A 226,314-nucleotide genomic window follows, 5' to 3' on the forward strand; every position below is an offset into this window, starting at 1 on the left:
TGCACGCTGTTGAGTTCTCAAGGATCGGATGCTCCTGCCTTTGGCCATCACGACCGCCCTGCAGGGCAACTTCTCTAGCTTACCACTTCTTCGGTTGTTGTCAAGTTGAGCGGGAGTCGATCTCGTTGAGCCGAAGCCCTCCGGATCCTCACCGTCTCGATGACCCGAGATCTGGGAAGTTCCAACCTAGTCTTGAAGCGAGACAATCTCAAGTGTGAGTCTTGCTCACGATGAGACGCTCAGCTTTTGGCTGGGTGTCGGTCCCACTTGAGGCCGGGAAGCTCTTCCGCTTCCCGCACCTTTGGGGTGACGAGTGATTACTTTACGCAGACCGTCAGGTCGTGGCAAATCGCCCTCGCATCCCGGGCGTGTCGCCCGGATACACGGGGATCACCGCGCGTCATCGTCGCCGATGCCCATGACCGCGGGGGTGTCCGAACCGGCGGCGGTGACGGACGCGACGGCGAGCGGGCTCCCGCCCCAAGCGGCGAACGTGTACTCGTCGCCGGCGGACGCCACCGACCAGCTCCGCTCACCCGTGGTCGCATCGATCCCGACGAGTCCACCGTCCAGTGTGAGGAGCAGCGTCCGCTCGCCGTATCCGACGAGACTCCCCTCCGCGTCCTGTTCCTCGTAGCGGATCTCCCCATCGCCGGCATCGACGCCGGTGTATCCGCCGTCACCGTCGCTGAGCATGATCGTGTCGCCGACGGTGTACGCTCCGTCCCACGTGCTCGTGAGTGCGCTGCGCCATTCGACCTCGCCGGATCCGGGGTCGAGACGACGCACCCGCTCCCCCGACTGGTCTGCCACGACGAGGAGCCCGGTCGCGTCGAGGACCACCGGCAACGCGCCGGTCGCCTTCCATCGCTCCGCGCCGGTGCGGGCGTCGACCCCACGGATGGTCGTGTCGTTCCCGGAGTAGTCGATCGCGACGAGATCGCCACCGACCTGCTGGTAGTACCAGGAACCGTCACCCTCCCAGTCGATCGGCGAGCCGTCGGTGAGCGAGTAGACCGCTCCGTCGAAGAAGAGCTTGTCGCCGGCGGTGGTCGCCCGCTCCCCGGCGTCACCCTCGACCTCCCAGATCGGCTCGGTCAGATCCGTCGACCGGTACCGGCCGATCGTTCCTCTGCCGTCCGTGGTGGTCGACGAGATCAGCAGGTCCCCCTCGAGCCCAGGGACGAAGGCGGCCGGTGCAGCGAATTCCGCGAAGCCGATCCCCTCGACACTCGAATGCTCCTGCGACGTGGAGACCACGTGTCCGTCACGGCGACTCACCGCGACCATCAGATCGCCCTGGTTGAGCACGATGGCGGCAGCATCGGGAGGCGAGACCACCACCGGGGCGTCGAACCGGTCGAACTCCGGGGAGAGCTCGGTGACACGGCGATCCCAGAGCGTGTGCCCGTTGGCGGTGTTCACGAGGGAGATCACGGTCTCACCGGGAGCGTCGTCGACGGTCGCCTGATCCAAGGGCCGGTCGGTCGACCACACCAGGAGCGCCGTGCTCGGACTGGCCGTGTACCCGTTCACGTACAGCTCGTCCCCCGCCGGCACCTCATCGTCGAGCGGGTGGGCGAGATCCCAGGTCCCGACGGTCGGCTTCGTGGGGAGGTCGCGCAGCAACGCCAGCCCCTCGACGCGGTGCGGGACGGACGCCACCACGATGAGCACGACGACCACGATCGCGGCGACCACGGCGGCCGCGAGCCCACCGAGGAGGAACCACCGACGCCGCGACGGGGCCCGCTTGGCCGACGCCGGCAACGAGTCGGGATGCCAGACGGCGCGGGCGCCGGTGGTGCCCGCCTCCGCCATCTCACCCGTCGCGGTCGCAGGGAGCGAGTCCCGCGCCGTCGCCGCAGACAGGTCGGCGGCTGGCGACGAGACCGCCGGGGACGCGGGCGGTGCCGACGTCGTGGGCGCGGGTGCCGCCGACTGGTCCGTCTCCGGGGAGGGCACCCCGCCGGGAGTGACGGCGGCGGTCCCGTCCTGGTCGAACGCACCGGTGGACGTCGTCGGCTCGTCCATCGACGCCGTCCCGGACGTCGGCGCGATCCCGGTTTCGGACTCGGCCTGCGTCCCGAGATCGCCCTCCGCCTCCGCGTCCGTGTCGGCACCCGTCACCGAGGGCTCGTCCGAGCGCACGGGCAGCATGCTCCCACAGCTCGGGCACACACCATCGCGACGATCGACGATCTCGGTCCCGCACGCCTCGCAGAGCTGCACTCGGAGCATCCCTCTCAGGTTCGACGACGATCGTGACGCCGTGGTCGGCGGATCAGGCGGACGCGTCGTCCAGGAACACACCAGCGAGCGTCCGCTTGCCGCGACGGATGACGGCCACCCCACCGGGGAGGAACCGACCCGCGAGCGTGGCGTCGACATCGTCGATCTTCCGGTTGTTCACCGAGACGCCCCCCTGGGTGACCGCGCGCCTGGCCTCGCCGAGGCTCGAGCAGAGGTCCGTGTCGACGAGCGCCTGGATGACGAGGGTGCCCTCGCCGGTGGCACGGTTCGGGAGTTCTGCGACCGCGGCGCGGAGCGTGTCCACGTCCAGTGCCTCGAGCTCGCCCTGCCCGAACAGCGCGGCGGACGCGGCGATGGCGGCGTCCGTGGCCGTCGTCCCGTGGACGAGCGCGGTGACGGCGTACGCGAGCGTCTTCTGCGCCTCACGTCTGAACGGCTCGGCCTCGGTCGCGGCCGCCAGTCGCTCGATCTCGGACCGGTCGAGGAAGGTGAAGACCTTCAAACGGGCGACGACGTCCGCGTCATCGGTGTTGACCCAGAACTGGTAGAACGCGTACGGACTCGTCATGCTCGGGTCGAGCCAGACCGCGTTGCCTTCGCTCTTCCCGAACTTCGTGCCGTCGGAGTTCGTGATGAGCGGGGTCCCGATCGCGTGGACGTTCGCCCGCTCCACCCGGTGGATGAGATCGGTGCCGCTGGTGAGGTTGCCCCACTGGTCGCTTCCACCGGTCTGCAGCACGCACCCGTACTCGCGGTAGAGCTCGAGGTAGTCCATGCCCTGGAGGATCTGGTAGCTGAACTCGGTGTAGCTGATGCCCGCCTCGGAGTTGAGGCGCGCGCTCACCGCGTCCTTCTTGATCATCGTGCCGACGCGGTAGTGCTTCCCGATCTCGCGCAGGAAGTCGATCGCGGACAACGGCGCCGTCCAGTCGAGGTTGTTGACCATGCGAGCTGCGTTGTCGCCCTCGAAACTCAGGAAGCGCTCGATCTGGGCGCGCAACGACTGCACCCATTCGGCGACCGTGTCGGGGGTGTTCAAGGTGCGTTCGGCGGTGGGCCGAGGATCGCCGATGAGCCCCGTCGATCCGCCGACGAGTCCGAGCGGTCGGTGACCGGCCAACTGGAGGCGACGCATGACGAGGAGCTGGACCAGGTTCCCGAGGTGCAGGCTCGCCGCGGTGGGGTCGAACCCGCAGTAGTAGGTGATGGGGTCGCCCGCGAGGAGAGCCTTCAGTTCCTGCTGGTCGGTCGACACGTGGACGAGCCCACGCCACACGAGTTCGTCCCAGATGTCCTCGAAGGTCGGATCGTTGCGCTGTTCAGGGAGAGCGAGGTTCGGCACGCGTGCAAGGCTACCAGCGCCGGATCCACCGCCCGCTCGATCGCAGGCGCGCGCGGCTGGGCCGGTCCGGAGACTTGCGGGATTTTCTCTCAGTTGTGTGAGTTGTTGAAATTCCTACACATGGGGTCTACGGTGAAGGAGGACCGACTGACGGGAGGAACGCCGTGTTCGTGTTGACCGTCGACCAGATCGCGAGTCGGTCCGGCCCCGACCGCGCCGGAACCGTCATCGAATCCATCAACGATCGGTTCGGAGACCGCCTGCTCCTCACCGCGGAACGGACGGCGGGCGACGAGTTCCAGCTCGCCACCGAGGACGCGGACCTCGCGCTCACCATCGCCCTCGACCTGCTGCGTGACCGAGGGTGGAGCGTCGGCATCGGTCAAGGCGACGTCCGCCGACCGCTTCCCGAATCGACTCGCGCGGCCACCGGGCCGGCCTTCTACGCCGCGAGGGACGCCGTCACCCGCGCCAAGCGCGCACCCTTCCGGTTCGCCCTGGACGCCGCCGACCGGGAACGAGGCGCCGACCTCGAAGCGCTCATCGTCCTGCTGTTGCACCTCCGCGACCGTCGCACCGCCGGCGGCTGGGAGGTCGCCGACCTCCTCGCCTCGGGCACGACGCAGACGGAGGCTGCGGAACGGCTCGGCATCACGGAGAGTTCCGTGAGTCGCCGAGTGGCCGCTGCCGGCGTGCGCGCCGAAGCCGCAGCGACCACCGCACTCGTCCGGCTCCTCGTCGCGCTCGACCAGGACTCGGACACTTCCCACACCGTCGATCGAAAGGATGAGCGATGAACCTCCTCGTGCTCACCCCACTCACCTGGCCGACCATCATCGGCCTCCTCGGGAGCGCGCTGCTCTTCCTCCTGCTCGGGCGGCTGCTCGCCGCGCGGCTGGCGAACCGGCTCATGGTCGTCCTCGCCGTCCTCATGGCGACCGGCGCCCTCGCGACGGCTCTCGTCCCCGGCACCCCACCGAGCGGCCCGGCCCTCCTGCTCCTCAGCACCTTCGTCCTCGCCGTGGCCGTCGCGGGCGGTGGGCCGGTCGCGTCGTTGGTGCTCTCGCTCGCGACGAAGGGCACCGTGGCACCTGGCGTCCATGGCGGCATCCTCGTGGGAGAACGACAAACAGGCGAGTCGCAGGTCATCGGCCGTCCGGTCGAAGTGCTCCGGGGCGGGATGGCCATCGGCGTCCTCGAACGGCTCGCCCTCGTGGCTGCACTGTTCTCCGGCTATCCCGAAGCGATCGCCGTGATCGTGGCGGTCAAGGGTGTCGGCCGTTTCAGCGAACTCGACTCGGCCGAAGCACGCGAACGGTTCATCATCGGCTCGCTGGCCAGCCTCCTCTGGGCGGCAGGCGTCGCGTCGATCCTCGTCATCGCGCGGGGCTGAGCCGATCGTCAGTCGACGGCCCGGGGCGACCGACGATAGGGCGAGACGGTCGCTTCCCCGGGAAGGACGAACCGCCACGGATACGCCGCGCCCCCGCCGACCCCGCTGACACCGGTCCTCGGCCCGCTCACCGGATCGGACACCCGCTTCGGCACGGCGAGGTCGAACGGTGGAGCTGCGAGGTCGACGCCGGACTGGGCGAGCGTCACACCGAGGGCGACCGTCAGCCGTGCCGGCCCTCGGGCGAGATCACGGGCTGACACACGCTCGCCTCGACGCCGTCGGGCGAGCTCCTCGCCTCCGACGACCTCACCGGCTCGCAGCAGCACCGCCGACGCGGTTCCGACCGGCGAGCACACCACGTTGATGCACACGTGCATGCCGTAGCTGAAGTACGCGTACAGATGCCCGGGCGGACCGAACATCGGACTCGTCCGCGGCGTGGGTCCGCGATGGGCGTGCGAGCCGGGATCCTCACCGACGCCGAGATAGGCCTCGACCTCGGTCAACCTGACCGACACGGTGCCCTCCGGCGTGGTGTGGGACAGTACCGCGCCGAGCAGCGCCGGCGCGACCTCCAAGGCCGACGCCGAGGTCAACGCGTGCAACGCACCGGCCGCCGTCATGAGACCCAGCAGCCGCTTACAGCGAGAGGGCCTGCGACAACGCGCCGACCCGGCCGACGAGCGTGACGAGCTGGTCCTGCACCCGTTCCGGCGCCGTGCCGCCCGCACCGAGTCGGCTGCCGATCGAGCCGTCCACCGTCAGGACGCTCCGGACCTCCGGGGTGAGGTGCTCGGACACGCCGGCGAGCGCGGCGTCGTCGGGTTCGTGCAGTGCCAGACCCCGCTCCTCGCAGTGCTTGACGAGGGCCCCGCTGATCTCATGCGCATCCCGGAAGGCGACCCCCTGCTTCACCAGCCATTCGGCGACGTCCGTCGCGAGCGAGAAGCCCTCAGGTGCGAGCTCGCGCAGTCGCGCCGTGTCGAACCGCAGCGTCGCGACCATGCCGGTGAACGCCGGGAGCAGGACCTCCAACTGATTCACGGAGTCGAAGACCGGCTCCTTGTCCTCCTGCAGGTCGCGGTTGTACGCGAGCGGCAGCGCCTTCAACGTCGCCAGCAGACCCGTCAGGTTGCCGATCAGCCGGCCGGACTTCCCGCGGGCGAGTTCGGCGATGTCGGGGTTCTTCTTCTGCGGCATGATGCTCGAGCCGGTCGAATAGGCGTCGTCGAGCGTCACGAATCCGAACTCGCGGGTGTTCCACACGATGATCTCTTCAGCGAACCGCGACAGGTTGATCCCGATCAGCGAGGTGATGAACGCGAACTCGGCGACGACGTCGCGACTCGCGGTCGCGTCGATCGAGTTCTCCGTGGGGCGGTCGAGGCCCAGCTCCCGAGCGACGAGCACGGGGTCGAGGCCGAGCGAACTCCCGGCGAGCGCTCCGGACCCGTAGGGTGACGCACTCGCGCGGGCAAGCCAGTCACGGAGGCGTTCCAGGTCCCTGGTCAGCGGCCAGGCGTGCGCGAGCAACTGGTGTGCGAGCAGCACCGGCTGGGCGTGTTGCAGGTGCGTCCGGCCGGGCATCGCCGCGTCGGGGTGTGCCTCCGCTTGGGAGACGATCGCGTCGATCAGGTGGACGACCTCGCGGGCGATCGCCCGACCGTGATCGATCAGGTAGAGCCGGACGAGCGTGGCGATCTGGTCGTTGCGGCTGCGGCCGGCGCGCAGTTTCCCGCCGAGTTCCTTCCCCGCCCGCTCGACGAGCCCGCGTTCCAGCGCGGAGTGCACGTCCTCGTCGCTCTCCGCGGCGACGAAGACGCCCTCGGCGACATCCGTGTCCAGTCGGTCGAGCGCGGCGAGCATGTCGCGGAGTTCGGCGTCGTCCAGGTAGCCCGCTGCAGCCAGCGCCTTCGCGTGGGCGCGGGAGCCGGCGATGTCGTAGGCGGCGAGGACCCAGTCGAACTGCGTCGACTTGCTCAACCTCGCGAGCTCCGGCGACGGCCCGCTCGCGAACCGTCCTCCCCAGAGGGCTCCCGATTCGCCTGCACGGTTCTGCTGTTCTGCCACGATGGGCCTCCTGTACTGCTCGCGTCCGAAGCGCTCCGGACGGGTCGATGTGGCTGGCGCCGGGGTGGGTCAGGCCGCGAAATCGGTGTGCTGCTGCTCCAACAACCAGACGAGCAGGGCCTTCTGCGCGTGGAGGCGGTTCTCCGCCTCGTCCCAGATGATGCTCTGCTCGCCGTCGATCACCTCGGCCTCGACCTCGAAGCCGCGATCGGCAGGCAGGCAGTGCATGAACACGGCGTCGTCGGCGGCGAGCCCCATGAGCCTGCGGTCGACGCGATAGCCGCCGAAGATCGCCACGCGCTGCGCCTTCTCGTCCTCTTTGCCCATCGACACCCAGGTGTCGGTGATCATGACGTCGGCGCCCCCTGCGGCCTGATCCGGGTCGGTCGTCACGAGGATCGACCCGCCCGTCGTCTCGGCGATGCGTTCTGCGTCCGCGACGACATCCGGCGCCGGAGCGAACTCCGCGGGTGCCGCGACCCGCACGTGCATGCCGGCGGTCGCGCCGGCGAGCAGGTAGGAGTGCGCCATGTTGCTCGCGCCGTCCCCGAAGAACGACATCGTCAGGCCGGCCAGCGCGCCCTTGTGCTCACGGATGGTGAGGAGGTCGGCGAGCAGCTGGCACGGGTGGAAGTCGTCGGACAGGGCGTTGACCACGGGCACGGTCGTTCCGGCGGAGATCTCCTCCAAGCCGGACTGCGCGTAGGTGCGCCAGACGATCGCAGCGACCTGGCGTTCCAGCACCCGAGCGGTGTCCGCCGCCGTCTCCTTGCCGCCGAGCTGGCTGTTCGCCGTCGAGATGATGAGCGGCGACCCACCCAGGTCGGCGATGCCCACGGCGAACGACACCCGCGTGCGGGTGGAGGACTTGTCGAAGATGACCGCGACGGTCTGCGGGCCGGCCAGCGGCTGGCGGGACCAGCGGTCCCGCTTGAGCTCGGTGGCGAGATCGAGGATCTCGGCCTGCTCGGCGGGGCTGAGGTCGTCGTCGCGGAGGAAGTGACGGGTCATGACTGAGGATCCTGTTCGTGAGGGTCGGTGGCCGGTCAGGCCTGGACGGCGTCGAGCGCGGCGCGGAAACGCGTGGTGAACTCGTCGATCTCGGCGTCGCCGATGATCAGCGGGGGTGCGATGCGGATGCTCGTCGCGTTCGGTGCATTGATGATGAGGCCTCGCTCGAACGCGGCGGCCGACAGCTCCGCCGCGACGGGTGCGCTGAGGCCGATGCCGAGGAGGAGACCGTGCCCGCGGACCTCCTCGATCAGGGGCGATCCGATGGCCGTGATCACCGCCCGGAGCTGCTCGCCGCGGACGGCCGCGTTCTCCACGAGACCGGCCCGCTCGATCTCCTCGAGCACGGCGTTGGCCGTCGCCGTCGCGAGGGGGTTCCCACCGAAGGTGCTGCCGTGCTGGCCGGGACCGAACAGCTCGGATGCGGCACCGAAGGTCACCAGCGCGCCGATCGGCATGCCACCACCGATGCCCTTCGCGACGGTGATCGCGTCCGGGACGATGCCGGCGCGCTGGAAGGCGAACCACTCCCCCGTCCGGCCGGCGCCGGTCTGGATCTCGTCGATGATCAGCAGCACCCCGTGTGCCTCGGTGAGCGCCCTGGCTCGGGCGAGATAGCCCTCCGGCAGGTCGACGACGCCGGCCTCGCCCTTGATCGGCTCGACGATCAGCGCCGCCACCCGGTCGTCGAGTTCCGCCTCCAACGCCTCGATCGTCGTCGGGATGTGCTCGACTCCCCCGGGAAGCGGGTGGAACGCCTCCTGCAAGGCGGGCTTGCCCGTCAACGCGAGTGCGCCGAAGGTGCGCCCGTGGAAGGAGTTCTCCAAGGTCAGCACGCGAGTCCGGGAACCGTCGCCGACATTGAGGCGCGCGAGCTTGAACGCGGCCTCGTTCGCCTCGGCACCCGAGTTCGCGAAGTAGACGCGACCGCCGTCGTCGGCGCCCGCGAGCCGCTTCAACCGGGCGGCGAGCTCGAGTTGCGGCGGGGTCGAGAAGTAGTTCGAGACGTGCGCGAGCGTGCTCGCCTGCCGGGTGACCGCGCCGACGAAGGCCGGATGCGCGTGCCCGAGCGCGTTGACCGCGATGCCGGCGAGGAAGTCGAGGTAGCGGTTGCCCTCGGCATCCCAGACGTGGCAGCCCTCACCACGGGTCAACATCGCGATCGGCGTGTTGAACGTGCGCATCATGTCCCGTTCGACGCGGGACTTCCAGTCGCTCATGCGTCCTCCGGGACGACCTCGGTGCCGGAGCCGTTCTGGGTGAACACCTCGAGCAGGATGGAGTGCGGCACACGGCCGTCGATGATGGCCGCCTTCGCGACCCCGCCGTCGACGGCGTCGAGGCAGGCGGTCATCTTGGGGATCATGCCGGACTCGAGGCTCGGGAGCATCTGCCGCAGCTCGGTGGTCGTGATCCGGGAGACGAGCGAGTCGCGGTCTGGCCAGTCGCTGTAGAGGCCGGCCACATCGGTCAGGATGACGAGCTTCGCCGCTCCGAGCGACACGGCGAGCGCAGCGGCGGCCGCGTCCGCGTTCACGTTGAGCGTCTGTCCGGGGTGGTCGAGGTCTGGAGCGATCGAAGACACCACCGGGATGTTGCCGGCGTCCAGGTAGGCCTGTACGGAGGTGGGGTCGACGGTCACGACGTCACCGACGAGGCCGACGTCGACGGGCTCCCCGTCGACGACGACGGAGCGACGGCGTCCGCCGAACAGACCGGCGTCCTCGCCCGACAGGCCGGCCGCGAGTGGGCCGTGCTCGTTGATGCGACCGACGAGCTCGGGGTTGACCTGGCCGGTGAGCACCATCCGCACGACGTCCATGGCCTCCGGCGTCGTGACCCGGTATCCGCCGCGGAACTCGCTGTGGATGTCGAGGCGTTCGAGCATGGCGGAGATCTGGGGTCCTCCGCCGTGGACGACGACGGGCTTGAGCCCCGCATAGCGCAGGTAGACCATGTCCTCGGCGAAGGCCTGGGCGAGCTCGTCGCTCACCATGGCGTTGCCGCCGAACTTCACCACGATCGTCTGGTCGCGGAAGGCCTTCAGCCAGGGCAGGGATTCGATGAGGGTGGCCGCCTTGATGGCAGCCTCCTCGGGTGAGTTGTCTCGGTACTCCGTCATCGTCAACTCGCGTAGGCGCTGTTCTCGTGCACGTAGTCGTGCGTGAGGTCGTTCGTCCAGATGGTCGCGCCAGCCTCGCCGGCGTGGAGGTCGATGAGGACGTGCACGGCTCGTGGCGCGAGGTCGACGAGTTCGCGCGGCTGATCGGGCTCTCCCGCGGTGCAGACCTGGACCCCGTTCATCGCCACGTCGATGCCGTAGGGGTCGAATGCGGCGCCCGTGGTCCCGACGGCCGCGAGCACGCGACCCCAGTTCGGATCGTTGCCGAAGACGGCGGCCTTGAAGAGGTTGCTGCGCGAGACGGCGCGAGCGACTTCGACGGCGTCGTCCTCGGAGGACGCCCCGACGACCTCGATGGCGACGTCGTGCGCCGCACCCTCGGCGTCGGCCTGCAGCTGGAGGGTGAGATCCCGGCAGACCTCGGTGAGTGCCGCGATGAAGTCGGGCAGGTCCGGGGTCGCTCCGCTCGCCCCGGAGGCGAGCAGCGAGACGGTGTCGTTGGTGGACATGCAGCCGTCGGAGTCGAGACGGTCGAAGGTGACCCGTGTCGCGCTCCGGAGCGCCTGGTCGAGTTCGGCCGGCTCGAGGACCGCGTCGGTCGTGATGACGACGAGCATCGTGGCGAGCCCGGGAGCGAGCATGCCGGCGCCCTTGGCCATCCCGCCGATGGTCCACCCGTCGGCCGATCGATGCTTCGCCTGCTTCGGCTTCGTGTCGGTCGTCATGATCGCGGTCGCGGCGTCGAGACCTGCCGCCTCACCGGCGCCGCCATCCATGGTGATCGCCCGGGTCGCATCCCAGACGCCGGCGGTCAGCTTGTCGAGGTCGAGCTGCTCGCCGATCAGTCCGGTGGAGCAGACGAGGACGTCGCCCGCGGAGATCTCGAGTCGCTCCGCGACCGACTCCGCCGTCGCATGCGTGGTCTGGAATCCGCGCGAGCCCGTGTAGCAGTTCGCGCCACCGGAGTTCAGGACGATGGCCGAGACGATGCCGTCCGCCATGACCTGCTCGCTCCAGAGGACGGGGTTCGCCTTGCACCGGTTGCTCGTGAACACCGACGCCGCATGCTGCAGCGGTCCGACGTTCTGGACGATGGCGAGGTCGAGCCCGCCCGAGGTCTTGAGGCCGCAGGCGACCCCCGCCGCCACGAATCCTGCTGCTGCTGTCACACTCACGGTGCCACTCCGTTCACACTGAGGCCGGTCGACTCGGGGAGTCCGAGTGCGAGGTTCGCCGATTGGATCGCCGCTCCGGCGGTCCCCTTCACCAGGTTGTCGACGGCGGTCACCACGACCACGCGTCCGACGGCCTCGTCGACCGCCAGCCCGATGAGCGCGGTGTTCGCACCGAGCACATCCGCCGTCCGCGGGAAGGATCCCTCCGGCAGGACCTGCACGAAGGGTTCGCCCTCGTAGGCCGACTCCCACGCGGCACGCACCTGGGCAGCCGTGGTGCCCGGGACGATCCGCGCCGTCGAGGTCGCCAGGATCCCCCGCGACATCGGCACGATGACGGGGGTGAAGGAGATGGTCGCCACGTCAGCTCCCGCGGCTCGCAGACTCTGCGTGATCTCGGGGATGTGGCGGTGGGTCCCGCCGATGGCGTACGGGTTCGCGGAGCCGAGCACCTCGCTCGCCAGCAGGTTGAGCTTGAGGCTCTTGCCGGCGCCGGACGGGCCGACCGCGAGCACGGAGACGAGGTCGAGTGGCTCGATGACGCCCGCGGCGATGCCCGGCGCGAGCGACAGGGCGACCGTGCTCGCGTTGCACCCGGGGGCGGCGATCCGTTTGGCGCCGACGAGTGCGTCGCGGCCCCGGCCGGTGGTGGTCTGCAGCTCCGGCACGCCGTACGCCCAGGCACCGAAGTAGTCACCGCCGTAGAACGCGTCCCAGTCGCCCTCGTCGACGAGCCGGTGGTCGGCTCCGCAGTCGACGACCAGCGTCTCGGGCGGGAGCGACGCCGTGACCTCCCCCGACTTGCCGTGCGGGAGGGCCAGGAAGACGACGTCGTGCCCGGCCAGGGCCTCGGGCGTCGTCGCCTCGAGGACCAGATGCCGCAGCGATCGGAGGTGTGGTTGGTGGTCGATGAGTGGTTGACCGGCGTTCGCGTGCGCGGTCACCGTCGTGACGTCGAAGTCGGGATGGTCGGCGAGCAGCCGAAGCAGCTCGCCTCCTGCGTAACCGGATGCGCCGGCGACGGCGACAGAGAAGGACATGGCTCTACCTTATTGAGTGGACGCTCGGGTGGCGGAGGCGGCGACTCCTGGACGACTGCACCGTCTCATGGACCGTGCGGGCATCGGGGTCGCCTAGCGTCGCTCTGCGGTGGAGCGCGTGGACACGCCACGGCGGAGGGCGCGGAGCGTGATCGCCCGCGAAGAACCCTGTGCCTGGAAACGTGCCATGCCGAGAGCGTACTACGGCGACGAGGATGCGGACGAATCCGGACCGGCCGCCGCGCGCTCCGCGATGAGCGCCGCCTGGACCCGGGACCGGGCATCCAGCTTCACGAGGATCCGCGACACGTGGGTGCGCGCCGTCGCCTCCGACAGGCTCAGCGCGGCGGCGATCCCCGCGTTGCTCAGCCCGGCTCGGAGCTGCGCGAGCACCTCGCGTTCCCGCGGTGTGAGGGTCGCGAGTCCCGGGTGGACGGCGACCGGGCCGGCGACGACGGGAGCACTGGTCGCTGCGAGCCGGTCGAGCACTCGGCGCGTCACCTCCGGAGCGAGGACCGCCTCCCCCGCATGGACACGACGGATGGCATCGACGAGACCGGCGGCCGAGACCGTCTTGACCAGGAAGGCGTTCGCCCCGGCGGCGAGCGCGTCGTCGACGTAGCGGTCGATCGCGAAGGTCGTGAGCACGATGATCGCCGGCGGCGGGTCGGCCGCGGCGAAGATGGCCGGGATCGCGTCGATACCCGAGGCCCGCGGCATTTGCACGTCGAGGAGGACGACATCCGGCCGGTAGCGGGCGGCCTGGGCGACGACGGACTCCCCGTCCACCGCCTCGGCGACCACCAGGATGTCGTCCGGCTCGGCGAGCAGGGCACCCAGACCGGCTCTGACGGCCGCGTGGTCGTCCGCGATCAGCACGGAGATCGTCATGTCGTCACCCCCACGACGACGGGGGACGCCGGCGTTCGGAGCGTCCCGGTCGGCACCGTCACCGACAACCGCCACTCTCCGCCGTCCGGGCCTGCGGTGAGGTCACCTCCCACCAGTCGCGCCCGCTCCGCCAGGCCGACGAGGCCGACGCCGCCGGAACCGACGAGGGCCGAGACGATGGGCGACGACGGAAGCGCATTGCTGAGCGCGACCGAGAGTGCGCCGGGCGGCAGCGAGATCTCGACCCGCACGCGCGAGCCCGGCGCGTGCTTCGCGGCGTTCGTCAGCCCCTCGACGAGGGTCCGGAGTCCGACGATCGACGTCTGCGCCGGGACCTCGGCGAGCGCCGCGTCCTCCGGCACCCGGAGGTCGAGCTCGACACCGCTCGCGCGGGCGACGTCGACCGCACGCGCGATCTCGTCGCCGGTGAGACGGTCGGGCGCCGATACCGGCACGTCTGCGGAGGGATCCCCACGGAGCACGTCGATCATCGTACGCATGTCCGCCAAGGCCTCGAGACTGCCGGCTCGAACGAGTTCCAGGGTGTGGCGGAGGGTCGTCTCGTCGGCAGGCGTCCGTCGTTCCAGCACCGCGGTCGACTGCATGGCGATCGCCGACAGGTGTCCGGCGATGACGTCGTGGAGTTCGCGGCTGAGTTCGAGCCGCTCCCGGGTGACGGCGTCCTGGCGGAGGGCGGCGGCAGCCTGCGCGATCGTGTCGGCACGCTCCCGCTGGCGTTCCGCCTCGAGGCGCGGGTACCGCACCATCCTGCCGAACCAGATCGAACTGGCCAGGATCACGGGGACGGTGATGAGTGAACCCAACAGGACGCCACCGTCCAGACGCGCGGCCGCGGCGACGTCGTCGGTGAACCAGAAGACCGCGAAGACGCTGACCGCTGCGACCGCGATCGCCGTGCACACGAAGGCCGCGACGTCGACGAGACGCGACCGCGAGTAGAGGGCGGCCGCGTAGGCGAGGTCTGAGAGTACGACGAGGACCCCGACCCCGCTACTGCCCGTCGACAGCGCTTCCGCGAGGGTGATCAGCGCCCCCAGCAGGAGCATGGTCAGCGGGCGGCGTCGCCGGAACACGTGCACGACCAGGACGGCGGCGAGGAAGACCAGCATCACCGGCGCCGACGACGGAGACGCCGTCGTGCTCCAAGGGATCTGAAATCCGATCAGCGCGAACAGGAGCCCGACGATGGCGCAGACGACGGAGACGACCGGTTCCCGGTGTCGGCTCACCCATGAGCGAGGTCCTTCGAGCGCAGCCATGCGTCCATCAGACCAGTTCCCGGCCGCCGACGCGAGCGCCGGAGGGACGACGAGCCCGTACGCAGTTCCGCTGACGACGCCGGCGCAGGATCCGCAGCTCGGTCGATGTGGGGTGGCAAGCCGCTGCGGGAGCATCTAGACATGGACAGCTTCACGGAACTCTTCGGGACCAGCCCGCTCATCTGGGCCATCCTCGGCGCGGAGGGCGCGTTCTGGATCCTCCTCTTCGGTGGGCTGGCGGTCCGCTACCTCCTGCGGCGACGGCTCCTCAGTTCGATCATGCTGATCGGGGTGCCGCTCGTCGACCTCATCCTCGTCGTCCTCACCGCGATCGATCTTGCCGGCGGCGAGGAACCGAACCTCACGCACCTTCTGGCGACCATCTACCTGGGATTCACCGTGGCCTTCGGACACGCGCTCATCACGAAGGCCGACGTCTGGTTCGCCCACCGGTTCGCCGAGGGCCCGGCACCGCAGGCGAAGCCGAAGTCCGGGCCCGCGTACGTTCGGGCCGCGTGGCTCGAATGGCGTCGGGTGCTGCTCGCCGTGATCATCGCCATCGGCGGACTCCTCGCGATGCAGGCCATGGTGGGGTGGTCCGTGCCCTCCTCGTTCGCAGAGGCGAACGACGATGTCATCTGGGGCATGATCGTCAAGCTGCTCGCCATCACGGCGATCTGGTTCGTGGCAGGGCCCGTGTACGCGGTCCTCTTCCGACGCACGGCGCCGTCGCCCGACACCACGGAGCGGGTATCCGATCCGATTCGGTTGCACCCTCAGCCCTAACGGGGGTGCACTATCTCATATCTGAGATAGAGTGACGCCATGGAAGATACGGCAACGTTTGAACGAACGGACCCCGCTGCGCCGCTCCGGCAGGTCGGGGCACTCATCCGCGGGGCGCGTCAGGGACGCAAACTCACCCAGGCTCAACTGGCTGAACGCGTCGGCACGAGCCAGAGCGCGATCAACCGGATCGAGCAGGGCAGCCAGAACATCAGTATCGACCTTCTGAGCCGGATCAGCACCGCGCTCGAGAGCGAGATCGTCAGTTTCGGCGAGCAGAAGAAGAACTCGCACCTCCGCGTACAGGGCGGACGCCGACTTCACGGGAGCATCGAGGTCCGTTCGAGCAAGAACGCCTCGGTCGCCCTGCTCTGCGCGGCGCTCATGAACCGCGGCCGCACCACCCTCCACGGCATCGCCCGCATCGTCGAAGTCGACCGCATCATCGACGTCCTGCGCAGTCTCGGCGTCTCCGTCGTGTGGTCGCCCGACGGCCAGGACGTGGAGATCCACGTGCCCGACGACCTCTCGCTCGAGAGCATCGACGAGGACGCAGGACGACGTACCCGCAGCGTGCTCATGTTCCTCGGCCCGTTGCTCGGCCGATACGACACCTTCGCCCTGCCCTACGCCGGCGGCTGCGACCTCGGAACGCGCACGGTCGAACCCCACCTCATCGCTCTGCGGCCCTTCGGCCTGTCCATCGAGGCCACGGCCGGGTGGTACCAGGCCACCGTCGCTCCCGATGTGCCCGAGGAGCTGACCGTCGTGTTGACCGAACGCGGCGACACCGTCACCGAGAACGCGATCATGGCCGCCGCCGTCCGGGACGGGGTCACGACCATCCGCAACGCCAGCCCGAACTACATGGTGCAGGACCTCTGCTTCTACCTCGAGCTCCTCGGCATCACCATCGACGGCATCGGCAGCACGACGCTCAGGATCACGGGCCGCAGCGTCATCAACGAGGACGTGGACTACTGGCCGAGCGAGGACCCGGTGGAGGCGATGAGCCTGCTCACCGCAGGGATCGTCACCGATTCGGAGATCACCGTCACACGGGTCCCGATCGAGTTCATGGAGATCGAACTGGCCACGCTCGGTGAGATGGGACTGCGTCACACCCGCTCCCCCGAGTACCCGGCTGCGAACGGTCGCACCCGGCTCGTGGACGTCACCGTGCACCCGTCGAAGCTGCACGCACCGATCGACAAGATCCACCCGATGCCGTTCCCCGGACTGAACATCGACAACCTGCCGTTCTTCGCCGTCATCGCCGCGTGCGCGGAGGGCGACACCCTCATCCACGACTGGGTCTACGAGGGTCGGGCGATCCACCTCACCGACCTCACGCGCCTCGGGGCGAACGTCCGCTTGCGCGACCCGCACCGCATCGACGTCTCCGGTCCGACGCACTGGTCCGGAGCCGAGGTGAGCTGCCCGCCGGCACTCCGACCCGCCGTCGTCATCCTGTTGGCCATGCTCGCGGCGAAGGGGACGAGCGTCCTGCGGAACGTCGACATCATCGCTCGTGGGTACGAGCAACTGCAGGAACGACTCATCACCCTCGGCGCCTCGATCGAGACCTTCCGCGACTGAGCCCCCGACGACGGACGCGGCCCCGCAGATCATCGATCCGCGGGGCCGCTTCGTCTGTCCTGGACCGACTCAGTCGCGGATACTCGCGCCGAACCGCTCGGCTGCCGCCGCCGCGCCGGCGAGCTTCGCATCGCTCGCCTCCGCAGCCGTCAGCGTGCGGTCGGATGCTCGGAAGCGCAGCGCGAAGGTGAGACTCTTGCTCCCGGTCGGGACCCCCGTGCCCCGGTAGTCGTCGACGAGGCGGATCTGCTCGAGCAGCGATCCAGCGCCGTCCCGCACGGTCTCGAGCACGGCGCCTGCGGCGACCGTCTCGGGCACGAGCAGCGACAGGTCCTGCGTCGCCGCAGGCAGCGTCCGGACGCCGACCGCCTCGGGTACCGCGTCGCCGAGGGCGATGATGCGGTCGAGGTCGAGTTCCGCGACCGCGACGACCCGCGGCAGGTTGGCAGCCTCGGCGACCTGCGGGTGCAGTTCACCCGCGTACCCGACCAGCACGTCACCGACATGCAGGGCCGCAGCACGACCAGGGTGCATCGCCTGGTGTGCGCCCTGGGACACCGTGATGTCGACACCGGTCGCGACGGCCACGGCCTGGACGGCCTCGAGCGCCTCGGCGATCCCGGCAGCGACCGCAGGCTGACCCGGTTGTTTCGGCACACTGTTGCCGACCGCGAGGAAGCCGAGGTGGCGCGGCTGTGCCGGGACGCCCGCTTCCAATTCGTCGAGCTGCTCGTCCGATGGTCGGGCCGCGCCCTCCGGCAGCACCGACTGACCGAACGCGCCGTGCCGTGCCGGACGGAACACCGACCCGAGCTCGAAGATCGACAGGTCGGTCAAGCCGCGCGACACGTTGCGGTGGGCGACGGTGAGGAGTCCGGGCAACATCGACGCCCGGAGATAGGGAGCCTTGGCGTCGAGGGGGTTCGCGAGCTTCACCGACGGGAGTTCCCCCGGCTGGGCGGTACCGAAGCGGGCGTTCTCCTCGGCCGAGACGAACGGGTACGACAGGACCTCGGTGGCACCGCCGTAGGCGAGCGCGTCGGCGACGCCTCGGCGGAGTCGCTGCGAGCGGGTGAGCCCGCGACCGGGAGGGGCGACCGGGAGCACGGACGGGATGCGGTCGTACCCGAGGATGCGGGCGACCTCCTCCGCGAGATCCTCCTTGCCGGTGATGTCGTGGCGCCAGCTGGGCGGTGTCACGAGGAGTCCGCCGTCGGTGGAGGTGACGATTGCGCCGATCTCGGCGAGGGCAGAACGGGTCTCCTCCGACCCGAAGTCGACACCGACGAGACCGTTGATGTACCCGTCAGGCAGCAGGATCGCTTCACGATCGGCAGCGGCGGCCACGGTCGATCCGAGCGCGTCCGGTCGACCACCCGCGAGGTCGACGAGCAACTGCGCGACACGGCCGGCTGCTGCGACCGCGACCTGTGGGTCGACGCCCCGCTCGAAGCGCTTGGACGCCTCGCTCGGCAACTTGTGCCGACGGGCGCTCCTGGCGATGGACACCTGGTCGAAGTTCGCCGCCTCGATGAGGACGTTCCGGGTGGCGTCGGTGATCTCGGTGTTCAGGCCGCCCATGACGCCCGCCAGACCGATCGGACCGGAGCCGTCCGTGATGAGGAGGTCTTCCTCGTGCAGCGTCCGTTCCTGACCGTCGAGGGTGACGAAGGTCTCCCCCGCCCGTGCGCGTCGCACGACGATGCCTCCGGTGAGCGTGTCGAGGTCGTAGCCGTGGATCGGCTGTCCGAGCTCGAGCATGACGTAGTTCGTGATGTCGACGACGAGCGAGACGGAGCGGATGCCCGCGAGCTTCAGCCTGGCGACCATCCAGGGCGGCGTCGGCCGGCTCGGGTCGACCTCGCGGACCACGCGCGTCACGAAGACGCTCGAACCGACGCGGCCTCGGATCGGAGCCGCGTCGTCGATGGTGACGGGGAACCCCTCGAGTTCGGTCGTGAAGGCCTCCGGCACGCTCGACGCCGGGTCGCGGAACGGAGCTCCCGTCGCGTGCGAGTACTCGCGGGCCACGCCGCGGATGGAGAACGCGTAGCCGCGGTCGGGGGTGACGTTCAGCTCGACTGCGGCGTCGTCCAGACCGAGCAACGCGATGGCGTCCGTACCGACGGGAGCCTCCACACCGATCGTCGAAAGACGCAGGATGCCGTCGTGGTCCTCGCCGAGGCCGAGTTCGCGGGCGGAGGCGATCATGCCGTCGGACACGTGACCGTAGGTCTTCCGCGCGGCGATCGGGAACGGACCGGGCAGCACGGCGCCCGGCAGGGTGACGACGACCTGGTCGCCGACGAAGAAGTTGCCGGCACCGCAGACGATACCGCGCACGGCACCCTCGTCGTCGCCCTCGGCGACGCGCACCTGGCACCAGCGGATGGTCTTCCCGTTGGACTGGGGCTCCTCGACGAACTCGAGCACCTCGCCGACCACGATGGGACCGGTCAGCTCGAAGACATGGATGTCCTCCTCCTCGAGCCCCACACGGACGAGGGCAGCGTGGACGTCATCAGGGGTGGTCCCCGGGGCGAGTTCTACGAACTCCCCGAGCCAGCTCAATGGAACACGCACGACTACACCACCATCCCGAACTGCTGGGAGAAGCGGACGTCGCCCTCCACCATCTCTCGCATGTCCTGCACGCCGTCGCGGAGCATCAGCCCGCGCTCGACACCCATCCCGAAGGCGAAGCCCGAATAGACGTCCGGGTCGATCCCCGCCGAACGGAGCACGTTCGGGTTGATCATGCCGCAACCACCCCACTCGATCCAGCGCGGGCCGTCCTTGAAGGTCGGGTGCCAGAAGTCGAGCTCAGCGCTCGGCTCGGTGAACGGGAAGTAGCTCGGGCGCAGTCGTACCTTGGCGTCGTCGCCGAAGACGCTCTTCACGAAGTGGTCGAGCGTGCCACGGAGATGCGCCATCGTGAGCCCCTTGTCGACGGCGAGGCCCTCGAACTGCATGAAGACGGGCGTGTGGGTGGCGTCGAGTTCGTCCGTGCGGTACACCCGGCCCGGCGCGAGGACGTAGACGGGCAGCTCGCGCTCGAGCAGCGACCGCACCTGGACCGGTGAGGTGTGGGTGCGGAGGACGAGGTGGGACTCGAGCGGATCGACGAAGAAGGTGTCCTGCATGGCACGCGCCGGGTGGTCGGCGTCGAAGTTCAGGGCGTCGAAGTTGAACCACTCGCTCTCGACCTCCGGCCCCTCGGCGATCTCCCACCCCATGCCGACGAAGATGTCCGACACCCGGTCCTGCAGCAGGGTGAGCGGGTGCCTGGCACCGACCGAACGCCGCAGGGGCACCGCCGTGACGTCGATCGTCTCGGCCGCGAGCCGTGCCTCCGTCTCAGCGGCGATGATCTCGTCCTCGCGAGCGCCCAACGCCTTGGCGACCCGACCACGCGCCTGGCCGACGAGTTTGCCGAGCGCGGCCTTCTGATCGTTCGGCACGCTGCGGAGCGACCCGTTGAGGGCGGCGAGCGGGGAGGCCTCGCCGGCGTGGGCTGATCGGACCGCTTTCAGGGCGGCCGAGTCGGTGGCGGCGGCGATGGCTTCGAGAGCGGCATCGACCGCGGCGTTCACCGCTGGTTCGGAGATTGGGGATGCGTCGGACACGAGAGCCAAGTCTACCCAGGCGCCCGCCTCGCGGCGCGACCGGGTGGAAGACACCCGGCCGGCGCCGTCAGGGGGTGGGGCGTCCGGGCTGGTCGCCGAGCTGCACGCCGATCAGCTGGGTGGTCGTCACTTCGGGGGCGGCCTGCTCCTTCGGCGTCCGAGGGGAACGGCGCGTGCGAACCTCGACGATCTTGGCGACACCCGACAGGATGAGGCAGAGCACGATGTAGATCGACCCCATCACGATGATCGACGGGATGATCGGACTGCCGTACAGCGCCTGCGAGCCGAACTGCTTCGCCAGGTACAGGAGCTCCTGGTAGGTGATGAGGAACCCGAGCGCCGTGTCCTTCAACGCGACCACGAGCTGCGCGATGATGACGGGCAGCATCGCCCGGATCGCCTGCGGGAACAGGATGAGACGGAGGACGGAGGACTTGCGCAGCCCGATCGCGTACGCGGCCTCGCCCTGCCCCTTCGGGAGCGACTCGATGCCCGCTCGGAAGATCTCGGAGAACACCGCCCCGTTGTAAAGCGTGAGCGCCACGACCACCGCGACGAACGGTGTCACGAAGGTGAAGCCGAGCGGCGGCAGGCCGTAGTACATGAGCATCATCAGGATGAGGACCGGGACGGCCCGGAAGAACTCGATGAAGATCGTGAACGGGACGCTGATGATCTTGTGGTCCGACAGTCGACCGATCGCCAGTACCAGTCCGAGGATGACGCTGCAGACGGCCGCGACCGCGAAGGCGGACAGCGTCGCACCGGTCGCCTGGAGGATCTGCTCCCACACCCGGGGGAAGGTGAAGAGCTTCCACTTCGAGGCGGTGAACTGCCCGGTCTCGATGAACCGGAAGACGATGAAGGTGAGGATGCCGGCGACGACGAGGACGGTGGCGACGCCGATCCACCGGTAGCGGACGACGGCCTTCGGGCCGGGGGTGTCGAACAGGACGGAGCTCATCGCGCGATCCTCCACTTCTTCTCGAAGGCCCGTTGGGCGAGGGACAGGAGCGACACGAGGGCGACGAAGATGAGGGCCACCCAGAGCAGTCCGATGAGGAGCGGCTCACCGCGCTCGGACAGGTTCGCGCGGATGGCGCCGGCTTCGGCGACGGAGAAGCCCGCTGCGACGGTGGTGTTCTTGAGCAGGGCGATCAACACGCTGAACAGCGGCGGCAGCACCGCACGGAACGCCTGCGGGAGGATGACGAGCGTCATGGTCTGCCCGAACGGCAACCCGATCGCACGAGCGGCCTCGGCTTGGCCGATCGGCACCGTGTTGACGCCGGAACGCAGGACCTCGGCGACGTAGGTCGCGGTGTAGAGGCTCAGGCCGATGATGGCGAGCGTGGTGTAACTCACTTCCGGCAGCCCGAGTTTGGGGTAGCCGAAGGCGAAGAAGAAGAGGATGAGGGTGAGCGGGGTGTTGCGCACCGTGTTGACGTACACGGTGCCGAACAGGCGCATGGCCGGCACCGGCGACACCCGCATCGCACCGACGATGGTGCCGAGCACGAGCGCGAAGAACCCCGACACCACGAACAGCAACAGGGTGTTGCGGAAGCCGGTGACGAAGAGGTCGAGATTGTCGAGCAGGACGTTCATGTCGCGCACGCCTTTCGGGAGGGGGACGCCCGTGGCGGGCGCCTGGGCGGAGTCGACGGGACAGCTCCCCCGGACGGCCACTGGTGCGTGGCCGCCCGGGGCGCTGCTTAGTAGTCGTCGACCGCCGGCTGCGTCACCTTGGTGCCCGAGGCTCCGAGGGTCGCGTCGTAGATCTTCGTCCAGGTGTCGCCACCATCGGTGAACATCGTGTTGATGAAGTGGCGGAGCGCGTCGTCACCCTTCGGGAGACCGATGCCGTAGAGCTCGGTGCTGAACGGCTCGCCGACCACCTTGAGGGTGTCCGGGAACTGCGCCGCGTAGCCGATGAGGATGGCCTGGTCGGTGGTGACCGCGTCGACCTTGCCGTCGTTCAGCGCCTCGACGCACTGCGAGTAGGTGTCGAACTCCTCCGTCTTGGTGTCGGGGAAGTTGTCCTTGATGTTCTGGATGGGCGTGGAACCGGTCGCCGAGCAGACGGTCTTGCCGGCGAGGTCGTCCTCGCCCTTGATGTCGTCGTTGTCCGCCGCGACGAGCAGGCCCTGGCCGGTCTCGAAGTACGGACCGGCGAAGTCGATCTGCTCCTTGCGCTTGTCGGTGATGGAGTAGGTCCCGACGTAGTAGTCGATGTCGCCGTTCACGATCGCCGACTCGCGGTTCGCGCTGGGGATCGCCTTGAACTCGATCTTGTCGGCGTCGAAGCCGAGCGATGCGGCGATCCACGTCGCCATCTCGACGTCGAAGCCGGAGCGTTCGCCGGTGGCCGCGTCGAGGTACCCGAGACCGGGCTGGTCCTCCTTCACGCCGATGCGGACCTTGTCGGCCTTCACCATCGCGTCGTAGGTGGGGCTGCCCTCGAGCTGGACGTCGGAGGCGACCTCGAAGAGGGCGCCGCCGTCGGACGCGCCGTCGGTCGATCCGGTGCCGGCGTCGCCGCCGCTGCACCCGCTGAGCGCGAGCGCTGCTGCAGCGACTCCCGCGGTGATGAACATGAGCCTCTTGCGCATGTTGTCCTTCCTTCCTTGGTGCCCGGGACGGGCCGATCGGTTGGTCAGTTCCGGGTCGCCGCGCGGGGAGCGCGATCCGGAGTGGGATGGGTCAGTGGGTGAGGAGCTTCGACAGGAAGTCCTTCGCACGCTCCGACTGCGGGTTCGTGAAGAACGACTCCGGATCGGTGTCCTCGAGGATCTCCCCGTCGGCCATGAAGACCACGCGGTCGGCGGCCTTCCTGGCGAAGCCCATCTCGTGGGTGACGACGATCATCGTCATGCCCTCGCTGGCGAGCTGCACCATGACGTCGAGCACCTCGTTGATCATCTCGGGGTCGAGCGCCGAGGTGGGCTCGTCGAAGAGCATGACCTTGGGCTTCATGGCGAGGGCTCGGGCGATGGCGACGCGCTGCTGCTGTCCGCCGGACAACTGCGCGGGCAGCTTGTCGGCCTGTACGCCGATACCGACGCGCTCGAGGAGCACCTTCGCCGCGTCGTCGGCATCGCGCTTCTTCTGTTTGCGCACCTTGATCGGGCCGAGCGTGACGTTCTCGCGGATGGTCTTGTGCGCGAACAGGTTGAAGGACTGGAAGACCATGCCGACGTCGGCCCGGAGCTCGGCGAGTTGCTTGCCTTCCTCGGGGAGGCGCTTGCCGTCGATCCGGATCTCCCCCGAGGTGATCGTCTCGAGTCGGTTGATCGTGCGGCACAGGGTCGACTTGCCGGAACCGGACGGCCCGATCACGACGACGACCTCGCCCTTGTTGACGGTGAGGTTGATGCGCTTCAGGGCATGGAAGTCGCCGTAGTGCTTCTCGACGTCCTCCATGACGACGAGCGGCTCACCCCGGCCCGCCTGAATCGGATTGCTGGTGGTCTCGTATGCTCCGGCGGATCCGCGCGACGACGGGGCTTCGGGTTCCGTCGGGCCGGAGTTCGGGGACGCTGTTGGCTCCATGTAACCCAAACTAGGTGACCGCGTGTTTCATGCGCATGACGGAAGCGCTACGGTTACCGTTTCGTAACCTGGCCGATCGTGGTCAGGCGTGCTGCGCGAACGCGCTCTCGAACACGCAGACCGACGCGGCCGTCGCGAGGTTCATGCTCTCGGCCCGTCCGTAGATCGGAACCGTGACCGCGCGGTCGACCAGTGCCAGGTGCTCATCGGTGAGCCCTCTGGCCTCATTGCCGAACACCCAGGCCGTGGGCTGCGCGAGCACGCCCTCGGACCGCGCCGCCAGCAGGTCTTCACCCTTGATGTCCGCCGCGAGCGTCTGCAGACCCGCGGCACGCGCGCGTTCCAGGACGGCGGGCAACTCGACGCCCACGGCGACGGGCAGGTGGAACAGCGAGCCGGTCGTCGACCGGACGACCTTGGGGTTGTAGAGGTCGACGGTCCGTCCGCTGAGGACGACGGCGTCGGCTCCGGCGGCGTCGGCCGCCCGGATGATCGTCCCGAGGTTGCCCGGATCGCGGACCTCCTCCAGGATGACGACGAGCTGCGGCTCGCCGGCGAAGATGTCCTTGATGGAGGTCGGGAACTGCTGCGCGACCGCGATGAACCCCTGCGGTGTGACGGTGTCCGCCATCGACTCGAGCACCTGCTCCGTGACGAACTCGATCTCGAGGCCCGCGGCTGACGCGGCGGAGGCGATCTCGGTGTAGCGCTCGAGCGCCGTCGGCGTGGCGTACAACTCGAGGATCAGGTCGGGCCGGAACTGCAGGGCCTCCGACACCGCCTGTGGTCCTTCGAGGAGGAACAGGCCAGTCTCCTGTCTCGCCGGACGCTTGGCGAGCTTGGCGACGGATCGGACGCGCGGGGACCGCGGATTGTCAAGCACGCACCCATCCTAGGGCGCAGGCTCCGGACAGACGAAACGGCCCGATCCCCTGAGGGATCGGGCCGTTCGAACACGTCCGAGGACGAGCGCAGGGCTTGCGACTAGGCGGAGACCTTCGGCGCCGAGGTGTCGGCGGGCAGCGCGGCCTTGGCCGAGGCGACGAGCGCCGCGAACGTGGCGGGCTCGTGCACGGCGAGCTCGGCGAGCATGCGACGGTCGACCTCGATACCGGCGAGGCCGAGACCCTGGATGAAGCGGTTGTACGTCATGCCGTTGGCGCGCGACGCGGCGTTGATGCGCTGGATCCAGAGGCGACGGAAGTCACCCTTGCGCGCACGACGGTCACGGTACGAGTAGACGAGGGAGTGAGTGACCTGCTCCTTGGCCTTGCGGTACAGACGCGAACGCTGACCGCGGTAACCGGCGGCGCGCTCGAGGATGACGCGACGCTTCTTGTGAGCGTTGACCGCCCTTTTGACTCTTGCCATGTTCCTAGTTCCTTACGGGTAAACGGTCTAGCGACCGAGCAGCTTCTTCATGACCTTGGCGTCGGCGGGCGCCAGCACCTGGTCCTGGTTCAGGCGACGGGTGCGACGGCTGGACTTGCTCTCCAGGTTGTGTCGCATACCGGCCTGCTGCTTCATCAGCTTGCCGCTGCCGGTGACCTTGAATCGCTTCTTGGCCCCGGAGTGGGTCTTCTGCTTCGGCATGGGATTCCTCGTTTCTTATCGGTTCTCGTCGGTGGATGACTCCACCGGAGCAGCCTCGTCGGCTTCGTCGGCTTCAGCCGGACGTGCCTTCGATGCCGCACGTTGTGCGTTGGCTTCGGCCTTGGCCTCGGACTTGTTCTTGAGTGGCCCGACGACCATCACCATGTTGCGGCCGTCGACCATCGGGGTGGACTCGACGGTGCCCCACTCGGACACGTCCTCGGCGAACTTCTGGAGCAGGCGGACGCCCTGCTCTGGGCGGGACTGCTCGCGGCCGCGGAACTGGATCATGGCTTTCACCTTGTCGCCGGCCTTGAGGAAGCCCTCGGCGCGCTTGCGCTTGGTCTCGTAGTCGTGCTGATCGATCTTGAGGCGGAACCGGACCTCTTTGAGGATGGTGTTCGCCTGGTTGCGCCGGGCCTCTTTGGCCTTCTGCGCAGCCTCGTACTTGAACTTGCCGTAGTCCATGATCTTCGCGACGGGCGGCTTGGAGTTGGGTGCGACCTCGACGAGGTCGAGATCCGCTTCCTGCGCGAGGCGAAGGGCGACCTCGATTTTGACGACGCCGACCTGTTCTCCGCCGGGACCGACGAGTCGGACCTCCGGAACGCGGATACGGTCATTGGTACGGGGATCGCTGATGCGGAGCTCCTCTGACTGGGTGGGATGCCACACGGCAGGTCCGATACCTGCGACGCGACGAATTCGGTTCACCACACACCCGTACCCCCGAGCGGTGTTCATGAACACCGTGCCGGAAGGCACCACGCCCTGGCTACCCGAAGCCGTGAAGCGTCGGGCGGAGCGTGACAACCCGGTAACCTAATGAAGCGGTCAAGCGCGGGTGGGAGAATCTCCTCTTTCGTACCGAGACATGTCTCGGAGCACCGCACGAGTCTAACAGAGGATCCACGTGAACAACACCACCAGCCCTTACGACCACGACGACGAGTCGGGCGGAGCCGATCAGGCCACCCGCGACATCGCGGACGTCCCCGCCGTCGAAGTCATCACCACCGCCGCCGTGCACCTCATGAGCGCCGCAGCGGTCAAGTGCGGCCTCGCCGACGCCCCCGACGCCCAGACCGACCTCGACGAGGCCCGGAAGCTGATCAACGCCCTCGCCGGCCTCATCACCGCGGGGGCTCCAGAGATCAGCGACATGCACGCCCGTTCACTGCGCGACGGCCTCCGTTCGCTGCAGCTCGCCTTCCGGGAGGCCTCGGCCATCCAGGACCCCATCGGCAAGGGGCCCGGCGAGAAGTGGACCGGCCCGGTCACCTGATCCGGTTGCCGCCTCGCCGGCCGGAGAACGGTCGGCGAGCGGCGCGGTCAGTCTGCGGGACGGAGCGAGACGGCGAGTGAATCCACCCGGGTGGCGATCGTCTCGTCGGCCGCCCACCGCTGGGCGAGCCGGGCGAGTACCGCGTCGAGTTCCTGCTGGGTGAGGCCCTGCAGCAGCCCGAGTTCGACCACCAGCTCGGATCCGGCCAGCTTCGCTTCGGGGTCACCGGCACGCAGCCGCACGGTCACGACCGCGAGTTCCGGTTCGATCGACCGTTCGAACGCCTGCCGAACCGATTCGTCGCTGAAGCTCGGCGTCCACGGCTGTGACTGTGCGATGGCCCAGAGCGCCGGCCGACGGATGGCGAACTCCGTCGTCGACGTCGGATCGAGCACCACGACGTCGGTCTGCTCACTCGCGGCAGCCAGCGCGACCCGGACACCGTCGGCGGGGATCGGCCGGGCCGTGCCGTTCCAGACTGACATGGCCCCCACCGAGCTGAACACCGGGAGGACCGTCCGACCGTCGGGGCCGGTCACGGTCACGATCGACAGCTCCTGCGACTTGTCCACCAGCTGACCGTGCTCATTGCTCCCGGCCTCGCCGAGGTGCGCCACGAGCGGGATGAGCAGTCGTGAGTCCCGGAAGGCGTCGACGACCTCCGCCTCACCGACCTCACCGGCGCGGAACCGCCGCAGGGCCTCGATCAGGCGTTCCGGCGCGCTGCCGTCGTCGCCCGAGCTCGCGTTCTGCTGGAACCGTCGACCGGCCCAGGGCTGGCCGGCGGAATCGGCGCCACCCGGCGTCGGGTGGTGGTGCTGGCCGGGCTCGGGACCGTCGTCAGTTGCCGGAGACATCCAGCGCCTCGGCCAGGGTGAAGGCACCGTTGTACAGTGCCTTCCCGATGATCGCCCCTTCGAGGCCGAACGGGACGAGTTCACGCAGCGCGACCAGGTCGTCGAGGCTCGAGATCCCGCCGGAGGCGACGACCGGCCGGTCGGTGCGGTCGATCACCTGTCGGAGCAACTCGATGTTCGGGCCCTGCATCGTCCCGTCCTTGGTCACGTCGGTCACGACGTACCGGGCGCAGCCCGCCTCCTCGAGGCGGTCGAGTACGGTCCAGAGGTCGCCCGCGTCCTGCGTCCACCCGCGGGCCGCCAGGGTCGTCCCCCGGACGTCGAGACCGACCGCGATCGCCTCGCCGTACTGGGCGATCACACTCGCCGCCCATTCGGGGTTCTCGAGCGCCGCGGTTCCGAGGTTCACGCGCTTGACGCCCGTCTCCAGCGCCTGCTCCAGGGAGGCGTCGTCGCGGATGCCACCGGAGAGTTCGATGTTCACCCCGCGCGCCTTCGAGATGACCTTCCGGATGATCGCACGGTTGTCGCCCCGGCCGAACGCGGCGTCGAGGTCGACGAGGTGGATCCACTCAGCGCCCTGACGGGCCCAGTCCAGAGCCGCATCGACGGGTTCCCCGTAGTTCGTCTCGGAACCGGCCTCGCCGCGCGTCAGGCGGACGGCCTTCCCGTCCACGATGTCGATCGCCGGCAGCAGGGTCAGGCCGGCCGTCGTGTTGAACTCGTTCATGATCCACCGTCTCTTCGGAAGCGGCCAGCCCGTCGGGCGTCGGCGCACAGGATGCCTCGTGGCACAAACACCTGATCCTAGTCGGGCTAGAGCGTGCCGAGCCAGTTGGACAGGAGGCGGATCCCGGCGGTACCCGACTTCTCGGGGTGGAACTGCGTCGCCGACAACGGACCGTTCTCGACGGCGGCGAGGAAGGGCACCCCGTGGGTCGCCCAGGTGAGGCGTGGCTCGGGGAACGGCGGCATGACCTCCAGGGTCCAGGACTGGGCCGCGTAGGAGTGGACGAAGTAGAACCGCTCGTCGGCCAGGCCGTCGAAGAGGACCGAGCCGGCGTCCGGCGCGACCGTGTTCCAGCCCATGTGCGGCAGCACCGGTGCGGTGAGTTCGGTGACGGCGCCCGGCCACTCGCCGAGCCCCTCGGCCTCGGAACCGCGCTCCACCCCGCGCTCGAACATGACCTGCATGCCCACGCAGATGCCGAGGACCGGTCGGCCTCCGGCGAGACGGCGGTCGATGACCTCGTCGCCGTGGGAGGAACGCAGGGCGCCGATGACCGCGTCGAAGGCGCCGACACCCGGGACGACGAGTCCGTCTGCGGCTTGGGCGGCCTTGCGGTCCCCCGTCAGGACGACATCGGCGCCGGCGAGCTCGAGCGCCTTCACGGCGGAGTGGACGTTGCCGGAACCGTAGTCGAGGACGACCACCGACGGGCGCGCCGTCACAGCGAACCCTTCGTCGACGGGATGCCCTGGACCAGCGGATCCAGCGCCTTCGCCCGACGGAAGGCACGCGCGAACGCCTTGAACTCCGCCTCGGCGATGTGGTGCGGGTCGCGGCCGGCGAGCACGTTGACGTGCACCGTGAGACCGGCGTTGAAGGTGATCGCCTCGAAGACGTGACGCACCATCGACCCGGTGAAGTGTCCGCCGATCAAGTGGAACTCGAACCCGGCAGGCTCACCCCCGTGCACGAGGTACGGGCGGCCGGAGATGTCGACCACGGCCTGGACGAGCGCCTCGTCGAGCGGGACGAGGGCGTCGCCATAGCGCGAGATCCCCGACTTGTCGCCGAGCGCCTGGCGGATCGCCTGCCCGAGGGCGATGCCGACGTCCTCGACCGTGTGGTGGACGTCGATGTCGACGTCGCCGGTCGCGCGCACGGTCAGGTCGGTCAGCGAGTGCTTCGCGAACGCCGTGAGCAGGTGGTCGTAGAACGGGACGGAGGTCTCGATGCTGCTCGTACCGGTGCCGTCGAGGTCCAGTTCCAGCTCGATGCTGGATTCGCTCGTCGAGCGCTGGATCCGGGCCGTTCGCTGCTGCGTGGTCATGCGTTCCAGTGTATCGAGGGCGTGAGCGTCACACGCCGTGTGTCGGACGACGGTGGTCGCCACGTCATCCGGGAGCGACCGTCCGACACGACGCCTATCGTTGAGAGGTCATGACTTCCTCACTCAGCACCACGCCGGCCGCCGCTCTCGACCAGGCGGAGATCGCCGCACTCCGGGAGCGGTTCCCGATCCTCGCCCGCGAGATGAACGGGCACCCGCTCGTGTACCTGGACTCAGGCGCCACCTCCCAGCGTCCGACCGAGGTCCTCGACGCCGAACGGCACTTCGCGACCCATGCGAACGCAGCGGTCCATCGCGGCGCCCATCTCCTGGCCGCGGAGGCGACCGAATCCTTCGAGGACGCACGGGCGACGGTCGCAGCATTCATCGGTGCGGACGAGCGCGAACTCGTGTGGACGTCCGGTGCCACAGCCGCCCTCAACATCATCGCCGGGGCGATCGGGAACGCGAGCGCCGGACTCGGCGGCGCAGCGGCCGAGCGGTTCGGCCTCGGGCCCGGCGACGAGATCGTCGTCACGGAACTCGAACACCACGCGAACCTCATCCCTTGGCAGCAGCTCGCCGCACGGACGGGCGCCACCCTCCGTCATCTGCCCGTCGACGAGAACGGCGTCCTCTCGCTGGACGCCGCCACCGCCGTCATCGGCGACCGCGCCCGGATCCTCGCCTTCGCGCACGTGTCGAACGTGACCGGCGCGATCGCCCCCGTCACCGAGCTCGTCGCCCTCGCCCAGCGCGTCGGCGCGCTCACGGTGCTGGACGCCTGCCAGTCGGTGCCGCACCTCCCGGTCGACGTCACGGAGCTCGGCGTCGACTTCCTCGTGTTCTCCGGCCACAAGATGCTGGGCCCGAACGGCATCGGTGCCCTCTGGGGTCGCCGTGCGTTGCTCGACGCGCTTCCCCCCTTCCTCACGGGCGGATCGATGATCACGATCGTCACGTTGGACGGCGCCGAGTTCCTGCCGGCTCCGCAGCGGTTCGAGGCCGGTACGCAGCCGGTCTCGCAGGCGATCGCGCTCGCGAGCGCGGTCCGATTCCTGCAGGACGTCGGCATGGACCGCATCCATGCCACCGAGGCCGCGTACGGCCGCCGGCTCGCGGCCGGTCTCGCCGCCGTCCCCGGGATCCGTCTGATCGGGCCGCAACCGGGCTCACCTCGAGCCGGCCTCGCGAGTTTCGACGTGGCGGGTGTGCACGCGCACGACGTCGGGCAGTTCTTCGACGATCGCGGGATCGCGGTGCGGGTCGGGCACCACTGCGCCCAACCGTTGCACCGCAGGCTCGGCCTGACCGCTTCGACGCGCGCCAGCAGCTACCTCTACACGCTCGAGTCCGAGATCGAGGCGTTCCTGGACGCCGCCGCACTCGTCGGTCCGTTCTTCGGGGTGGGGCGATGAGCGGTCTCGAGAGCCTGTACCAGGAGCTCATCCTTGACCACGCCCGGCAGCGGCACGGGTTCGGCCTGCAGGACGACCCCGCAGCCGAATCGCATCAGCTCAACCCCACCTGCGGCGACGAGGTCACCCTGCAGCTCCACCTCGAGTCCGACGGCAGCCTCCGGGCGATCGCCTGGGAGGGGCACGGCTGTTCGATCTCCCAGGCCTCGAGCTCCTGCCTGAGCGACCTCGCACCCGGCCTCACCCCCGGCGAGCTCCAGACCCTCATCGAGGAGTTCCGCACGGTCATCCGATCGCGCGGCACCCTGCAGTTCGATGAGGAACGCTTCGGCGATGCCGCGGCCTTCGGAGGCGTCTCGCGCTACATCGCCCGCGTCAAGTGCGCGATGCTGCCCTGGGTCGCCGCCGAGGAGGCCGTCTCACGGCTGTGAGCGGACCCGGTGCACGGTCGATCGGCGCGCCGACCGCCCGCGTCACGCAGGGCTGATGGCTGCCAGCGCCTCCAGGAACGCAGTCGTCTCCGACTCCGTGCCGGCGGTGACCCGCAGGTGGTTCGGGATGCCGACGTCGCGGATCAGGACGCCCCTCGCCAGCAGCGCCTCGAAGGCGGCGTGCGGGTCTGCGACACCGCCGAAGAGCACGAAGTTCGCGCCGCTCCGCTTCGGGTCGTAGCCGAGGCGCCCGAGTTCGACCACCAGGCGATCCCGCTGCGATCGGATGTCGTCGACCATCGCCAGCATCTCGTCTGCGTGGCGCAGCGCGGCGGTGGCGGCGGCCTGCGTGAGCGCACTCAAGTGATACGGCAGCCGGACCAGCCGGAGGGCGTCCACGACGGCCGGGTCCGCAGCGAGGTAGCCGAGCCGGACACCCGCGAAGGCGAACGCCTTGCTCATCGTCCGCGACACGATGAGGCGGGGCCGCCCCTCGAGCAGACGCAGGGCGCTCGCCTCGTCATCGTGGGCGAACTCCGCGTACGCCTCGTCGACGACGACAATGCCCCGCGACGCCTCGTACACCGCGGCGACGGTCTCCAGCGAGAGCGGTGTGCCCGTCGGGTTGTTCGGCGAGCAGAGGAACACGAGGTCTGGGTCGGCCTCCGCCACCTGCCGTGCCGCCGTCTCCGGTGAGAGTTCGAACTCCAGGTCGCGTTCCGCCGGGATCCACGTCGTGCCGACGCCCGCGGCGAGCAACGGGTACATCGAATACGTCGGGACGAATCCAAGCAGGGAACGGCCGGGGCCACCGAACGCCTGCAGGATGTGCTGCAGGACCTCGTTCGAACCGTTGCCCGCCCAGATCTGTTCCGGAGCGACGCCGTGACCCAGGTACTCGGCCAGGGCCTTCCTGAGGACGGTGAACTCGCGGTCCGGGTAGCGGTTGACGGTGAGGACGGCGGAAGCCAACGAGGCGACGATGTCGTGCGCCACGGCCTCAGGAATGGGATGCGTGTTCTCGTTGACGTTCAGCGCCACCGGCACCTGCGCCTGTGGGGCACCGTACGGACGCTGTCCTCGGAGGTCGTCGCGGATGGGGAGGTCGTCGAGAGCAGTCACCCGACAATCGTAGCCAGTCGCACGCGGCGGTAGCCGCGCTCCGGAACGCTACCGAGCAGCGCGCTGCCCTTACTCCGCTGCGTACCGCTGCGGGATGGCCAGACGTTGCCCGGGCTCGACGCCGGCGGTGCTCAGCTGGTTGAGGTTCATGATCTCGGCGATCACGTCGCGAGGGTCCGCATCCGGGGCGATGGACTCGGCGAGCTGCCAGAGCGACTCACCCGGGTCGACCGTGATGTAGCTGAAGGTCGTCCCCGCGACTGCGGTGTTGGCGGCAGCCCCACCGGCAGAGAGGCCGACGACCGCGACGCCGATGACGAGAGGGATGGCGGCGAGCGTGGTGAAGACGACCCGCCCGCGTCGTGTGAGACGGAGCCGACGCGCGGGCCGCGCGTCCGACGCCGGTGCCTGCGCGGTGCGCGTGGAAACCGTTGCGTGTGACCCGATCAGTGCTGCGCTCATGTCAACCCTCCAAGTGTGTGCTCATCGTGTGATGAGGACTCGTATCCGGCCCTCGGCCGAGAGAGCCGGATACGAACCTGTGTTCCGAATATATCTTCGATTGTTCGAATACTCAACCCTGTATTCGTACCTTCACGTCGGCAAATCGACGACACGCTCGAACAGATGTTTGTCTGGTCGAGCTGGGGCGGATACAGTTTCGAGTGTTGGAAGCAGTACACCACCACCCACCGACATCGGTCACCGACAGCCGATCAGGGCAGGAGCGAAGATGGCAGCGAACACGGCGGGCGACGGCGCGCGGGAGCGTCAGGTCGGCGGCACCCGGCGGCGGAAGAGTCTGAGCGACAAGCAGCTCGCGATCCTCGACGTCATCCAGCGCTCGGTCTCACAGCGGGGGTATCCGCCGAGCATGCGCGAGATCGGTGACGCCGTCGGGCTCGCGTCGCTCTCCAGCGTGACCCACCAACTCGGTCAGCTCGAACTCAGCGGTTACCTCCGGCGCGACCCCAACCGCCCCCGCGCCATCGAGGTGCTCATCGACCTCCCGAGCGCGGTCGAAGGCAGCGACCCGGACACCGCTCCCCCGGTCGGTGACGCGGCGATGGTGCCGCTCGTCGGTCGGATCGCCGCCGGTATCCCCATCACGGCAGAGCAGCAGGTCGAAGAGATCTTCCCCCTCCCGCGCCAGCTGGTCGGGAAGGGCAGTCTCTTCATGCTCAAGGTCGTGGGCGACTCCATGGTCGACGCCGCCATCTGCGACGGTGACTGGGTCGTCATCCGTGAACAGAAGACCGCGGAGAACGGCGAGATCGTCGCCGCCATGCTCGACGAGGAGGCGACGGTGAAGGTGTTCCGTCAGCGCGACGGCCATACCTGGCTCCTCCCCCGCAACTCGGCGTTCGAGCCCATCCTCGGCGACCACGCCGAGGTGCTGGGCAAGGTCGTCGCGGTGCTCAGGACCGTCTGACGACAGCACGGCGGACGACGACGGGCCGGGACGATCAGACGATCGTCCCGGCCCGTCTCCGTCTGAACCGGTCCGGTCGGCTCGACTCGACGCAGCTCGGCCTTGGAGCGGCGCGCAGCGAGATGTTCCCAATCCGACACCCTGGTCCTACGCTGAACGCATGGACGCCGGCCGGAACGCTCGTAGGAGTCGGCCGTCCCGCCGTGCAGGCCTCCTGAGCGCGTCCTCACTCCTGTGCATCGCGATCCTGGTCGGCTGTGCCCCCGCGCCCGACGGTGGCTCGACGACCACGGCCGTTCCGACCGACGCCACCGTGGGACTGCGTCAGAACCGCGATCAGTACGCCGGCCGTTCCGCGATCATCCGCGTCGAGAACGGGAGCGACGACGACCTCGTCATCGTCGGCCTCGAGCTGTCCGGGTCCGCCTTCGACGGAACCACCGACCGCGACCGGACCTCGGCCGTACCCGCGGGGCAGACGAAGGATCTAGCCGTGGAGCTTCCCCCGCCGGATTGCGACACGGCGACCTCGGACCTCCAGGCGGACATCGTCCTGCACCTCCAGGACGGTGCCGTGGTCACGATCGAGGCAGTGGAGGACCCCACCGAGGTCCTCCCCCGTCTACACGGAGCCGAGTGCACCGTCGTGGGCGTCGAACGCATCGCGAGCATCACCGGCGAGTCCTCCGTCCGACTCGAGGGCTCCGGCCCGTCGACGGTCGCGGTCCTGACGATCACCGCCACGCCGACCGGCCGGCCCGGCCGCCTCGACCTCGTCGAGCTGCGGTCCACGGTGCTCCTCAAACCGGCGCCCGACGCATCGATGCCGACCGACGCCTCGGCGTGGCCGCTCGACCGCACCGTCGACGCGACCAGCGGTCCTCAGTCGATCGACGTCCGCATCGTCCCGACGCGGTGCGACCCGCATGCGCTGGCGGAGGACAAAGTGGGGACGCTCTTCCCGCTCGTGGTGCGCATCGACGGTGGACCGGTCTCGGTCATGACGCTGCCGTTGCCTCCAGCCACCGCGACCGCGCTGAAGGACGCCGTCCGGATCCGCTGCGGTTGACGCGCAACCGACGCGGCGATGGCCCGGAAGCTCAGGACGTGGCCGGCGGTGCCGGGAAGATCTCTGCGAACGGCTCGAGCGCTGCCGCCAATTCTGCGCCGACCAGCGCGTGCACGATGGTCCCGCGCTCGTCGTAGTCCGTCGACAGCACCTTGCCACGTTCGTGCAGCAGGGTGACCAGGTCGCCGCGGTCGAAGGGGACGAGCACGTTGACCTCGTTGCTCGGCGCCGGGATGAGCGCCTCGATGCGCTTCATCAGCTCATCGATCCCGACTCCCGTCCTGGCGGAGACGAACACGGCGTCCGGGACCAGACCGCGGAGGACGAGCAGCTGTCCGTCGTCGACGAGGTCGGCCTTGTTGAAGACGACCAGTTCCGGGATGTGGCGCGCCCCGACCTCGCCGATCACATCGCGGACCGTGGCGATCTGACCCGCGGGGTCGGGATGCGCGGCGTCCACGACGTGCACGATGACGTCGCTGTCGGCGACCTCCTCCAGCGTCGACCGGAAGGCCTCGACGAGCTGGTGCGGGAGGTTACGGACGAAGCCCACGGTGTCGGCGAGCGTGTACTCGCGACCGTCTGACGTCTCGTTGCGTCGGACCGTGGCGTCGAGCGTCGCGAACAGGGAGTTCTCCACGAGGACGCCGGCCTTCGTGATGCGGTTGAGCAGACTCGACTTCCCGGCGTTCGTGTACCCGGCGATCGCGACCGACGGGACGGTGTTGCGTCGACGGTTCGCCCGCTTCGCCTCGCGCGCCGGCTTCATCGCGGTGATCGACTTGCGCAACTTCGCCATCCGGGTGTGGATGCGTCGGCGGTCGAGCTCGATCTTCGTCTCACCGGGCCCTCTCGAGCCCATGCCGGCCCCGGCGCCTCCGACCTGCCCACCGGCCTGACGGCTCATGGACTCACCCCAACCGCGCAAGCGCGGGAGGAGGTACTCGAGTTGCGCGAGTTCGACCTGCGCCTTGCCCTCGCGGCTCTTCGCATGCTGGCTGAAGATGTCGAGGATGACGGCGGTGCGGTCGATCACCTTGACGCCCACCGCGTCCTCGAGGGCTCGACGCTGGCTGGGTGCGAGCTCGGTGTCGGCGATGACCGTGTCGGCGCCGAGCGCCTGCACGATGGCCTTGAGCTCCTGCGCCTTGCCACGACCGAGATAGGTGCTCGGGTCGGGATGCGGCTTGCGCTGGAGCAAGCCGTCGAGGACCACGGCCCCGGCGGTCTCGGCGAGCGCGGCGAGTTCGCGCAAGGAGTTCTCCGCGTCGTGCAAAGCACCCTGCGGATAGACACCGATGATCACGACGTTCTCGAGACGGAGCTGTCGGTACTCGACCTCCGTGACGTCCTCGAGCTCCGTCGACAGGCCGGCGACGCGTCGGAGCGCCTGGCGGTCCTCGCGGTCGTACTGCTCACCGTCGTCGGACGAGCCACCCGTGGTGTCCGACGTCTGCAGGGCGGTGGCACCACTGCCGAACAGCGTGTACCCGCTCGAGCGGGACGCGGCACTCGTGAGCACGCGCGCCACCACGTCGTCGGGATCGGTCACCGAGACGTCATCCAATCCGGCTCCTGGGTCGACGTCGGCGTCGTCTGCGGGGTCGTGGGCTGCATCCATCGGTGGTCTACTCATCGCGTTAACTCTACGTCCTCCTGGTCCGGTACCGTTCCTGTATGTCGAATGAGCACTACTTCACCGCCGAACCCGCGAGCGAGTTGCAGCTCAGACCGATCACCGCGAAGCTCGGCGGCGTGGACCGATCCCTCGTCTCGGCGAGCGGCATCTTCAGCCCCGGCCACCTCGACCAGGGCACGCTCGTACTCCTCGCGAACACGCCACCGGCCCCGGCGACCGGCGACCTCCTCGACATCGGATGCGGATGGGGCCCGATCGCCCTGTCGCTCGCTCTGGCCTCACCGGAGGCGACCGTCTGGGCGGTCGACGTGAACCAGCGGGCGCTCCAGCTCACCCGCATCAACGCGGAGCGACTCGGGCTCGACAACATCCGCGCCGTCCTGCCGGAAGACGTGCCGGACGAGGTCCGGTTCGCCACCATCTGGTCCAACCCACCGATCCGCGTGGGCAAGGACGAACTGCACCGCCTGCTCATGCACTGGCTCCCGCGACTGGAGGACGACGGCGACGCGTGGCTCGTCGTGCAGAAGAACCTCGGCTCGGACTCCCTGCAGAAGTGGCTCCAGGAGGCGTTGCCCGCATCGTTCCACGTCGGCCGGGCAGCCATCGCCAAGGGCTTCCGGGTCCTGCACGCCAGGCGTCGCGAACACCGCTGAGCAGCGGGTTCAGGCCAGCGTGATCGTCCCGGAGTAGACGAGCGTCGCGGGGCCGGCCAGCACGACGTGCTCGCCGTCCTCCTGCTGCACCATGCGGACCCCGAGCACACCGCCCGGGACCTCCACCCGCCAGTCGTCGGGCGCAGCCGTTCCGGCCCAGTGCCGGAAGGCGAGTGCCGCGGCGGCCGTCCCGGTGCCACAGCTCAGCGTCTCGCCGCTGCCCCGCTCGTGCACGCGCATCCGGATCCGTGCCACGCCGTCGGCGATGAGCGGCTCACCGGGGACCACCAGCTCGACGTTCGCACCGTGCGGCGGCGTGGGCTCGAGCTGGGGGACGTACTCGAGCTCCGCCCCATCGAGTTCCGCGGCGTCCGCCACCGCGACGACGATGTGCGGGTTGCCGACGTCGATCCCGATGCCGGGTCGGGCGACGGGGAGCCCCTTCACCCGGACGAGCGTCTCCCGTTCGTCGAGCGACCAACGGCCGAGGTCGACGGCGTACCCGAGCGGGTCGTACCCGATCGTCCGGACACCCGCGCGGGTGCCGATGGCGAGTTGCTCACCGCGGGCCAGGGTCACGAGACCTCGTTCGAGCAGGTAGTGCAGGAACACCCGGATCCCGTTGCCGCACATCTCGGCGACGGAGCCGTCTGCATTGTGGTAGTCCATGAACCACTCCGCTGCGGGATCGGCTGCCAGCGCTGCTGCACCGACGTCGAGGTGCTCCGACCGCACGGCTCGGATCACGCCGTCGGCGCCGATCCCGAAGTGTCGGTCGCAGAGCGCCGCGATCTGTTGCGGGTCGAGGGGCTCTCGGCCGTCGGGATCGGAATACAGCACGAAGTCGTTGCCCGTACCGTGGCCCTTCGTGAAGGAGAGTGTCGACGCCATCCGCCCAGTCTACGGGCGAGTCCGGCCGACGAACTCGTCCGCTTCGGCGCTCCCGCCCTGCACCCACGTGATGTCGGGGTACCGCTTGAACCAGCTGACCTGCCGCCTGGCATAGCGTCTCGTGAGTCGCTGGGTCTCGGCGATCGCCTCCGGCTCGGTGAGTTCCGACCGGAGCTGCGCCGCCGCCTGCGCGTACCCGATGGCCCGCGCGGCGGTGACACCGCGCTCCAGCCCCTGCTCGAGCAGCGCAGCGGTCTCGTCGACGAGGCCCGACGCCCACATCGCCTCGACGCGCCGGTCGAGCCTGGAGACCAGTTCCTCTCGCGGCGTGGAGACGCCGACGACCTCGACCGGTCGCCAGGGCGTCGGGCGTTCGGGCAGCGCAGCGCCGTGCCCTCGCTCGGCGAGCTCATGCACTTCGAGCGCCCGGATGACCCGCCGGGCGTTCGCCACGTCGACCCGCTCCGCCGTCGCGGGGTCCGCCTGACGCAGCCGCTCGACGAGCGCGACGATCCCGTCCCGTTCGAGGTCGTGCTCCAACCGCTCCCTGACGAGCCGATCACGAGGGGGGAACCGGAAGTCGTGGATGACGCTGGACACGTACAGCCCCGAGCCGCCCACGAGGATCGGCGTGACCCTACGGGCCAGGAGTCCGTCGATCACCGCGCGAGCCGTCGGCTGATACCAGGCGACGGACGCCTCTTCGGTGACGTCGAGCACGTCGAACAGGTGATGCGGGATCCCCCGCCGCTCCGCGACCGGCAGCTTCGCCGTACCGATGTCCATGCCGCGGTAGAACTGCATGGCGTCGGCGTTCACGATCTCAGCGGGTCGACCGGCGTCCCGGAGAGCGGTCGCCAGGTCGAGCGACAACGCGGTCTTCCCCGTCCCGGTCGCTCCGACGACCGCGAGGAAACCGGTCACCGACGTTCGCCGTCACTCGGGTCGTAGATGGGCGCGGTTGTCACGCCGGCGACGGGCGCCCCGATCCGGAGTCCGGGAAGTCCGAGCGACACTCGCCCGGGTTCGCTCGCCCCGGGGATGGCGGGGACGCCGCAGGAGTCGGCCTGGGCCCGATCCCAGGCATCTCCTGCCCGCGTGCGGCGCACCCGCAGCGGTGCACCGGCCGGCGCGTCGGCGAGAAGGTGGAAGGACGCGGCTTCAGTGATGGTGACCGTCACGACGTCGCCCGGTCGCGGGACCTCGGATCCTTCGGGCACGTCGAAGTGGACGAGCCGTGAATCCTCGGCCCGACCGCTCAGGCGATGCGTCGTGTCGTTCTTGCGGCCCTCACCCACGGCGACGAGGAGTTCGACCGTTCGACCCACCTGCCGCTGGTTCTCTTCGAGACTGATCCGGTCCTGCAGCGCGACGAGTCGTTCGTAGCGCTCCTGCACGACCGCCTTCGGCACCTGGTCGGGCATGGTCGCCGCGGGTGTCCCCGCCCGGATGGAGTACTGGAAGGTGAACGCGCTCGCGAACCGCGCGGCCTCCACCACCCGGAGCGTCTCCTGGAAGTCCGCTTCCGTCTCACCGGGGAACCCGACGATGATGTCGGTGGAGATCGCTGCGTGCGGAATCCGTGCGCGCACCCGGTCGAGGATGCCGAGGAACCGCTCCGACCGATACGAACGTCGCATGGCTTTGAGGATGCGGTCGGATCCCGACTGCAGGGGCATGTGCAGCTGCGGCATGACGTTGGCCGTCTCCGCCATGGCGTCGATGACGTCGTCGGTGAAGGCGGCGGGGTGCGGGCTGGTGAACCGGACACGCTCGAGTCCCTCGATCGTCCCCGCCGCGCGAAGCAGCTTCCCGAACGCCTGTCGATCACCGAACTCGACCCCGTAGGAGTTCACGTTCTGGCCGAGGAGGGTGACTTCGATCGCGCCGTCGTCGACGAGCGCGCGCAGCTCACCGAGTATCTCACCGGGACGTCGGTCCTTCTCCTTACCCCGGAGGGAGGGCACGATGCAGAAGGTGCAGGTGTTGTTGCAGCCGACGGAGATCGACACCCAGCCGCTGTAACTGGAGTCCCGCTTCGTGGGGAGCGTGGAGGGGAAGGTGTCGAGGGACTCGAGGATCTCCAGCTGGGCTTCGTCGTTGTGCCGAGCCCGTTCGAGCAGGCTCGGGAGCGACCCCATGTTGTGGGTCCCGAAGACGACGTCCACCCACGGCGCCTTCTTGAGGATGACCTCTTTGTCCTTCTGCGCGAGACAGCCCCCCACGGCGATCTGCATGCCGTTCCGCTGCTTCTTGATCGACGCCAGGTGCCCGAGGTTGCCGTACAACTTGTTGTCGGCGTTCTCGCGGACGGCACAGGTGTTGATGACCACGATGTCGGCCTGCTCGCCGTCGGCCTTGACGTATCCGGCCGCCTCGAGCGAGCCGCTCAGCCGTTCGGAGTCGTGCACGTTCATCTGGCAGCCGTACGTGCGCACCTCGTAGCTCCGCTGTCGACCGGCTTCGTCGATCGCTGCGGGAGAGGCGCTGATGACCGTCGGGGTCTCGACCATACTGCTCATACCAGGAGTCTACGCGTGGGCTGCAGCGCGACCGGTCAGCGGAAACTCACGCCCGAACGCTTCGAACCGGAGAGTGCACGGGAGCAAGCCTCACGGATGATCGCCGAGCTGTAGCCGCGTCGTGCCAGGTAGGCCGACAGCCGCCGTTCGGCGGTCGCCTGGTCGAACGACCGGAGCTGGCCGGCACGCTTCTCCGCGACGACCAATGCGCGCCGGAGCTCGTCGTCGTCGTCGATCGCCTCGAGGGCCTCCGCCGCGATCGACGGGTCGATCCGTCGTGCGGAGAGCTCGCGCCCGATCACCGCTCGGGACTGCCCCTTGCGGGTGTGGAGACTCTCGACGAGCTGACTCGCGAGCTCCGCGTCGTCGAGGTAGCCACGGCGACGGAGCTCGCCCAGGACATGCTCGACCTCGTCCGGCTCCGCCTCGTGGCCCCGGAGGAGTTCCGCGATCTCCCACTCCGAGGAACCACGGCGGGCGAGCCGCCGCACGGCCAGCAGGTCGAGCTCGGCCAACCGCACCTCGGGGTCGATCGGAACCTCCGGCTCCGCGACCAGCTCGTCGTCGTCGGTCGCCCCAGCATCCGTGTCGGAAGCCCAGGAGACACTCCGGGTGGCGGGCGCGGGTGGTGTCCGGTCGGCTGGGGATGACGCGGCCTGCGGCCGGCCCTGAGCCGTGCTCTGTTCGACCGTGTGCTCGGTGGGCCGGCGGCGGAGTGGGGCGACCGGGCGACCGGGCGAGGATCCCTCGCCCTCGGGTGCCGAGGGATCCTCGGTCTGGCCGACGAACCAGCCGTCGGGCTCAGGAGTCGCTTCGGCGGCCGGCCGTCGGCCGAACAGCGAGGTCACGGGTGCCAGGGTCTCCGACGGCTCGTCGGCCGGACCGGCGGGAGGGAAGGAGACGACCATGATGACCTCGCTGTTCGGGTGGGGTTAGGCGCTGCGCTTCGCAGCGGACTTCGACGCGCCGGCCGATGCGAGCTGCGGTGCCCCGCCCGTCGCCGCTTCGAGCGCGGCGGCCTCAGCGGCAGCCACCTCGGCGGCGGCGGCGTCGGCCGCCTTCTTCGTGGCGGCACCCTCGGCGCCCACACCGAGCTTGCCGAGGATGCGGCGCTCGATCTCAGCGGCGATGTCGGGGTTCTTCAGCAGGAAGTTCCGGGCGTTCTCCTTGCCCTGCCCCAGCTGGTCGCCCTCGTAGGTGTACCAGGCTCCCGCCTTCTTCACGATGGCGTGCTCGACTCCGAAGTCGATCAGCGAACCCTCACGGGAGATGCCGACGCCGTACAGGATGTCGAACTCCGCCTGACGGAACGGCGGGGCCATCTTGTTCTTGACGACCTTGACGCGGGTCCGGTTCCCGACAGCCTCGGTGCCGTCCTTCAGCGTCTCGATCCGACGGATGTCGAGGCGTACGGAGGCGTAGAACTTGAGCGCCTTACCGCCGGCGGTCGTCTCGGGGCTACCGAACATCACGCCGATCTTCTCGCGCAGCTGGTTGATGAAGATCATCGTCGTGTTCGTCTGGTTCAGTCCACCGGTCAGCTTGCGGAGCGCCTGCGACATGAGGCGGGCCTGGAGACCGACGTGCGAGTCGCCCATGTCGCCCTCGATCTCGGCGCGGGGCACGAGCGCTGCGACGGAGTCGATCACGATGAGGTCGATGGAACCGGAGCGCACGAGCATGTCGGCGATCTCGAGCGCCTGCTCACCCGTGTCGGGCTGGGAGACGAGCAGGGAATCGATGTCGACTCCGAGCTTCTTCGCGTACTCGGGGTCGAGCGCGTGCTCGGCATCGATGAAGGCCGCGATGCCCCCGGCGCGCTGGGCGTTCGCGATGGCGTGCAACGTGAGGGTCGTCTTACCCGAGGACTCCGGACCGTAGATCTCGACGATGCGGCCACGAGGGAGCCCTCCGATACCGAGCGCGACGTCGAGGGCGATCGACCCGGTGGAGACCACTTCGACCGGCGCGCGCTCGTCGCTGCCGAGACGCATCACCGAGCCCTTGCCGAACTGACGGTCGATCTGGGCGAGTGCGGTTTCGAGGGACTTCTCGCGTTCGGCTGGACTTGGCATGGTGTGCTTCTCTCTGCTCGGTGTCGGGTGCCTATAGGCTGTCGCCGCGTGTTCCGGGACCCGCTTCTCCTGAAGGTCGGGGCCCGAAGGCGACAAGGCGTCGATCGTTCGTGGTGTCTTCGACGGTACGCGCCACCACCGACATCGGCCGGTGGACGACTCGATCCGTGCAGAACGCACTCACGAATGATCCTGTGGAGGACACTAGCAGCACTAGAACGGATGTTCGAGACCGCTCGGGCGGCGTGTCGAACATCGCTCCATCACGCGGACGAGATCCGGCCGGCACCCGTCGCGACTAGGACCCCGGCTGCAGCCTGCCGACACCGTGCCGTCGGTCGTCGGGCACGTCGGTCGCCGCGCAGAGCGCGATCCACACGTCGCGCGGCGGGACACCGGCGCGAAGGGCCTCCTCCGCCGTCTTCGACCCGAACTCCGTCAGACCGAGGTCGCCCGTGAGCACCGCCCCGTAGGCCGCACCGAACTCGTCGGCGACAGCCGTCCTGAACTGACTCAGCTTCATCCCTACGCCTCCTTGTTCACCCTCGGGGACACGGAAACGCCCCGGGAGAGGGATCCCGGGGCGTCTCGACGAGGTACTCGACCCGCTCAGCGGGAGACGAGCTCGTCCAGCTCGTTGACCAGTTCGTCCGGAACGGTGTCCGGGATGTTCGGGGAGAGACCTTCGATGACCGCGAGGCGATCTCCGACCTCTCGCATGATGACGGAGATCGGGGTGTCGAGGGCGTCTGCGACCGAAGCGAGGATCTCGCTCGACGCTTCCTTCTGACCCCGCTCGACCTCGCTCAGGTATCCGAGTGCGACGCTCGCCTTGCTGGCCACCTGGCGCAGCGTGCGACCCTTCTGCAACCGGAAGTCCCTCAGCACGTCGCCGATCTCTTGACGGACTAGAACCACGTGACCCTCCCTCTGTGCTCTACGACTCCATGTCGTACAGCGCTCTGCTTCTGCAACGCGGATTCACGTCGTCCCAGCTGATCGCCGTCTCGTTCGTGGATGGCCAACATTACAACCACCGTGTGCCGAACACTAACCAGAATCACTGGGCTTTACTTGTGAATCACTGATCTGTAACGCGATGGAAACGGTAGCTATTCCAGGGATCGATGCCGGGTTTCACGCCAGGCGATCGAGTTCGCGGACGAGGGCCTCGAGGGCCGCGGCCACCGTCTGCTGCCGGATCTCCTGTCGTCCGCCGTCGAGCGCGAGTGGGACCACTCGGCCGCCCGCCCTGGTGACGATCCCGACGAAGACCGTCCCGACCGGCTGACCGTCCTGAGGATCCGGGCCGGCCACCCCGGTCGTCGCGATCCCGACGTCGGCCGGCATCCCGTCGACCGCCAACGCACGACGGACGCCGTCCGCCATCTGCAGGGCGACCTCCGGATGCACCGCACCGTGGAGCGCGAGGAGCCCCGCATCGACGCCCAGCACCGAGTGCTTGAGACGGGTGTCGTAGGCAACGACCGCACCGCGCACCGCCGCAGACGCTCCGGGGACACCGATGAGTTCGGCCGCGAGCAGGCCACCTGTGAGCGACTCGGCGACCGCGATGGTCAGGCGCGATTCGATGAGCGATGCGATGGCCTCGACCGCTCGAGGAGCCGGTTCGTCACCCGAGGCGGTGGTCATCGCTTCACCCGACGATCGAGCCGCGCACCACGGGCGGCGGTGATCACGTAGTCGATGCCGCTCGCGATGGTGAGGAGGACGGCGATGGCCATGAACACAGCGTTCACCCAGAGGACCCAGTCGCCGAGGAGGACCCAGAACGGAGCGAGGGCGAGCGAGATGGCGACGGCCTGCGCCACCGTCTTGAGCTTGCCCATCCACGCCGCGGCGACGACGTGGTCGGAGATGACCATGAACCGGTGGACGGTGATGCCGACCTCACGGACGAGCACGACGATCGTGACCCACCAGGGCAGCTCGCCGAGGATCGAGAGCGCGACCAGCGCGCCGCCCGTCAGGACCTTGTCGGCGATCGGATCGAGGATCTTGCCGAGGTCGGTGACGAGGTTGCGGCTGCGCGCGATGTGTCCGTCGATCCCGTCGCTCGCGATCGCGACGACGAAGAGCAGAGCCGCCCACCACCGGAGGGCGCCGTCCGTGCCGTCGTCGGCGAGGAGCATCCACATGAACACCGGAGCGAGCACGATCCGCGCGACGGTGATGCCGTTCGGAAGGTTCCAGTTCGAGATGCGGGGCTCAGCAGCCGCCGCGTCCGATGCCGTCATGTCTACTCCCGACCGGTGAGACTCCAGGCGTCGTCGTCAGAACCGCCCTCGACCTCAGGATAGTCCTGGAACTGCGCCTCCACGGCGTCCGGCCCATAGGGGTCGGCCGCCATGGCCGGAGCCATCGCTGCTGTGACGGGTGCCGCCGCAGCCGCCGCAGGGGCGGCCACGGGGGCCGCCGCGGAACCGTCGTCTTCGCCACGCAGGCGTGCGAGGACACCGGGCAGCTGCTCTGCGGTCACGAGGACGTCGCGAGCCTTCGAGCCCTCCGAGGGGCCGACGATCTCCCGCGACTCCATGAGGTCCATCAAGCGGCCGGCCTTCGCGAAGCCGACCCGCAGCTTCCGCTGCAGCATCGACGTCGAACCGAACTGGGTCGAGACCACGAGCTCAGCGGCCGCGAGCAGCAGCTCCAGATCGTCGCCGATGTCCGCGTCGATCTCCTTGCGCTCGGCGACGGCCTGGACGTCCTTGCGGTACTCGGGTCGTGCCTGATTGGTGACGTGCTCGACGACCCGCTGGATCTCGTTCTCGCCCACCCACGCGCCCTGCACACGGATCGACTTGTTCGCGCCCATCGGGAGGAACAGGGCGTCGCCCTGACCGATCAGTTTGTCGGCACCCGGCTGGTCGAGGATGACCCGGGAGTCCGTGACGCTCGTGACGGCGAACGCGAGCCGCGAGGGGACGTTCGCCTTGATGAGCCCGGTGACGACGTCGACCGACGGTCGCTGCGTCGCGAGGACGAGGTGGATGCCGGACGCCCGGGCCAGCTGGGTGATGCGGACGATGGAGTCCTCGACGTCGCGCGGGGCGACCATCATGAGGTCGGCGAGCTCGTCGACGACGACCAGCAGGTACGGGTACGGCTTGAGCACGCGCTCGCTCCCCGCGGGCAGCACGATCTCGTTGGCGACGACCGCCTTGTTGAAGTCGTCGATGTGCCGGTACCCGAAGCTCGCCAGGTCGTCGTAGCGCATGTCCATCTCCTTCACGACCCACTGCAGCGCTTCCGCCGCCTTCTTGGGGTTCGTGATGATGGGCGTGATGAGGTGCGGGACACCTGCGTACGGGGCGAGCTCGACACGCTTCGGGTCGATGAGGACCATCCGGACCTCGCTCGGCTTCGCGCGCATGAGCAGGGAGGTGATCATGGAGTTCACGAACACGGACTTCCCGGAACCGGTCGACCCGGCCACCAGGAGGTGGGGCATCTTCGCGAGGTTCGCGACCACGTAGCCGCCGCCGACGTCCTTGCCGACGCCGATGGTCATGGGGTGGTTGCTGTTCGTCGCGGCCGTCGAGCGGAGGATGTCGCCGAGGGTGACGATCTCGCGGTCGGTGTTCGGGATCTCGATGCCGATGGCGCTCTTACCGGGGATCGGAGAGAGGATGCGCACCTCGTTCGAGGCGACGGCGTAGGAGAGGTTCTTACTGAGCGCCGTCACGCGTTCGACCTTCACGCCCGGGCCGAGCTCGATCTCGTACTGCGTGACGGTCGGGCCGCGGGAGAAGCCGGTGACCTTGGCGTCGACGCCGAACTGGTCGAGGACACTGGTGATCGCTGCGACCGCTTCGTCGTTCGCAGCGCTGTGCGTCTTGGCGGGCTCGCCCGCCGCGAGCGTTCCGGCGGACGGCAGGCGGTACGGGGTCTCGTCGTGGCTCTGCGCGAGCGGACGTGCCGAGAAGTCGATCTGGTCGGGCGCACCGAGCAGGGCCGGGTCGAGGTCTTCGATGACCTCCGTCGCACCGGGGATGCTGTCGTCGTGCAGGCCGGTCTGCGGCTTGATCTCACCCGTGTTGAACCGTTTGACTGCGCTCTCCGCGGCTTCGAGGTCGCCGAGGAGTTCCGAGCCGAAGGCGTCGTGGACCGGCGCGGCCTTCGGAGACGGCGCAGGCGTGGCGACCGGTTCGATCGGCGAGTCGAAGCCGCCACTCGGCTTGTCGAGGCCGAGGAGGTCGGTCATGTTGTCGCCCATGAGCGGATCCTCGAACGACGGATCGTCTTCGCGACGGCTCGTGTTCCGGCGCCACCAGGGCAGGGCCGCCGGCTCGTCCGGCTCTTCGTCGAGGTCGTCCAGTCGCTTTGTCCGGGAGCGCTTCGTCTCGGCCGAAGCCTCCTCCTGCTCGGCCTCCGGCTGCTCACCGAACATCCACGCGGAGAACTGCCGGAAGCGCGCACCGACGCGGTTCGGAGGCGTCTTCGTGACGATGAACAGGCTGAGGAGGATGAGGAGGGAGATCAGGACCGTCGCACCGATGGGCGTGATGACGGCGGCGAGCGGCGCACCGAGGATCCAGCCGAGGAGGCCACCGGCCTGTGCGAGGGCCGGGAGGCCCTGGCTGGGGTTCGGTTGACCGCCGTGGATGTGGCACAGCGCCGAGATGCTGATGAGCAGGAGCCCGAGTCCGATGCTGATGCGCCCGTTGTCGTCGACCGAGGCAGGGTGTCGGAACAGCCAGACGGCGAACACGATCATGATCACCGGGAGCACGAAGGCGAGTCGGCCGAACAGCCCGCCGAAGGACCACGCGTCGAAGGTCTGCGCGATCGGATCGGCCGCGCCGAACCATTCGACCACGGCACCGGTGACCGCCAGCAGGAAGAGCAGGAAGGGGAAGCCGTCGCGGCGGTCCTCCTTGGCGATGCGCTCGGGGCCGAGCGCCCTGACGGCACCGCCCACGCCGTGCGCGAGGCCGAGCCACACCGTGGTGACGATGCTGCGCTGCTCCTCCGCGGCCGGGTAGGCGACGGTCTTCTGCTGCTTGGTGGTCGACGCGCCCGACTTCGGCGTGGCCTTCGTGGCGGACTTCGTGCTGGTGGTGCGCGACGAGGCGCCACTCGGCGGCGAAGCGCTGCGCGAACGGCTGGTCGAGTTGGAACGTGCGGCCATGGGTTCACGGTACTCGTCGCCACCGACGCAGCCCGGCAAGCTGTCGGGGTGTCCACGATCCGCGCGGCCCCTGGCGGTCAGCGGAGATTCAGGACCATCGTGTCGCGCGTGCCCCGGCGGTCGAGGGTCGCGAAGCCCTCGGAGCGGTACAGGGCCACGGCGTGGTTCGCGCGCTCGACGCTGAGGCTGATGCGCTGATACCCCGCGGCCCTCGCGCGGAGGACCGTCGCCTGCAGGAGCTGCCGTCCGAGGCCCTGGGCCCGGTGGATCGGACTGACCCCGAGGATGAGCTCCGGGACGCCGGGGGCCACGTAGCCGAACCCCGGGGCGTCGGCGGGGAACAGGCGGTACCACGACGCACCGACGACCGCCCCGTCGTGGGTCTCGGCGATGACGCCGGCGTCCCCGGGGCGGCGCCAGCCGTGCACGTAACGAGTGTGCTGCGTGTCGGCGAGGACGGCCGCTCGGGTGCGGAACCCGGCGGCGCTCCAGTTCGCCGCCTCGACCATCATGTCGGTGAGCACGCGCACATCTTCCGCTACAGCGTCGCGGATCGAGTAGACCGCCATGGACGGATGGTACGCCACCGGTGTTTCGAGCAGATGACAGCGCCTTGGGCGTCGTCAGTACCGGATCGCGTCGATCACCTTCACCCGGACGGCGACGAGCGCCGGGAGGAGGCCTGCGATGGCACCGACGGCGGTGGCGCTGACGAGCCCGAGCACCGCGGCCTCGACCGGGAACGGTGGGAAGTCCGTCACGAGCCCCTGCCCGATGAACTGCTCGACGATCGGGCTCTTCACCACCGCCACCGCCACCATCACGCCGATGACGCCGGCGACGAACGTGGCGACGACGCTCTCCATCATCACTGCGAAGAAGACCCGTGGCGCCGTGGCCCCGAAGCTGCGACGGATGCCGATCTCGCGGATCCGCTGGCGGACGGTGACGAGCGAGAGGTTGATGAGCCCGAGCGCACCGAGCAACAGGATGAGGCCGGCGACCGCGCCCACCACGAGCTTGAGCGACAACAGCGGGTCCTCCCCCGTCTGCCCGAAGTCGTTGCGGAAGACGTCGACCCCGTACGCGTCACCGAGCTCGGCTCGCAGGTCGGACTGGATCCGCTGGGTGAACGCCTCGGCGTCGGCGTTCGGGACCCAGAACTCGAACTGGGGAAGCTGGCCCGACTGGCCGGCCGCCTCGTCGGCGCCTGAGACCGGACCGATCGCGGTGACGCCGGCCGGCAGGATCGACAGCTGAGGTTCGGTGTCCCACTCGTTGCTCGCGTACACCCCGACGACGACGGCCGTGATCGCGCGCTCCCCGTGGATCGTGACCGTCGGGTGCGACTCGATGGGCGGCGAGCCGAGGCGCTGCCAGAACGCGGGGTTGACGACGACCGCCGGCGCGAGGCGGTCGCCGTCGTCGGCCTGGAACCAGGTGCCCTCGTCGAGCCGGATGCGGTGCATCTCGCCGTACGGGACGTCGACCACGGTCGATGCCACCGGCACGGTCCCGTCGGCGAACTGGACGTTCAGCTGCAGGCTGCCGGACTGCGAGACGTACTCGATGTCGTAGCGTTCGGCCAGCTCGTGGACCGCGGTGACGAAGGCCTCCGGGTCGGGTTGTCCGGTGCCGGTGCTGTAGGCGGACGCCATGAGCGTGGCCGGCCGGCCGCCGTAGCGTTCCTGCGACTCGGTCTGCGCTTGAGCGGCGAGCGACGACATGCCGACCATGCTCGTGAGGGCGCACACGGCGACGCCGACACCGATGAGCGACAGGATCACGCGACCGCGATGGATGCGCAGCTCCTGTGCCGCCTCCACGACGGCTCCGACGATCGAGGTCAGGATCCTAGACATCCGCCGCCTCCAACTCCTCGTCGGGCGTGAGGACGCCGTGGTCGAGGCGGTGATGCGTCGTCGCGAGCCTCGCGATCGCGCGGTCGTGGGTGATCGTCACGAGCGCAGCCCCTGTCGACGTGGCCACCTCGTCGAGCAGCGACATGACGGAGGTGCCGGTCTCGACGTCGAGGGCTCCGGTCGGCTCGTCCGCCAGGATCAGGCGGGGACCGCGGACGAGCGACCGCGCGATCGCGACACGCTGCTGCTCACCGCCGGACAGCTTCGTCGGCATCGCGTCGAGTCGGTCGCCGAGCCCGACCCGTTCGAGCATCGCCGCCGCGATCTCCCGGCGACGCCAGAAGGACCGCCCGCTCGCGTACAGCAACGGTGTCGTGACGTTCTCGAGCGCGGTCCGACCGGGTAGGAGGTTGAACTGCTGGAAGACGAAGCCGATCTGGGCACCGCGAAGGCGGTCCCGCGCTCCGGAGCCGAGCCGCTCAGCGGGACGACCGTCGAAGACGAGGGAACCCGAGGTCGGCTTGTCGAGCAGACCGAGCAGGTTCAGCAGCGTCGACTTCCCCGAACCCGAGCGCCCGACGATCGAGACCCGATCCCCCTCGTGCACCTCGAGGTCGACGCCGTCGAGGATGGTCAAGGGCGGGGCGTCGGGGATCTGGACGACCCTGGTGACCCCGCGGAGTTCGAGGAGGGTCACCCGACCGACCCTTCGCAGCTCATGCTGCCGTCCGGCAGCGCCGTGCACCCCTCGGGGACCGGAGCGACGGCCCCGGGCACGAACTGCAACACGGAGTCGCCCTCGGCGAGTCCGTCGATGATCTGCACCTGCTGCCCGTCGTTCAGGCCGAGCGTGACGGGTCGCTCCTCCTGCGTGCCGTCCGCGCCGACGACCCACACGGTCCCGGTGCCCGCTGACCCCTTGACCGCGGTCGTCGGGAGGACGAGGACGTTCTCCGCGGTCCCGCCCGCGAGCTCGATCGTCGCCGCGAGTCCGGCGAAGACCCGGACGTCGCCGGGCACCGCGCACGTGACCGAGGTGCCGCCAGCTCCTGGCGTCTGTCCGGTGCCGCCGCCCGAGGTCGGCTCCTCGTCGTCGTCGCCGCCGGTGGTCGGTGTCGTGACGCGCACCGCCGGGCAGACGAACGGGGCCGGGCCACCGTTGATCGTGACCGTCGCCTCACCCGGGATGGTGAGCAGGCGGTACTGCTTGTCGGCGCTCAAGGAACCCGTGATCGAGAACGTCGCCGGAGAGACCTGAGCGACGGCGTCGCCGATCTGCACGGACTGGCCATGGATCAGCTTGACGTTGCCGAGGGTCCCGGCGACGGGCGCCGTCACCTGGACGAACCGTTCCTTGCCCTCCTCGTCGATGGTCTTGACGTCGAGGATGGGGTCGCCCTCGGCCAGGACGGCGCCCTTGGCGGCGAACACCTCGTCGACCGTGCCGGCGACCGTCGACTTCGCGGTGCTGGCCGGATCGGCGACGACCTGGCCCTCCACCGAGACGGTGTTGACCACGGTGCCGAGTGCAGCCTGCACCTCAGGCTCCACGAGGCTCCCGGTCGGCTGCGTGGGCCCGTCCTCGGCGGGCGCGTCCGGGAGGAACGCGACCTTCACGAGGGCGACCGCGATCGCGGCGAAGACGAGCAGTTTCAGAACGGGGAACACCCAGGTGCGGACAACGCCCACGCCGACCTCCGGAATCCACCGCAGTCGGAGTGACGAGCGGCCATAGGAGCTTCCACGGTAGCAACGCGGAAGGCGGTCGGCATCACCCTCGCGAATGATGTCCGACCGCCTCCTGGCGGGTTGCGTCGAGTGGACCCGACGGACCGATCAGGCCTCGATGACCAGCGGCACGATCATCGGACGGCGCCGGAACGAGGTGTTGACCCACCGTCCGACGGTCCGACGGATGACCTGCGACAACGCGTGCGTGTCGCGGACCCCGTTCTCGGCGGCTTCGGCGAGGGCCTTCGCGACCTTCGGCTTGATGTCGGCGAAGACCTTGTCGTCCTCGGCGAAGCCCTTGGCGTGCACCTCTGGGCCGGAGATGATGTGGCCCGTCTTCGAGTCGACGACGACGATGACCGAGATGAAGCCCTCCTCGGCGAGGATGCGGCGGTCCTTGAGGTCGGCGTCCGTGATCTCGCCGACCGTCGAGCCGTCGACGTAGACGAGGCCGACGTCGAGCTGACCGACGACCTTCGCGACGCCGTCCTTCAGGTCGATGACGATCCCGTCCTCACCGATGAAGGTGTTCTGGGCGGGGACGCCGCTGTCGATGGCGAGCTTCTGGTTGGCGACGAGGTGACGGTACTCGCCGTGGACCGGGAGCACGTTCTTCGGCTGCAGGATGTTGTAGCAGTAGAGGAGCTCGCCGGCGGCCGCGTGACCGGAGACGTGCACCTTCGCGTTGCCCTTGTGGACGACGTTGGCGCCGAGCTTCGTGAGCCCGTCGATCACGCGGTAGACGGCGTTCTCGTTGCCCGGGATGAGGCTCGAGGCGAGGATGACGGTGTCACCCGGGCCCGGCTCGATCGCGTGGTCGAGGTTCGCCATCCGACTGAGGACGGCCATGGGCTCGCCCTGCGACCCGGTCGACATGTAGACGATCTTGTCCTCGGGGAGGTCCTTCGCCTTCTTGTAGTCGATGAGCAGCCCCTCCGGCACGTTGAGGTACCCGAGGTCGGCGGCGATGCCCATGTTGCGCACCATCGAACGACCGAGGAACGCGACCCGTCGACCGTGGGCGTGCGCCGCGTCGAGGACCTGCTGGACGCGGTGGACGTGGCTCGAGAAGCTCGCGACGATGACGCGACGCTCGGACTTCGCGATGACCTGGTCGAGGACCGGGCCGATCGACCGCTCGAGCGGGGTGAAGCCTGGGACGTCGGCGTTCGTGGAGTCGACGAGGAAGAGGTCGACACCCTCCTCGCCGAGGCGCGCGAAGGCACGGAGGTCGGTCAGGCGGCCGTCGAGCGGCAGCTGGTCCATCTTGAAGTCGCCTGTGACGAGCACCGTGCCGGCGTCGGTGTCGATGAAGACCGCGAGGGCGTCGGGGATCGAGTGGTTGACCGCGACGAACTCGAGGTCGAACGGACCGAGCGCCTCGATCTGCCCCTCCTTGACCGGAAGGGTGTAGGGCACGATGCGGTGTTCCTTGAGCTTCGCCTCGATGAGCGCGAGCGTCAGCCCGGAGCCGATCAGCGGGATGTCCTTGCGGAGCTTCAGGAGGTAGGGCACGGCACCGATGTGGTCCTCGTGGCCGTGCGTGAGCACGACGCCGACGATGTCGTCGAGCCGGTCCTTGATGGAGGTGAAGTCGGGCAGGATCAGGTCGACGCCCGGCTGGTGCTCTTCGGGGAAGAGCACGCCGCAGTCGACGATCAGGATCTTGCCGTCGATCTCGAAGCAGGTCATGTTCCTGCCGATCTCGCCGAGTCCTCCGATGGGGATGACGCGGAGCGTCCCCGGTTCGAGGACTGGCGGATCGATGATGGTATTGGGCATGTAGCCCCCCTCTGGTTTGTCTAGCGAGTCGTACCGGCGACCTTGGGCAGCGCGCCACCGGCGGCGGCGTTGCGGTCTGGCCGGAAGTTGCGGAAGTCGACGCCTGGGATGTCCTTCACCAGGTCGATCTCATCCTCGATCTGCGCGGCCTCCCACTCTTCCGGACCGACCAGCGGAAGACGCACCCGCGGGCTCTGGATCCGGCCGAGGCCGTGCAAGATGTATTTGGCGGCGACAGTGCCGGGTACGTGGGTCATGACCGCGCGCACGAGGGGCTCGAGCTGCCGGTGCGCCGCAGTGGCCGCGGCGAGGTCGCCGGCGTTCACCGCGTCGATCATGTGTCGGTAGGGCGTCGGGGCGATGTTCGCCGTGACGCCGATGAGCCCGGTGCCACCGATCGCGAGCGTCGGCAACGCGTTGGCGTCGTCTCCGGCGAAGTACATGAGGTCCGTCTGGTTCATCACGCGGCTGACCTCGCTGAGGTCGCCCTTGGCGTCCTTGACGGCGAGGATGTTCGGGTGCTTCGCGGCGCGGAGGATCGTCTCGTAGGTGATCGGGATCCCGGTGCGTCCGGGGATGTCGTAGAGGATGACCGGCAGATCGGTGGAGTCCGCGATCATGCGGAAGTGGGTGAGCACGCCGGCCTGGGTCGGCTTGTTGTAGTACGGGGTGACGATCATGTTGCCGTCGGCGCCCGCCTGCGCGCTCTTCTTCGCGAGTTCGATCGCGTGCGCCGTCTCGTTCGAGCCGCCACCCGTGATGATCTTCGCGCGCCCACCCGCGACGTCCTTGCCGACCTCGACGAGCTTGATCTTCTCCGGGTCCGTCAGCGTGGACGTCTCGCCGGTGGTGCCGGTGACGACGATGCCGTCGGCGCCCGCGGTCACGACGTCGTCGATGTGTCGTTCGACGGCCTTCCAGTCCACCTCGCCGTCGGCGGTGAACGGCGTCACCAGGGCGACGAGGACTTGACCGAAGGGGTTCTCTGCACGCGACACGGTCTCAGGCTATCGGGTTTCCCCCTCCGGGGTCACCACCGGAGGGGTCCTGACGCGGGTCTGGGAGCACGCCTGGAGCGTCCCGTCGACCGGGTGTCCGCTCCGGTCGATCCGGTTAGGCTGACCCCACGAGTACCCGCGCCGATGCACCCCTGCACGGCCCGACGACGATGGAGGTCACACCATGGCGGTAACGAGCGAAGCGACGACGGTCTGGAACGGCACGCTGTTCGAAGGGTCAGGGCATACGAGTCTCGACACCTCGGAGGCCGCGGAGTTCGCCGTGGACTGGAAGGCCCGCTCCGAGGGTTCCAACACGACCACCACCCCGGAGGAGCTGCTGGGAGCAGCGCACGCCTCCTGCTACTCGATGGCCTTCGCGAACGAGCTCACCACGGCCGGATTCCCGCCGGAGCGCATCCAGGCGACCGCGGCCGTCTCCTTCATCCCCGGCACCGGGATCACCGGCAGCCACCTCCTCGTCAGCGCGGTCGTCCCCGGCATCTCGGAGGCGGACTTCGAGCGCATCGCCGCAGCGGCGAAGGACGGCTGCCCGGTGTCTCAGGCCCTCGCCGGGATCCCGATCACCCTCGAAGCCAGCCTCGCGTAACCTCCCCCGCCCCGCAGCACGACCAGGAAGGCGACGCGCATGCGCATCGTGATCGGCGGAGCCTCCGGGCTCATCGGAACCGCACTCGGCGGCTCGCTCGAGTCGGACGGCCACGAGGTCGTCCGGCTCGTCCGGCGCCCGGCCCGCGGGCCGGGCGAAGCCGAATGGGATCCGCTCGCGGGTTCCCTCGACCCCGCCGTGTTGGATGGGGCGGACGCGGTGGTGAACCTGTCCGGCGCGTCGCTCGGCAAGCTCCCGTGGACGCCCGCCTACCAGTCGACAATCCTGTGGTCGCGTCTCAGTGCCACCCGCGCCCTCGTGGACGCGATGCACCGGGCCGATCAGCCGCCGGCGGCGTTCCTCAGTGGCTCGGCGGTCGGTTACTACGGCGACCGCCCGGGCGAGACGCTCACGGAGGAGTCCACCCCCGGGTCCGGGTTCCTCGCCGACGTGGTCGTGGCCTGGGAGGAGTCCGCCCTCGCCGCCCCGGAGTCCGTGCGCACGGTGCTGCTGCGCAACGGCATCGTCGTCGACCTCGACGGCGTCCTCAAGCCGCTCGCGCCGCTCACCCGATTCGGACTCGCCGGTCCGCTGGGGACCGGTCGTCAGTACTGGCCGTGGATCGGCCTGGCGGACGAGGTCAGGGCGATCACCCACCTCGTGACCTCCTCACTCAGCGGCCCCGTGAACCTCTGCGGGCCGCAGGCGGCCAGAGCCGACGACCTCATGTTCGAGCTCGCACGACGGATGAACCGGCCCTACCTCCTGCGCGCTCCGAAGTTCGCCCTCAAAGCGCTGCTCGGTGACGCGGCCGACGGTCTCCTGCTCAGCGATCAGCGCGTCGAGCCCCGCAAGCTCCTGCAGGACGGGTTCACGTTCAACACGCCGACCGTCGAAGACGCCCTGGCCGAGGCCCTCGCGCGGAGCTGAACGCCCTCATTCGCGCGCGAGCCGGATCGCCTGTCGGATGGCGGCCCTGGCTCGCCGACGATCGCCGGCCCCGTCGTAGACGAGACCGAGCCGGTACCAGCTGCGCCAATCGTCGGGTGCGGCCTCGGCTTCGTCCCGGTACTTCGGGAACAGCTCGTCGGCTGCGTCTCGCAACGGCCGCCCGCTCTCGCGGGTCTCGACCTGCTCGGGCGGGAGTCCGCCCTCCGTCTCGAGACGGACGCCGAGCCGCTCGGCTCCCACGCCGAAGGCGATCTCGCGCCAGAGCGCCCAGACGCCGACGACGGGGAGGACGATGAGCGCCGCGCCCATCGCGATGCCGACGGGCTCCCCTGTGCCGAGGAGGACGACGGCGCGGTGCCCGACGAGGACGATGTAGAGGACGAGCAGGATCGCGAGGATCGCGACCATCACACGGGTCTTCACAGGGTGCTGGCCGCCGCGGCTTGGCCGGACACTTGCTCGGGAGCGCCTGTTGCCGCGCGCCCGCCCGCCGGCGCCGGACGGTCGATCCCGAGGTCGAGGAGACTGTCGAGCCCGACGGTGACGCCCCGAGCGTCGCGTGCCGCTGCGAGGGCGAGTCGGATGCCGCGCTCGTAGGAGGCCGGCGAGATGGTGTCGTGGGTGATCGTGACGAGTTCGTCGACGCCTCCGAACACGACCTGCTGGCGTGCGACGACGCCCTGGAGCCGCAGGCTGTGGATCGGGATGCTCGAGACCTGCTGCCCTCGGGCACGCTGGTCGGTGTGCGGTGCGGCGACCGGTCCGCGGTCGCCGCGGGCGTCCATCATCAGCTCGGCGGTCCGCACCGCGGTGCCGGAGGGGGAGTCGACCTTGGTGTCGCGATGGGACTCGATGATCTCGATCGAGTCGAAGAACCGGGCGGCGACGGTCGCGAGGCTCGTCGACAGGACGGACCCCAGGGAGAAGTTCGGGATGATCACGACCCCCTGGTCCGGCAGCTCGGCGAGTCGACGCCCGAGGCGGTGGACGCGGTCGGCCGACCATCCGCTCGTGCCGACGAGGACGTTGATGCCCTGGGAGACGGCGTGGTCGACGATCCGTTGGCTGACGCCGGGGACCGTGACGTCGACGACGAGGTCGGCGCCGTCCATCTCGCTCAGCTCGCTGGAGGATCCGAGCGAGGCGACCAGGTCGAAGTCGTCGAGTGAAGCGATGATGCTCGTGAACAGTCGGCCCATCTTGCCGCTCGCGCCGGCCAGCGCCACTCGTGTCGTCATGCCCTCAGCTTACGTGCTGCCCGCAGGGGTCGTCCTAGGCTGGAGGCATGCTGACCTTCTCCCCCGCCGCCGTCGACACGGAGCCCGCCGCCACCCTCCTCGGTGAGTACTTCACCTCCCGCGAGCTCGGCTTCACGGGCGGGACGTACCGGATCTTCACCCCGGACCCGGCGATGTTCACCCCACCCAGCGGCGTCTTCCTCGTCGCCTCCGAGGACGAGGAGCCCGTCGGATGCGGGGGCGTCCGCCGCATCGCCGACGCCGATGACGGCGCCGTGCGGTTCGAGATCAAGCATCTGTGGTTGCGTCCGTCGACGAGGGGCAAGGGGTACGGGCGCGCGATGCTGACGGCGCTCGAGGAGCGCGCGGTGCAGCTCGGCGCCACCCGCCTGGTGCTCGACACGAATGCGACCCTGGCCGCCGCCGGGGGTCTGTACCGCACGAGCGGGTACGTCGACGTCCCCGCCTACAACGACAACCCGAACGCGACCAACTGGTACGCGAAGGAGGTCTGAGCACCTCGACAGGCTCGGCGACCGGGTACGGCCGGGGACCGGGGCCGCCCGCTGCGCGGGTCGGTCAGACGGCGTGCGGCTCGGGCAGGCCCGTCCGCAGCTCCACCGGGAGGTGTGCGAGGTCGTTGTGGGTGATGAGGCTCCACGGACGACCCGCGCGCTGATGCAGCACCGTGAGGCCGCCATTGGCCTGGTTGATGCTCACCCAGCGCCAGGCCGGGGCCTGCAGGGCCTCTCGGACCAGCCAGCCGATGACGAAGTTGTGCGTGATCAACAGTTCGTGGTGGTCACCGCGCTTCGGTGACAGGAACTCGGCGGCGGCGTCGGCCATCTGCGCCTCGCCGGCCTCGACCTCGGCCTCGGTGATGGACCCGAAGAACGGGTCGAACGCCGACGGCGTCTCCGGGGAACGTCCGCTCGGGACGCAGTCGAACAGCAGGGACGACGGTTGCGGGGTGACGGCCGGCATCCGTTCGGCGATGATCTGAGCGGTCTCCGCCGCCCGCTGCAACGGCGAGTGCCAGGCGGCCGTCATCGGCACCCCGCCGAGCCGTTCGGCGAGGAGCTGGGCCTGCCGCCGGCCGCGCGCCGACAGCGGACCGTCCGGCAGACCGTGCTCGGCATGCTGCTGCTCGCCGTGCCTGACGAGATAGAGGTAATGGGACATTCAACGCACCCCCGCGATGATCGGAGCGAAGGTGTCCTCGTCGACGGCTCCGACCGCCGACACCGTGATCGGCTGCGCGGCGAGATGTCGCGCGAGCTGCTGGACCTCGTCCTGCCCGACGAGCTGCAGGCGGCGGATGCTCTCATCGAGGTCGATGAACTCGCCGAGCGTCAGCTCCGCCCGACCGAGTCGGCTCATGCGGGAATCTGAATCCTCCAGGGCGAGCGCCGAGGCACCGCTCAACTGGCCGAGGGCCCGCGACAGTTCGTCGTCGGTCACGCCGTGTTCGGCGAGTCGGTGGAGTTCGGCGAGCATGAGCTCGGCGACCGTCGTGGCCTTCGCCGTGGAGCAGGCGGCGGCGAGCCCGAAGACCCCCGCGTCCGAGTAGCTGCCGGCGAAGGAGTACACGGAGTAGGCGAGGCCACGTCGTTCCCGGATCTCCTGGAACAGACGGCTCGACATGCCCCCGCCGAGGACGGAGTTGAGCATGCTCATGGCGAACCGTCGTTCGTCGCCCGCGATGAGTCCCGGTCCGCCGATCTGCAGATGGACCTGCTCGGTGGGTCGGTGCACCACCGACAGCGGTGGTCCGCCGAGGACCGAGGCCGCCGCGAGTGTCCGGCGGGGCACGGGCGCGGCGACCACGTCGGCAGGCCAGCCGGCCCCCACGAGGGCCGCCGAGACCTGCGCGACGAGCGCGTCGTGGTCGACCGCGCCGGCCGCCGTCACGACGACGTCGTTCGCCCGGTAGTTGGCGCGGTAGTGCGCGAGGACGGCGTCGCGCCCGACCTCGATGATCGACTGCGGCCGCCCGCCGATCGGACGCCCCAGTGGATGCTCACCGAGGACACCTTCGAAGAACCGCTCGTTGGCGACGTCCCCCGGGTCGTCGTCCATCATGGCGAGTTCCTCGAGGATGACGCCGCGTTCGTTCTCGAACTCCTCCGGGTCGAGCAGGGAGGAGGTCAGCATGTCGGTGATGACGTCGACCGCCATCGGCAGGTCGCGGTCACGCACCTTCGCGTAGTAGCAGGTGTGCTCTTTGGCCGTCAGCGCGTTGTGCTCGCCACCCACCGCGTCGAACGCGATCGCGATGTCGAGCGCCGACCGCTTCGCCGTGCCCTTGAACAGCAGGTGCTCGAGGAAGTGCGTCGATCCGAAGGTCGCCGGACGATCGGCTGTCGCCGGCTGTTCGTCACGGGAACCGACGGCCACCCAGAAGCCGATCGTGGCGCTGCGACTCCCCGGCATGTGCTCGGTGAGGATGCGCAGACCGTTGGGGAGGACCGTGCGCCGGACGAGGGCGTCCCCGGATGCGGTGAACGCGAGCTCGGGACGAGTGAGCGGAAAGTCGACGGCGGCGTTCATCATCCCAACCATACGTCAGGTTCCCGGGCGTCGCGCGCTGGCGTCCGCGTCGGAGCGCCTCGGGAAGGCGTCAGCGCAACCGGCCGGAGACGCGGTCCAGTTCGAGGATCTGCCCGCGGCTCAACCGGACGTCCGCCGCCGCGATGAGCGAGTCGACATGGGCTGGCTGGGACGCGCTCGCGATCGGTGCGACGACGCCCGGACGGGACATGGCCCAGGCGAGGGCCGCCGAGGCGACGGAGCACCGGTTCTCCGCCGCGATCTCGTCGAGGACGTGCAGGACGCGGAGGCCACGACGGTGGAGGTGCGTCGCGGCGCGGCTGCCGCGGGTGCTCGGATCGAGGTCGGACCGGCTCCGGTAGCGCCCGGTGAGGAACCCGTTCGCGAGCGCGAAGTACGGTAGGACACCGAGGTGCTGTGCCGTCGCGACGAGCGCAAGGGTGCTCTCGTACGGCTCGCGGTGCATGAGGCTGTAGTGCGTCTCGAGCGCGACGAACTGGGTGAACCCGCTCGCCGAGAGGATCCGTGCCTCCATGAGTCGTTCCGGCGTCGTGTTCGAGGTGCCGAGGTACCGGACCTTGCCGCTCTCGATGAGCCAGTCGACCGTCCCGAGGCTGTCGGCGAGGGGCACGCTGGGGTCGTCGTCGTGGAAGGACAGCAGGTCGATGTGGTCGGTCTGCAGGCGCTCGAGGGCCGCTTCGACCGCCCGGATGATGCTCACCGAACCGAGACCGGGGTAGTCCGGGTGGCGCCCGATCTTCGTCGCGACGACCATGTCGTCGCGGTTGCCGCGCTTGCGCATCCAGTTGCCGATGAGGATCTCGCTGCGGCCGCCCGCGTAGCTGTCGGCGGTGTCGACCATGTTGCCGCCGGCGTCGTGGAAGCGGTCGAGGATGTCCGTCGTCGTGTCAGGGTCGACGGTCCAGCCGAACACGCTCCCGCCGAGGACGACCGGGAAGACCGACAGCTCGGAGTCGCCGATCCTGCGCCTCGGCACGCCATCGGCGTCGGCGCCCTGGACGGGCGTCGGGAACGACGGGTGCGGGACCCGCTGCTCGGGGTGGGGTGCCGTGTCTCCGCCCACGCCCTCTCCGCTCAACAGCGAACTGCCACGGGTGCTCGACGAGCGCCAGAGGTGTGGCATCCCCTGCCCCTCTCTCGGTCCGCCGACCGATGACGCGCTGCACCGCCGGGTTCCGAGCGTTGCGCGAGGTGCCGGTGCTTGTCACCAGGCTAGAGGAGACGGACGCCTTCCGCGGGACGACATCGCGACCGGGTGGCAACTGATTCGTAACGATTCCGGACGGCGTCGGGTCACCGTCCGTCGACCGGTGTCCCGGCTCGCGCGAGGACCGATCGAGCGTGCCGCAGGAGGGGCTCGTCGACCATGCGCCCTTCGTGGCGGAACACCCCGCGCTCCCCCGCTGCGGCCTCGAGGAGCGACCGGGCGGCGGCCACCGCCCTGGCGTCGGGGCGGAAGGCGGCACGGATCGTCGCGACCTGTCCCGGGTGGATGCAGGCCGAGCCGACGAACCCGACGGCGGCGGCGTCCGCGGCCTCCGCCGCGAGCCCGGGGAGGTCGTCGAGGTCGAGGCGGACCGCGTCGACGGCCATCACCCCGGCCGCTCCGGCGGCGAGTAGCACCGACGACCTCGCGTGGCGGACGACGTCGCGATAGCCGCCGTCCTCGCGGCGGCTGCTCGTGCCGCCCAAGGACGCGACGAGGTCCTCGGATCCCCACATGAGTCCGACCACCGACGGGTGTCCGGCGAGCACCGGGGCGCGCACCACGCCGGCCGCAGTCTCGCAGAGCGCGAGGATGCGGACGCCGGGGATCGCGTCGGCGAGCTCGTCGAGCTGCGCCGAGGTCTCCGTCTTCGCCAGCATGACGGTCCGATACCGGGTGGACGAGACCGCGGCGACGTCGGCGGCGAACTCGTCCGTGCCGACGGGGTCGACGCGGACGATCGTCCGTACGGGATCGAGCGGGTGTTCGACGATCGCCCGACGGGCAGCAGGCTTGTCAGCCGGCGCGACGGCGTCCTCGAGGTCGAGGATGACGGTGTCCGCGCGGTCGGCGGCCTTGGCGAAGCGGTCGGGTCGGTCGGCGGGGACGAAGAGGATCGCCGGTCCCAGCGAGAGAGGCGCGGCGGTCATCGCGCGTCCAGGCGGCGGACGAGTGTCGTCCGGGTCGCGGTGGCGACGACGACACCGTCCTGGTTCCGTCCGGTGTGCACGAGCATCACGAGCCCCTCCCCCGGTCGTGACGCCGACGGCCGCTTGTCTCGGACCAGCGTCTCGGCGTACAGCGTGTCCCCGTGGTGCATGGGCCGGGGGAAGGCGACCTCCGTGAAACCGAGGTTGGCCACGATCGTGCCCTCCGTCAGTTGCGCCACCGAGAGCCCGACGATGGTCGAGAGGGTGAGCATCGAGTTCACGAGTCGCTCACCGAACGGTTGCGTGGCGGACCAGGCCGCGTCGAGGTGCAGCGACTGCCCGTTCATGGTGAGGGTCGAGAACAGCACGTTGTCCGCCTCGGTGATGGTGCGTCCTGGTCGGTGGCGGTAGGTCGTGCCGACCGCGAACTCCTCGAAGAAGAGGCCGCGCTGCTCGATGACCGGGCCGGGACCGTTTTCGGGTCCGTCCTGCGGTCCGTGTTCGTCCGTCATGGTCGCCTCAGGACGCGAAGCCGAGCTCACGGGCGATGATCATGAGCTGCACCTCGGTGGTGCCCTCGCCGATCTCGAGGATCTTCGAGTCGCGGTAGTGCCTCGCGACCGGGTTCTCGTTGAGGAACCCGTAGCCGCCGAAGATCTGGGTCGCGTCCCGCGCGTTGTCCATGGCGGCCTCCCCGGCGACCATCTTGGCGATGGAGGCCTCCATCTTGTAGGGCGCTCCGCGGTGCATGCGCGAGGCGGCGTCGTAGTAGGCCTGCCTGGCGGCGTGGACGCGCGCCTGCATCTTCGCGATCCGGAAGGCGATCCACTGGTTGTCGCCGATCGGTCGCCCGAAGACGACCCGCTCCTTCGCGTAGCGGATGGCCTCCTCGAGGCAGCCCTGGGCCGCCCCGACCGCGAGCGCGGCGACCGCGATCCGTCCGCCGTCGAGCGCCGACAGGAAGTTCGCGTAGCCACGACCACGCTCGCCCAGGAGGTTGGCCTCCGGGACACGCACGTCGTCGAACACCAGCGGGTGCGTGTCCGAGGTGTGCCAGCCGACCTTGTCGTACGGGGGAAGCGCGGTGAACCCGGGCGTCGGTACCGGGACGAGGATGGAGGAGAGTTCCTTGGTCACCCGCCCGTCGGCGCGGGTCCGCTCCCCCGTGACCGCCGTGACCGTGACCAGCCGCGTGATCTCGCTGCCCGAGTTCGTGATGAACTGCTTCGTCCCGTTGATGACCCACTCCCCGTCGACCAGCTGCGCGGTGGTCTCCGTCGCGCCCGCGTCGCTGCCGGCTCTGGCCTCCGTCAGACCGAAGGCGGCGAGCGCCTTCCCACTCGCGAGCTGCGGGATCCACTCCTCGCGCTGTGCGTCGGTGCCGTACAGGTAGATGGGCATGGCGCCGAGTCCGACGCCGGCCTCGAGGGTGACGCCGATGCTCTGGTCGACACGTCCGAGCTGTTCGACGGCGAGGCAGAGGGCGAAGTAGTCCATGCCGCCACCGCCGAGATCCTTGGGGAACGGGAGCCCGAAGAGTCCGAGCTCCCCCATCTGCGCGATGATGTCGTACGGCAGCCGGCGCTCGGTGTCGTATCGGTAGGCGGCTGGCGCGACGACCTCGTCGGCGAAGGCCTTCACCGTGTCGACGATCCGTTGGTGCTCCGGGCTGAGCTCGGTGTTCATGCTGGCGCTCCGTTCGTGGGTGCTGCGACGGGGTCTGCGGCGATCGTCGCGACCGATTGGCGGGTGGCGACCGTGCCGCCCGTGGTGACGTGGACGGTGACGACGCCGGCCGCGGGCGCGGTGAGGAGGTGCTCCATCTTCATCGCCTCGACGGTGACGAGCGGTTGTCCGGCCGCGACGTCGTCACCACTCGCGACGTGGACGGCCGTGACGGTGCCGGGCATGGGGGTCCGGACCTCCGGCTCGACGGCGCCGGGCGTCGTGGCACCCCCTCCCGACGGGACCGCGTCGCGCGGGACGACCGTGACGACGCCGATGATGCCGTCGAGAGCGGTCCAGCGCTCGTCGCCGATGCGCATCGTCTCGACGGGGACGCTGGTCCCGCCATGCTCGAAGCGCCAGGAACGGTCCGTCCGCGCGAGGACGGCGGCATGCACGGGCTCCGCCTCGGCGACCGTGACCCGGGCGTCGTCACTCGGGCCGAGGACCTCCACCCGGACCAGCCGTCCGTCGTCGGTCCGCAGATGGACCCGCGACGGTGAGGTACCGCCGAGCCTCCAGCCTCCGGCGTCGGACCATGGGGTGCCGAGCGCGCCGACGCGGTCGGCCAGGGCGACGGTGCGGTCGTCCAGTTCGGCGAGCGCCGCCGCCACCACGGCACGGTCGTCAGGCGCGGTCGCGGGCGACTCGGCGAGGAGTTCGGCGATGAGACCGGTGTGGAGGCGTCCCTCGACCACGTCCGTATCGGTGACGAGGCGTCGCAGGAAGCCGAGGTTCGTCCGGACACCGAAGACGACCGTCGCCGCGAGGGCCGCGTCGAGTCGTCGCAGGGCGGACGCGCGGTCCGGCGCCCAACAGACGATCTTCGCCAGCATGGGGTCGTACCAGGGCCCGACGAACTGCCCCTCCGCGATGCCGCCGTCCACCCGGACGTCGGGACCCGCAGGCAGGCGGACCCGCTCGAGCACTCCGGTCTGCGGGAGGAAGCCGCCCGCCGGGTCCTCGGCGTACAGCCGGGCCTCCACCGCGTGGCCGGTGAGGAGGACGTCGTCCTGCGTGAACTCGAGTGCCTGTCCGGCTGCGACACGCACCTGCCACTCCACGAGGTCGAGACCCGTGACGAGTTCAGTGACCGGATGCTCCACCTGCAGCCGGGTGTTCATCTCGAGGAAGGCGAACTCGTCCGGTCGGTCGTCGGCGACGAGGAACTCGACCGTCCCGACGCCCCGGTACCCCACGCTCCGCGCGACGGTGCAGGCGGCCTCGCCGAGGCGCGCCCGCTGATCGGCGTCGATGAGGGGCGACGGCGACTCCTCGACCACCTTCTGGTGCCGACGCTGGAGCGAGCACTCACGTTCGCCGAGGTGGAGGACCGTCCCGTGCGCGTCGGCGAGCACCTGCACCTCGATGTGTCGAGGCCTCGTGACGAACCGTTCGAGCAGCAGTGTCGGGTCACCGAAGGCCGCCTGCGCGACCCGGTGGGCCGAGGCGATCGCGGCGGGCAGTTCCTCGGCGCGCTCCACCACCTGCATCCCCTTGCCACCGCCGCCGCCCGCCGGTTTGACGATGAGCGGGAACCCGATCGCGATGCCGGCCGCGGTGAGCGCGGCGTCGTCGAGCGACGGATCGGCGACTCCCTCGATGATCGGCACCCCTCGGGCGGCGACGTGGTCCTTGGCCCGGATCTTGTCCCCCATGAGCTCGAGCGCCCGCTCGTCAGGGCCGATGAAGACGATCCCGGCTGCGGCGAGCGCCCTCGCGAGGGACGGCTGCTCGGACAGGAATCCGTAGCCGGGGTGCACCGCCTCCGCCCCGGTCGCCAGGGCGGCGCCGACGACGGCCGCGACGTCGAGGTAGCTCTCGGAGGCGACGGCCGGTCCGATCCTGACCGCACGGTCGGCGAGGCGGACGTGCGGGGCGTCGCGATCCGCGTCGCTGTAGACGGCGACACTCTCGACGCCCATGGCTCTGAGACTGCGGATGACGCGGCAGGCGATCTCGCCGCGGTTCGCGACGAGGACGGTCACGAACGGGCGCTGGAGCGCTGTGACCGGTCGGTTCGAGGTTTCGGTCATGGTCCCGTCACATCCTGAAGAGGCCGAAGCCGGGGTCGGGGAGCGGGGCCCTGGAGCACACCTCGAGCGCGAGTCCGAGGACAGTCCGGGTCTGCGAGGGGTCGATGATGCCGTCGTCCCACAGCCTCGCCGTGGAGTAGTACGGGTTCCCCTGCTCCTCGAAGTCGGCGAGGATCGGCGCCCGGAACGCCGCCTCGGCCTCGGCCGTCCACTCCTCGCCCTTGGCCTCCAGCTGATCGCGTTTGACGGTCGCGAGGACGCTCGCCGCCTGCGGCCCGCCCATGACCGAGATCCGTGACCCCGGCCACATCCAGAGGAAGCGGGGATCATAGGCACGACCGCACATGGAGTAGTTCCCGGCACCGAAGGACCCGCCGATCACGACCGTCAATTTCGGCACCCGGGTGGTCGCGACCGCGGTCACCATCTTCGCGCCGTGTTTCGCGATCCCGCCCGCCTCGGCGTCGCTGCCCACCATGAAGCCGGAGAGGTTCTGCAGGAACAGCAGCGGGATGCCCCGTTGGTCCGCCAGTTCGATGAAGTGCGCCCCCTTCAGCGCGGACTCGCTGAAGAGCACCCCGTTGTTGGCGACGATGGCGACGGGGTGGCCGTGCAGGTGCGCGAACCCGGTGACGAGGGTGTCGCCGTACTCGCGCTTGAACTCGGAGAACTCGCTGCCGTCGACCAGGCGTGCGATCACCTCGCGGACGTCGTAGGCGGTCTGCAGTTCCACCGGGACGACGCCGTACAACTCGGACTCAGGCACCGCGGGCGGGACGCTCGGACGCACCGCCCAGGCTCGCTCGAACGGAGGCGGGAGGGTCGCCACCGCCTCCCGGAGGATGTCGAGCGCGTGGGCGTCGTCGTCCGCGAGATGGTCCGTCACCCCCGAGACCCGCGCGTGGAGTTCCCCTCCCCCGAGCTGCTCCGGGGTCACGACTTCGCCGATCGCCGCTTTCACGAGTGGAGGTCCACCGAGGAAGATCGTGCCCTGACCGCGCACGATCACGTTCTCGTCGCTCATGGCCGGCACATAGGCGCCGCCGGCGGTGCAGGAGCCGAGCACGGCGGCGAGCTGCGGGATGCCGGCGGCCGACATCCGGGCCTGGTTGAAGAAGATCCGCCCGAAGTGGTCGCGATCTGGGAACACCTCGTCCTGCCTCGGCAGGTTCGCCCCGCCGGAGTCGACGAGGTAGAGACAGGGAAGCCGGTTCGCGGCCGCGATCTCCTGCGCACGGAGGTGCTTCTTCACCGTCATCGGGAAATAGGAGCCGCCTTTCGCGGTCGCATCGTTCGAGACGACGAGCACGTGCCGGCCGTGAACAAGCCCGATCCCGGCGATGACGCCTGCGCCGGGACTCGCCCCGTCGTACATGCCGTCGGCCGCCAGCGGTGCGATCTCCAGGAAGGGGCTGCCCTCGTCGAGCAGGCGGTCCACACGCTCCCTCGGCAGCAGCTTGCCGCGGGCGACGTGGCGAGCGCGGGATGCGGCCGGGCCGCCGGTCGCGGTGGCGGCGAGCGTCTCCGCGAGCGAGTGGGCCAGAGCGCGCTGCGCGGCCTCCTGCTCCCGGAATCGTGCTGCGGAGGGATCCACACTGCTCACGAGCTTGGACACTCGGGCTCCTGTCGTCGTCGACCGTGTGGGTGTTCAGTTACTGAGCACTCACTGAAACACAGGTTACGCTTCATTCACTGAACATGTCCACCCCGAGGAGGTCCGATGTCGATGCACGAACCGTCGTCGTCGACCACGCGCGTCGGTCGGTCGGAGGCCAAGGTGGCCCGCCGCGAGGCCCTCCTCCGCTCAGCAGCCGTCCTCTTCGCCGAGCGCGGGTTCACGGGCGTGTCGATGGAGGACCTCGGCGCCGCGGTGGGCATGAGTGGACCAGCCGTCTACCGGCACTTCGTCAGCAAGCAGGCGGTGCTCGCGGCACTCCTCGTCGGGGTCAGCCAGGACCTTCTGGACGGCGGCACGGCCGAGGTTGAGCGATCTGCGGACGCCGCAGGGGCGCTGCACTCGCTCGTGTCCTTCCACGTGGCCTTCGCCCTCGAGCACCCCGACGTCATCCGCGTCCAGGACCACGATTTCGACAGCCTCACGCCCGACGACCGACGCACCGTCCGCACCCTGCAGCGCCGGTACGTCGAGCGCTGGGTGGATGTGTTGCACGCCCTGCACCCGTCCACCTCCATCGCGGCCCTCCGGATCAGGGCCCTCGCCGGCTTCGGTCTCATCAACTCCACGCCGCACAGCGCATCGCTCGGGCGGAACGACGCCGGGGCAGTCGACCGGGACGCGATCCGATCGACCCTCGAGCGGATGGCCGTCGCCGCGCTCAGCGCCCCGTGACGGAACCGCTCGCCGTCAGTCGGAGAGCACCGACAACACGTTGCCCGCCGGGTCGGTGAACCAGGCGATGTCCGGCCCGTTCCCGCGCATGATGCCCTTCGCGTCGGTCGGAAGCTCATCGTCCGGGTAGAGCTTCGTCACCACGCCGCGCGCGTTCAGCTCGTCGACAGCCGCATCGACGTCCGCGACCGCGAGGTTGAGGACGGTGAAGGACGCCGGCACGTGGTCGGGCTTGCCGTAGACGAGGACCGACCCGCCCGCGGGGAGCGACAGGTCGAGGAACCCCATCGCGTTGTCGGCGACGGAGAGCCCGAGGACATCGCGGTAGAACGACCTGGCCACGTCGATGTCGTCGACCGAGAATCCACTGAAGACGTCCGTGTACGAGACCATGAGCCGCTCCTCCGCGTCGATGTGTACACTGTGCACAATGCCACGTCGCACGCGATCCGTCCAGAGCATCGCGACAGAATGGAACCCATGAGCGTTCCCGCACCGGCACGAAGCACCTACCGGCACGGCGATCTCCGACAAGCCCTGCTCGAGGCCGGCGTCGAGATGGCCAGGCAGGGTGGACCCGACGCCGTCGTGCTGCGGGAGGCGACTCGACGCGCCGGCGTCTCCCCGAACGCCGCCTACCGCCACTTCGCCGACCGCGACGCGCTCGTCCAGGCCGTCTCCGACACCGCGCAGGGACTCGCCGCCGACCGCATGGCCACCGCCCTCGCGGCCGTGGAACCGACGGGCTCCGCCCCCGCGGACGCGCGGCTGCGGCTCCGCGCGGTCGGCACCGGCTACCTGCGGTTCGCGCGGGAGGAGCCCGGTCTCTTCCGGGCGGCCTTCTCGGTGCCGCACGACCTGAACGAGGCGATGAGCGTCGGCAAACGGGGCGCCTCCGGCCGGACACCCTTCGAGACCCTGGCCGGCGTGCTCGACGAGCTCGCCGAGACGGGTGTGCTCCCGCCCGCACGACGACCAGGCGCCGAACTCCTCGCCTGGTCGTCGGTGCACGGACTCGGCATGCTCATCATCGACGGCCCGCTCAGAGGCCTGGACGAGGCGACCGTCGAATTTGCGACGGAACACCTGCTCGACCTCGTCGACCGCGGGATCTGAGCACCGCCCGACGATCACACCATCGTCAGCACCATGGCAGGATCGGCGAGCATCGTCCCCAGGTCGACGAGGAACCGCGACCCCTGCTCCCCGTCGATGACCCGGTGGTCGAACGACAGCGACAGCGTCACGACCTGCCGCAACGCGACCTGCCCCTCGAACTCCCACGGGAGCCGGCGGACCGCACCGAGCGCGATGATCGCCGCCTCCCCCGGGTTCAGGATCGGTGTTCCCGCGTCGACGCCGAACACGCCGACGTTGGAGATCGTGATCGTGCCCCCGCGCAGTTCGGCCGGTGCGGTGCGTCCCTCACGCGCCGTCCGGACGAGGCTCGACACGGCGTCGGCGAGGTCGAACAGGCTGAGCTCGTCCGCGCGCGCGACGTTGGGGACGAGGAGTCCCCTCGGGGTGGCCGCGGCGATCCCGAGTCCCACGTGCGCGTACTCGACGATCTCGCCCGCCGCCTCGTCCCAGCTGGCGTTCACCGCCGGCGTGCGCTTGACCGCGATGCACACCGCCTTGGCGAGGACCGTGAGGATGTTGACCCGGTGGTCGCCGATGCGGGGCGAGTGGGCGAGCGCGTCCAGCAGGGTCATCGTCGGCGTCACGTCGACGGTCAAGAACTCCGTCACGTGCGGAGCCGAGAACGCACTGCTCACCATGGCCTCCGCGGTCCGTCGTCGCACCCCGGTGATCGGTCGCCGGACCGAGCCGTCGTCCGACGCGGTGACCTGATCCGGAGCGACCGGGGACGATCCCGACGAACCGCCCGCCGCCAGCTCCACCTCCTCCCTGAGGACCCGACCACCGACGCCGGTGCCGACGAGGGTGCCGAGGTCGACACCGAGATCGCGGGCGAGCCGACGGACCGGCGGTGTCGCGCGCGGGCGGGCGGGATGCGGCGCATCGGCGCGGACGGCTGCGTCCGCGCCGGGCTCCACCGGCGGCCTCGTCGCCGGACGGGCAGCGGAGACGACGACCGGGTCGTCGGCAGACGCTCTGGCCCGCCGTCGCGGCCGCTCCCCGCTCGAGGTCCGCGGGCCGTAGCCGACGAGGACGGGCTCGCGCTCCCCCGCCCCGGTCGGTCGGTCGCCCTCCGAGCCCCCGGCCTCGGGTTCCGGCGCGGAACCGTCACCGTCGGGAGCAAAATCGACGAGCGCCTCGCCGACGAGCACGGTCGTCCCCGGTTCGACATGGAGTCGGGTTACCACACCAGCAGTCGGTGCGGGCAGCTCGACGAGCGCCTTCGCGGTCTCGACCTCGGCGATCACCTGGTTGAGCTCGACGTGATCGCCGACGGCGACCCGCCAGGAGACGAGTTCGCTCTCGGTGAGTCCTTCGCCGAGGTCGGGCAGGGAGAAGCGCTTCATCGTCGCCCCTCCTCGCCCGTCGTCGCAGCGGTCCGTGCCTCGGCCCGACCGGTGGACGACGGCATCGACGACCGGCGCCCCATCGCCCGGTCCACGCCGTCGAGGATGCGGTCGAGGTCCGGGAGGAAGTGGTCCTCGAGGGCCGACGCCGGGTAGGGCGTGTCGAATCCCGTCACCCGCACCGGGGCCTCCTCGAGCACGTCGAAGCAGCGTTCCGTGATCGTCGCGGCCAGCTCGGCGCCGATCCCGCCGGAGCGCTGCGCCTCATGAGCGACGACGAGCCGTCCGGTCTTCTCGACGGACGCCACGACGGCATCGACGTCGATCGGAGCGAGGGAGCGCAGGTCGATCACCTCGAGGTCGACACCCTCGTCCGCGGCGGCCACCGCGGCGTCGAGCGCGGTCTGCACGAGCGGTCCGTAGGCGACCAGGGTCGCGTCACGGCCCGAGCGGACGGTCCGAGCGTGCGTGAAGGCCAGCGGATCGGTCGGGAGGTCCTCGAGCACCTCCCCTTTCGTCCAATACCGCCGCTTCGGCTCGAAGAACAGCACCGGATCATCGCAGGCGATCGCCTGGCGGATCATCGTGTGCGCGTCCTGCGGGTCCGAGCAGGTGACCACCCGGAGGCCGGCCGTGTGGGCGAAGTACGCCTCGGGCGACTCGGAGTGGTGCTCGACCGCGCCGATACCCCCACCGTAGGGCACCCGGATCGTGACGGGCATCCGCACGGCCCCTCGGGTGCGGTAGTGGAGCTTGGCCAACTGCGCGACGATCTGGTCGAAGCCCGGGTAGATGAATCCGTCGAACTGGATCTCGCAGACCGGTCGGAAGCCGCGGAAGGCGAGTCCGACGGCCGCTCCGATGATCGCCGACTCCGCGAGCGGCATGTCGATCACGCGGTCGGCCCCGAACTCGGCCTGCAGGCCGTCCGTGACCCGGAATACGCCGCCGAGACGGCCGATGTCCTCGCCGAGGAGGAGGACGCGGTCGTCGTCGGCGAGGGCATGGTGGAGACCGGTGTTGATCGCCTTGCTCAGGGTCAGCGTCGTCATCGCACGCCCCCCATGCCGTCGGCGCCGTCGAACGACTCGAGGTAGGAGCGGTACTCGTCCCGTTGGCGCTCGAGGACCGGATGCGGCGTCGCGTAGACCTCGTCGAACACGGAGAGCGGGTCCGGCGCCTGCAGCGCGAGACACCCGGCGCGGACCCGTGCGGCGGCATCGTCGGCGACCCGGGCCACCCGCGCCCGAGCCGACTCGTCGAGCACGCCCGCCGCATCGAGCAGTCGCTCCACCCGGACGATGGGGTCCTTCGCGCGCCACGAGGCCACCTCGGCCTCGTCGCGATACCGGGTGGGGTCGTCGGAAGTGGTGTGTGGACCCATCCGGTAGGTCACGGCCTCGATGAAGGTCGGGCCGCCACCGGAGCGGGCACGGTCGACCGCGATGCGCATCGCCGCGGTGACGGCGAGCACGTCGTTGCCATCGACGCGCATACTCGGGACACCGAACCCCGGCGCCCGTTCCGCGATGGGGCGCTGCGCCTGCAGCCCCACCGGCTCGGAGATCGCGTACTGGTTGTTCTGGCAGACGAAGACGACGGGTGCACGAAAACTGGCGGCGAGGACGAGGGCCTCGTTGACGTCGCCCTGACTCGTCGCACCGTCACCGAAGTAGGCCACCGCGACGGCATCCGAGCTGTCCCGCTGGCATCCCATGGCGTAGCCCGTCGCATGCAGCGTCTGCGCGCCGATGATCACGGCGGGGGTCGCCATCCCGACGGCGAACGGGTCCCAGCCGGACAGCGCCGTCCCTCGCCACATCGCCATCAATTGGTCGAGCTCGACGCCCCGGCAGTAGGCGACCGCCTGTTCGCGATAGCTCGTGAAGACGAAGTCGTCCCGCCGCAGGACGCGGGCCGAGCCGACCTGCGCCGCCTCCTGCCCGAGCAGCGGCGGCCAGAGGCCGATCTCGCCCTGTCGCTGCAGCGCGGTCGCCTCCGTGTCGATCCGGCGGCTGACCACCATGTCCTCGTAGAGGCCGAGGAGATCGTCCAGCCCGAGGTCGGCGACGAAGAGGTCGTAGAGCGCGTCCTCCCGGCGGTGCCCGTCGGGGTCGATCAGCTGGACGAGGTCCGACGGGCCTGGGCCGCGGACCGCCTGATCCTCCGGAGACCTGTCGCGTGCATCACCTCCCGCTCCGTCCGGATCCTGCGGGAATTGGGTGTGAGTCTCCATCGACACGATGCACGCCGCCTTGAGTTCGGTGACCGCACGGCGGTGCCTCGTGAGCGGTGCCGTGCCCTCGCGTCATCGCGAGGTGGTCCGAGGGTACGCCGGATCGTCCCGACCCTCAACCGTCGACACTCCCGTCGACGGCAGAACGCCCGCCCCGCAGGAGCGGGACGGGCGTTCTGGCGATGCTGGGTCGATCAGCCTTCGGCGGGAGCCTCAGGGCCTTCGCTGGCAGCGTCGCTGCCGTGCGTGTCGGCCTCGTCGGCGACGACCGGCGCGAGCGACAGCTTGCCGCGGTCGTCGATCTTCGTGATCTCCACGAGGATCTTCTGGCCGACGCCGAGCACGTCTTCGACGTTCTCCACACGCTTGCCACCGGCGAGCTTGCGGACCTCGGAGATGTGCAGCAGGCCGTCCTTGCCCGGAAGCAGGGAGACGAACGCGCCGAACGCGGCGATCTTGACGACGGTTCCGAGGAACTGTTCGCCGACCTCCGGGTTGGTCGGGTTGGCGATCGCGTTGACCTGGGCGCGAGCGGCCTCGGCCGACGGACCGTCGACAGCACCGATGTAGACGGTGCCGTCCTCCTCGATGGAGATGTCGGCGCCGGTCTCGTCCTGGATGGAGTTGATCGTCTTGCCCTTCGGGCCGATCAGCTCACCGATCTTGTCGACGGGGATCTGCACGCTGATGACGCGAGGCGCGGTCGGCGCCATCTCGTCGGGAGCGTCGATCGCCGCGTTCAGCACGGAGAGGATCGTGGTGCGGGCGTCCTTGGCCTGCTGGAGCGCACCGGTCAGGACCGAGGTCGGGATGCCGTCGAGCTTCGTGTCGAGCTGGATGGCCGTGACGAACTCGGAGGTACCGGCGACCTTGAAGTCCATGTCGCCCAGGGCGTCTTCGGCGCCGAGGATGTCGGTGAGGGCCGCGTAGCGGGTCTCGCCGTCGACGACGTCGGAGATGAGGCCCATGGCGATACCGGCGACGGGTGCGCGGAGCGGCACACCGGCGTTCAGCAGCGACAGGGTCGAGGCGCAGACGGAACCCATCGAGGTGGAACCGTTGGACCCGAGGGCCTCGGACACCTGACGGATCGCGTAGGGGAACTCCTCACGGCTCGGCAGCACCGGCACGAGGGCGCGCTCGGCGAGGAAGCCGTGCCCGATCTCGCGACGCTTCGGCGAACCGACCCGGCCGGTCTCACCGGTCGAGTAGGGCGGGAAGTTGTAGTGGTGCAGGTAGCGCTTCTTCGTGACCGGGGACAGCGAGTCGATCTGCTGCTCCATCTTCAGCATGTTCAGCGTGGTGACACCCAGGATCTGGGTCTCGCCGCGCTGGAAGATCGCGGAACCGTGGACGCGCGGGATGACCTGCACCTCGGCGTCGAGCGGACGGATGTCGGTCAGGCCACGGCCGTCGATACGGATGCCCTCGCGGAGCACCCGGCCACGCATGACGACCTTCGAGACGGACTTGTACGCGGCGGAGAACTGCGCGAGCACCTCGGCGTCGAGCGAACCGGCCTCGACGCGCTCGGCGATGGTCGCCTTGACGCGGTCCTTGAGGGCGTCGTCGGCGTTCTGGCGCTCGATCTTGTCGGCGATCTGGTAGACGTTCACGAGCTCGTCGTGAGCGAGACCGGCGACGGCGTCGTAGCTCTCCTGCGTGTACGGGAGGAACACGGGGTAGGCCGCGATCTCCTTGGCCGCCTGGGCGGCGAGTTCGCTCTGCGCCTTGACGAGCTGCTTGAGGAACGGCTTGGAGGCCTCGAGACCGGCTGCGACGACCGCCTCGTCGGGCTTCGTGGCGCCGCCCTTGATGAGGTTCCAGCTGTTCTCGGTGGCCTCGGCCTCGACCATCATGATCGCGACGTCTTCGTTGCCGTTGGCGTCCGTCACGATCCGACCGGCGACGATGATGTCGAAGACGGCCTCCTCGAGCTGGTCGACCTTCGGGAACGCGACCCACTGGTCTGCCTCGCCGGCCTGGCCGGGGATGAGGGCGAGACGGACGGCACCGATCGGGCCGGAGAACGGCAGGCCCGAGATCTGGGTGGACATCGACGCGGCGTTGATGGCCAGGGCGTCGTAGAACTCACCCGGAGCGATCGAGAGGACGGTGATGACGATCTGGACCTCGTTGCGGAGGCCGGTGACGAACGACGGGCGCAGCGGCCGGTCGATGAGGCGGCAGACGAGGATCGCCTCGGTCGAGGGGCGGCCCTCACGACGGAAGAACGAACCGGGGATCTTGCCGGCGGCGTAGGAGCGCTCCTCGACGTCCACCGTGAGGGGGAAGAAGTCGAAGTTGTCCTTGGGGTGCTTTCCGGCCGAGGTGGCCGAGAGGAGCATGGTCTCCTCGTCGAGGTACGCGGCGATCGCGCCCTGTGCCTGCTGCGCGAGGCGGCCGGCTTCGAACCGGACCGTGCGCTTGCCGAACTTGCCGTTGTCGAGAACGGCCTCGGCGAACTTGATTTCTGGACCTTCCACAGGTCTCTCCTTCGTACGTGTGCGCTCCCGTCGAGTGACGGGCCGCGCGCCCCGAATGGACGCGCCGTCGAGCGCGGTCGTGCATGATGCAGCGCGCAACGCAGCCGCAGTACTTGCTCAAGCCGCCCGGTCTTCCGGGACTTGGCTGGCCACCAGTAGAACACCACCCGCGGATCGCGAGGGATACACCACCGAGGACCAGCTTCCTGTCGGCTGGCTCTGCGCGCGGCGGACCTGTGACGGTCCACCGTGGACGAGCCTAGCAGAGGGGGTGTCCTGGAGGCCCGGCACGACACGGATGCTCAGGTGACGGGCGGGGTTCCGCCGGGCCCGGCCGCTCGGCGGTTCCGCCGGTCGAGTCCCCAGGACGCCACCAGCAGCACCATGGCGATGGCGGCCCCGATGAGGGTGTCGAGGACCCGCTCCCCCACCACCTCGAGGACCGGTGACCGCGACGACGAGGTGCTGATGACGAGGACGAGCGGCGTGATGAACACGAGCGCCAGGGCGTAGTGCCGGATCACCACCAGCTCGATGGTGAACTGCAGCGCCGCCAACACCAGGGCCAGCACGTAGCCGTGCGGTTCGAGTGAGGCGACGAGCAGGAAGAGCCCGGCGCCGACGAGGGTCCCGAGCACCCGGTGGACGCCGCGGGTCGCACTCAGGGTGCGGGAGTGCCCGACACTCAGGATGGCGACGGCGGATCCCGCGATCCAGTACCCGTGCCCGAGTCCGAGCAGGTATCCGAGGAGCGCGCTGCACGCCAGGGCCACGGTCAGCCGGACGGCGACCCTGCGGTCCGACGGACTGAGGCGGTACTCCGGGAACAGGACCCGCATCGGGGTGGGCTTGCCGCCGGCCCGGCGGACGCCCGGCACGAGGAGCGGTACCACCACGACGAGGATGGCGAAGAGCGATCCGGCGGCTACGAGGGCGATCACGAGCCGGCCGTCGATCCCCGCACCACCGATCGCCGTCGGTGCGCTCAGATGCCCGGCGATGCCGAACACCAGGATGAAGAACAACGCCCCCGGCGGGCCGAGCACGATCCCCTGGACGAGCCACACCGCGGCCGCCCCGACGACGAGCAGCCCGAGCGCGGTCAGGGGACGGGAACCGGACAGCGAGACGCCCAGCGTCGAGGCGAGGACGAGCGCGACGCCGATGAGCGGCAGCACCCTCAGGCGGTCGCGTCGGCTGAGCGGGACGCAGTACAGCGCCGTGAACGCGCCGAGCCCGGCGAGCAGCCCGAGCGAGGTCGCGCCGGCGGCCGTGGCGACGGCCACCGGGACGGCCATCGCGATCGCGGCCGTCAGGGCGGCCGGCCATCGCTTGGGCGACGGCGCGAAGGAGATGAGGGAGGTCTTCAGACCACGTTCGGCCATCTCGTCCTCCCCTCCGCGTGCAACCCTGCAACGGTACGCCATTCCACGCTCGACGCTGCCGCCGGCCGCTCCTCGGCCGCCTCCGGCTACGCTGGACCGGACCCCTGGAGGTGACGTTGACGCATCCCGCGCCGGCAGCCGCTCGCCCGAAGCGGCGCGTCCCGTTCTGGGACAACGCCCGCTTCGCCTGCATCACGCTCGTGGTGATGGGCCACGCGGTCCAGCGGCTGACCTCCGAGTCCGACCCGGCGCTCGTCGTCTACTTGTTCCTGTACGCCTTCCACATGCCGGCGTTCGCGATCGTCAGCGGGTACTTCTCGAAATCCTCGCCTCCCGGGCGTCGTCAGATGCGTCGGGTGATCACGGACATCCTGCTGCCGTACCTGATCATGGAGGGCGTCTGGTCGCTCGTGCAGTTCCTCGTCGAGGGCAAGCGCGCGTTCAATCCCACGCAGCCGTCGTGGACGCTGTGGTTCCTCCTCGCGCTCGGCATCTTCCGACTCGTGCTCCCGTACCTGGCGCTCCTCCGGTGGCCGCTGCTGTGGAGCGTCGTGATCTCGATCGGCGTCGGGTACCTCGACAACGTCGACAGCACGTTCTCCCTCTCACGCGCACTCGGGATCCTGCCGTTCTTCGTGCTCGGGTGGCAGATCAACCGGTGGCGCCTGGTGGACCGGTGGCACCTGGTGCGGACGAAGACGTGGTGGGTCCGCATCATCGCCGCCGTCGTGCTCGTCGTCTGGGCCGTCGTCCTCGTCGTGGGCGTCGACCTGTGGCGGCGGATCGACCTCCGCTACTGGTTCTTCTACGACCGGGGCTACACCGCTCTCGGGAACGAGGACGGCACCGGCGGCCTGGTCCGGCTCGCGGCGATCCTCCTCGCGGTGGTCCTCACCGCCGCGTTCTTCGTGCTCGTCCCCCGCCGCCACGCATGGATCACCCGATACGGCCAGTCGACGATGTACGTCTACCTCCTGCACTCGTTCGTGCTCTACCCGCTCCGCGAATCGGGCGTCCTCAAGGACACCGTCAACCCGGAGCTCGTCCTCGTCGGCCTCCTGGTGCTGTCGGTCGTGATCGTGATCGTGCTGTCCAGTGCGCCGGTCAGACGGATCACCCGCCCCCTCATCGAGCCCCGGGCAGCCTGGATCTTCAGCCGCAAGCGGGCCTTCGACCCGGAGTCCCCGCGCAACGATCCGACGGGTTCGCGACGCGACGTCACGAGGTGACGAGGACGACCTTCCCACGGACGTGACCGTCGATGAGGTGGCGGTAGGCATCCACGACCCGTTCGAGTGGCCACACGCTGTCGATCGGGAGCACGATCTCCCCCTGCGCGATCCACTGACCCAGCTGCGCGAGCTGCGTCTGCGTCGCCGCCTGCCCGCCGACGCCGCCGAAGCCGTGTTCGGCGGCGAAGGAACGGTCGGCGATGGTGTTCACCCGCTGCGGCGCGACTCCGAGGTCGCGCGCGAGCTCGAGGGTCTGCCGTCCGTGGGTGTCGATGACGGCGGTGATCCCGCCGGGTGCGGTCTCGAGGACGCGCTCGCGGAGACCGTCACCGTACTGGACGGGGATGATGCCGAGGCCACGGAGGAACTCCTGGTTGGCCGCCCCGGCGGTGCCGAGCACGACCGCACCGCGCCGGCGGGCGAGCTGCGCCGCGAGCACGCCGACCCCGCCGGCCGCAGCGCTCACGAGCACGGTGTCCGATCGTTGGACGCCGACGGCGTCGACCGACGCGATCGCCGCCCGTCCGGCGATGTCGAGCGCGCCGGCCTGCTCGATGGTGAGCCCGTCCGGCACGTGGTGGAGGATGCCGGCCGGCGCGATGAGGAAGTCCGCCTGCGCGTGGAACCGGTGTCCGCCGTACACGTGGTCGCCGGTCGCGAACCCGCGGACGCCGCTCCCCACGCCGTCCACCACGCCGGCGAAGTCGTTGCCGTTCCCGCTCGGGACGTCCCGGCCGAAGGAGGCGAGGGCTTCCGGTGACGCCGCGAGCTTGTGGTCGACGGGGTTGAGGCCTGCGACGAGGACGCGGACGCGGACCTCGTCGTGACCGGGCACCGGGATGTCGCCCTCGACGAGGTGGAACACCTCGGGGCCACCGAACCGGTCGAACCGCACGAACCTCGCCATGATGCCTCCTCCGCCGGCGTTCGCCGACCTCCATGCTCACACGCTTCCCGGGTGACGACCACCCCGGCTGCTGGCGACGTCACGCGCCGTTCACCCGGCCGAGCGAGAATCGCGGGCATGGGATGGGTCGATGCGGTGCAGACGGCGATCACGGCGTGGTTGCTCGAGATCGCCGCGTCGGGCTGGGTGTTCCCGGCGCTGTACCTGCTGACCGTCGCCGACGCCTTCCTCGTCATCCTGCCGAGTGAGACCGCTGTCACCGCACTCGGCGCGATCTCGGCGTCGAGCGGCTCGCCGGACCTCGCCCTCCTCGTCGGTGTGGCCTGGGCGGGAGCCGTGACCGGCGACGTGTCCTGCTACCTCCTCGGACGACGGATCGGGACCACGCGCTTCGCCTGGATGCGGCGTCCGCGGGTCGCCGGCGCCATCGCCCATGCGGGTGTCGCGCTCGACCGCCGCGCTGCCGCGGCCATCCTCACCGCACGCTACATCCCCTTCGCGCGCATCGCCGTCAACCTCGTCGCGGGGGCGAGCGGCCTCCGTCCTCGGCGATACCTGCCGATCACCGTCGTGGCTGGGCTCGCGTGGGCGCTGTGGAACGTCGGTGTCGGAGCCGTCGTCGGTCGGCTCCTCCCGGACCAGCCCGTGTTGGCGACCGTCGTCTCGATCGTCGTCGCCGTCGGCCTCGGCGTGACCGTCGATCGGATCAGCGCAGCCCTGGCCGCCCGACGACGACGAAAGCGAGCCTCACTCGACGAGTTCGCCCCGAGCCTTCTTGCCGACGATGGAGTGTCGGCGGCTGTAGGCGAAGTAGATGATGAAGCCGAGCGCCAGCCACACCAGGAACCGCACCCAGGTGAGGGTCGTCAGGTTGAGCATGAGCCAGACGCAGAGCACCGCTGAGAGGATCGGCAGGAACGGCGACCACGGGACACGGAACGCGCGCGGCAGCTTCGGGTACTTCTTCCGAAGCACGATGACCGCGATGCTGACGAGGACGAAGGCGGAGAGGGTTCCGATGTTGATCATCTCCTCCAGCACGCCGACGTCGGTGAGCCCGGCGATCAGCGCGACCAGGGCACCGACGATGAGCTGTACCCGCACGGGCGTCTTGCGCTTCTCGGAGGTGACGCTGAGCGATCGGGGCAGCAGGCCGTCGCGGCTCATGGCGAAGACCACACGGGCGAGCCCGAGCAGCAGCACCATGATGACCGTCGTGAGGCCGGCGAGGATGCCGATCGAGATGACCTGCGCGGCCCAGTCGGCGCCCACCGCGATGAAGGCGGTCGCGAGCGAGGGGTCCTCCGCCTCGGCGAGGGTCGTATAGGGCACCATGCCGGTGAGGACGAGGCTGACGCCGACGTACAGGACGGTGACGATCGCGAGGCCGCCGAAGATGCCGCGCGGCAGGTTGCGCTGGGGGTTCTTGACCTCTTCCGCGCTCGTCGCGACGACGTCGAACCCGATGAAGGCGAAGAACACGAGCGACGCTCCGGCGAGGAGGCCGAAGACCCCGTACTGCGCGGGTGCAGCACCCGTCATGAACGAGAACAGCGACTGCGACCAGGTGTCGGATGCCCCGCCCTTCGTCGGGACCTCGGCGGGGATGAACGGCGTGTAGTTCGCCGCCTTCACGTAGAACGCGCCGACCACGATGACAAAAATGACGATCGCGACCTTGATGATCGTGAACACGCTCGCCACGCGGGAGGACAGCTTCGTGCCGAGGACGAGCAGGGTGGTGAAGATCGCGACGATGACGAACGCGCCCCAACTCACCTTGAGCCCGAAGACGTTCAGTTCGCTCGGGACGTCCCAGCCCCAGAGCAGGAAGACGTTGCTGAGGTAGATGCCCCAGTACTTGGCGATGACCGCCGCGGCGGTGAGCATCTCGAGGATGAGGTCCCAGCCGATGATCCAGGCGAGGAGCTCACCGAGCGTGGCGTAGGTGAAGGTGTAGGCCGAACCGGCGACGGGCACCGTCGAGGCGAACTCGGCGTAACACATGATGGCCAGCGCGCAGGTGACGGCCGCGAGGATGAAGGCGAGCGACACCGAGGGGCCGGCGTAGTTGCCGGCGGCCTTGGCCCCGACGGAGAAGATCCCGGCGCCGACGGCGACCGCGACCCCCATGATCATGAGGTCCCAGGTGCCGAGCGTGCGCTTCAGACTGCGCCCCTCGATCCCCGAGTCCGCGAGGGAGTCCTCGATGCTCTTCGTCCGCCAGATGCTCATGGTGCTCCTTGCCGTGGTGCGGTGCTGCCGTGGCCTCGCGCGAAGCCGACTCTCGACCTTGCCAGATGAGCGGCCCGGGGTCGAGTCGGAACTGGGATTTCCTCCAGGTGACGGTTCCCCGGCGGACACGAACGGGCGGTGACACACGAACGGGCCGCCATCCGAATGGATGACGGCCCGTCGCGAAGAAGATCGCGGTGTCAGCGCCCTTCGACAGGCTCAGGGACCGGGGTCCCGATGCGCTGGAAGGGGTAGAGGTGCTGCCTAGCGGCGGAGTCCGAGGCGCTCGATCAGCGAGCGGTAACGCTCGATGTCGACGGCCTGGAGGTAGCCGAGGAGGCGGCGACGCTGTCCGACCAGGAGCAGCAGGCCACGACGCGAGTGGTGGTCGTGCTTGTGCTCCTTCAGGTGCTCGGTGAGGTCCTTGATGCGGCGGGTCATGACCGCCACCTGGACCTCGGGGGATCCGGTGTCACCTGGGTGGGTTGCGTACTCTTCGATGATCGCCTTCTTACGGTCTCCTTCAAGCGCCATAGTGGTGATCCCCTCTCTGTTCGTTGCGCGGTGCCCGTCGCCTGATGCGTGGGCTCTCTTGATCCGCGGCCGTTCGACGGCAACCTTGTGATTCTAGCAGGTTCAGAGCGGCGGGGGTTCGCGATGGGTCGACCGACGCTTCGCGTTGAGCCGTTCCTCCGCTTCGACCGCGGTGGCCCGGCGTCGGCGGCGCAGGATGAGGATGAGGGCGAGCGCGATGAGGTCGAGGACGAGGAAGGCGACGAGCAGCCAGACCCACAACGGCGGACCGGCTCCGGCGGTCGGCGCAGGCTCGCCGGCGGCGGCGGCCGCCTCGGCCGTGGTGGTGGAGTCGTAGACCAGGCGGACCGGATCACCGAGGGTGGCGCCGCCACCGTCGTTCGTGGACACGAGGGCCAGCGTGATGTCGTACTCCCCCGCATCCGCACCTCGCAACCACTGGGTCATGTTGATCCTCGTGGACCAGCCGCCGTCCGAGCCGACCTCGATCGGTTGCCCGTCGAAGCGGAACTCCGTCGCACCGGTCTCGCCGGTCGCCTGCAGCTTGCACGCGTCGTCGTCCGACGTCGAGGCGCTGAAGCAGGGCTTGGCCGCGTCGTACAGGTCGATGGAGCGCCAGTAGGACAGCACGACGTCCGCGCCGGGTTCAGCGGTCCCGGTGACATCGAAGCCGCTCACCTGATCGCCCTCGAGCGTGTAGTCCACGCGGTAGACGGTGTCGCCGTCTGCCGGGCTCTCGATGGTGCCCGCGACCGCGGCGACGGCCGTGCCGGCGGCGAGTGGAGCCGCGACGAGGACCGTGCCGAGGAACAGGGCTGCGACGGCGACGCCGACCGCGCGCGGCGCACGCCACAGGGACCGACCGATCCGACGGGCTCCGGAGATCACCTGTCCACCATCCCCTCCGGCACCGCCGGACGGCGACGCTCCCCACCAGTATCCCAAAGACGTCGGTCCACCACCTGGGAACGACGCGGGCGGAGGCCGGGTGCTCCGGTCTCCGCCCGCGTCAGGCCGTGCTGAGGCGTTCAGGCGCCGAGGCCGCCGAGCAGCTCCGAGAACGGGCGACCGAGGGCGAACGGGTCGTCGCGCCCGCCCGAGCGGTCCGACGCCGCGACGAGGGCACGCAGTTCACCCGCCGCTCGGTCGATCCGTTCCGGCAGCGCGCTCACGTGCGCCTCGCCGGAACCCCAGTCCTCGGACGCCGCGAAGACGGCCGTCGGCACCGTGACGGCCCGCAGGTAGGCGAACAGCGGCCGGACCGCGTACTCGAGCGCAAGGGAGTGCCTGGCCGAGCCTCCGGTCGCCCCGAGGAGGACGGGCACCCCGGTCAGGGCCGTCGGCTCGACGATGTCGAAGAACGACTTGAACAGACCCGAGTAGCTCGACGAGAAGATCGGCGTCACCGCGATCACGCCGTCCGCGCCGGCCATCGCCTCGACGGCCGCCGAGAGTCTGGGGCTCGGGAAGCCGGTCAGGAGGTTGTTCGTGATGTCCTGCGCGAGGTCGCGCAGCTCGATCGACGTCGTCTCGACCGTGTGGCCGTCGCGCTCGAGCTGTGCGACGGTGGCGTCGCGGAGTCGGTCCGCGAGGAGTCGGGTCGACGACGGCTGGCTCAGGCCGGCGGAGACGACCGCGAGCGTGCGCGCGCCCGTCATCGTCCGACCCCGACCGCTGCGCGACCGAAGGCCGAGCCGGCGTCGGCGTGGCTCGTCTCGACGGCACCGGAGCGCGAGGCGAGCTCGGCGTCCGCCGCGGCGACCATGGATGCGTGGGTCGGAGCCTCCGGCACGGTCGCCGGACGGTCCTTCGCGAACTCCTTGCGCAGCACGGGCACGACCTCGCCGCCGAGGATCTCGAGCTGGTCCAGCACCGTTCCGAGCGGCAGACCGGCGTGGTCCATCAGGAACAGCTGTCGCTGGTAGTCACCGAACGAGTCGCGCATCGAGGCGTAGCGGTCGATGACCTGCTGCGGGCTTCCCACGGTGAGGGGCGTCTGCTCGGTGAAGTCCTCGAGCGTCGGGCCGTGTCCGTACACGGGAGCGTTGTCGAAGTACGGCCGGAACTGGGCCACGGCGTCCTGCGAGTTCTTCGCCATGAAGGCCTGCCCACCGAGTCCGACGATGGCCTGTTCGGCCGTGCCGTGACCGTAGTGCTCGAAGCGCTGACGGTAGAGCTGGATCAGGCGCATGTAGTGCTCCTTCGGCCAGAAGATGTTGTTCGCGAAGAACCCGTCGCCGTAGTACGCCGCCTGCTCGGCGATCTCGGGGCTGCGGATCGAACCGTGCCAGACGAAGGGCGGCACCCCGTCGAGCGGACGCGGCGTCGACTGGAAGCCCTGGAGCGGGGTGCGGAACTGTCCCTGCCAGTCGACGTAGTCCTCACGCCACAGCCGGTGCAGGAGGGCGTAGTTCTCGATGGCAAGGTTGATGCCCTCGCGGATGTCCTTGCCGAACCAGGGGTAGACCGGACCGGTGTTCCCTCGGCCCATGATGAGGTCCACGCGTCCGCCGGCGAGGTGCTGGAGCATGGCGTAGTCCTCGGCGATCTTCACCGGGTCGTTCGTGGTGATGAGGGTGGTGCTCGTCGAGAGGATCAGGTGCTCGGTCTTCGCGGCGATGTAGCCGAGCATGGTGGTCGGGCTCGACGGGACGAAGGGCGGGTTGTGGTGCTCGCCGGTCGCGAAGACGTCCAGGCCGACCTCCTCCGCCTTGAGGGCGATCGCGACCATGGCCTCGATGCGCTCGTGCTCGGTGGGCGTGACCCCGGTGGTCGGGTCGGTGGTGACATCCCCCACCGTGAAGATTCCGAATTGCATGATGCGCTCCCACAGATTCTTCCATGCGTTTGCATGGATATTCAGCACAACGAGGCGGACCACTCCACTATTCCCGAGCGCAAGGAGATCATCCCCGAGCCCTCGCGCGAGAGCCCTGTCCCGTGTCGGCGGCCTGTGGCAGGATCACCACATGAACGGCTCACCGCACTCCGACTCCGGCCCGTCGACGCCTCGTCCGCAGCACGTCTGCGGCATCGTCCCACCCTGGCTGCTCGAGCGGATCGCCGAGCTCGACACCCCGCGCCTGGCGCGCGCCGCGAGCGCCGCCCGGTATTCGCTCCTGGCCACGCGGCCGTACCGGTTCCCGGAGTCAGGCACTGCGCCGCAGACGGCGACGGGGCCCGCGCGCGGTGCGACGGCGGAGCGGCGGACCGTCTCCGCCCCACAACGGTCCATCTTCGACGCGGAACGCGCCGAGACGCTTCCGGGCACGCTGGTGCGGTCAGAGGGCGAGCCGGCTACGACGGACGCCGCGGTCACCGCCGCCTACGAGGGACTCGGCGACACCCACGCCCTCTTCGCCGAAGCGTTCGCTCGGGACTCCATCGACGGCCTCGGGTTGCCGTTGCTCGCGACGGTGCACTACGGCGACGACTACGACAACGCGTTCTGGAACGGCGAACAGATGGTCTTCGGTGACGGCGACGGCGAGGTCTTCCGGAGCTTCACGAGCTCGCTGAGCGTCATCGGCCACGAGCTGGCACACGGCGTCACGCAGTACACGGCGAACCTCACCTACGAGGGACAGTCGGGAGCCCTGAACGAACACGTCTCGGACGTCTTCGGCGCCCTCGTCGAACAGCACGCCCGCGGCCAGGACGCCGCCGCGGCGTCCTGGCTCATCGGCGAAGGACTCTTCACCGACGAGGTCGAGGGGAACGCCCTCCGCTCCATGCTCGCCCCCGGAACGGCCTACGACGACGACGTCCTCGGGAAGGACCCGCAGCCGGCCCATCTCGACGACTACATCGAGACGACCGACGACAACGGCGGCGTGCATCTCAATTCGGGCATCCCGAACCGCGCGTTCGCGACGTACGCCGTCGCCCTCGGCGGCAACGCCTGGGACCGCGCGGGACGCGTCTGGTACGACACCCTCACGAGCGGTCTCACCGAACGCACGGACTTCGCCACCTTCGCGGCAGCCTCGATCACCGCGGCCACTTCACGCTTCGGTGCCGACTCCGAGGAGCGGGCGGAACTCGAGGCGGCCTGGGCACGCGTCGGGATCGTGCCGGCCGGCTGAGCAGGATGGTGGGGATCATGCCCGCGGAGTAGCATCGCGGCATGAAGGTCACGGTGACGAGGAGCGGCGGCGTCGCGGGGTTGACGCGGCGCTGGGAGGTCGTCGTCGACGACCAACCCGACGTCGACACCTGGATCGTGTTGCTCGAGGGCCTGCCCTGGGACGACGCCCCGCAGGGACCACCGCTGCCCGACCGCTACGTCTACCGCATCCGGTGCGCGCCCAAGGAGGCGACGCTCGGGGAACGGCAACTCACCGGCCCCTGGCAGGAGCTCGTCGAGCGGGTCCGGGCGGCGCAACCGCCTCGCGAGTGACGGCAGCGGCCCGCCGTCGGGCGGACCGCTGTGTGCGTCAGTGCTGCGGGAACCGCTCCGCGAGCAGTTCGATCGTCCGTTCGCGGGCCGGTGCCGAGTTTGCGGGAGTGCCCTCCCGAGCCGATCCGACGGGCGACACCATGACCTCGTCGACGCCGAAGCGATCGGCGAGTCCCTGCAGTTCCGTCGCGGCGCGGTCGGCGTCCCCGATGATCCAGGCGGCGCGCATCTGCTCGACGAAGCCGAGCTCGAGGTCGCTCTGCTCAGCGGTCGCAGCCTCCTCCACGGTGGCGATCGGCCCGAGGGGCTTGCCCGAGCGCAGCCGGGCCATCTGCTGGAGGTTCGGCAGCGCGAGGGCCTCGGCCTCCTCCGCGGTGTCGGCCACGACGGCGTTCGCGGTGAGGAAGGTGCGCGGGGCGTCGAGCAGCGCGGAGGGCTGGAAGCTCGAACGGTAGAGTTCGAGGGCGCGAGCCGTCCCCTGGCCGGAGAAGTGGTGCGCGAAGACGTACGGCAGGCCGAGGGCTGCAGCGAGCGCCGCGGAGTAGTCGCTGGATCCGAGCAACCAGACGTCGGGCACGCTCCCCGCCTTCGGGGTGCCGCGGAGGGCGTACTCCTCGCCGGAGGTCATGCGGACATTGGCACCGTCGACCCCGAGGAGGGCGACGATGTCCTGCACGTTGTTCGGGAAACGGTCGACGTCACTCGTGTTGCCGGACTGGCGGAGGACGGCGGAGATGACCGGGTCACTGCCCGGAGCACGTCCGAGGCCGAGGTCGATGCGGCCGGGTGCAGAGGCCTCGAGGAGCGCGAACTGCTCGGCGACCACGAGGGGCGCGTGGTTCGGGAGCATCACGCCACCGGAGCCGACGCGGATCCGCTTCGTCGCGGCGGCGAGGATGCCGATCACGACCGCGGGGTTGGTCGACGCGACGGAGGGCATGTTGTGGTGCTCCGCCACCCAATACCGGTGGTACCCCAGCTCGTCTGCGCGCTTCGCCAGGGCGATCGTCGCGGCCAGTGCCGCCGCGGTGTCCTGGTCGGTGCGGACGGGGATGAGGTCCAGTATCGAGAGTCGCATGTTCACCTTTCGTCGCGCTGCCGAACGGCGACAGACGCATAGGGTGCAGCGTCCGGAGGGCTCGACATATTCCGGAGGGATGCCTCCGGCGGATTCCCAGCACGGTCCAAGCCGGAACCGACATCCGCCGCGTACGCTGGACGCCCGCCACTGCGAAGGAGCACACCATGGGATTCCTCGATCGACTGCTCGGACGCCCTGAGTCCGGCGAGCCTGCCAAGGCGACGGATGACGGCCGGGCAGCGTCCGCAGCGCCCCGGACGCCGGACGAGACCGCCGTCGAGCGCTACCGCTACCTCCTGCGCACCGCTCCGCCGGAGACCATCGAGCAGGTCCACGAGGAGGCGTTCACGAAACTCACCCCCGAGCAGCGGGGCATCCTCTTCCGCCAGCTGTCCGAGGACGCTCCCACCGGTGAGGCGCCCACGAACGACTCCCCGAAAGCGCTCGCACGCTCCGCCACCCGCGCGGAGATGCGCCAACCGGGCACCCTGGAGCGGAACCTCGGCCCGCAGGGCGGTGGCATGGGCTTCGGTGGGATGCTCGCCAGCTCGATGCTCGGCACCATCGCCGGGGTCGTCGTCGGTTCGGCCATCGCGCAGGCGTTCATCCCCGACACCGTCGGTACCGACGCCGGGGCGGACGCCGCCGGCGCTGATCAGGGCGGAGGCGAGGCGGGAGCGTCCGACGGCGCGGCTGTCGACGCCGGAGCCGACCCGACGGCCGGCGGCTGGGGTGACGGCGGGTTCTCGGACGGTGGCGGCGGCGACTTCGGTGGTGGCGACTTCGGCGGCGGAGGCGACTTCGGGTTCTGAGCGCCGACACTGATCAGCTGGAGCCGATCACCCGGTGCGGATCAGCGTCGCCGGCCGACCGTGCCCGGCGGGAGCGCGGCTCGCAACTCGACCGCGCGGAGTTCGAGCAGTTCGATGACCTCCTCGATCCGCCCCTCCCGCGCCTCGTCGGTGGCCCGCTCCACCCACTGCGCGAGTTCCCGCTGCGCACTGTTCGGCAGGCCGCGGAAGAACGCCAGCCGACCGGCGTCGTGGAGCGCCTGCTCGAGGTCTGGCCGCAACCGGACGACCGTCCCGGTCGCCGCGAGCGGCGCGTCTCCCACATCAGCGTGTCTGCCCATGCGGCCACGCTAGTGGCTCGGGTGCCGGCCGTCGAGGGACCGGACTCCGATCGGCTTCCGGAGTCCGGTCTCCGAGCGGCGAAGCCTCAGGCGAGTTCCCAGGCGGCCACGCCACCGCCCACGACGACGAACACGGGGTGGGGCTGGGGCCGCCAGACCCTCGCCCACCGGGCTGCGACCTCCGGGCTCCGCTCGAGGAGATGGCGGCGCAGGTTGCCCCACTCGTAGTCGAGCTGGCCGTCCGTCACGACGAGCGGCTCCCGCAGGGAACCCGCGGCGATGATGCGTGAGCGGTCGAGGGCCATGCCGCGCTCCCCCGCTTCGTCGGCGACACCACCGAGATAGGCGGCGACGGCCTCGAGCGGTTCTTCGGCCTCGAGGAAGCGCTGGAGCTGCGGGTGCGAGCGGAGACTCGAGCCGGGCTCCGCCAGGACCCGCTGGGCGATCAATCCCTCGCGCCAGGACGACGTCACCGCCTGGGCGTCGAAGTACCGTGGATGGATCGACCAGAGACGCATCCCTCCATCCTGCCCGAGACCGCCGACACGATGATCGGGGCAGCCCCTGACCCGGTGCCCCCCCCGGGTGTGCCGCGGGTCTCCCGGCGTATGCTGGCGGTCATGTCTCCGCATCCGCACCGTCCGCCGATGCAGCGGTGACCGCGCCCGCGACCCCGGACCGAAGCGGACTCTTCGTCGATCTGCGCCCCCTACGGGAGAGTCCCGCCTTCGCACGACTGTGGATCGGCGGCGCGATCACCGGTATCGGCGGCCAGATGACCATCGTCGCCGTCGGCCTCCAGGTGTACGACCTCACCGCCTCGACCTTCGCCGTCTCCCTGGTCGGGGTCATCGCCCTGCTCCCGATGATCTGCTTCGGCCTGTACGGCGGCATGCTCGCGGACGCCTTCGACCGACGCACGGTCGCCCTCTCGGCCGCAATCGTCACCTGGGTCTCAACGGCCGTCATCGCCGTGCTCGCGTGGAGCGGCTCAGAACTCGTGTGGCCCCTGTACCTGCTCACGACGGTCAACGCCGTGTCGACCACCATCGTCGGGACGACCCGCCAGGCGATCCTCCCCCGGCTGCTTCCCGCACGGCTCCTCCCCGCAGCCGCCGCGCTCTCCGGCATCGCGGCCGGCGTCATGGTCACGGTGGGCCCGGCCCTGGCCGGCGTGCTCGTGGCCGGAGTGGGCTTCCAATGGACCTATACGATCGACGTCGTCCTGTTCGTCGCGGCCTTCCTCGGGATCGCGTCCCTGCCGAAGATCCTCCCCGAGGGCGGCGTCAGCCGACTTCCGGGCATCCGGAGCCTCGTCGATGGATGGACGTTCCTGAGGACCGCCCCCAACGTGCGGATGACCTTCATCGTCGACATCATCGCGATGACCTTCGGCAACCCACGGGTGCTCTACCCCGCCGTCGGCACCCTCGTGCTCGGCGGCGGAGCGATCACCGTCGGCATCCTCACGGCCGCCGGCGCCGTCGGCACGCTCCTGTCGAGCCTCGTGTCGGGGAGGCTCGGACGGATCGACCGGCAGGGCCGTGCGATCGAGCGGGCCATCATCGTCTACGGCCTCGCCGTCGCCGGGTTCGGAGCCGTCCTCGCGTGGGTCACCCTCTCCGGCGAGGCCACGCACGAGGCCGAGGGCGCGAACCTCCCCGCCATCGTCATCGCCGCCACCGCGCTCGCCATCGCGGGCGCTGCGGACAACATCAGCTCGATCTTCCGCATGACGATCCTGCAGGCCGCCGTGCCCGACGCCGTCCGCGGGCGACTCCAGGGCGTGTTCACCGTCGTGGTGACCGGAGGGCCGCGCGTCGGCGACCTCTACATCGGCCTCGCCGCCTCGGCGTTCGCGCTCTGGATCCCGGCACTCGCCGGAGGGCTCATCGTCGTCGCACTCGTGTGGACCGTCGTCCGTCTCCAGGGCGGCTTCCGCCGCTACGACGCCCGCACGCCGACGCCCTGAGCCGGACTCAGGCGGCCCGACTCAGGCGGGCGCGGTGGCGATGGAGAAGACGTCGCGGCCGGCGAGCGAAGCACGGCCGGGGAGGCCCTCCAGCTCGAGGACGAGCCCGAGACCGGCCACCGTGTACCCGGCCCGCTCGATGAGGTTGACCGCCGCTCCACAGCTCCCGCCGGTCGCGAGCACATCGTCGAGGATGAGCACACGGGTGCCGGCAGGCAGCTGCTCGGTCCGCAGCTCCAACGCCGCGGCTCCGTACTCGAGGCCGTAGTCCTCACGTAGGACCTCACCCGGCAGCTTGCCCGCCTTGCGGATCGGGACCAGCCGCGTGTGCGTCGCGTAGGCGACGGCGGCCGCCAGGAGGAAGCCGCGGGCCTCGACCCCGGCGACCGCGTCGAAGCGACCGGCGAAGTGCTCACCCAGCTCGTCGATGATCGCGCGGAAGGCGTCGGCGTCGGCGAAGACGGGCGTCAGATCGCGGAACAGGATCCCGGGCGTCGGGAAGTCGGGGATCGTCGCCGTCAGGCGGTCGACGTACTGCGTTGCGGTGGTCATCTGGTCCTCGTTCGGTCTTGGGGACATGCGACACCCCTCGTCACCGCGACCGTCGGTCGGCGGGGACGAGGGGTGACCTGGGGATGGTTACTTGACGCCCAGGAGGTCGATCACGAAGACCAGCGTCTGGCCGGACAGCTGGTGCCCGCCACCGGCCGGGCCGTACGCGAGCTCCGGGGGGACCGTGAGCTTGCGGCGGCCGCCGACCTTCATGCCGGGGATGCCGTGCTGCCATCCCTGGATGAGGTTGCGCAGCGGGAAGTTGATGGACTGTCCGCGGCTCCACGAGGAGTCGAACTCCTCGCCGGAGTCGTAGCCGACGCCGAGGTAGTGGACGTCGACGGTCGAGGAGGCCTGGGCCTCGTCGCCCTCGCCGATGAAGATGTCCTCGACGACGAGTTCGGTGGGGGCCGGGCCCGTTGGGGCGTCGACCTCGGGCTTGGTGCGTGCTGAATCGGTCATGGATCCATCCAAGCAGTTCCGCCGAGGCGGCACATGCGGATTTCGCTGAGCGCGTGACCTGGCACGGGTCCTCAGAGCGCCTGCGGCCTCCTGCATTCCGGGTCTTGCGCTCCGCGGCCGACGGGTGCAAGCTGATGGCACAGACCAACTCATCGCCCGGGCGACTCGCAGGCACTGCCGCGGCACCGGGCGATGAGTCTGTCCGGGCGAGGTCGAGCCTCCCCGCTCGGGGCAGGACCGGCCCGGACCGCTATGGCCACAATGCCCGCCGCCGACGAGGCTGCGATAGCGTAGAGCCGTGAAGTTCGCCCATTTCGTCGCCACAGACCACCAGTCGAGCACCCCCGCAGAGCCGCGGGTCAGACTCGCCGTCATCAGCGATTCCGGGGCGGTGTTCCTCGACGAGATCCTCGAGGACGCCCCGCGCGACCTCCAGGAGCTGATCGAGCGTGGTCCGGCCGAGCTCGACCGGGTGCGCAGCTTCGTCGAGACGTCCATCGCCCACGGCGTGAGCGGCGAACCGCTCGACGGCCTCGTGCACGCCTCGGCGGTCCTCCGCCCGCCGACCATCCTGGCGGTCGGTCTCAACTACTCCGCCCACTCGCAGGAGCTCAACCTCAAGACGGACAACGCGCCCACGATCTTCGGCCTGTGGGCCAACTCGCTGACGGGTCACGAGGGCACGACGAGCTGGCCCGCCGAGATCAGCGAGCAGGTGGACTACGAGGCCGAACTCGGCGTCGTCATCGGTCGCGCCGCCCGCGACGTCGCGGCAGCCGACGCCCTGGGATACGTGTTCGGGTACACCGTCGTCAACGACATCACGGCACGGAACATCCAGTACTCCGAGGCGCAGTGGTCGAGGTGCAAGTCCTTCGACGGATTCACCCCGACCGGCCCCGTGGTCGTGACGGCCGACGAGATCGCCGACCCACAGGCCCTCCACATCTCGACCGTCCTCGACGGCGTGACGCTGCAGGACTCCTCGACCAGCCACATGGTCCGCAGCGTCGCGACGCTCATCGAGCACCTCTCCGGTTCGGCGACCCTCCTGCCCGGCACCCTCATCTCCACGGGAAGCCCGGGCGGCGCCGGATACTCGCGCGACCCGCAGGTCTTCCTCACGGACGGCGCCACGGTCACGGTGTCGGTCGAGGGCGTCGGTTCACTGACGACCCATTGCCGGGTCACCGCCGCCGAATAGTCCCTCAGGCACAGCATGAAGCCGTCCGGACCCTGGGTCCGGACGGCTTCGTCGTGCGTGCGACTCAGCGGCTCGGGTCGGAGTCGGCGCCCGGGATCGGGAGGTCGATGATCGGGATGGCCGACGTCACCGCTTCGATCCCCGAGAGTCGGGCGGGAGAGAGCTGCTTCGTCACTTCCTCGCGGGTCATGAGGTTCGCCTCGACGACGAGGTCGGCGACGTTCCGACCGGTGAGCAGGGCGGTCTTCGCGAGCGCAGCGGCCGACTGGTAGCCGATGAAGGGCGTGAGGGCCGTGATGACCCCGACGGAGGCGCCGACCATGACGCCGAGGCGCTCCTCGTTCGCCGTGATGCCGTCGATGCAGTTCACCCGCAGCGTCCGGCAGGCCTGAGCCATCCACACGATGCTCTGCAGCAGGGAGTGCGCGATGACGGGCTCGAAGGCGTTCAACTGCAGCTGCCCGGCCTCGGCTGCCATCGTCACCGTCATGTCGGCGCCGACGACGCTGAAGGCCACCTGGTTCACGACCTCGGGGATCACCGGGTTGACCTTGCCCGGCATGATGCTCGAACCGGCCTGGCGGGGCGGCAGGTTGATCTCGCCGAATCCGGCCTGGGGTCCGCTCGACAGGAGCCGGAGGTCGTTGCAGATCTTCGAGAGCTTGATCGCGCTGCGCTTCAAGGTGCCGCTGAACGACATGAACCCGCCGGCGTCACTCGTCGACTCGATGAGGTCGGGGGCGGTGGTGAGCGACAGGCCCGTGATCTGGTTGAGGTGCCGGACGACCGACTCCGCGTAGCGGGGGTCGGCGGTGATCCCCGTTCCGATGGCGGTGGCGCCCAGGTTGACCTCGGCGAGCAACCACAGGGTCTCCTGCAGGCGGTCGTAGTCCTCCGTCAGGGTGGTCGCGAACCCGTGGAACTCCTGGCCGAGCGTCATCGGAACGGCGTCCTGCAGCTGCGTGCGCCCGACCTTCAGCACGTGGGAGAACTCGTCGGACTTGGCGCTGCACGAGTCGCGCAGCAGTCCGAGCTCCGTCAGGAGGAACTGCAGGGAGAACGCGAGCGCGATCTTGATCGACGTCGGGTAGACGTCGTTGGTGGACTGCGAGCGGTTGGTGTCGTCGAGCGGGTGCAGGTACTGGTACTCGCCCTTCGCGTGGCCGGCGAGTTCCAGCGCGATGTTCGTGATCACCTCGTTCGCGTTCATGTTCGTCGAGGTGCCGGCGCCGCCCTGGATCACGCCGACGAGGAACTCCTCGTGGAAGTCTCCGTCGATGATGATCTGGCAGGCGCGGTCGATGAGGTTCGCCTTCGCGGGATCGAGGACCCCGATCTCGGCGTTCGCGCGGGCCGCGGCCTGCTTCACACTCGCGATCGCGACCACGAGGTCCGGATAGACCGAGATGGGACGCTTCGTGATGGGGAAGTTCTCGAGCGCCCGCGCGGTGTGGATGCCCCAGTAGGCGTCGGCCGGGATCTGCATCGAGCCGAGCGAATCCGACTCGGTCCGTGTCTCGCCCGTGCTCATGCTGTCCGCCATGTCGTCGTGTGCTCCAGGGGTGGTGGGGATGCTGCTGGTGGTGGTGCTGATCGTCACTCGTGGCTCCGTTGCCTGGTGGGTGGATGTCCCATCCAGCGTAGCCCGGTGCGCTCGTCGGTGGCGCTCGCGTGTCTCGTTCCCGAGACGGTCGGAGCCTGGCGTCACTGCTTCCGGGAGAAGGCCTCGAGTCGCTCGGCAGGGCTCAGTGCGGCCATGCGCTCGACGAACGCCTCGCTGAACGTGTCGGCGGTGACGAAGTCGCCGAGCGGGACCGTCGAGTGCGTGATGCGGTCGTCGTACACGTGCACGAGATTGAAGGACTGACCGCCGAACATGCCGTTCACCTCCGTGGACGGGAGCGAGAGGTTCATGGAATAGCAGCTGGCACTGGCGACCTGGACCGGGATGCCGGCGAAGGTGCTCGACGTCGAGTAGTGCAGATGACCACCGAGGATGGCCCGGACGTCGCTGCCCGTGAGGACGGCTTCGAGCCGGTGCTGGTCGCGGAGCTCGAGGATGTCGAAGAAGGGGATGCTCGACGGCACGGGTGGGTGGTGCATGGCGAGGATGCTGCCGAGCGGCGCCGGCGTGCTCAACACCTGTTGCAACCACGCCAATTGCTCGTCCTCCAGCTCACCGTGGTGCCACCCCGGCACCGTCGAGTCGAGGCCGATGACCCGGAGCCCACCGAAGTCCCAGACGGCGTCGAGCGGCTGCTCACCCGCCGGCAGGTCGAGCAACTCCGTGCGCATGACCGACCGTTCGTCATGGTTGCCCATGAGCCAGACGATCGTGGTGCCCAACCGTTCGGCGACCGGTTCGACCCGCTCACGGAGCCGCCGGTAGGCGTCGGCCTCACCGAGGTCGGCGAGGTCTCCTGTGAAGACCATGGCGTCCGGTCGGAGCCGCATGCGTTCGACCTGGCGGAGCGCCTGCTCGAGGTTCGCCTGCACGTCGACCGCGTCGTAGAGGCGACGGCCGTCGGCCAGGAGGTGCGGATCGCTCAGGTGGACGATGACCCGGCTGGGTGCCGGATACTGGCCGAATCGGACGTCGGAAGTCATGCCCCGAGTCTAGGACGCACCCCCGACGAGACCGGATCGTCCGCCGCCGGGAGCGGCGGACGCCCGCTCAGGACGCGACGCCGAGCAGCTGCTCGATGGGCCCGCGGGCGAAGAACACGAGGAAACCGGCCGCCACGATCCAGAGCAGCGGGCTGATCTCCCGCGCCTTGCCGGACAGCGAGCGCAGCACGACCCAGGCGATGAAGCCGGCACCGATGCCGTTGGCGATCGAGTAGGTGAGCGGCATGACGACGACGGTCAGGAACACCGGGAGCGCGACGGAGAACTCCGTCCAGACGATGTCCTTGATCTGCGACATCATGAGCGTCCCGACGATGACGAGGGCGGCTGCGGCGACCTCGGACGGCACGATCTGAGTGAGCGGCGTGAAGAACATCGCGAGCAGGAAGAGCACACCCGTCACCAGGTTCGCGAGGCCCGTCCTGGCGCCCTCGCCGATCCCGGCGCCGGACTCGATGAACACGGTCGACGAGGAGGACGACGTGGCGCCACCCGCCACCGCTCCGACACCCTCGACGATCAAGGCCGACCGCAGCCGCGGGAAGTCGCCCTTCGCGTCCGCGACGCCGGCCTCCTTCGAGAGCCCGGTCATGGTGCCCATCGCGTCGAAGAAGTTCGTGAACACGAGGGTGAAGACGAGCATGAGTGCGGCGAGCACACCGATGCGCTCGAAGCCGCCGAAGCTCACCTGGCCGAGCAGGCTGAGGTCCGGGAGGCCGACGACCTGGGTGGGGAGGGTTGGCACGCTGAGGTTCCAGCCGCCGGCGTTCTCGCCGCCGTTCGAGGCGCCGACCTTGAAGACCGCCTCGGCGATGATCGCGATGATCGTCGAGGCGACGATGCCGATGAGGAGGGCGCCCTTCACCTTGCGGGCCACGAGCACACCGGTGAGGAGGAGCGAGATGACGAACACGGCGGTGGGGACCGTCGCGACGGAACCCTCGATCCCGAGGCCGACCGGCGGGGATCCGGCGCCCGTGGAGCGGACGAAGCCGGCATCGACGAAGCCGATGAAGGCGATGAACAGGCCGATGCCGACCGTGATCGCGATCTTCAGCTGGATGGGGACCGCGTTGAAGATCATCGCGCGGAGCCCGGTCGCCGCGAGGAGGACGATGATCAGACCGTTGATGACGACGAGGCCCATCGCCTCGGCCCAGGTGACCTGGCCGACGACGCTGACCGCGAGGAACGAGTTGATCCCGAGGCCCGCCGCGAAGGCGAACGGCAGGCGTGCCACGAGACCGAAGAGGATGGTCATGACGCCGGCGGTCAAGGCGGTGACGGCTGCGACCTGCGCGAAGCCGAGTTCGCCTCCGGTGACGTCGGCCGAACCGCTCAGGATGATCGGGTTGAGGATGACGATGTAGGCCATCGCGACGAAGGTGACGAGGCCACCGCGCACCTCGCCTCCGACGGTCGAGCCGCGCTTGCTGATCTCGAAGAAACCGTCGAGACGCTCTCGGAACGAGCGCGGAGCGGTGGGCGTCGTGGTCACTGGACCTCCTGGGTCTGCATCGAAGCAACCAGCGTACCGGCACGGCGGACCGCCCCGCGACGACCGGGATGCGAGGGTCCCGCTACGATCGGCTGGACCCCTTAACCAGCACCCTCCCCACGGAATCGAGCTCACATGGCGCTGCCCTGGACTCTGCACGGCGACGGCAAGCACGTCCCGACCCACGCGATCGTCGGCCCCGGAGAACGGCTCAGCTGGCCTCGGACGATCGGGCTCGGGATGCAGCACGTCGTCGCGATGTTCGGCGCGACCTTCCTCGTCCCCGTCCTGACCGGCTTCCCGCCCACCACGACGCTGTTCTTCTCGGGCGTCGGCACCATCCTGTTCCTCGTCATCACCAAGAACCGTGTGCCGAGCTATCTCGGCTCGTCGTTCGCGTTCATCGCCCCCATCTCGGCCGCCGTCGCGAGCCAGGGCATGGGCAGTGCGCTCTTCGGCATCCTCGCGGTGGGGCTCCTCCTGGCGCTCGTCGGTGTCGTCGTGCAGGTCACTGGCACCGGCTGGATCGACGCGCTGATGCCGCCGGTCGTCGCCGGCGCCATCGTCGCGCTCATCGGGTTCAACCTCGCCCCAGCAGCGAAGAACAACTTCGTGGAAGCTCCGGTCACCGCACTCGTGACGCTCGTGGCCGTGATCCTCTCGACCGTGCTCTTCCGCGGCATCCTCGGCCGTTTGTCGATCGTGATCGGCGTCGTCGTCGGGTACGTCGTCGCGGCGATCCGACAGGAGATCGACTTCTCGAAGATCGCCGACGCCGCCTGGGTCGGCCTCCCCGAGTTCCACCTCGCGGACAACCCGATCTCGAACCCGGCCGTCTGGGCCGTCCTCCCGGCGTTCCTGCCCGTCGTGCTCGTCCTCATCGCCGAGAACGTCGGCCACATCCGGGGCGTCGCGCAGATGACCGACGCCTCCGTGAACAAGCAGACCGGCCGCGCGCTCCTGTCCGACGGTCTGGCGACGATGCTGGCCGGGTTCGGTGGCGGTTCGGGTACGACCACGTACGGCGAGAACATCGGTGTCATGGCCGCGACGCGCGTCTACTCGACGGCGGCCTACTGGGTCGCCGGCCTGTTCGCGGTCCTCCTCGGCCTCTCCCCCAAGGTCGGTGCGGTCATCAACACCATCCCCGCGGGAGTCCTGGGCGGTGTCACGACGGCGCTCTACGGGCTCATCGGCATCATCGGCGTGAAGATCTGGCTCGACAACAAGGTGGACTTCTCGAAGCCCGTCAACCAGTTCACCGCGGCCACGGCGCTCATCATCGGCATCGCCGACTTCACCTGGGTCGCGGGCGGCGACGTCAGCTTCAACGGGATCGCGCTCGGCACGATCGCGGCGATCGTCATATACCACGTGATGACGGTCATCGGCCGCTGCCGCAAGACCGCCTGACCGATCCGGTTCGGGCCGGTGCGCCAGCGCGGTGCGCTGACGTCGGCGCGGGTCGTCCGCGCGAGCGCGGGTCTCCGGAGCACCGCGCTTGCGCGCGTGACCCGCGGTCACGTCGGGTCGGTGCGGTTCGCGTCAGCGCGGTGCGCTGGCGAACCCGAGTGGCTCAGCCCTGGTGGAAGAACGGCACGATCAGGTAGATGCCGAAGAGCACCGCCGCCGCGCAGAGCGCGAAGCAGGCGTAGGCGCCGGCACGGGCCAGGTTCTGCTGCGCTGGCGTCAGCGGGTTCTTCCGCGCGGCCTTGGCGGCACGCTTCGCCGCCTTCGCGGCCTCCTCCGGCGTGATGACCGTGATCGCGTCGGTGAACTCGGCCGGCGCGACGACGGGGATGCGTCCGGCGGTGGTGAGCAGACGGAGCCCGAAGGAGTACAGGCTGACGACGGCGGTGGCGCCGACGAGCGACGTCGCGAACACGATGAGGAATGCGGCCCAGTCGATCACTTCTTCACCTTCTTGGGCTTGGGGTTGCGCTTGATCTTGACGGCGCGACCGGAGTCGGCGACCTCGCTGACGACGTTGCTGTGGTCGACCTGGTTGCGGCGCGAGATCAGGAAGATCGTGAGGATCACGCCGACACCGACGACGGCGTCGATGATGATGCCGAAGAGACCGAGGTGCGCGACGGCGGCGGCCAGTGCGCCGACGATGCCCGCGGCGGGCAGGGTCATGAGCCAACCGAGGGCGATGCGGCCGGCCGTCCCCCAGCGGACCTTCGAACCACGGCGTCCGAGACCGGAACCGATGACGGACCCGGAGGCGACCTGCGTGGTCGAGAGCGCGAAGCCCAGGTGACTCGACGCGAGGATCGTCGCAGCGGTGCTCGTCTCCGCGGCGAAGCCCTGTGCCGGCTTCACGTCGGTGAGTCCCGTGCCGATCGTCTTGATGATGCGCCAGCCGCCCATGTAGGTGCCGAGGGCGATGGCCAGCGCGCAGACGACGATGACCCAGAGTTCGGGGCCGGTGCCGACGGCCTGCACCCCGACCGCGATGAAGGTGAGCGTGATGACGCCCATGGTCTTCTGCGCGTCGTTGGTGCCGTGTGCGAGGGCGACGAGGGAGGAGGAGAAGATCTGCGCGTACCGGAAGCCGTCGCGGCCGTCGGGTTTGCCGTCGTAGCGGCGCGTGATGCGGTACGCCAGCTTCGTGGCCGAGTACGCGACGAGGCCGGCGGTGACCGGGGCGATGAGCGCCGGGAGGATGACCTTCGAGAGGACGACGCCGAAGTCGATGGAGCCGAGGCCGGCACCGACGATCGCCGCGCCGATGAGGCCACCGAAGAGGGCGTGGCTCGACGAGGACGGGAGACCGAGGAGCCACGTCAGCATGTTCCAGACGATCGCGCCGATCAGGCCGGCGAAGATGAGCTCCGGCCCGATCCGGATACCGCCCTCACCCTCGCGGATGAGTCCGCCGGAGATGGTCTTCGCCACCTCGGTCGAGAGGAACGCACCGACCAGGTTGAGGATCGCGGCGAGCAGGACGGCGGTCTTCGGTTTCAGCGCACCCGTGGCGATCGGCGTCGCCATGGCGTTCGCCGTGTCGTGGAACCCGTTCGTGAAGTCGAAGAACAGGGCCAGTGCGATGACCAGCACGACAGTCAGGGTAACGAGTTCCACTGGTGTCTTTCTCGAGGCGGAGCGAATACGGACACAGTGCTCCCCGACGAGGTGGGTGGGGGGAATTCACGTGCTGGATACCGGCGGTTCACCCGCCGTACATGATCCTTACACCCTGCCCGGTCGAGGTCAACTCGACACCGATCAGCGTCCGCCGCCCCCGCCTCCGCCGCCGCCGCCACCCGCGAAGCCGCCACCCGTCGAGCCGCCGGAGGAGCTCGCGCCTCCACTCGTCGACCACGATGCGGACGTGCTCGACGCCGATCCGGAGAAGCCGGAGAAGGCGTTCGCGAACATCGCCGCCTGGAACGGGCTGTTCGAGGCGTACCAGGACGGCGCGCTCCCGGCCTGCTCGTAGCGCACACCGAGTTCCTTGGCCCACTCGCGCTCCACGCCCCAGAGCACGGCGAAGGGCAGGAGCCGCTCCGTGAGCCGGACGAGCTGGCCCGGGTCGCCGAGGTCCACCCGTTCCGCACCGTCCGGGCTCTGCAGCATGCGGAACCGGTCCTGCTCCGCGAGCTCGAGGTAGTCGCGGAGGCCGAGCAACTCGTCCCGCGCCTCGGCGCCGGAGGCGGTGAGCGGTTTCGGCGCGATCGCCAACCCGATCCCCGCGAGGAGCGCGGTCCCGGTCACGAACATCGCGGCGACCGACCAGCCGTTGTCCGCCCGCTGGGCGTAGGCGACCCCGAAGAAGACGATCCCAGCGACGCCGAGCACAGCGAGCGCTCCAACGAGGATCCACGCCCGCCCGGAGGAGACCGAGCGTCGGAGGCCGCGGTCGAGCGCGGTCCGTTTGGCGGCCGCCAGCTCCGCCGTGACCGCCTTGCCGAGCGCCGGATCGACCTGCTTCATCTCGCGGGGCACCTTCCGGTCGGGGAAGAGCGCGGCCAGTACGCGCCGTTCCTGGTCGTCCGTCGCGCTGTCGTCGAGGTACTGCAGGGAGTAGTCCTTCTTGCCTGGTCCGTCCACGATCCGGAGCTTGCCGCGGACGGCGAGGCTGACGATCTGGGCGGCCATCGACGAGGCGGCACGACCGGCGAGGTCGCCTGCCAGGAGGAGGTTCATCTGCTTCGGGACGGAGTACTGGGGCACGATGACGCCCCGACCGGGGTGGTCCCGCCAGAACCGCAGTCGGATCCACAGGAGCGCGCCGAGCCCCGCGGCCGACAGCGCCCCGAGGGCGATCGGGACGATGGAGAAGACCGGCGCCTCACCCGGTCGGGCCGGCTGGACGAAGGTGCCCGGCTCGAAGCCGATGGCGACCGTGAGCGTCTGCCGCGCCTGGAGCGGGACCGAAGCGGTCGTGAAGACGTCTGCGTCCGCGTCCTCCGCCTGGGCGAGGTCGCACGGTGAGCTGTCGTCGGGATCGCCCCGGTAGCAGGCGCCTTCTCCGGTGAGCGCGTCGGCGATGTCGGCGTCGACCCGCACCGTCATCTGCGCGTCCACGAACGGCTGGTCCCAGCCGGTGCCTGGCGCGTCCCAGTAGAACTCGTCCGCACGGGTGTCGCGATAAGCCCCGACCACCCCGCGCTGGGTGTACGTGATGACGTAGCTCTGCGTGCCGCGGACGTAGTCGTCCGTGCCGAGCGACAGCTCGAGGAAGTCGCCGTCGCGGTCGGCCTCCCATTCCACGGGCGCACCGTCGGCGTCGGTGACCGACACGATCTCCGTGTGCAGTGGTGCCCGGTCGAACTCGTCCGGGATCGCGCGGATGATGCCCTTGTTCTGGTCGGACTCCGGGAACTCGGCGACGAAGGTCTCCACCGCCCGGAGTTCGGCCTGGCCGTCGTCGCCCCGGGAGAGGGTGTACTCGCCGTCGAACGACGAGAAGCTGAAGTCGGAGACGTCCGCGCGGGTGGCTGCGGCAGCCGGTTCCGCCGTCGCCGTCATCACGACGAGCGGCGCGAGGACCGTCAGGAGCAGCGCGACCAGGACGGGTCGTGCTGCTCGCGGCTGGATCGAGGGCTGGCTGCGACGTCGGGGCTTCACCCCGCCAAGTCTAGGAGGAGGGTCCGGCGGGTGCGTGGCCGCACCCGCCGACGCTCACATCTCCTCGTGCGTGTTCGGGTCGCCGTCGAAGAGTCGGCCGTCCGCCCGACCGAGTGCGGTGATCGCCTCGACCTCCGCATCGCTCAGCTCGAACCCGAAGATGTCGAGGTTGGTCCGCTGCCGTTCCGCGGAAGCGGACTTCGGGATCGGGAGGACCCCGCGCTGGTGGTGCCAGCGGAGCACGACCTGTGCCGGCGAGACGTCATGGGCTGCCGCGGCAGTCGCGACGGGCTCCTCGGCGAACGGCGCCTGCGCCTTGCCGAGCGGGCTCCACGCTTCCGTCAGGACGCCGTGCTCGCGGTGGAACGCGAGGAGGTCCTCCTGCGGGAAGTACGGGTGCAGCTCGACCTGGTTGACGGCCGGCAGGACACCGGTCTCGTCGGCAAGCCGAGTCAGGAACTCCTCCGTGAAGTTCGAGACACCGATGCTGCGGACGAGACCCTCCCGCTGCAACTGGATCATGGCCTTCCACGACTCGACGAAGCGGCCCACCGAGGGGTTCGGCCAGTGGATGAGGTACAGGTCGATGCGGTCGAGGCCGAGCGACTCCAGGGAACCGCGGCAGGAGGTGATCGTCTCCTCGAAGCCGTGGTCGCGGCCCGGGAGCTTCGTCGCCACGACCAGCTCGTCACGCGGGACGTCGGTCTCGCGGACGGCGGCTCCGACCGCGTCCTCGTTCCGGTAGTTGACGGCGGTGTCGAGGAGCCGATAGCCGGCGTCGATCGCGGAGAGCGTGGCGTCGGTGCCCTCGCGCCCTCGCAGGGGGTAGGTGCCGAAGCCGATCGCGGGGACGCTCGAACCGTCGTTGAGCTCGAAGGTGGGGATGGTCGTCATCCCCCAACGCTAGACCCGTCGGCCCGCGGATGGCTCCGAGCGGGCTGGGAGGGTTCCGCCTCGACTAGCGTTGGACCATGGCGAAGCTCTCTGCTCCACGTGCCCAGACCCGACCGACCGAACGCACCCATCACGGTGACACCGTGGTGGACCCGTACGAATGGCTCCGCGAGAAGGACTCGCCGGAGGTGATCGAACACCTCGAGGCCGAGAACGCCTTCACAGCGCAGGAGACGGACCACCTCGCCGGCCTGCGGGAGCGCATCTTCCAGGAGATCAAGGGGCGCACCCTCGAGACCGACCTGTCCGTCCCGACCCGTGCGGGCGACTGGTGGTATTACGGACGGAGCGTGGAGGGCCGGCAGTACGGCATCCAGTGCCGGGTACCCGTCGCGGACGCCGACGACTGGACCCCTCCGACGCTGCCCGAGAGCGGTGCGGCGCCCGGCGAGCAGATCATCCTGGACGCGAACGTCGAGGCGGAGGGACACGAGTTCTTCTCCCTCGGCAGCTTCGACGTCTCGGACGACGGCACCAGGCTCCTCTACGGGGTCGACGTCGAGGGCGACGAACGGTACACCGTCCGGGTCCGCGACCTCACGACCGGCACCGACCTCGACGACGAGCTCCTCGGCACCGCCGGTGGCGCCGAGTTCTCGCCCGACGCGTCGGCGATCGTCTACACGACGGTCGACGAGAGCTGGCGGCCCGACACCGTGCTCATCCACCGGGTCGGCACGGCCCAGTCCGCCGACGTCGTCCTCTTCCACGAGCCGGACGAACGGTTCTGGGTGGGTGCGGGCTTCACGCGCAGTCGCGCCCTGCTCCTCATCGAGGCGGGATCGTCGGTCACGAGCGAGACCCGACTCCTCCCTGCCGACGCGCTGACCGACGAGGCTCGGATCGTCTGGCCGCGGACCGAAGGCGTCGAGTACAGCGTCGAACACCGTATCGCTGACGGCGACGACCGCCTGCTCATCCTCCACAACCGCGACGCCCCCGACTTCGAACTCGTCGAGGTGCCGCTGGACGATCCACTGCAGGAACCGCGCGTCGTGGTCCCCCACAGCAGTGAGCGCCGACTCGAGGACGTCGAGGCGTTCGCCACCGTGACCACCGTCGCCTATCGACGCGACGGCCTGACGCGCATCGGCCTGCTCGACGCGACGACCGGCGACATCGACGAGCTCGGCTTCGACGAACCCCTCTCGAGCGTCGGCTGGCACGGGAATGGCGAATGGGTGCAACCGATGCTGCGATTCGGCTACGGTTCGCTCGTCACGCCGTCGACCGTGCTCGAACTCGACCTCCGCTCGGGCGAGCGGTTGGTCCGCAAGCAGCAGCCTGTCCTCGGCGACTACGACCCGGCGCGGTACGAGCAGTTCCGGGAGTGGGCGACCGCCACCGACGGGACGCGGGTGCCCGTCTCCATCGTGCGCAGGCGCGGCCTCGAGGGCCCGGGGCCGCTCCACCTCTACGGCTACGGCTCCTACGAGGCGAGCATGGACCCGTCGTTCTCCATCGCCAGGCTGTCGATGCTCGACCGGGGCGTCACCTTCGCGATCGCGCACGTCCGCGGCGGGGGCGAGCTCGGCCGGCACTGGTACGAGGACGGCAAGAAGCTGCACAAGCAGAACAGCTTCAGCGACTTCGTCGACGTGGCCGACCACCTCATCGCCGACGGCTGGACGACCCCCGGGCAATTGGTGGCCGAGGGCGGCAGCGCGGGCGGCCTCCTCATGGGCGCGGTCGCGAACCGTGCGCCGGACCGGTTCGCGGGCATCCTCGCCGGCGTCCCGTTCGTCGACGCGCTGACGAGCATCCTGGACCCGTCGCTGCCGCTCACCGTCATCGAGTGGGACGAGTGGGGTGACCCGCTGCACGACCCCGAGGTTTACGCCTACATGAAGGCGTACAGCCCGTACGAGAACATCGATCCGGCGAAGCAGTACCCGCGCATCCTCGCGACGACGAGCCTCAACGACACCCGCGTCCTCTACGTGGAGCCCGCGAAGTGGGTGGCCAGACTCCGCGATGCCGGCGCGCCCGCACTCCTCAAGATCGAGATGAGCGCCGGCCACGGCGGCGTGAGCGGGCGGTACAACGCCTGGAAGGAGCGCGCGGAGGAACTCGCGTGGCTGCTCGACGTGCTCGGCCTCGCCAAGACCGACGCCGCGTAGGCGGACAGGACGACGCCTCCACCCCGGTCGGGGCGGAGGCGTCGTTCGTTCGTCGGGCGCCTAGCCGAAGAGGATGGCGGCCTCGTCGTAGCGCTCCTGCGGAACCGTCTTGAGCTTGCCGAGGGCCTCCTCGAAGCGGCAGTTGACGAGTTCGGTGCCACGGAGGGCGATCATCGTGCCCCAGTCGCCGGCCATGACCGAGTCGATCGCAGCCATGCCGAGTCGGGTCGCGAGGACGCGGTCGTACGCGCTCGGCACGCCGCCGCGCTGCAGGTGGCCGAGCACCGTCGCTCGGGATTCGATCCCCGTGCGACGTTCGATCTCCGGTGCGAGGACGTCGGCGATCCCGCCGAGGCGGGGGCGGTTGAACGCGTCGAGCCCCTTCTCGGAGTGCGCGGACTCCATCGTGTCGAGGGTGAAGCCCTCCGACACGACGATGATCGGCGCGCGCCCGCGCTGGTAGACGCTGTCGGCCCACTCGCAGATCTGCTCGATGGACTGCGGCTGCTCCGGGATGAGGATGGCGTGTGCGCCGGCGGCCATCCCGGCGTGCAGGGCGATCCACCCCACGTGACGACCCATGACCTCGATCACCATGCAGCGCTTGTGGGACTCGCCGGTGGTGCGCAGGCGGTCGATGGCCTCGGTCGCGATCTCGACGGCGGTGTCGAAGCCGAAGGAGTAGTCGGTGGCGTCCAGGTCGTTGTCGATGGTCTTCGGGACGCCGACGATCTTCAGCCCGGCGTCGGTGAGGCGCTTCGCCGCAGCGAGCGTGCCCTCGCCGCCGATCGCGATGAGGGCGTCGATCCCGAGGCGGTCCATGGTGTGCTGCACGTTCTCCGGGCCGCCGTGGGGGCCCTCGAACGGGTTCGTCCGGCTGGTGCCGAGGATCGTGCCGCCCTGCTTGGCGAGCCCCCGCACACTGTGGCGGTCGAGTGGCATGGTCAGCCCTTCGACCACGCCTCGCCAGCCGTCGCGGATGCCGATGAACTCCTGGTTGTGGATCTTGGTCCCCTTGAGCACCGCTCCTCGGATGACCGCGTTCAGGCCGGGGCAGTCGCCGCCGCTCGTGAGCACACCAATTCTCATATCAACAGTCCTCATGGGGATCGGGGCACCACCGGTGCCGGAAGTCATCCCCGACAATACCGTCTCGCCGCCGGTGGTTCATCCGGCCAGGGGCGGTGGCCCGGCGAGCCGGGGTTAGGCTGCTGGGATGAGTGCCGACGACTACCTTCCCGCCGATGGCGGCATCACCATGTTCTCCACCACCTGGTGCGGATACTGCGCCCGGCTGAAGCACCAGCTGTCGGCTGCAGGGATCCCCTTCACCGAGATCGACATCGAACAGGTGCCGGGTACGGCCGAGCTCGTCGCCTCGCTCAACGGCGGCAACCAGACGGTCCCGACCGTCATCTACCCCGATCGTTCCACCGCGACGAACCCCTCGCTCGCGCAGGTCAAGACCGCGCTCGGCGTCTGAGGACCGCGAGCACCGACCAGGTGGCGTCGATCGCCGCCCGGTCGGGCACACCGGGTGTCAGCCGCCCAGGGCCTCGCGCAGCAGGTGGACGAGGGCGTTCAGCTGCACGGAGTCGACCGAGGCCACGTCCTGATCGCTGCCGTCGAGCGCTCGGGCAGCGAGCCCCTGCTTGCTGTCGATGAGTTCCGCGACCTTGGAGTCGATCGTGTGGGCGGCGATGATGCGCCACGCCGTGACCGGCTCCTCCTGACCGATGCGGTGCACGCGGTCGATCGCCTGCGTCTGCTCCGCCGCCGTCCACGACAGCTCGGCGAGCACGACGTTCGACGCGGCCTGGAGGTTGACGCCGACGCCTGCCGCCGTGAGCGAGCAGACCGCCACCGCGACCTCGGGATCGGTGTTGAAGGCGTCGATCGCGGCCTGGCGCGCCTGCGTGGTCTGGTCGCCGCGGAGCGACACGGTCTTCAAGCCTCGACCGGCGAACAGCTGCTCGGCGGCGTTCATGACGTCGATGTGCTTCGCGAAGAACACGACCTTGCCGACGGAACGCGCGAGCTGGGCCGTGTAGTCGGCCGCGAGGACCGCCTTGGCCTGACCGATCTTCCGGATCATGGTGAACACGTTCTCGGTGCCGCCGGCGGCCTTCGACTCGTCGAGTTCCGCCTGGGCGACCATGCGCATGAGCTCGGTGTTCGGGTCGTGCAAGGCGTCGACGCGCTCGCCACGGGACTCCAACACGCGCACGTAGCGCGACTTGAGGCGCTGCCCGAGCTCCGCTTCTGCGTCGCGGATCGACCGGATCGCCTCGTCGTCGAGCTCGACCGGCAGGTCCGCGACCCGCTTCGCGGGGAGGTCCTTCGCCACGTCGAGCTTCTTGCGACGCACGATGCCCATGTCGATGACCGCTGAACGTGCTGCGGCGTAGAAGGCGTGCTCGGCCGGCGTGAGGCCGGTGTCCTCGAGCCGCTCCATGAGTTCGGCGGTGGGCTTGCCGTCCTTGATCCAGCCGAGGAACTGCCAGATGGCGTTGAAGTCCTCGACGTCGTTGATGAGCGGCGTACCCGTCAGCGCGAGCATCAGCGGGTCCTGGCCGGGGGTCGCCTTCCGGATCCGGTTCGCGAGGGACAGCACGTGCTGGGACCGCTGGGAGTGGAGGTTCTTGATGAAGTGGGCCTCGTCGACCACCATGCCGCGGAAGCCGAGGGTCCCGAGCCAGGCGAGGTGGCGGTCGAGGACCTCGTAGTTGACGATGATGACGTCGGCGAAGGCGTCGAGGGCCTGGCCGTCGCCGTGGATGACCGTGGCCCGGCGGTGCGGCGTCCATCGCTCGACCTCGCGAGCCCAGTTCATCTTCACGACGTTCGGGACGATGACGAGCAGCGGGTAGGCCTCCGCCACGGAAGCGGCGAGGACGGACTGCGCCGTCTTCCCGAGACCGGGCTCGTCGGCGAGCAGGAAGGAGCGGTGCCCCTCCTTGACGCTCTCGACGAACCGCGCCTGGTGCTTCATGACCTCGAGGCCACGGGGGGAAAGTCGGTCGAGCTTGGGCGCGTCGGGGAGGTCCATCGAGGCCGCTCCCCCGCCGGAACCGAGCTCGAACGCCTTGTACAGGGGGCCCATGAGCTCCCAGCTGTCGAGGCGACGGCGCACGGTCGGCTGCGGTGCCGCCTGGCTGAAGTCCGGGGCGAGGAACGGATTGGCCAGCTGACGGGCCTTCACCGACTGCGGGATGACCTGCTTCTCGGCGAGCTCGGCCGGGACGACCGATTCCACGACGGGCTTCTCGACCGTGATGATGAGCTCGTCGGCGCTGAGTTCAGCGCCCGACTCGAGCAGCCAGTCACGACGGAGCCGCTGCGCGACCGGGCTCGTCGCGGCGTCCGCCTCGAGGAGCTGGATGAGCGAGGTGTCGCGCGCCGCGGTCTTCGCGAGGATGGTCGCGACGCCGTCGAGGCGCTTGAGGAGCTCGGCCCGGGTGGCGTCGCTGTAGCTCGTGTCGGCCTTGACCCGAGCGCGCTCCTCGCGGACCAGGAACGCGATGACCTGGTACTTGGTCCGGTTGGTGGGACCGACCTTGCCCTTCTGCGCCTTCGCCTCGACCTCGCGCACCTTGCGGGCGAGGATCGGGATGATGGGCGCGTCGTCGTCGTGGCGCGACGAGGACCCTCTGGGGTTCGAGCGGCCAGATGAACGGGTGCTGGAACGCCCCTGGGAACGGCGTTGCTGGCCGGTGTGCGGCATGCTCCTCCTGAGCAGTCGAGAATGCCTCATCGGCCGAGGGGCCGGAAGAGACGGGCGTCGGGCCCGACTGGTCGTCGTGGAGCAACAGAGCGTTGCACGAGACCGACACGGGCGCCCGACGGGCGTGTGCCCAGTCTACGCCATCGGCCGCATCGCTCGCGAGCGCTCAGTCGGCGGCGTCCTCGAGGAGTCCAAAGCGCTCGAGCTCGGCGTCGTCGAGCATGCGCGAACGGATGAGGAAGCGCTGACCCGTGGGCGCCTCGACGCTGAACCCGCTCCCCCGGCCCTGGACCACGTCGATCGTGAGGTGCGTGAACTTCCAGTACTCGAACTGAGAGCGCGACATGTACACCTCGACGGGAGCGTCGAGTCCGGCGACGTCGAGGGTGTCGAGCAGGACGTCGACCGCCCCGGTGCGGAACATCCCGACGGGGTAGCACATGGGCGAGCTCCCGTCACAGCACCCGCCCGACTGGTGGAACATGAGCGGCCCGTGTACCGCGGTCATCTCGCGCAGGAGCGCGGCAGCCGTCTCGGTGACGTCGACCCGTCCGGTCATGGTGTCCTCCGTCGTCTCATCACGGGGTCTCCGAGCGGCCGTGCCGACCCCCGGGGCCTGGTCCGCGGGTGGCGCGACCCGAACGCGCGCCACCCGCGGACCCGTCGATCAGAAGAAGCCCATCGGGCCCTCTGCGTAGCTGACCAGCAGGTTCTTCGTCTGCTGGTAGTGGTCGAGCATCATCTTGTGGTTCTCGCGGCCGATACCCGACTGCTTGTACCCGCCGAACGCCGCGTGCGCCGGGTACTGGTGGTAGGTGTTCGACCACACCCGACCGGCCTCGATCGCCCGGCCCGCGCGGTAGAGCGTCGTCGCCTCCCGACTCCAGACACCGGCGCCCAGTCCGTAGAGCGTGTCGTTCGCGATCGAGATCGCCTCGTCGTAGTCGGCGAAACTCGTGAGCGCGAGCACCGGGCCGAAGATCTCCTCTTGGAAGATCCGCATGTCGTTGGTGCCCTCGAACACGGTCGGCTGCACGTAGAACCCGCCGCTCAGCTCACCGCCGAGGTCGGCGCGCTCGCCGCCGATCAGCAGCTTCGCCCCGCCCTGCTTGCCGATGTCCATGTACGACAGGATCTTCTCGAGCTGGTCGTTCGACGCCTGGGCGCCGATCATGGTGTCCGTGTCGAGCGGGTTGCCCTGCTTGATCTTGCCGATGCGGACCAGCGCGTCGCCGACGAAGCCGTCGTAGATCGACCGCTGCACGAGCGCCCGGCTCGGGCAGGTGCAGACCTCGCCCTGGTTGAGGGCGAACATGCTGAAGCCCTCCTGCGCCTTCTCGTAGTACTGGTCGTGCTCACGCGCAACGTCCTCGAAGAACACGTTCGGGCTCTTGCCCCCGAGCTCGAGGGTGACCGGGATGAGGTTCTCGCTCGCGTACTGCATGATCAGGCGGCCCGTCGTGGTCTCGCCGGTGAAGGCGATCTTCCGGATCCGCGGGTGGGACGCCAGCGGCGCACCCGCCTCGATGCCGAAACCGTTGACGATGTTGAGGACGCCGGCGGGCAGCAGGTCCTTCACGAGATCGACGATCAGATGGATGGAGGCCGGGGTCTGCTCCGCCGGCTTCAACACGACGCAGTTGCCCGCAGCGAGCGCCGGCGCGAGCTTCCACACCGCCATGAGGATCGGGAAGTTCCAGGGGATGATCTGCCCGACGACGCCGAGCGGTTCGTGGAAGTGGTAGGCGACGGTGTCGTGGTCGAGTTCGGAGATGCCGCCCTCCTGGGCGCGGATGGCGCCGGCGAAGTAGCGGAAGTGGTCGATGGCGAGCGGGATATCGGCGGCGAGGGTCTCGCGGACCGGTTTGCCGTTCTCCCAGCTCTCGGCGACCGCGATCTCCTCGAGGTGCTCCTCCATGCGGTCGGCGATCCGGTTGAGGATGACGGCGCGCTCGGCGACGCTCGTCTTCGACCAGGCGGGGAATGCCTTCCACCCCGCCTCGACGGCACGGTCCACGTCGGCTGCGGTCCCCCGGGCGATCTCGGTGAACACGGCGCCGGTGACGGGCGTCGGGTTCTCGAAGTACTGTCCGTTCGCGGGCGGGACGTACTCGCCCCCGATGAAGTGGTCGTATCGCGGGGCGTAGCTGAACACGGCACCTTCGGTACCCGGGTTGGCGTAGACGGTCATGGCACTCCTTGTCGACGACGTTGTCGGTGGCCGCACCGCTCAGGTGCGTGCGGACGACGCTACCGGCAGGCAGGTTGCATGAGGTTGCGCCGCGGCTCGACCCGGATCAGCGGTCAGCTCGCCGCGAGATCGGCTTCGAGCGCCTCCACCCGGGCGACGATCCCCGCCCGCTTCGGCGAGCGCGGCTGCAGCGCTCGCAGGCAGGCGTGGAGGACCTCGAGGTCGTCGGGGGCCGCGGCGCTCCCGAGGTAGTCGTACAAGAGGTCCGCCGACGCGTCGGTCAGCATCGCCTCGCGGAGCCTGGTCGCCACCAGCTCGCGCAGCTCGACGATGCCGGGCGCGGTGGAGTCGGGGAGCAGCGGGCCCGGGTAGGCGGCGAGCGCAGCCCGGTGGGCGCCGCGGTCGAGCAGGGACAGCACCTGATGGGCGTCGAGCTGGAGGGGTGCGGTGAGGCGATACGGGCGGGAGGCGGGGACGAGTGACGGCGCGGACGCGGTCAGCACCCTCCGGAGTCGCACGAGCTCGGCCCGCAGGGTGACCGCCGCCTCGTCGGCGTCGTAGAGCCGGTCGGCGAGCGCATCGGCACTGAGACCCTGACGATGCCAGGACAACAGCGTCAGGATCTCGGCGTGACGGCGACTGAGCTCGATCGGTCGGTCGGCCCCGTGGCCGACGAGCAGCCCGGTGTCGCGGCCGAGCACCTGCAGTCCCGCCCGGACCACGGTCGGACGGGGCGTCTCCCGACGTCGGCCGCGTCCGGTCGAGGAACGATCGGTGAGCGCCCGCAGGCGTTGCACCATGATCTCGGACTCCACGGCTGCCGCGGTCGCCTCCATGAGCGGCAGTGCATGCGAGGCGACGGCCTGCGGCCCCCCGGTGATGTCGATCACCCCGATGATCCGCCTCGTCTCCGGATCGTGGACGGGCACGGCCGTGCAGCTCCACGGGTGCACGAGCCGGTTGAAGTGCTCGGCCGCGTGGATCTGGATCCCGTGGTCGAGCTCGAGTGCGGTGCCCGGCGCGCTCGTGCCGACCTCGCGCTCCGACCAGCCGGCGCCTTCGACGAACAGCATGCCCTCCGCCTGACGACGCAGGTGGCGGTCGCCGTCGACCCAGAGCAGCCTGCCCATGGCGTCGCCGACCGCGACGAGCATGCCGGAGTCGTCGTCGGCGTCGTCGACGAGCAGCCTCGTGATCACCGGCAGGACGCCGGCGAGTGGATGACCGAGCCGGTGGTCGCGCAACTCGTCCTCGTCGAAGGCGAGCTCTGGCAGGAGGTTGTCCGGATCGAGGTGGCGGTCCATCGACCGCTCCCACGACTCGCGGACGAGCCGCCTCACGAGTCCGCGCTGCGCGTCGGCACGCGCCGGGGCCGCCAGCCAGGGACTGGTCACCTCACCACCACCCATCCACGTCGACCGGTTCTGCGGACAGTGTAACCGTCGCAGCCCGGCAGGTGGCGGATGTCCTCAGGCGGCCGGACGGAACCGCCGGAGGCGCAGGCTGTTGAGCACGACGAACACACTCGAGAACGCCATCGCAGCTCCCGCGATCATCGGGTTGAGGAGCCCGAGCGCGGCGAGCGGGATCGCCGCGACGTTGTAGGCGAACGCCCAGAAGAGGTTGCCTCGGATGATGCGGAGGGTCCGTCTCGACAGCCGGACCGCGTCGATCGCCGTGGCGAGCGAACCGGAGACGATGCTGAGGTCGGCGGCGCTCTTGGCCGCGTCGGTCCCCGTCCCCATGGCGACACCGAGGTCGGCGGTCGCGATCGCGGCTGCGTCGTTCACCCCGTCGCCGATCATCGCGACACGGTGACCGTCCGCCTGCAGGCGTTCGACGGCGGCGACCTTGTCCATCGGGCTCGCGTCGGCGATCACCTCGGTGATCCCGACCTCGGCCGCGACGCGCGCGGCGACGGCCGCGTTGTCACCGGTGAGCAGCACCGGCGTCATCCCGAGCGACACGGCACGCTGGACGGCGGCCCGCGCCTCCGGCTTGACGGTGTCCGCGACCTCGACGATCCCGCGGACCTCGCCATCCCAGGCGACGACCACGACGGTGCTCGCGCGTTCCGCTGCGGCCACGAGCGCTGCCGCGGCCTGCTGGCCGGTCCGGAAGCCCCGGTCCACGGCGAAGGCGGGGCGTCCGACGAGGACGGTCCCTCCACGAACGGTCCCGGTGACCCCGAGACCCTCGAAGCTCGCGAAGTCCGAGACCGCCGGAGGCGTTCCACCCCGACGTGCGGACTCCTCGACGATCGCCTCGGCGATGGGGTGTTCGGAGTCCGCTTCGAGCGCTGCGGCGAGGTCGAGCGCCGCGTCGGCGGCACCCTCCGCCCAGACCTCGGTCACGCTCATCCGCCCCGAGGTGATGGTCCCGGTCTTGTCGAGCAGGACACGGTCGATGCCGCTCGCGCGTTCGAGGGCCTCCGGGCCGGCGATCAGAATGCCGAGCTGCGCTCCTCGACCGGTGCCCACGAGGAGGGCGACCGGGGTCGCGAGGCCGAGCGCACAGGGGCAGGCGATGATCAGCACGGCGACGGCCGCGGTGAAGGCGGCCTGCATGGACGAGCCGGCGGCGATCCACACGATCGCGGTCGCGACCGCCGTGACGAGGACGATCGGCACGAACACACTGGAGATGCGGTCCGCGAGGCGTTGGATGCGACTCTTCCCGAGCTGAGCAGCCTCGACCGCCTGTGCCATCCGCGCGAGCCTCGTCTGGGTCCCGACGGCCGTGGCCCGGACCACGAGCGATCCGCCGCGCGCGATCGTGCCGCCGGTGACCGGCGAACCCGCCGTCTTCTCCGCGGGGACCGACTCCCCCGTCATCAGGCTCTCGTCGACGCTCGCCGCGCCCTCGACGACCGTGCCGTCGGTCGCGACGGACTCGCCCGGCCGCACGAGGAAGAGGTCACCGACAAGGAGGCGGTCGACGGGGACGCGCTCCTCCTGGCGGGTCGCCGCCATCAGGTCGCTCGGATCGGCGGCCCGTTCTCGGAGGATCGACACCTCGGAGGCACCGGCCGTCATCAGGTCGCGGAGCGCCGCCCCGGCACTGCGCTTCGACCGTTGCTCGATGAGCCGCCCGGCGAGGAGGAACACGGTGACGCCGGCGGCCACCTCAAGGTAGAGGGCTCCCGACGGGTCGGCGTCGGGCGCGAAGAAGGTGAACTCATGGCGCATGCCGGTCATCCCGGCCATGCCGAAGAAGAGCGCCCAGAGCGACCACAGGTACGCCGCCCCCGTCCCGAGGGTGATGAGCGTGTCCATCGTCACCGAGCCGTGACGCAGTGTGGCGAACGTCGCGCGGTGGAACGGGTAGCCGCCCCAGAAGACCACCGGCGTCGCCAGGGTGAGCGACAGCCACTGCCAGTGGTCGAACTGCCAGGCGGGCACCATGGCGAGCAGGATGACCGGGAGGGCCAGCACCGTGCTGATGACGAGTCGGGTGCGGAGGGTCGTCACCGTCGCCGAGGGGTCGGATGCCGGCCCCGGCGTCGGGTTGTCCTCCCGGCCCGCTCCGGCCCGGTCGTCAGCGCCGGGACGCACCGTCGCCGTGTACCCGGCCTTCGCGACCGCTGCGACCAGCTCGTCGGCTGTGACGGCGGCGGGCGCCGTCACCGTCGCGCGCTCGGTGGCCAGGTTCACCTGCGCCTCGACACCGTCGAGCGCCGTGAGCCGCTTCTCGACCCGGGCCACGCAACTCGCACACGTCATGCCCTCGATGTCGAGATCGAGGGTCTGCAGCGGCGCGCCCATCAGCGACGACCGACGAGGGTGTAGCCGGCCTCCTGGACGCCGGCGCCGATGGCCGCCTCGTCGGACGACGACGTCCCGGCGACGGTGACCGCCCCTGCGTCGAGGTCCACGACGACCTCGTCGACGCCGGACAGCGCGGACAGCGCGGTCGTGACGGCCGACACGCAGTGCGCGCAGGTCATGCCGTCGACTCGGTAGGTGGTGGTTGCGGTGGTTTCGGACATGCGTCCTCCTCAGGAACTCGGAGCCACCACTATACCCCCAGGGGGTACCCCCTGCAACCGTTCGACCGATGTCTCAGCAGGGTCAGCCGAGGAGGCCGAGCTCCCGCACGGCGGCCCGCTCCTCCTCGAGTTCCGCCACGGAGGCGTCGATGCGCTGCTGCCAGACGGGCGCGATCTCGAGCCCCTCGACCACCTGCCACCGACCGTCGACCGATCGCGCCGGGAACGAGCTGACCAAGCCCTCCGGCACGCCGTACCAGCCCTCCGAGGGCAGCGCCACGGACGTCCAGCGATCCGGTCGCTCCGGTGCGGCCGTGCCGCAGACCCAGTCGTGCACATGGTCGATGGCCGCCGCCGCAGCCGAAGCGGCGGAGGAGGAGCCGCGGACGGCGATGATCTCCGCGCCGCGCTTCGCCACCCGGGGGATGAACTCCTCCGCGATCCAGGTCTCGTCGATCAGCTCGAGCGCCGGGCGACCGCCGACCGTCGCGTGGGAGAGGTCGGGGACCTGTGTCGCCGAGTGGTTCCCCCAGATGACGACGCCGTCGATGTCGGACACCGGCGCGCCGGTCCTGGCCGCCAACTGCGCGACGGCACGGTTGTGGTCGAGGCGCGTCAGGGCGGTGAACCGTTCCGGCGGCACCCCGGTCGCGGCTGCCTGCGCGATGAGGGCGTTCGTGTTGGCCGGGTTCCCGACCACCAGCACCCGGACGTCGTCGGCCGCCCCAGCGCCGATCGCGGCGCCCTGGGGCGCGAAGATGCCGCCGTTCGCCGCCAGCAGGTCGCCACGCTCCATCCCAGGACCACGCGGCCGGGCGCCCACGAGCAGGGCGATGTTCGCGCCATCGAAGGCACGTGCCGCGTCCGTCGTCGCCTCGACGCCGGCGAGCAGGGGGAAGGCGCCGTCCTGCAGCTCCAGGGCGGTGCCCTCGGCCGCGCCGAGGCCCTGCGGGATCTCCAGCAGTCGCAGGACGACGGGACGTTCAGGCCCGAGCAGCTGCCCTGAAGCGATGCGGAAGAGGAGGGAGTAGCCGATCTGGCCGCCCGCTCCCGTGACGGTGACGACGGTGGGTTCGCTCATACGACCACGCTACTCCGCGACCTCCGGTGCCGGCCTCGACGCCTGCAGCTCGGCCTCCGCGGAGTCGACCGCCTCGTGCTCCTCCGGCGAGACCGGGGACACCCGGTTCTTCCGCTGGGCGGAACGCTCCGAGGGCAGCGCGACCGCCGCCTCGGTGATCCGGTTGGCCATCCCGTTGAAGATGATCCCGTGGAACGGGAGGATCGCGAACCAGTACAGCCGGCCGCCGAGTCCCTTCGGGAAGAAGACCGCACGCTGCCGGTAGACCGAGCCGTCGCCGACCGGGGTCGCGCTCATCTCGAGCCACGCCAGACCAGGCACCCGCATCTCGGCCCGCAGGCGCAGCATGCGGCCGCGCTCCAGGTACTCGACGCGCCAGAAGTCGAGGGCGTCGCCGACACTCAGTCGCTGGGGGTCGTCGCGTCCGCGGCGGAGGCCCACGCCACCGACGAGCTTGTCCATCCAGCCGCGGACCGCCCAGGCGAGTGGGAACGAGTACCAGCCGTTCTCGCCGCCGATCGACTCGATCACCGAGAAGAGCCGGTCTGCGTCCGCGGACGTCTTGCGCTCCTTGAGGTCGATGTAGACGACGTGCCCCGCCCAGTCGGGGTCGCTCGGCAGCGGATCGCTCGGCGCGCCCGCGACCGTCGCGTTCCGCCAGGACGTCTCCACCTCGCCGTCCTTCATCCGCTGCAGCGCGAGTCGGACCGCCCGACGATAGCCGGTCAGCCCACCCTCGGGCGGCGGGATCACCGCGTCGATGTCGTGATCCCCCATGACGCAGTCGACCAGGAGGGATTCGATGATGGGCGACGCCAGACGACGCGGGATCGGCGTCACGAGGTTGACCCACTGCGACGCCAACCACGGGGTGAGCACCGGTAGCGGGGCGATCGGACGTTGCGGGAGACCGGCCTCCACCGCGTACCCGTTCATCATCTGGCCGTACCGCAGGACGTCCGGCCCGCCGATGTCGAACGCGCGGTTCACGTCGCGGTCCACCTCGGCGCCCGCCAGCAGGTAGTGCAGGACGTCCCGGACCGCGATGGGCTGGATGAAGTTGCGGACCCAGCGGGGTGCCGGCATGTACGGGAGGATGTCGGTCAGATGCCGGATCATCTCGAACGAGGTCGATCCGGAACCGATGACCACACCGGCCTGCAGCACGAGCGTCGGCACACCGGATTCGAGGAGGATGCGCCCGACCTCGGTGCGGGACCGCAGGTGCTTCGAGAGCTCGACACCGTCCGGGTGCAGGCCGCCCAGGTACACGATGCGGGAGACGCCGGCCGCCGCGGCCGCAGCCGCGACGTGCTCAGCGGCATCGTATTCCGTCTGCTCGAAGTCGCCCTTCCCGCCCATCGAGTGCACGAGGTAGTAGACGACGTCGACGTCCACGCAGGCCGCCTTGACCGCGGCCGCATCGCCGAGGTCACCCTCGACGACCTCCACGTCGTCCCGCCACGGGACATCGGTCAGCTTCTGCGGCGAGCGCACGAGCACCCGCACCACGTACCCCGCCTCCAACAGGCGCGGGACGAGCCGCCCGCCGATGTAACCGGTGGCACCCGTGACGAGCACGCGCTTCGGAGTCGATGATTCGGTCATGGACGCAACGTTACGGCCCCACGACGACAGCGTCGCCCGGCTGTACAGCCGGGCGACGCTGTGCAAGCACCACGGGGGTGCTGCTTCGGACTACAGGAGGGCCTTCGTGTGCCAGACGGTCTTCACCTCGGTGAACGCGGTGATGCGGTCGAGGCTCGCCGGGACGGACCCGGTGGCACCGCTCGGACGGACGACGCGCTTCAGCGTCTCCGCTGCAAGGACCTCGAGCTCGATCCAGTCGAGCGCCCCTGCGCCCGCGAGGTCGATCGCGTTGACGTCGGCGTGCGAGGCGAGCCATGGGGCCATCTCGGCGGGCGAGCCCGTGAGCACGTTGACCACGCCACCGGGGACGTCGCTCGTCGCGAGCACCTCCGCCAGGCTGATCGAGGACAGCGGGAACCGCTCGCTCGCGATGACGACGACCGTGTTGCCCGCGACCAGCGCCGGGGCGACGACGCTCACGAACCCGAGGAGTGACGACTCCTGCGGCGCGATCAGCGCGACGACACCCGTCGGCTCCGGCACCGAAAGGTTGAAGTACGGACCGGAGACGGGATTCGCTCCCCCGACGACCTGGACGTACTTGTCGGCCCACCCCGCGTACCAGACCCAGAGGTCGATGGCCTCGTCGACCTGGGCCGCGGCGGCTGCCTGCGACATGCCCTCCGCCCGGACGATCTCATCCACGAACTGGGCGCGACGCCCCTCGAGGAGTTCGGCGATGCGGTAGAGCACCTGGCCGCGGTTGTACGCGGTGGCGCCGGACCATCCGCCGAGCGCGGAGCGCGCGGCGACGACCGCGTCACGGGCGTCCTTCCGCGATGCGAGCGACGCGTTCGCCAGGAACCCGCCTGTCGAGTCGGTCACCTCGTACGTCCTTCCGGATTCACTGCGGGGGAACTTGCCGCCGATGGCGAGCTTGTAGGTCTTGGGGACGGTGAGGCGGCTCATCGCTGCTCCTCCTTCGTGGTGCTCGTGGGCGATGCGGACGCTGCGGTGACGCTCGATCCGGCCGGCGCGAGGTACGCACCGAGACCGTGTCGTCCACCTTCGCGGCCGTACCCGGACTCCTGGTAGCCGCCGAAGGGGCTGGCCGGGTCGAAGCGGTTGAAGGTGTTCGCCCAGATGACCCCGGCGCGCAGCTTGTCGGCCACGGCGAGGATCCGGCTGCCCTTGTCGCTCCAGATGCCGGCCGACAGCCCGTACGGGGTGTTGTTCGCCTTGGCGATGGCCTCGGCGGGGGTCCGGAAGGACATGACCGACAGGACCGGCCCGAAGATCTCCTCGCGCGCGATCCGGTGGCTGGTCGACACGTTCGTGAAGATCGTGGGCGCGAACCAGAAGCCGTTCTCAGGCAGCTCGCACGCCGGGCTCCAGCGCTCCGCGCCCTCGAGTTCGCCGATGTCGGAGAGCTCGCGGATGCGGGCCAGCTGCTCGGCGGAGTTGATCGCGCCGACATCGGTGTTCTTGTCGAGCGGGTCACCGACGCGCAGCGTCTGCAGGCGCTGCTTCAAGCGGTCGACGACCTCGTCGTGGATGCTCTCCTGGACGAGGAGCCGCGAACCCGCGCAGCAGACGTGCCCCTGGTTGAAGAAGATGCCGTTGACGATGCCTTCGATCGCCTGGTCGATGGGCGCGTCGTCGAAGACGATGTTCGCGGCCTTGCCGCCGAGCTCGAGCGTCAGCCGCTTGTCCGAGCCCGCGATGGTCTTCGCGATCTCCCTGCCGACGGCCGTCGATCCCGTGAACGCGACCTTGTTGACGTCCGGGTGGCGGACGATCGCCGCGCCGGTCGCTCCGGCGCCGGTGACGATGTTCACGACGCCCGCCGGGAGTTCCGCCTGCTGGAGGATCTCGGCGAAGATGAGCGCGGTCAGCGGCGTGGTCTCCGCCGGCTTGATGACGACGGTGTTCCCCGCGGCGAGCGCCGGGGCGACCTTCCAGGCGAGCATGAGCAGAGGGAAGTTCCACGGGATGACCTGGCCGGCCACGCCGAGGGCGCGTGGGTTCGCGCCGAGACCGGCGTAGTCGAGCTTGTCGGCCCACCCCGCGTAGTAGAAGAACCAGGCGGCGACGAGCGGGACGTCCACGTCGCGGGACTCCTTGATGGGCTTGCCGTTGTCGAGGCTCTCGGCGACCGCCAGTTCGCGGGCGCGTTCCTGGACGAGCCGCGCGATCCGGAAGAGGTACTTGCCGCGATCGGCGCCCGACAGGTTCGACCACACTCGGTCGTAGGCGCGTCGTGCCGCGACGACCGCGCGGTCGACGTCGGCGTCGCTCGCGGCGGAGATCGTCGCGATCGGCTGCTCCGTGCTCGGCGAGATCGTCTGGAAGGAGCCGCCGGTCCCCTCCGTGAACTCGCCGTCGATGAAGAGGCCGTACTCGGAGCGGAGGTGGAGGACCGAGGTCGACTCCGGGGCTGGTGCGTATTCGAGGAAGCTCATGATGTCCTAGTCGATCGTGACGTAGTCGGGGCCGGAGTAGTGGCCGGTGGTGAGTTTCTGCCGCTGCAGGAGCACGTCGTTGAGGAGGCTCGAGGCGCCGAACCGGAAGAGGTGCGGCTGGAGCCAGTCCTCACCGACCGTCTCGGCCACGGTCACGAGGTACTTGATGGCGTCCTTCGACGAGCGGATGCCGCCGGCGGGCTTGACGCCGATCTGCTCGCCCGTGAGGTAGTGCCAGTCGCCGACGACCTCGAGCATGAGCAACGTCACCGGGAGGGTGGCGGCCGGCGCGACCTTGCCGGTGGAGGTCTTGATGAAGTCGCCACCGGCCAGGATCGCGAGCCAGGAGGCGCGCTTCACGTTGTCGTAGGTGTTCAGCTCACCCGTCTCGAGGATGACCTTCAGGTGCGCCGAGGTGCCGTCGCTCCGACGGCACGCCTCCTTGACGGCGACGATCTCGTCGAAGACCTGCCCGTACCGACCGGAGAGGAAGGCACCGCGGTCGATGACCATGTCGATCTCGTCCGCCCCGGCGTCGACGGCGTCGGCCGTGTCGGCGAGCTTCACGGCGAGCGAGGCACGGCCGCTCGGGAAGGCGGTGGCGACCGCCGCGACGTTGATGCCCGCTGCGTCGTGCCCCGCGCCGGGCTGCGTGTGCGCCGAGCCGAGCGCTTCGACGGCGTAGGGCACCATGTCGCCGTAGACGCACACCGCGGCCACGCGAGGCGTCGACGGGTCGCCGGCGTCCGGCGTGATGGCCTTGGCGACGAGGGAGCGCACCTTGCCGGGGGTGTCGGCACCCTCGAGCGTGGTGAGGTCGATGAGCTCGATGATGCGGTCGAGGGCCCAGGCCTTCGAGGTCGTCTTGATCGAGCGGCTGCCGAGGTCGGCCGCCCGCTGTTCGAGCCCGACGGCGTCGACGCCTGGCAGGCCGTCGAGGTAGCGTCTGAGGCTGGCGTCGGTGACGGGGCCGTCGACGAGTTCGAGCGCCGTGGGCTTCGCCACGAGGTCTCCTGGTGGGGTGGTCATGGTGCGTTCCTTCCGAGCAGTCCGTGCTCCGGGGTGTGCTGCTGAACAGGTGATGGTTCGAGGTCGTTGAGCAGCGTCGTCGCGGTCGCCTCGTCGGTGACGAGGACGGTGCAGAGTCCGCTGCTCACGACGGCCCGCGCGACGGCGTGCTTCGGTGCGCCGGCGATGACCGCGATGCTGCGCGCGGCCCCGCGGAGGGCCTCAAGCCCGAGCCCGACGGTGCGCTCGTCGAGCGTCGGGTCGACGATCATGCCCTCGGCGTCGATGTACCGACCGACGACGTCGCCGACAGCGCCGCGAGCGACCAGGACGTCGACATCGGCGGCCGTCAGGTAGCCGCTGTGCACGAGGGCGGAGTCGGGCCCGGCGACGCCGGCGCCGTAGAGGTAGGTGTCCGCAGCCGCCGCCGTGCGGAGGACCTCCGCGACCGTGCGGTCGGACTCGATGCTCAGTTTGGTCTCGAGGCGCTCGAAGATCGCCGGGCTGGGGAGCAGGGTGACGTCGCCGCGCCCCTTCTCCGCGATCCTGGCCGCCGTCGCGGCTGCGGTACCGACCCGCTGGTTGAGGCTCACGCCACCGTTGATCTGCACGACGGAGAGTCCGGTCGCCCAGCCGTCGGGCAGGTGGTCGGCGAGGTCGCGGAGCGTCCGGCCCCAGCTCACGCCGAGCGTCCGCGGCACGGGCCGCATGGCGCCGAGGTAATCCGCAGCCGCCCGCGCCACGCGCTCGTGGAGCTCCGCGCTGTCGCTCGGACTGGGGACCACGACGGCGTCGACGAGACCGAACCGCTCCCGGAGCGCCCGCTCGAGCGGGAGCCGGCGCGCACGCGGGTGCACGATCTCGATGCGGATGTAGCCGAGCTCACGGGCCTGGGCGAGGAGGCGGCCGACCTTCCAGCGGGTGATCCCGAGCAGGGCTCCGATCTCGTCCTGGGTCTTCGTCTCGTCGTAGTACAGCTCCGCGGCACGCACCGCGAGCAGTTCGTCGCGTTCGATCACCTCGGGCCTCCTCCGACTCCCCCAGCCTAGGACGGCGCACCGGGTGGGACAACGACCGTTGGTCGTTCTGCTCACATGAGCAAGGCGGGGTGCGCATCCGCGCATCGGGTACCGCGGCTGCGAACGCTCAGGCTCGCCCGTGTCTCCGCGCGGCGAGGTCTGCCTCGATCGTCGTGGGGCGTCCCGTGATCCGGCCCGCGACGGCGCACAGCGCACCCGTCGCCAGCAACAGGACGAGCGGCACCGTCCACGACCCCGTGACCGCGTGGAGCAGGCTCACGACCAGCGGGCCCAGGGCACCGAGGGTGTAGCCGACACTCTGGACGAACCCGCTGAGGGCGACCGCGCCATCGTGACTCGCGGTCCGGAGGTTGATGAGGACGAGGGCGAGCGGGAACAGCAGGGGGCCGAGCCCCGCGAGCAGGACCCACAACCAGGTCAGGGTCGCCGGCCACAAGAGCAAGCCGAGATAGCCGAGCACGAAACAGGCGCTCGCAACGTACACGAGGACCGCCACGTTCCGCAGCCGGGCGACGAGCATCGGGACGATGAGACTCGCCGGCACCCCCATCGCGGAGAAGAGCGAGAGCAGGAGGCCACCCTGCGCGGGCGTGACGCCCGCCACGTCGGTGACGATGGTGGGCAACCAGGTGAACATCGCATAGGCGTTCAGCGAGGAGGTGGCGAACACCGCCGCGATCGCCCAGGCGATCGGCGACCGGTGGACCAGGACACGCCCGCGCGGCTCCTCGATCTCCGGGTCGGCCGCTGCCGCGCGGGCGTCCCGACGCTCCCTGACGATGAGCCCGATCCACGGCACCACGGCGAGCATCGCGACGATGGACCACACGCCGAGCGACACGTGCCAACCCGCCACGTCGGCCACCGGCACGGCGATGAGCGGCGGCAGGAAGGTGCTCACCGACAGGACCGTCGCGTAGAGCGAGGTCACGAGACCGACCCGATCGGGGAAGTACTTCTTGACGAGCGGCGGGAGGACGACGTTGCCGATGCCGATGCCGGCGAAGCAGAGCGCACTGCCGATCGCGAGGACGGCGAAGTTCGGCGCGAGGGACCGCACCAGGTGCCCGGCGACGATCGACCCGAGCGCGATGAGCAGCACCGGCTCGAGGTGCAGCCGTCGCACCAGGCGCGGCGTGAAGACGCCGAACAGGGCGAAGCACAGCGGCGGAAGCATGCCGAGCAGCCCCAGGCCGACCGAGCCGACACCGATGTCGCCGTCGATCTCGGCGAAGATCGGTGACAGGGACGTGACGGCCGTCCGCAGGTTCGCCGCGACGAGGACGATGCCGACGAGCGCGAGGACCCTTCCCCGCCAGAGGGGACGCGGCCCCACTAGGACAGCATCCGGCGTGCGCGCTCGACGTCGTCGGTCATCTGGACGATCAGCGGTTCGATCCCGGTGAACGCGACCATGCCGCGGATCCGCTCCACGAACTGCACCTCGACCTCGTCGTCGTACAGGTCGAGGTCGGTCTCGTCGAGCACGTAGGCCTCGACCTGCTTCTGCGGCACCCCGTCGAAGGTCGGGTTGTTCCCGACGGAGATCGCGGCCGGGTAGGACCGCCCGCGCCACCGCAGCCAGCCGGCGTACACGCCGTCGGCGGGGATGAGCCCCTGCGAATCGGGAGACAGGTTGGCGGTCGGGAACCCGAGTTCGCGGCCGCGCTTCGCCCCGTGCACGACGATGCCGCGCACCTCCGGCGGGCGGCCGAGGAGCCGCGAGGCCTCCCGGACGTCGCCCTCCTCGAGCAGTTCGCGGATCCACGTGGACGACACGCGGCGACCGCTTTCCGGACGGACGTCGTCGACGACGTGCACCGAGAAGCCGTAGACCTCACCGAAGGACTCCAGGGTGGCGACGGTGCCGAGGCCCCGATGCCCGAAGCGGAAGTCCTCGCCGACCAGCACCCGCTTGGCGTGGAGCGCGCCGACGAGGATCGACGTGACGAACTCCTCGGGCGTCAAGAGGGCGAGGGCCTGGTCGAAACGCAGCAGGAGGGCGGCATCGACACCCGCTGACGCCAGTAGTCCGAGCTTCTGCTCGTTGCTGACGAGTGAGGCCGGGCAGCGGTCGGGGTTGATGAGGCTCAACGGGTTGCGGTCGAAGGTGACCGCGACCGAGTCGAGCCCGTCGGACGCAGCAGCTTCGAGCAGGGCGGCGATGACGGCGCGGTGTCCGCTGTGCACGCCGTCGAACTTGCCGATGGTGACGGCCGACGGCCCGAAGCCGTCCGGGACCTGATCGAGCTCGGTGAAGGTGATCATTTCGTGGTGCGCCGATGTCCGGCCAGCCACCACAGTCCGAGGACCGGGAGGACGAGCGGGATGAAGACGTACCCGCGACCGAAGACGGACCACACGGTGTCGTGCGGGAAGAGTTCCGGATCGAACAGGCTCAGCAAGCCCACGATCAACACCCCGGCGAGTTCGAACGAGATCGTGCCCCAGGCGATCCGCCGCCAGGCAGCCCCCGGTGCCACGAGCGACGCGGTCGCGAGGATGTACACCACGGCCGCGACGGCGGAGAGCACGTAGGCCAGCGGCGCCTCGTCGAACTTGGTCGTGATCTGCACCACGGAACGCCCGGTGGCGGCCAGCGCGAGGATCCCGTAGACGGCGACGAGCACGACCCCGACACCACGGACGCGTGGACGGGACGGAGCGGTGGTGGGGAGAGCCATGACCCATCGATTCTATGTGATCCGGACCGGCGGCCGGGCCCTTCGGAGCCTCGCGGAGGCACGGACCGCTCAGGCGAGCTGCACGCTCCAGATCTGCTCCATGCGGTACAGCATCACGGCGACGGCGAGACACACGACCCCGAGGACGACCGTCGACCACCGGCCCCGCTCGACGAGTGCCCAGAACCCGCCGGCGATCGGCAGGATCATGGCGGAGATGAGATAGGTGAAGAACTCGGGCACGCTCCCGGTGGCCGTGTTGCCGAAGGCCGGCGCGGCGATGGAGACGACGAGCTGTGCGACGAGGAGCACCTCGACGAGGGCTGTCGCCCCCATCGTGAGGTCGCTCGGCGGTCGACCGATGAGCCCGAACACGACGCAGAGAAGCCCCGCCACGACGGCGACCCCGATCTGGACGAGGGTGAACCACTCGATCATGCCGACTCCTCGGCCGGGAAGTTCACGACCGACTTCAGGGAGCCGCCGCGGCGTTCGACGAGCCCCACCAACCGGCCGTCGGGCGCGATGGCCGCGATCGGTCCGGAGTGCCCTGTCGGCAGCTCGCGGTCGAGACGCTTCCCGTGGCCGAGGTCGACGGACTCCTGCTCTGTCAGCTCGAGGGCGCCGAACAGCTGCCGGGCGACGTCGGCGGGGCGCAGGAGCGCGCGCTCGACGTCGAGCTTGTCGATGGTCGAGGCCGCATGGACGTCGAACGGTCCGATCCTCGTCCGACGCAGGGCGGTCAGATGCCCGCCGACGCCGAGCGACGCACCGAGGTCGCGGGCGAGCGCGCGGATGTACGTGCCGGACGAGCAGACCACCCGGACGTCGACGTCGATGACGGCGCCCGTTCGGCGGATGTCGGTCACGTCGAACGCGCTGACGGTGACCGCGCGGGACTTCAGCTCGACCTCGATCCCCTCGCGGGCGAGGGCGTAGGCGCGCTTCCCGCCCACCTTGATGGCGCTCACGGTGCTCGGCACCTGCTCGATGTCGCCCGTCAGCGGACGGATCGCCGCGATGATCGCCTCGTCGTCCACGCCTGACACCGCAGCCTGGTCGGCGCGCTCGGTGACCTGACCCTCGGCGTCGTCGGTGGACGTGGCCTCACCGAGCCGGATGGTCGCCGTGTACTCCTTGTCGAGACCGACGATGAAGGTCAACAGTCTCGTCGACGACCGGATGCCGAGGACGAGCAAGCCGGTGGCCATCGGGTCGAGCGTGCCGGCGTGGCCGACCTTGCGCGTGCCCGCGAGGCGTCGCACCCGCGCGACCGCATCGTGCGAGGTGTGCCCCTGCGGTTTGTCGATGAGGAGGACACCGGGCTGCGCAGCCGCGGATCCGGGTGCTGCTGCGTTGTTCTCGACCACGCTGCAACGCTACCAGCGGCCGTCGGCGCCTACGGCCGAGCGCCGACCGAGCGGCCGTGCGCCCCTCAGCAGAAGTCGGCGAAGATCCGACGGGGATGACGTTCGTCGGTGTTGTCGACGATCGCGGTCGCCCGGGCAGTGGGGTCGTCGTCCTTCCGGTAGAGCGCCTGCCCGCCGACGTAGCGCGCGTTCGACGGCGCCGCGGGGTCGGCGTCGACACCGAGATTGTCGTGCAGCCGCGCGTAGGCCACGTCCAGCGGGACCTCGACCCACACGGATGCGTGCCAGAGTCCGCGGAGCTCGGGACGGTTGAGGAACACGCCGTCCACGATCAGGACCGCGTCCTGCGGCCCGGTCGTCCACCGGAGCGGTGCGCCGACGTCCCGTTCCTCGTCGAACCCCGCCAGCTGGAACCCGGTGCTGCCCGCCAGGCGGAACGGCTCGACCAGCACCCGTCGGAACAGCGAGTAGTCGAAGGAGTCGTTCCAGAACCCTTCCGCGGAGTCACGGCCCCGCGCGTAGCGTTCCTCCCGCGGTCGGTGGAAGTCGTCGATCGATGCCCGGAACACGGCGCACCCGCCCTCCTCGAACACCTCGGCGAGACCATCGGCGAACGCGGCCGTACCGGACCCTCCGATCCCGTCGACCGCGATCATCGTGCGCCCGCGCGGGTAGTCCCGTTGGAACTGGTCTCGCAGCTGCCGCAGCAGCTCGATCCGTGGCGTCGTGACGAGCTTCATGGCGCCGAGCCTACCGGGGCGGATCGTAGGCTGGTGCGGTGCCGCCCGACCCTTGCGACCTCGCCCCCCTCGTCACGGACTGGTTCCGCGCCAACGCGCGCGACCTGCCGTGGCGACGTCCTGGGTTCCCGGCGTGGGGCACCCTCGTGTCGGAGTTCATGCTGCAGCAGACCCAGGTCAGCCGCGTGATCCCGCGCCTCGAGGAGTGGCTCGGGCGGTGGCCGGCTCCCGCCGATCTCGCGGCGGAACCGCCCGCCGAAGCCGTCCGCGCCTGGGGCCGACTCGGCTATCCGCGTCGCGCGCTCTGGTTGCACGCCGCCGCCACCCAGATCACCGATCGACACCGCGGCGTCGTCCCGTCGGACGTCGACCAGCTCCTCGCGCTCACCGGCATCGGCGACTACACGGCGCGCGCCGTCGCGGTCTTCGCCTACGGCGACCGGCATCCGGTGGTCGACACGAACACCCGCCGCGTGATCGCCCGCGCCGTCGGCGGTCAGGCGGAGCCCGGACCACCGAACGCGAAGGTCGACCTCCCGGCGATGGAGGGCCTGCTGCCCGAGGACCGGGCCGAGGCGGCGGTGTTCAACGCGGGCATGATGGAGATCGGTGCGATCGTGTGCACGGCGAGGTCTCCCCGGTGCGAGGACTGCCCGCTCCGCGAGGTGTGCGCCTGGCGTGCGGCCGGGTATCCGGCGTACGACGGGCCGGTCAAGACGAAGCAGAAGCAGTTCGCGGGCAGCGACCGACAGGTCCGAGGCATCATCATGGCGGAACTGCGCTCGACCCACCGATCACTGACGGAGGAGGAACTCCGCGGTCGTTGGCCCGATGACGCACAGTTCGACCGCGCACTGGCAGGCCTCGTCGCCGACCGCCTCGCGGTCCGCATCGACGGCGGCTACGCACTCCCCCACGAGTGAACGCCGACAGGCCCAGCGACCGGACCCCGTAGGGCGGTCCCTGAGCCTGTCGAAGGGCGGGTCCTAGTCCTCGGCGTCGACGTCGCGCGGCTTGACGTAGGGGTCCTCGTCGCCGGCGTACGCCGCACCGGCGGCCAGATCGGCCACCTCGGTGTCGCGGTTCTTCGCTTCGCGGAGCAGATCCTCGATGTGCTGTGCGTTCTCGGGGATCGCGTCCAGGAAGAAGTCGAGACTCGGGGTGAGCCGGGTGTTGATGTTGCGGCCGATCTCGGCACGCAACAGCCCCTTCGCGGACTCGAGCGCCGCCGAGGTGTCGGCGCGCTCCTCATCCGAGCCGTACACCGTGTAGAACACGTTCGCGTGCTGGAGGTCGCCGGTCACCTGGACGTCGGTGATCGTCACGAAGCCGAGCCGCGGGTCGCGGATGCCCTTGTCCAGCCGCTTGGCGATGACTTCCTTGATCCGGTCCGCCAACTTGCGGGCCCTGGGGTTCTCTGCCATCTCGTCCTCCTCTGATGACCGCGGGGCGGACGACCGCCCGGCGGGTGATGCACACAATATAAGCAGGAATCCCCGCCGCCCTCCCTGAGGAGGACGACGGGGACCGGCCGAGCGGACTAGCCGCGCGGCTTCTCCTTCATTTCGATCGTCTCGATCTCGTCACCGATCTGGATGTCGTTGAACTTCCCGAGACCGATACCGGCCTCGAAGTCCGTACGGACCTCGGTGACGTCGTCCTTGAAGCGACGCAACGACTCGATCGCCAGGCTGTCGCCGACCACGACGCCGTCGCGGATGACCCGCGCCTTGGCGTTCCTCGTGATCGTTCCGGAGCGGACGATGACACCCGCGATGTTGCCGAACTTCGAGGAACGGAACACCTCGCGGATCTCGGCGACACCGGACTGGACCTCTTCGTACTCGGGCTTGAGCATGCCGGTGAGGCTCTGCTCGACGTCCTCGAGGGCGTTGTAGATGACCGAGTAGAAGCGGACGTCCACACCCTCGCGCGCCGCACGTTCGCGGGCCTTCGGGTCGGGGCGCACGTTGAATCCGATGATGATCGCGTTGTCGATCGTCGCCAGGTTGACGTCGGACTCGGTGACCGCACCGACACCGCGGTGGATGATCCGCAGCTGGACGCTGTCGTCGACGTCGATCTTGAGCAGCGACTCCTCGAGTGCCTCGACGGCACCGGAGACGTCACCCTTGATGATGAGGTTGAGCGACTCGACCTTGCCCTCTTCGAGTGCACGGGTGAAGTCCTCGAGCGAGATGCGCTTGCGAGCCTTGGCCAGAGCGGCGTTGCGCTCCGCAGCCTCACGCTTCTCGGCGATCTGACGAGCGGTGCGGTCCTCCTCGGTGACGAGGAAGGTGTCGCCGGCCCGAGGAACGCTCGAGAGGCCCTGCACCTGGACGGGACGCGAGGGACCCGCCTCGGCGACGGTGTCGCCGTTCTCGTCGACCATGGCACGCACACGGCCGTACGCCGTACCGGCGACGATCGCGTCGCCGACCCGGAGCGTACCCGACTGGATGAGCACGGTCGCGACGGAGCCGCGGCCCTTGTCGAGCTTGGCCTCGATGGCCACACCGCGGGCGTCCTTGTTCGGGTTCGCTCGCAGGTCGAGACCGGCGTCGGCGGTGAGCAGGACGGCGTCGAGGAGGTCCTTGATGCCGGTGCCGGCACGGGCCGAGACGTCGACGAACATGACGTCTCCGCCGTACTCCTCGGCGACGAGGCCGTACTCGGTCAACTGCTGGCGCACCTTGGCCGGGTTGGCGTCGGGCTTGTCCACCTTGTTGACCGCGACCACGATCGGCACGTTGGCCGCCTGGGCGTGGTTCAAGGCCTCGACCGTCTGCGGCATGATGCCGTCGTCGGCCGCGACCACGAGGATCGCGATGTCGGTGACCTGCGCACCACGAGCACGCATGGCGGTGAACGCCTCGTGACCCGGGGTGTCGATGAAGGTGATCGGACGTTCGAGACCTTCGTGCTCGGCGACGACCTGGTACGCACCGATGTGCTGCGTGATGCCACCGGCTTCGCCGGCCACCACGTTCGCGTTCCGGATGGCGTCGAGCAGGCGCGTCTTACCGTGGTCGACGTGGCCCATGACGGTGACCACGGGAGGACGGATGGCGAGGTCCTCGTCGGACTCGTCCTCCAGCTCCTGCTCGAGGTCGATGTCGAAGCCTTCGAGCAGCTCCCGGTCCTCGTCCTCGGGCGAGACCATCTGGATCTTGTAGCCGAGCTCGGAACCGAGCACGTCGAACGTGGCCTCGTCGAGCGACTCCGTCGCCGTCGCCATCTCACCGAGGTGGAAGAGCACGGTGACGAGGTTGCCGGGGCTGGCGTCGATCTTGTCGGCGAAGTCCGAGATGGACGCGCCGCGACGCAGACGGACGATGGTGCTGCCGTCGCCGCGGGGAACGCTCACGCCGCCGAGCGACGGGGCTTCCCGCAGCTCGAATTCGGCCCTCTTCGTCCGCTTCGACTTGCGTGCCTTGCTCTTGCCGCCACCGCGACCGAAGGCACCTGCGGTACCACCGCCCGGTCCGCGACCACGACCGCCGCCACCACCAGGACGACCCGCGAACCCGCCTGCGGGGGCTCCACCAGGAGCGCCACCGGGACGGAAACCGCCACCCGCACCGGCACCGCCGGGACGGAAGCCGCCGGCGCCGCCGGGACGACCTGCGCCACCCGGGCGACCGGGACCGCCGGGACGCTGGCCCTGGCCGACGCCCGGACGGGGCGAGCCGGGGCGAGGAGCCTGCGGACGGGGGATGTTGCTGGGGTTCGGGCGCTGACCCATGCCCTGTGCCGCGGCGAACGGGTTGTTGCCCGGACGCGGCGTGCCGGTCGGGCGCTGACCCATGCCCTGCGAGGACGCGAAGGGGTTGTTGCCGGGGCGCGGTGCGCCCGGACGGGGACCGCCGGGCTTCGCGGCGTCGCCGGACGGGGCGTCACCGGCGGCCGGCGCGGCAGCCGGAGTCGCGGGAGCAGCCGGAGCGGCGGCCTCGGGTGTCGCCGCCACGGGGGCGGGAGCGGCCGGGGCCTTCGGGCCGGGTGCAGCCTGCTTCGGTGCGGGAGCAGCCGGAGCCGCAGCCTTGGGAGCGGGCGCAGCGGGGGCCGGAGCCTTCGGCGCGGCGGGACCCGGGGTCGGGGCGCCGGGGGTGGCCGGACGCTTGGCCGGGGCGGCGGGGGCCGCAGCGGCCTTGGCGCCCTCTGCCTCGAGGGCGGCACGCAGCTTGCGGGCCACCGGGGGTTCGATACTGGAAGACGGTCCCTTGACGAACTCGCCCAATTCCTTGAGCTTCGCCATGGCGATCTTGCTGTCTACTCCGAGTTCGGATGCGATCTCGTGTACACGTGGTTTTGCAGCCACAATTCTCCTGTCTGAGCTTGCACCCAGGCAGGGGCAAGCGTTAGTGGTGGACGGTGCTCATTTCGAGCCGCTCATGAGTTGTCCATTAGCCGTTCAGCCTGTTCTCTCGGAATGCCGGGCCGGGTGGCACGGCAGCAGGATGTCGGCCCGGGATCCGGGCCTCGTACCTGCGGTGGGAAGCACGGTGTGCGCCGAAGCGCTCTCACGTGCAATGCCCATCGTACACCCCGAGCCTGGGTGCAGGCTCACCGCCCGGCCGATCCGCGCGGATCGGCTCAGTCTGCGGCCGGGACGTCCGTGGGCATCGTCGCGACCGCGGCCAGGACCGCGTCTGCCCCGGGGCCCACGGTCAGCCGCAACGCCCGGGTGAACGCACGCCGGTGCACCGCCTGCTCGACGCACGCGGTGGTCGGGTGTACCCAGGAGCCACGGCCCGGCAGGCGCTGAGCCACGTCGGGGACGAGCTCGCCCTCGACCGCCACCACGCGGAGCAGGGCCGAGCGCGGCTCGCGACGTCGACAGCCGACGCAGGTCCGCACCGGTTCCATCCGGATCAGTCCGATTCGAGGATCGAGTCCGGCTGGATGTCGATCTTCGCGCCGGTGAGCTTCGCGGCCAGACGGGCGTTCTGCCCCTCCTTGCCGATCGCGAGCGACAGCTGGTAGTCCGGGACGAGCGCGCGGACGGCCTTGAGCGACTGGTCGATCACGTACGAGCTCGTGACCTTGGCCGGCGAGAGCGCGTTCGCGACGAAGGTCGGCAGGTCAGGCGAGTAGTCCACGATGTCGATCTTCTCGGCCCCGAGCTCGTCGGTGACGGCACGGACACGACGGCCGAGCTCACCGATGCAGGCACCCTTGGCGTTGATGCTCGGGTCGTTCGCCTTCACGGCGATCTTCGTGCGGTGACCCGCCTCGCGGGCGAGCGACACGATCTCGACGATCCCGGAGGCGATCTCCGGGACCTCGAGCGCGAACAGCTTGCGGACGAGCCCCGGGTGCGTGCGTGACACGGTGATCTGCGGACCCTTCAGGCCCTTGGACACACTCGTGACGTAGACCCGGATGCGCGCTCCGTGCGGGTATTCCTCGCCCGCGACCTGCTCCTCGGGCGGCAGCATCGCCTCGATCGTGCCGAGATCGACGTGGATCATGCGCGGGTTGGGGCCCTGCTGGATGACGCCGGCGATGATGTCGCCCTCGCGTCCCTTGAACTCACCGAGCACCGCGTCGTCCTGGATGTCGCGGAGGCGCTGGAAGATGACCTGCTTGGCGGCGAAGGCGGCGATGCGACCGAAGTCGTCCGGAGTGCTCTCGGCCTCGCCGATGAGGACGCCCTCGTCGTCGAACTCGGGGACGAAGACGCCGACGTGGCCGGTCTTGCGGTCGAGGTGGACCCGAGCCGCCGGCACCTCGGTGCGAGACGCAGGCTCAGCACCCTCCGTGCTCTTCAGGTACGCACTCAGGATGGCCTGCTCGATGATCACGACGAGCTCCTCGAAGGGGATCTCCTTCTCGCGTTCGATCGACTTCAACAAACCGAGATCGATGTCCATCGATGGCCTCCTCTATTCAACTGATGGTGCCGCGGCAGGACGTGCAGCGGCACGACGGGCATGCTGCTGCCGTGCTGCCGAACCCGTCTGTCTACGGTACCGGATGCCGACGGGTACGTCATCCACCCAGCTGGGAAGCGGCCGCGCGTCCAGGAGGCCCGCTCCCCCGGCTCGACCGCCGCTTCGAGCGGGTGACATGATTGCCCCATGGTCTTTGGCGAGCTGCGGAACGTCATGCGGAGCACGCGCGTGCGGATCCTCATCGCGATCCTGCTCGCGACGACGCTCGCGATGACACTCGTCGGCGTGTCGACCTACACGCTCGGACGCCAGCAGACCCTGGCGACGATCGACGCCCGGCTGGAGCACAGCGCCGAACTCATCGCCTTCATGGTCGTCGGGTCCGGGAACTCGGCCGACGCCCCCGCGACCAGTGACGCAGCCGTCGACGCGGTCATGCGCCGCTGGATCTTCGCCGAGGACGAGACCGCCGTCGGCATCCGTGCGGACGGTTCGACGGTCCCGCCGAGTGCGCCCTCCGCTTTCCGCCTCGACGACGACCCGGCACTCCTCGACGCCATCACCGCGCGTGCGTCGCGCGGCGTGGTGACCGGTGAGGCCGACGGTGAGCGCACCGTGCGGTACGCGATCATCCCGGTGCAGGTCGTCGGCGACCCGAACCTGGCCCACGTCGTCATCGCCACCGACGTCCACGCCGCCCTCGCCGAATCGCGCGGGGTGCTCACGGTCGAGATCGTCGTCGCCGTCGTCTGCCTCCTCCTGTTGGGGCTCGTCGGGTGGCAGCTCGCCGGCGGACTCCTCCATCCGATCAGGCTGCTCAGGGACGCCGCGGCGCGCATCACGGAGTCCGACCTCGACGAACGGATCCCGGTCGTCGGTCGGGACGACGTCTCCGAACTCACCAGGACGGTGAACGGGATGTTGGACCGCCTCGACGAGGCCTTCACGAGCCAACGCCAGCTGCTCGACGATGTCGGTCACGAGTTGAAGACGCCGCTGACCATCGTTCGCGGGCACCTCGAACTCCTCGACCCGTCCGACCCGGCGGACGTGGCCGCGACCCGCGACCTCGCGCTCGACGAGCTCGACCGCATGAGCTCCCTGGTCGCCGACATCACGGAGCTCTCGACCGCCGGCCTGGCGTCCACGCTCGATCGCGAACCGGTCGACGTCGCGTCGTTCACGGCCTCCGTCCACGACAAGGCGACGGCGATCTCGACCGACCACACCTGGGTCCTCGGCGACCAGGCCGAGCTCACCGCCGACGTCGACTCCGGCCGACTCGCGCAAGCCTGGCTGCAACTCGCCGACAATGCGGCGAAGTACTCGCCGTCCGGCTCGACGATCGTCATCTCGAGCCGGTTCGACGAGACGGACGACCCGGCGCTCGTCCTCTCGGTCTCCGACGAGGGTCCAGGCGTGCCGGAGGCGCTCCGCGAGCGCATCTTCGACCGGTTCACGCGCGTCAGCGGTGGGCGCGGGGTCGCCGGCTCGGGCCTCGGGCTTTCTATCGTGCAGGCCATCGCCGCCGCGCACGGCGGGTGGGCCGAGGTCGAGGACGGCGACGGGCCCGGCTCCGTCTTCAGCATCCGGCTGCCGCTCGCGGTCGCCGAGGAGGACGAGGACGCCGAGACGGCCGTCGAGCTCGATCCCGACGAGACCGCGGCGATCCCCCGGGACGCGATGGCGCAGGCGATCGCCCTCCGCGAGGCACAGGCGGCCATGGACGCGCAGGCCGCCCTGGAGCCTGCGGCGTCACCGACGGAGTCGTCATCGGTGCACGAGGATGCGGTGGACGACTTCCCCGACCTCGTCGACACCTCCGCACGGCGTCGCTCGACGGAGGGCGGCGCATGAGTCGGATCCTGGTCGCCGAGGATGAGACGCGCATCTCCGCATTCGTCAGCAAGGGCCTCCGCGCCGCGGGACATACGGCCGACGTGACCGTCGACGGTTCGCAGGTCGTCGAGCTCGCCGAGAGCGGGGACTTCGACCTGCTCGTCCTCGACATCGGGTTGCCGGGCGTGGACGGGTTCGAGGTGCTCAAACGGCTGCGCGACGACGGCAACGAACTGCCCGTCATCATCCTCACCGCCCGCGATTCCGCCCGAGACCTCGTCGCCGGTCTCGACGGCGGGGCGAACGACTACATGTCGAAGCCGTTCCGGTTCGAGGAACTGCTCGCCCGCATCCGCCGCCGACTGGCCGAGCGAGGGGCGACCGCGCCCGCCGCGGTCGAAGAGCGTCTGTCCGTCGGCCGACTCGAACTGGAACTCCGCGAGCGCCGGGTGCTCGTCGACGGCGTCCCCGTGGAACTCTCCACGCGGGAGTTCGCCCTCGCCGAAGAGTTCTTCCGTCACCCCGACCAGGTGCTCAGCCGCGAGGAACTCCTCAGCCGCGTGTGGGGCTATGACTTCGACCCCGGCTCCAACGTCGTCGACGTCTACGTGCGGTACCTGCGGAACAAGATCGGCAAGGACGCCATCGCCACCGTCCGTGGAGCGGGATACCGCCTCAGCACCAGACGGTGACGGCCGTCACCCGACGAGGATGACGGCCGTCGACGTGCTGATCCCGGCTAGAGCGACAGCTCGCTGATCGCGACGCGTTCCTTCGTCCCCGCGGCACGGTCCCAGAGCTCGACGAAGCCTTCAGTGGCCTCACGGCCGACGACGACCACCACCGGGACACCGATGAGCTCGGCGTCGCCGAACTTGACGCCAGGAGACACCTTGCCGGTGCGGTCGTCGTACAGGACGTCCTTGCCGGTTGCCTCGAGCGACGCGACGAGGGACTCGGCCACCTCGAAGATGGCCGCATCGCGACCGGCGGCGACCACATGGACGTCGAACGGTGCCACGGCCTTCGGCCAGATGAGTCCACGCTCGTCGTTGTTGCCCTCGGCGATGATCGCGAGGATGCGGGTGATGCCGATGCCGTAGGAGCCCATCGTCACCGTCACGAGCTTGCCGTTCTCGTCGAGCACCTTGAGACCGAGGGCCTCCGCGTACTTGCGCCCGAGTTGGAAGACGTGACCGATCTCCATGCCGCGCGCGAGTTCGACCGGACCCGAGCCGTCGGGCGCGGGGTCGCCGGCGCGGACCTCCGCGGCCTCGACGAAGCCGTCGGCGGTGAAGTCGCGCCCGGCGACGAGGCCGAGGACGTGCTGCTGGTCGACGTTCGCCCCCGTGATCCACTGGGTGCCGTCGACGACGCGCGGGTCGAGGAGATACCGGATGTCCGTGGCCGACTCCTCGCCGAGAACGGGGCCCTGCGGGGACCACGGACCGATGTAGCCCTTGACCAGGCCGGAGTGCTTCGCGAAGTCGGCGTCGGTGGCGGCCTCGACCTCGGCCGGGCTGAAGGCGACCTCGACCCGCTTGAGGTCGACGTCGCGGTCGCCGGGCAACCCGATGACGACGAGCTCGCGCGTGCCGTCGAGGTGGGTGAGCGCCAGGACGACGTTCTTCAGCGTGTCGGCAGCCGTCCACGGGCGACCGTCGTCGCGCGGGTGGCGGTCGTTCGCGAGGTCGACGAGGGTCGCGATGGTCGGGGTGTCCGGCGAGTCGAACACGGTCGCCGGGGCGAGTCCGTCGACGGGACGGGCCTCGGGGACCTCGGTGGTGTACGCCTCGACGTTCGCGGCGTACCCGCCGGCGGAACGGACGAAGGTGTCTTCACCGACCACGGTGGGGTGCAGGAACTCCTCGCTCCGCGAACCACCCATGGCTCCGGCGTCAGCCTGGACGATCACGTACTCGAGACCGAGGCGGGTGAAGATGCGCTCGTAGGCGTCCCGCTGCGCCTGGTAGCTCGCATCGAGCCCGGCGTCCGATACGTCGAAGGAGTAGGCGTCCTTCATCGTGAACTCGCGGCCTCGGAGCAGGCCGGCCCGGGGCCGAGCCTCGTCGCGGTACTTGTCCTGGATCTGGAAGATCGACAGCGGCAGGTCCTTGTAGGAGGAGTAGAGGTCCTTCACCAGGAGGGTGAAGACCTCCTCGTGCGTCGGCGCCAGCAGGTAGTCGGCCCCCTTGCGGTCCTGGAGCCGGAACAGCGCGTCGCCGTACTCCTCCCACCGCCCGGTGACCTCGTAGGGCTCGCGGGGCAGCAGCGCGGGGAAGTGCACCTCGAACGCGCCGGCGTTCGCCATCTCCTCACGGACGATGGCCTCGATCTTGTTCTTGACCCGCAGCCCGAGCGGCAACCAGGCGAAGACACCCGGTGCCTGGCGGCGGATGTACCCCGCCCGCACCAGCAGGCGGTGACTCGTCACCTCCGCATCGGAGGGGTCTTCACGGAGCGTACGGAGGAAGAAGTTCGAAAGGCGCGTAACCACCTGTCCATGCTAGTCCGTCGGGGCACGGACGCTCCTGACCCCTACCAGGGACGCTCGGCGAAGTTGCCGTTGTCGTTGTTCCGCCCGCGGTTCCGCGCGTCCTCCGTGGACTTGTCCTGCTGCGCGTCCTGGCCGGCGTCCTTCAGACGGTCGACCTTGCCGTCGACCTCGCTGTCGCCAGTGCCGCTCGATCCGCCCGAGTCGGCGTCGCCCTGGCCGGTGTCCGAGGGGTCCTGCTGGTCCTGCCCGCCGGAGCGGTCACGCTGGTCCGCGGCATCCTCGCGCTTCCGGTCGATGCGGTCGCCGGTGTCCTTGAGGTTTTCGCCGGGCGTGCCCTTGGGGTCGATGGCGTCGGGCTCCTGCCCGGCTCCGCCTTGATCGCCCTGGTCCCCCTGGTCACCTTGATCACTCTGGTCCCCTTGGTCGCCTTGGTCGCCCTGGTCGCCCTGACCACCCTGGTCGCCTTGATCGCCTTGATCGCCTTGATCGCCTTGGCCACCCTGATCACCTTGATCGCCCTGGTCGCCCTGATCGCCCTGGCCACCTTGGTCGCCCTGCTCGTCCTGCCCACCCTGATCACCCTGGTCGCCCTGGCCACCGGCGTCCTGCTGATCCTCCTGGTCTTGCTGGTCCTGCTCCTCCGACCCGCCCTCGAAGCAGCCCTCACCCTCGTCGACGATGCGCTTCGCGGTGTCGTACAGGTTGATGGCGCCCTGGAAGAACCGACCCTTCACGTACTCGTCGGCCTGCGTCTCGTACGCACGCGCAAGGTTGACCCGGACGATGCACGAGGTCTCCTCGGTGGGCGCGAGTTCGAGTGCTTTGGCGAGGTCGTCGGTCCCCTGCACCCAGTCCTGCCCGACGGCGGCGGCGGTGCCGCGGTCGAACCAGGCGATCCACGGCTCGACGACGTTCGCCGTCTGGAGGTGCGAAGCACTCAATTGCGCCCCGGAGTAGTCCTCGGCGCGGTACCCGGAGATCGCCGCCTGGGCCACGACCGGCAGGCTGACGAGCTTGACGCCGACGGTGAGCGCCACGAGGACGAGCGGCAGCGACCACCAGAAGAGTCGACGTCGCAAGCGGACCACCTCGCTCGGAGCCAACGGTCGACGCCGCGGTTCCTCGATCAGCGGCCGTGGCTCCGGATTGCGCGGCTCGGTCTCGGCCTGGTCGGACCGCAGGCGATCGTCGAAGAGCGTCATGCCCGACTCCCCTTCGTCCGTCGCAGTTCACCGAGCGCCGCCACGATCGCCGGGATCTCCGTGAGGAGCAAGGCACCGAACGCGAGGGCGAACACCCAGTACAACTCATCGGTGCGCCGGATGTCCACCTCGTCCTGCACCGTCACGCCGCCGACGGCGAGTCCGTCGAGGACGTCGTCGAGCGACGCGCCCGGCGTCCTGACCTCCGCTTTCACTCCGAGCTGTGACGCGATCGTCTCGAGCGCCCCGGGGTCGAGACGCGACACCGCGGGCTCCCCCGTCGAGTAGTCCTGGATGTAGCGCACGCTGCCGTCCTGGTACCCCGAGAACTCGCGCATCGTGCCGCCGGCCTCGGTCCCGTAGCCGAGGACGCCTCCTCCGCCGATGAGCGGCGCGATCGATTCGAACGACTCGGGTTCGGTGCCGCTCGTCTGCTCGCCGTCGCCCAGGTAGAAGACGATCCGGTTCCGGCCGGGCTCCTGCTCCTCGGCCTTGGTCAACAGGGTGGTCAGATACTCGACCGGTTCGTCAATGCTGCTCCCCCGGGAGTAGGTGGTGACCTCCTGCGTCATGGCCTCCGTCGCCGAGCGCAGCGCCGTCGCATCGGTCGTCAGCGGCATGCGCTGGACGGTGACGGCGTCGAAGGTCACGAGCGCGTAGCGGGCGCCCGCCAAACGGTCGGCGATGCCCGTGATGTCGGCCTTCGCGCCGTCGAGCCGGGTCGGTGGTTGCGGTGCGCCGTTCTCGTCCGTGCCGGGCAGGGTCTCATCCGACCAGTCCTCGGCCGCCATGGAACTCGTGGTGTCCACCACGAAGTACACGTCGAGGTCGCCCATCGCCGACGGGGGACGGTGGTTCCCAGGGATGGTCGGACGGAGCGCGATCACGACCAGGACGAGGACCATCGCCAGTCGGGCGATCCAATGCCAGGCACCGGGCCGCCGGATGCCGGCGAGGAACTGCCAGCCGGCGAACGCTGCGAGGACCACACCGAACACGACGAGGGCCCAGATCGGGAGGACGGGGTTGATCGTCATCGGCGCAACCTCCAGGCGAGCAGCATGAGCAGCGCGAGGCCGCCGAACGCCGCGAGGACGAAGACCAGCGGCTCGTCGACCTGGACGAGCTGCTTCGCACCCTTCAGGGTCTTCGTCTGCTCCGCCGTGATCTGCTGGACGATGCCGCCGACCGCGGCGGGGTCGGCAAGCGCGTAGTAGTCGCCGCCGGTCGAGGTCACCACCTCGTCCATCTCCGCGGCCAGGTCGTCGAGGTAGTCCTTGCTGCTGACGTCGCCGGGGTTGATCCCGTAGACGGTGACGTCCTGGGCCTTCGCGTACTCGCCCGCCTCCTGCAGCGTGAGGATCGGTTCGCCGGCGACGTAGTTGTCGGTCGCGAGGACGATCGACCGCGACCGCTCCTCGCCGACCTGGTCGAACCGCATGACGCACGAGCCGAGACCGTCGCCGATGAGCGAGGAGCCGTTGCCGAGGTCCGTGCCGTTCCAGTACTCGTAGTCGCTCTCGGGCGAGGTGAGGTCTTCGACGAGGTGGTCGAGTTGGGCGGTCACGTAGTCGTAGTCGCTGGTGAGCGGGAAGTAGGTCGTCGCGGACGCGTTGAACAGCACGAGCGCGATCCGTTCGCCGTCGAAACGTTGTACGAGGGATTCGAACACCCCCACCAGGGCGGCGTCGTACTCGGTCATCGAACCGGACACGTCGAGGCACAGCACGATGTCGCGGTTCCGGAGCTCGGGCTGGAAGACTGTGGTGCTCACCACGCGTGACCCGAGCGCCGTACCGGCCAGCAGCAGCACCGCCACCGCGGCGATGGTCGCGACGACCAGCCGTCGGTACCGCGTCAGCGCCCGGCGGTAGCCCGGAAGCGCGGTGAGGCGCCCGGAGTGGGCGACCCACAGCGGCTCCTGGTTCGCCTTCCGACGACGGCCGGCGCGCGTCGCGAGCACGGCGACGGCGACCACGGCGGCGACGGCGAGGAGCCAGACGAGCGGCATCCACCAGTAGATCAGCTCCATGTGGTCACCACCTGTCGCGCGAGCGCGGCGGCATCCGGGACGCTCCCCGTCTCCGCCTCACGGAACTCGACCGGGTAGTAGGCGGACACGGCACGACTGAGCGGCGCGAGCCCCGCGCGGTCGAGGTCGGCGAGGGTCATGACCTGGGCACGGACGCCACTCGACTCGTGGGCGTACATCCGGAGGATCGCGCCGAGCCGCTGATGCGCTCGTCGGGTGCTCAACCCACCCTCGGCGTGCTCCTGCTCGATCTCGCCGATGAGCCCCAGGTAGCGGTCCCGCAGCAGGGTCGGCGACGGCGGAGGCGTCGGTCGGGGCGCGCTGCCGCGGGCGCGTCGGCGAACGTGCGCGAGCATCCAGACGTACCACCCGATCACGAGGGCGATGAGCACGAGTCCGATGACCGGCCAGAGGAGCGTGTACTGGACCGGCGCGTAGTAGCCGTTATCGCCGGGCATGACGGTGGGCCTCGAGGAGATGGAAGAGCACGGGGATGACGTCGTCGGCCCCGGTCACGCGCTGACCGCTGATGCCGAGCGCTTCGAGCTGGTCGAGATGGCGGGCCGTGGCGTTCCGGACGGCGTCGGCGAACTCCCGGCGGAGCGCGTCGTCCGACCGGACGAAGGCCGGCAGGGACCGCTCGTCGGCGACGTCGACCATGGACCGGCTGGTGTAGTCGGCGCGCATGAGGTCGGCGTCGCCGACGGAGATCCACAACACCTCGTGCTGTGCGTGCAGGCGGCGGAGGATCGCCGAGCGCCGCGGCGTGATCTCCTCGTCGTCGGAGACGATCACCAGCAGGCAGCGCTGCGTGACGGAGCGCGCCGCGAACCCGAGGAGTTCGTCGAGGTCGCTCTGCGGTGCTTCGAGGGACGCACGCCGGTCGATGTGCTGCAGGAGGCGCTCGAGCGCGGACTCGGTGCCCGCCGGTCGCACGAGCTCCGGTGCCGCCGCGTCGCCGGCGACCAGACCGACGAGGTCGCCGTGCCGGATCGCGAGGTACCCGAGGATGCCCACGGCGAGGATCGCGACCTCGCGTTTGGTGCTGCCGCCTTCGGCGAGCGCCGCGAGGTCGCGCCCGGTGTCGACGGCGAACAGCACGTGGTGCTTCCGGCTCGCGATGTAGCGCTTGACGAGCGGCGTGCCGTGCCTGGCGGTCGCCTTCCAGTCGATGTCCTTGATCTCGTCGCCTGGCGTGTACTCGCGGAGGTCGTCGAAGTCGAGGCTCCTGCCCTGGAACACCGATCGGTACTCGCCGTCGAGCATCCCCCGCACGCGACGGTGGGCGTGGATGAAGAGTTTCGACTTCACCCGGTGGAGCAACGGAGCGGACATGGTCCTACGGCGCCTGGACCGCACCGAAGACGGCGTCGATGATGGTCTCCACCGAGACGTCGTCGGCCGCGGCCTCGAAGTTGAGGATGATGCGGTGTCGGAGCACCTGGTGCCGGTAGCTCTTGACGTCCTCCGGGATGACGTGGTCGCGGCCGGCGAGGATGGCGAGCGCGCGGGCGACGGTGCTGAACGCGATGCTGGCACGCGGGCTGGCCCCGTAGTCGATGTAGCTCGCCAGCTTGGGCGGGAGGTAGTCACGCGCGTGGCGGGTCACGTAGACCGTCTGCACGATGTAGTTGAGGATCGACGCGTCGAGGTACACCCGCTTCGCGAGCGACTGCAGGAACAGCACGTCCTCGAGGCTCACGCCCTCGCGGTGCTGGTCCGTCTCGTACAGACCGGAGTTCACGCGGCGGACGATCTCGGCCTCCTCGCCGATCGTCGGGTAGTCGAGGACCTCCTTCAGGAGGAAGCGGTCAAGCTGGGCCTCGGGCAGCTGATACGTCCCCTCCTGCTCGATCGGGTTCTGCGTGGCCAGCACGAAGAACGGCTTCGGCAAGGGGTAGTGCGTCCCGCCGATAGAGGTCTGTCGCTCCTGCATCGCCTCGAGCATCGCGCTCTGGGTCTTCGCGCTCGAACGGTTGACCTCGTCGAGCAGGACGAAGTTGGCGTGCACCGGACCGAGCTGGGTCTGGAACGCGCCGGTCCTGGCGTCGTAGATCTGCGTGCCGATGATGTCGCTCGGCAGGAGGTCCGGCGTGCACTGGATGCGCTTGAAGGACGCGTTCACCGCTTCGGCGATGGACTCCGCCGCCGTCGTCTTGGCGAGGCCGGGGACGCTCTCGAGCAGCACGTGCCCGCCGGAGACGAGGGCGGCGAGGAGCGTGGTCCGCAGCCCCTGCTGCCCGACGACCTTGGCGTCGTACGCGCCGACGATCTCGGAGAGGATGCTGCGCGCCCGTTGCAGCTCGGCGGGCGCGATGGGGGTGCTCGGTGTGAGGGTCACTGGTCTCCCTGGCGAAGCGGGCGGTCCGGCCGGATGACCGTCGAACGCGGTGCGCCGGGTGGAACCCGGCGGTCCGGACAGTCTACGTGGCCGGATGCGCCGGACGGGTGCATCGGCAACCGGATGGCCACCCCGGCGTCGGACGCCGTTCGCCCGGTGTCCCCCTCCCGGCCACCGCGGATTCCTACCGTGGATCGATGACACACGCAGCGAACGCTCAGCTCCACACGGGCGACGGGGCGACGGCGATCGTCCCGGTCCGGGGCGGTTCGAAGGGGATCCACCGCAAGAACCTGCGGACGGTCCGCGGCACCACCCTGATCGCCCGCTCGGTCGAAGGACTCCTGCGTTCGGCTGGTGTCTCGCGGGTGGTGGTCACGACCGACCACCCGGACCTCGCAGCCGCCGCCGCCGCAGCCGGTGCCGAGGTGATCGACCGTCCTGCCGAACTCGCCGAGGACAGCACCTCCTCCGAAGCCGCGCTGCTCCACGCGCTCGGCGTCCTCGCCCGACGTGGCGAGCTGAGCCCGGTGACGGTGTTCGCGCAGGCGACGTCGCCGTTCCTCGACGTCGAAGCGCTCGACGACGCCGTCGCATCGGTCGCCGCCGGGCGAGCGGACTCCGTCTTCGCGGCGGTGCTCGACCACGGTTTCCTCTGGACGGAGAAGGCGAAGGGCGCCCGAGGGATCGGTCACGACCATCGCGAGCGCCCCCGGCGGCAGGACCGTGCCCCGCAGTATCGCGAGACCGGGTCGTTCTACGTCTTCGACACGAACGGCTTCCTCGACGCCCGTCACCGCTTCTTCGGCCGGATCGCACCGGCTGTCACCCGGTCCTTCGCCGCGCTCGACATCGACGAACCGGAGGACCTCCTCGTCGCCGAGGCGATCGCCGGACTCGCCGAACGCCAGCTGGGGATCCCGTCGGGCTCGGAGCACTCGGAGCACCACCTCGACGTCGACGCCGTCGTCACCGACTTCGACGGGGTGCACACCGACGACCGCGCCAGCATCGACGCCGACGGTGTCGAACGGGTGAGCGTCCATCGCGGTGACGGCCTCGGTGTCCGCCTGCTGCGCGAGGCCGGGCTGCCGTTCCTCATCCTGTCGACCGAACGGGTCCCGATCGTCGCCGCGCGCGCGGCCAAACTCGGCGTCGACGTCGTGTACGGGTCCGCCGACAAGGCGAGCGCGCTCCGCGACTGGGCCGCGGCGAACGGTGTCCTGCTCGAGCGCATCGCCTACCTCGGCAACGACGTCAACGACATCCCGGCCCTCGAGATCGTCGGCTGGCCCGTCGTCGTGGCCGACGCGCACCCGGCCGCGAGGGCCGTCTCCAGGCTCGTCCTCAAGCGCCGCGGCGGCGACGGCGCCGTCCGTGAACTCGCCGACCTCATCCTCGCCGCTCGCGCGGCCACCCACCCAGAACAGCTGTCCCCGCCGCAACCGAACGGAGCATGACCATGAGCATCCACCAGGACTCGAACGACCGGACCGCCATCGACGGCGGTGTCACGCCGGCCCCCGTGCGGATCGACGGCATCCCCGTCGGCGGCGACGCCCCCGCCTACGTCATCGGCGAGATCGGCCTCAACCACAACGGCGACGTCGAGCTCGCCAAGCGACTCATCGACGTCGCTGCGGACGCCGGCGCCCAGGCCGTGAAGTTCCAGAAGCGCACACCGGAGATCTCGACCCCGGCGCACATGCGCGACGTCCCGCGGCAGACGCCCTGGGGCGAGATGAGCTACCTCGAGTACCGCTACCGCGTCGAGTTCGACCGTGAGCAGTACATCGAGATCGGCGACCACGCCACCCTCCGGGGTCTCAGCTGGTTCGCCTCCCCCTGGGACGAGCCGTCCGTCGACTTCCTCGAGGACCTCGGTGTCAGTGCCCACAAGGTCGCGTCGGCCTCGGTGACCGACTCGGGGCTGCTGACCCGTCTCGCCGCCACGGGGAAGCCGATCATCCTCTCCACCGGGATGTCGACGCTCGAGCAGATCGACCGCGCCGTCGAACTCCTCGCGGGCTCCCCGCTCGTGATCCTCCACGCGACCTCGACCTACCCCCTGCCTCCCGAGGAGGCCAACCTCCGCATGATCGACAGCCTGGCGGCCCGGTACCCCGGCGTCCCCGTCGGGTACTCCGGGCACGAGACCGGCCTGCAGATCTCCCTCGCCGCGGTCGCGCTCGGAGCGAAGGTCGTCGAACGACACATCACGCTCGACCGCGCCATGTGGGGGTCCGACCACGCCGCTTCGCTCGAGCCGCACGGGTTCTCGAACCTCGTCCGCGACATCCGCGTCATCGAGACGGCGATGGGCGACGGCGTCAAGCGCATCTTCCCCGGCGAACTCGCACCGTTGGCGAAACTGCGCAGGGTCGATGCCTGATCACGGACCCCGCCGGCGGGTGATCGGGGTGGTGGACTCCGACTCCTTCGTGAAGTGGGGTGCCGCCACCCTGTCCCGAGCGTCCGACTGGGACGTCGACCTCGTCCTGATCGAGAGCGACGTGTCGGCGACCGATCGTCAGGTGGACATCGCGTTGCTGCACACGGCGTTCGAGGGGCGGCCCGTCCGTCGGTTGACGCTCCGTCAGCTGATCGCCTTCGTCGGATCCGAGCGCCCCGACGGCGTCTTCGTCTCGACCAGGGGGCCGGTCGCGGAGGTCGTCATCTCTGAGCTGCTCGCGCTGGGGCGCACCACCCGCCCGGTCCTCCTCACGGGGCTGCCGGGCATCTCCATCCCCGCGAAATGGAAGGGGATCTTCCTCCGCGCCCAGGCGGACGTCTTCATCCTGCACAGCCACCGCGAGGTCGCGGCCTACCGGGAACTCGCCGCGGAGCACGGGGTCGAGCCGGCGTTCGCGCTGGCCACCCTGCCGTTCCTCGCCGTCGCCCCGGCCCAGCCGCCCGCCGAAGACGTCGATCCGGCCCCGCGGACCCGGGTCGTGTTCGCGGCGCAGGCGACCGTCCCGGCCGATCGCGGCGACCGGCTGCGGATCATCTCCTGGCTGCGGACCCTCGCCAACCGGCATCGCGACCTCGACGTCGTCATCAAGGTCCGAGGCCTCGCCGGCGACCCCCAGACGCATCACGAGCACTACCCCTTCGACACCCTCCTCACCGGCCCGATCCCGACGAACCTCAGGGTCGCCACCGGTTCGATGGCCGTGCACCTCGGCCACGCGGCCGGTCTCGTCACCGTGAGCTCCACCGCCGCGATCGAGGCCGTCGCGGCCGGGGTCCCGGTCATCGTGCTCGACGACTTCGGCGTCGATCCGGCGCTCATCAACAGCGTGTTCGAGGGCAGTGGCCTCCTGGCGTCCAAGGAGGAACTCATGGCCGCTCGGTTCCGCCACCCGAACGAGGACTGGCTCCAGCAGAACTACTTCCATCCCGCCGAGGAGGACGACTGGATCGAGCGGTCCGAGGTTGCCTTCGCCGCCCGCGACCGCGGTGTCCTACCGATCCGTCCGCGGGCACGACAGAGCCGGGGCGGCATGCTCCGCACGGGCTGGGAGCGACGCCGGGCGTTCGGTCGAGCCGACACGAGCGTCCTCGGGACGGTCGCGTTCGTCATCGGTCGCCCGATCCAGATCGCCCGCCGCCTGGTGCGCCGCGTGCGCGGGATCCGACCAGCCGAGCGGCGACCGATCCCGTCACGCCGACTGGAGCCGATCGAACCGGAGACGACCATGCGGGCTCCACGCGGCGCCCGGCACCGGACGGCCCGCTGACGACCGCGACGGTGGTGCCGCCCGATCAGGCGGCCTCATCGTCGACGGGAGCGGCGCGACCCGGTCAGTTCGCGCCGACGGTGACCACGGGTGCGCCCGTGGAGGTGTCGTCGGCCGGCATCTCTGCGGCGAGCCGGTTGGCCTCCTGGATGAGCGTCGCGACGATCTCGGACTCCGGGACCGTCTTGATCACCTCACCCTTCACGAAGATCTGCCCCTTGCCGTTGCCGCTGGCGACGCCGAGGTCGGCCTCGCGGGCCTCCCCCGGACCGTTCACGACACACCCCATGACGGCGACGCGGAGTGGGACGCTCATCCCCTCCAAGCCGTCGGTGACGTCGTTCGCGAGCTTGTAGACGTCGACCTGGGCGCGTCCGCAGCTCGGGCAGGAGACGATCTCGAGCTTCCGTTCGCGGAGGTTCAACGACTGCAGGATCTGCAGGCCGACCTTGATCTCCTCCGCCGGCGGGGCCGAGAGCGACACGCGGATGGTGTCGCCGATCCCCTCGGAGAGCAGGATGCCGAAGGCGGTCGCGCTCTTGATGGTGCCCTGGAACGACGGACCGGCCTCGGTCACGCCCAGGTGCAAGGGCCAGTCGCCGCGTTCCGCGAGGAGCCGGTAGGCCTTCACCATGACGACCGGGTCGTTGTGCTTGACCGAGATCTTGAAGTCGTGGAAGTCGTGCTCCTCGAAGAGGCTCGCCTCCCAGACGGCACTCTCGACGAGGGCCTCCGGCGTGGCCTTGCCGTACTTCTGCAGCAGGCGTGGATCGAGGGAGCCGGCGTTGACGCCGATGCGGAGCGAGACGCCGGCCGCCTTCGCGCGACGGGCGATCTCGCCGACCTGGTCGTCGAACTTCCGGATGTTGCCCGGATTGACCCTGACCGCCGCGCACCCCGCGTCGATGGCGGCGTACACGTAGGCGGGCTGGAAGTGGATGTCCGCGATGACCGGGATCTGACTCTTCTTCGCGATGATCGGCAGCACCTCGGCGTCGTCTCGCGTCGGGACGGCGACGCGGACGATGTCGCAGCCCGAGGCCGTCAGCTCAGCGATCTGCTGCAGGGTCGCGTTGATGTTCGTCGTCTGGGTCGTCGTCATCGACTGGACGCTCACCGGGGCGTCACCGCCGACGAGGACCTTGCCGACCTTGATCTGTCGCGACTTCCGTCGCGGGCTGAGCGTCTCGGGAACCGACGGAAGACCCAGATTGATAGCTACCACGAGCCTCAGCTTACGCGCGCGACGCCCCGCAGGCTCCCCGTGGGCTGAATGCCGGCTGGGACGTCGCGGTCCGCGGTCAGCGGGTGGGAGGAGCCTCCCGATTCGCTCGTAGGATGCCGAGCCGTTCCCGGTACTCGGCCTCGTCCACCTCCCCCTGGGCGAACCGCTCGGCGAGTACTTGCTCGGCGCTCCGGGTGCCGTCCTGACGCGAGGCCCATGGCGGCCCCTGGCGGCCGTCCTGAGACGATCCAGCCCAGGCGCGGCGACGCCACCGTCGACCGACGAGGGCGATGACGAGGGCGATCACGGCGACCCAGAACACGGGGATGAGGGCGAGCCACAGGAGGTGGAACCCCGGCCCGTTCCAGCCAGGGTGCATGGCGGTCGTGGCGAGCATGGTCAGCGAGGTGGACACGATGGACTCCGTTCGTCGGGCGGGCGACGACGACCGTCGTCCGCATCACGACATCGAGCCTCCTCCGGCGGCCGGCCGCGCGCATCCGACGACGGGACCGATCGCGGGACTCCCCCGGGAGTAGGCGGCGTTCCGCTCAGGAACCGGGGCTGACCAGCCCGGTCTCGTACGCGATGACGACGAGTCGGACCCGGTCCCGCGCGGCCAGCTTCGACATGACGCGCGAAACGTGGGTCTTCGCCGTCAACGGGCTGAGGAACAGCGCACCGCCGATCTCCTCGTTGGTGAGGCCGCGCCCGACGAGGGCCAGCACCTCGCGTTCGCGGTCCGTGAGGCCGGCGATCGCGGCAGCGTCGAGCGGCGCCGCGATCACCCCGGCGACCTGCGTCAGGAGGCGTCTCGTGACCCCCGGAGACAGGAGCGCGTCGCCCGACGCCACCACCCGCACCGCTCTGATGAGTTCGGCGGGCTCCGTGTCCTTCACCAGGAACCCACTTGCGCCAGCCCGGATCGCCTGGGCGACATACTCGTCGAGCTCGAAGGTGGTCACGACGATGATGCGGGTCGACCCCAGCGCCGGGTCGGCGACGATCGCCTCGGTCGCCGCGAGACCGTCACCACCCGGCATCCTGATGTCCATGAGCACAACGTCCGGGTGTCCGCGGCGGACCAGCTCGAGCGCCGCCTCACCGGTCGCCGCCTCACCGACGACCTCGATGTCGGGCTCGGCGTCGAGCAGGGCGCGGAACCCACCACGGATGAGCGCCTGATCGTCGACGACGACCACGCGGATCATGCGGAGCCTCGCACCGGGACGCGCGCCTCGACCCGGAACCCGCCGAGCGGGCTGCGTCCCGTCTCGAGCGTTCCGCCCAGGAGTTCGGCGCGCTCGGTCATCCCGAGCAGCCCGTTCCCGCGCTCCGCAGGACCCGCCGGTCCCCCGACCCCGTCGTCGGTCACGCTCAGGCGGTACACGCCGTCCACCTCCACGAGTTCGATGACGACCCGCCGTGCACGCGCATGCCGAAGGATGTTCGTGACGCTCTCCTGGGCGATGCGGTACAGCGCCGACTGCACGGCGACGCCGGGCTGCGTGGTGAGGTGCTGCTCCAGCACCGTCTCGACACCCTGCTCGCGGAGGGCCTCGGCGAGGAGCGGCAGCGCGGTCAGGTCGGGGCCCGGTCGGGTCGGGGCGTCGGTCGCCGGATCGGCCGCGCCGTCGGAGCCCCGGAGGACGTCGAGGAGTCCGCGCACCTCGTCGAGCGAGGTCGTGCTCGCCATCCTGATGTTCGTGAGCGCCTCCCTCGCACGTTCCGGCTGGGAGTCCATGAGGTGGAGCCCCATCCCGGCCTGCACGGCGATCTGCGCGAGCGAGTGCGCGATGACGTCGTGGAGGTCACGCGCGATGCGGACGCGCTCCTCCTGCGCGGCGGAGGCGCGGCGCTCCCCCTGGCGGATCCGGAACGCCTGGAGCTGCTCGCGCCTCGTCCGGAGGCCCTCGGCGAGGAGGACGGCGATGACGACGACGACCGTCGTGACCCCGATCCGGAAGCCGGACAGCCCCCAGCCGACGGCGAGGGCAGTGGCGAGCGGGAGCACCCAGGCGAGCCCCAGTGAGAGGTAGGCCCAGCCGCGCGCCCCGCGGACGATCCCCGAACCGGCGGCGAACGCGAGGGCGACGGCTGGTGGCCCCCACACCGGCCCCGTGAGCATCGACGTGCTGGAGAGGACGGCAACGACGGCGACCGTCGGGCCCGGCGATCGTCGGGCGGCGAGGAGGGCCAGGACGGCGCCGAGCACGGTCAGCACGGCCGAGAGACGGGACCACGCCGAAGCGTCGGCTCCTGCGGCAAGCGAGCCGTGGAGCGCGAGTGCGGCGGTCGCCGGAACCTGGACGACGAAGGAGACGACCACGGGAGCCCACAGCCGCCAGACGGGTCGGCCCGGTCGGATCAGCGGATCGCCGAAGCGGCCGTCGCCGGGGCGCCCCTGCGCCGCGTTCGTCTCGACCGATGGCATCCCTGCATGGTACCCGCGGGCCTCGCCAGTGGCGTCGGCTCCGCGGTGCACTGTCCGTACTCCCCCGGGAGTACGGACGCGCCCGGAGCACCGGGACCTCGGGTGGGCCGCGACTATCCGAAGAGGTTGACCGGCTTGACGATGTCCGCGTAGACGAGGAGGGCGCTCATGCCGCCCAGGACGATGACCACGCCGAAGGTCAGCGGGATCAGCTTCGCCGCGTCGACCGGGCCGGGATCGCGACGTCGGAAGACCTTCGCGACACCGCGCCGGAGCGCCTCCCACAGAGCTGCGGCGACGTGACCGCCGTCGAGGGGCAGCAGGGGGATGAGGTTGAAGACGAACAGCGCGACGTTGAGCGAGCCGAGGATGCCGAACACCGTGGCCGCCTTCGACGCGACGGGGATCTGATCGAGGCTGACGACCTCACCGACGACCCGTCCGACGCCCACGACGCTCATCGGCCCGTTCGGATCGCGCTCCCCAGGACCGAATGCGGCCTGCCCGACGTCGATGAGGCGCTGCGGCAGGTTCAGGATGATGTTCGCGGTGCGGGCGATGGTGTCGCCGACCGTCGGCAGGATGGCGGTGACCGGCTGGGCGACCATCTGCTGCTGCGGGGTGATCCCCACGAAGCCGACCTCGTGGGTCTTGGGCGAGCCGTCGGCATTGGTGACGATCTTGCCGGTGTCGGCGTCCACGACGTCCCGTTCGAGGAGCAGCGGCGTCAGGGTGAGGTCCAGTCGTTCCTCACCGCGGGCGACCTCGAGGGCGAGCGGCTCGCCGGGCGAGCGCTGCACTGCAGCGGACACCTCCGCGAAGGTGGAGACCGGGGTGCCCTGGATCGACAGGATCGTGTCGCCCGGCTTCAGGCCGGCTGCGGCGGCCGGACTCTCCGGATCGCCGGCTGCGCAGCTCTGCCGTTCGCTCGTCGACGGCAGGACGCATTCGTAGACGGAGGTCAGGGTGCTGCTCTGCTGCGGGACACCGAACCCGGACACCGCGATGCCGATGAACAGGACGGCGAGGACGAGGTTCATCGTCGGACCGCCGAGCATCACGACGATCCGCTTCCAGACGGGCAGACGGTAGAAGGTGCGCTCCTCGTCCCCGGCCCCGATGGTGTCGGCACTCGCCTCACGCGCATCCTGGACGAGGGTGTCGAAGAAGCCGGTGCTCGCGTTCCGCGCGGCCTCGCCGGGCTGCTTCGGGGGGAACATGCCGATCATGGAGATGTACCCGCCGAGCGGGATCATCTTCACGCCGTACTCCGTCTCACCCTTCCGGCGCGACCAGATGGTGCGCCCGAAGCCGATCATGTACTGGGTGACACGCACGCCGAACAGCTTCGCCGGCACGAGGTGCCCGACCTCGTGCAGCCCGATGGAGACGATGAGGCCCACGAGCACGATGACGATGCCGAGGATGTAGAGGAGGACGGTTTCCACGGCGCAACCTTACTCGCGCCGGGACGGCCCCGACTGCGCGCCGGCTGTGCGGACGCCCTGAGGGTCTGGACAGGCGCCGAGGAGCGTCAACCGATCCGCTGCTGCGCGCGCGCCCTCGCCCAACGTTCCGCCTCGGCGAGCGCCTCCCGGGTGAGTTCGCCCTCGGGTGCCTCGTGGTCGTCGACGACCGCGCGCACGGTGTCGAGGATGCCGAGGTAGCCGAGCCGCCCGGTGTGGAACGCCTCGACGGCCTCCTCGTTCGCGGCGTTGAACACCGCCGGGTAGGTCCGGCCCTGTCCGCCGACGAGTTTCGCGAGGCGCACCGCCGGGAACGCCTCGTGGTCGAGCGGTTCGAAGGTCCACTGCTGCGGCGAGGTCCAGTCGAGCGGGACACCGACCCCGCCGACCCGGTTCGGCCAATCCAGGCCGAGCGAGATGGGCAACCGCATGTCGGGCGGGGAGGCCTGCGCGATCGTCGACCCATCGACGAACTCGACCATCGAGTGGACGATCGACTGCGGGTGGACGGTCACCTCGATGCGGTCGTAGGGGACGTCGAACAGCAGGTGCGCCTCGATCACCTCGAGACCCTTGTTGACGAGGGTCGAGGAGTTGGTGGTCACGACGAGGCCCATGTCCCAGGTGGGGTGGGCGAGGGCTTCGGCCGGGGTGACATCGGCCAGCGAGGCGCGGTCCCGTCCACGGAACGGACCGCCGGAGGCGGTCAACACGAGCCGACGGACCTCGGCCGGGGTGCCGGAGCGGAGCGCCTGGGCGATCGCCGAGTGTTCGGAGTCGACCGGCACGATCTGGCCGGGAGCCGCGATGCGCCGGACCAGGTCGCCGCCGACGATGAGCGACTCCTTGTTCGCGAGGGCGAGCGTCCTGCCCGTCTCGAGGGCCGCGAGGGTCGGCCCGAGCCCGATGGAACCGGTGATGCCGTTCAGCACCACGTCGGCGTCGACGCTCCGGATCAACCGTTCGGCGTCGGCGGCCCCCAGGGCGGTGTCGTCGACGTGGAACGCGGCGGCCTGTTCGGCGAGCAACTCCGCGTTGGAGCCGGCGGTCAGGCCGACCACCTCGAAGCGGTCGCGGTCACCGCGGATGACGTCCAGCGCTTGCGTACCGATCGAGCCGGTGGATCCGAGGATGATGACGCGTCTCACGCCGGTCAGTCTACGGCGGTGGGTGGTGGAACGGTCAGCCTGCAGCTGGCGCGGTGGTGCTGCTCGCGTCGAGGATGTCGATCACGAACACGATCGTGTCGTCGGCCTCGATGCCGGCCTGGCTGTTGCCACCGGCGGGTCCGTACCCGAGGTCGGGCGGGATGACCGCGACGACCTGTGAGCCGATGTGCTGTCCGGCGATCGCACTCGAGAAACCCTGCACCACGGCGGACAGCTGGAAGTTCGTCGGCCCGTTGCCCCAGCTCTCGTCGAAGACCTCACCCGTCCGCCAGTTGACACCCTGGTAGTTGATGATGACCTCGGCGTCCGGCTGCACCACGGCGCCGTCGCCCTGCTTGAGGACCGCGACCTGCAGCTCGGCCGGGGCCGCCGCCTCGGGGATCGTCACCGTCGGGCGGCCGGCGGAGTCGAGTTCGACCGCCGGCATCCCGGCGACGGGCTCCTGCGGAACGCCGTCCGCCTTCGCGTCGCTGTGCACCGTGCTGAGCACGTCGGCCACCACGACCAGGGGCTGGTCGGCCTGGACCGTGCCGTCGCTCGAACCCGCCGAACCGAACCCGTCACCGGCGGTCACGAAGGCCGCGACCCGCGTGCCGACCGTCGTGCACTCGACCGCGCGGACGAGGCCCTTCAAGTACTTCTGGTCGTTGACGACGATCGCCGTCGCCGGGCTCGCCCCGTAGGCGGTCTGCGCGACGACGGAGCCCGTGACGGCGTTGTAGATCGACATCTCGACGAACGTCGTGTCGCCTGGCTCGACGCGCTCGCCGCCGCCCTTCGTCACGATGGACCGCTCGGTCCTCTCCGCGGAGAGGGAGCCCTTCGCGAAGGTGACCTCGGGGATCCGACCGAAGTCGCCGCTCACCGAGATCGCCTTGGAGGCGGTGCCCGCGCTCGTGTCGGCGCACTCCCCCGGGCCGGCGAGCGCCTGCGACTGCGACGTCGCCGAACTGCAGGCCGTCAGCGACACGAGGGACGCGATGACGGCCAGGAGGGAGAGGCTCTTGCGCACAGGGGAACTTTCGGTCGTTGCTGAGGGGTCGGTCCAGTCTCACCCACCAGGCTCCATGCTGGCTGACAGCGCGCCGAGCATCCTCGCTGCTCCGCCGCCCGGCCAGTATGCCGAACCGCGCATGCGTCCGCGAGTACAGTCGTCCGCATGGCCGATGAGGAGCAGACGCAGCGACGCGCCCGGGAATCGTCGGAGGGGCGAGCAGCCGTCAGCCCGGAACCGACCTCGAAGCCCGGACTCGTGTACTACGTCGGGCGGGCGGTGTTGAACACCACGGCGAAGCTGCTCTACCGCCCGAAGATCATCGGCCGGAAGAACGTGCCGAAGCGCGGCCCGGTCATCCTCGCGAGCAACCACCTCTCGTTCATCGACAGCATCGCGATCCCCATCAGTGCGCCTCGACGCGTGCAGTTCCTCGCGAAGTCCGACTACTTCACCGGCCGGGGGCTGAAGGGGTGGGTGTCGCGCACCTTCTTCACCTCGATCGGCGCCGTGGGTGTCGAACGCGGCGTCGGGCAGGCAGCCCAGGAGGCCCTCGACCAGGGACGGCGGATCCTCGAGGGCGGCGACGCCTTCGCGATCTACCCGGAGGGCACGCGTTCGCTCGACGGGCGTCTGTACCGCGGCAGGACCGGGGTCGCCTGGCTGGCGCTCACGACCGGCGCGACCGTGGTGCCCGTCGGCCTCATCGGCACCGACGAGCTCATGCCCGTCGGCACGACGATCCCCAAGTTCAAGCCCGTCACCGTGATCTTCGGAGAGCCGCTCGATCTGAGCCACCACGGCGCAGCCGAGTCCGGACGCGCACGCCGGAAGGCGACCGACGAGATCATGGCCGCGATCCACGCCCTCACCGGGCAGGAGCTCGCGAACGCCTACAACGAGTCGCCGCCGGCCGACGCCGTCGAGCGGATCAAGCGAGCCCTGCGCCCCGAACGTCTCTGAGTCGCGGCATCCGACCGGTCGGTACCCGGGTGGCCCGCGGCGGCCATCCGGTCAGGCTGCTTCCTCGGATCCCGCGACGACGATCGTCGGCTCGTGTCGCACCGGGAAGTTCACCGAGTTGGCGATGAAGCACAGCTCGTTCGCCCTGGCGTGCCCGGCCCTCGCGGCATCGACCATCGAGGGGTCCGCGACGGTGACGCGCGGGCGGAGGACGACCTCGGTGAAGGCACCGCTGCCCGCACCGTCCTCGACCATCGTGCCGACCGCGTCGTCCGCGTAGGCCGTCACGACGACACCGAGGGTCACCGCCACGTGCAGGTACGACAGGAGGTGGCACTGGGCGAGGGACGCGAGGAGCAGCTCCTCCGGATTCCACCGGCTCGGGTCGCCCCGGAACGGGCGGTCGGCGGAACCCTCGAGGTCGTGTTTGCCGGCCGCGGTGACGGTGAGCTCCCTGGAGTAATCGCGGTACCCGCTCGTACCCGTCCCGAGGTCGCCGTCCCAGCGGACGCCGATGGTGTAGTCGTGGTGGCCGGAGATCATGCCACCAGTATCCCACTGGCCTGCCCACCGCAGGCCTGCCCAGCGGTACCGGTGTCAGGAGGTCGCGCTACGCTGGAGGACTATGACTGACACGATCGACACCACGAACCAGACGTCCGCCTCCGCCCCCAGCGTGACGCAGGAGCGTCGGATCGTGACGGCCGTTCCGGGGCCCCGCTCGCAGGCGCTCCACGCCCGCCGGACCGCTGTCGTGTCCGACGGCGTGTCGAGCGTCCTCCCCGTCTACATCGAGCGTGCCCACGGCGCCATCGTGGTCGACGTCGACGGCAACCAGTTCATCGACCTCGGCGCCGGTATCGGCGTCACCACGATCGGGCACACGGAGTCCTCCGTCGTCGGCGCCGTCCAGGACCAGGCGGCCGACGTCCTCCACACCCTCTTCACGATCACGCCCTACGAGGAGTACGTGCGGGTCGCCGAGCTCCTCGCCGAGCACACCCCCGGCGACTTCCCGAAGAAGTCCGTGCTCGTCAACTCCGGAGCCGAAGCCGTCGAGAACGGTGTCAAGATCGCTCGGAAGTACACCGGTCGTCGTGCCGTCGCGGTGCTCGACCACGGCTACCACGGGCGCACCAACCTGACGATGGCGATGAACTACAAGGCGGCCCCGTACGCCACCGGCTACGGCCCGTTCGCCGGCGACGTCTACCACGCACCCAACTCCTACCCGTACCACGACGGCCTCAGCGGCGAAGCCGCGGCGGCGCGCACCATCGCCTACCTCGAGAAGCGCATCGGCGCGACGGACCTGGCCTGCCTGGTCGTCGAGCCGATCCAGGGCGAGGGCGGTTTCGTCGTGCCCGCGGACGGCTTCCTGCCCGCCCTGCAGGAATGGTGCACCGCCAACGGCGTCGTCTTCATCGCCGACGAGATCCAGAGCGGTATGGCCCGCACCGGCGAGTACTTCGCGAGCTCGCACTTCGGCCTCGTGCCGGACCTCGTGCTGAGCGCGAAGGGCATCGCCGGCGGCCTCCCCCTCGCAGCGGTGACCGGGCGCGCGGAGATCATGGACGCGAGCCAGCCTGGCGGGCTCGGCGGGACGTTCGGCGGCAACCCCGTCGCGTGCGCCGCCTCGGTCGCGGTCTTCGAATCGATCGAGTCCCGCGGCCTGCTCGCCGAGGCCGACCGCATCGGTGCGACCCTCACGGCAGCCCTGCTCGAGCTGCAGCGGAAGTACGACATCATCGGTGACGTCCGCGGCATCGGCGCGATGATCGCCATGGAGCTCGTCCAGCCCGGCACCGGCGACACCACGAAGGAGCCCAACGCGGCAGCGGTCAGTGCCATCGCGGCCGCCGCGGCCCAGCAGGGTGTGCTCGTCCTCACGGCCGGCACCTACGGCAACGTCCTCCGCTTCCTCCCGAGCCTCGCGGTCTCCGACGAACTCATCGCCGACGCGATGACCGTCATCGACCAGGCGCTCGCGGCGCTGTGAGCACGGCCGCCCCGCAGACCTTCGCCGTCGAGGACGCCGTCGAACTCGCCGTCGTCGAACGGAGCGGGTTCATCGAGTCGAGGCACGCCGGTTCGGCGATCGTCCTCGGGCCGGAAGGCGAGGTGCTCGCGAGTCTCGGTACGCCGAATGCGCCGGTCTTCCCGCGCTCCTGCCTGAAGCCCTTCCAGGCGATCACAATCATGAACGCGGGCGTCTCGCTGGAGGGCGCGCAGGCCGTGCTCGCCACCGCGAGCCATGCCGGCACGCGCAAGCACGTCCAGGTCGTGCGGAGCATGCTCGGACGCGCTCGCATCGAGGACTCGGCGCTGCAGTGTCCGGCTGACTGGCCGGGCGACCGCTCCTCGCGCGACGAGCTCGTCCGCGACGGACTCGGCACGAGTCCGCTGTACATGAACTGTTCGGGGAAGCACGCGGCCATGCTGCTCGCCTGTGCGCAGAACGGCTGGGATCAGGCGACGTACCTCGATCCCGAGCATCCCCTGCAGCTCGCCATCCGCGACACCATCGAACGGTTCACCGGCGAGAAGCCGGCCGCGAGCGGCGTCGACGGTTGCGGTGCCCCGGTGCACGCGATCTCCCTCACCGGGCTCGCGCGCGGCATCGGGCGCGTGGTCAACTCATCGCCGACCTCACCGTTCGCGCTGTACCGGAACGCCGGACTGCTCACAGCGGCGGTCCTCGCCGACGGCTGGGCGCTCGATGGTCCTGGCCGGGCGAACACCCTCGTCATCGAACGGCTCGGCGTGTTCGCCAAGCTCGGCGCCGAAGGCGTCATGGTCATGTCGGTCCCGGGTGGCGCGACCGTGGCGCTCAAGGTGCTCGACGGTTCGCTCCGTGTCTCGACGATCGTGGCTCTCCGACTGCTCGTCTCGGTCGGTGCGCTCGACGGGGCAGCCGTCGACGCGCTCGAACCCGAGCTCGACCTCGCCGTCCACGGCGGCGCAGCCGTGGTCGGACGCATCACCGTCACGGCCGTCTGATCACCGACGGGGCCGGTCTGCTCGGCACGTGCTTCAGCCATCAAGCAGATCCACCCGTCGGGTCGATTCGCCGGCGCGCCACCACCAGGCCCGACCACTCGCGTAGCCGAGCAGTGGCGGCAGTTCCCGACTCCGCGTGACCTGCCGGAAGTCCGCGGCCGAGCAGGCGTGGATCACGACGTCCGCCCGGGCCACCCTGGGCGGCAGGTCGCGCCCGACGACCAGCCGACCCGACGACCAGGTCTCCGGGTCGACGAGGACGATCAGAGCCGTCGGATCGTCGTCCCGGGGATCTTCGGTCCGGCGCCCCGCGACCATCGGGGGCGTGAACGGTTCTGCCGCCGGTTCGAGCAGCCGCACCTCGGCATGCGAGGTGCCGCGCTGCTGCAGCGCCGAACGCAGCACACCCGGTGCGCGGGTCACCACGACCGTGGTGCTGCCGGGACTCGGCCGCCACCGGTGGGCGTCGATCGTGGGGACCCGGTGCGGCAGCGGCGACGTGATCGCGATCTGCACCTCTGCGTCCTGCCAGTGTGCCCGCCCGGCCGGGCGTCGCGGGTCGAAACAGCTCGCCGGCGCGCCGGCGACGAGATGATCCTGGCGATCCGCGAGCCGGAGCACCACGGTGCTGTCCAGATGTGCCGAGAAGCGATGGACCACGCCGCCGACCCGCGAGGCCACCAGGACGACGCTGACCCCGCGGCGTCCGCCGTCGCGGAGGAGGGTCAGGATCGCCTCGCGGAGTGCGGCTCCGTGCTCGTCACCGGCGGTCGCCAGCAGCGATTCGACGTCATCGATGAGCAGCAGCGTCCTCTCGGGCGGGCGGAGCGGTTCGGACAGCGCCATGATGACGTCCCAGCCCTGCTCGGCATCGTGCGCTACGCGCTCGACCCGCCAGCGCCCGCGGGCCGCCGCTTCCACCGTGTCCAGGAAGGATGTCCGGCCGGAACGTCCGGCGCCGAGGACCAGCAGTGACCCGTCGGTCGACGGCCGCCAGATCGCCGGGCGCTGTGCCTGCTCTTCGGGGAGGTCGGCGAGTCCGAAGACGATGCCCTCGCCATCCGTCGGGTCGACGGTGGACGGCTCGCCATCGGCCGGGCCGGAATCGAATTCGAGGACGGCATGCAGCGGGAGGGTGTGTGGGAGCGGATCCAACCAGGGACGTCGAGGCCGGTGCGCGTCACGCCAGCGTTCGCGCACCGCGGTGAGATCGCCGGGACTCGTGACGGCTGCTTGGAAGACGATCCGCTCCTCGCCGTTCCAGACGATGCAGCGGCCAGGTGTCCCTGCGGGCAGGGCTGCGGCGTCCGGCACGCCGAGGACCGCCGTACTGTCCTGTCGGGAGGTGACCCTCAGCGAGAGGCGCAGGGTGCAGTTGGCGAGGATGGCGTCGGCTGCGACGGCGGCCGGACGCTGACTGCAGAGGATCAGATGGAGTCCGAGCGATCGGCCACGCGAAGCGAGGTCGGCGAAGACCTGGTGCAGGTGCGGGCTGGCGTCCAGGAGCGCTTGGAACTCGTCCACCACCACCACGAGCCGCGCCGGTCGATCGTCGGGCGCAATGGCGCTGTCCAGGAGATGCCGAGCCCCGAAGCGGGCGAGGATCCGCTCCCGGTGGCGGAGTTCCGCGCGCAGGCTCGACACGACCCGTTCCGCGGCACCCGGCTCGAGGTCGGTCACCATCCCGACGACGTGCGGCAGGGATTCGACGGCACCGAATGAGGCGCCGCCCTTGCAGTCGACCAGCAGGAGCGAAAGCTCCCTCGGTGAGGACCGAGCGGCGAGCGCCGTGATCCACGTGATCAACAGCTCGCTCTTCCCGCTCCCCGTCGTGCCACCGACCAGGGCATGCGGTCCGTCCGCCGCGAGGTCGAGGGTCACCTCGCCGTCCGTTCCGAGCCCGATGGCGACACGGAGTGCGTCAGGTGCCCAGTCGGCTGCATCCGGCGGGCGCCGCCCCCGGACCGGACCCACCTCCGCGAACGGGACGCTCGACGGCAGACTCGAGAGCATCGGGGATTCCCCGGTCGTCAGCGCGGCCGCGGCGAGCGCAGCGACGAGGTGCTGTGCCTCGGCCTCGGCCAGCAGCGTGGGCGCCACGGCGACGGACGGAGACGCTCCGGTGCCGTCGGCCAGCGTCGTCCGACCGTCGGCGTCGAGGACGAGGAGGTGACGGCACCTCGTCGGGATGAGTTCGACCGTGTCGGACAGCGCGACGAGTACGCCACCGGCTGGAGGGCGTCCCGCCTGACGGGCCGGGGCGACGGCCTCCGCCTGCCACCGTTCGGCGACCGACACCCTGAGGGACTCGAGCTCGCGCCCGCTGTGGAGCGGATCGACCACGGTCGCCGCCGACCGGTGCGGGAGCTCGTCGAGGAAGGCCCATGGTGAGACCTCGACGTCGGAGCCGGGGGCGGCGTCGCGGGTGAACTCGGCCGCATGCGGGGGCAGCTGGCGGCCGAGCTGGATCACGATGCTGCGAGCCACCGCCCGCGCCAGCACCCTCCCGCCGACGATGCCGATCCCCTCGGCGGCGTCGACGACGACGGGCGCGTCCGGGAGCCGCGCAGCCCACGCCCACCGCTCGTCGTCGGCTGCGGCGTCCACTCGGACCGAGCTGGCGGTCTCGCCGCGGCCGACGCTCACCAGGGTTCGCCGGTGATCGGGGACCCGCCACCGGGCGCGGTCCGGCCCGTCGAGGAGGTCGAGCGACCGCCCCGCCGGATGCAGGGTGCGCAGTTCCTCGCGTTCCGCGGCGTGGGCTCGCTCGATGTCACGCTCCAGTTGTTCGGAAGCGACACGATAGGCGGCTCGCGTCCGTCTCCCGCGCCGACGGCGCGTCCAGCGTGCGTCGACGAACCCGGCGACCGCGATGAGGGGACCGAGCGCGGCGAAGACGAGCGTCACCGGCGACCGGGTGATGGCGAACAGCGCGAGCGACCCGACCACAGGCGCGATGCTGGCGAGGATCGGGAGCGAACCCGATGTCGCCTCCTCCGGCCTCCGCGGCGCGTGCAGCCGGGCCGGTGGCGCGGTGGTCCGGTGCGATGGGATCGCCGAAGCGGTGACGTCCGTGGGGCTCATGGTCCCAGTGCAGCACGGCGCCGGGGCCCGCAGTCGCCGTGACCGGTCGCGTGGAACGGCCCGGCTGACGACGGAGGCTGTGGAGCAGGCTCAGGAGCCCGGCTGCTCCTGGGGCGCGGCCACAGTGTCGTCGAGCTCGGCGATGTCGAGCACCACGACCGAGACGTTGTCACGACCGCCGTTGTCGAGCGCGGCACGCAAGAGGAGTTCAGCGGCGTCGACGGGCGTGCTCCCCTCGGTAAGGAAGTACCAGATCCCGTGGTCGGTGAGCTCCTTGGTGAGCCCGTCGGAGCACACGAGCCATCGGGCGCCACCCTGGACCGGGAAGAGTTCGACGTCCGGCACCGGGTCGTCGGACGGGCCGACGGCCCGGGTGATCATGTTGCTGTTGGGGTGGAACTCGGCCTCTTCCGGGCTGATCGCTCCGGCGCGGATGAGTTCCTGCACGATCGAGTGGTCTTCGGTCATCTGGACGAGCTCGCCATCCTGCAGGCGGTACACGCGGGAGTCTCCGATGTTGAACACCGCGACCCTGCCCTCGCCCTCGTCGGCCGTCAACACGACGCCGGTGACGGTCGTGCCCATACCGAGCTCGCCCTCCTCCGCGGTGTCGATCATGTCGGCCACCGCCATGCGCAGCGCGTCGACGAGGCCGTCCACGGTGAGGATCTCGGCACCCTCGGTCGCGAGGGTCAGACGATGGGCGACCGCAGCGCTCGCGACCTCGCCGGCCGAGTGGCCTCCCATGCCGTCGGCGACGGCGAACACGGGTGGCAGCGCCACGAAGGCGTCCTCGTTCAACTCGCGCCGCTTGCCGACATCCGTCATCCCGGCCCAAGCCAGGGAGAGCCGACGACCGCCGGGCAGCGTGACGATCCGTTGCCCGTGCTCGGTCACGTCTGCTCCTCTAATACGGCTCGCGGTGGCTGATGCACCATCGACGATAGTACGGTACCGATGCGCCACCCGACCGCCCCACGCCGCTCCCCCGATTCCAGGAGGAGGATCAGCCATGGGAGTGACGGATCCGGAGGCCGTGGTCGCCCCGCCCTGCGGATCCGCTTGCCGCACGTGGGACCCGCTGACATGATCGACGCATGATACGAGCGAGCTCCGACCCGCATCCGAAGGCGGCCCAGCCCGATGACACCTCGAAGGCGATCATCGAGCAGCTCCAGACCGACGGACGGCGGTCCTATGCCGAGATCGGGAAGGCGGTCGGGCTGAGCGAGGCGGCCGTCCGGCAGCGCGTGCAGAAACTCACCGAGTCCGGGGTCATCCAGATCGTCGCGGTCACCGACCCCATGCAGCTCGGGTTCACGCGCCAGGCGATGATCGGTGTGCGGGTGGCGGGTGACACCCGGGTCGTCGCTGACCGCCTGGCAGGCCTTGCCGCCGTGGACTACGTGGTGCTCACCGCCGGATCCTTCGACCTCCTGGTCGAGGTCGTCTGCGAAGACGACGAGGAGCTCATCGCGCTCCTGAACGACGACATCCGCACGATCGACGGCGTCGCGGGAACCGAGACCTTCGTCTATCTGCGCCTACACAAGCAGCTCTACGACTGGGGCACCCGCTAGGTCCCGAGGGCGGACTCCGCACTCGGCGCCGACGTGCGCGTTGCGCACCGCGTACCCCCCGATCGCGGTACTCTCAACCCATGCCCGCGAAGCCGACCGGAGAACGGACGCCCCCGTCCGACGCGTCGCGGTCGAGCGGCACCGAGGGCTCGGCGATCGGCGGCGACACCGGTCCCGTGAGGACCGGCCCGCATGCCGTGGACGTCCCCCGACGTGTCGGGCGCATGACCGGCTACAGCGCCTTCCCACAGCTCCTCTTCGGACTGGCCGTCGTCGCCATCCTGTTCGCGACACTGCTGTTCCAGGGCGTCGAGGACAACTCCGTCCTGTTCTACGTCGGCGTCATCCTCGCATTCATCGCGACGGCGCTCGCTCCGATCGTGCCCTGGCATCAGGTGCCGCGGCTCCTCATCGCGCTCCCCATCCTCGACATCGTCGCCATCGCGTTCATCAGGCAGGGCGAACCCGTGATCGGCGCGGGACTCCTCTGGGTCTTCCCGACCATCTGGATGGCGACGGCCTTCGGGCTCTCGGGCGCCGTCATCGCCATCGCCCTCGTGTGCGCGTCGACCTGGTCGACGCTGGCCATGACCCCCGGGCAGATCACCCTCGCCAACCTCCCCGGCCTCGTCATCCTTCCGATGGTGCTCGGATTCGTCGCCGTGTCCACAGCGATGACGGCGAAACGGACGGAGGCCCAGCGCGTGCTCCTCAACAAGCAGGCCGGCCAGCTGGAGACCGCCCTCTGGCGGGCCCAGGATCAGGAGAGCCGCCTCGCCGAGATCCTCAACGCGGTCAACTTCGGCGTGGTCCGCTTCGACCGCATCGGCGCCAGGGCGATGGTGAACCGCTTCCAGACCCGTCTGCAGGACGAGGTCGGCGAACTGTCCGACGTCAATCCCGACCTCCCGGTATGGGCTGAGGACGGGTTGACCCCGCTCGAGCCGCAGGACAAGCCGTACATCCGGGCGCGTCGTGGTGAGGAGTTCGAGAACCTGACGGTCTGGCTCGGAGCCCCCGGCACGGAGCGGGTCGCCCTCGCCCTCACCTCCCGGCGGCTCTACGACCACGAGGGCGGGTACGACGGCACCGTGCTCGTCTCGCGGAACGTCACGACGGAGATCAATGCGATCCGCGCCAGGGACGACCTCGTCGCATCCGTGTCGCACGAGCTCCGGACGCCGCTCACCTCGATCCTCGGCTACCTCGACCTCGCGCTCGACGACCCGGAGCTGCCGCCCCGTGTCGCGAAGCAACTGACGATCGCGCAGACCAACGGCGACCGACTCCTGGAACTCATCGCCGACATCCTCGCCGCTTCCCGGGACGTCAACCGCACGATGGCACTCAAGCGCTCCGACTGCGAGCTCCGCGAGATCGTCGACGCCGCGGTCGAGTCGCTCGCGCACCTCGCCGCCGAGCGGAACATCACCATCGTCCGCCACGACGAGGAAGCGGTGCCGCTCTTCGCCGACCCGTTCCGGCTCCGCCAGGTCGTCGACAACCTCCTGTCCAACGGCATCAAGTACAACCGCGACGGCGGTGAACTGAGCGTCGGGGTCACGGCCGAGGGCGACACCGCCTGGGTGATCGTGCGAGACACGGGTATCGGCATCTCGGAGAAGGATCAGCCGAAACTCTTCGAGCGGTTCTTCCGCTCAGATCTCGTCCGCAACTCGACCGTGCACGGCAGCGGGCTCGGTCTCGCCATCAGTCGCGACATCGTCCGACTCCACGGCGGGGATCTGACCCTCCACAGCGTTCTGGGCGAGGGCACCACCGCGGTCGTCCGTATCCCGAGAGGCCGGACCGAATGACCCTCGACACGCAGACCGTCGCCGTGATCAACGCGCTCGTGATCTTCGTCTGCGGCGCGACGTTCATCGTCAACACCTTCATGCGGAAGGACGACGACAGCGGGCGGGTGTGGTCCGTGTCGTACATGGCGGGGATGTTCACGAGCTTCTCCTACGTTGTCGGTGCGCTCAGCCCCGACGCCTGGTGGGCCACCGCAGCAGGAAACGGCGGCTACGTCCTGAGCATCGCCGCACTCTGGTCGGGAGCACGCCTGTTCAACGGTCGGTCGAACCTGCTGTGGATCTCCCTCGTCGGCGCCGCGGTCGCCGTCGTCGCTACGCTCTCCGCCGGTCCATCAGGTGGCCCCTGGGCGGGATCGGCCGTGACGTTCGCCAGCATCGCCCTGTTCGCCGGGCTCGGGACGGTCGAGACCCTCACCGGCGCGACGCGCGACAATCCGAGCACGCGCGGCTTCACCGTCGTGCTCGGTATCGCGGCCGCGTTCTTCGCGGCGCGGTTCGTCGTCTTCCTCGTCGAGGGCCCGTCCGGCAGGGTCTTCGACACCTTCTTCGGGACGGTCGCCTCCTCGCTCCTCCTGATCGCACTCCTGATCGTGGCGACGGTCGTGCTGTCCGTGCTCCGCGCCGAACGGGCCGCCCCAGCGAGCCGTCGACACGGGAGCATCGTCGCCTACACCGGGGACGACGTCCTCCTCCACGAGTCCTTCATCAGGATCGCGGAGGACTGGCTGGAGCGGGCCAACTTCCACGACGAACAGCTCGCGATCATGCACATCCGGCTCGACGACCTCGACGAGATGACGACCGCCTTCGGATCGAACTTCAGCACCGAGGTCGTCGAAGGGTTCATCTCCTCGATCCGTCGGTACGGACCGACGCTCTCCGACATCGGGGAGGACGGCGCGGGGAGTCTCCTCGTCGCGACACCCGCGGCAGACGTCGACGTGGCGCTGCAGGCGGCCGCCGGCATCCAGGACGGGCTGCTCGACCACCCGGTCGAGACGACACCCCGACTGCGACCGACCGCGAGCATCGGCATCGCCCTCACCGACTACCTCGGGTACGACGTCGGGGTGCTCACCCGATCGGCCAGAGACGCAAGTCTCCGCGCGGCCGACGCCGGAGGCAACCGGACCGTCCTCGCCGCGTCATCGGCGAGGGGCGCCTGAGGACCTCGCCGATCGGGCGAAGTCCCTCGGTCACTCCGGTTGGGCGATCGCGATGGTCAGGGTGTCCACCGCGGTCTGCTTCGCGTATTCGGCCGACGTCGGGGTCGCCTGGACGAGCAGCTCGTAGGTGATCGTCAGCGTGACGCCGGTCGCGGCGTCGTCCACTTCAGGAAGCACGAAGGTCTGGCTGTAGCTGTACGGTGCCTTGATCAGGTACCCGGGCGCCACCGTCGACTGGTCGGTGAACGGAGCCGGCGACTCCAGCTGACCCGTGGGCCCGTGGACGGTCGTCGTGAGCGTCACCCGCGACAGGTAGAGCGCCTGGAGGTCGTCGGGGGTGAGGATGCCGCTCAGTGAGAAGCTCACGGGTTTGTTGACGTCGGCCGTCCAGGCGTCCATCGAGAGCGTCGACCAGTAGTCGACCGAGAGGGTCGCCGACCCCGCCGTGAGTGAGTGCTTTGCGCTCCCGCTCGCCAGTTCGTTCGTGATGGCACTGACCGTCGGTTTCGGTGTCTTGGAGGTCCGCGGGGACGCCGTCGGCCCCGCACCCGGCTCCTCCCACGGAGGCGTTCCACAGGCACTCAGTCCGAGGACGAGGAGCGCTGCTGTCGCGAGCTGCGCGGCGTGGACGAGACGCCGGTTCCGCACCGGGCTGGGCTGCTGGGACATGGGACTCCTGGCGGGGTTCGGAGGGGCGGTCGGGCGATGCTCAGGACGTCGCGCGACCCCCCTGAACTGGGGGCACAGCGAATCTTGAGGAAATCCTGAGCCGACGCTATCGCATTCGCGCGCCAAACCAGCACCCGGCGCGGCAGAGTTGGCTCTACAGCGCGAACCGCTGTATCCGGCCCACTCAGAACAGGACCTCTGATGTCAGAACTCGAAGCGCGACCCGACAACGCTCGGCCCAACGCACAGCAGGCTGACCCTCGGTACATTCAGACCCAGCCGCTTCTCGCGCCCGAACTTGAAGCGTATGCGAACGAATTCATCGACTCGGTCAACTCGCTTCCCGAGTACCGCGCCACCATCGGCTGCATCATCCCCGCCTACAACGAGGAGGAGTCACTGCCGGCCGTCCTGGCCTCCCTGCTCGAGCAGACGCGGATGCCCGACGTGATCCACGTGGTCATCAACAACACCACCGACCGCTCGGTCGACGTCGCAGCGCCCTACGCCGGCCCGCACTCGAAGGTCGACGAGCACGGGTACGAGCAGTTCACCGAGGTGTTCATCCACGACATCGGCAAGAACCCCGACAAGAAGGTCGGCGCGCTGAACTACGGCTTCACGCTCGTCGAGGGGTACGACTACCTCCTCGGTGTCGACGGCGACACCGTCGCCGACCCGACGGCCATCGAGTCCCTCGAAGCGGAGATCGTCTCCGACACCCGCATCGGTGGCATCTCCGCGATCTTCTCGATCGACGACGAGCCGTTCAAGAAGCAGATCATCCCGGCCTTCCTCATCGCCGGTCAGCGCACGCAGTTCGCCGCGTTCAACATGCAGAACATGCTGCGAGGCCGCAACATGGCCGTGCTCGGCGGGCAGTACTCCATCTTCTCCGTGCAGGCGCTCCGCGACGCCATGGAGCAGAACCACCAGTCGACCCCCTGGGTGAAGGACTCCGAGGTCGAGGACTCGCTTCTGTCGTTGCAGATCAAGAGCGCCGGCTACCTCACGAAGATCAGCGCCCGCGCCCGCGCCGACGTCGGCGGCATGACCACTGTCCGCTCCCTGGACGCTCAGCAGGTCAAGTGGAACTACGGCGCCATCGAGCTCATGTGGCCGGGCCAGCGCGGCGACACCAAGGGGCAGCCGTTCCACCCGAACCTCCGGCTGCGGTGGCTCGAGAACGCGGAGATGCTCCTCAACATCGTCACGCGCATCCTCTTCATCGTGCTGCTGGCCGGTTCGCTGTCGATCCACGCGTTCGTGTTCAGCCCCGTGTGGCTCATCCCGCCGGTCGTCGCGATCCTCCTCAACCTCCGCATCGCGCTGTCGATGAAGAAGCGCAACACCCGCGACATCCTCTTCGCCGTCCTGGTGTTCCCGGCCGAGTTCTACATGTGGATCCGCATGGGCCACTTCATCCGGGCATGGTCGAAGTTCGCGTCCAACAAGAAGGTCGACAACTGGGCCGAGCAGGCCAAGGCCGAGCGCGGCTCGGGCAACGCCCACCTCGCGCCGCTCCTCTTCGTCCTCGCCGCGATCATCGCGATCGTCGCCGTCTGGACCCAACTGTCCCCCGTCGTGCAGTCCACGATCCTCTGGGCGGGTTGGCCCGTGCTCGGTGTCATCACCGTGCTGCAGACGCTCAGCATGTTCGGCAAGCTCATCCGTCGCCAGCGCGGCTACCGGGTGTGATGACGTCCGACCCAGGAACCGTCGACGCCGGCGAGCTGCGCAGGTTGCTCCGAGAACTCTCGGGTGACCTGCGCAGTCGTCGTCGCTTCGTGCACACCTACGTCGAGATGTGGCCGACTCGCCTCAGTCGCCTCGAAGCCGCCCTGACGGCCGGGGACCTCGACGAGGCGAAGGTCGTGCTCCTCAGCATCCGCTCCTCCAGCATCATGCTCGGCGTCATCGGGGTCTCCGCGCTGGCGAGCGCCGGACTTCGCGCCGTGGAACAGGCCGACCTCGAACGAGTCGCGGACATCCGGTCCGCGCTCGCGGACCTCGGAGCGCGCAGCTGCGAACGACTGCTCGAACTGGACGCGGCCGACACCTCGGAGGCGTGACGAACGGACGCTTCCGTCGGCGACGGACCGGCTCCGATCTGGAGCGGCGTGCGCTCAGTCGTCGGAGGTCATCCGATAGCCGACGCCGCGGACCGTCTCGATGAAGCGCGGCGCGACGGTGCTGTCCGCGAGCTTCCGGCGCAGGTTGGCGAGGTGGACCTCGATGGCGCGCTTGTCGGCCTCACTGACGTAATACGCGGTGATGTAGCTCTCGCCACGGAGCATCAGCGCCAGGTCTGCCTTGCTGCGCACCCGACGCCGGGACTCCATGAGCGCCTGCAGCAGGTCGAACTCACTCCGCGTCAGGTCGACCTCACCGCCGTCGACCTCGACGATGCGCGTCGCCGGGCTCAGTTTGAGACCACGGTGGACGAGCCACCCCTCGGTGTCGTCGGACGCGGATGCCGCGGGCTGCATGATGATGGGGACGACCGACTGCCCGACCGGAGCGGCATGACGCGCGACGTTCTCGTGCACGATCGTGGGCTCGGACGACTGGACCGGCTGCTGGGCCATGGGCTGCGCCTGAGGCAGGACGGCCGCGGCCGGCGACGGCGCAGCCTGAACGGCCACCGGAGCCGGTGCCGTCGCGGCGGGCGCTTCGCCGTTCGCGCGAGGCCGACGCAGCATGGCCTCGATGCGCGCCCGGAGTTCACGGGGTCTGAACGGCTTGGTCATGTAGTCGTCGGCGCCGGAGTCGAGCCCCTGCAGGGTGTCGATCTCATCGCCACGGGCCGTGAGCATCACGATGTAGGTCGAGCTGATGGCCCGGATCCGCTTAGCCGCCTCGAACCCGTCGATGCCGGGCATACTGACGTCAAGGGTGGTGACGAGGGGGTCGTGGATACGGACCGCCTCAACGCCGTCCAGGCCGTTCGCTGCGGACACCGTCTCGAAGCCGGCCTGCTCCAACACGGTCTCGAGCAACTGACGGATGTCAGCGTCGTCCTCGATGACGACTGCGGTTCGACGTTCGCCCAGCTGATCGGTCACGATGCCCCTACCCGTTCCACCCGTCAGCGACGTGCCGGATGTGACCGTCGCCGGCTCACCACGCGCTGAATCCCTTGGCCAGTTGCACGGCCTGCTCCGGCCACCATACCCCAGCAAGGGGGCCACCGTTGCATGCCCCGTCGCTCTCGCCGGGGGCTTTCACCCAGAGGTTCGCGTCGAGGTGCTCGGCCTGCGCCGTGAGCGGTTGCTGCCCGACCGTCCGGCCTGACGGGTTGCACCATTCGCCGTTCGATCCGCTCCCGTTGCGCGAGGTGTCGATGACGTAGTGCGCACCGTCGAGCAGTCCGCTCAGCTCCTCCGCGTACGCGATCTCGTCCTCGGTCGCGTTGTAGTTCGAGACGTTGGTCGCGAAGCCCGTCGCGTCGGCCACGCCGGCCTCCTTGAGGAGCCCGGCCATCTCCGACGGCGGCCGCCAGTCGGAGTGTCCGCCGTCGAGGTACACGGGCACGGACGCTGCCGCGAACTGCTTCGTCGCGGCACGCAATTGCTGCATCCGCGCGGTCCGGTCGCCGCAGTCGGGTGCGAGGGCGACCGCGTCCGGCTCGAGGACGATCGCCACCCGGTGGTCGGCGACGGCCGCGACGATCTCAGCGACCCAATCCTGGTAGTCGTCGCTCGACAGGCCACCGGCGGATTCGTTGCCGCAGTCACGCTCGGGCACGCCGTAGACGGTGAAGACGGGCATGGAGCCTGCGCGCTCGGCGGAGCGGACGATGTCCGACACCGTCGCTTCGACCGTGCCGATCGGGTACCGCTCAGGTACGAGCCAGATCGCCGTGGGTTCCGCCGCCAGCCGAGCCGCCGCCGCGCGCTGCTGCGCCGTGTCCGATGGATCACCGTTCGAGCCGTTGCTCGTCCCGGTGGTTGCGGAGGATGTCGGCTCTTGCGACGCCAGGCCCGCTTCCGCAGCAGCGCGAGCCGCCAGCGAGGTCGGATCGACGTACAACTGCGCGCCGTCGAACGGGCCGGCCGCGGCACTCGGGACGCGGCTCACGATCGACACCGCGAGGGCTCCACCGGCGAGGAGGACGGCGACGACGCCGAGGGCGACGGCCGTGCGGATGCGACGTCGGTCGCGGGGTGTTCTCGGCACGGATCCTCCAGCATGGTCATCCGCAATTGTGCCCGACATTCCGGTCGTACGGTGCCGATTCGCCCGAATCCGTCCCCCGAGCGGGGGCCGCGCGCAAGGGGTGCAGACCACGCGCGCCGCGTCCTAGGCTCGTGCTGCGGCGTTCACCGCGCGAGCGACCCCAGGAGGCACGATGTCCCAGTCGACAGCATTGACGTCACCGGACGTCCGATCCATCAGCCCGAGGCGCACGGACCCGGCATGGCGCTCCGGCCTCGCGCTCGTCTGCTTCCTGCTGATCGCCTTCGCGGTCGCGGCGTTCGGTTCGCTGACCACCATGGACCAGATCGACGGCTGGTACGCCGATGCTGACAAGGCGGCCTGGAACCCGCCGAACTGGATCTTCGGTCCGGTCTGGACAGTGCTGTACACATTGATCGCCGTGGCGGCGTGGTTGGTCTGGCGACGACGACGGGACGGTACCCCTGAGCTGAGCGACGGAGCGAGCCGGGCGCTCGTGCTGTACATCGTCCAGCTGATCCTCAACGCCCTCTGGACCCCGTGCTTCTTCGGGCTGTACCCGCTCATCGGCGCGCCGGCCCTGTGGATCGCACTCGTCATAATCCTCGCGCTCGACTTCGCCGTCCTCGCGACCATGCTCGCCTTCTGGGAGGTCTCGCGGGTCGCCGCCGTGCTCCTCATCCCGTATTGGGCCTGGCTGCTCTTCGCCACGACCCTCAACTGGGCGCTCGCGTCCCTCAACAGCTGATCCCGGGGGCACAGCACACCCTGGCCTTCTCCGCAACGTTGTCCGACGGCCCTCCCCTCCCTACTCTTAATTAGCGGAGCGACGCCTCGGTCGCTCCGAACGGCCCGAGGAGCGCACGCGTGAGCACGAAGACCATCCCCACCTCCGACGCGGCTGCCGAGTCGGCACCCGCGAAGGTCATCCCGTGGGTGCTCGGCCCAGCGCTCGTCGTCATCCTCGGCGTCGCGCTCTTCTCAATCCTGCTGCCGAAGCAGGCCGAAGCCGTCTTCACGTCGATCCAGTCCGGCATCATCGGCGGCCTCGGCTGGTACTACGTCCTCCTCGTCGCCGGGTTCGTGATCGTCGCGATCGTCTTCGCGGTCTCGAAGTTCGGCGACATCAAGCTCGGCAAGGACGACGACGAGCCGGAGTTCTCCCTGATGTCCTGGTTCTCGATGCTGTTCGCAGCCGGCATGGGCATCGGTCTCGTCTTCTACGGGGTCGGTGAACCGCTCACCCACTTCCTGGAGCCTCGGCCCGGCGTCGTCGGTTCCCAGCAGTCGCTGGCGCAGCAGGCGATGAGCCAGACGTACCTGCACTGGGGTCTGCACGCGTGGTCGATCTACGCGGTCGTCGGAGTCGCGTTGGCCTACGCCGTCCACCGCAAGGGGCGTCCGATGTCGATCCGCTGGGCCATCGAGCCCATCCTCGGCAAGCGGGTCCAGGGCGGATGGGGTAACGCGATCGACACCATCGCGGTCATCGGCACCGTCTTCGGGGTCGCGACGTCCCTCGGGCTCGGCGTCCTGCAGATCTCCGCCGGACTCGGATACACGGGCATCGCGGAGCCGAACCTTCTCACCCAGGTCATCCTCATCCTGGTCATCACCGGCGTCACGATCTTCTCGCTCGTCTCCGGTGTGCACAAGGGCATGAAGTGGCTCTCGAACACGAATCTCGTCCTGGCCGGCCTGCTGCTGTTCTTCATCCTGTTCGCCGGTCCGACGCTGTTCCTCCTTCGCGAGTGGGTCCAGGCGATGGGTGCGTACCTGCAGAATGTCGTCGGCCTGACCTTCAACGTCTCCGCCTACCAGGGTGCCGCCGGCGAGGCTTGGCAGGCGTCCTGGACGACCTTCTACTGGGGCTGGTGGATGTCGTGGGCGCCCTTCGTCGGCGTGTTCATCGCGCGCATCTCGAAGGGCCGCACGGTCCGCCAGTTCGTCCTGGGCGTCCTGCTCGTCCCGACCCTCGTGACGTTCCTCTGGTTCGCCGTACTCGGTGGCACCGCCATCATGCAGTCGCTCGAGGGGCGTGACTTCAGCGGCTCTGAGGGGCCGGTCGACCTGAACACCGCTCTGTTCAACATGCTCGCGGGTCTCCCCGGCGGCACCGTCGCCACGGTGGGTGCGCTGCTGCTCATCCTGCTGTTCTTCGTAACCTCCGCCGACTCGGGCTCGCTCGTCATGGGCATGTTGACGACGGGTGGAACCGAACCCCGCAACCGGGTCCGGATCGCCTGGGCGCTCATCACCAGTCTGCTGGCGATCGCGCTCCTCGTCGCCGGCGGACTGCAATCCATGCAGACCGCGGCCATCATCACGGCACTCCCGTTCAGCGTCGTCATCATCCTGATGTGCATCTCGTCGTTCAAGGCGTTCGGCATCGAGGTCCGCCGGGAGCAGCGTGCCAAACGACGCCTCTTCGCCGCGGAACTCACCGAGAGCGTCTCGGCCGACGTCAGCGGGCAGCTCTCAGACCAGGTTACGGAGCAGGTCACCGAGCACTTCGGGACGATGACCGCTCAGCTCGACCTCCGGCAACTCGCCTCGCCAGACGATCGACCGGCGACCGATACGTCGACGTCAGCGGAGTCGGACCGCCCGGATTCCGGGCGCTGACGCGTCACTCAGACGAGCGGGAACCGGTCGGAGATCCACGCCGTCTCCTCGTCCGACGGTGACCAGGCCGAACCGGCGGCGGCGTTCGCGGTGATCTGTTCGGGCGTCGTCGCTCCGGCGATGACGCTCGTCAGTCCCTCGCGCGCGAGCAGCCACCCGAACGTCGCTTCGAGCATGCTGATGCCACGCTCGTCGCAGAACGCCTGGTAGGCCTCGATCGCGTCCCAGGGCGCCTGGTCCAGGATGTGCTTGCGCTGGCGCATGATCCGGCTCTCGGCCGGCCCGCCCTCGCGCGAGAACTTCCCCGTGAACAAGCCGTTGGAGAGGGGGAAGTAGGGCAGGAAGCCGACGCCTGCCGCTCGCATCGCGGGGAACACCTCACGTTCGGCCCCGCGGACGAGCAGGCTGTACTCGTTCTGCGCGGAGACGAAGGCGGGGTGACCGGCCGAGGTCGCCGCCCAGTGCGCCTCGGTCACCTGCCAGCCGGCGAAATTGGAATGCCCGTAGTAGCGGATCTTGCCCTCGTGGACGAGTTCGTCGAGAGCGGCGATCGTCTCCTCGATGGGCGTCAGCGGGTCGGGCGTGTGCATCTGGTAGAGGTCGATCCACTCGGTGTCGAGACGGCGGAGCGAGCCCTCGACCGCGAGTCGCAGGTAGCGGCGCGACCCTTTGGAGCCCCAGTTCGGGATCGGACTCTCGTAGTCCGCGTGGCCGAACTTGGTGGCGAGGACGACTTCGTCCCGCCGGCCGGCCAACGCCCGTCCGAGCAGTTCCTCGCTCAGCCCGTACTCGCGACCGTAGATGTCGGCAGTGTCGAACAGGTTCACGCCCGCGTCGATGGCCGCGTCGACCACGGCCGTGGTCCCCTCCTGGCTCTCGGTGACGGTGCCGGCCCGCCCGAAGTTGTTGCAGCCGATACCGACGGCGGAGACGATGAGGCCGCTGCGACCGAGCGGACGATAGCTGAGAGCAGACATGGTCCCAAGGCTAGTCCGACCCCGCTCCACAGGCGCCCCACGTCGGCCGGATCCTCAGGAGCCGGCGGCACCCCTGACGGCCACGGTGTGACCTTCGTACGCTCGGCCCATGACTCCACACCTCGTCCCCACCACTGAGACCGCCCCCTCCCCCGCCGAGACACCCGGCCGGGCCGACCACGGGTTCCTCCGTATGCCGACTCCTGTCGGACGGCTGGAGATCCGGTCCGTCGACGGGGCGGTCTCCGCCGTGCGCTTCGAGCAGGACGGGCGGCTCCCGCTCGACGGCTCGGACGAACGACCCACAGCAGTCCTCCTGGAGGCCGTCGAGCAGCTCGACGAGTACTTCCGCGGCCGTAGAACGGTGTTCGACGTGCCGATCGCCGCGACGGGCACACCGTTCCAGGAATCGGTCTGGTCCGCGCTCCGCGAGGTGGGCTTCGGGACCACCACCGGCTACGGCGCCCTGGCTGCAGCCGCCGACGCCCCCGGTGGTGGACGCGCCGCCGGACAGGCGGTCCGCGCGAACACCATCGCCATCCTCATCCCCTGCCATCGGGTGCTCGGCATCGGGGGCGTCGTCACCGGGTATTCTGGCGGAGACGGGCCGCCGACCAAACGATGGCTCCTCGACCACGAAGGGATCCCGTACCGCCGATGACCGGCTCAGCATCCCTCGTCCTCGGCCCCGACGGACTCCCCCGCTGCGCATGGGCCGGTGCCGACCCGGAGTACCAGCGATATCACGACGAGGAGTGGGGCGTCCCACTGCACGGCCAACGGCAGGTCTTCGAGAAGATCAGCCTCGAGGGATTCCAGGCGGGCCTGTCGTGGATCACGATCCTGCGCAAACGGCCCGCGTTCCGTGAGCGGTTCCACGACTTCGACCTCGAGGCTGTCGCAGCGATGTCCGAAGCGGAGGTCGAGCTGCTGCTCGACGACGCCCGGATCATCCGGCACCGCGGGAAGATCAGCGCCGTCATCGGGAATGCGCGCAACGCGCTTCAGCTCGGAGACGACCTCGACGAGATCCTCTGGAGCTTCGCTCCAGCTCCTCGGCCGGCCAGGTTCGAGCAGTGGAGCGACGTCCCGGCGATCACCCCGGAGTCCACCGCACTGAGCGCGCACCTCCGGAAACGTGGGTACCGGTTCGTCGGACCCACGACCATGTACGCCCTAATGCAGTCCGGCGGCCTCGTCGACGACCACCTCGTCGGCTGCTGGCGCTCCGAGAGCGCTCCCTGACCCGGAGGGGTCAGACGACGAGGGCGAGCTCGGTCACCCGACCGTCGTCGGCACGGGCGTGGACGTCGAGCACCCATCCGGCCGATCGGGCCCAGTCGAGCAACGAGCCGACATCAGGGTGGTCGACACCGGCCTCCAACAGCGCGCGGGTGAACCGACCCTTGCCCTGTTTGTTGAAGTGGTTGAGCGCGCGACGGCGGCCATCGTCGCCGACCGTGAGCACACGCAGGTAGACGGCACCGACGCGATCCGGCAACGGCCCGAGCGCCGCGTAGCCTTCCGAGCGCAGGTCCAGCAGGACACCCGGGACGGCGTCCAGCTCGCGCGCGACCGGCACCGCCCAGTGACGTTTCAGGACGAACCCGGGGAGCCTGGAGTCGTGGGAGAGCCGGTACGCCGGAATGGAATCGAGCGCGCCGACCGGGCCGAGCAACGCCGAGTGCACCACCAGGTGCTCAGCAGCGAAGCGTCGTGCGTCCGCTGAGAGCGTGGCTGCATCGAGCGCGTCGAACAGCACCCCCGTGTACCGGTCGATCGCCGGCATCGTCGCGGACGTCGCGGCCACGCGGTTGCGCTGAACCTCACCGAGCTGTTTGGGGCCGAGCTTCAGGGCCTTCACCGTCGCGGCCTCATCGGCAGCGAGCGACACCACGGCTCCGACGACATCGTTCCGGGACGACGAAAGCCCTGGAAACCGCAGAGGAGCGGTGTCCAGGGCTGGTCCGTCGCCGCCGTCCCGCTTCGTCTCCGAAGGGGGAAGGAGGATCAGCACCGGGTCAGGAACTGGTCACGAGCGTGGCGTTGCCGGCCACGACGGTGACGGTGTTGTTCTCGACCGACAGGAAGCCGTCTTCCGCGTTCGCGACGATCTTGGAACCGTCCTCGAGCGTGACCCGGACTTCACCGGCAGCGAGGATGGCCAGCATCGGTTCGTGTCCGGGGAGGATACCGATCTCGCCGTCGACGGTCTTCGCGATCAGCTGGCGCGCCGCACCCGACCACACTTCGTGGTCGGCTGCGACGACACTCACGGTCAGAGGAGTCGCGGCCATGATCAGCCGTTCTCCTTCTGGATCTGAGCCCACTTCTCTTCGACATCGGTGATCGAACCGACGTTGAAGAACGCCTGCTCGGCCACGTGGTCGAACTCACCCTTGGCGATCGCGTCGAACGACTCGATCGTGTCCTTCAGCGGGACGGTCGATCCCTCGACACCCGTGAACTTCTTCGCCATGTAGGTGTTCTGCGAGAGGAACTGCTGGATGCGGCGCGCACGCGACACCGTGATCTTGTCCTCTTCGGAGAGCTCGTCGACACCGAGGATCGCGATGATCTCCTGCAGTTCCTTGTTCTTCTGGAGGATCTGCTTGACCGTCGTCGCCACGCGGTAATGGTCGGCACCCAGGTAACGGGGGTCGAGGATGCGGCTGGTCGAGGTCAGCGGGTCCACCGCGGGGTACAGACCCTTCGACGCGATCTCACGGGAGAGCTCGGTCGTGGCGTCGAGGTGCGCGAAAGTCGTCGCGGGAGCCGGGTCGGTGTAGTCGTCGGCGGGGACGTAGATCGCCTGCAGCGAGGTGATCGAGTGACCACGCGTCGAGGTGATGCGCTCCTGGAGGAGGCCCATCTCGTCGGCGAGGTTCGGCTGGTAGCCCACCGCGGACGGCATGCGACCGAGCAGCGTCGACACCTCGGAACCGGCCTGCGTGAAGCGGAAGATGTTGTCGATGAAGAGGAGCACGTCCTGCTTCTGCACATCGCGGAAGTACTCCGCCATGGTCAGGGCCGACAGCGCGACGCGAAGACGCGTTCCCGGCGGCTCGTCCATCTGGCCGAACACGAGGGCCGTCTTCTCGAAGACGCCTGCCTCTTCCATCTCGTGGATGAGGTCGTTGCCCTCACGGGTACGCTCGCCGACACCGGCGAACACCGACACACCACCGTGGTCCTGCGCAACGCGCTGGATCATCTCCTGGATGAGGACCGTCTTGCCGACACCCGCACCACCGAAGAGGCCGATCTTGCCACCGAGGACGTACGGCGTCAGGAGGTCGATGACCTTGATGCCGGTCTCGAACAGCTGGGTCTTCGACTCGAGCTGGTCGAAGGGCGGCGGCTGACGGTGGATCGGCCAGCGCTCCGTGATCTCGATCTGCTCACCGGGCTCGGCGTTGAGCACCTCGCCAATGACGTTGAAGACCTTGCCCTTGGTAACGTCGCCGACGGGTACCGTGATGGGCGAACCCGTGTCGGTGACCTCCTGACCGCGGACGAGGCCGTCGGTCGGGTTCAGCGCGATGGCGCGGACGAGGTCGTCGCCGAGGTGCTGTGCGACCTCGAGGGTCAGGACCATCGTCTGCTCACCGATGACGACGCTGGTCTTCAGGGCGTTGTAGATCCCCGGGATCGCGTCGTGCGGGAACTCGATGTCGACGACCGGGCCGGTGACGCGGGAGATGCGACCGACGGCGCCGGCCTTCACCTCTGCAGCGCCCTGCTCGGCAGTTGCGGTGGGAGTCATGTTCTTCTCTTCTCTGTCTCTACAGATACGTGTGCGTGTTGCGATGACTAGGACGAGAGCGCGTCTGCGCCGCCAACGATTTCGGAAATCTGCTGGGTGATCTCGGCCTGCCTCGCGTTGTTGCGGAGGCGGGTGTAGTCGGTGATGAGCTTGTCGGCGTTGTCGCTTGCCGACTTCATCGCCTTCTGCGTCGCGGCGTGCTTCGCGGCGGAGGACTGCAACAGCGCGTTGAAGATCCGGCTCTCGATGTAGTTCGGGAGGAGGGCGTCGAGGACGCTCTCCGCATCCGGCTCGAACTCGTAGAGCGGCAGCACCGCGGTGTCCGTCGGCTCTTCGACACCCTCGACGACCTCAAGTGGCAGGAGACGGACGACCTCGGGGGTCTGCGTCATCATGCTCACCAGGCGGTTGTAGACGATGTGGATCTCGTCGACGCCGCCCTCGGAGGCGTCCGTGAGGAACGCCTTGAGGATGGACTCGCTGATCTCCTGCGCCGTGGCGAAGTCGGGGTTCTCGGTGTTGCCCACCCACTGGCCGGCAGCCTGCATCCGGCGGAACGTGAAGTACGCCACGGCCTTACGCCCCACGAGGTAGTGCGTGACGTCCTTGCCCTGGCTCCTGAGGAGTTCGGTCAGTTCGGCCGCTTCGCGCAGCACCTGCGAGTTGAAGGCACCCGCGAGGCCTCGGTCGGATGCGAACACGACGACCGCAGCCCGCTCAACCCGCTCGGGCTCGGTGGTCAGCACGTGGTCGACGTTGGAGTACGTCGCGACGGCCGACACGGCACGAGTGATCGCACGAGAGTAGGGCCCGGACGCCGCCACCCGCGCCTGCGCCTTCTGGATGCGCGACGCGGCGATGAGCTCCATCGCCTTCGTGATCTTCTTGGTCGTCTGCGCAGACTTGATCTTCTGCGTGTAGACCCGGAGTTGAGCGCCCATGGACTAGCGGCGACCCTTCACGATCTTCTCCTGGTTGACGTCTTCAACCGGGAGCTCCTCGACCTGCTCCGAACCGAGGGCAGCGCCCTCGCCCGTCTGGAACTCGAGCTTGAACTGGTCGACAGCCGCGTCGAGCTTCGAGACGGTGTCGTCGTCGAGCACGTTGGTGTCGCGCAGGGTGTTGAGCACCTCGGTGTTGCGACCGAGGTAGTCGAGGAGTTCGCGCTCGAAGCGGAGCACGTCCTCGACCGGGACATCGTCCAGCTTGCCCTTCGTTCCGGCCCAGATCGACACGACCTGCTCCTCGACGGGGTACGGCGAGTACTGCGGCTGCTTCAGCAGCTCGGTGAGGCGTGCGCCACGGGCGAGCTGACGACGGCTGGCCGCATCGAGGTCGGAGGCGAACATCGCGAACGCCTCGAGCGAGCGGTACTGCGCGAGCTCGAGCTTCAGCGTTCCGGAGACCTTCTTGATGCTCTTGACCTGTGCGTCTCCACCGACTCGCGAGACGGAGATACCGACGTCGACCGCGGGGCGCTGGTTGGAGTTGAAGAGGTCCGACTGCAGGAAGATCTGGCCGTCGGTGATCGAGATCACGTTGGTCGGGATGTACGCCGAGACGTCGTTCGCCTTGGTCTCGATGATGGGGAGACCCGTCATCGAGCCGGCACCGAGCTCGTCGGACAGCTTCGCGCAACGCTCCAGCAGACGGGAGTGCAGGTAGAAGACGTCACCCGGGTAGGCCTCGCGTCCCGGCGGACGACGGAGGAGGAGGGAGACGGCACGGTAGGCCTCGGCCTGCTTCGACAGGTCGTCGAAGATGATCAGGACGTGCTTGCCCTCGTACATCCAGTGCTGGCCGATGGCCGACCCGGTGTAGGGGGCGAGGTACTTGAAGCCGGCCGGGTCGGACGCGGGCGAGGCGACGATCGTCGTGTACTCGAGCGCTCCAGCCTCTTCCAGCGCGCCCTTGACGGAGGCGATGGTCGAGCCCTTCTGACCGATGGCGACGTAGATGCAGCGGACCTGCTTGTTGACGTCGCCGGACTCCCAGTTGGCCTTCTGGTTGATGATGGTGTCGATCGCGATCGCGGTCTTGCCGGTCTGGCGGTCACCGATGATCAGCTGACGCTGGCCACGACCGACGGGGATCATGGCGTCGATCGCCTTGATGCCGGTCTGGAGCGGCTCGTGCACCGACTTGCGCTGCATGACGCCCGGAGCCTGGAGCTCGAGCGCGCGGCGGCCCGTGCTGGCGATCTCGCCGAGGCCGTCGATCGGGTTGCCGAGCGTGTCGACGACACGACCGAGGTAGCCGTCGCCGACGGGGACCGAGAGGACCTCCCCCGTGCGGGTGACGTCCATGCCCTCGACGATCTCATCGAACTCACCGAGGACGACGACGCCGATCTCGTGCTCGTCGAGGTTGAGCGCCAGGCCGAGCGTGCCGTTCGCGAACCGGAGGAGCTCGTTCGCCATGGCGCCCGGGAGCCCCTCGACGTGGGCGATGCCATCGGCGGCATCGATCACGCGTCCGACCTCGGTGGCCGCGGCTGCGCCGGGCTCGTAGGCCTTGACGAAGTCCTTGAGAGCATCCCGGATCTCGTCTGGGCTGATCGTGAGTTCTGCCATCATGTTCCTTTTGGTTGTGGAACCCGGGGGTTCCGAGAGGTGCGATCCGTCAGGATCAACGTCTTGAGTTGTGGAGACCGTCGGGTCGGTCTCCGCGCTGCGCAGGCCGCTATCGGGCCAGTTGCAGACGGAGGTCGTTCAGTCGGGCAGCGAGGCTGCCGTCGATGACGTCGTCCCCGAGCTGCACGCGCAGTCCGCCGACGACGGCGGGGTCGATCACCTGGTTGATCTTCACCTGACGGCCGTAGGCCGTGGCGAGGTGGCGTTCGAGGCGCTGCAACTGCGACACCTCGATCGGTGCGGCAGCCGTGACCGTGGCGACCGCAAGGCCCTGCTGGTCGGCGATGATGCCTGCGGCGTAGCGGAGCAGTTCTCCGATACGCCGACCACGAGGCTGCTGCACGAGCTGACCGACGATGCTGACGGTCTGCGGGCTCGCGTGGCCCTCAAGCAGGGATGCCGCGAGGGCACCCTTGGCCTCGGCCGATCCGAGCTTGCTGCTGAGCGCGAGCTCGAGCTCGTGGTTGCTCGAGACGAGCTTGCCGAACTCGAACAGCTCTGCCTCGATGTCGCCCTGCGCGCCTGCGGATACCGAAGCCGCCCGGAGCCCGAGTTCCTCGATGCCGGCGAGCAGATCCTGCTCACTGGACCACCGTGCTGAGACGACCGTCTGGAGCAGCCCGAGCGCCTGAGCGCCGAGCTGACCGCCGAAGATGCGGTCGACGACGACGCGCTTGGCGTCGGCGTCGGCCGCCGGGTCGCTGAGCGCAGCGCTCAGGTGGCTCGAACCGCCGATGGCCCGGCCGGCTGCGAACAGACCGTCCGCGGTGGCCAGATCGGCCCCGGCGCCGAGGGCGACGAGGGCCTCCTTCGACGAGGCGAGTGCTTCTCTGGTCGCGCTTCCCATTACTTGGCTGCCTTCTCCGACGCTTCGAGGTCCGCGAGGAACCGGTCGACGACGGCCGTTGCCTTCGCGTCGTCGTTCAGCGTCTCGCCGATGACGCCGCTGGCGAGGTCGAGCGCGAGCGTGCCCACCTCGGCACGGAGCGACACGACGGCCGCCTGACGCTCGGCTTCGATCTGCGCCTGGGCGCTGGCGGTGACGCGAGCTGCCTCGACGGTCGCCTGCTCCTTGAGCTCGGCGAGGATCGTCTGACCCTCGACACGAGCCTGTTCGCGGATGCGTCCGGCTTCCTGGCGGGCTTCGGCGAGCTGAGCGTTGTACTGCTCGAGCGCGGCCTCGGCCTGCTTCTGGGCCTCGTCTGCCTTGGCGATGTTGCCCTCGATGGCCGCTGCGCGGTCGTCGAGGAGCTTCTGCACCTTCGGCAGGATCAGCTTCCAGAAGAAGCCGAGGATGATGATGAAGACGACGAGCGACCAGACGATGTCGTACACCGCTGGGATAAGAGGGTTCGTCGGAGCGCCCTCTTCAGCAGCAATGATCACTGCATCAAACATCTTGCCTCCTTCGGAGATGTGAAAGGGGGCTTAGACGAAGATGAAGTAGGTCGCGATGCCGATGAAGGCGAGCGCCTCGGTGAAGGCGATACCGATCCACATGAGGACCTGGAGACGACCACCCAGCTCGGGCTGACGCGCGGTGCCTTCGATCGTCTTGCCGACGACGATACCCACGCCGATGGCGGGGCCGATGGCTGCGAGACCGTAACCGACCGTCGCGATGTTTCCTTCAAGGGCGGCGAGAACGGTAGTTGCGTCCACGTTTGTTTCCTTCCGTTGGGTGAGACCTGGCGGGTGCCGGGCCCGATTAGTGCTCTTCTGCGACCGCGAGCTGGATGTAGACCGCGGTGAGGAGGGTGAAGACGTAGGCCTGGAGGACGGCCACCAGGAGCTCGAAGAGAGTGAAGACGAGCCCGAATGCGAGCGTGCCGACACCCATGAGGGCGAACCATCCACCGAGGTTGACGATGAAGAATTGCGTCGCCGCGAAGAACAGGACGAGCAGCAGGTGCCCGACGATCATGTTCATGAGGAGTCGGAGCGTCAGCGTGAGGGGGCGGATGACGAAGGTCGAGATGAGCTCGATCGGCGTGACGATGATGTACACCGGCCACGGCACTCCGGAGGGGAACAGGGAGTTCTTGAAGAACTTGCCCGGGCTCTTCTTGATGCCCGCGTAAATGAACGTGATGTACGAAACCAGGGCAAGAACGAGCGGCACGCCGATGACTGAGGTTCCCGCGAGGTTCAGCCCGGGGATGATACCGGTCAGGTTCATCGCGAGGACCATGAAGAAGATCGTCGTGAGGATCGGCAGGAACCGCAGGCCGTCCTTCTTGCCGAGGAGGTCTTCCGCGATGTTGACGCGGACGAAGCCCAGGCCCATCTCGGCCAGGCTCTGCGCCCGACCGGGGACGAGACGCATCTTGCGCGTCGACAGCCAGAAGAAGAGGAGGAGCGCGATGACCGCGATGAAGCGGATCAAGATGACCCGGTTGATCGCGAAGGGCGTGCCCTCGAAGAGGATGATGTCGGGGAAGAATTCGTCGATCGACGGACCGTGGAACTCGCCATCTTCGGCGGCCATCGGTGCGATCAGGTGCACAGCGTTAGCGAACAGCACGTATCTCCAGTTTCGGGGGCGTGGAGCAGAGCTCTCGCGGCGACGAACAGGGGGGATGTCTCCTCGCCGCACGCCGAAGCGGTGCTAGTGGGAGGATTCGTTGACGAGTCTAGCAAGGAAACCGGCCCCCGACGAACCCAGGGGTGGTATTCCACGGCTATATTCCGAGCGGCGCTCGGGCCCGGGGACGCGGATGCCGCTCCCGGCATGCTCACGGCCGATGCTGCCCGCGTGCGGGGTTCAGCCCTGATCGGTGTCGTGCGGCGGCGCCGTCGGGAGGATGCTGTCCGACACGTACGGCACGCGCACCTTCGCGGCCACGACCGCGTCGATGACGAGCGACCCGACGACGCCGACGATGACGCTCCCGAAGAGGATCGGTGGATTGACCCACGGCTGGTCCTTCAGGATGAAGCCGAGGACGAGGAACAGGACGAACTTCACCAGCCAGCTGCCCATCACCACCCCGAACAGGATCCCGACGAAGAACTCCTGGCCGGACCAGCGGTTGGCGAAGAGGATGCTGACCGAGGTGATGCCGAGGAAGACGAGGGCCATGGCCGTGCCGATGAGCGCGCTCGTGAGCCCACGGGTCCCGTCGACGCTCCAGCCGACCACTCCCCCGACCACCGCGATGACGAGCGCGAGCAGCGCACTGTACTTGAGGGCCGTGCTGAAGACCCGGTTGGCGCTCGAATGCGAGCCGGCCTTGGCGGGAGGAGTCATGGGTGCTGGTCCTTCTTGGCGAGAGAGTCGAGGGTGTCGAGGGTGTCGCCGCTCACGGGCGCCTCGGGGTCGCGCTGCCCGGAGGCCTCGTCGAGGCGATCGTACAGCGCCGACCCGGGAGCCCCGTCAGCGTCCGGCACCGCACGCTGGGCGAGACGGTCGGCGCGCCGTCGGCGACCGAGTGGCAGGAGGGTGAACACCGTGCAGGTGAGGACGCCCACGGCGACGAACAGCAGCGCCATCCACGACGGGACCGCGAAGAACGCGAGGCATCCGACGGAGATGACGACGGTCCAGCCGTAGAAGATGAGGACGGCGTGCACCTGGCTGTGTCCGAGGTCCAACAACCGGTGGTGCAGGTGCATCCGGTCAGCACTGAACGGCGACTTCCCGGCACGGAGGCGTCTGAGCACCGCCAGGGCGAAGTCCGCGAGCGGGACGACGAGGATCGCGAAGGGCAGGAGGATCGGGATGAACGCCGGGAGCAACTGGGTGCGCCCGAGGGCGGCCGGGTCGACCTGCCCCGTGACGGCGGCCGCCGACGTCGCCATGAGCAGTCCGACGAGGAGCGCTCCGGCGTCCCCCATGAACAGCCGCGCGGGGTGCCAGTTGAGCGGGAGGAACCCGAGGCAGGCGCCGACGAGGATGGCGGCGATCAGCGAGGCGAGGTTGAAGTAGTCGCTCGCGCCCGTCGACGTCACGAGCAACTGGGTGTAGACGAAGAACACCGTGTTGGCGATGATCGCGACGCCCGCCACGAGGCCGTCGAGGCCGTCGACGAAGTTGATCGCGTTCATGACGAGCACGATCGCGAAGACCGTCATCGAGAAGGACACCCAGGAGGAGCCGACGGTCAGCCCGCCGATCGGCAGCGAGTAGATCTGCACGCCGAGCCAGGCGACCAGTCCGGCCGCCATGAACTGCGCGGCCAGTTTGATCATCCAGTCGAGGTCCCACAGGTCGTCCGCGACCCCGATGCCCACGATGAAGAGGGCTGCACCGAGGATGGCGAGGACGGGCTCAGGATCCGCGAACACGAGGTCGAAGAACGGGAGCTGCCAGGCGACACCGAACGCGATGAGGATCCCGATGAACATCGCGACGCCGCCGAGGCGCGGCGTCGGCGTCTGGTGGACGTCGCGCTCCCGGATCGGCGGGTGCAGGCCGTACTTGACCCCGACGCGACGCGCGAGGTGCGCGAATCCGAAGGTGATGCCCGCGCTCACGACGAGCACGATGAGGTACCCGGAGAACTGGTTCATCGCTCGCTGAGGTCTGGGAGGAGCTCCCCCACCACATCGCGGATCGCCTCGCGCGAGACGGCGCCCTCGCGCAAGACGACGAGCCGCTCGTCGGCGGTGCCGAGGCGCGTGGCGTCGATGATGGTGGACGACACCTCCCCGCCGTCACCGCCGTCGAGGTACACGGAGACCGAGTCGCCGAGCATCTCGAGCGCGGCCGCCGCCGACGTCGCGGCCGGCCTCCCGGTGAGGTTCGCGGAAGAGACCGCCAGCGGGCCCGTGTCCTGGAGAAGTTCGAGGGTCACCGGGTTCGACGGCATGCGGAGCGCGACCGTCCCGGCCGTCTCGCCCAGGTCCCAGGCGAGCGAGGGCTGGGCTTCGAGCACGATCGTCAGGCCGCCCGGCCAGAACGCCTCGACGAGCCGGTGCACGGCGTCGGGGACGGACGCCGCCAGCGCCTCGAGCGTGTTCACGCCGGACACGAGGACCGGCGGAGGGGACTGACGGGTGCGCCCCTTGGCGTCGAGCAGGCGCTGGACGGCCGTCGGCGAGAACGCGTCGGCCGCCAGGCCGTAGACCGTGTCGGTCGGCAGCACCACGAGTTCGCCGCGTGCCAAGGCCGTCCGGGCCAGGCGCATCCCGGTGAGCAACTGCGCGTGATCCTGGCAATCGAAGGTCTGCGACATGAGCGTGGTCCTGGCTGGGCGGGGCCGCCGATCAGTGATCAGACGGCCGGATGATCGGGGTGACGACGCTCAATCATAGCCTCGGGCGTCGGACGAGCAGTCGAGGGGAACCCAGGTAGGCGGCGAGGACGAGCAGGATCCCGAGAACGGCGAGCACCTGGAAGGGGAACGCCGCCGTCGCGACGACAGCCCCGAGGAGGCCGGTCGCGAGCGTCGCGACGCTGACGACGGCGGTGGACCCGAGGTGCCCGAGGCCACCTGCGGCGAGACGCTGGTACACATGGCTGCGGTGGGCTTCGTGCAGCGGCTCCCCCCGACGCCAGCGCGCGATGATCGTCGTCCCGGTGTCCGCGACGTAGACGAGCACCGGGCCGATCAACGCGATGAAGGACACCCCGCTGAAGGCCGCGTAGACGGCGACCGCGACGAGGGATCCGCCGAGCAGGTAGCTGCCGACGTCGCCGAGGAACATGCGTCGTTTCGCCAGGTTCCACGGCAGGAACCCGAGGAATGCCGCCGCCACGACGAGTCCGGCCGCGGTCACGCCGGGGAGCCCGGCCGCCACACCGAGGCCGGCGTAGAACCCGCCGACGACCGTGCCGTGCAACGAGGAGATGCCGTTCACGCCGTCCATGAAGTTCGCGATGTTCGTGTACGCCACGAGGGCGACGATGCCGAGCGGGATCCACCAGAACGACGCCGACATGGACACGACGAGCACCCACGTGGCGAGCAGCCCGAGGACCACCTGCAGGCCGAACCGGACCCGGACCGGGAGTCCACGGACGTCCTCGACGGCGCCGATCGCGGCGTTGAGGACCGAGATGCCGGCGACGATCCAGAGCGGCAGGCTCTGGAAGACCACAGCAGCGGTACCGAGGCCGACCGCGACGGCGATGGCCACGCCGATGCCGCCGCCGCGGATGGTGGGTGTGACGTGCATCGAACGGTGGTTCGGGGTGTCGACGACCGAACGGTGGATGAGGACCGGGCGGATGACGAGTTGCGACAGCAGACTCACGACGAGCGCAACGACCCCCGCCAGCACGGCAGCGGTCATTGCACCAGGTGGTGCGTCTCGACGCAGTCCTCGGAGATCGCCTCGCGCCAGACCGCGATGTCGAGCAGGGCCGGATCGAGCGGCTGGATGCGCGTGTGCGAGACCTTCGGGTGCTTGGAGCGGTCGGCGATCTCGTCGGTGTCGATGAGGACCTCGTGCAGTTTCTCGCCGTGCCGGAGGCCGGTGTACACGATCTCGACGTCCTTCCCGGACGCGGCGATCATGCGCTTCGCGACGTCGAGGATGCGGACCGGTCGTCCCATGTCGAGGATGAGGACCTCTCCGGGGTCGCCGATGGCGCCGGCTTGGATGACGAGCTTCGACGCCTCGGGGATCGTCATGAAGAACCGGGTGACGTCGGGGTGCGTGACCGTGACGGGGCCACCGGCCTCGATCTGCGCGGTGAACGCGGGGATCGCGGAGCCACGGCTCCCGATGACGTTGCCGAAGCGCACGGACAGGTAGCGGGAGTCGGTCTCCTGCGCGCTCATCCAGGCGGTGAGCTTCTCGGCGATGCGCTTGCTGTACCCGAGCACGGTCGTGGGGTTCGCCGCCTTGTCGGTGGAGATGTTGACGAAGGTGCCGACGCCGACGGCCCGCGCGGCGTTCAGGACGTTCAGGGTGCCGAGCACGTTGTTCTTCCACGCCTCGTCCGGGTACTGCTCGAGCATGGGCGCGTGCTTCAACGCCGCCGCGTGGAACACGACGTCCGGGCGGCGGTCCTCGAAGACCTCCAGCAGGGAGGGGAAGTCGCGGATGTCGGCGAGCACGACCTCCTTCGTGTCGAGCAGACCGTGGCCGGAGATCGAGAGCTGGGTGGTGTGCAGACCCGTCTCGTCGCGGTCGAGGAGGACGAGTTCGGCCGGGCCGAACTGGTTGACCTGGCGCGCGATCTCAGACCCGATGGATCCGCCGGCACCCGTCACGAGGACGCGCTTGCCCGTCAGGTAGCCGGCGATGCTCTCCACCTGCAGGTCGACCGTGTTGCGGCCGATGAAGTCCTCGACGTTCAGGTCGCGGAGGCTGGGTGCGCTTTCGGCGGTGCCCGGCGCGAGCATCGTGTCGATGGGTGGGACCACCAGCACGCGGAGCCTGGCCTCGTCGGCCCGCTCGCTGACCTGGCGGATGAAGTCGTTGTCGACGTCGGCGATGCTGATGATGATGGCCTGCGCTCCGGTGCGCTTGACCGCCGCGACGAGGTCGGCACCGGTGCCGACGACGGCGACGGAGGCGATGCGGAAGTTGCGCTTCGACGGGTCGTCGTCGATGACGCCGACCGGCAGGTACGGCGACTGCGGGTCGCGCATGAGGCGCGGGATGATCGACATGCCGAGCGCACCGGCCCCGTAGACGAGGACCCGCTGCGCCTCGATCGGGCGACTGCGGCTGTCGACGAAGAGCCGCTTCACGTACCGGGTGATGCCCATGAAGACGATCGCGAACGGGAAGGCGATGACCGTGGTCGATCGTGGGACCCCCCAGGCGACTCCGAACACGGCGTTGACGGCGACGAGGATCGCCGTGACGATCAGGGCGACGACGATCAGTTGTTTCGCCTCGTAGAAACTGCCGAAGCTGTGGAGCCCGTGGTAGTAGCTCCACAGGTAGGCAACCACGAGCTGGGCGACCACCGCGATGACGCACAGGGCGACCGTGCCGACGAGGGCGACCCGCTCGTACTCGAGTTCGAATCGGACCAGCTGGGCCACCACGATGGCGAGGACCCAGCACAGTGCGTCGAGGGCCGTCTTCGCCGCGAAACGGGGACCGGGCGCCTGCGTCCATCTACGGGGGGCGTCGGGGAGAGTGGGGGTCATAACCTGTCAATCCTACCGATCGTCGGCTTCGCGTTGGCTGCGGACGGGCTGCGCGTCGGCGGGGTCGCCTGGGCGTGCGCGCTCCGCGGCGAGCGCCGCGATCGAGGCCCGGAGGCCGTCATCGGTCGCGACCGGCATGCGCTCGCGGCCGAGTGCGGCGAGCAGACGGGCGCCGGAGACCCGGTAGTCCTGGGTGAGCTTGCCGAGGCGGGCGGTGTTGAGCGGCACGGCGGGCACGCGGTCCCCCACGGCGGCCGCGAGGCGGACGAGCGCGGGCGGCACCGCAAGGCGACGCACCCGGCGACCGGTGACCTCGCCGATGAGGGTGACGAGATGCCCCGTCGAGACGGCTTCGTCGTCGGCGACGAGGTAGACCCCCGTCGGCACCGCCGGCGTCCCGATGATGCTCGTGATGGCCCACGCCAGGTTCTGGATGGACACGAAGCTGCGCGCGTTGCGGAAGGCGTCGAGCGGGTACGGGATGCCTCGGGACAGCAGCCCGAACAGCAGGCGGAGGTTGCCTTTGTCGCCCGGGCCGTGGACCATCGTCGGCCGGAGGACGATCGTCCGACGCCCTGCCGGGGGGTCGACCGCGAGCAGCAGACGTTCGGCCGCGAGCTTGGACAAACCGTACGGGGTCGTCGGGCGGGGGTCCGCCGACTCGTCCAGCACACCCTCCACGCTCGTCTCGTTCACCGCTGCGACACTGCTCAACTGGATGAACGTGGACGCGTCCGAGGCGAGGAACGCGACGTAGGCGCGCTCGGCGAGGTCCGTGTTGATGCGGCGGTACACCTCGGGTCCGGCGGTGCCGTCGAGGTCGTGTGCCTTACCGGCGAGGTGGACGACGACGTCGATGTCGGCCGGGAACGGCTCCCCCGTCCATCCGCGCAGGGAGAACGGCACGACCTCGTGGCCCGCGTCCTCCAGGACGGGGACGAGGTTCGTCCCGATGAAGCCGGTCGCGCCGGTCACGAGTACGCGACTCATCGGCCGAACCACCCCCACGTGCGGAAGTACACGAAGGCGCCCTGGATCGAGTACCACATGAGTTTCCGGTTGTGGTGGGACCCCTTCGCGAAGTGATGGTGGATCGTCGCGCCCGGGTAGTACGCGGTGCGGGACACCTGGAGGAACCGACGCGTCAGGTCGGCGTCCTCGATGTACATGAAGATGCGCTCGTCGAAGAAGCCGACGCGGTGCAGGGTCGACGTGCGCAGGAACATGAAGCAGCCCGAGAGGTACGGGACGTCGAACATGGTCTTGTCGTAGTCGTGCGACGGGTTCTCGTCGATGTCGCGGTACTCGTACCTGGCCATGCGCTTCGCGACCAGGGGCTTCAGCGGCCCGGGCAGGAACCGGCGGGCGAACAGGTCGAAGACCGAGGGGTTGCGCTTCACCAGGTACTGGAGCGAGCCGTCCGGGTACAGCACCTTGGGCATGACATGACCGACCTCGGGGTGCTCGAGCATGAACTCGTAGAGCTCCTCGATCGCCGACGGCTCGAAGTAGACGTCCGGGTTGACGACCATGTGGAACTTGGAGCGTCCGAGGACCTTGGCGATCGCGATGTTGTGTGCGGCGCCGAACCCCGGGTTCGACGGGTTGTGCAGGTACTCGATGCGCGGGTCGTCGGCGAGGTCGCGCAGTTCGTCCGTCGGGGAGTTGTCCACGAGGTACAGCGTCTCCACCAGGGGGCTCCCGAGGGTCGAGCGGATGGCCGCACGGAGTTTGTCGCGATCGTTCTGGTACATGACGATGCACCCGGTCACTGGACGGTCCACGGTCCACCCTCTCCGGCAGCGGGACGGCACCGCCGAGACACGACGGACGTGGGCCCGGCGCGCGTCGTCAGTCTACGTGCTGCCCGGTGGTGGCCCGGGAGCCGACGGCCGCATACTGGAGAGGTGCCAGAGCGTGTGTTCTTCTTCGACTGCGACAAGACCCTCTACGACTACGACTTCCGGAAGCGCCTCCCCGCGCTCGCCCGCCTGACGGGCGTCAGCCAGTACCGTCTGGCGAAGCAGTGGTGGGTCGGCGGACACGAGGCCGCGGCCAACATCGGCGAATACCCGACAAGCGACGACTACTTGGCCGTGTTCGCCGAGGTGACCGGGTACCCGCTCTCGCTCGACGAGTGGCGGGAGGCCAGGGCGGCGGCCATGACGCCGGTCCCCGGCGCCCTCGCGACCCTCCGACGCGCCGCGTCCCTCGGGACCGTCTCCCTCCTGTCGAACAACCCGATCCCGTTCCGCGACTCCTTCGCGCAGCTGGCTCCGGAGGCGGCCGCCGTCCTCGGCGAGAACGACCTCGTGTCCGCCGTGCTCGGTGCCGAGAAGCCCGAGCCGCGGATCTACACGAGGGCGCTCAGCCGCTACGGCGTCGCTCCCGAGCGGGCGATCCTCATCGATGATTCCGCCGCGAACTGCGCGGGGGCGACCGCCGTCGGCATGCACGCCTTCCACCTGACGAAGGACACCTCAGGCGTGTTCGACATCGCGGGACTCGATGCGGCGGTCGACGCGTTCGTGGCCGCCACGCCCTGAGCCGCCACGCCCTTCGACAGGCTCAGGGACCGGCGGTCGTGGGAGCCGGGTCAGCGGATCGCGATGGTGGTGCGGTCGCGCGTGGTGAGGTCGCGATGCGTCGCCGCGGCGTTCCAGCCGTCGACGGTGAGGAGTTCACGGATCGCCTGCCCCTGGAGCTCTCCGTGCTCGATGATGAGCGTGCCGCCGCGATGGAGCAACCGCTTGGCCGTGGTGGAGACCTGTCGGACGACGTCGAGGCCGTCCGGACCGCCGTACAGGGCGGCGGAGGGATCGTGGAACCGGACCTCCGGATCGCGCGGGATCGCATCGTCCGGGACGTACGGCGGGTTCGAGATCACGACGTCCACCATGCCGTCGAGCTCGTGGAAGGCGTCGGCGAGGTGTTCGAACACGACCGTCGCGTTGTCGGCGGCCGACTCGGCGAAGTTCTGCTTGGCCCAGATGAACGCCTCGACCGAGTTCTCGGTCGCGTAGATCGCGGCGTTCGGGACCTCGGTGGCCATGGCGAGCGCGATGGCGCCACTCCCGGTGCCGAGGTCGACGCCGATGGGACGCGGGATCGGGACGGCCCGCAGGGCGTCGATCGCGAACTGGACGACGGACTCCGTCTCCGGCCTCGGGACGAAGACGCCCGGGCCGACCGCGAGCTCCATGGAACGGAACGCCGCCCGCCCGGTGATGTGCTGCAAGGGCTCCCGTGCCGCGCGGCGTTCGACGAACTCCCCGAACACCGTGCGCTCCTCCGCGTCGAGGACCCGGCCGGTGATGGCCGCGGCCTGGACGGCACCACGGCCGAGTCCGAGCACGTGGCCGAGCAACAACTCGGCGTCGACGTCGGGCGATGGGACCCCCGCACGGGCGAGGATCTCGACGGCGTGCTGGCGCGCGAGTTCGACGGTCGCGGGGTGACCGCCGGACGGGGTGTCGGCGGAAGCGGCGGGAGGGGTGCTGGGCATGAGCGAGGTCATTTATTGGGGCGGCCCTGGTCGGATGGGCCGCACCGAGCCTACCTCACAGGCTCGTCGCGGCCGTCGGGCGTCCGCCCCCACGTCACACAGGAGGAGCGCCGTCGCCCACGACGTAGGCTGAACGGACCCCGAACGAGGAAGAGGAACACCGTGGCAGGCAGCGTCTACACCGACATCACGAAGGCCTATGGGCGCACCCCGCTCGTGCGCCTCAACCGGATCGCCGAGGGCGTCGGTGCGACCGTGCTCGCGAAGCTCGAGTTCTACAACCCGGGGTCGAGCGTGAAGGACCGCCTCGGCATCGCCCTCGTGGACGCGGCGGAGGCCTCCGGCCAGTTGCAGCCAGGCGGCACCATCGTCGAGTCGACGAGTGGCAACACCGGAATCGCCCTCGCCCTCGTCGGCGCGGCTCGCGGGTACCGGGTCATCCTCGCGATGCCCGCGTCCATGAGCAAGGAGCGCCGCATGCTCCTCCGGGCCTACGGGGCGGAGCTCGTGCTCACCGACCCCACCAAGGGCATGGCGAACGCCGTCCAGGAGGCGCAGCGCATCGTCGACGAGACGCCGGGCGCGGTCTGGGTCCGCCAGTTCGAGAACGAGGCGAACCCCGCCATCCACCGCCGGACCACCGCGCCGGAGATCTGGGAGGACACCGGCGGGACCGTCGACGCCTTCGTCGCCGGCATCGGCACGGGCGGGACGATCACCGGCGTCGGCCAGTGGCTCCGTGAACGCAACCCGGACGTCCAGATCATCGCGGTGGAACCCTCCGACTCCCCACTGCTGAGCGAGGGCCGGGCCGGCGGGCACAAGATCCAGGGCATCGGGCCGAACTTCGTCCCCGACATCCTCGACACCTCCCTGTTCAGCGAGGTGATCCCGGTCGAGACCGACATCGCCTACGCGACGGCGCGACGCCTCGCCACGGACGACGGCATCATCGGCGGGATGTCCGCAGGTGCCGCCGTCTGGGCGGCGCTCGAGGTGGGCCGCCGACCGGAGATGGCCGGCAAGACCATCGTGGTGATCATCCCCGACGCCGGGGAGCGCTACCTGTCGACGGCGATGTACGACGACCTCCGCGAGTAGGCTCGACCCATGGGAATGCTGTCGCGGGTCCGCGAGGACATCGGAGCGGCACGAGCCCACGACCCGGCGGCCCGCGGCAGCCTCGAGATCGCCCTCAGCTACGCCGGGCTGCACGCAGTGTGGGCGCACCGGCTGAACCACCGCCTGTGGCGCCGCGGCTTCCGGAGCCTTGCACGCTTCGGTTCGCAGTTCGCCCGATTTCTCACCGGGGTGGAGATCCACCCGGGCGCCCGCATCGGTCGGCGGTTCTTCATCGACCACGGCATGGGCGTCGTCATCGGCGAGACCGCCGAGGTCGGCGACGACGTCATGATCTACCACGGCGTCACCCTCGGCGGGAAGAGCCGCGGATCCGGCAAACGTCACCCGACGATCGGCGACGGGGTCGCCGTCGGAGCCGGGGCGAAGATCCTCGGGCCGATCCGCATCGGAGCCGAGACCATCATCGGTGCGAACGCCGTCGTCACCAAGGCCTGCCCGCCGCGCAGCCTGCTGCTCGGCGTGCCGGCGGTCGAACGGCCGCGCGGCAGCGGAGCCCATGGTCTCGCCCTCCTCGACCCCGAGTACCACATCTGATCACGCTGAGCCGTCAGGCTCCTCCCCCGGCGTCCGGCGCCTTGCCGCGTCCCGCCGCACCCACGCACCTCGAGAGGGCACCATGAGTCTCATCCGTCTGCACGACGTCACCGTCCGCTTCGAGGACCGCCCGGTCCTGCGCGACGTCTTCTTCCGTCTCGAACCCGGCGACCGCGTGGGACTGATCGGGCGGAACGGTTCCGGCAAGTCCACCCTCCTGAAGCTCGCCCTCGACCAGATCCAGCCCGACTCGGGCACCGTGACCATCGAGGACGGCACACGGATCGGGTACTTCTCACAGTTCTCAGAGCTCGACGGCAGCGCCACCATCACCGAGGTCCTCGAAGAATTGTTCGGGCACATCCACGCGATCGAGGCGGAACTCGCGTCGATCGACGCAGCGATCGCCGCAGACCCGAACGACCTCGACGGCATGACCAAGCTCATCGAACGCCAGGCCGAGCTCTTCGAGGAGATGGAGCGCCAGGACGGCTGGGACTACCAGCGCCACATCGACACCGCGCTCACCACGCTCGGCTTCGACACCGCACGCCGGGTGCTACCCATCGACGCGCTCTCCGGCGGGTGGCGGAACCGCGCGGCCCTCGCCAAGATCCTCCTCGAACGCCCAGATGTGCTCCTGCTCGACGAGCCGACGAACTTCCTCGACGTCGCCGGCGTCGAGTGGCTCGAGTCCTGGTTCGGCTCGTTCCGTGGCGCGGCCATCGTCGTCTCGCACGACCGGACCTTCCTCGACGCCGTGGTCACCCGCATCGTCGAAGTGGAGAACTTCCACCTCCACGACTACCCCGGCAGCTTCGACGAGTACGTCGTGCAGAAGCAGTTCCGGTTGAAGAGCCTCGAGGCGCAGTTCGTCCACGAGTCGGAGCTGCTCGCGTTCGAGGCCGAGGGCATCTCGGATCGCCGGGAGGCGGCGAAGGCCGCCGGCAAGAAGGACCTCTCCTCCCAGCTGGCGAAGATCAAAAAGGCCAGGCCGCCGCGCCCCGTCGACGACATCATCACCGACATCTACGGCGGTCTGCACATCAAGGACACCCTGTGCCGGATCCAGGGGCTCACGAAGGCGTACGGCGAGCACACCCTCTTCGACGGCTTGGACCTCGAGATCGGCCGCCGCGAACGGATCGTCGTCCACGGCCCGAACGGCGCCGGCAAGTCCACCTTCCTCCGCATCCTCGAGGGCGACGAACGCCCGGACGCCGGGCACGTCACCTGGACGGGCGGGGTCCGGTACGCCTCGTACAACCAGATGGTCGACGACCTCGACCTCACCGACACCGTCGCGCACGCGGTGGGCGCTATGCCGGACAGCCTCGCGTTCGCCGCCACCAAGAAGTCCGTGAACCGCTTCCTCGGGATGTTCCAGTTCTCCGACGCCGACCTCAAACAGAAGATCGGCATGCTCTCCGGTGGCCAGCGCGCCCGCGTGGCGATGGCCCAGTGCCTGCTCTCGGGGGCGTCGGTGCTCCTCCTCGACGAGCCGACGAACCACCTCGACCTCGCGAGCACCCAGGTGATGGAGCGCGCACTCGTGCACTTCCCCGGCGCGATCGTGGTGGTCAGCCACGACCGCTTCTTCGCCGACAAGGTCGCGACGAAGCGCCTGCGCATCGGCTGAGCGTCACGCCCTTCGACAAGCTCAGGGACCGGAGTGCCCCTTCGACGGGGTCAGGGACCGGGGTCAAGACCGCCCTACGACAGGCTCAGGGACCAGGGTCAAGACCGCCCTACGACAGGCTCAGGGACCAGGGTCAAGACCGCCCTTCGACAGGCTCAGGGACCGGAGGTGGTGGCTCAGGGGCCGCCCTTCGACGGGCTCAGGGACCGGAGGTGGGGTGGGTCAGTCCTGGTCGCCGATGTCGGCCAGTCGGGCCTCTTCGTCGGCGCTGATCGCCGATTCGATGATGGGCCCGAGCGCGCCGTTCATGACCCCGTCGAGGTTGTAGGCCTTGTACCCGGTCCGGTGGTCGGCGATCCGGTTCTCCGGGAAGTTGTACGTGCGGATGCGCTCGGACCGGTCCATCGTCCGGATCTGCGTCTTGCGCTTGGCACTGTCGAGGGCGGCCTGCTCCTCCTGCTGGCGCGCGAGGATACGGGCGCGCAGCACGCGCATGCCGGCCTCACGGTTCTGCAGCTGGCTCTTCTCGTTCTGCATGGACACGACGATGCCGGTCGGGAGGTGAGTGATGCGCACCGCGGAGTCCGTCGTGTTGACGGACTGCCCGCCGGGACCGCTCGAGCGGTAGACGTCGATCTTCAGGTCGTTCTGGCTGATCTCGACCTCCTCGGGCTCGTCGACCTCGGGGAAGACGAGGACACCCGTCGTGGAAGTGTGGATGCGGCCCTGGGACTCGGTCGCCGGGACGCGCTGCACCCGGTGGACGCCGCCCTCGTACTTGAGGTGCGCCCAGACGCCCTGGGAGGGATCGGTCGCGTTCGACTTGATCGCCACCTGGACGTCCTTGTAGCCACCCAGATCGCTCTCGGTGCGCTCGAGGAGCTCCGTCTTCCACCCCTTGGACTCCGCGTAGTGCAGGTACATGCGCAGCAGGTCCGCCGCGAACAGCGCGCTCTCCGCTCCGCCCTCGCCGCCCTTGATCTCCATGATGACGTCGCGACCGTCGTCGGGGTCACGCGGGATGAGCAGGCGTCGCAGCTTCTCCTGGTTGGTGACGAGCAGTTCCTCGAGGACCGGCACCTCCTCGGCGAACGCCTCGTCCTCCTTGGCGAGCTCGCGAGCGGCGTCGAGGTCCTCCTGGGTCGACTGCCACGTGTGATAGGCCGCGATGATCTTCGACAGCTCGGCGTACCGGCGGTTGATCTTCTTCGACCTCGCGGGGTCGGCGTGCACGGCCGGGTCGGCGAGCTGATCCTGCAGATCCTTGTGCTCGGCGACGAGCGTCTCAACTGATTCGAACATCGTTCACTTCCTTCATCACCATCATGCGGCACCGGGGGCGAAACGGGACCGACCCCATCCGTTCCCGGTGCCATGAGGGCTCCGGGAACGGATGGGGTCGGTCGGGACCGCTAGCGGTGGTTGTTCTCGTGTCCGTGGCTGTGCGAGGTCGGTGCGGGCATCGACTTCTGCATCTGGACGAGGAACTCCACGTTGGACGTGGTCTCCTTGAGCTTGCCGAGGACGACCTCGAGGGCCTGCTGCTGGTCGAGGCCGGCGAGGGCGCGACGCAGCTTCCAGGTGACCTTGACCTCGTCGGGGGCGAGCAGCATCTCCTCGCGGCGGGTCGAGGACGCGTTGACGTCCACGGCCGGGAAGATCCGCTTGTCGGCGAGCTGGCGCGAGAGGCGGAGCTCCGAGTTGCCGGTGCCCTTGAACTCCTCGAAGATGACCTCGTCCATCTTGGACCCGGTCTCGACGAGCGCCGTCGCGAGGATGGTGAGCGAGCCACCGTTCTCGATGTTGCGCGCGGCACCGAAGAAGCGCTTCGGCGGGTACAGCGCCGCAGCGTCGACACCACCGGAGAGGATCCGGCCCGAGGCGGGAGCCGCCAGGTTGTAGGCACGGCCCAGACGCGTGATCGAGTCGAGCAGCACGACGACGTCGTGACCGAGCTCCACGAGACGCTTGGCGCGCTCGATCGCCAGTTCGGCGACCGTGGTGTGGTCTTCCGCCGGGCGGTCGAAGGTGGAGGCGATGACCTCGCCCTTCACCGTGCGCTGCATGTCGGTGACCTCTTCGGGCCGCTCGTCGACGAGCACGACCATGAGGTGGACCTCAGGGTTGTTGATCGAGATGGCGTTGGCGATCTGCTGCAACACGATCGTCTTGCCGGCCTTCGGCGGCGCGACGATGAGGCCGCGCTGGCCCTTCCCGATCGGGGCGACGAGGTCGATGATGCGCTGCGTCAGCTTGTTCTGCTCCGTCTCGAGACGGAGGCGCTCCTGCGGGTACAGCGGCGTCAGCTTGCCGAACTCCACCCGCGTGCCGGCCTCGTCGACGGACAGGCCGTTGACCGAGTCGACCTTGACGATGGCGTTGTACTTCTGGCGGCTGCTGCTGTCGTTGTCGCGCGGCTGGCGGATGGCGCCGACCACGGCGTCGCCCTTGCGCAGGTGGTACTTCTTCACCTGACCGAGGGAGACGTAGACGTCGTTCGTGCCGGGCAGGTAGCCGGAGGTGCGCACGAAGGCGTAGTTGTCGAGCACGTCCAGGATGCCGGCGACCGGGATCAGGACGTCGTCCTCGGAGATCTCGGGCTCGACGTCGTCGTTCTGCACGGAGCCACGACGCTTGCGGTCGCGGTAGCGGCTGCGGCCACCGCGCCCTTCGGCGTCGTCCGCCGGAGCGCCCTGGTTCCCCTGGTTGCCGCGGTTCTGACCGGGCTGCTCCTGCTTCGCTTCGGCCTTCTGACCGGCGTCGGCGTTCTGGTTGCCGGTGTTCTGGCCACCGTTGTTCTGCCCGCCGTTGTTCTGGTTGCGGCCTCGGCCACGACCACGGCGTCCGCCGGAGGACTGACCGTCCTGCTGCTCGGCGTCCTGGGTCTGGGACTCGTCGGAGTCCGTGCCCGCGGTGTCGTCGTCGGTGGCGTCCTGCTCGGGGGCGTTCTGGGCGGCGCGGTTCTGCTCGCCACCCTGCTCGGCGGGGTTCTGCTCGGCGTCTTCCGTGTTGCGGTCGCGATCGCGGCCACGGCCACGGCGGTTGCCGCGCGAACGCCTCGGGGTCTGCTCGGGCGTCGCCTCGTCGGCGTCGGTCGACTCCGAGGTTCCAGCGGAACGGTCGTCGCGCGACTCGGCGGCGTCGGCCTCGACGGGCGCGGAGGGCTGCGAGTCGTCTGACTCCGCCGGCGCTGCCGACTCGGCAGGGGCGGTTGCGGCGGGCGCCTGTGCGGCCGGCGCCTGCACGGCGGGTGCCTGTGCGGCGGGCGCCTCGACGACGGGAGCGCCGACGATCGGGGCGGCGTTCGGCGCGACGGTGGCCGTCGTGGCACGACGCGACTTGCGACGCGCCGGCGGGGCCGCCTTCTCGGCACCGAAGGCCTGGTCGAGCGCGAGGTCGAGCTCGGGCAGCTTGGACTGCACCGGCGCCTCTGGGGCGACCTCGAGCGCGGAGACCGACTCGATGACGTCGGACGTCTCGGTGGTCGCCGCCGCGGTGTCGGTGCTGTTCTGGATGGTCTGGATGGCTTCGACCAGTTCGCCCTTGCGGAGCTTCGAGGCTCCGGCCACTCCGAGAGCGGCGGCGAGACGCTGGAGGTCGGCGACCTTCAGCGTCTTCGGGTCGGCATCCAGCGAGACGCCGGAGGCGCCTTCGTTGACGTCTGTCACGTGTGTCTTCCTTCCCTTGCGTCGAGACAGAGCTGTCTCGCGCAGGCGGCGATCGCACCGGAATCCTGTGCGGCGGGTGGGTGATGTTCACACGACGCAGAGCCTGTGCGGATAGCCCGGTGCGACGATCCGGCGGAGCGATGCTCAGCAGGATGGAAACACGGTGGGACCCGAACAGACGCGATCAATTGGTGCGAAAGCGATGATTGTGCGGAAATGCCCCGGAAGCCGGTTACGCCGAAGAGGCGGGGTGGGCCGGGTGCCCTCCTACTGTAGCACCCTTGAAGTCGACCGCGAGCATGAGCGACTGCCACGGGGTGGCGGAGTGCTCGGCGACGAGGGCGGTGGCTTCGAGCCGGCGACCCGGGTCGTCCGCGAGGACGAGGATCGACGGGCCGGCGCCGGAGACGACGGCGGCGAACCCGTGCTCGCGCAGCATCGTGATGAGGCTGTTCGTCTCGGGCATGGCCGCGGCGCGGTAGCTCTGGTGCAGGCGGTCCTCCGTAGCCGCGAGCAGGAGCTCCGGGCTCTGGGTGAGCGCGGCGACGAGCAGGGCCGACCGGGAGACGTTGAACGCGGCGTCGGCGTGCGGCACGTTCGCCGGCTGCAGGCTGCGGGCGAGTTCCGTCGACATGGTGTGCTCGGGCACCAGCACGAGCGGCGAGACGCCACGGTGCACGATCAGCTTCTTGTGCTGGGGACCGTCGTCCGTCGTCCACGCGATCGTGAGCCCGCCGAACAGCGCCGGGGCCACGTTGTCGGGGTGGCCCTCCATCTCCGTGGCGAGCCGCAGCAGGTCGTCGGGGCCGAGTTCGACCTGCCCCTCGAGGAGCCCCTTCGCCGCCATGATGCCGGAGACGATCGCGGCACCCGACGACCCGAGACCGCGACCGTGCGGGATCACGTTGCGAGCGACGACGTCGAGACCGGGCAGCTCCCGACCGTAGGCGCGGAGGGCGTGCGCGATCGCCGTGATGACGAGGTTCGTCTCGTCGGTCGGGACCTCGCCGGCTCCGACGCCGATCACCTCGACGAACACGCCGGGCTCCTCGCGGACGGTGACGGTCAGCTCGTCGTAGAGCGCGAGCGCGAGTCCGAGCGTGTCGAACCCGGGGCCGAGGTTCGCGGTCGTCGCGGGGACCTTGACGGTGACGGTGCGCCCGATCTCCAGCGTGTCGGAAGAGCTCATACGGTGGCCTGCAATCTGAAGAGGGGTCGGGGTTCGACGCGGTCGGGGGTCGTGCTGCTCGGCACCTACTCGGCTCCTTCGACCCGGAGCACGGACACGACCCGCTCGACATGGGCGTTCGAGGCGAGCTGCTCGACGGTGGCCGCGAGAGCCGATTCGAGCGCCCGGTGGGTGCCGATGACCAGGGTAGCGGTCGACAGCGTGCCGTCCGAGGAGGCCACGGACTGCTGGAACGTCTCGACCGAGACGCCACCGTCACTGAGGATCCCGGCGACGGACGCGAGGACACCCGGCTCGTCGGCGACCTCGAGGGTCACCTGGTACCGGGTGGTGACGCGACCGATGTCGAGCACGGGCAGGTCCGCGTGGGTCGACTCGCCCACACCCGGTCCGCCGGCGACGTGTCGCCTCGCCGCCGAGACGAGGTCGCCGAGCACCGCGGAGGCGGTCTCCTTGCCGCCGGCGCCGGCGCCGTAGAACATGAGGCTGCCGGCGTTCTCGGCCTCGACGAACACGGCGTTGTTCCCACCGTGCACGGCGGCGAGCGGGTGCTCGCGCCCGATGAGCGCGGGGTAGACGCGGGCCGACAGACCCTCCTCGCCCGTGGTCTCGTCGACGATCCGCTCGGCGATCGCGAGCAGCTTGATGACGTAGCCCTCACTCCGTGCGAGGTCGACCTGCGCCTTGGTGATGCCCGAGATCCCCTCGCGGTGGACGGCTTCGACGGGCACGGTGGTGTGGAAGGCGAGACTGGCGAGGATGGTCGCCTTCTGCGCGGCGTCATACCCCTCGACGTCGAGGGTCGGGTCGGCTTCGAGGTAGCCGAGCTCGCTCGCTACGGCGGCCGCCGCCTCCATGGTGTCGCCGAAGCGGTCCATCCGGTCGAGCATGTAGTTGGTGCTGCCGTTCACGATGCCGAGCACCCGGTTGATGCGGTCGCCGGCGAGGCTCTCGCGCAGCGGGCGGATGATCGGGATCGCCGCCGCCACCGCCGCCTCGTAGTAGAGCTGCGCGCCGACCTGCTCGGCGGCGTCGAAGAGTTCGGGACCGTGGGTCGCGAGCAGCGCCTTGTTGGCGGTGACGATGTCGGCCCCGGCGTTGATCGCCTGCAGGATGTGGCTCCGCGCCGGCTCGATGCCGCCGATGAGCTCGATGACGATGTCGGCGCTCAGGATGAGCTGTTCGGCATCCGTCGTGTAGAGCTCCCGGGGTAGCTCGACGTCCCGCGGGGCGTCGACGTCACGCACGGCGATGCCGATGAGTTCGAGGCTCGCACCGGCTCGGGACGCCAGCTCGTCGGCGTGCTCGAGCAAGAGACGCGCCACCTGCGAGCCCACCGAGCCGGCGCCCAGCAGAGCCACTTTCAATCCGCGGTATTCGATCATTCCGTGTCCAATCCCGCATCGCGGCTGAGGAGGTCGTGTTCGGTCTCGCCACGCACGATGATGCGGGCCTCACCGCCTGAGACGGCGACGACGGCCGGGCGACCGAGGTAGTTGTAGTTGCTCGCCAAGGACCAGCAGTAGGCGCCCGTCGCCGGGACGGCCAGGAGGTCGCCGTCGCGCACGTCGGCGGGCAGATAGTCGGCGTTCACCACGATGTCCCCCGACTCGCAGTGCTTGCCGGCGACGCGGACGAGCGCAGCGCCCGCCTCGCTCACCCGGTCGGCGATGCGGGCGGTGTACTCCGCGCCGTACAGCGAGGGGCGCGCGTTGTCGCTCATGCCGCCGTCGACGCTGACGTAGCGGCGGACCGCCGTCTCACCCTCGTCGTTCCACGCGACCGTCACGTCCTTGATCGTGCCGACCTCGTACAGCGTGATGCCGGGACCGCCGATGATGGCGCGACCCGGTTCGAATGCGAGCTTCGGGATCGGGACGCCGTGGAGCTCGGCCGCGGTCCGCACACCGGCGAGGATGTCCGCGGCGAGCTGCTCGATCGGCGTGGGGTCGTCCGCACTCGTGTAGGCGATGCCGAAACCGCCCCCGAGGTTCAACTCGGGCACGGGGCCGGTCTCGAGCAGGCGTGCGTGCACGGCGAGGAGTCGGGCAGCGGACTCGGCGAAGCCGTCCGACCCGAAGATCTGCGAGCCGATGTGGCAGTGGAGCCCGAGGAAGTCGAGCGAGGCGTACGAGCGGATTCGCGCCACGGCGTCGGCCGCGTCCTCAAGGGGCAGTCCGAACTTCTGGTCCTCGTGCGCCGTCGCCAGGTACTCGTGCGTGTGGGCGTGGACGCCGCTGTTGACCCGCAGCCGGACGGACTGGACGCGGCCCGCACGCTCCGCCGCCGCAGCGACCCGCTCGATCTCGACCAGGCTGTCGAGCACGATGCCACCGATCCCGACGCCGACGGCGCGCTCGATCTCGGCGACGGACTTGTTGTTGCCGTGGAAGCCCAGCCGGCCGGGGTCGGCCCCGGCAGCGAGGGCGACAGCGAGCTCTCCCCCGCTGCAGATGTCGATGCGGAGGCCCTCCGCCGTCATCCAGCGGGCGACCTCGGAGGACAGGAACGCCTTCCCGGCGTAGTAGACGGCGACGCTCGTCCCGTGCGCGGCGGCCTCACGTTCGAAGGCCTCGCGCAGGCGACGCGCCCTGGCCCGGGCGTCGTCCTCATCGACGACGTAGAGCGGGGTCCCGAAGCGTCGACGGAGGGTGTGCACGTCGACGCCGCCGACGTGCAGGACGCCGTCGGCGTCGCGCTCGGCCGAGGCCGGCCACACGGCGGGGTCGAGGGCATTCGGGTCGGCCGGCTCGGCGAGCCAGTCTGGGGCGAGGGGGTTTCTGGCCACGGGGTTGTCCTGAGTCCTGGTGAGCGGAAGAGGAGGTTCTCGTTGGGCGAGCGGACCCGGTTTGGCCCCTGAAGCACCGATTTGGAGAGCACCGATGAAGGTGGGTGCGCGCGGCCCGGGCGGGTGTCCCGGTCGACCGCACCCATCGCCGCCCGGTTGGAACGACTGAGGTGGAACACGAGCCTGGCGGCCCAACGGCACACGTCACCGCCCGGTCGGAGCAGTGGGTGTGGAGAAAGTCTAGCGAGCCGTCGGGGCTCCTGCAGCATCGTGACGTCGCGCCGGTTCGCCGAGGTGGTCGCGAGCCATCGGCGCAGCGCTCACCCGCAGCTGCCGAGGGTCTGCAGGGAGGCCTCGTCGAGGCGGAGCGTCGTCGATGTGAGCGTGGCCGTCGCCACTTGCGGGGTCACCGCGAGCCGGTCGAGGTCGACCCCCTCCGGCAGGTACTGGGCGACACAGATGCTCGGCGGATCACCCTGCAGGAATCCGGTCACGAGGGCTCGCAAGTCGATCACGCCGAAGAGCCCGGTGTCGACGTTCACCGACGTCGGCATGAGGTTCACCCGCTCCGCCGTGGTGGTCGGTGCCACGGAGAAGTCGTACGGGATGGTGAATCCGAGCACGGTCGCCTCACCCGCGTACCCGACCTCGTCGTCCCCCAGGGTGAGCGTGCCGGGAAGCCCGGCGGTCTTGGCGAGCGCAGCGGCTCCGTCCGCGTCGATCCGGATCGTCGCCACCACCCGGCCGATGGTCTGCTTCGGATCGAGCGGGACCGCATCCGCGCTGACCCGGACGTCCAGAGGGATGCCGTCGACACTCGCGCCCGGCGCCCGCAGGTCCACATGCTCGAACGTGCCGGTGAGGTACTGGGCGATGACCGAGGCTCCGCCGATCGACACGGCGACGTCGGCGTCGACGCCGTCGGGCAGGCTCTGCTCGATCTGCGACGCGACGCGATCCTCGGCGACGCCTCGGACGATCGTGTCGGCGATCAGGAACGCGCCGACGAGGACGACGATCACGCCGATCACGACGACGAACGGAACCCAGGGACGCCTGCGCTTGCGAGACGGTGCACTCATGCTCCGAGCGTAGCGAACCGTCACCTCCGGGCAGGCGTCAGCACAGCTGGTCGAGCTCAACCTCCGCCGTGTCCAGCACGCGGCCGCTGAACCGTTCCCACTCGTCCGCCGAGGTCGGGTGGAAGGCCGCCAGGGTATACCCCTCGAGCTCCGTGAGGTTCGCGTCCTCCAGCGATCCCTTCGCGACCACGTCGGCGGAGGTGAACGCCGCCCGGACCGGATCGCCGGGGATGACGAACGCCGGCGCGACCGTCTTGCCGCCCTCGCCGGTGACGACGACCGCTAACGCGTCCGGCAGTTGCAGCGTGCTCGCCCCCACCTCCTGCAGTTCGATCTCGAACGGCGCGCACTGGAATGCCGGCGAGACGATGTTCTGGAGGTAGTCCATCGTGCCGACGCTCCCCGCGTGCAGCCCGTCCGGGAACCGCAGACGGATCGAGACGCCCGAGCCCTCCGCTCCGAACGGCGCGAAGGCCCGGAGGTCGACGGCCGAGGACGGCGACGTGCCACCGGGCGTCGGCGTGCCGGACGCGTCCGGGCCCGGGCCGACGCAGCCGGCGCTCGACAGGACGGCCAGGACCGCCGCGACAGTCAGGATCGGGCGGAGCCTACGAAGATGCATGCTGCCACGGTATCGGAGCGTCCGCCTCCCGCTCGGCACCCGCATCGGCGGACCTGACGCGCGCAGGAACGCCCCCGAGGGACGGTCCTCCGCGCGCCGAAGCCCTGCCGCGGTGACGCTACATGCGCTCCGGAGCGGAGACGCCGAGGAGGGCGAGGCCGTTGCGGATGACGGTGCCGGTGGCGTCGTTCAGCCACAGCCGCGTGCGGTGGAGGTCGGTGACCGGTTCCTCGCCCATCGGGACGACCCGGCAGCTGTCGTACCACTTGTGGTAGAGGCTCGCCGTCTCCTCCAGGTGGCGCGCGACCCGGTGGGGTTCGCGCAGCTGCGCGGCCTGTGCCACGATGCGCGGGAACTCCTGGAGCACACCGAGGAGCGCGGACTCCGTCTCGTGGGCGAGGAGTTCGGGGGCGAACACGCTCCGGTCGACGCCCGCCGAAGCGGCGTTGCGCGCCACCGAGCTCGTCCGGGCGTGCGCGTACTGGACGTAGAACACGGGGTTGTCGTTCGTGCGGCTGCGGAGCTGCTCGGGGTCGAGGGCCAGCGGCGAGTCGGCCGGATAGCGACCGAGCGAGTACCGCAGGGCGTCCGTCCCGATCCAGGCCTGCAGGTCGTCCAGCTCGATGATGTTGCCGGCGCGCTTCGAGAGTCGGGCGCCGTTCACACTGACGAGCTGGCCGATGAGCACCTCGATGTCGCGGTCGGGGTCGTCTCCGGCGGCACCCGCGAGGGCCTTCAGCCGGTGCACGTACCCGTGGTGGTCGGCCCCCAGCAGGTAGACCTTGTGCTGGAAGCCGCGGTCGCCCTTGTTCAGGTAGTACGCCGCGTCCGCCGCGAAGTAGGTGTAGACGCCGTTCGAGCGACGGATCACGCGGTTCTTGTCGTCGCCGAAGTCCGTGGTGCGCACCCAGACGGCACCGTCCTCGTCGAAGACGTGCCCCTGCTCGCGCAGGCGGTCGACGGCCTGGTCGATGAGGCTGGTGCCGTCCGCGTCCGTCGCGTGGAGCGTGCGCTCGCTGAACCAGACGTCGAAGTGGACGTTGAAGCGTTCGAGGGACGCTCGGATCTCCCCGAGCTGGAGGGCGTAGGCACGCTCACGCGCGACCTCACGGGCGTCGGGGCGCTCGAGCAGGTCGGGGATTTCCGCCAGCACGGCCTTCGCGAGGTCGCCGATGTAGGCACCCGGGTAGCCGTTCTCCGGCGTCGGCTCGCCCTTCGCCGCGGCGAGCACCGAGTCGGCGAAGGTGTCCATCTGGTTGCCGGCGTCGTTGATGTAGTACTCGCTGACGAGGGTCGCGCCGGACGCGCCGAGCACGCGGGCCAGGGAGTCGCCGAGGGCGGCCCACCGCGTGTGGCCGATGTGGAGCGGGCCCGTGGGGTTCGCCGAGACGAACTCGATGTTGATGGTCTGGCCCGCGAGGCTGTCGTTGCGCCCGAAGGCGTCGCCCGCGTCGACGATGACCTTCGCGAGCGCACCCGCGGCGGCGGCGTCGAGCCGGACGTTGATGAACCCGGGACCGGCGACCTCGACCGAGGCGACCCCGTCGACCTGGACGAGCGCGTCGGCGAACTCCTGGGCGAGCTCGCGCGGGTTCGCACCCACCCGCTTCGCGAGCTTCATCGCGATGTTGCATGCCCAGTCGCCGTGGTCGCGGTTCTTGGGCCGCTCCAGCACGACGTCGTCGACCGAGACCACGACCTCCTGGTCGATGCCAGCCGCCTCGCGTCGTCGTTCGACGATCGGAACGACGATGGCGTGCAGGGCGGAGGCGAGGTCTTCAGGAGTCACGAGGAGCGATTCTACCCGGGCTCCCGGCGGGAGCGGCACGGGGCCGCCCGCCGGAACGACGCGTCAGGCGAGTACGACCGGCTGTGAGGGATCGTCGGTGGGCAGGACGTCGATCAGCGCGTCGATCCGCATGTCCTCGACCGTGACGTTGCCGTGGTGGTTGCTCAACCAGGCGACGTCCGCCGCATCGCGGCCCGTGGCGATCCGGACGAGTGACTGGCGGGGAGCGAGACCCGTCGCGTCGACCACGTGCCACGCGCCGTCGACGAAGCCTTCGGCGACGGCGTGGAAGTCCATCGGCACGAGGCCTGGGGCGTACACGGCCGCGTACCGCGCCGGGATGTCGAGGGCGCGCAGCATGGCGATCGTCAGGTGCGCGAAGTCCCGGCAGACCCCCTGGCCGGCCGCCAGGGTCGAGACCGCGCTGTCGGAGACGGTCGTGGAACCCGAGACGTAGGAGAGGTGACGGCCGACCCACGCGGCGACCCACGGCAGGATCTGCAGGCCGCCCGACACCGTGCCGTCCTCGTGCAGGCGACGGTGCTCGAGCAGGTATCCGAGCTCGGAGCGCGCGAGCGAGAACAGGGCGTCCGACTCGCAGTAGCGGCTCGGACGGAGGGCGGTCACCGTCTCCAGGGGGTCGACTGCCCGCGGCACCGCCTGCCCGACGACCACCGCCTCGTAGTCGACCTGCAGGCGTCCCGGCTCGGCGATCACCCGGTGGAGCCGGGTGTCGTCGGGGCCGAGGATCTCGGTGACGGCGCACGGGCCGTCTGAGGAGCGCACCTGCAGCCGTTCACTCGCCAACGGGGTACCACCGGCGACAGCGATGGAGAAGATGAGGTCGGCTCGATCGTGCACCCGCAGATCGAGCGACGCGGTCAGGGTGCGCTGCATGTGCCCATCATCCCACGCGGTCACGAGCACTCATCCCGCGTCGCTCCGGTTCCGGCGATGGCCTCGACTCTGGTAGCTTGGACACGTTCCGCCTTCGTAGCTCAGCGGAAGAGCGCTTCCCTCCGGAGGAAGAAGTCGCTGGTTCGAATCCAGTCGAGGGCACCATCTCATCAGGCGAGGCTTCGTCCGCTCACGCGGACGGGTCACTCCGCGATACTGGACGCATGTCGCGTCCGAGCCGTCACCCACAGCCCGCGGTCCGACTCCTCTCCTGGGATCGGGCGGACGAGCTCGACCTCGACGGCACCGCCGGCCGACTCGACGAGGCCGCCAGGGACCGCCTCGAAGCGTCGTCCGAGGCCGAGGCCCGCCGCTTCCTGTTCGGTCGCGCGCTCCTCGTGGACACGGTCGCGAAGACCGTCGGCGCCCGGCGCATCACGGTGACCGCCCACTGCCCGCACTGCGGCCTCGCCCATGGACGCCCGCAGGTGCTCGTCGACGGCGGGACCGTCCACGCGAGCGTCTCGCACACCGACGGCGCCTCGGCGGTCGCGGTGTCGGTCACGCACGCCGTCGGCGTCGACGTCGAACGGCTCGACGCGGCACGGTTCGCCGGCGTCGAGACCGTCGCCCTCTCCCCCACGGAACGGGAACGGTGGCACCGGTTGCCGGAGCAGCGCCGCCTCCGGTCCCTCGCCGAACAGTGGACGGCGAAGGAGGCGGTGACGAAGGCGCTCGGCACCGGACTCGCGACCGATCCGGCCACGATCGACCTCACCGGCCGTGCCGAGTTCACCGGCCACGCCGGAGGGACGGTCGCCGAGATCGGCGGACGTCGCTTCGTCGTCGACCATCCGGTCCTCGCACCGGACACCGTGGTGGCGACGGCCCTCCTGCTCGCCTGACCCGGGCTCAGCGGGCGGGGAACGGCGGCAGCGCCTCGCGGAACAGCCAGGCGTCGATCAGCGACTCGATCGGCTCCGGCGCATGGCGGTCAGCGGTGCGCACGAAGTCCTCGGTCGACACGGTGGCGAACCGGAAGGTCGCCACCCAATCCCGGAGGAGGTCGAAGAAGGCGTCGTCGCCGAGGAGCAGCCGGACGGCGTGGAGCGTGATGGCGCCGCGCTTGTACACGCGGTCGTCGAACATGTCCGCAGGGCCAGGGTCGCCGACGACGATGTCCTGCGGCGCACGACGGAGCGCCGCGTAGTGGGCCCTGGCGCACGCATCCGCCGTCTCGGCGCCCGACTGCTCCGACCACAGCCACTCGGCGTAACAGGCGAACCCCTCATGGAGCCAGATGTCGCGCCAGGCACCGATCGTCAGGCTGTTGCCGAACCACTGGTGCGCGAGCTCATGGGCGATCAACCGTCCGGCGCCACCGACACCGTCGACGTGGTTGCGTCCGAACACGCTCAGCCCCTGCGCTTCGAGCGGGATCTCCAGCTCGTCGTCGGTGACGACCACCCCGTAGCTGTCGAAGGGGTAGGGCCCGAAGGCCTGCTCGAAGCAGGCGAGCATGTCGACCTGCTCGGCGAAGTCGTGGCGGAAGTCGGCGGTGAGGTCGCGCGGGAGGTGTGCGACGACCGGCACGGCTGAGGCCGCCACCCGGGCGTCGACGGTGAGGCGCTGGTAGCGCCCGATCTGCACGGTCGCGAGGTAGGCCGCCATCGGCTCGCGCTGCTCGTAGACCCAGGTCGTCCGACTCGCGCGTGCCGTCCGCGAGACGAGCTCGCCCGGGGCGACGACGGTGTAGGCCGACGCCGCAGTGACACTGATGCGGTAGGACGCCTTGTCGGAAGGGTGGTCGTTGCACGGGAACCAGCTCGATGCACCGCAGGGCTGCGAGGCCACGATCACGCCGTCCTCGAGCTCCTCCCAGCCGATCTCGCCCCAGTGGCTGCGGACCGGACGGGGCGTCCCGGCATAGCGGACGAGGACGGTGAACTCCGCCCCGGTCGCGATCGGTGTCCGCGGGGTGAGGGTCAGTTTGCCCGAGCCGTGCGTGCGTTTCGCGTCGACGCCGTCCACCTGGGCACGGGTGACGCGCAATGCCGCGAGGTCCAGGGAGAAGCGCGTCAGCTCCTCCGTGGCGACTGCGGTCAGCCGTGCCGTCGCGCTCAGGCCGTTGCGATCGATCGCGTAGTCGAGGTCGAGCTCATAGCGGACGACGTGGTAGCCGCGGTTGCCGCTCGTCGGCGTGTAGGGATCGCCTGCGCTCCGCAGGCGGGCGAGCGCCTCCCCCATCAGGACGTGACCTGGGGCTCCCGGTACTCCGCCGTCGTCACCTCGCGCCACGGGCCGATCGGGTTGCCGCTCCATCGGGTGCCGGCGGGGACACGTTCGCCGCGCATCACGAGGGAGGCGGGGCCGACGGTCGCGTCGTCGTCGATCCGGGCTCCGGGGAGGATGACGCTGTGCGGTCCGAGCGTGGCGCCCGCAGCGAGTTCGACCTGATCCATACTCATGATTCGATCATGGAACAGGTGTGTTTGCACAACGCAGCCCCGGTTGACCGTCGCTCCGTCGCCCAGCTCGACCAGGTCGGCCTCCGGAAGCCAGTAGCTCTCGCACCAGACGCCGCGACCGATCCGGGCACCCAGTGACCGCAACCACCAGGTCAGGGCGGGCGTGCCGGTGGCGGGTGCGGCGAACCACGGCGCCGCGACCATCTCGACGAAGGTGTCCGACACCTCGTTGCGCCAGATGAACGACGACCACAGCGGGTGCTCGCCGGCACGGATCGGCCCGACGATGAGCCACTTGGCGACGGTCGTGATGCCGGCCGCGACCGCGCCGGCCGCGAGGAGGACGGCACCGCTGACCGCGACGGCCACGCCGAGGCCCCAGGTGTCGGCGAACCACGCGAGGGTGAGCAGGACGAGCAGGGCGATGGCCGTCGTCACCATGACCGGGACGATGCGACAGACCTCCCAGAGGGAGCGCGCGATGCGGAGCCGCAGCGGCGGTGCGTAGGTGCGGTCGAGATCCGCGTCGGACACCTGCCTGCGGAGTCGCATCGGCGGGCTGCCGAGCCACGACGACCCGGACTTCGCCTTCCGCGGAGCGGCCGACAGCACCGCGACGAGGCCGTTCTTCGGAACGTGCATGCCAGGGCCCGCCATCCCGGAGTTGCCGAGGAATGCGCGCTTCCCGACGGACGCACCCGCGATCCGCATCCACCCGCCACCGAGTTCGTAGGACGCCACCATCGTGTCGTCCGCGAGGAACGCGCCGTCACCCACGGTCGTCATGCGTGGCAGGAGGAGGACCGTCGACGCCTCGACGTTCTTCCCGACCTTCGCTCCGAGCAGACGCAGCCACACCGGCGTGAAGAGGCTGGCGTAGATGGGGAAGAGCAGGGTGCGGGCGGCGTCGAGCAGGCGCTCCGTGGCCCACACCTGCCAGCCGACCCGGCTGCGCACCGGGAAGTACCCCTCCCGCAGGCCGATGCCGAGCAGGCGGACCAGACCGATGGTGCTGATCGCGAGGACGAGGAACCACACGATCGTCGCGACCGGCACCCAGAGGAGCGCGCGCCAGGAGAATTCGACGAGGGACCCGGCACCGGCGGCTCCGGCCGCCACGACCGAGGCCGCGAGCACGAAGGCGAGGAACGGCAGCACCGAGAGGAGCGCCGAGCCGACACCGTACGCGAACAGCCAACGCCGCCGCCTGGGTGGACGCTCGGTCGGCCAGACGGGCTTCGCCTTGCCGACGCGGACGGCGGGCGAACCGGACCACAGGTGACCGGACGGCACCCGACCGAACACCGACGACCCCGGCGCGATCTCGGCGCGCTTGCCGATGCGCGTCCCGGCGAGCAGCGTGCTGCGAGCGCCGACCGTGCTCTCCGCGCCGATGTGGACGTGGCCGAGTCGGAGCGTGTCGCCGTCGACCCAGTACCCGCGGAGGTCGACCTCGGGCTCGATGGACGCACGAGCCCCCACGGTCAGGAAGCCGGTGACGGGCGGGACACTGTGCAGGTCGGCGTCGGGGCCGATCTTCGCTCCCAAGGCCCGTGCGTATTGCGAGATCCAGGGGGCGCCGGCGAGGCTCACCGCACCGACCGTGTCGGCGACGCGTTCGGCGAGCCAGAGCCGGACGTGCACCGAGCCGCCGCGTGGGTAGTCGCCAGGGCGCACGCCGGCGAGCAGCAGCCTGGAGGCGACGACCGAGATAGCCATCCGCCCGATGGGGGTGACGACGAGGAGGAATCCGAGCGCGATCCACCACCACGAGACCATCGGCAGGTAGGGCACGTCGGCCACGAGGCCGAGCACGCGGCTGCCGGCGAGGAGGTACACGAGCCACCGGAGGCCCACGAGGATGAGCAGCGGGATCCCGAGCAGGGTCTGCGCCCACTGGGTCCTGAGTGGGGTGGGGCGGACGGGGGCGGCCGCAGCGGCGCGGGTGCGACGCTCGGGGCGACGGCCGTCGAGTTCCGCGGCCATGGCGCCGAGTCTCGGGTGGCCGTAGATGTCGGCGACGGTGAACTCCGCGTCCCTCGTGCGGATGAGCGAGACCAGCTGCGCGGCGGCCAGGCTGCCGCCGCCGAGGCTGAAGAAGTTGTCGCCCTCCGCCGTGACCCGGACGCCGAGCACGGCCGTCCACTGTTCGGCGAGCCAGGCCGCCGTGCCCGACAGGGTCGAGGCGTCCTCACCGTCGGTCCCGCCGAGCGGCCACGGCAGTGCCGACCGGTCGACCTTGCCCGAGGTGCGCGTGGGCAGCTCGGACACGACCGCCAGCAGGGGTACGAGCGGCGCGGGCAACTGCTCGCGAAGGACACCCAGCGCGTCGTCCAGGGAGAAGGCGTCGCCGTCGGGGACCGCGAGATACCCCACGAGGACCGGGTTGCCGGCCGCGGTGCGCTGGACGGCCGCGGCGGCTCCCGAGACCCCGGGCAGTGCCTGCAGGGCGGCCTCGATCTCGCCGAGCTCGACGCGACGGCCGCCGATCTTGACCTGGTCGTCCGCGCGTCCCTGGAAGACGAGCCCGGCGGCCTCGAAGCGGACGAGGTCGCCGCTGCGGTAGGCCCGGTGCCACCCGAGGCTCGGCATGGGCGCGTACCGTTCGGCGTCCTTGACGGGGTCGAGGTACCTGGCGAGACCGACGCCGCCGATGATGAGCTCACCGACGCCGCCCTCCTCCACCGGTACCCCGTCCGCGTCGACCACGGCGAGGTCCCAACCGTCGAGCGGGAGACCGATCCGCACCGGTTGTTCGCCGGTGAGGAGCGCCGCGCAGGCGACGACCGTGGCCTCGGTCGGGCCGTACGTGTTCCAGACCTCGCGTCCGTCGACGGCGAGTCGGGCGGCGAGCTCCGGCGGGCAGGCCTCGCCGCCGAAGATGAGCATGCGGATGTTCTCGAGCGACTCCGCCGGCCACATGGCCGCGAGCGTCGGCACCGTGGACACCACGGTGATGCCCTTCGCGGTGAGCCAGGGACCGAGGTCCATGCCACTGCGGACGAGCGACCGCGGTGCGGGGACGAGGCAGGCACCGTGGCCCCAGGCGAGCCACATCTCCTCGCACGAGGCGTCGAAGGCCACGGAGAGGCCTGCGAGCACGCGGTCGCCCGGGCCGAGGGGCTCGGCCTGCAGGAAGAGTCGGGCCTCGGCGTCGACGAACGCCGCGGCGGACCGGTGGGAGACGGCGACGCCCTTCGGTGTCCCCGTCGATCCCGAGGTGAAGATGATCCAGGAGTCGTCGTCGAGCCGGGGAGCCTCGAGGATCGGGATCGCCCGGGTCGCCGGGTGCGGTGTCCCCTCGGTGGCGAGCCGGACCGGTTCGCCCGCGGTCTCGGTCGGCGCTGCGAGACGTCGGAAGACGCCTCCGTCCTCGAGGACCCCGACCACGGCCGCCTCGCCGAACACCAGCCGGGCGCGTTCCTCCGGGTCGTCGGCGTCGACCGGCACGTACGCGGCTCCCGCGAACAGGATGCCGAGGATGCCGAGGTACAGCTCGCGCGAGCCGGATGCGATCCGCACCCCGACCCGGTCGCCACGGCGGACACCGGTGGCGAGCAGGGCTGCCGCGAGGCGTTCGGCGCTCACGATGAGTTCGCGGTAGCTGAGCGCGCCCGCCGCGTCCTCGAGCGCGGAGGCCTCGGGGTGCGCCGCGGCGACGGCACGCAGGACGTCGATCAGGGTGCGTTCGGCGGGCGCACGTCCGCCGCCGAGCAGCGTCGGCTGCCGCTCTGCAAGCAGGGCGGTGGTGGTCTCAGCGTCCATGCGCGATCCTCTGTCGTCCGGCCATCAGCGCCGCCAACGCTAGGGAGCGCAGGTGGACGGCCGGTGAACCCCAGTCAACCGCGAGGTGTCGCGGGCGCGACGGCGACGCACCGCACGCCCGGGGGAAGCTCGCCGGACTCGCGCCTACCATGGCCTGCATGACCATCGAATACTCCGTGCCCCAGGAACGTCAGCTCGTGACCGCCATCCCCGGTCCCCGATCGCTCGCCCTCACGGAACGGCGCCGTTCCGCAGTGTCGCGCGGCGCGGGCAACCTCGCCCCGGTCTGGATGGACCACGGCTCCGGCGGCATCCTCGTGGACGTCGACGGCAACCGCATCATCGACCTCGGCACCGGCATCGGCGTCACGACCATCGGCCACGCCAACCCGGACGTCGCCGCGGCAGCCGCCGAACAGGCCACGAAGCTCACGCACACGCTCTTCACGGTGACTCCGTACGAGAACTACCTGCGGGTGGCGGAGAAGCTCGCCGAGATCACCCCGGGCGACTTCGAGAAGCACTCGATCCTCTTGAACTCCGGGGCCGAGGCCGTGGAGAACGCCGTCAAGATCGCGAAGAAGTACACGGGGCGCCGCGCGATCGTCGCGCTCGACCACGCCTTCCACGGCCGGACGAACCTCACCATGGCGATGACCTACCGCCCCGCCCCCGAGCGGCTCGGCTTCGGTCCGTTCCCCGGCGAGATCTACAGCGTCCCGCTGTCCTACCCCTTCCGCGACGGGCTCACCGGCCCTGAGGCCGCCGAGGTGACGATCGACTACATCGAACGGCACATCGGTGCGAGCGAGGTCGCCGGGTTCTTCGCCGAACCGATCCTCGGCGACGGCGGCATCGTGATCCCCGCCCCCGGCTACTTCTCGCGCATCAGCGAGTGGTGCACCGAGAACGGCATCGTGTTCGTCGCCGACGAGATCCAGGCCGGCATCGGTCGGACGGGTGCCTGGTACTCGATCGAGCACCACGGCGTCGTCCCCGACCTCATCACGAGCGCCAAGGGGATCGCCGGCGGCTTCCCGCTCTCGGCGGTCACGGGTCGTGCCGAGATCATGGACTCGGTACAGCCCGGCGGCATCGGTGGCACCTTCGGCGGCAACCCGGTGTCGACCGCCGCGGCGCTCGCCACCTTCGAGGTGATCGAACGGGAAGACCTGCTGGGCGAGGCGCGTCGAGTGGGAGCCACGCTGCAGGCGCTCATGGGCGACTGGGCCGAGCGGTTCGACATCGTCGGCGAGGTCCGGATCATCGGCGCGATGGCCGGTGTCGAACTCGTCGTCCCGGGCACGAAGCAGCCGCACCCCACGGCGCTGCAGACGATCATCGATGCGGCGATCGCCCAGGGCGTGCTCGTCCTCGACGCCGGCTCGTGGGACTCGGTGCTCCGGTTGCTCCCGAGCGCGGTCATCTCCGACGAGCTGCTTCGCGACGCGGTCTCGGTCCTCGAGGACGCGCTGGCACAGGTCACGTCCTAGCGGACCGGCCGGGCGGGCGGCTCAGTCGACGGTGACGAAGTCGATGAGCTGCTCGACCCGGCCGAGCAGCTCGGGCTCGAGGTCGTTGAACGTCCGGACCTGACCGAGGATGCGCTTCCAGGCGCGGGCGATGTCGGCCTGCGTGTCGTGGGGCCAGCCGAAGGCCTGGCAGATGCCCTTCTTCCACTCGATCGACCGCGGGATGGTCGGCCACTCCTGCAGCCCGACCCGCGCAGGCTTCACGGCCTGCCAGACGTCGACGTAGGGGTGGCCGACGATGAGGACGTTCCGGCCGTTCGGCCCGGCCATGACCGCATCGGCGATGCGCTGCTCCTTCGAGCCGCGGACCAGGTGGTCGACGAGCACGCCGACGCGCCGGTCGGGGCCCGGCTGGAACTCGGCGAGCGCCGCGTCGAGGTGGTCGACGCCGGCGAGGTACTCCACGACGACGCCCTCGACGCGGAGGTCGTCGCCCCAGACCCGCTCGACGAGTTCCGCGTCGTGCCGCCCCTCGACGAAGATCCGGCTCGCGCGAGCCACCCGGGCGTTCGTCTCCACGGCGAAGGACCCGGACGCCGTCCGGGCACGACCGGTGGGGGCACGTTTCGGCACGACGAGGACGACCGGTTCCCCCTCGAGGAGGAACCCGGCGCCCATGGGGAACACGCGACGTTTGCCCCGGTAGTCCTCCAGCTCGACCGTCTTCGCCTCGACGCGCGTGATGGCACCGCAGAAGCCGCCGAGCTCCTCGACGACGAGATCGGTCACGGCCTCGACCTCTCGGGCGACCACCCGGTTCTTCTTCCGCCAGTCACCCGCGAGGACGTCCTGGCCATACCTGTCTTCGAACACCCGTCAACGCTACGACAGCGCGGTGCACAACCCAGGAGCGCTCCGGCGTGGCGTCGGGCGACCGGCGATCGGTCAGGCGGCTGCGCGCTCCGCCTCGCGGGCGAGGCCACCGAGCAGCAGCTCGAGCTGGTCGTCGACGGTGCCGGGGTCCTCCGGGTGCCACTGCACGCCCGTGATGGGCAGGGTGTGGTGCTCGATCGCCTCCACGGTGCCGTCGGAGGACCAGGCGACCGCACGGAGTCCGTCGCCGAGCTCGCCGACCGCCTGGTGGTGGGCGCTCTGCACCTGGAGGTGCCGGGCACGCAGCCGGAAGGCGAGGGCGCTCGACGGGTCGAGCTCGACCTCGTGGGGCGTCATGCTCTGATCGACCGGGACGCCGTCATTGCGGTGGGCGCTGTGGGCGCCGAGGTCCTGGACGAGGGTGCCGCCGAGGGCGACGTTGATGATCTGGTGTCCGCGGCAGATGCCGAGGAGCGGCGTCCCGCGTTCGGCGGCGCGTCGCGCCACGGCGAGCTGTGCGCGGTCGGCCTCCGGGAAGTGCTGTCCCTCGGCGCGGTAGCCGGTGGCTCCCCCGTAGTGGATGGGGTCGATGTCGGCTCCGCCCATGAGGACGACGGCCGAGGCACCGTCGGTCGCGGCGAGGAGGGCCTCGGTGCCGAGGTCCTCCGCGGCCCACCGCGTCACCCGCCACCCGGCCCGTTCGGCCGCCGCGATGGTGCGACCGAGGAGGATCTGCACGTACTCGTGGTACGCCTGGTCGTCCTCGCGGAACCTCGTGACCTCGACGAGCGCCAGCATGGGTGAGACGTGTCCTTGCATGATGCTCCTTCCAGGGGTTCCGCGACGGGGACGCCACCAGTCTCGTCGCGCCGATCCGCGGACGCGACCGGAGGCGTCACGGTCGGTAACAGAGTGACGACGTCCGAGGTGTCGGCGCCGCATAGCACAGCTCGCAGCCGGCTCCCCCGCCCACAGGCACCGGTAGAGAAGTGCTGGTCCCGGACCTAGACTCGGACCCGAGCCGCGGGGTGGGGCTCGACGGGTCCGAACGAGTGACGAGGTGGCCGATGCGGGTTCGCTGGGCGGTATCGATCTGGGCGTTCTGCCTGGCCATGCTCCTCGGCGCGGGGGCGACCGCAGCCTGGGCGGAGAGCCCCGTGGACCTCGGAGCCGGACGCGTCTCGGACAGCGCCGGCGTCCTGAACGCAGCCCAGGTCTCCGAGATCACGGCCGCGGTCGACGACCTCTCCTCCGAGCACGGCGTCGACCTCTGGGTCGTGTACGTCCCGACCTTCACGGATCCGAGCGACGCCGAGGGGTGGGCGAACAGGACCGCCGAGGACAACAACCTCGCACCGAACCAGTACCTCCTGGCCATCGCGACGGAGGGTCGCGCCTACTACCTCTCCGGTGACTCCAGCGGTCCGGTCAGCGGCGACCAGCTCACCGAGATCGAGCAGCAGCGCATCCTGCCGCAGCTGCGTGACGAGGACTGGGCCGGTGCCGGCGTCGCGGCCGCCCAGGGCCTCGGCTCCGCAGTGGGCGGCGGGTCCACCGGCTCCTCGGGGACCGACGGTGGCGGCTCGGCCGGATGGCTGACCATCCTGCTGATCGTCGTCGTGGCGGTCGTGGCCGTCGTCCTCCTGGTCGTCTTCCTCCGCCGGCGGCGCGGCTCGTCTGGTCAGGGCCCGGCTGTGACCGGGCGAGCGGGCGCGCCGGTCGATCCGCTGACGACCACACCGATCCCGGAGCTCGAGCGACTTGCCGGAAGCGCCCTCGTGCAGACCGACGACGCCGTCCGCACGAGCGAGGAGGAACTCGGCTTCGCGACCGCCTCCTACGGCGAGCAGGCCACGGCGGCGTTCACCGCAGCCCTCGCCGGAGCGAAGGAGCAGCTCACGCAGGCGTTCGCGCTGCGGCAGCGGCTCGACGACGCCGAACCGGACACCGAGCAGCAGCAGCGCGACTGGAACATCGAGATCATCCGACGCTGCGAACACGCGAACCACGTTCTCGACGAACAGGCCGCGTCCTTCGACGAACTCCGCGCCCTCGAGCGGAACGCGCCGGCGGCCGTCGAGGAGCTCCGAGCGAGGACGGCCGCCGCGGAACCCGCGGTGCAGACGGCTCGCGAGACGGTGACCGCCCTGCAGGCGAGGTACACGCCCGACGCGCTCATCACGGTCATCGACAACCCGTCGGAGGCGGCCGAGCGCCTCACCTTCGCCTCCGCGGCCGTCGCCGACGCTGCGGCCAGGCTCGCCGCCGGCGATTCGGGCGAGGCTGCCGTCGGCATCCGCGCCGCGGAGGAGGCGCTCGACCAGAGCACGCAACTGACGGGCGCAGTCAAGCGCCTGCAGGCGGATCTGATGGCCGCCGAGCAGCAGGTGGCCGCTCGGCTCGCCGAACTCGACGGCGACGTCGCCGCCGCGGCCGGCCAGACGGATCCGACCGGGAGCCTCGCGGCGGCCGTCGCGAGCACGTCCGCCACGGTCGCCCAGGTGCGGACCGCGCTCGGCGCGCCAAACAACCCGATCGCCCTGCTCGCCCGGCTGGACGCCGCCAACGCCCAGATCGACGGGGCCCTGCAAGGGGTCCGCACCGCGGCCGAGCAGCGGCGGCGCGCGGTCGCCGCGCTCGGCCAGACCCTGCAGACTGCGCAGGCGCAGGTGTCCGCCGCGGAGGACTTCGTCGTGTCCCGACGCGGCGCCGTCGGGCCGGAGGCGAGGACCCGTCTCGCCGAAGCCGGACGCAGCCTCGTGCAGGCGCAGGGCCTCGCCCCGACCGACCCGACGCAGGCCCTCTCCCTCGCCCAGCGTGCCATCACGCTCGCCGGCCAGGCCGTGCAGCTCGCCCAGGCCGATCTCGGACAATTCCAGAACCAGTCGGCCGGCGGCCTCGACGGGATGTTCGGCGGCGGCGGTCAGGGCGGCGGCAACGGCATGCTCGGCGCCGTGCTCGGCGGCATCCTCATCAACTCCGTCCTCGGCGGGGGCGGCGGTTCGCGCTCCGGGGGCGGCATGTTCGGCGGGGGCGGCGGCGGCAGCCGGTCACGCAGTGGCGGCGGCATGTTCGGCGGCGGCGGCGGTCGCTCACGCAGCGCCGGCAGCTTCGGCGGCGGAGGCACCCGCTCGAGGCGCGGCGGTGGCCGATTCTGACCCCGCGCAGCCATCAGATCCCAGTGTCCGAGACGAACCCAACCGATCCAGCAGGACCAGAGAGAGGAACCACACCATGGCAGAGAAGCAGTCCATCTTCGGACGCATCGCCCAGCTGACCAAGGCCAACATCAACGCGCTGCTCGACTCCGCCGAGGACCCGCAGAAGATGCTCGACCAGATGGTCCGCGACTACACGAACTCCATCGCCGACGCCGAGAGCGCGATCGCCGAGACCATCGGCAACCTCCGCCTCCTCGAACAGGACCACCAGCAGGACGTCGAAGCGGCCTCGGAGTGGGGCACCAAGGCGCTGGCCGCCAGCCGGAAGGCCGACGAGTACCGGCAGGCCGGCAATACCGCCGACGCGGACAAGTTCGACAACCTCGCGAAGATCGCCCTCCAGCGCCAGATCGGCGCGGAGAACGAGGCCAAGCAGGCCGAGCCGCAGCTCGCGTCGCAGACGAAGGTCGTCGAGCAGCTGAAGAACGGCCTCAACGGCATGAAGTCGAAGCTCGAGCAGCTGAAGACGAAGCGCAGCGAGCTCGTCGCCCGCGCGAAGACCGCCGAAGCCCAGCGCAAGGTCGCGGACGCGGTCGGAAGCATCGACATCATGGACCCGACGAGCGACCTGAGTCGCTACGAAGACAAGATCCGTCGCGAGGAGGCGAAGGTGCTCGGTCAGCAGGAGCTCGCCGCCTCGAGCCTCGACGCGCAGTTCAACGACCTCGAGGACCTCGGCGAGCTGACCGAGGTCGAGGCCCGCTTGGCCGCGCTGAAGAGCGGCGCGCCGTCGTCGCCCGCGATCGAGTCCTCGGGCCCCGAGTTCACGCCGAACGCCGGTCGGTAACGACGACCCGACGGGTCCCCGGGGCGACCCGGGGCCCGTCGCCATCGCCCCACGCACCGCCGCACCACCCCCAGGAAGGCATCGCATGACGCAGTTCGTCGTCGTCCCCCAGTGGCAGGGCTCCGGTTCGTCCAGGGCCATGCAGTTGATCGATGGAGCCGAAGCGATCCGCGGAGACCTGCCGGTCGCGGCGACCACGCTCGTCCACGTCCCGGCCGAGGCCGGCGAAGCCCTCGACACCGGCATCCGGCGCGCCAGTTCGCTGGCGACGACCGCCGGTCTGCAGCGGCAGGCGCTCGCGGGGATCGACGAGCCGGTCATCACCATCGGCGGGGACTGCGGCGTCGAACTCGCCTCCGTCGGCGAAGCCCTCCGGCGCGACCCCGGGATCGCGGTGGTCTGGTTCGATGCGCACGGCGACCTCAACACCCCGCTCAGCTCGCCCTCCGGCGCGTTCAGCGGCATGGTCACGCGGGCGCTCACGGGCGAAGGCGCGGCGATGCTGTTACCGGAGGCACCGCTCGACCCCGAGCGGCTGGTCCTCGTCGGCGTGCGCGACCTCGACGACGGTGAGCTCGCGCACATCGAAGAGCGCGGCATCCCGATGGTCTCCTCGGTGATGACGAGCGCGGCCGAGGTCGTCGCGGCCGTCGAGGCGACGGGCGCGGAGCGGGTCTACCTCCACGTGGACGTCGACGTCCTCGACCCCTCCGTCATCGCCGGCGTCAGCTCGGCCGTCCCGTTCGGCCTGGAGCTCGGCACCCTGATGGAGTGCATCACCGCCCTCCGCGCCCGCTTCGGCTTCGCCGGTGCCGGCGTCACCGGCTTCTCCCCGGCCACCCCCGAGGCCGCGTCCGACGACCTCGGCACCATCCTCCGCATCATCGGCGCGGTCAGCCGCGACCCGAACCCGAACCGCACCAACCCGACAGGAGTCACCCCATGAGCCGAACCGTCGATCTCGTCGTCATCGGAGCCGGACCCGTCGGCGAGAACGTCGCCGACTACGCCCACCGCGGCGGGCTCAGCGTGGTCGTCGTCGAGAGCGAACTGGTCGGCGGCGAGTGCTCCTACTGGGCGTGTATGCCCTCGAAGGCGCTCATCCGCTCGGGGGCGGCCCTCCGAGCCGCGAAGCGCACCGGTGGGTCCATCCCCGAGGACACCGCACTCGACCCGCTGAAGGTCCTCGCGCGCCGCGACTCGTTCACGAGCGACTGGTCGGACGCCGGTCAGGTCGAGTGGCTCGAGGGGGCCGGCCTCGAGCTGGTCCGTGGGCACGGCCGCCTCACTGGTGAGCGCGAGGTCACCGTGACGGCCGCCGACGGCACGACGACCGTGCTCTCGGCGACCCACGCCGTCGCTGTCTGCACGGGATCCGCCGCCCTCCTCCCCGACATCGCGGGACTGGCCGAGGTGCGCCCCTGGACGAGCCGTGAGGCGACCAGCGTGCAGGCCCTGCCGAGCTCCGTCGCGTTCCTCGGGGGCGGGGTCGTGGCCGTCGAACTCGCGACCGCCTACCGCTCGCTGGGTGTCGACGTCACCCTCGTCGCGCGCCGCGGTCTGCTTGGCGCAAACGAACCCTTCGCCGGGGAGCTCGTCGAATCGTCCCTCCGGGAGCTCGGGGTGACGATCGTGCACGCCTCCCCCACCGCCGTGTCGCGGGCTGCCGACGGCGGCGCCGTGACGCTCGACTTCGACGACCACGACGCCGTGACCGCCGACGAACTCGTCGTGGCCACCGGACGGACGCCGCGGACGGACGATCTCGGACTCGAGACCGTGGGGCTGGAACCGGGCGCGTGGATCGACGTCGACGACCAGCTCCGCGTGCCGGGCAGCGACTGGCTGTACGCCGTCGGCGACGTGAACCACCGGGCGCTCCTGACGCACCAGGGCAAGTACCAAGCACGTGCGGCGGGGGCGGTCATCGCCGCGCGGGCGAACGGCGAGGACGTCGATCCCAGCCCGTGGAGCGACCACGCTGCGACCGCGGACCACCGCGCCGTGCCGCAGGTCGTCTTCTCCGAGCCAGAGGTCGCCGCCGTCGGGCTGACGGCCAAGCAGGCCGAGCAGGCGGGGATCGACCACCGGGTCGTCGACTACGACCTCGGTGGCATCGCAGGCTCGAGCCTCCACGCCGACGGCTACACCGGGCAGGCGAGGATGGTCGTCGACGAGGAGCGCGGCGTGATCGTCGGGATGACCTTCGTGGGCCAGGACGTGGCCGAACTCGTCCATGCGGCGACCATCGCCGTCGTGGGCGAGGTGCCGCTGCACCGGCTCTGGCACGCCGTGCCGTCCTACCCGACGATGAGCGAGATCTGGTTGCGGCTCCTCGAGACCTACCGGAGCGGTGCATGACCGATCGGCCGGGAGACGCGGCGCTGAGCAGGCGGTCAGGAGGACCGTGGCTCGACTCGCCCGTGAGCCGCATCGGGTACTGGTACGCCACGCTCACCGGCCTCGTGTGGGGCGCGATCTGGAGCACCGGTCCCGTGGAACGACGAGGCGGGATGATCGTCTTCCGCGGCATGCCCTCGTGGACCTTCGGGCGCGGCGGATCCTGCGTCGGTGGGGTGTACCTCACGGACCGGAACGTGTCGACGCGCGTCCTGGAGCACGAGGCGGTGCACAAGCGTCAGTGGCAGCGCTACGGGATGCTCTTCCCGCTCATGTACGGCATCGCCGGGCGTGACCCGTTGCGGAACCGGTTCGAGATCGAAGCCGGCCTCGAGGCCGGCGGATACCTGCCGAAGCGTCGCTGAGCCACGCGTCGTCACGGCGGAGCCGGTCAGTGCGAGGCGCGCTCCTCCGAGCGGCGACGCAGGCGTGCGTCCATGCCGGCCAGGGTCATGCGGAGGTCGTTCCGGAGTCCCGCGAGGTGCTCCGTCTCGCCGCCGATCCACACGTGGTACTCGGCCGAGTCATGACCCTCGACGTCGAGCATCTCGCTCGCCCAGGCCCGGGTGGCGCGCGCAGCCGCCTGGCCACGGGCGCACCTCGCGCCGGTTCCCGGCTCACCGGAACGGGCCGCGCGGACGAGCCAGGTCACGACGACGCGGCCGGGTGACTGCAGGGTGGTGATGGACGCGGCGTCGTCGACCTCGACGAACACCTGGCCACGGGCGCAGATCGGCAGGAGGGCGAGCACCTCGGACAGCTCTCCGATCGACGACTCGTCGCCCGCCAGCAGCACGTGCCGCGCGTCGGCGACGGCGAATTCCGCCGGATCCTCGAAATAACTCACGCGATCAGTATAGGCATGCCTAAGCTCACTTCCGACCCGTCCCAGGTGGATTCCGAGCCGGCGGAGCACATCACGATCCGATCACTCTGTGACGCCCGCCGACCACCCGGCTGGCACCCCCTCACCGACCCGGGTACGCTCGCTGGAGCCCCAGCGAAGCGGCTTTTCCGGACGCGGTCCACTATCCGTCCGGCCGACGCGGGAATCCCCGCTGCCCGGAACCGGTTGTGCGTCTCAGATGCCTGCCACCCTGCATCCCCCGAAAGGACCACCATGCGTCATCGTCAGCTGCGTCGTCAGCTCCTCACCGCCGCGATCGCGGTCACCGGCGCCGCGCTCGTCCTCACCGGTTGCGCCGGCCCCGCCGCCACACCGACGCCCGACGCCGACGCGAGCCTGCGGGTCGGGCTCGTCCTCGAGCCCTCGGACCTCAACATCCGCACCACCTCGGGCGCCGCGCTCGACCAGATCCTCGTCGACAACGTCTACCAGGGGCTCGTCTCGCGCACCGAGGACAACCAGATCGTCGACACGCTCGCGAAGAGCCACGAGATCAGCCCCGACGGCCTCACGTACACCTTCGTCCTGCGCGACGGCGTGACCTTCCACGACGGCGCGACGATGACCGCCGCCGACGTGGTGAATTCGATCACCCAGGTGCAGCAGGACCCGTCCTTCGTCGACAACGTGGCGCTGCAGAAGCTCGCCACGGTCACCGCCGTCGACGACACGACGGTGCAGCTGCAGCTCACCTCCCCCGACTCCAACCTGCTCTGGACCCTGACCGGTCGTGCGGGACTCGTCCTCCAGTCCGGTGCCGACAACGACCTGTCGACCACCGCGAACGGCACCGGCCCGTTCACGCTGAAGACCTGGAAGCAGGGCGACAGCATCACCTTCGAGCGGTACGACGGCTACTGGGGCGATGCCCCGAAGGTCAAAGAGGTCGTCTTCAGCTACATCCCCGACGCCGCCTCCGCCGTGAACGCGACCCTCGCCGGCGAGCTCGACGTGCAGACCGCGCTCGACGCGAACCTCAAGGACCAGATCACGCGTGCCGACGGGTTCACGGTCACCGAGGGCAAGACGACCGACAAGTACACCCTCGCCTTCAACAACCAGCGCGCACCGCTCAACGACCCCCTGGTCCGCCAGGCCCTCCGCACGGCCATCGACCACGCGGCCATCGTCGAAGCCGTCGGCGGCGCCGCCGTCGAACAGTACGGGCCGATCCCGGAACTCGACCCCGGGTACGAGAACCTCAAGGAGCTGGTGGACTACGACCCCGAGCAGGCGAAAGCGCTCCTCGCCCAGGCCGGCCAGGAGAACCTGTCGCTGACGCTCACCATCCCGAGCTTCTACGGCACCTCCGTCGCCAACGTCCTCGTCTCCGAGTTCAAGGCCATCGGCGTCACCCTCACGGTGAACAGCGTCGAGTTCCCCACCTGGCTGAACGACGTCTACACGAACAAGGACTACGACCTCAGCTACGTGAACCACGTCGAGGCACGCGACTTCCAGAACTGGGCGAACCCGAACTACTACTTCGGCTACGACAACGCGCAGGTCCAGTCGCTCTATGCTGAATCCGTAGCGGCGACCGATCCGGCCGTCGCAGCCCAGAAGCTCAAGGAGGCGGCGTACCTCGTGTCCAAGGACAACGCCGCCGACTGGCTCTACACCGCGATCACCCTCACGGTGGTGCGCGACGGCGTGACCGGCTTCCCCGTGGACTCGGTCAACTCGCGCATCAACCTGGCGAAGGTCGCCGTGACCGGGTGACCCGGTTCCTCCTGACGAGGCTCGTGCTCCTCCTCGTCGGGCTCCTCGCCGCCAGCGCCCTGATCTTCTTCACCATCAGGGTGCTCCCGGGCGACGTCGCCCAGGTCATCGCCGGGACCGATGCGACCCCCGAGGCGGTCGCCGCGATCCGCGACCGGTTGGGACTCGGGCAGCCCGTGCTCCTCCAATACCTGGACTGGATCGGCGGTCTGCTCCGCGGCGACCTCGGGAACTCCCTCGTCACGGGCACCCCCGTCGCGAGTGAGCTCGCCGAGAAGGCGCAGGTCACGGTGCCGCTCGGCCTCATGGCCCTCGTCATCGCCCTCGCGTTCAGTGTGCCGCTCGGCGTGCTGGCGGCGGTGCGACGCACGCGCGCGACCGGCACGATCATCTCCTTCGCGTCGCAAGGACTCGCCGCCGTCCCGGTCGTCTGGGCCGGCATGATGCTCGTGCTCCTGTTCGCCGTCGTCCTCGGTTGGTTGCCCGCGCAGGGCTTCCCCCGCGCCGGCTGGAACGACCCGCTGGCGGCCATCCGTTCCCTCCTCCTCCCGGCCCTCACGATCGGCGTCGTCGAGGGCGCCGTCCTGCTGCGCTTCGTGCGCTCCGCCGCGCTCGACGCCATCGGCCAGGACTACGTCCGGACCGCGGCCGCCAAGGGGCTGACGCGCTCGCAGGCGCTCGTCCGCCACGGGCTGCCGAACGTCGCCCTCTCGGTCGTCACCGTGCTCGGGCTCCAGATCGCCGGTCTCATCGTCGGGAGCGTCATCATCGAACAGCTCTTCACCCTGCCGGGGATCGGCCGCATGCTCGTCGCGGACGTCGGCAACCGCGACCTCGTGAAGGTCCAGGGTGAGCTCCTCGTGCTCACGGGCGTGGTCCTCGTGATCGGGGCCGTCGTGGACGTCGTCCATCGGCTGGCCGACCCGCGGCTCCGGGAACGGGAGCGTGCCGCATGACCGCGCATCAAGCCGAGCGGTCGCGTCGCTCCGGTGCGAGCGGGCTCCGCGCCCTCCTGGGCAGCCCCGCCGGGGTGTTCGGTCTCGCGGTCGTCGCCCTGCTCCTCGTGAGCGCCGGCGTCTCCTTCCTCTGGACGCCGCACGACCCCCAGCTCACCGACCCGTTCTCGAAGTGGCTGTCCCCCTCGCCCAGCCATCTCCTCGGAACGGACGAGGTCGGGCGGGACATCTTCAGCCTGCTCCTCGTCGGTGCCCGCGTCACCGTGGCCGTGGCGATCGGTTCCGCCGTGGTGTCGACCGTCGTCGGGGTCGCGCTCGCCGCCCTCGGCTCGTTGACACGGCGGTGGGTGCGGGAGACCGTGGCCGTCCTCATCGACATCCTCATCGCGTTCCCGACGCTGCTCATCGCGATGATGATCGCCTCCGTGTTCGGCGGCTCACTGTGGGTCGTCGTCTGGGCCGTCGGCATCAGCTTCGGGGTGAACATCGCCCGGGTCACCCGCCCCGAGATCCGCCGCGTCTCGAACAGCGAGTACGTGCTCGCGGGGAAGGCCGCGGGACTCGGGCCGTTCCGGAACCTCACCCGACACCTCCTCCCGAACGTCGCGCCGGTGTTCATCGTGCAGTTGTCGTGGTCGATGGCGGTCGCGGTCCTGGCCGAAGCAGGCCTCTCCTACCTCGGGTACGGTGCGCCCTCCAGCGTCCCGTCCTGGGGGCGCATGCTCAGCGAGCTGCAGACCTACCTC

General features: G+C 69.8%; 209 protein-coding genes, 1 tRNA gene and 1 pseudogene (1 of these 211 only partly in view). 58 read left to right on the forward strand and 153 right to left on the reverse strand.

Translation table 11 applies throughout. The annotated features are described in order from the left end of the window. Nucleotides 1–390 precede the first annotated feature (390 nt). Both ITJ57_RS19815 and tyrS read right to left on the reverse strand, forming a co-directional pair. Nucleotides 391–2,151 carry a PQQ-binding-like beta-propeller repeat protein gene (locus ITJ57_RS19815; protein ID WP_194670415.1) on the reverse strand — a complete coding sequence of 587 codons (1,761 nt, stop codon included), beginning with the start codon at nt 2,149–2,151 and terminating at the stop codon, nt 391–393. 133 nt (nt 2,152–2,284) lie between these two features. After that, nucleotides 2,285–3,595 (reverse strand): tyrosine--tRNA ligase, encoded by a 1,311-nt coding sequence (tyrS, locus tag ITJ57_RS12220; RefSeq protein WP_194670416.1) that lies wholly within the window; start codon nt 3,593–3,595, stop codon nt 2,285–2,287. A gap of 164 nt (nt 3,596–3,759) precedes the next feature. On the opposite strand from tyrS, the gene ITJ57_RS12225 reads away from it, so the two are divergent. Together ITJ57_RS12225 and ITJ57_RS12230 are read left to right on the forward strand one after the other, a co-directional pair. Beyond that, nucleotides 3,760–4,392 (forward strand): SatD family protein, encoded by a 633-nt coding sequence (locus tag ITJ57_RS12225; RefSeq protein ID WP_194670417.1) that lies wholly within the window; start codon nt 3,760–3,762, stop codon nt 4,390–4,392. Then, nucleotides 4,389–4,988 (forward strand): hypothetical protein, encoded by a 600-nt coding sequence (locus tag ITJ57_RS12230; RefSeq protein ID WP_194670418.1) that lies wholly within the window; start codon nt 4,389–4,391, stop codon nt 4,986–4,988. Before ITJ57_RS12225 ends, ITJ57_RS12230 begins: the two co-directional genes overlap by 4 nt. 8 nt (nt 4,989–4,996) lie before the next feature. Here ITJ57_RS12230 and ITJ57_RS12235 read toward each other — a convergent pair whose 3' ends face one another. From ITJ57_RS12235 to ITJ57_RS12275, 9 genes are all read right to left on the reverse strand, one after another. Beyond that, entirely contained in the window at nt 4,997–5,614 is a 618-nt protein-coding gene (locus ITJ57_RS12235; protein ID WP_194670419.1) for a DNA-3-methyladenine glycosylase, read from the reverse strand. A 16-nt stretch (nt 5,615–5,630) separates the two neighbouring features. Next, nucleotides 5,631–7,061, reverse strand: a complete 1,431-nt coding sequence (gene argH / locus ITJ57_RS12240; RefSeq protein WP_194670420.1) for an argininosuccinate lyase — start codon at nt 7,059–7,061, stop codon at nt 5,631–5,633. Nucleotides 7,062–7,130: 69 nt separating this feature from the next. Further along, on the reverse strand, nt 7,131–8,072 hold the full coding sequence (argF, locus tag ITJ57_RS12245) for an ornithine carbamoyltransferase (protein WP_194670421.1): 942 nt from the start codon (nt 8,070–8,072) through the stop codon (nt 7,131–7,133). Between the two features lie 35 nt (nt 8,073–8,107). Continuing rightward, entirely contained in the window at nt 8,108–9,292 is a 1,185-nt protein-coding gene (locus ITJ57_RS12250) for an acetylornithine transaminase (protein ID WP_194670422.1), read from the reverse strand. Then, entirely contained in the window at nt 9,289–10,194 is a 906-nt protein-coding gene (gene argB / locus ITJ57_RS12255) for an acetylglutamate kinase (protein WP_194670423.1), read from the reverse strand. The genes ITJ57_RS12250 and argB overlap by 4 nt, the downstream gene beginning before the upstream one ends. Before the next feature lie 2 nt (nt 10,195–10,196). Further along, nucleotides 10,197–11,369 (reverse strand): bifunctional glutamate N-acetyltransferase/amino-acid acetyltransferase ArgJ, encoded by a 1,173-nt coding sequence (gene argJ, locus ITJ57_RS12260; RefSeq protein WP_194670424.1) that lies wholly within the window; start codon nt 11,367–11,369, stop codon nt 10,197–10,199. Beyond that, on the reverse strand, nt 11,366–12,409 hold the full coding sequence (gene argC / locus ITJ57_RS12265) for an N-acetyl-gamma-glutamyl-phosphate reductase (protein ID WP_194670425.1): 1,044 nt from the start codon (nt 12,407–12,409) through the stop codon (nt 11,366–11,368). Before argC ends, argJ begins: the two co-directional genes overlap by 4 nt. A gap of 201 nt (nt 12,410–12,610) precedes the next feature. After that, nucleotides 12,611–13,300, reverse strand: a complete 690-nt coding sequence (locus ITJ57_RS12270) for a response regulator transcription factor (RefSeq protein WP_194670426.1) — start codon at nt 13,298–13,300, stop codon at nt 12,611–12,613. Further along, the gene (locus ITJ57_RS12275; protein ID WP_194670427.1) at nt 13,297–14,580 is read right to left on the reverse strand and encodes a sensor histidine kinase; all 1,284 of its coding nucleotides are present in this window, start codon (nt 14,578–14,580) and stop codon (nt 13,297–13,299) included. Before ITJ57_RS12275 ends, ITJ57_RS12270 begins: the two co-directional genes overlap by 4 nt. Nucleotides 14,581–14,721: 141 nt before the next feature. Between ITJ57_RS12275 and ITJ57_RS12280 the strand changes: the two genes are divergently transcribed. After that, on the forward strand, nt 14,722–15,366 hold the full coding sequence (locus tag ITJ57_RS12280; protein WP_194670428.1) for a hypothetical protein: 645 nt from the start codon (nt 14,722–14,724) through the stop codon (nt 15,364–15,366). Between the two features lie 39 nt (nt 15,367–15,405). Further along, nucleotides 15,406–16,965: a UDP-N-acetylglucosamine 1-carboxyvinyltransferase gene (locus ITJ57_RS12285; protein ID WP_194670429.1), complete on the forward strand. Its 1,560-nt coding sequence runs from the start codon at nt 15,406–15,408 to the stop codon at nt 16,963–16,965. 69 nt (nt 16,966–17,034) lie between these two features. Here the strand turns inward: ITJ57_RS12285 and pheT are convergent, their stop codons facing one another. The 10 genes from pheT to infC form a co-directional block, all read right to left on the reverse strand. After that, nucleotides 17,035–19,548: a phenylalanine--tRNA ligase subunit beta gene (gene pheT, locus ITJ57_RS12290; RefSeq protein WP_194670430.1), complete on the reverse strand. Its 2,514-nt coding sequence runs from the start codon at nt 19,546–19,548 to the stop codon at nt 17,035–17,037. Between the two features lie 2 nt (nt 19,549–19,550). Continuing rightward, the gene (gene pheS / locus ITJ57_RS12295) at nt 19,551–20,591 is read right to left on the reverse strand and encodes a phenylalanine--tRNA ligase subunit alpha (protein ID WP_194670431.1); all 1,041 of its coding nucleotides are present in this window, start codon (nt 20,589–20,591) and stop codon (nt 19,551–19,553) included. A gap of 67 nt (nt 20,592–20,658) precedes the next feature. Then, nucleotides 20,659–21,558 carry an amino acid ABC transporter permease gene (locus ITJ57_RS12300; protein WP_194670432.1) on the reverse strand — a complete coding sequence of 300 codons (900 nt, stop codon included), beginning with the start codon at nt 21,556–21,558 and terminating at the stop codon, nt 20,659–20,661. Continuing rightward, nucleotides 21,555–22,202 carry an amino acid ABC transporter permease gene (locus ITJ57_RS12305; RefSeq protein ID WP_056013357.1) on the reverse strand — a complete coding sequence of 216 codons (648 nt, stop codon included), beginning with the start codon at nt 22,200–22,202 and terminating at the stop codon, nt 21,555–21,557. Before ITJ57_RS12305 ends, ITJ57_RS12300 begins: the two co-directional genes overlap by 4 nt. A gap of 107 nt (nt 22,203–22,309) precedes the next feature. Beyond that, complete coding sequence (locus ITJ57_RS12310) at nt 22,310–23,206, reverse strand: glutamate ABC transporter substrate-binding protein (RefSeq protein ID WP_056012056.1); 897 nt, start codon at nt 23,204–23,206, stop codon at nt 22,310–22,312. A gap of 91 nt (nt 23,207–23,297) precedes the next feature. After that, nucleotides 23,298–24,017, reverse strand: a complete 720-nt coding sequence (locus ITJ57_RS12315; protein WP_194671442.1) for an amino acid ABC transporter ATP-binding protein — start codon at nt 24,015–24,017, stop codon at nt 23,298–23,300. Between the two features lie 211 nt (nt 24,018–24,228). Beyond that, complete coding sequence (locus ITJ57_RS12320; RefSeq protein WP_194670433.1) at nt 24,229–25,029, reverse strand: RNA methyltransferase; 801 nt, start codon at nt 25,027–25,029, stop codon at nt 24,229–24,231. Between the two features lie 101 nt (nt 25,030–25,130). Continuing rightward, complete coding sequence (gene rplT, locus ITJ57_RS12325; RefSeq protein WP_056012066.1) at nt 25,131–25,517, reverse strand: 50S ribosomal protein L20; 387 nt, start codon at nt 25,515–25,517, stop codon at nt 25,131–25,133. 27 nt (nt 25,518–25,544) lie between these two features. Then, entirely contained in the window at nt 25,545–25,739 is a 195-nt protein-coding gene (gene rpmI / locus ITJ57_RS12330; RefSeq protein WP_056012069.1) for a 50S ribosomal protein L35, read from the reverse strand. Between the two features lie 15 nt (nt 25,740–25,754). Continuing rightward, complete coding sequence (gene infC, locus ITJ57_RS12335; protein WP_370582375.1) at nt 25,755–26,414, reverse strand: translation initiation factor IF-3; 660 nt, start codon at nt 26,412–26,414, stop codon at nt 25,755–25,757. A 238-nt stretch (nt 26,415–26,652) separates the two neighbouring features. On the opposite strand from infC, the gene ITJ57_RS12340 reads away from it, so the two are divergent. Further along, the gene (locus tag ITJ57_RS12340) at nt 26,653–27,024 is read left to right on the forward strand and encodes a DUF1844 domain-containing protein (RefSeq protein WP_137243218.1); all 372 of its coding nucleotides are present in this window, start codon (nt 26,653–26,655) and stop codon (nt 27,022–27,024) included. A gap of 47 nt (nt 27,025–27,071) precedes the next feature. On the opposite strand, the gene ITJ57_RS12345 is transcribed toward ITJ57_RS12340, so the two are convergent. From ITJ57_RS12345 to hisB, 4 genes are all read right to left on the reverse strand, one after another. Continuing rightward, nucleotides 27,072–27,881: an SseB family protein gene (locus ITJ57_RS12345; RefSeq protein WP_194670434.1), complete on the reverse strand. Its 810-nt coding sequence runs from the start codon at nt 27,879–27,881 to the stop codon at nt 27,072–27,074. Then, entirely contained in the window at nt 27,865–28,611 is a 747-nt protein-coding gene (priA, locus tag ITJ57_RS12350; RefSeq protein WP_194670435.1) for a bifunctional 1-(5-phosphoribosyl)-5-((5-phosphoribosylamino)methylideneamino)imidazole-4-carboxamide isomerase/phosphoribosylanthranilate isomerase PriA, read from the reverse strand. The genes ITJ57_RS12345 and priA overlap by 17 nt, the downstream gene beginning before the upstream one ends. An 86-nt stretch (nt 28,612–28,697) precedes the next feature. Then, nucleotides 28,698–29,333, reverse strand: a complete 636-nt coding sequence (gene hisH, locus ITJ57_RS12355; RefSeq protein WP_194670436.1) for an imidazole glycerol phosphate synthase subunit HisH — start codon at nt 29,331–29,333, stop codon at nt 28,698–28,700. Continuing rightward, a complete protein-coding gene (gene hisB, locus ITJ57_RS12360; protein WP_194670437.1) occupies nt 29,330–29,938 on the reverse strand; it encodes an imidazoleglycerol-phosphate dehydratase HisB in 609 nt (202 codons plus the stop codon). The genes hisH and hisB overlap by 4 nt, the downstream gene beginning before the upstream one ends. Before the next feature lie 110 nt (nt 29,939–30,048). Between hisB and ITJ57_RS12365 the strand changes: the two genes are divergently transcribed. Both ITJ57_RS12365 and sufU read left to right on the forward strand, forming a co-directional pair. Next, nucleotides 30,049–31,356, forward strand: coding sequence for a SufS family cysteine desulfurase (locus ITJ57_RS12365; protein ID WP_194670438.1), 1,308 nt, complete (start codon nt 30,049–30,051; stop codon nt 31,354–31,356). Next, nucleotides 31,353–31,787, forward strand: a complete 435-nt coding sequence (sufU, locus tag ITJ57_RS12370) for a Fe-S cluster assembly sulfur transfer protein SufU (RefSeq protein WP_194670439.1) — start codon at nt 31,353–31,355, stop codon at nt 31,785–31,787. Before ITJ57_RS12365 ends, sufU begins: the two co-directional genes overlap by 4 nt. Nucleotides 31,788–31,829: 42 nt before the next feature. On the opposite strand, the gene ITJ57_RS12375 is transcribed toward sufU, so the two are convergent. Next, nucleotides 31,830–32,909: a histidinol-phosphate transaminase gene (locus tag ITJ57_RS12375; RefSeq protein ID WP_194670440.1), complete on the reverse strand. Its 1,080-nt coding sequence runs from the start codon at nt 32,907–32,909 to the stop codon at nt 31,830–31,832. A gap of 69 nt (nt 32,910–32,978) precedes the next feature. Then, the gene (locus ITJ57_RS12380) at nt 32,979–33,371 is read right to left on the reverse strand and encodes a LysM peptidoglycan-binding domain-containing protein (protein ID WP_194670441.1); all 393 of its coding nucleotides are present in this window, start codon (nt 33,369–33,371) and stop codon (nt 32,979–32,981) included. 271 nt (nt 33,372–33,642) lie between these two features. On the opposite strand from ITJ57_RS12380, the gene lexA reads away from it, so the two are divergent. After that, complete coding sequence (gene lexA / locus ITJ57_RS12385) at nt 33,643–34,341, forward strand: transcriptional repressor LexA (protein WP_056012094.1); 699 nt, start codon at nt 33,643–33,645, stop codon at nt 34,339–34,341. 160 nt (nt 34,342–34,501) lie between these two features. Further along, entirely contained in the window at nt 34,502–35,410 is a 909-nt protein-coding gene (locus ITJ57_RS12390) for a hypothetical protein (RefSeq protein WP_194670442.1), read from the forward strand. 31 nt (nt 35,411–35,441) lie between these two features. Here ITJ57_RS12390 and hflX read toward each other — a convergent pair whose 3' ends face one another. After that, nucleotides 35,442–37,046 carry a GTPase HflX gene (gene hflX, locus ITJ57_RS12395; RefSeq protein WP_228507231.1) on the reverse strand — a complete coding sequence of 535 codons (1,605 nt, stop codon included), beginning with the start codon at nt 37,044–37,046 and terminating at the stop codon, nt 35,442–35,444. 41 nt (nt 37,047–37,087) lie between these two features. Between hflX and ITJ57_RS12400 the strand changes: the two genes are divergently transcribed. Then, a complete protein-coding gene (locus tag ITJ57_RS12400) occupies nt 37,088–37,705 on the forward strand; it encodes a class I SAM-dependent methyltransferase (RefSeq protein WP_194670443.1) in 618 nt (205 codons plus the stop codon). A 9-nt stretch (nt 37,706–37,714) separates the two neighbouring features. Here ITJ57_RS12400 and dapF read toward each other — a convergent pair whose 3' ends face one another. The 16 genes from dapF to dapA form a co-directional block, all read right to left on the reverse strand. Then, nucleotides 37,715–38,596 carry a diaminopimelate epimerase gene (gene dapF / locus ITJ57_RS12405; protein WP_194670444.1) on the reverse strand — a complete coding sequence of 294 codons (882 nt, stop codon included), beginning with the start codon at nt 38,594–38,596 and terminating at the stop codon, nt 37,715–37,717. A gap of 9 nt (nt 38,597–38,605) precedes the next feature. Continuing rightward, nucleotides 38,606–39,520, reverse strand: a complete 915-nt coding sequence (miaA, locus tag ITJ57_RS12410; protein ID WP_194670445.1) for a tRNA (adenosine(37)-N6)-dimethylallyltransferase MiaA — start codon at nt 39,518–39,520, stop codon at nt 38,606–38,608. Then, the gene (miaB, locus tag ITJ57_RS12415; protein ID WP_194670446.1) at nt 39,517–41,118 is read right to left on the reverse strand and encodes a tRNA (N6-isopentenyl adenosine(37)-C2)-methylthiotransferase MiaB; all 1,602 of its coding nucleotides are present in this window, start codon (nt 41,116–41,118) and stop codon (nt 39,517–39,519) included. The genes miaA and miaB overlap by 4 nt, the downstream gene beginning before the upstream one ends. Before the next feature lie 35 nt (nt 41,119–41,153). Then, the gene (locus ITJ57_RS12420) at nt 41,154–42,026 is read right to left on the reverse strand and encodes a regulatory protein RecX (RefSeq protein ID WP_194670447.1); all 873 of its coding nucleotides are present in this window, start codon (nt 42,024–42,026) and stop codon (nt 41,154–41,156) included. Nucleotides 42,027–42,050: 24 nt separating this feature from the next. Beyond that, a complete protein-coding gene (gene recA / locus ITJ57_RS12425; protein ID WP_082456166.1) occupies nt 42,051–43,193 on the reverse strand; it encodes a recombinase RecA in 1,143 nt (380 codons plus the stop codon). Nucleotides 43,194–43,491: 298 nt separating this feature from the next. Continuing rightward, a complete protein-coding gene (locus ITJ57_RS12430) occupies nt 43,492–43,716 on the reverse strand; it encodes a DUF3046 domain-containing protein (RefSeq protein WP_056781914.1) in 225 nt (74 codons plus the stop codon). Between the two features lie 86 nt (nt 43,717–43,802). Next, nucleotides 43,803–44,111, reverse strand: coding sequence for a helix-turn-helix domain-containing protein (locus tag ITJ57_RS12435; protein ID WP_056012120.1), 309 nt, complete (start codon nt 44,109–44,111; stop codon nt 43,803–43,805). A 219-nt stretch (nt 44,112–44,330) separates the two neighbouring features. Next, complete coding sequence (locus ITJ57_RS12440; RefSeq protein WP_194670448.1) at nt 44,331–44,846, reverse strand: CinA family protein; 516 nt, start codon at nt 44,844–44,846, stop codon at nt 44,331–44,333. Further along, on the reverse strand, nt 44,843–45,451 hold the full coding sequence (gene pgsA, locus ITJ57_RS12445; RefSeq protein WP_194670449.1) for a CDP-diacylglycerol--glycerol-3-phosphate 3-phosphatidyltransferase: 609 nt from the start codon (nt 45,449–45,451) through the stop codon (nt 44,843–44,845). The genes ITJ57_RS12440 and pgsA overlap by 4 nt, the downstream gene beginning before the upstream one ends. 2 nt (nt 45,452–45,453) lie before the next feature. Beyond that, nucleotides 45,454–48,345: a DNA translocase FtsK gene (locus ITJ57_RS12450; RefSeq protein ID WP_194670450.1), complete on the reverse strand. Its 2,892-nt coding sequence runs from the start codon at nt 48,343–48,345 to the stop codon at nt 45,454–45,456. 77 nt (nt 48,346–48,422) lie between these two features. Continuing rightward, complete coding sequence (locus ITJ57_RS12455; RefSeq protein ID WP_194670451.1) at nt 48,423–48,914, reverse strand: GNAT family N-acetyltransferase; 492 nt, start codon at nt 48,912–48,914, stop codon at nt 48,423–48,425. A gap of 54 nt (nt 48,915–48,968) precedes the next feature. Continuing rightward, nucleotides 48,969–50,207, reverse strand: a complete 1,239-nt coding sequence (locus ITJ57_RS12460) for an ABC transporter permease (RefSeq protein ID WP_194670452.1) — start codon at nt 50,205–50,207, stop codon at nt 48,969–48,971. Beyond that, nucleotides 50,200–50,904 (reverse strand): ABC transporter ATP-binding protein, encoded by a 705-nt coding sequence (locus ITJ57_RS12465; protein ID WP_056012139.1) that lies wholly within the window; start codon nt 50,902–50,904, stop codon nt 50,200–50,202. The genes ITJ57_RS12460 and ITJ57_RS12465 overlap by 8 nt, the downstream gene beginning before the upstream one ends. Further along, nucleotides 50,901–51,896 carry a hypothetical protein gene (locus ITJ57_RS12470; RefSeq protein ID WP_194670453.1) on the reverse strand — a complete coding sequence of 332 codons (996 nt, stop codon included), beginning with the start codon at nt 51,894–51,896 and terminating at the stop codon, nt 50,901–50,903. The genes ITJ57_RS12465 and ITJ57_RS12470 overlap by 4 nt, the downstream gene beginning before the upstream one ends. Nucleotides 51,897–52,043: 147 nt before the next feature. Then, entirely contained in the window at nt 52,044–53,720 is a 1,677-nt protein-coding gene (locus tag ITJ57_RS12475; RefSeq protein WP_056012144.1) for a ribonuclease J, read from the reverse strand. 20 nt (nt 53,721–53,740) lie between these two features. Further along, nucleotides 53,741–54,718: a 4-hydroxy-tetrahydrodipicolinate synthase gene (gene dapA, locus ITJ57_RS12480; protein ID WP_194670454.1), complete on the reverse strand. Its 978-nt coding sequence runs from the start codon at nt 54,716–54,718 to the stop codon at nt 53,741–53,743. A gap of 184 nt (nt 54,719–54,902) precedes the next feature. Between dapA and ITJ57_RS12485 the strand changes: the two genes are divergently transcribed. Both ITJ57_RS12485 and ITJ57_RS12490 read left to right on the forward strand, forming a co-directional pair. Then, nucleotides 54,903–55,328, forward strand: a complete 426-nt coding sequence (locus ITJ57_RS12485; RefSeq protein ID WP_056781902.1) for an OsmC family peroxiredoxin — start codon at nt 54,903–54,905, stop codon at nt 55,326–55,328. A 39-nt stretch (nt 55,329–55,367) separates the two neighbouring features. After that, nucleotides 55,368–56,258, forward strand: a complete 891-nt coding sequence (locus ITJ57_RS12490; RefSeq protein ID WP_194670455.1) for a TIGR01777 family oxidoreductase — start codon at nt 55,368–55,370, stop codon at nt 56,256–56,258. 6 nt (nt 56,259–56,264) lie between these two features. Here the strand turns inward: ITJ57_RS12490 and ITJ57_RS12495 are convergent, their stop codons facing one another. Then, entirely contained in the window at nt 56,265–56,687 is a 423-nt protein-coding gene (locus ITJ57_RS12495) for a hypothetical protein (RefSeq protein ID WP_228507233.1), read from the reverse strand. 11 nt (nt 56,688–56,698) lie between these two features. Continuing rightward, nucleotides 56,699–57,517, reverse strand: coding sequence for a 4-hydroxy-tetrahydrodipicolinate reductase (gene dapB / locus ITJ57_RS12500; protein ID WP_194670457.1), 819 nt, complete (start codon nt 57,515–57,517; stop codon nt 56,699–56,701). A gap of 47 nt (nt 57,518–57,564) precedes the next feature. Here dapB and ITJ57_RS12505 point away from each other — a divergent pair, with 47 nt between their 5' ends. Then, nucleotides 57,565–58,032: a GNAT family N-acetyltransferase gene (locus tag ITJ57_RS12505; protein ID WP_194670458.1), complete on the forward strand. Its 468-nt coding sequence runs from the start codon at nt 57,565–57,567 to the stop codon at nt 58,030–58,032. 64 nt (nt 58,033–58,096) lie between these two features. Here ITJ57_RS12505 and ITJ57_RS12510 read toward each other — a convergent pair whose 3' ends face one another. The 8 genes from ITJ57_RS12510 to ITJ57_RS12545 form a co-directional block, all read right to left on the reverse strand. Next, nucleotides 58,097–58,699: a histidine phosphatase family protein gene (locus ITJ57_RS12510; protein WP_194670459.1), complete on the reverse strand. Its 603-nt coding sequence runs from the start codon at nt 58,697–58,699 to the stop codon at nt 58,097–58,099. Continuing rightward, on the reverse strand, nt 58,700–60,067 hold the full coding sequence (locus ITJ57_RS12515) for a pitrilysin family protein (protein WP_194670460.1): 1,368 nt from the start codon (nt 60,065–60,067) through the stop codon (nt 58,700–58,702). A 70-nt stretch (nt 60,068–60,137) separates the two neighbouring features. Next, entirely contained in the window at nt 60,138–61,211 is a 1,074-nt protein-coding gene (locus tag ITJ57_RS12520) for an aldo/keto reductase (protein ID WP_194670461.1), read from the reverse strand. Between the two features lie 170 nt (nt 61,212–61,381). Beyond that, the gene (locus tag ITJ57_RS12525) at nt 61,382–62,224 is read right to left on the reverse strand and encodes a CoA ester lyase (RefSeq protein ID WP_194670462.1); all 843 of its coding nucleotides are present in this window, start codon (nt 62,222–62,224) and stop codon (nt 61,382–61,384) included. Next, nucleotides 62,221–62,736 carry a MaoC family dehydratase gene (locus tag ITJ57_RS12530; RefSeq protein ID WP_194670463.1) on the reverse strand — a complete coding sequence of 172 codons (516 nt, stop codon included), beginning with the start codon at nt 62,734–62,736 and terminating at the stop codon, nt 62,221–62,223. Before ITJ57_RS12530 ends, ITJ57_RS12525 begins: the two co-directional genes overlap by 4 nt. A gap of 7 nt (nt 62,737–62,743) precedes the next feature. Then, complete coding sequence (locus ITJ57_RS12535; protein ID WP_194670464.1) at nt 62,744–63,910, reverse strand: acyl-CoA dehydrogenase family protein; 1,167 nt, start codon at nt 63,908–63,910, stop codon at nt 62,744–62,746. Continuing rightward, complete coding sequence (locus tag ITJ57_RS12540) at nt 63,907–65,985, reverse strand: biotin carboxylase N-terminal domain-containing protein (protein WP_194670465.1); 2,079 nt, start codon at nt 65,983–65,985, stop codon at nt 63,907–63,909. The genes ITJ57_RS12535 and ITJ57_RS12540 overlap by 4 nt, the downstream gene beginning before the upstream one ends. A 7-nt stretch (nt 65,986–65,992) precedes the next feature. Beyond that, the gene (locus tag ITJ57_RS12545; RefSeq protein WP_194670466.1) at nt 65,993–67,600 is read right to left on the reverse strand and encodes a carboxyl transferase domain-containing protein; all 1,608 of its coding nucleotides are present in this window, start codon (nt 67,598–67,600) and stop codon (nt 65,993–65,995) included. Between the two features lie 105 nt (nt 67,601–67,705). On the opposite strand from ITJ57_RS12545, the gene ITJ57_RS12550 reads away from it, so the two are divergent. Next, complete coding sequence (locus tag ITJ57_RS12550) at nt 67,706–68,335, forward strand: TetR/AcrR family transcriptional regulator (protein WP_194670467.1); 630 nt, start codon at nt 67,706–67,708, stop codon at nt 68,333–68,335. 15 nt (nt 68,336–68,350) lie between these two features. Here the strand turns inward: ITJ57_RS12550 and ITJ57_RS12555 are convergent, their stop codons facing one another. Further along, on the reverse strand, nt 68,351–68,728 hold the full coding sequence (locus ITJ57_RS12555; protein ID WP_194670468.1) for a VOC family protein: 378 nt from the start codon (nt 68,726–68,728) through the stop codon (nt 68,351–68,353). 87 nt (nt 68,729–68,815) lie between these two features. On the opposite strand from ITJ57_RS12555, the gene ITJ57_RS12560 reads away from it, so the two are divergent. Next, nucleotides 68,816–69,451, forward strand: a complete 636-nt coding sequence (locus ITJ57_RS12560; RefSeq protein ID WP_228507236.1) for a TetR/AcrR family transcriptional regulator — start codon at nt 68,816–68,818, stop codon at nt 69,449–69,451. A gap of 14 nt (nt 69,452–69,465) precedes the next feature. Here the strand turns inward: ITJ57_RS12560 and ITJ57_RS12565 are convergent, their stop codons facing one another. From ITJ57_RS12565 to ITJ57_RS12585, 5 genes are all read right to left on the reverse strand, one after another. After that, on the reverse strand, nt 69,466–70,821 hold the full coding sequence (locus tag ITJ57_RS12565; protein WP_194670470.1) for a dihydrolipoamide acetyltransferase family protein: 1,356 nt from the start codon (nt 70,819–70,821) through the stop codon (nt 69,466–69,468). After that, a complete protein-coding gene (locus tag ITJ57_RS12570; protein WP_194670471.1) occupies nt 70,818–71,873 on the reverse strand; it encodes an alpha-ketoacid dehydrogenase subunit beta in 1,056 nt (351 codons plus the stop codon). Before ITJ57_RS12570 ends, ITJ57_RS12565 begins: the two co-directional genes overlap by 4 nt. Continuing rightward, nucleotides 71,870–73,057, reverse strand: a complete 1,188-nt coding sequence (pdhA, locus tag ITJ57_RS12575; protein ID WP_194670472.1) for a pyruvate dehydrogenase (acetyl-transferring) E1 component subunit alpha — start codon at nt 73,055–73,057, stop codon at nt 71,870–71,872. The genes ITJ57_RS12570 and pdhA overlap by 4 nt, the downstream gene beginning before the upstream one ends. Before the next feature lie 194 nt (nt 73,058–73,251). Beyond that, on the reverse strand, nt 73,252–75,543 hold the full coding sequence (locus tag ITJ57_RS12580; protein ID WP_056012195.1) for a polyribonucleotide nucleotidyltransferase: 2,292 nt from the start codon (nt 75,541–75,543) through the stop codon (nt 73,252–73,254). Between the two features lie 302 nt (nt 75,544–75,845). After that, entirely contained in the window at nt 75,846–76,928 is a 1,083-nt protein-coding gene (locus tag ITJ57_RS12585) for an FUSC family protein (protein WP_194670473.1), read from the reverse strand. Between the two features lie 110 nt (nt 76,929–77,038). Here ITJ57_RS12585 and ITJ57_RS12590 point away from each other — a divergent pair, with 110 nt between their 5' ends. Further along, the gene (locus ITJ57_RS12590; RefSeq protein WP_370582380.1) at nt 77,039–78,157 is read left to right on the forward strand and encodes an acyltransferase family protein; all 1,119 of its coding nucleotides are present in this window, start codon (nt 77,039–77,041) and stop codon (nt 78,155–78,157) included. Here the strand turns inward: ITJ57_RS12590 and ITJ57_RS12595 are convergent. Then, nucleotides 78,147–79,067 carry an NADP-dependent oxidoreductase gene (locus ITJ57_RS12595; RefSeq protein ID WP_194670474.1) on the reverse strand — a complete coding sequence of 307 codons (921 nt, stop codon included), beginning with the start codon at nt 79,065–79,067 and terminating at the stop codon, nt 78,147–78,149. The two genes, ITJ57_RS12590 and ITJ57_RS12595, sit on opposite strands and share 11 nt — an antisense overlap. 117 nt (nt 79,068–79,184) lie before the next feature. Between ITJ57_RS12595 and ITJ57_RS12600 the strand changes: the two are divergent. After that, nucleotides 79,185–79,670 (forward strand): annotated as a pseudogene (locus ITJ57_RS12600) (DedA family protein); the annotation flags it as partial. Between the two features lie 144 nt (nt 79,671–79,814). Here ITJ57_RS12600 and ITJ57_RS12605 read toward each other — a convergent pair. The 5 genes from ITJ57_RS12605 to ITJ57_RS12625 all read right to left on the reverse strand — a co-directional run bounded on the left by ITJ57_RS12605 (nt 79,815) and on the right by ITJ57_RS12625 (nt 84,654). Then, the gene (locus ITJ57_RS12605; RefSeq protein ID WP_194670475.1) at nt 79,815–81,302 is read right to left on the reverse strand and encodes an amino acid permease; all 1,488 of its coding nucleotides are present in this window, start codon (nt 81,300–81,302) and stop codon (nt 79,815–79,817) included. Between the two features lie 264 nt (nt 81,303–81,566). Continuing rightward, nucleotides 81,567–81,836 (reverse strand): 30S ribosomal protein S15, encoded by a 270-nt coding sequence (rpsO, locus tag ITJ57_RS12610; protein ID WP_056012204.1) that lies wholly within the window; start codon nt 81,834–81,836, stop codon nt 81,567–81,569. Nucleotides 81,837–81,938: 102 nt separating this feature from the next. Then, entirely contained in the window at nt 81,939–82,724 is a 786-nt protein-coding gene (locus tag ITJ57_RS12615; protein ID WP_194670476.1) for a hypothetical protein, read from the reverse strand. 140 nt (nt 82,725–82,864) lie between these two features. Continuing rightward, nucleotides 82,865–83,494 (reverse strand): FMN reductase, encoded by a 630-nt coding sequence (locus tag ITJ57_RS12620; RefSeq protein WP_194670477.1) that lies wholly within the window; start codon nt 83,492–83,494, stop codon nt 82,865–82,867. After that, entirely contained in the window at nt 83,491–84,654 is a 1,164-nt protein-coding gene (locus tag ITJ57_RS12625; RefSeq protein ID WP_056012214.1) for an LLM class flavin-dependent oxidoreductase, read from the reverse strand. The genes ITJ57_RS12620 and ITJ57_RS12625 overlap by 4 nt, the downstream gene beginning before the upstream one ends. A gap of 151 nt (nt 84,655–84,805) precedes the next feature. On the opposite strand from ITJ57_RS12625, the gene ITJ57_RS12630 reads away from it, so the two are divergent. Both ITJ57_RS12630 and ITJ57_RS12635 read left to right on the forward strand, forming a co-directional pair. Further along, nucleotides 84,806–85,921: a M4 family metallopeptidase gene (locus ITJ57_RS12630; protein ID WP_194670478.1), complete on the forward strand. Its 1,116-nt coding sequence runs from the start codon at nt 84,806–84,808 to the stop codon at nt 85,919–85,921. 41 nt (nt 85,922–85,962) lie between these two features. Further along, on the forward strand, nt 85,963–86,235 hold the full coding sequence (locus ITJ57_RS12635; protein WP_194670479.1) for a protealysin inhibitor emfourin: 273 nt from the start codon (nt 85,963–85,965) through the stop codon (nt 86,233–86,235). A 37-nt stretch (nt 86,236–86,272) separates the two neighbouring features. On the opposite strand, the gene ITJ57_RS12640 is transcribed toward ITJ57_RS12635, so the two are convergent. Then, nucleotides 86,273–87,313, reverse strand: coding sequence for an LLM class flavin-dependent oxidoreductase (locus tag ITJ57_RS12640; protein ID WP_194670480.1), 1,041 nt, complete (start codon nt 87,311–87,313; stop codon nt 86,273–86,275). 167 nt (nt 87,314–87,480) lie between these two features. Here ITJ57_RS12640 and ITJ57_RS12645 point away from each other — a divergent pair, with 167 nt between their 5' ends. Beyond that, nucleotides 87,481–88,128: a hypothetical protein gene (locus ITJ57_RS12645; RefSeq protein ID WP_194670481.1), complete on the forward strand. Its 648-nt coding sequence runs from the start codon at nt 87,481–87,483 to the stop codon at nt 88,126–88,128. A gap of 41 nt (nt 88,129–88,169) precedes the next feature. Here ITJ57_RS12645 and ITJ57_RS12650 read toward each other — a convergent pair whose 3' ends face one another. Beyond that, nucleotides 88,170–88,448 (reverse strand): YdeI/OmpD-associated family protein, encoded by a 279-nt coding sequence (locus ITJ57_RS12650; RefSeq protein ID WP_194670482.1) that lies wholly within the window; start codon nt 88,446–88,448, stop codon nt 88,170–88,172. 86 nt (nt 88,449–88,534) lie between these two features. Then, the gene (locus tag ITJ57_RS12655; RefSeq protein WP_194670483.1) at nt 88,535–88,966 is read right to left on the reverse strand and encodes a pyrimidine dimer DNA glycosylase/endonuclease V; all 432 of its coding nucleotides are present in this window, start codon (nt 88,964–88,966) and stop codon (nt 88,535–88,537) included. 137 nt (nt 88,967–89,103) lie between these two features. On the opposite strand from ITJ57_RS12655, the gene ITJ57_RS12660 reads away from it, so the two are divergent. After that, nucleotides 89,104–90,420, forward strand: a complete 1,317-nt coding sequence (locus ITJ57_RS12660; RefSeq protein ID WP_194670484.1) for an MFS transporter — start codon at nt 89,104–89,106, stop codon at nt 90,418–90,420. Between the two features lie 21 nt (nt 90,421–90,441). Here ITJ57_RS12660 and ITJ57_RS12665 read toward each other — a convergent pair whose 3' ends face one another. After that, nucleotides 90,442–90,972: an adenine phosphoribosyltransferase gene (locus tag ITJ57_RS12665; protein ID WP_056012236.1), complete on the reverse strand. Its 531-nt coding sequence runs from the start codon at nt 90,970–90,972 to the stop codon at nt 90,442–90,444. A gap of 87 nt (nt 90,973–91,059) precedes the next feature. After that, entirely contained in the window at nt 91,060–91,434 is a 375-nt protein-coding gene (locus tag ITJ57_RS12670; RefSeq protein WP_056012238.1) for an FKBP-type peptidyl-prolyl cis-trans isomerase, read from the reverse strand. 298 nt (nt 91,435–91,732) lie between these two features. Between ITJ57_RS12670 and ITJ57_RS12675 the strand changes: the two genes are divergently transcribed. After that, nucleotides 91,733–92,638 carry a fumarylacetoacetate hydrolase family protein gene (locus tag ITJ57_RS12675; protein ID WP_194670485.1) on the forward strand — a complete coding sequence of 302 codons (906 nt, stop codon included), beginning with the start codon at nt 91,733–91,735 and terminating at the stop codon, nt 92,636–92,638. 64 nt (nt 92,639–92,702) lie between these two features. Here the strand turns inward: ITJ57_RS12675 and ITJ57_RS12680 are convergent, their stop codons facing one another. From ITJ57_RS12680 to ITJ57_RS12690, 3 genes are all read right to left on the reverse strand, one after another. Then, nucleotides 92,703–94,169, reverse strand: coding sequence for an aspartate ammonia-lyase (locus tag ITJ57_RS12680; RefSeq protein WP_370582501.1), 1,467 nt, complete (start codon nt 94,167–94,169; stop codon nt 92,703–92,705). A 173-nt stretch (nt 94,170–94,342) separates the two neighbouring features. Then, on the reverse strand, nt 94,343–95,245 hold the full coding sequence (locus tag ITJ57_RS12685) for a phosphodiesterase (RefSeq protein ID WP_194670486.1): 903 nt from the start codon (nt 95,243–95,245) through the stop codon (nt 94,343–94,345). Between the two features lie 67 nt (nt 95,246–95,312). Further along, nucleotides 95,313–96,764, reverse strand: coding sequence for an NCS2 family permease (locus tag ITJ57_RS12690; protein WP_056012248.1), 1,452 nt, complete (start codon nt 96,762–96,764; stop codon nt 95,313–95,315). Nucleotides 96,765–96,899: 135 nt separating this feature from the next. Between ITJ57_RS12690 and ITJ57_RS12695 the strand changes: the two genes are divergently transcribed. Continuing rightward, the gene (locus ITJ57_RS12695) at nt 96,900–98,177 is read left to right on the forward strand and encodes a uracil-xanthine permease family protein (RefSeq protein ID WP_194670487.1); all 1,278 of its coding nucleotides are present in this window, start codon (nt 96,900–96,902) and stop codon (nt 98,175–98,177) included. A gap of 163 nt (nt 98,178–98,340) precedes the next feature. Here the strand turns inward: ITJ57_RS12695 and ITJ57_RS12700 are convergent, their stop codons facing one another. From ITJ57_RS12700 to ITJ57_RS12715, 4 genes are all read right to left on the reverse strand, one after another. Then, nucleotides 98,341–98,676 (reverse strand): peptidase, encoded by a 336-nt coding sequence (locus tag ITJ57_RS12700; protein WP_194670488.1) that lies wholly within the window; start codon nt 98,674–98,676, stop codon nt 98,341–98,343. After that, on the reverse strand, nt 98,673–99,851 hold the full coding sequence (locus ITJ57_RS12705; protein WP_194670489.1) for an inorganic phosphate transporter: 1,179 nt from the start codon (nt 99,849–99,851) through the stop codon (nt 98,673–98,675). The genes ITJ57_RS12700 and ITJ57_RS12705 overlap by 4 nt, the downstream gene beginning before the upstream one ends. Before the next feature lie 144 nt (nt 99,852–99,995). Further along, nucleotides 99,996–101,840 carry a DUF2207 domain-containing protein gene (locus ITJ57_RS12710; protein WP_194670490.1) on the reverse strand — a complete coding sequence of 615 codons (1,845 nt, stop codon included), beginning with the start codon at nt 101,838–101,840 and terminating at the stop codon, nt 99,996–99,998. Nucleotides 101,841–101,894: 54 nt separating this feature from the next. Next, a complete protein-coding gene (locus ITJ57_RS12715) occupies nt 101,895–102,734 on the reverse strand; it encodes an aldo/keto reductase (RefSeq protein WP_194670491.1) in 840 nt (279 codons plus the stop codon). A 77-nt stretch (nt 102,735–102,811) separates the two neighbouring features. Between ITJ57_RS12715 and ITJ57_RS12720 the strand changes: the two genes are divergently transcribed. Then, on the forward strand, nt 102,812–104,914 hold the full coding sequence (locus tag ITJ57_RS12720) for a S9 family peptidase (RefSeq protein ID WP_194670492.1): 2,103 nt from the start codon (nt 102,812–102,814) through the stop codon (nt 104,912–104,914). 60 nt (nt 104,915–104,974) lie between these two features. Here ITJ57_RS12720 and ITJ57_RS12725 read toward each other — a convergent pair whose 3' ends face one another. Next, nucleotides 104,975–106,003 (reverse strand): 6-phosphofructokinase, encoded by a 1,029-nt coding sequence (locus ITJ57_RS12725; protein WP_056012269.1) that lies wholly within the window; start codon nt 106,001–106,003, stop codon nt 104,975–104,977. Between the two features lie 127 nt (nt 106,004–106,130). Between ITJ57_RS12725 and ITJ57_RS12730 the strand changes: the two genes are divergently transcribed. Next, nucleotides 106,131–106,397 (forward strand): mycoredoxin, encoded by a 267-nt coding sequence (locus ITJ57_RS12730; RefSeq protein ID WP_056012271.1) that lies wholly within the window; start codon nt 106,131–106,133, stop codon nt 106,395–106,397. A gap of 57 nt (nt 106,398–106,454) precedes the next feature. Here the strand turns inward: ITJ57_RS12730 and ITJ57_RS12735 are convergent, their stop codons facing one another. The 18 genes from ITJ57_RS12735 to ITJ57_RS12820 all read right to left on the reverse strand — a co-directional run bounded on the left by ITJ57_RS12735 (nt 106,455) and on the right by ITJ57_RS12820 (nt 126,792). Next, nucleotides 106,455–108,638, reverse strand: coding sequence for a DEAD/DEAH box helicase (locus tag ITJ57_RS12735; RefSeq protein ID WP_194670493.1), 2,184 nt, complete (start codon nt 108,636–108,638; stop codon nt 106,455–106,457). Nucleotides 108,639–108,804: 166 nt separating this feature from the next. Beyond that, entirely contained in the window at nt 108,805–109,197 is a 393-nt protein-coding gene (locus ITJ57_RS12740; protein ID WP_194670494.1) for a DUF779 domain-containing protein, read from the reverse strand. Nucleotides 109,198–109,305: 108 nt separating this feature from the next. Further along, the gene (locus ITJ57_RS12745) at nt 109,306–110,829 is read right to left on the reverse strand and encodes an aldehyde dehydrogenase family protein (RefSeq protein ID WP_194670495.1); all 1,524 of its coding nucleotides are present in this window, start codon (nt 110,827–110,829) and stop codon (nt 109,306–109,308) included. 113 nt (nt 110,830–110,942) lie between these two features. Further along, complete coding sequence (locus ITJ57_RS12750) at nt 110,943–112,223, reverse strand: GAF domain-containing protein (RefSeq protein ID WP_194670496.1); 1,281 nt, start codon at nt 112,221–112,223, stop codon at nt 110,943–110,945. Nucleotides 112,224–112,298: 75 nt separating this feature from the next. Then, complete coding sequence (locus ITJ57_RS12755) at nt 112,299–114,593, reverse strand: cation-translocating P-type ATPase (RefSeq protein ID WP_194670497.1); 2,295 nt, start codon at nt 114,591–114,593, stop codon at nt 112,299–112,301. Next, on the reverse strand, nt 114,593–114,817 hold the full coding sequence (locus ITJ57_RS12760; RefSeq protein ID WP_194670498.1) for a heavy-metal-associated domain-containing protein: 225 nt from the start codon (nt 114,815–114,817) through the stop codon (nt 114,593–114,595). Before ITJ57_RS12760 ends, ITJ57_RS12755 begins: the two co-directional genes overlap by 1 nt. A gap of 82 nt (nt 114,818–114,899) precedes the next feature. Then, a complete protein-coding gene (locus tag ITJ57_RS12765) occupies nt 114,900–115,898 on the reverse strand; it encodes a malate dehydrogenase (RefSeq protein WP_194670499.1) in 999 nt (332 codons plus the stop codon). Nucleotides 115,899–115,907: 9 nt separating this feature from the next. Beyond that, on the reverse strand, nt 115,908–117,506 hold the full coding sequence (locus ITJ57_RS12770) for an SDR family oxidoreductase (RefSeq protein ID WP_194670500.1): 1,599 nt from the start codon (nt 117,504–117,506) through the stop codon (nt 115,908–115,910). Nucleotides 117,507–117,596: 90 nt separating this feature from the next. Continuing rightward, nucleotides 117,597–118,457, reverse strand: coding sequence for an aldehyde dehydrogenase (locus ITJ57_RS12775; RefSeq protein WP_194670501.1), 861 nt, complete (start codon nt 118,455–118,457; stop codon nt 117,597–117,599). Then, on the reverse strand, nt 118,454–119,950 hold the full coding sequence (locus ITJ57_RS12780; RefSeq protein ID WP_194670502.1) for an aldehyde dehydrogenase family protein: 1,497 nt from the start codon (nt 119,948–119,950) through the stop codon (nt 118,454–118,456). The genes ITJ57_RS12775 and ITJ57_RS12780 overlap by 4 nt, the downstream gene beginning before the upstream one ends. 6 nt (nt 119,951–119,956) lie before the next feature. After that, entirely contained in the window at nt 119,957–120,979 is a 1,023-nt protein-coding gene (gene deoC, locus ITJ57_RS12785; protein ID WP_194670503.1) for a deoxyribose-phosphate aldolase, read from the reverse strand. After that, nucleotides 120,976–121,977: a sugar-binding transcriptional regulator gene (locus ITJ57_RS12790; protein WP_194670504.1), complete on the reverse strand. Its 1,002-nt coding sequence runs from the start codon at nt 121,975–121,977 to the stop codon at nt 120,976–120,978. The genes deoC and ITJ57_RS12790 overlap by 4 nt, the downstream gene beginning before the upstream one ends. 127 nt (nt 121,978–122,104) lie before the next feature. Beyond that, entirely contained in the window at nt 122,105–123,334 is a 1,230-nt protein-coding gene (locus tag ITJ57_RS12795) for an MFS transporter (protein ID WP_194670505.1), read from the reverse strand. After that, nucleotides 123,334–124,266: a bifunctional riboflavin kinase/FAD synthetase gene (locus ITJ57_RS12800; RefSeq protein ID WP_194670506.1), complete on the reverse strand. Its 933-nt coding sequence runs from the start codon at nt 124,264–124,266 to the stop codon at nt 123,334–123,336. The genes ITJ57_RS12795 and ITJ57_RS12800 overlap by 1 nt, the downstream gene beginning before the upstream one ends. After that, complete coding sequence (locus ITJ57_RS12805; protein WP_194670507.1) at nt 124,263–124,682, reverse strand: hypothetical protein; 420 nt, start codon at nt 124,680–124,682, stop codon at nt 124,263–124,265. Before ITJ57_RS12805 ends, ITJ57_RS12800 begins: the two co-directional genes overlap by 4 nt. A 69-nt stretch (nt 124,683–124,751) precedes the next feature. Beyond that, complete coding sequence (locus ITJ57_RS12810) at nt 124,752–125,120, reverse strand: hypothetical protein (protein ID WP_194670508.1); 369 nt, start codon at nt 125,118–125,120, stop codon at nt 124,752–124,754. Then, entirely contained in the window at nt 125,117–126,052 is a 936-nt protein-coding gene (gene truB, locus ITJ57_RS12815; RefSeq protein WP_194670509.1) for a tRNA pseudouridine(55) synthase TruB, read from the reverse strand. Before truB ends, ITJ57_RS12810 begins: the two co-directional genes overlap by 4 nt. A gap of 65 nt (nt 126,053–126,117) precedes the next feature. Then, on the reverse strand, nt 126,118–126,792 hold the full coding sequence (locus ITJ57_RS12820) for a uridine kinase (RefSeq protein ID WP_194670510.1): 675 nt from the start codon (nt 126,790–126,792) through the stop codon (nt 126,118–126,120). A 38-nt stretch (nt 126,793–126,830) separates the two neighbouring features. On the opposite strand from ITJ57_RS12820, the gene ITJ57_RS12825 reads away from it, so the two are divergent. Beyond that, nucleotides 126,831–127,715, forward strand: a complete 885-nt coding sequence (locus ITJ57_RS12825; protein WP_194670511.1) for an A/G-specific adenine glycosylase — start codon at nt 126,831–126,833, stop codon at nt 127,713–127,715. 63 nt (nt 127,716–127,778) lie between these two features. Here the strand turns inward: ITJ57_RS12825 and rbfA are convergent, their stop codons facing one another. The 4 genes from rbfA to nusA all read right to left on the reverse strand — a co-directional run bounded on the left by rbfA (nt 127,779) and on the right by nusA (nt 132,665). Continuing rightward, nucleotides 127,779–128,216: a 30S ribosome-binding factor RbfA gene (rbfA, locus tag ITJ57_RS12830; RefSeq protein WP_194670512.1), complete on the reverse strand. Its 438-nt coding sequence runs from the start codon at nt 128,214–128,216 to the stop codon at nt 127,779–127,781. Nucleotides 128,217–128,332: 116 nt separating this feature from the next. Next, nucleotides 128,333–131,047 (reverse strand): translation initiation factor IF-2, encoded by a 2,715-nt coding sequence (gene infB / locus ITJ57_RS12835; protein WP_370582383.1) that lies wholly within the window; start codon nt 131,045–131,047, stop codon nt 128,333–128,335. 338 nt (nt 131,048–131,385) lie between these two features. Then, nucleotides 131,386–131,658, reverse strand: coding sequence for a YlxR family protein (locus ITJ57_RS12840; RefSeq protein ID WP_194670514.1), 273 nt, complete (start codon nt 131,656–131,658; stop codon nt 131,386–131,388). Nucleotides 131,659–131,663: 5 nt separating this feature from the next. Then, entirely contained in the window at nt 131,664–132,665 is a 1,002-nt protein-coding gene (gene nusA, locus ITJ57_RS12845; protein WP_194670515.1) for a transcription termination factor NusA, read from the reverse strand. A 207-nt stretch (nt 132,666–132,872) separates the two neighbouring features. Here nusA and ITJ57_RS12850 point away from each other — a divergent pair, with 207 nt between their 5' ends. Then, nucleotides 132,873–134,543: a cell wall metabolism sensor histidine kinase WalK gene (locus tag ITJ57_RS12850; protein ID WP_194670516.1), complete on the forward strand. Its 1,671-nt coding sequence runs from the start codon at nt 132,873–132,875 to the stop codon at nt 134,541–134,543. After that, entirely contained in the window at nt 134,540–135,217 is a 678-nt protein-coding gene (locus ITJ57_RS12855) for a response regulator transcription factor (RefSeq protein ID WP_194670517.1), read from the forward strand. Before ITJ57_RS12850 ends, ITJ57_RS12855 begins: the two co-directional genes overlap by 4 nt. 47 nt (nt 135,218–135,264) lie before the next feature. On the opposite strand, the gene ITJ57_RS12860 is transcribed toward ITJ57_RS12855, so the two are convergent. From ITJ57_RS12860 to ITJ57_RS12890, 7 genes are read right to left on the reverse strand one after another with little or no spacing between them, the layout of a single operon-like run. Beyond that, nucleotides 135,265–137,022, reverse strand: coding sequence for a proline--tRNA ligase (locus ITJ57_RS12860; protein ID WP_194670518.1), 1,758 nt, complete (start codon nt 137,020–137,022; stop codon nt 135,265–135,267). A gap of 41 nt (nt 137,023–137,063) precedes the next feature. Beyond that, nucleotides 137,064–138,224, reverse strand: a complete 1,161-nt coding sequence (locus tag ITJ57_RS12865) for a hypothetical protein (protein ID WP_194670519.1) — start codon at nt 138,222–138,224, stop codon at nt 137,064–137,066. After that, nucleotides 138,221–139,261, reverse strand: coding sequence for a VWA domain-containing protein (locus ITJ57_RS12870; protein ID WP_194670520.1), 1,041 nt, complete (start codon nt 139,259–139,261; stop codon nt 138,221–138,223). The genes ITJ57_RS12865 and ITJ57_RS12870 overlap by 4 nt, the downstream gene beginning before the upstream one ends. Beyond that, a complete protein-coding gene (locus tag ITJ57_RS12875; protein WP_194670521.1) occupies nt 139,258–140,256 on the reverse strand; it encodes a VWA domain-containing protein in 999 nt (332 codons plus the stop codon). Before ITJ57_RS12875 ends, ITJ57_RS12870 begins: the two co-directional genes overlap by 4 nt. Further along, nucleotides 140,247–140,714: a hypothetical protein gene (locus ITJ57_RS12880; RefSeq protein WP_194670522.1), complete on the reverse strand. Its 468-nt coding sequence runs from the start codon at nt 140,712–140,714 to the stop codon at nt 140,247–140,249. Before ITJ57_RS12880 ends, ITJ57_RS12875 begins: the two co-directional genes overlap by 10 nt. Next, nucleotides 140,701–141,591: a DUF58 domain-containing protein gene (locus ITJ57_RS12885; protein WP_194670523.1), complete on the reverse strand. Its 891-nt coding sequence runs from the start codon at nt 141,589–141,591 to the stop codon at nt 140,701–140,703. Before ITJ57_RS12885 ends, ITJ57_RS12880 begins: the two co-directional genes overlap by 14 nt. 4 nt (nt 141,592–141,595) lie before the next feature. Continuing rightward, a complete protein-coding gene (locus ITJ57_RS12890) occupies nt 141,596–142,597 on the reverse strand; it encodes a MoxR family ATPase (protein ID WP_194670524.1) in 1,002 nt (333 codons plus the stop codon). Nucleotides 142,598–142,794: 197 nt separating this feature from the next. On the opposite strand from ITJ57_RS12890, the gene ITJ57_RS12895 reads away from it, so the two are divergent. Genes ITJ57_RS12895 through ITJ57_RS12905 form a run of 3 tightly spaced genes read left to right on the forward strand, consistent with a single transcriptional unit; the run spans nt 142,795 to nt 146,337 of the window. Continuing rightward, nucleotides 142,795–144,057, forward strand: coding sequence for an acylneuraminate cytidylyltransferase (locus tag ITJ57_RS12895; RefSeq protein ID WP_194670525.1), 1,263 nt, complete (start codon nt 142,795–142,797; stop codon nt 144,055–144,057). A 2-nt stretch (nt 144,058–144,059) separates the two neighbouring features. Then, nucleotides 144,060–144,989 (forward strand): N-acetylneuraminate synthase family protein, encoded by a 930-nt coding sequence (locus ITJ57_RS12900; protein WP_194670526.1) that lies wholly within the window; start codon nt 144,060–144,062, stop codon nt 144,987–144,989. Then, nucleotides 144,982–146,337 carry a DUF6716 putative glycosyltransferase gene (locus ITJ57_RS12905; protein ID WP_194670527.1) on the forward strand — a complete coding sequence of 452 codons (1,356 nt, stop codon included), beginning with the start codon at nt 144,982–144,984 and terminating at the stop codon, nt 146,335–146,337. Before ITJ57_RS12900 ends, ITJ57_RS12905 begins: the two co-directional genes overlap by 8 nt. A 64-nt stretch (nt 146,338–146,401) precedes the next feature. On the opposite strand, the gene ispG is transcribed toward ITJ57_RS12905, so the two are convergent. The 7 genes from ispG to ITJ57_RS19820 form a co-directional block, all read right to left on the reverse strand. Further along, nucleotides 146,402–147,562, reverse strand: coding sequence for a flavodoxin-dependent (E)-4-hydroxy-3-methylbut-2-enyl-diphosphate synthase (gene ispG, locus ITJ57_RS12910; RefSeq protein WP_194670528.1), 1,161 nt, complete (start codon nt 147,560–147,562; stop codon nt 146,402–146,404). A gap of 76 nt (nt 147,563–147,638) precedes the next feature. Then, the gene (locus ITJ57_RS12915) at nt 147,639–147,977 is read right to left on the reverse strand and encodes an SHOCT domain-containing protein (protein ID WP_370582386.1); all 339 of its coding nucleotides are present in this window, start codon (nt 147,975–147,977) and stop codon (nt 147,639–147,641) included. 136 nt (nt 147,978–148,113) lie between these two features. Further along, complete coding sequence (locus ITJ57_RS12920) at nt 148,114–148,773, reverse strand: response regulator transcription factor (protein WP_194670529.1); 660 nt, start codon at nt 148,771–148,773, stop codon at nt 148,114–148,116. Next, nucleotides 148,770–149,996 carry a sensor histidine kinase gene (locus tag ITJ57_RS12925; RefSeq protein WP_194670530.1) on the reverse strand — a complete coding sequence of 409 codons (1,227 nt, stop codon included), beginning with the start codon at nt 149,994–149,996 and terminating at the stop codon, nt 148,770–148,772. The genes ITJ57_RS12920 and ITJ57_RS12925 overlap by 4 nt, the downstream gene beginning before the upstream one ends. A gap of 113 nt (nt 149,997–150,109) precedes the next feature. Then, the gene (locus tag ITJ57_RS12930) at nt 150,110–151,444 is read right to left on the reverse strand and encodes an RIP metalloprotease (protein ID WP_194670531.1); all 1,335 of its coding nucleotides are present in this window, start codon (nt 151,442–151,444) and stop codon (nt 150,110–150,112) included. An 86-nt stretch (nt 151,445–151,530) separates the two neighbouring features. After that, nucleotides 151,531–152,610 carry a 1-deoxy-D-xylulose-5-phosphate reductoisomerase gene (locus tag ITJ57_RS12935; protein WP_194670532.1) on the reverse strand — a complete coding sequence of 360 codons (1,080 nt, stop codon included), beginning with the start codon at nt 152,608–152,610 and terminating at the stop codon, nt 151,531–151,533. Nucleotides 152,611–152,644: 34 nt separating this feature from the next. Next, the gene (locus ITJ57_RS19820) at nt 152,645–153,643 is read right to left on the reverse strand and encodes an FKBP-type peptidyl-prolyl cis-trans isomerase (RefSeq protein WP_194670533.1); all 999 of its coding nucleotides are present in this window, start codon (nt 153,641–153,643) and stop codon (nt 152,645–152,647) included. Nucleotides 153,644–153,790: 147 nt separating this feature from the next. On the opposite strand from ITJ57_RS19820, the gene ITJ57_RS12945 reads away from it, so the two are divergent. Then, nucleotides 153,791–154,588 carry a 1-acyl-sn-glycerol-3-phosphate acyltransferase gene (locus ITJ57_RS12945; protein WP_194670534.1) on the forward strand — a complete coding sequence of 266 codons (798 nt, stop codon included), beginning with the start codon at nt 153,791–153,793 and terminating at the stop codon, nt 154,586–154,588. A gap of 51 nt (nt 154,589–154,639) precedes the next feature. On the opposite strand, the gene ITJ57_RS12950 is transcribed toward ITJ57_RS12945, so the two are convergent. Beyond that, on the reverse strand, nt 154,640–155,131 hold the full coding sequence (locus ITJ57_RS12950; RefSeq protein WP_194670535.1) for an OsmC family protein: 492 nt from the start codon (nt 155,129–155,131) through the stop codon (nt 154,640–154,642). Nucleotides 155,132–155,213: 82 nt separating this feature from the next. Between ITJ57_RS12950 and gabT the strand changes: the two genes are divergently transcribed. Then, on the forward strand, nt 155,214–156,587 hold the full coding sequence (gabT, locus tag ITJ57_RS12955; protein WP_194670536.1) for a 4-aminobutyrate--2-oxoglutarate transaminase: 1,374 nt from the start codon (nt 155,214–155,216) through the stop codon (nt 156,585–156,587). Continuing rightward, nucleotides 156,584–157,588 (forward strand): asparaginase, encoded by a 1,005-nt coding sequence (locus ITJ57_RS12960; protein ID WP_194670537.1) that lies wholly within the window; start codon nt 156,584–156,586, stop codon nt 157,586–157,588. Before gabT ends, ITJ57_RS12960 begins: the two co-directional genes overlap by 4 nt. A 33-nt stretch (nt 157,589–157,621) precedes the next feature. On the opposite strand, the gene ITJ57_RS12965 is transcribed toward ITJ57_RS12960, so the two are convergent. Both ITJ57_RS12965 and ITJ57_RS12970 read right to left on the reverse strand, forming a co-directional pair. Next, entirely contained in the window at nt 157,622–160,672 is a 3,051-nt protein-coding gene (locus ITJ57_RS12965; RefSeq protein WP_194670538.1) for an FtsK/SpoIIIE domain-containing protein, read from the reverse strand. Nucleotides 160,673–160,762: 90 nt separating this feature from the next. Continuing rightward, nucleotides 160,763–161,569, reverse strand: a complete 807-nt coding sequence (locus ITJ57_RS12970; RefSeq protein ID WP_370582389.1) for a PP2C family serine/threonine-protein phosphatase — start codon at nt 161,567–161,569, stop codon at nt 160,763–160,765. Nucleotides 161,570–161,769: 200 nt separating this feature from the next. Between ITJ57_RS12970 and ITJ57_RS12975 the strand changes: the two genes are divergently transcribed. The 3 genes from ITJ57_RS12975 (at nt 161,770) to ITJ57_RS12985 (ending at nt 165,238) form a co-directional block, all read left to right on the forward strand. Next, nucleotides 161,770–162,252: an Lrp/AsnC family transcriptional regulator gene (locus ITJ57_RS12975; protein WP_194670540.1), complete on the forward strand. Its 483-nt coding sequence runs from the start codon at nt 161,770–161,772 to the stop codon at nt 162,250–162,252. A gap of 80 nt (nt 162,253–162,332) precedes the next feature. After that, complete coding sequence (locus ITJ57_RS12980; RefSeq protein ID WP_194670541.1) at nt 162,333–164,069, forward strand: sensor histidine kinase; 1,737 nt, start codon at nt 162,333–162,335, stop codon at nt 164,067–164,069. After that, nucleotides 164,066–165,238: a diguanylate cyclase gene (locus ITJ57_RS12985; RefSeq protein WP_194670542.1), complete on the forward strand. Its 1,173-nt coding sequence runs from the start codon at nt 164,066–164,068 to the stop codon at nt 165,236–165,238. The genes ITJ57_RS12980 and ITJ57_RS12985 overlap by 4 nt, the downstream gene beginning before the upstream one ends. Nucleotides 165,239–165,268: 30 nt before the next feature. Here the strand turns inward: ITJ57_RS12985 and ITJ57_RS12990 are convergent, their stop codons facing one another. Continuing rightward, nucleotides 165,269–165,907 carry a hypothetical protein gene (locus ITJ57_RS12990; protein WP_228507240.1) on the reverse strand — a complete coding sequence of 213 codons (639 nt, stop codon included), beginning with the start codon at nt 165,905–165,907 and terminating at the stop codon, nt 165,269–165,271. Nucleotides 165,908–166,108: 201 nt separating this feature from the next. On the opposite strand from ITJ57_RS12990, the gene ITJ57_RS12995 reads away from it, so the two are divergent. Together ITJ57_RS12995 and ITJ57_RS13000 are read left to right on the forward strand one after the other, a co-directional pair. Next, nucleotides 166,109–167,605 (forward strand): glycosyltransferase family 2 protein, encoded by a 1,497-nt coding sequence (locus ITJ57_RS12995; RefSeq protein ID WP_194670543.1) that lies wholly within the window; start codon nt 166,109–166,111, stop codon nt 167,603–167,605. Continuing rightward, nucleotides 167,605–167,979: a hypothetical protein gene (locus tag ITJ57_RS13000; RefSeq protein ID WP_194670544.1), complete on the forward strand. Its 375-nt coding sequence runs from the start codon at nt 167,605–167,607 to the stop codon at nt 167,977–167,979. The genes ITJ57_RS12995 and ITJ57_RS13000 overlap by 1 nt, the downstream gene beginning before the upstream one ends. Before the next feature lie 54 nt (nt 167,980–168,033). Here the strand turns inward: ITJ57_RS13000 and ITJ57_RS13005 are convergent, their stop codons facing one another. Beyond that, a complete protein-coding gene (locus ITJ57_RS13005; RefSeq protein ID WP_370582390.1) occupies nt 168,034–168,972 on the reverse strand; it encodes a response regulator transcription factor in 939 nt (312 codons plus the stop codon). 55 nt (nt 168,973–169,027) lie between these two features. Continuing rightward, a complete protein-coding gene (locus ITJ57_RS13010; RefSeq protein WP_370582391.1) occupies nt 169,028–170,086 on the reverse strand; it encodes a glycoside hydrolase family 6 protein in 1,059 nt (352 codons plus the stop codon). Between the two features lie 172 nt (nt 170,087–170,258). Between ITJ57_RS13010 and ITJ57_RS13015 the strand changes: the two genes are divergently transcribed. Both ITJ57_RS13015 and ITJ57_RS13020 read left to right on the forward strand, forming a co-directional pair. Next, nucleotides 170,259–170,834: a TspO/MBR family protein gene (locus ITJ57_RS13015; RefSeq protein WP_194670546.1), complete on the forward strand. Its 576-nt coding sequence runs from the start codon at nt 170,259–170,261 to the stop codon at nt 170,832–170,834. A gap of 119 nt (nt 170,835–170,953) precedes the next feature. Continuing rightward, nucleotides 170,954–172,711 (forward strand): BCCT family transporter, encoded by a 1,758-nt coding sequence (locus tag ITJ57_RS13020; RefSeq protein WP_370582392.1) that lies wholly within the window; start codon nt 170,954–170,956, stop codon nt 172,709–172,711. Nucleotides 172,712–172,719: 8 nt separating this feature from the next. Here ITJ57_RS13020 and ITJ57_RS13025 read toward each other — a convergent pair whose 3' ends face one another. Next, nucleotides 172,720–173,688 (reverse strand): aldo/keto reductase, encoded by a 969-nt coding sequence (locus ITJ57_RS13025; RefSeq protein ID WP_194670547.1) that lies wholly within the window; start codon nt 173,686–173,688, stop codon nt 172,720–172,722. Nucleotides 173,689–173,797: 109 nt separating this feature from the next. Between ITJ57_RS13025 and ITJ57_RS13030 the strand changes: the two genes are divergently transcribed. Together ITJ57_RS13030 and ITJ57_RS13035 are read left to right on the forward strand one after the other, a co-directional pair. Continuing rightward, entirely contained in the window at nt 173,798–174,349 is a 552-nt protein-coding gene (locus ITJ57_RS13030) for a methylated-DNA--[protein]-cysteine S-methyltransferase (RefSeq protein WP_228507242.1), read from the forward strand. Further along, nucleotides 174,346–174,933 (forward strand): DNA-3-methyladenine glycosylase I, encoded by a 588-nt coding sequence (locus tag ITJ57_RS13035; RefSeq protein ID WP_194670548.1) that lies wholly within the window; start codon nt 174,346–174,348, stop codon nt 174,931–174,933. The genes ITJ57_RS13030 and ITJ57_RS13035 overlap by 4 nt, the downstream gene beginning before the upstream one ends. 10 nt (nt 174,934–174,943) lie before the next feature. Here ITJ57_RS13035 and ITJ57_RS13040 read toward each other — a convergent pair whose 3' ends face one another. From ITJ57_RS13040 to ITJ57_RS13115, 16 genes are all read right to left on the reverse strand, one after another. Next, nucleotides 174,944–175,705 (reverse strand): peroxide stress protein YaaA, encoded by a 762-nt coding sequence (locus ITJ57_RS13040; RefSeq protein WP_194670549.1) that lies wholly within the window; start codon nt 175,703–175,705, stop codon nt 174,944–174,946. A 4-nt stretch (nt 175,706–175,709) separates the two neighbouring features. Next, nucleotides 175,710–175,985 carry a F0F1 ATP synthase subunit epsilon gene (locus ITJ57_RS13045; RefSeq protein WP_194670550.1) on the reverse strand — a complete coding sequence of 92 codons (276 nt, stop codon included), beginning with the start codon at nt 175,983–175,985 and terminating at the stop codon, nt 175,710–175,712. Between the two features lie 2 nt (nt 175,986–175,987). Continuing rightward, entirely contained in the window at nt 175,988–177,454 is a 1,467-nt protein-coding gene (gene atpD / locus ITJ57_RS13050; RefSeq protein ID WP_194670551.1) for a F0F1 ATP synthase subunit beta, read from the reverse strand. 47 nt (nt 177,455–177,501) lie between these two features. Beyond that, nucleotides 177,502–178,395, reverse strand: a complete 894-nt coding sequence (locus ITJ57_RS13055; protein ID WP_056012429.1) for a F0F1 ATP synthase subunit gamma — start codon at nt 178,393–178,395, stop codon at nt 177,502–177,504. Nucleotides 178,396–178,398: 3 nt separating this feature from the next. After that, nucleotides 178,399–180,027, reverse strand: coding sequence for a F0F1 ATP synthase subunit alpha (atpA, locus tag ITJ57_RS13060; protein WP_194670552.1), 1,629 nt, complete (start codon nt 180,025–180,027; stop codon nt 178,399–178,401). 109 nt (nt 180,028–180,136) lie between these two features. Next, entirely contained in the window at nt 180,137–180,934 is a 798-nt protein-coding gene (locus tag ITJ57_RS13065) for a F0F1 ATP synthase subunit delta (RefSeq protein ID WP_194670553.1), read from the reverse strand. Further along, entirely contained in the window at nt 180,934–181,485 is a 552-nt protein-coding gene (locus ITJ57_RS13070) for a F0F1 ATP synthase subunit B (protein WP_194670554.1), read from the reverse strand. Before ITJ57_RS13070 ends, ITJ57_RS13065 begins: the two co-directional genes overlap by 1 nt. A 30-nt stretch (nt 181,486–181,515) precedes the next feature. Then, on the reverse strand, nt 181,516–181,749 hold the full coding sequence (gene atpE / locus ITJ57_RS13075; protein WP_064295310.1) for an ATP synthase F0 subunit C: 234 nt from the start codon (nt 181,747–181,749) through the stop codon (nt 181,516–181,518). A 46-nt stretch (nt 181,750–181,795) separates the two neighbouring features. Further along, nucleotides 181,796–182,575: a F0F1 ATP synthase subunit A gene (atpB, locus tag ITJ57_RS13080; RefSeq protein ID WP_194670555.1), complete on the reverse strand. Its 780-nt coding sequence runs from the start codon at nt 182,573–182,575 to the stop codon at nt 181,796–181,798. Nucleotides 182,576–182,851: 276 nt separating this feature from the next. Beyond that, complete coding sequence (locus ITJ57_RS13085) at nt 182,852–183,337, reverse strand: hypothetical protein (protein WP_194670556.1); 486 nt, start codon at nt 183,335–183,337, stop codon at nt 182,852–182,854. Then, nucleotides 183,334–184,599 (reverse strand): MraY family glycosyltransferase, encoded by a 1,266-nt coding sequence (locus ITJ57_RS13090; RefSeq protein WP_194670557.1) that lies wholly within the window; start codon nt 184,597–184,599, stop codon nt 183,334–183,336. Before ITJ57_RS13090 ends, ITJ57_RS13085 begins: the two co-directional genes overlap by 4 nt. Continuing rightward, nucleotides 184,596–185,264, reverse strand: a complete 669-nt coding sequence (locus ITJ57_RS13095; protein WP_194670558.1) for an L-threonylcarbamoyladenylate synthase — start codon at nt 185,262–185,264, stop codon at nt 184,596–184,598. Before ITJ57_RS13095 ends, ITJ57_RS13090 begins: the two co-directional genes overlap by 4 nt. A 73-nt stretch (nt 185,265–185,337) precedes the next feature. Then, nucleotides 185,338–186,324 (reverse strand): glycosyltransferase family 4 protein, encoded by a 987-nt coding sequence (locus ITJ57_RS13100; RefSeq protein WP_194670559.1) that lies wholly within the window; start codon nt 186,322–186,324, stop codon nt 185,338–185,340. Then, nucleotides 186,321–188,141, reverse strand: coding sequence for a nucleoside-diphosphate sugar epimerase/dehydratase (locus ITJ57_RS13105; protein WP_194670560.1), 1,821 nt, complete (start codon nt 188,139–188,141; stop codon nt 186,321–186,323). Before ITJ57_RS13105 ends, ITJ57_RS13100 begins: the two co-directional genes overlap by 4 nt. A 12-nt stretch (nt 188,142–188,153) precedes the next feature. Beyond that, nucleotides 188,154–189,131, reverse strand: coding sequence for an NAD-dependent epimerase/dehydratase family protein (locus tag ITJ57_RS13110; protein ID WP_194670561.1), 978 nt, complete (start codon nt 189,129–189,131; stop codon nt 188,154–188,156). Then, entirely contained in the window at nt 189,128–189,925 is a 798-nt protein-coding gene (locus ITJ57_RS13115) for a glycosyltransferase family 2 protein (RefSeq protein WP_194670562.1), read from the reverse strand. Before ITJ57_RS13115 ends, ITJ57_RS13110 begins: the two co-directional genes overlap by 4 nt. Nucleotides 189,926–190,048: 123 nt before the next feature. Between ITJ57_RS13115 and ITJ57_RS19825 the strand changes: the two genes are divergently transcribed. Further along, nucleotides 190,049–190,687 carry an HAD-IA family hydrolase gene (locus ITJ57_RS19825; protein WP_370582393.1) on the forward strand — a complete coding sequence of 213 codons (639 nt, stop codon included), beginning with the start codon at nt 190,049–190,051 and terminating at the stop codon, nt 190,685–190,687. A 50-nt stretch (nt 190,688–190,737) separates the two neighbouring features. Here the strand turns inward: ITJ57_RS19825 and prmC are convergent, their stop codons facing one another. After that, complete coding sequence (prmC, locus tag ITJ57_RS13125; RefSeq protein ID WP_194670563.1) at nt 190,738–191,646, reverse strand: peptide chain release factor N(5)-glutamine methyltransferase; 909 nt, start codon at nt 191,644–191,646, stop codon at nt 190,738–190,740. 162 nt (nt 191,647–191,808) lie between these two features. Here prmC and cysK point away from each other — a divergent pair, with 162 nt between their 5' ends. From cysK to ITJ57_RS13140, 3 genes are all read left to right on the forward strand, one after another. Further along, nucleotides 191,809–192,747, forward strand: coding sequence for a cysteine synthase A (gene cysK / locus ITJ57_RS13130; protein ID WP_194670564.1), 939 nt, complete (start codon nt 191,809–191,811; stop codon nt 192,745–192,747). 9 nt (nt 192,748–192,756) lie between these two features. Beyond that, entirely contained in the window at nt 192,757–193,323 is a 567-nt protein-coding gene (gene epsC, locus ITJ57_RS13135) for a serine O-acetyltransferase EpsC (RefSeq protein WP_194670565.1), read from the forward strand. 82 nt (nt 193,324–193,405) lie between these two features. Further along, nucleotides 193,406–194,962, forward strand: a complete 1,557-nt coding sequence (locus ITJ57_RS13140; protein WP_194670566.1) for an ABC-F family ATP-binding cassette domain-containing protein — start codon at nt 193,406–193,408, stop codon at nt 194,960–194,962. 222 nt (nt 194,963–195,184) lie between these two features. Here the strand turns inward: ITJ57_RS13140 and prfA are convergent, their stop codons facing one another. From prfA to ITJ57_RS13185, 9 genes are all read right to left on the reverse strand, one after another. Continuing rightward, nucleotides 195,185–196,264, reverse strand: coding sequence for a peptide chain release factor 1 (gene prfA, locus ITJ57_RS13145; protein WP_194670567.1), 1,080 nt, complete (start codon nt 196,262–196,264; stop codon nt 195,185–195,187). Nucleotides 196,265–196,374: 110 nt separating this feature from the next. Beyond that, nucleotides 196,375–198,630, reverse strand: a complete 2,256-nt coding sequence (rho, locus tag ITJ57_RS13150) for a transcription termination factor Rho (RefSeq protein WP_194670568.1) — start codon at nt 198,628–198,630, stop codon at nt 196,375–196,377. Nucleotides 198,631–198,862: 232 nt separating this feature from the next. Continuing rightward, nucleotides 198,863–199,819 carry a homoserine kinase gene (thrB, locus tag ITJ57_RS13155; protein WP_056781795.1) on the reverse strand — a complete coding sequence of 319 codons (957 nt, stop codon included), beginning with the start codon at nt 199,817–199,819 and terminating at the stop codon, nt 198,863–198,865. 65 nt (nt 199,820–199,884) lie between these two features. After that, a complete protein-coding gene (locus ITJ57_RS13160) occupies nt 199,885–201,204 on the reverse strand; it encodes a homoserine dehydrogenase (protein ID WP_194670569.1) in 1,320 nt (439 codons plus the stop codon). Further along, nucleotides 201,201–202,607 (reverse strand): diaminopimelate decarboxylase, encoded by a 1,407-nt coding sequence (gene lysA / locus ITJ57_RS13165; protein ID WP_194670570.1) that lies wholly within the window; start codon nt 202,605–202,607, stop codon nt 201,201–201,203. Before lysA ends, ITJ57_RS13160 begins: the two co-directional genes overlap by 4 nt. A gap of 320 nt (nt 202,608–202,927) precedes the next feature. After that, on the reverse strand, nt 202,928–203,689 hold the full coding sequence (locus ITJ57_RS13170) for a DUF2993 domain-containing protein (protein ID WP_194670571.1): 762 nt from the start codon (nt 203,687–203,689) through the stop codon (nt 202,928–202,930). Between the two features lie 37 nt (nt 203,690–203,726). Continuing rightward, nucleotides 203,727–204,311 carry a hypothetical protein gene (locus ITJ57_RS13175; RefSeq protein WP_194670572.1) on the reverse strand — a complete coding sequence of 195 codons (585 nt, stop codon included), beginning with the start codon at nt 204,309–204,311 and terminating at the stop codon, nt 203,727–203,729. Between the two features lie 118 nt (nt 204,312–204,429). Next, nucleotides 204,430–206,100, reverse strand: coding sequence for an arginine--tRNA ligase (locus ITJ57_RS13180; protein WP_194670573.1), 1,671 nt, complete (start codon nt 206,098–206,100; stop codon nt 204,430–204,432). 63 nt (nt 206,101–206,163) lie between these two features. After that, on the reverse strand, nt 206,164–206,997 hold the full coding sequence (locus ITJ57_RS13185) for a transglutaminase family protein (protein WP_194670574.1): 834 nt from the start codon (nt 206,995–206,997) through the stop codon (nt 206,164–206,166). 90 nt (nt 206,998–207,087) lie between these two features. Between ITJ57_RS13185 and ITJ57_RS13190 the strand changes: the two genes are divergently transcribed. Both ITJ57_RS13190 and ITJ57_RS13195 read left to right on the forward strand, forming a co-directional pair. Then, nucleotides 207,088–207,162 (forward strand) — tRNA-Arg (locus ITJ57_RS13190). A gap of 59 nt (nt 207,163–207,221) precedes the next feature. After that, nucleotides 207,222–207,902, forward strand: coding sequence for a 4'-phosphopantetheinyl transferase superfamily protein (locus ITJ57_RS13195; RefSeq protein ID WP_194670575.1), 681 nt, complete (start codon nt 207,222–207,224; stop codon nt 207,900–207,902). A gap of 7 nt (nt 207,903–207,909) precedes the next feature. On the opposite strand, the gene ITJ57_RS13200 is transcribed toward ITJ57_RS13195, so the two are convergent. Both ITJ57_RS13200 and ITJ57_RS13205 read right to left on the reverse strand, forming a co-directional pair. Next, nucleotides 207,910–209,244 (reverse strand): M1 family metallopeptidase, encoded by a 1,335-nt coding sequence (locus ITJ57_RS13200; protein ID WP_194670576.1) that lies wholly within the window; start codon nt 209,242–209,244, stop codon nt 207,910–207,912. Further along, nucleotides 209,244–213,230, reverse strand: a complete 3,987-nt coding sequence (locus ITJ57_RS13205) for a Pls/PosA family non-ribosomal peptide synthetase (RefSeq protein WP_194670577.1) — start codon at nt 213,228–213,230, stop codon at nt 209,244–209,246. The genes ITJ57_RS13200 and ITJ57_RS13205 overlap by 1 nt, the downstream gene beginning before the upstream one ends. A gap of 149 nt (nt 213,231–213,379) precedes the next feature. On the opposite strand from ITJ57_RS13205, the gene ITJ57_RS13210 reads away from it, so the two are divergent. Further along, nucleotides 213,380–214,723: an aminotransferase class III-fold pyridoxal phosphate-dependent enzyme gene (locus ITJ57_RS13210; RefSeq protein ID WP_194670578.1), complete on the forward strand. Its 1,344-nt coding sequence runs from the start codon at nt 213,380–213,382 to the stop codon at nt 214,721–214,723. Nucleotides 214,724–214,744: 21 nt separating this feature from the next. Here ITJ57_RS13210 and ITJ57_RS13215 read toward each other — a convergent pair whose 3' ends face one another. Together ITJ57_RS13215 and ITJ57_RS13220 are read right to left on the reverse strand one after the other, a co-directional pair. Beyond that, nucleotides 214,745–215,575, reverse strand: coding sequence for a DUF3097 domain-containing protein (locus ITJ57_RS13215; RefSeq protein WP_194670579.1), 831 nt, complete (start codon nt 215,573–215,575; stop codon nt 214,745–214,747). A 72-nt stretch (nt 215,576–215,647) separates the two neighbouring features. Then, nucleotides 215,648–216,394, reverse strand: a complete 747-nt coding sequence (locus tag ITJ57_RS13220; protein WP_194670580.1) for a gamma-glutamyl-gamma-aminobutyrate hydrolase family protein — start codon at nt 216,392–216,394, stop codon at nt 215,648–215,650. 248 nt (nt 216,395–216,642) lie between these two features. On the opposite strand from ITJ57_RS13220, the gene ITJ57_RS19680 reads away from it, so the two are divergent. The 5 genes from ITJ57_RS19680 to ITJ57_RS13245 all read left to right on the forward strand — a co-directional run bounded on the left by ITJ57_RS19680 (nt 216,643) and on the right by ITJ57_RS13245 (nt 222,348). Continuing rightward, nucleotides 216,643–218,733, forward strand: coding sequence for a TPM domain-containing protein (locus tag ITJ57_RS19680; RefSeq protein ID WP_194670581.1), 2,091 nt, complete (start codon nt 216,643–216,645; stop codon nt 218,731–218,733). A gap of 76 nt (nt 218,734–218,809) precedes the next feature. Further along, nucleotides 218,810–219,583, forward strand: coding sequence for a PspA/IM30 family protein (locus tag ITJ57_RS13230; RefSeq protein ID WP_194670582.1), 774 nt, complete (start codon nt 218,810–218,812; stop codon nt 219,581–219,583). 85 nt (nt 219,584–219,668) lie between these two features. After that, complete coding sequence (locus ITJ57_RS13235; protein WP_194670583.1) at nt 219,669–220,529, forward strand: arginase family protein; 861 nt, start codon at nt 219,669–219,671, stop codon at nt 220,527–220,529. Continuing rightward, nucleotides 220,526–221,944: an NAD(P)/FAD-dependent oxidoreductase gene (locus tag ITJ57_RS13240; RefSeq protein WP_194670584.1), complete on the forward strand. Its 1,419-nt coding sequence runs from the start codon at nt 220,526–220,528 to the stop codon at nt 221,942–221,944. The genes ITJ57_RS13235 and ITJ57_RS13240 overlap by 4 nt, the downstream gene beginning before the upstream one ends. Then, on the forward strand, nt 221,941–222,348 hold the full coding sequence (locus ITJ57_RS13245; protein ID WP_194670585.1) for a Fe-S oxidoreductase: 408 nt from the start codon (nt 221,941–221,943) through the stop codon (nt 222,346–222,348). The genes ITJ57_RS13240 and ITJ57_RS13245 overlap by 4 nt, the downstream gene beginning before the upstream one ends. A gap of 26 nt (nt 222,349–222,374) precedes the next feature. Here the strand turns inward: ITJ57_RS13245 and ITJ57_RS13250 are convergent, their stop codons facing one another. Then, the gene (locus tag ITJ57_RS13250) at nt 222,375–222,830 is read right to left on the reverse strand and encodes an SIP domain-containing protein (RefSeq protein ID WP_194670586.1); all 456 of its coding nucleotides are present in this window, start codon (nt 222,828–222,830) and stop codon (nt 222,375–222,377) included. A 273-nt stretch (nt 222,831–223,103) separates the two neighbouring features. On the opposite strand from ITJ57_RS13250, the gene ITJ57_RS13255 reads away from it, so the two are divergent. The 3 genes in view from ITJ57_RS13255 to ITJ57_RS13265 are tightly spaced (each overlapping or abutting the next) and all read left to right on the forward strand, a layout consistent with a single transcriptional unit that may run on beyond the window. Continuing rightward, nucleotides 223,104–224,612, forward strand: a complete 1,509-nt coding sequence (locus ITJ57_RS13255) for an ABC transporter substrate-binding protein (RefSeq protein WP_194670587.1) — start codon at nt 223,104–223,106, stop codon at nt 224,610–224,612. Continuing rightward, nucleotides 224,609–225,568 (forward strand): ABC transporter permease, encoded by a 960-nt coding sequence (locus tag ITJ57_RS13260; RefSeq protein WP_194670588.1) that lies wholly within the window; start codon nt 224,609–224,611, stop codon nt 225,566–225,568. Before ITJ57_RS13255 ends, ITJ57_RS13260 begins: the two co-directional genes overlap by 4 nt. After that, nucleotides 225,565–226,314, forward strand: partial view of an ABC transporter permease gene (locus ITJ57_RS13265; protein ID WP_194670589.1) — the 5' portion only. The gene runs 162 nt beyond the window's last position; the window shows 750 of its 912 coding nt (coding positions 1–750); the start codon lies at nt 225,565–225,567; its stop codon lies beyond the right edge, outside the window. Before ITJ57_RS13260 ends, ITJ57_RS13265 begins: the two co-directional genes overlap by 4 nt.

This window comes from Plantibacter sp. VKM Ac-2880 (genome assembly GCF_015351235.1).
Classification (GTDB): Bacteria; Actinomycetota; Actinomycetes; order Actinomycetales; family Microbacteriaceae; genus Plantibacter.

What these genes read in the sequence shown, in the direction of transcription:
- ITJ57_RS12945 (WP_194670534.1), top strand. Translation starts at nt 153,791, where the DNA reads ATGGCCGATGAGGAGCAGACGCAGCGACGCGCCCGGGAATCGTCGGAG.
- ITJ57_RS12760 (WP_194670498.1), bottom strand. Translation starts at nt 114,817, where the DNA reads ATGTCCGAAACCACCGCAACCACCACCTACCGAGTCGACGGCATGACC.
- ITJ57_RS12880 (WP_194670522.1), bottom strand. Translation starts at nt 140,714, where the DNA reads ATGCCCGGCGATAACGGCTACTACGCGCCGGTCCAGTACACGCTCCTC.
- ITJ57_RS12430 (WP_056781914.1), bottom strand. Translation starts at nt 43,716, where the DNA reads ATGAAGCTGAGTCAGTTCAGGACGGCTGTCGCCGACGAGTTCGGTGCG.
- epsC (WP_194670565.1), top strand. Translation starts at nt 192,757, where the DNA reads ATGGGAATGCTGTCGCGGGTCCGCGAGGACATCGGAGCGGCACGAGCC.
- ITJ57_RS12455 (WP_194670451.1), bottom strand. Translation starts at nt 48,914, where the DNA reads ATGGCGGTCTACTCGATCCGCGACGCTGTAGCGGAAGATGTGCGCGTG.
- ITJ57_RS12800 (WP_194670506.1), bottom strand. Translation starts at nt 124,266, where the DNA reads ATGATCACCTTCACCGAGCTCGATCAGGTCCCGGACGGCTTCGGGCCG.
- ITJ57_RS12850 (WP_194670516.1), top strand. Translation starts at nt 132,873, where the DNA reads ATGGTCTTTGGCGAGCTGCGGAACGTCATGCGGAGCACGCGCGTGCGG.
- ITJ57_RS12420 (WP_194670447.1), bottom strand. Translation starts at nt 42,026, where the DNA reads ATGGTCGTCTCCTTCCCTCCCGCCGGTCCGGCCGACGAGCCGTCGGAG.
- ITJ57_RS12230 (WP_194670418.1), top strand. Translation starts at nt 4,389, where the DNA reads ATGAACCTCCTCGTGCTCACCCCACTCACCTGGCCGACCATCATCGGC.
- ITJ57_RS13240 (WP_194670584.1), top strand. Translation starts at nt 220,526, where the DNA reads ATGAGCCGAACCGTCGATCTCGTCGTCATCGGAGCCGGACCCGTCGGC.
- argF (WP_194670421.1), bottom strand. Translation starts at nt 8,072, where the DNA reads ATGACCCGTCACTTCCTCCGCGACGACGACCTCAGCCCCGCCGAGCAG.
- ITJ57_RS13170 (WP_194670571.1), bottom strand. Translation starts at nt 203,689, where the DNA reads ATGAGTGCACCGTCTCGCAAGCGCAGGCGTCCCTGGGTTCCGTTCGTC.
- ITJ57_RS12865 (WP_194670519.1), bottom strand. Translation starts at nt 138,224, where the DNA reads ATGACGCTCTTCGACGATCGCCTGCGGTCCGACCAGGCCGAGACCGAG.
- ITJ57_RS12305 (WP_056013357.1), bottom strand. Translation starts at nt 22,202, where the DNA reads ATGAACGTCCTGCTCGACAATCTCGACCTCTTCGTCACCGGCTTCCGC.
- ITJ57_RS13205 (WP_194670577.1), bottom strand. Translation starts at nt 213,230, where the DNA reads ATGGACGCTGAGACCACCACCGCCCTGCTTGCAGAGCGGCAGCCGACG.
- ITJ57_RS12570 (WP_194670471.1), bottom strand. Translation starts at nt 71,873, where the DNA reads ATGACGACGCTGACCCTGAGCAAGGCGATCAACACCGGTCTCCACCAT.
- ITJ57_RS13105 (WP_194670560.1), bottom strand. Translation starts at nt 188,141, where the DNA reads ATGACCCCCACTCTCCCCGACGCCCCCCGTAGATGGACGCAGGCGCCC.
- ITJ57_RS13185 (WP_194670574.1), bottom strand. Translation starts at nt 206,997, where the DNA reads ATGCAGCGCACCCTGACCGCGTCGCTCGATCTGCGGGTGCACGATCGA.
- ITJ57_RS12985 (WP_194670542.1), top strand. Translation starts at nt 164,066, where the DNA reads ATGACCCTCGACACGCAGACCGTCGCCGTGATCAACGCGCTCGTGATC.
- ITJ57_RS12920 (WP_194670529.1), bottom strand. Translation starts at nt 148,773, where the DNA reads ATGATCCGCGTGGTCGTCGTCGACGATCAGGCGCTCATCCGTGGTGGG.
- pdhA (WP_194670472.1), bottom strand. Translation starts at nt 73,057, where the DNA reads ATGGAGACTCACACCCAATTCCCGCAGGATCCGGACGGAGCGGGAGGT.
- ITJ57_RS13090 (WP_194670557.1), bottom strand. Translation starts at nt 184,599, where the DNA reads ATGAACCAGTTCTCCGGGTACCTCATCGTGCTCGTCGTGAGCGCGGGC.
- ITJ57_RS12740 (WP_194670494.1), bottom strand. Translation starts at nt 109,197, where the DNA reads ATGACCGGACGGGTCGACGTCACCGAGACGGCTGCCGCGCTCCTGCGC.
- ITJ57_RS12315 (WP_194671442.1), bottom strand. Translation starts at nt 24,017, where the DNA reads ATGGAGGACGTCGAGAAGCACTACGGCGACTTCCATGCCCTGAAGCGC.
- ITJ57_RS12525 (WP_194670462.1), bottom strand. Translation starts at nt 62,224, where the DNA reads ATGACCGCCGCGCCTCTCTCGCTGGGACCGGCGATCCTCTTCGTCCCC.
- priA (WP_194670435.1), bottom strand. Translation starts at nt 28,611, where the DNA reads ATGAACGAGTTCAACACGACGGCCGGCCTGACCCTGCTGCCGGCGATC.
- ITJ57_RS12730 (WP_056012271.1), top strand. Translation starts at nt 106,131, where the DNA reads ATGAGTGCCGACGACTACCTTCCCGCCGATGGCGGCATCACCATGTTC.
- atpB (WP_194670555.1), bottom strand. Translation starts at nt 182,575, where the DNA reads ATGGCCGCCGAAGATGGCGAGTTCCACGGTCCGTCGATCGACGAATTC.
- ITJ57_RS12950 (WP_194670535.1), bottom strand. Translation starts at nt 155,131, where the DNA reads ATGATCTCCGGCCACCACGACTACACCATCGGCGTCCGCTGGGACGGC.
- ITJ57_RS12310 (WP_056012056.1), bottom strand. Translation starts at nt 23,206, where the DNA reads ATGCGCAAGAGGCTCATGTTCATCACCGCGGGAGTCGCTGCAGCAGCG.
- ITJ57_RS13015 (WP_194670546.1), top strand. Translation starts at nt 170,259, where the DNA reads ATGTCCCAGTCGACAGCATTGACGTCACCGGACGTCCGATCCATCAGC.
- deoC (WP_194670503.1), bottom strand. Translation starts at nt 120,979, where the DNA reads ATGACCACCCCACCAGGAGACCTCGTGGCGAAGCCCACGGCGCTCGAA.
- ITJ57_RS13065 (WP_194670553.1), bottom strand. Translation starts at nt 180,934, where the DNA reads ATGGGAAGCGCGACCAGAGAAGCACTCGCCTCGTCGAAGGAGGCCCTC.
- ITJ57_RS12390 (WP_194670442.1), top strand. Translation starts at nt 34,502, where the DNA reads ATGGACGCCGGCCGGAACGCTCGTAGGAGTCGGCCGTCCCGCCGTGCA.
- dapB (WP_194670457.1), bottom strand. Translation starts at nt 57,517, where the DNA reads ATGACGACACGAGTGGCGCTGGCCGGCGCGAGCGGCAAGATGGGCCGA.
- ITJ57_RS12820 (WP_194670510.1), bottom strand. Translation starts at nt 126,792, where the DNA reads ATGAAGCTCGTCACGACGCCACGGATCGAGCTGCTGCGGCAGCTGCGA.
- ITJ57_RS12270 (WP_194670426.1), bottom strand. Translation starts at nt 13,300, where the DNA reads ATGACGATCTCCGTGCTGATCGCGGACGACCACGCGGCCGTCAGAGCC.
- ITJ57_RS12735 (WP_194670493.1), bottom strand. Translation starts at nt 108,638, where the DNA reads ATGCCGCACACCGGCCAGCAACGCCGTTCCCAGGGGCGTTCCAGCACC.
- ITJ57_RS12515 (WP_194670460.1), bottom strand. Translation starts at nt 60,067, where the DNA reads ATGAACGCCGCCGTCGACTTTCCGCTCACTCGTCCCGAGCTCGCGTTC.
- recA (WP_082456166.1), bottom strand. Translation starts at nt 43,193, where the DNA reads ATGCCAAGTCCAGCCGAACGCGAGAAGTCCCTCGAAACCGCACTCGCC.
- ITJ57_RS12235 (WP_194670419.1), bottom strand. Translation starts at nt 5,614, where the DNA reads ATGACGGCGGCCGGTGCGTTGCACGCGTTGACCTCGGCGTCGGCCTTG.
- ITJ57_RS12895 (WP_194670525.1), top strand. Translation starts at nt 142,795, where the DNA reads ATGACACACGCAGCGAACGCTCAGCTCCACACGGGCGACGGGGCGACG.
- ITJ57_RS12650 (WP_194670482.1), bottom strand. Translation starts at nt 88,448, where the DNA reads ATGGGCAGACACGCTGATGTGGGAGACGCGCCGCTCGCGGCGACCGGG.
- ITJ57_RS12680 (WP_370582501.1), bottom strand. Translation starts at nt 94,169, where the DNA reads ATGAGCACGGGCGAGACACGGACCGAGTCGGATTCGCTCGGCTCGATG.
- ITJ57_RS13195 (WP_194670575.1), top strand. Translation starts at nt 207,222, where the DNA reads ATGTCGCGTCCGAGCCGTCACCCACAGCCCGCGGTCCGACTCCTCTCC.
- prfA (WP_194670567.1), bottom strand. Translation starts at nt 196,264, where the DNA reads ATGTTCGAATCAGTTGAGACGCTCGTCGCCGAGCACAAGGATCTGCAG.
- ITJ57_RS12925 (WP_194670530.1), bottom strand. Translation starts at nt 149,996, where the DNA reads ATGCCATCGGTCGAGACGAACGCGGCGCAGGGGCGCCCCGGCGACGGC.
- ITJ57_RS12345 (WP_194670434.1), bottom strand. Translation starts at nt 27,881, where the DNA reads ATGTCTCCGGCAACTGACGACGGTCCCGAGCCCGGCCAGCACCACCAC.
- ITJ57_RS12635 (WP_194670479.1), top strand. Translation starts at nt 85,963, where the DNA reads ATGAAGGTCACGGTGACGAGGAGCGGCGGCGTCGCGGGGTTGACGCGG.
- miaB (WP_194670446.1), bottom strand. Translation starts at nt 41,118, where the DNA reads ATGAGCAGTATGGTCGAGACCCCGACGGTCATCAGCGCCTCTCCCGCA.
- ITJ57_RS13210 (WP_194670578.1), top strand. Translation starts at nt 213,380, where the DNA reads ATGGCCTGCATGACCATCGAATACTCCGTGCCCCAGGAACGTCAGCTC.
- ITJ57_RS12595 (WP_194670474.1), bottom strand. Translation starts at nt 79,067, where the DNA reads ATGGCGAGGTTCGTGCGGTTCGACCGGTTCGGTGGCCCCGAGGTGTTC.
- ITJ57_RS12720 (WP_194670492.1), top strand. Translation starts at nt 102,812, where the DNA reads ATGGCGAAGCTCTCTGCTCCACGTGCCCAGACCCGACCGACCGAACGC.
- ITJ57_RS13230 (WP_194670582.1), top strand. Translation starts at nt 218,810, where the DNA reads ATGGCAGAGAAGCAGTCCATCTTCGGACGCATCGCCCAGCTGACCAAG.
- ITJ57_RS12535 (WP_194670464.1), bottom strand. Translation starts at nt 63,910, where the DNA reads ATGAACACCGAGCTCAGCCCGGAGCACCAACGGATCGTCGACACGGTG.
- ITJ57_RS12965 (WP_194670538.1), bottom strand. Translation starts at nt 160,672, where the DNA reads ATGAGCCCCACGGACGTCACCGCTTCGGCGATCCCATCGCACCGGACC.
- hisB (WP_194670437.1), bottom strand. Translation starts at nt 29,938, where the DNA reads ATGACCACGCAGCAGCGAACGGCCCGGATCCAGCGCTCGACGAGCGAA.
- ITJ57_RS13095 (WP_194670558.1), bottom strand. Translation starts at nt 185,264, where the DNA reads ATGTCGCAGACCTTCGATTGCCAGGATCACGCGCAGTTGCTCACCGGG.
- ITJ57_RS13200 (WP_194670576.1), bottom strand. Translation starts at nt 209,244, where the DNA reads ATGGGGGAGGCGCTCGCCCGCCTGCGGAGCGCAGGCGATCCCTACACG.
- ITJ57_RS12380 (WP_194670441.1), bottom strand. Translation starts at nt 33,371, where the DNA reads ATGAGCGCAGCACTGATCGGGTCACACGCAACGGTTTCCACGCGCACC.
- argC (WP_194670425.1), bottom strand. Translation starts at nt 12,409, where the DNA reads ATGTCCTTCTCTGTCGCCGTCGCCGGCGCATCCGGTTACGCAGGAGGC.
- thrB (WP_056781795.1), bottom strand. Translation starts at nt 199,819, where the DNA reads ATGAGCTCTTCCGACACGCTGGAGATCGGGCGCACCGTCACCGTCAAG.
- ITJ57_RS13175 (WP_194670572.1), bottom strand. Translation starts at nt 204,311, where the DNA reads ATGCATCTTCGTAGGCTCCGCCCGATCCTGACTGTCGCGGCGGTCCTG.
- hflX (WP_228507231.1), bottom strand. Translation starts at nt 37,046, where the DNA reads ATGAGTAGACCACCGATGGATGCAGCCCACGACCCCGCAGACGACGCC.
- ITJ57_RS12280 (WP_194670428.1), top strand. Translation starts at nt 14,722, where the DNA reads ATGGACAGCTTCACGGAACTCTTCGGGACCAGCCCGCTCATCTGGGCC.
- ITJ57_RS12990 (WP_228507240.1), bottom strand. Translation starts at nt 165,907, where the DNA reads ATGTCCCAGCAGCCCAGCCCGGTGCGGAACCGGCGTCTCGTCCACGCC.
- ITJ57_RS12475 (WP_056012144.1), bottom strand. Translation starts at nt 53,720, where the DNA reads ATGCCCAATACCATCATCGATCCGCCAGTCCTCGAACCGGGGACGCTC.
- ITJ57_RS12980 (WP_194670541.1), top strand. Translation starts at nt 162,333, where the DNA reads ATGCCCGCGAAGCCGACCGGAGAACGGACGCCCCCGTCCGACGCGTCG.
- lexA (WP_056012094.1), top strand. Translation starts at nt 33,643, where the DNA reads ATGGCAGCGAACACGGCGGGCGACGGCGCGCGGGAGCGTCAGGTCGGC.
- ITJ57_RS12460 (WP_194670452.1), bottom strand. Translation starts at nt 50,207, where the DNA reads ATGTCTAGGATCCTGACCTCGATCGTCGGAGCCGTCGTGGAGGCGGCA.
- ITJ57_RS12520 (WP_194670461.1), bottom strand. Translation starts at nt 61,211, where the DNA reads ATGCCACACCTCTGGCGCTCGTCGAGCACCCGTGGCAGTTCGCTGTTG.
- ITJ57_RS12645 (WP_194670481.1), top strand. Translation starts at nt 87,481, where the DNA reads ATGGGATTCCTCGATCGACTGCTCGGACGCCCTGAGTCCGGCGAGCCT.
- dapF (WP_194670444.1), bottom strand. Translation starts at nt 38,596, where the DNA reads ATGGCGTCGACACTCTCCTTCACGAAGGGCCACGGTACGGGCAACGAC.
- ITJ57_RS12620 (WP_194670477.1), bottom strand. Translation starts at nt 83,494, where the DNA reads ATGACGGGCGCGCGCACGCTCGCGGTCGTCTCCGCCGGCCTGAGCCAG.
- ITJ57_RS12510 (WP_194670459.1), bottom strand. Translation starts at nt 58,699, where the DNA reads ATGTCCCATTACCTCTATCTCGTCAGGCACGGCGAGCAGCAGCATGCC.
- gabT (WP_194670536.1), top strand. Translation starts at nt 155,214, where the DNA reads ATGACTGACACGATCGACACCACGAACCAGACGTCCGCCTCCGCCCCC.
- ITJ57_RS13035 (WP_194670548.1), top strand. Translation starts at nt 174,346, where the DNA reads ATGACCGGCTCAGCATCCCTCGTCCTCGGCCCCGACGGACTCCCCCGC.
- ITJ57_RS12585 (WP_194670473.1), bottom strand. Translation starts at nt 76,928, where the DNA reads ATGGCCGAACGTGGTCTGAAGACCTCCCTCATCTCCTTCGCGCCGTCG.
- rplT (WP_056012066.1), bottom strand. Translation starts at nt 25,517, where the DNA reads ATGGCAAGAGTCAAAAGGGCGGTCAACGCTCACAAGAAGCGTCGCGTC.
- infB (WP_370582383.1), bottom strand. Translation starts at nt 131,047, where the DNA reads ATGGCGAAGCTCAAGGAATTGGGCGAGTTCGTCAAGGGACCGTCTTCC.
- ITJ57_RS13245 (WP_194670585.1), top strand. Translation starts at nt 221,941, where the DNA reads ATGACCGATCGGCCGGGAGACGCGGCGCTGAGCAGGCGGTCAGGAGGA.
- prmC (WP_194670563.1), bottom strand. Translation starts at nt 191,646, where the DNA reads ATGCCCAGCACCCCTCCCGCCGCTTCCGCCGACACCCCGTCCGGCGGT.
- ITJ57_RS12810 (WP_194670508.1), bottom strand. Translation starts at nt 125,120, where the DNA reads ATGATCGAGTGGTTCACCCTCGTCCAGATCGGGGTCGCCGTCGTGGCG.
- ITJ57_RS13110 (WP_194670561.1), bottom strand. Translation starts at nt 189,131, where the DNA reads ATGAGTCGCGTACTCGTGACCGGCGCGACCGGCTTCATCGGGACGAAC.
- atpA (WP_194670552.1), bottom strand. Translation starts at nt 180,027, where the DNA reads ATGGCAGAACTCACGATCAGCCCAGACGAGATCCGGGATGCTCTCAAG.
- ITJ57_RS12975 (WP_194670540.1), top strand. Translation starts at nt 161,770, where the DNA reads ATGATACGAGCGAGCTCCGACCCGCATCCGAAGGCGGCCCAGCCCGAT.
- pgsA (WP_194670449.1), bottom strand. Translation starts at nt 45,451, where the DNA reads ATGACGGCATCGGACGCGGCGGCTGCTGAGCCCCGCATCTCGAACTGG.
- ITJ57_RS13085 (WP_194670556.1), bottom strand. Translation starts at nt 183,337, where the DNA reads ATGACTCCTCCCGCCAAGGCCGGCTCGCATTCGAGCGCCAACCGGGTC.
- ITJ57_RS12875 (WP_194670521.1), bottom strand. Translation starts at nt 140,256, where the DNA reads ATGGAGCTGATCTACTGGTGGATGCCGCTCGTCTGGCTCCTCGCCGTC.
- ITJ57_RS12685 (WP_194670486.1), bottom strand. Translation starts at nt 95,245, where the DNA reads ATGACTTCCGACGTCCGATTCGGCCAGTATCCGGCACCCAGCCGGGTC.
- ITJ57_RS12775 (WP_194670501.1), bottom strand. Translation starts at nt 118,457, where the DNA reads ATGAGCCGCCTCACCGTCCCCAAGACCTACAAGCTCGCCATCGGCGGC.
- ITJ57_RS12995 (WP_194670543.1), top strand. Translation starts at nt 166,109, where the DNA reads ATGTCAGAACTCGAAGCGCGACCCGACAACGCTCGGCCCAACGCACAG.
- argB (WP_194670423.1), bottom strand. Translation starts at nt 10,194, where the DNA reads ATGACGGAGTACCGAGACAACTCACCCGAGGAGGCTGCCATCAAGGCG.
- ITJ57_RS13055 (WP_056012429.1), bottom strand. Translation starts at nt 178,395, where the DNA reads ATGGGCGCTCAACTCCGGGTCTACACGCAGAAGATCAAGTCTGCGCAG.
- ITJ57_RS12285 (WP_194670429.1), top strand. Translation starts at nt 15,406, where the DNA reads ATGGAAGATACGGCAACGTTTGAACGAACGGACCCCGCTGCGCCGCTC.
- ITJ57_RS13045 (WP_194670550.1), bottom strand. Translation starts at nt 175,985, where the DNA reads ATGGCCGCGACTCCTCTGACCGTGAGTGTCGTCGCAGCCGACCACGAA.
- atpD (WP_194670551.1), bottom strand. Translation starts at nt 177,454, where the DNA reads ATGACTCCCACCGCAACTGCCGAGCAGGGCGCTGCAGAGGTGAAGGCC.
- ITJ57_RS12770 (WP_194670500.1), bottom strand. Translation starts at nt 117,506, where the DNA reads ATGACCGAATCATCGACTCCGAAGCGCGTGCTCGTCACGGGTGCCACC.
- ITJ57_RS12485 (WP_056781902.1), top strand. Translation starts at nt 54,903, where the DNA reads ATGGCGGTAACGAGCGAAGCGACGACGGTCTGGAACGGCACGCTGTTC.
- ITJ57_RS13070 (WP_194670554.1), bottom strand. Translation starts at nt 181,485, where the DNA reads ATGTTTGATGCAGTGATCATTGCTGCTGAAGAGGGCGCTCCGACGAAC.
- ITJ57_RS12450 (WP_194670450.1), bottom strand. Translation starts at nt 48,345, where the DNA reads ATGGCCGCACGTTCCAACTCGACCAGCCGTTCGCGCAGCGCTTCGCCG.
- ITJ57_RS12670 (WP_056012238.1), bottom strand. Translation starts at nt 91,434, where the DNA reads ATGACCGATTCAGCACGCACCAAGCCCGAGGTCGACGCCCCAACGGGC.
- ITJ57_RS12695 (WP_194670487.1), top strand. Translation starts at nt 96,900, where the DNA reads ATGGCGCTGCCCTGGACTCTGCACGGCGACGGCAAGCACGTCCCGACC.
- ITJ57_RS12765 (WP_194670499.1), bottom strand. Translation starts at nt 115,898, where the DNA reads ATGAGCGAACCCACCGTCGTCACCGTCACGGGAGCGGGCGGCCAGATC.
- ITJ57_RS13235 (WP_194670583.1), top strand. Translation starts at nt 219,669, where the DNA reads ATGACGCAGTTCGTCGTCGTCCCCCAGTGGCAGGGCTCCGGTTCGTCC.
- ITJ57_RS12870 (WP_194670520.1), bottom strand. Translation starts at nt 139,261, where the DNA reads ATGACGATCAACCCCGTCCTCCCGATCTGGGCCCTCGTCGTGTTCGGT.
- ITJ57_RS13160 (WP_194670569.1), bottom strand. Translation starts at nt 201,204, where the DNA reads ATGATCGAATACCGCGGATTGAAAGTGGCTCTGCTGGGCGCCGGCTCG.
- ITJ57_RS12630 (WP_194670478.1), top strand. Translation starts at nt 84,806, where the DNA reads ATGAACGGCTCACCGCACTCCGACTCCGGCCCGTCGACGCCTCGTCCG.
- ITJ57_RS12885 (WP_194670523.1), bottom strand. Translation starts at nt 141,591, where the DNA reads ATGTCCGCTCCGTTGCTCCACCGGGTGAAGTCGAAACTCTTCATCCAC.
- rpmI (WP_056012069.1), bottom strand. Translation starts at nt 25,739, where the DNA reads ATGCCGAAGCAGAAGACCCACTCCGGGGCCAAGAAGCGATTCAAGGTC.
- ITJ57_RS12440 (WP_194670448.1), bottom strand. Translation starts at nt 44,846, where the DNA reads ATGACCACCGCCTCGGGTGACGAACCGGCTCCTCGAGCGGTCGAGGCC.
- ITJ57_RS12665 (WP_056012236.1), bottom strand. Translation starts at nt 90,972, where the DNA reads ATGACCACCGCAACGCAGTACGTCGACCGCCTGACGGCGACGATCCCC.
- ITJ57_RS12745 (WP_194670495.1), bottom strand. Translation starts at nt 110,829, where the DNA reads ATGACCGTCTACGCCAACCCGGGTACCGAAGGTGCCGTGTTCAGCTAC.
- ITJ57_RS13030 (WP_228507242.1), top strand. Translation starts at nt 173,798, where the DNA reads ATGACTCCACACCTCGTCCCCACCACTGAGACCGCCCCCTCCCCCGCC.
- ITJ57_RS12565 (WP_194670470.1), bottom strand. Translation starts at nt 70,821, where the DNA reads ATGAAGCGCTTCTCCCTGCCCGACCTCGGCGAAGGACTCACCGAGAGC.
- ITJ57_RS12640 (WP_194670480.1), bottom strand. Translation starts at nt 87,313, where the DNA reads ATGCGACTCTCGATACTGGACCTCATCCCCGTCCGCACCGACCAGGAC.
- ITJ57_RS12400 (WP_194670443.1), top strand. Translation starts at nt 37,088, where the DNA reads ATGTCGAATGAGCACTACTTCACCGCCGAACCCGCGAGCGAGTTGCAG.
- ITJ57_RS12625 (WP_056012214.1), bottom strand. Translation starts at nt 84,654, where the DNA reads ATGCAATTCGGAATCTTCACGGTGGGGGATGTCACCACCGACCCGACC.
- ITJ57_RS19680 (WP_194670581.1), top strand. Translation starts at nt 216,643, where the DNA reads ATGCGGGTTCGCTGGGCGGTATCGATCTGGGCGTTCTGCCTGGCCATG.
- ITJ57_RS12605 (WP_194670475.1), bottom strand. Translation starts at nt 81,302, where the DNA reads ATGAGCATCTGGCGGACGAAGAGCATCGAGGACTCCCTCGCGGACTCG.
- sufU (WP_194670439.1), top strand. Translation starts at nt 31,353, where the DNA reads ATGAGCGGTCTCGAGAGCCTGTACCAGGAGCTCATCCTTGACCACGCC.
- ITJ57_RS12725 (WP_056012269.1), bottom strand. Translation starts at nt 106,003, where the DNA reads ATGAGAATTGGTGTGCTCACGAGCGGCGGCGACTGCCCCGGCCTGAAC.
- ITJ57_RS12250 (WP_194670422.1), bottom strand. Translation starts at nt 9,292, where the DNA reads ATGAGCGACTGGAAGTCCCGCGTCGAACGGGACATGATGCGCACGTTC.
- ITJ57_RS12555 (WP_194670468.1), bottom strand. Translation starts at nt 68,728, where the DNA reads ATGGTCTCGTACACGGACGTCTTCAGTGGATTCTCGGTCGACGACATC.
- ITJ57_RS12540 (WP_194670465.1), bottom strand. Translation starts at nt 65,985, where the DNA reads ATGACCGAAACCTCGAACCGACCGGTCACAGCGCTCCAGCGCCCGTTC.
- ITJ57_RS13140 (WP_194670566.1), top strand. Translation starts at nt 193,406, where the DNA reads ATGAGTCTCATCCGTCTGCACGACGTCACCGTCCGCTTCGAGGACCGC.
- ITJ57_RS12560 (WP_228507236.1), top strand. Translation starts at nt 68,816, where the DNA reads ATGAGCGTTCCCGCACCGGCACGAAGCACCTACCGGCACGGCGATCTC.
- ITJ57_RS12855 (WP_194670517.1), top strand. Translation starts at nt 134,540, where the DNA reads ATGAGTCGGATCCTGGTCGCCGAGGATGAGACGCGCATCTCCGCATTC.
- ITJ57_RS13025 (WP_194670547.1), bottom strand. Translation starts at nt 173,688, where the DNA reads ATGTCTGCTCTCAGCTATCGTCCGCTCGGTCGCAGCGGCCTCATCGTC.
- ITJ57_RS12715 (WP_194670491.1), bottom strand. Translation starts at nt 102,734, where the DNA reads ATGACGACCATCCCCACCTTCGAGCTCAACGACGGTTCGAGCGTCCCC.
- ITJ57_RS12805 (WP_194670507.1), bottom strand. Translation starts at nt 124,682, where the DNA reads ATGGCTCTCCCCACCACCGCTCCGTCCCGTCCACGCGTCCGTGGTGTC.
- ITJ57_RS12490 (WP_194670455.1), top strand. Translation starts at nt 55,368, where the DNA reads ATGCGCATCGTGATCGGCGGAGCCTCCGGGCTCATCGGAACCGCACTC.
- ITJ57_RS12905 (WP_194670527.1), top strand. Translation starts at nt 144,982, where the DNA reads ATGCCTGATCACGGACCCCGCCGGCGGGTGATCGGGGTGGTGGACTCC.
- ITJ57_RS13000 (WP_194670544.1), top strand. Translation starts at nt 167,605, where the DNA reads ATGACGTCCGACCCAGGAACCGTCGACGCCGGCGAGCTGCGCAGGTTG.
- ITJ57_RS12365 (WP_194670438.1), top strand. Translation starts at nt 30,049, where the DNA reads ATGACTTCCTCACTCAGCACCACGCCGGCCGCCGCTCTCGACCAGGCG.
- ITJ57_RS12755 (WP_194670497.1), bottom strand. Translation starts at nt 114,593, where the DNA reads ATGGGCGCGCCGCTGCAGACCCTCGATCTCGACATCGAGGGCATGACG.
- ITJ57_RS12505 (WP_194670458.1), top strand. Translation starts at nt 57,565, where the DNA reads ATGCTGACCTTCTCCCCCGCCGCCGTCGACACGGAGCCCGCCGCCACC.
- ITJ57_RS13100 (WP_194670559.1), bottom strand. Translation starts at nt 186,324, where the DNA reads ATGACCGCTGCCGTGCTGGCGGGGGTCGTTGCGCTCGTCGTGAGTCTG.
- ITJ57_RS13220 (WP_194670580.1), bottom strand. Translation starts at nt 216,394, where the DNA reads ATGCAAGGACACGTCTCACCCATGCTGGCGCTCGTCGAGGTCACGAGG.
- ITJ57_RS12780 (WP_194670502.1), bottom strand. Translation starts at nt 119,950, where the DNA reads ATGAGCTTCCTCGAATACGCACCAGCCCCGGAGTCGACCTCGGTCCTC.
- ITJ57_RS12275 (WP_194670427.1), bottom strand. Translation starts at nt 14,580, where the DNA reads ATGGCTGCGCTCGAAGGACCTCGCTCATGGGTGAGCCGACACCGGGAA.
- rbfA (WP_194670512.1), bottom strand. Translation starts at nt 128,216, where the DNA reads ATGGCAGAGAACCCCAGGGCCCGCAAGTTGGCGGACCGGATCAAGGAA.
- ITJ57_RS13255 (WP_194670587.1), top strand. Translation starts at nt 223,104, where the DNA reads ATGCGTCATCGTCAGCTGCGTCGTCAGCTCCTCACCGCCGCGATCGCG.
- ITJ57_RS12495 (WP_228507233.1), bottom strand. Translation starts at nt 56,687, where the DNA reads ATGGTCGCGATCCTCGCGATCCTGCTCGTCCTCTACATCGTCCTCGTC.
- ITJ57_RS12840 (WP_194670514.1), bottom strand. Translation starts at nt 131,658, where the DNA reads ATGGAACCGGTGCGGACCTGCGTCGGCTGTCGACGTCGCGAGCCGCGC.
- ITJ57_RS12530 (WP_194670463.1), bottom strand. Translation starts at nt 62,736, where the DNA reads ATGACGGACGAACACGGACCGCAGGACGGACCCGAAAACGGTCCCGGC.
- nusA (WP_194670515.1), bottom strand. Translation starts at nt 132,665, where the DNA reads ATGGACATCGATCTCGGTTTGTTGAAGTCGATCGAACGCGAGAAGGAG.
- ITJ57_RS12550 (WP_194670467.1), top strand. Translation starts at nt 67,706, where the DNA reads ATGTCGATGCACGAACCGTCGTCGTCGACCACGCGCGTCGGTCGGTCG.
- ITJ57_RS12655 (WP_194670483.1), bottom strand. Translation starts at nt 88,966, where the DNA reads ATGCGTCTCTGGTCGATCCATCCACGGTACTTCGACGCCCAGGCGGTG.
- ITJ57_RS12300 (WP_194670432.1), bottom strand. Translation starts at nt 21,558, where the DNA reads ATGAGCTCCGTCCTGTTCGACACCCCCGGCCCGAAGGCCGTCGTCCGC.
- ITJ57_RS12900 (WP_194670526.1), top strand. Translation starts at nt 144,060, where the DNA reads ATGAGCATCCACCAGGACTCGAACGACCGGACCGCCATCGACGGCGGT.
- rpsO (WP_056012204.1), bottom strand. Translation starts at nt 81,836, where the DNA reads ATGGCGCTTGAAGGAGACCGTAAGAAGGCGATCATCGAAGAGTACGCA.